Here is a 228,707-nt window from a genome sequence, read left to right on the forward strand (position 1 = left end):
CCGCCGACCCTGCCGGCCCCGCAGGGCGGGGACGCGGACGCCACGCAGTACATCGCGCCCGTACCCGCACACGACATCCCGGCGGCGCCCCCGGGCGCTCCGTACGGCATCCGGCCCGGCGCCCCCGGCGACCGTCAGCCGCCGCCGGAGTTCGACAACCTCTTCCGTACGGACGGACCCGCCGGCGGGCAGGGCGCGGACTCGACGCAGCAGATGCCCGCGTTCGACGCGGGCCGCCGCCCCCAGCCGCACGGCCGGCCGCAGGCCGCCCCGTACGGTCAGCAGCAGCCGGCTCCGTACGGCGGCCAGCAGCAGCGCGGCTCGTACGACCCCCAGGGACGGGCGGCGCAGGAGCCGCAGGGCCGCGGCGCGGGCCGCCGCAAGTCGTCGCGCACCCCGCTGATCGCGGGCGTCGTCGTCGGCTGCGCCGTCCTCGGCCTGGGCGCGGGCGCGCTGATGAGCGGCGGGGACGACAACCCGCAGGACGACAGCAAGCAGCCCGTCGCGTCGGCGAGTTCACCCGCCACAGAACCCGCCACGCAGACCGCCCCCGACCCGGCGAAGCCGCAGGCCGAATCGCTCGACAAGCTGCTCGCGGACAGCAACGACAGCCGCGCGTCCGTGATCAGCGCGGTCAACAGCATCAAGTCCTGCGAGAACCTCGACCAGGCGGCAACCGATCTGCACGCCGCCGCCGAGCAGCGCCGCGGCCTGGTGACCCGGCTGAAGGACCTGTCGATCGACAAGCTGCCGAACAACGGCGAGCTGGCGTCCTCCCTCACCGAGGCCTGGCAGGCATCCGCCACGGCGGACGACCGCTACGCCCAGTGGGCCAATCAGGTCAAGGGCAAGAAGGGCTGCAAGGACGGCCAGGCACGCAGGACCCAGCAGTCCGCCCAGGGCGACCGGGCAAGCGGCGAGGCCACAGCGGCGAAGAACAAGGCCTCGGGACTCTGGAACGGCATCGCGACGAAGTACGGCCTCACAAAGCGGGCGCCGACACAGCTCTAGAAGGCTGCTGAAGATCGGAAGCGCACCTCCCGAGTCAGGGCGGCCAGTAGGGTGCGCCGGGTGACTAGTGCATCCCGTCTCCCGCGTACCTTCCGTCTGATCGTCACGGGGGGAGGTACGGGCGGGCACACCTATCCCGCCCTGACCGCGATCCGGACGTTGCAGTCCCGACTGGCGGCCGAGGGCGGAACGCTCGATGTGCTGTGGATCGGCACGGCGGAAGGCTTGGAGGCGCGGGTTGCCCCGGCCGAGGGCATCCCGTTCACCACGGTCGCCACGGGCAAGATCCGCCGGTCCAGCAATCCTCTCAAGATGGTGAGTCCGGCCAATGTGCGGGACATGGCCCGGGTGCCGCTCGGTGTGGCGCAGGCTCGGAAGATCGTTGCCGATTTCCGGCCGGACGTCGTTCTCGCCACCGGCGGGTACGTCGCTGTCCCCGCGGGGCTGGCCGCCCGTATGTGCCGCCGCCCGCTGGTCCTTCACGAGCAGACCGTGCGTCTGGGCCTGGCCAACCGGAAGTTGGCGAGCTCGGCGACGAGGATCGCGGTGTCGTCGGAGTCGTCGCTGGCGCTCCTGCCGGAGTCGGTGCGGGGTGCGGCAGTCGTCACCGGCAATCCGATCCGCCCCGAGGTACTGGCCGGGCACGCGGACAAGGCGGTCGAGGCGCTGGCGTTGCGCGGCTTCGACCGGCACCTCCCGACCGTGTACGTCACCGGCGGCGCCCAGGGCTCCCAGCAGATCAACGACGTCGTTCGTGACGCGCTGCCGTGGCTGCTGGGCCACGCGAACGTGATCCACCAGTGTGGGCCGGCCAATGTCGAAGCCCTGCGCCGGCACGCGGCTTCGCTGTCAGCGGAGTTGGCGGGCCGGTATTACCTGACCGGGTTCGTCGGCCCGGAGCTCCCCGACGTCCTGGCCCTGGCCGATGTCGTGGTCTCCCGGAGCGGCGCGGGCACGCTCGCCGAGCTCACCGCCCTCGGCAAGCCCGCGGTGTTCATCCCGCTCGCCTCCTCGGCCGGGAACGAGCAGGCGCACAACGCCCGTCATCTGGAAGACGCCGGCGCCGCGGTAGCCCTGCTCGGCGAGGTCACCGCGGCGAGCCTGCGCGCCGCGGTGGGCCCGCTCCTCACGGACCCCGCCCGACGGGATGCCATGGCGAAGCAGTCCCGCGCGCACGGCAGGCCGGACGCGGCGGACAGGCTCGTGGACGTGATCCTGTCCGCCGCGTCCGGCTGACCGGCGCGGGGGAGGCCCGGGGACGCCGGGGGCGCTGCGGTCGGTTACGGCGTGTGTGTGGTGTCGCCCAGGGTTTCGCCCACGTCGACGAATCCCTTCTTGTCCGCCACGAGTCGTCCCGCGCGCACCACTTGGAAGGTCACGTCCGCGTTGACGATGCGCGGGAAGCCCGGTGCTCCCAGCATGTCTTCGTAGCGCCAGCGCAGTGGCGGTGTGAGGCCGCCGGTGTCCACCCGTACACCGCGGTCGAGCGCGTCCATGATCTTCCCCGGCGTGATCACGCTGTCGTTGATCGACTCCACGACCTTCTTGAGGGCGGTGTACGCGATCCAGGTGGTCTGCACCCCGGGGTTGGCCGGGTCGATGTCGTCATCCCCGAAGGCGTGCTTCTCGATCACGTTCCGCATCGGCTTCCAGGCCGGATCGCTCGCCACCGGATACCAGCCGGTGAGGTACGCGCCCTCGAAGGGACCGCTCTTGCCGCCCGTACGGTCGACGAGCGACTGGCCGACGCTGCCGAGTACCGAGGAGACCCTGATCTCCCGGCTGTCGTCCGGAACCCGGCGGAAGGAGTCGAAGAAGGTCTCCGTGCGGTCGCCGAGCACCGCGGTGACGCAGCCGCCGTCCTGCGCGCGCTCGCGCGCCTGCTCGGCCGCACCGGTGTAGTCGGTCGCGTCCTCCGCCGCGCGGAGGTCGGCGGCGGGACCGCGACGGCCTTGCCTCAGGCCGGAGTTGAGCAGCCCGGGAAGATCGTCGCCGGTGATTGTGTCGGGCCGTACCAGCGCGGTCCGCTCGCAGCCGCGTGCCAGCTGCCGGCCGTTGCCCGCCAGCAGCGTCGCCTGGCCGCCGTTGACGGGGTAGGAGAGGAAGCTGCTGAACTCCTCCTCGGTGATCCCGTACCCGCCCAGGTAAGGGATGGACGCGGCCTCCAGCGGCGCCATGAACTCCCGGCTGTGCTGGCTGTACGAGCCGACGACCGCGACGGCCTTCTCCTTGACCGCCCGGCGCGCGCAGGTGGCGGCGCCCGCGGTGTCGTTGTGCTCGTTGCAGGTGAGGACGCGCAGCTCGTGGCCGTCGATACCGCCGGACGCGTTGACCCAGCGGGCGTACGCCTTGGCCATGGCCGGCATGCCCGGCAGATTCGTGGCATTGGTGCCGGACGGTGCCCAGGTCATGACCGTGACCGGTTCCCGGGAACCCCCCGTGGTGCCGGGGAGGACACCGCAGCCGGTGAGGAGCGAGGCTCCGGCCACCGCCGTACACAGGGCGCGTATCGCACCGGCCGGGAAAGGACGTGGGCACGAGGAGCGTCGCCGAACGGTCATAGTCCTGAAGACTTCCGGCTCCCGAGTAACGCGGGAGTGAGCATGGTTCAACGGCGGGTGACGCGGAGGTGAATTACGGGGGCCCGGACCGTCGCCTCCGCGGGGACCGTAAAGTCGAGGACTGTGCAGCAAGGTTCCGAGAACTCTTCCCGTCGCGCCCGTCGCTCCCCCACCATGGGCGGCATGCCGCTCAATGACATGCCGTGGTGGCGCTGGCGCAGCAATGTGCGCTCGGCGCTGCACATGCTTTCCGATCCCGTCTTCCACCAGGAGTACTGGCTGGCCGGCTGCGAGGGGTACGGCGACGTCACCGACGCCGTGTACCGGCTGGTCGAGGACACCTGGCTGGACAACTGGTCCGCCGAGAAGTACGTCGGCACGATCTTCCGTGACTCCGGGGAGGCCGCCCTCGTCGACCTCGCCGTGCTGCGGGTGCTGCGCATCATGCACCAGGTCGGGGCGGACGCCCCCGTCTCGGCCTATCTGGAGCATCATGGCTGGCCGGAGGCGGTACGTGCGGCCCGCGAGGCGCACGTACGGCTGGCGGCGAGCGACGGGGACGACCCGGACGTGGTGCCGACGTCGCTGGATACGCTGCGGATCATGACGCGGTCGGCGTGAGCTCATGACGCGGTCGGCGTGAGCCCGGCCGTTTCCGGGCCGCGCGGGGCAGGTGTGGGATCCTCTGGGGTCATGAGCACCGCTCCGCAGCCGACCTCGCGGCGGCCCGCCGCCGCCCCGTCCGACCAGTACGTCCTGACGCTGTCCTGCCCGGACAAACAGGGCATCGTGCACGCCGTGTCGAGCTATCTCTTCATGACCGGCTGCAATATCGAGGACAGCCAGCAGTTCGGGGACCACGACACGGGTCTCTTCTTCATGCGGGTGCACTTCTCGGCGGACGCTCCGGTGACCGTGGAGAAGCTGCGGGCGAGCTTCGCCGCCATCGGTGACTCCTTCCGGATGGAGTGGGAGATCCACCGCGCGGAGGAGCGCATGCGGATCGTCCTGCTGGTCAGCAAGTTCGGCCACTGCCTGAACGATCTGCTCTTCCGGGCCGGTACCGGCGCGCTGCCGGTGGAGATCGTGGCGGTCGTCTCGAACCACACGGACTTCGCCGAGCTGGCCGCCTCGTACGGCATCCCCTTCCACCACATCCCGGTGACCAGGGACACCAAGGCGGCCGCTGAGGCGGAGCTGCTGGAGCTGGTCCGCGCGGAGCGGGTCGAGCTGGTGGTGCTGGCCCGCTACATGCAGGTCATCTCGGACGATCTGTGCAAGCAGCTGAACGGCCGGATCATCAATATCCACCACTCCTTCCTGCCGAGCTTCAAGGGCGCGAAGCCGTACCACCAGGCGCACGCGCGCGGGGTGAAGCTGATCGGCGCGACGGCGCACTATGTGACGGCCGACCTTGACGAGGGGCCGATCATCGAGCAGGAGGTCGAGCGCGTCGGCCACCAGGTCACGCCGGAGCAGCTGGTGGCGATCGGCCGCGACGTGGAGTGCCAGGCGCTGGCGCGTGCGGTGAAGTGGCACGCGGAGCACCGGATCCTGCTCAACGGGCACCGCACGGTGGTCTTCGGCTGACCCTTCTGGAGCAGATCGCTGGGATCGGAGCGGGTACGGCTCGGGCTCAGGCTCAGAGGCGGCTCATCGCGGCCGCCGCGAACAGGACGTCCCTGATCGCCTCGCGGTCGCCCTCCTGGCCCGCCGCCGCTTCTTCCGGGGAGACATGGCCGGCCACCAGCTGGCAGAACTCGACGCCGTCCAGGGCGACCTGGGCCACGGAACGCTCGGGGGAGCCGACCGCCGCGGGTGAGTCCAGCGCGATGTACCAGTCGCCGCCGCCCGCGCCCTCGACCTCCAGATGCAGGGATCTGCCGGGGGAGCCCGCCGCCACCAGGTCCTGCGGCGGGGAGGCCAGACCGCCCTGCCGGCGGGCGGCGAGGACGGCCGGGAGCAGCCGGGCCGCCAGGTCGATCATCCGGTGCAGATGGGCGCCGCTGGGCGGGTCGTAGGGATAGGCCACCGCCTCCGCGATGTCCGCGCCGTGCACCCAGCACTCGAAGGCGCGGTCGAGCAGCGCGTCGCGCAGGGGCAGCGCGAAGTCCCCGTACGAGACGGAGAGTCCTGCGGTGTTCCGGCCGGCGTAGGACACCGTGCGGATGAGGGTGTGGCTCTGCTCGCGCCACGGCTCGTGGACGGCCCGGGTGGGCGGGGACGCCGCCGCACCCCAGAGGCTCTCGGTACGGTCGGTGAGCGAGAGGGGCGCGGCAGTGGCGGCGGAGCCGAGCGGGTCGTCGAGTCCGAGGGCGGTGGCGACCAGGCCGTCGACGCTCATCAGATGCCCGATGACCCCGGCGACCGTCGTCTTGCGGGAGGCGGTCCGCTCGTCCTCGAACCACTTGAGCCGTACCGGCGCGTGCCACTCCGCGTCGCCTATGTCGCGCAGCAGCGCGTCGAGGCGCGCGGCCTCGGCGTCGTACGGAGCGGCCCAGCCGGGCACGGGGATCCGGGCGGGCCGGCGGGCGAGACAGTTCTCCAGCACGCGCGAGCGCAGCTTCGGATCGAGATCCAGACTCCGGTCGGCGTGCAGCAGCCCGACGGCGTCGCGCAGTCGCAGGGCTTCCCCGGCGCAGGGAGCGCACTCGGTGAGGTGCTCCTCGACGAGCGCGGTCTCCTCGGCCGAACACGCGGCGAGCGCCCAGGCGCCCAGCAGGGACTTGAGAACGGTGTGCGTCAGCGCCCCCGCCGCGCGGGCCGCGCGGTGCCCGGCCGTGGCGTCGGGCCCGGCGGCTGCCGCCACCTCCATCGCCTGCGCCGGGATCCCGGGCGCGCGGCGCGGGCGCGTGGTCATGTCGTCCGGAGCGGACCTCGGCCCCGGTATGTGGGGGAACAACCCGGAATCACCCGGTCCGGAGCCGCTGTGAGGACCGCTGTGAGGACCGCCGTGAGGACCGCCGTGAGGACCGCTGTGAGGACCGTTTCGAGGACGGTCACCAGGGCCCTCGCCAGAGCTGTCGTCCGGGCCGTCTTCGGGGCCGTCGTGGGGATCGTCGTCCACGGGGCCGGTCACCGGGAGCGTCCGTTCTCCGGGGGTGAGGAGCCGTCCAGTGCCCGGGAGTTGGCCGTGGCGAGGAGTTGCAGACCCACTCGGAGCCGGCGTCGCGCCTCGTCCTCCGTGACGCCGAGGTCGGCGGCCGTCTGGCGGTAGTCCCTGCGCTGGAAGTACGCCAGCTCCAGCGCGTCCCACAGCGGCGTCGGCATCGATCTCACGATGTAGTCCGCGCGAGCCGCCGCCGAGGCCTGACGGATCTTCTGCTCCAGCTCCTCCGCCGTGCCCTCCCCGCTCGCTTCGTACGCCTCCGCCTCCGTCTGCCGGAGCCGCTCCACCGCCAGCAGGCGTGTGAGCTTCGCCACCCAGGATCTCATCGAGCCCTGTTTGGGGTCATATGTCCCCGGGTTCTCCCAGACCTGGCCGAAGACATCACGGGTGACGCGATCCGCGGCCGCGTCGTCGTCGAGCACGCGGTGGGCCAGGCTGTGCACCAGTGGCGCGAACCGGTCGTACAGCTCTCCGAGCGCGGCCGCCTCGCCCCGCGCGAGCCGCTGCTGCATGGTGCGGTCCCAGCGGGGCGGTGTGTCCTTCACCATGCGACCCCCAACCCTGTCCTTCTGGCTGCCTGTCCGCTCCTCGCCACCATCATCTCTGAGCCCGCCGTTCCCTCGAATGTAGTGGGCCGCGCCGACAACGCACGCCCCTTTGCGTCAAATGCGCCCCCACCCCCGCCGGGCAGGGTAAGGAATCTGCCAGCCTGCTCACATTGTGTTTCACGGGTGAGCGCCGGGGCAGAGGCGGCGATAAGGAAGGACAACTTCCGGATCCATCAGGGCACCCGGATCCACGAGGCCACGAGGAAAGGTCCAGGCGCGTGACGCTCACAGTGGACGAGTCCGAGCAGGGCCCGTGGACCGTGCTGCACATCACCGGTGAGCTGGACCTGATGACCTCACCCGAGGTCCGGCAGCGGGTCCACGACGCTGTCGCCGCCGGCCGTCACGAACTGGTGCTCGACCTCTCCCGGGTGTTCTTCTGCGACTCCAGCGGGGTCGGCGTACTGATCGCGTCCCGTCGGCTGCTTCATTCCTGCCGGGGCAGACTCCATCTCATCCTGCCCGCCCGCGGCTCGCAGGACGGCTCGCACGTCAACCGGGTCCTCGGTGCTCTCGGCGTGCGCCGGCTCTTCGAGGTCTACCCGGATGTGCCCACGGCCGTCGACGAAGAGGCGCAGCCGCTCTCCGCGTAATCGAACTCCCGGCAACGGAGCACACGGCGGCCTCCTGTCGTCGTACGCTCCGGGCATGGACAGCGCAGAGTACGAGGGCAAGATCGCCTCCCGGTTCGCAGCCTTCGACCAGGACGGCAGCGGCTATATCGACCGTGAGGACTTCAGCGGAGCCGCGGCGGCACTTCTCGCCGAGTTCGGTACGACCGCCCGTTCCGACAAGGGGCAGGCGCTCTACAGCGGGGCCGAGGCATTCTGGCAGGGCATGGCCGGGATCGCGGATGTGGACGGCGACCAGCGGGTCAGCAGGCAGGAATTCGTCACGGGCGCGGTGAAGCGGCTGCGTGACAACCCCCAGCGGTTCGCGGAGATCGCCCGTCCGTTCCTGCACGCGGCGATTGCCGTCGCCGATGGGGACGGTGGCGGTGTGACGCCCGCGGCGGCCGAACGCGCGCTGCGTGTGCTGGGTGTCGGTCCGGAGGCGGCGGCGCGGGCGGCCGCGGCGCTGGACGCGGACGGCGACGGCAGGATCCACGAGGAAGAGATCCTGACCAACTTCGCCGCGTACTACGTCACGCCGGAGCCGTAGGCCCTGCCAGGTCGGAGAGGTCTGTCGCGCCCGGGGCCGGTGAGGCGACCCGGCCCCGCTCGCGAAGCTCTGGCCTCAGCGCTCTGCTGCGTCACCGTGCGTGGTGAAGGAGCGGTATCGAGGCCGATACCGGGTTGTGTCCTTACGGCGGGCCGTCACAGGGCGGAGTCGTGAGTGAGCTCCGGTACGCTCCGTCGGGTGCGAGAGGTTCTGGGGCGCGAGGGTCGCGGTGTTGCCGGTACGGCGGCGCCGGGGCCCCGAATGTGCGCCGCTCGCGCGGTACAGAGGCGCTCAAAGCGCCCATGTTCGACTCCCCGCGACGTGCGTCGCACAGTATGCACCACGCGTACTCCTTCGCGCTGGAATATGCCCGAAGCGCTTGTTGCGGTGACTGTACGTCAACCATGCTGTCTCGCAAGGAAGTCACGTTCAGTGACCCTGTTGAGGACCTTGTCGAGGCGCGAGGCGATGTGTCCGCCGGTTCGGATGGTGTGAGCGGTGCAGGTGCTTCAGGTTCAGTTGGAGGTCGGGCCCGATCCCGCGGAGGTGGGACGTGCCCGTCGATGGGCCCGTTCCCGGCTTGCGGGTTCGGGTATAGAAGATGACGAGCCGGTGGCGGAGACGCTGATCCTGCTCATCTCCGAGCTGGTGACCAATGCCGTGGTGCACACGGGGTGTCCGGCCGTGCTGCGGATGCTCTTCGGCTCGGGGGCGGCCGAGGCCGGCACCGTACGGGTCGAGGTCGCCGACACAAGCGCAGCTCCACCGCGGCCGCGCCATGCGGACGGCGAGGACACCAACGGCCGCGGCCTGGAACTGGTCGACGGACTCGCCGACCGGTGGGGGTGGCAACCGGAGGGCGCGGGCAAACGCATCTGGTGCGAGGTCGACAGACGTGCGCCGGGGGTCGCAGCGGGCGCGTACGAACCGGCCACCTATGAGCCGTCGTGCGTCGTCCCGCGTCCGGCGTGATGCCGCGCGTCCCGCGTCGCTGTTGACGGGGCACCCCGGCCTGATCACCCTGGGATGAGCGATTCGTAGCGAGGGGACGCCAGGGGTTCCGTGGGTCGGACCGTGGCGCATGCGGGTCGTGGCTCGGCGTCAGCTCCTCCGGGGCAGTGGGGAGCAGGGCCTGTGCGCCGTGGTCAGCCGGGTGGTGGACGTCGCGCCGTGCTCGGGGGCGCGCGCGGCTTCGCCGCCATCCGGCTTTCGGCCCGCCGGGCCCGCCGGCCCGCTAGCTCCCCGATCCGGCCATGCCCCCGGCTGCGGAAACGGCCCCGACCCCGGATACGGCCCCGCCCCCGGCACGGAACGTACGCCGGTAGACCGTCGGCGGGACGCCCAGCGCCGACTGGAGACGCTGGCGCATCGACTGCGCCGTACCGAACCCGGCGTCCCGCGCTACCTGGTCGACCGACAGATCCGTCGACTCCAGCAGCTGCCTGGCCCGTTCGATCCGCTGCTGCGTCAGCCACTGCCCGGGGCTGATCCCTGCCTCCTCGCGGAAGCGCCGCGTGAACGTCCGTACGGACATGGACTCACGCTCCGCCAGGTCGCGCAGTTGGATCGGCTCGTGGAGCCGCGCGAGCGCCCAGCTCCTGGCGGCGGCGGTGGTCGCGAGCTGTGGTTCGGGGAACGGGCGCTGGATGTACTGCGCCTGGCCGCCGTCCCGGTGCGGCGGGACGACCGTACGCCGCGCGACATCGTTGGCGACCGCCGTGCCGTGGTCGCGCCGCACGATGTGCAGACACAGATCGATTCCGGCGGCCACCCCGGCCGAGGTCAGCACGTCCCCGTCGTCGATGAACAGCACGTCGGCGTCGACCTTGACGCGCGGGAACAGCCGCTGGAAGTGGGCGGCGGAGGCCCAGTGGGTGGTGGCGGCGCGGCCGTCCAGGAAACCGGCGGCGGCGACGACGAAGCTGCCGGTGCAGATCGAGACGACACGGGTGCCGGGACGCAGGTGGGCGAAGGCGGCGGCGAGTTCCTCGGTGAGCACGCCCTCGTCGTAGACCGGCCCGAGTTCGTACGAGGCGGGTACGACGAGGGTGTCGGCGGTGGCGAGCGCCTCGGGGCCGTTCTCGACGAGGATCGAGAAGTCCGCGTCGGTACGCACCGGTCCCGGCGGCCGCACCGAGCAGGTCACGATCTCGTACAGCGGCACGCCCGCGGCGCCCCGGGCGAGACCGAAGATCCGCTGCGGGATGCCCAGTTCGAAGGGGAGCAGCCCTTCGAGGGCGAGTACGACGACGCGGTGCGGACGGCGGTCCGGCATGGTGTGCTCCCCTGTCCCCTGTCCCGAGGTCCGTTCTCCGGACGCCCCCTGGTGGTCCAGACCACCAGTGCCCCTCCCGGAAATGTTTGCCCTGTCGCGACGCCCAGCACGCACGCTCGCCGCGTTGGCCAAAGACCCGAGTAGCTCCGCTACAAGGGCCTCCGGCCGCCTTGCGATCGCACGCACCGGACGCCGCTCCTCGACGGGCAAACATTCCCGGTCGCGGCACTTGATATCTGTTGCCTCTGTGACACACAAGCGCGTGGCGGCTCAGGCCATTCCCGGACCGACTTCCCGCCCTCCGTCCGGCGCGGCGGGTCCGACCCTCTGGAACCGTAACTTCCGGCTCTTCTTCCTCGCCCGTACGGTCGCGCGCTTCGGCGACGGGATGGTGCCGGTCGCCCTCGCCGCGGGGCTGCTCGACGCCGGGTACGGCGCCTCGTCCGTCAGCTTCGCGCTCGGCGCGTGGATGGTGTGCTTCGCCGGGTTCGTGATCGTCGGGGGCGTACTGGCCGACCGCTTCACCCCGCGCCGGATGATGGTCCTGGCGGACGGCGTGCGGCTGGTCGGCACCGCCGTGCTGGCCGCCGCCTTCGCCACCGGACCCCCGACGCTGTGGCTGGTGTACGCGCTCAGCGCGCTCAGCGGCCTGGGCGCCGCGATCTTCCAGCCGGGGGTGGCCAGCATGCTGCCGCTGATGGCGCCCGATGTGCAGCGGGGCAACGCGGTGCTGCGGGTCGCCGAGTCGCTGACGGCGATGGCGGGGCCTGCCATCGCGGGCGCGCTCGCCGGATTCGGCGGTCCCGGCCTGATCTTCGGGGTCAACGCGGCGACCTTCGCGGTCAGCGGGCTCTGTCTCTTCCTGATCCGGATGCCCTCCGTCGCCCCGGTGACCGGGGAGTCGATGCTCCACGAACTGATCGGCGGCTGGCGGGAGTTCCGGGCGCGGCCCTGGCTGTGGGGGGTCATCGCGGTCTGGTCGGTGTACGGCATCACGGTGCTCGGCCCGATCACGCCGCTGGAGGCGGTCGTCGTCACCGAGCGGCACAGCTCGGCGATGTTCGGGCTGATGATGACCGTCAATGGCGCGGGCAACGCGGTGGGCGGGCTGCTGGCGATGCGGCTGCGGCCCGGCAGACCGCTCTTCGCGGGGACGTTCGCGCTGTTCGGGGTGATAGCGAACGTGCTGGTCCTGGCGTACGACGTACCCGTGCCGCTGCTCGCCGCGGGCTTCTTCACCGGGGGTGTGTCGCTGGCGTTCTGGCTGGTCATGTGGTCGACGACAGTCCAGACGCAGATCCCGAACGAGGCGCTCAACCGGCTGCACGCGTACGACGTGGCGGGGTCGCTGATCATGCTCGCGGTGGGCCGGGCGCTGGCGGGTCCTGTCGCGGAGGCGGTGGGGCTGCGGGAGGTGCTCGTCGCGGGGGCGGTGATCAATGTGGCGGTGTGCGGCGTGCTGTTCGCGGTGCCGGCGATACGGGGGCTGAAGCGCGTGCGGTGACGTGGCGCGACCCCGGGGGCATGGCCCGATCGTAGCGAACGCTGTCCCTCGGGCCACTCGTAAGGACCGCTCCGCCCGTCGATGCTGTCTGACGTGACACAGACAACGGAACTTCCCGCGGACGGCACCCCGGCTCCCGGGCCGGCTTCTGCTCCCGGCCGCCGGCGGCGTATCCACCGGGCGTGGTACGTCGCCGTCGTCACCTTCGTGACGATCATCGGCGCGGCGGCCTTCGCCTCGCTCCCCGGTCTGCTGATCGAGCCGCTGCACGAGGAGTTCGACTGGTCACGCGGCACGATCGGCTTCGCGGTCTCGGTCAATCTCGCGCTGTACGGGCTGACCGCGCCGTTCGCCGCGGCGCTGATGGACCGTTTCGGCATCCGCCGGGTCGTCGCCGTCGCGCTCACCGTCATCGCGGCCGGGTCCGTGCTGACGGTAACGATGACCGAGCCCTGGCAGATGGTGCTGTACTGGGGCGTTCTGGTCGGACTCGGCAGCGGTTCGATGGCGCTGGCCTTCGCCGCGACGGTGACCAACCGCTGGTTCGTGGCCCGGCGCGGTCTGGTCACCGGCATTCTCACCGCGGCGGGCGCCTCCGGTCAGCTGGTGTTCCTGCCCCTGCTGTCCTGGCTGGTGGAGAACCACGGCTGGCGCCCGGCCGCCATCACGGTCTCGCTGTCCGCGCTCGCGGTGGTCCCGTTCGTCTGGCTGCTGCTGCGGGACCACCCGGCGGACGTGGGCCTGCCGGCGTACGGCGCCGAGGAGTTCCTGCCCAAGCCCGCGCCGGTGACCGGGGCGGCGCGGCGGGCGGTCTCGGTGCTCGTGTCGGCGGCCCGTACCGGCCCCTTCTGGCTGCTGGCCGGCACCTTCGCGATCTGTGGGGCCTCGACGAACGGCCTGGTCAAGACCCACTTCGTACCGGCCGCGCATGACAACGGCATGCCGATCACGGCGGCCGCGTCACTCCTCGCGGTGATCGGTGTCTTCGACGTGGTCGGCACGATCGCCTCCGGCTGGTTCACCGACCGCTTCGAGGCGCGACGCCTGCTGGCGGTCTACTACGCGCTGCGCGGCGTCTCGTTGCTGTTCCTGCCGATGCTGCTGGCGCCGTCCGTGCACCCGCCGATGCTCTTCTTCATCATCTTCTACGGCCTGGACTGGGTCGCCACGGTCCCGCCGACGATCGCCCTGTGCCGCGAGCACTACGGCGAGGACAGCGCGATCGTCTTCGGCTGGGTCCTCGCCTCCCACCAGGTCGGCGCGGCGGTCGTCGCCTTCGCGGGCGGCCTGGCGCGGGACGTCTTCGGCTCGTACGACGTGGTCTGGTACGCCTCGGGCGCACTGTGCGCGGCGGCGGCGCTGATGGCTCTGGTGATCAGGCGCACGCCGACGCCGAAGCCGGCGACAGCCGCCTGAAGACCGGGCCGCCCGGCGGACAGGACCTAACGACACGACCTAGCGGGCCAGCGCCTTCGCGATCCGGCGGGCGTCGATCGCCATTTCGCGGAACATGCCGCTGATCGGGTTGGTGAAGCCCGTGAAGTACAGGCCGGGCGCCTCTTTCGGGGAGCGGCGGCCGTGGGCCAGCGGGCGGCCACGGTCGTCCAGTACGCCGAGGTCGCCCACCAGGCCCTCCAGGGCCCGGTGGTAGCCGGTCGCCGCGATGACCACGTCGGGGGCGATCCGCGAGCCGTCCGTCAGGACGACCTTGTCCTCCTCGAAGGACTCGACCGCCGCCACCGGCTCGATCAGGCCCTTGCGTACCGCCTTGGTCAGGCCCACGTCCTGCACCGGGATCGCGCCCTCGCGCACCCGGGTGTAGAGGCCCGTGTCCGGGCGCGGCAGGCCCTTGGCCGACAGGTCGGGCATGGAGATCCGGCACAGCAGGGCGGCCGCCCGGTCCACGAGCCGGGTCGGCAGCCTGCGGACCAGGATGGCGGTCGACTGCGCGGGCCAGCCCGCCGTGGAGCGCCGCACGATGTGCGGGACGGTCCGGACGGCGAGGCGTACCCGCGCGGCGCCGCCCTCGACGAGATCGACGGCGATCTCCGCGCCCGTGTTGCCCACCCCTACGACCAGTACGTCCTTGCCGGCGTACGGCTGGGCGTTGCGGTACTCGCCCGCGTGCAGCAGTTCACCGCCGTACGACTCCCGGCCGGGCCAGGACGGCACCCGCGGCGTGTGGTTGTAGCCGGTGGCCACCACGACCGCGCGCCCGGTCAGTTCCCGGCCGCCCGTCGCGCGCAGCAGCCAGCCGGCGCCGTCGGGGGAGCGCTCGACCCCGGTGACCTCCACGCCGGTCACGATCTCCAGCTCGTGGTGGTCCGCGTACGTCTCCAGATAGCGGACCACATGGTCACGGGCCACCCAGCGCCCGAAGGACCGCGGAATCGTGAGACCGGGCAGGGCGGACTTGCGACGGGTGGTGTGGAGGCGCAGCCGGTCGTAGTGGCGGCGCCAGGAGGCCCCGACCGCGTCGGACTTCTCCAGCACGACGGCCCGTACGCCCTGCTCGCGCAGCGCGGCGGCGACGGCGAGCCCACCGGGGCCACCGCCGATGACGTACACGGGGCGCTCGTGGGTGAGGTCGAAGTTGTCGGGCATGAAAGCTGAGCGTAGTCGGCTCATGCTTGGTTGGGTCTCGGGCGAGCCCGGAATCGGTTGCGAATCGATCACAGGTGGGGCCGGCCGGTCGGCCCCTGGCGGAATCAGGGCCAGAGCAACTCCCTTGCCCAGGCATCCCCTTCGCGCCGATAGCGCAGCCGGCCATGGCGCCTGCGCGCGTCGCCCTGGAAGAACTCCACCTCGTCCGGTACGAGAACGTACGCCGTCCATGACTCCGCCTCGGCGTCGGGCTCGCGCTGGGCCCGCTCCCACGCGGCCTGGCTCGCCCGGGCCAACTCGGCCTCCGAGCCCAGTACTTCGCTCTGCCGGCCGACCAGCGCGGAGGCCAGCGCGCCGGTCGAGCGGACATGCAGATCCGCGCTGCTCTCCGCCGCGGTCGCGGTCAGGACCCGGCCCCGGAGCCGGACCGCACGGCCCTGCGCCGCCCAGTAGAAGCCGAGCGCGGCCTCGGGGCGGGCGGCGAGCTGCCGGCCCTTGCGGCTGGTCGCGTGCGAGGCGAAGTGCCAGCCGCGGCTGTCCGCGTCGTGCAGGATCAGGATCCGCAGGTCGGGCCGGCCCCGCTCGTCGGCGGTCGCGAGCGTCATCGTGTGCGGCTCGGGCTGCCCGGCCGCCACGGCCTCGGTGAACCACCGGTGGAACAGCGGGAGCGGATCGTCGGGCGCCGCCGCCGGATCGAAGGCGGGCAGTTCGGCGTCCCAGACGCGCTGGGCGTGCAAGAGCGTACGGAAGGCGTCCTGCCGGCTCTCCTGCTGGTCGTCGTTCATGCCGTCATTCAACCCCGTTCGTATCACTACACTCGGAGTGGTTTCGAGAGGGAAGGTACGAAGGCTCCATGCGACAGAACCTGGCCCGGCGTGCGGCGCTCGTGGACGCGGCCATCGAGGTGCTCGCCCGTGAGGGTGCCCGGGGCCTGACCTTCCGGGCCGTGGACGCCGAGGCGCGGGTGCCCAACGGCACCGCGTCCAACTACTTCGCCAACCGCGACGATCTGCTCACCCAGGCGGGTGGCCGGATCTATGAGCGCATGCGTCCCGACGACGCGACGCTGGCGGCCATGGCGGCAGGACCGGCCACGCGTGAGCGGGTCCTGGTGATGGTCCGTGAGGTGGTGGAGCGCGTCTCCGCGTTCCGTACGGGCTATCTCGCCCTGCTCGAACTGCGGCTGGAGGCCACCCGCCGTCCGGCCCTGCGCGCGGTGCTCACCGAGCGCGTCCGCGACGATGTCGAGGCCAATGTCCGCAACCATCTCGACGCCGGTCTGCCCGGCGATGCCGATGCGGTCAAGATGATCTATCTGGCTGCCAACTGGCTGGTGGTGGAGCAGCTGACGCTGCCGGGCGTCTTCCCGGCCGAGGAGGCCGGTGCGCTGATCGGTGCGCTGGTGGAGCGGCTGCTGCCGCCCTCGTGAGACGGGAGCGCCGACAGGGATCAACGGGGTGATCCGCCGCCGGCGTGACAGGACGGGGGAGAGGGGCACGCCCGTATCGTGCCCGCCGGCCGGTGCGCCGGCTCGCTTCGCGCGGCTACTTCGTGGGCTTCTTGCCGGTGATGCCGAGATGGACCAACAGGGCCAGATTCGGCTTCAGTTCGGCCTGCTTCACGCCCCAGCTCTGGAAGTTCTTCTGGTGCGAGGCCACCGAGGCGAGCATCACGACCAGCGAGCCCGCCAGGGCCGCCGGGCTGACGTCCTTGTCGACCTTGCCCCTGGACTGGAGCTCCTTCACCGACTCCGTGAGGGAGTTGGTGACAGAGTTGAGGATCTTCATGCGGATCTTGTTGAACCGCTTGTCGCCCTCCGCCGCGCCCAGGTCGACCACACGGAGGATCGCGTCGTGCTTGCGCCAGAAGTCGAGGAATCCCTCGACCAGTTCTTCCGACGTCTGCCAGCCGGCCTTGCCGACCCAGGAACGGCCGGAGACCAGTCCGGTCAACCCGGAGCCCTCCTTGGCCATTTCCTCGGCGATTTCGAGGACAGCGCCCTCGACGTCCGGGAAGTATTGGTAGAAAGTCGCGGGTGAAGTGCCTGCCTTCCGGGCCACGTCGATGACCTTGACGTCCCGGTACGGCGAGGAGCTGAGCATCTCGCTGAGGCAGTCGAGCAGCTTCTGCCGCGTCGCCTGCCCGCGCCGACCAGCCACGCGGCCGTCGACGGTGCGCACTTGTCCTGTCATGTCGTCAGCTTACCGAGGGGTGATCGGAGCGCGATTTGGCCGAGTGCAAATGGGGAACCGGCCCGCGCGCACCGGGGCCGGGCGAGGGCGCCGGCGGCTGAGCGGCACTCGTTCGGGTGTGAATAGTGTTATCAACAGCCTGTGGACAACTTCGGTGGATAACTCGGGGTGGCGAGGGGTTCACGCTGCGATAATTGAGCAATTGTTCTATTTCTTCCCCTGCGCCCGGGGTCATGGCCCCTTAGCTTGGCTGTGACGGGCACCACACACGGAAGGGATCCGGGCCAATGGCCGCATTCGCGGAAGGCACGCCGTGCTGGGTGGATGTGTCACTCCCCGATCTGGAAGCGGGCAAGCGCTTCTACGGAGAGCTGTTCGGCTGGACCTTCGGCCAGGACAGCGGTGCGGCGCGCGCGCACTACACGGAGGCGTTCAGCGACGGAAAGCGGGTCGCAGGACTGGTCGCCAAGCGGGACGGCAGGATGCCCACCGTCTGGGGCGTCTACTTCGCCACCCCCGATGCCGCCGCGCTCAGCGCGAAGATCGTGGCCGCCGGGGGCCGGCTGGTGCGCGAGCCGATGGCCGTCGGACGGTTCGGCGTCATGGCGCTGGCCGCGGACCCGGCCGGCGCGGTCTTCGGGCTCTGGCAGGCAGGTGACGACGCGGGCTTCGAGAAGCAGGGCCTGCCGGGATCTTTCTGCTGGACCGAGGTCTATACGAGGGACAAGGAGAGCGTCGACCCCTTCTACGAGGAGGTCTTCGGCTTCCGGAGCACGGATCTCCCCGATGACACCGTCGACTTCCGCATGTGGTCCCCGGCCGGTACGGAACCGGGCTCGGGCACCGCGATCGGCGGCCGCAGCGTGATCACGGACGCCTTCCCGGTGGAGCTGCCCGGCCACTTCCTCAGCTATTTCGCCGTCGCCGACGCGGACGAGACCGCGGCGACGGTCGTCCGGCTCGGCGGCCGGGTCACCGCACCGCCGTTCGACATCGCCTACGGACGGATGGCGGTGCTCCTGGACAACCAGGGCGCGTCCTTCGCCGTACTGGCGGAGGCGGAGCCCGAGTCGAAGCCGGGGCAGGAGGAGGACGAGAGGTAGAAGTGTGGGGAGTGTGGGGTACAAGGTGTCCGGATCGGGATGAGACACCCCGATCCGCCCCCGGGTTCGCAACCGATGCCTCCGGCAGGAAGAATCAGGCGGCACGGGGCCGTACCTTTGTGGCCCGTACGGGGAGGTGGCAGGCAAGTGGAGCAGCTGACGCAGCACGATCCGAGGCGTATCGGCCCCTTCGAGGTGCTGGGGCGGCTCGGAGCCGGCGGCATGGGGCTGGTCTATCTCGCGCGGTCGGCGTCGGGCCGCCGGGTGGCGATCAAGACCGTGCGTACCGAGCTTGCCGAGGACCAGCTGTTCCGGGTCCGCTTCACGCGTGAGGTGGAGGCCGCCCGCGCCGTCAGCGGTTTCTACACCGCGGCCGTGGTGGACGCCGATCCCCGCGCGGCGGTGCCCTGGCTGGCCACGGCGTATGTGCCCGCCCCCTCGCTCGAGGAAATAGTGAACGAGTGCGGTCCGATGCCGGCCCAGGCGGTGCGCTGGCTGGCGGCGGGCATCGCCGAGGCGCTCCAGTCCATCCACGGCGCCAGTCTCGTTCACCGCGACATGAAGCCGTCGAACGTCCTGGTGGTGGAGGACGGGCCGCGCGTCATCGACTTCGGTATCGCCTCAGGTGTCTCCAACACCCGGCTGACCATGACCAATGTCGCGGTGGGCACGCCCGCGTACATGTCGCCCGAGCAGGCGCGGGACTCGCGCAGTGTCACGGGCGCCAGCGACATCTTCTCGCTCGGTTCGACGCTCGTCTTCGCCGCCACCGGGCACGCTCCCTTCCATGGCGCCAATCCCGTCGAGACCGTCTTCATGCTGCTGCGCGAGGGCCCGGACGTGGAGGGGCTGCCGGACGAGCTGAGACCACTCATCGAGTCCTGCATGCAGATGGACGCCACGCTGCGGCCCTCGCCCGCCGACCTGCAGGCCCAGCTGGCCCCGCATCTCTTCGCGTCCGGCAGCGACGACAGCGGTACGGCCTCGGCCTGGCTGCCGGACCTCGCCACCGCGATGATCGAGCGCCGGCGGGCCGGCGGCCGGGTCATCCCGGCCGCCGTGCGCCCCGCCGCGCCCGCCGTCGTACCGCCGCAGCCCGCCCATCAGCCGCCCAGGGCCACCCCCGACTGGGACGCCGCGTGGCGCCCCGAAGGCGGAGCCCAGGCCGGCCGGCACGCCGGTCCGCACGGCGACAGGGCCGAGGCGCCGCTCGCACCCCCGGGCGGCCCGGTCCTCATCCCCGGCTCGCCGGTGCCGATCGGTCCCGGCCCGCGGGTCGCGGACACCCGGGCCATGATCTCCGTCGACGCAGGTCCCGCCACCGGCTGGATCCGCCCGCCGGCCGGGCTGAACGGCACGGAGGCGCTGACCAGCGCCGTACCGTCCCCGGCCACCCCGCCCATGCCCTCGCCCGCGCAAGCCCCCGACGGGGCGGACGCCCAGGCCCGCTGGCGGCCCTGGCGGTTCCGGATGTCCAACGACGTCTGGGGCACGCCCGTGGTCGACGGCGATCTGCTGTACGTCACCTCCTTCGAGGTGCACGCGCTGGACGTGGGCAGCGGGCGCCGTCAGTTCAAGACCAGGGACGTGGCGTGGGCGATGGCCGTCGCCGACGGCCGTATCCACGCCTCCGACGGGCCCACGCTGTACGCGCTCGACGCCAAGGACGGCGGCGAGCGCTGGCGCCTGCAGACCGACGCCTGGGTGTACTCCCTCAAGGTCGACCGCGGCACGGTCGTCACGGGCACGCGCGGCGGCGGAGTCCAGGCGTGGGAGGCGTCGACCGGCGAGAAGCTGTGGGAGACCGCCGGGGCGCAGACGGACTTCGAGACGCCGGAGGCAGGACCCGAGATCTTCGACGGCACGGTGTACGTGTGGAAGGACGCGCGGCTGGTGGCACTGGACGCGCGCTCGGGCGTCGAACGCTGGTCGTATCCCATCGGTGACGGCGCCTCATGCGGCGGTGTGCCCGTACGGGTGAGGCCCGCGTCCGACGGCCGGCTGTATGTCTCGGCGGGCCCGCGCGTGCTGTCCGTGGACATCGCGAGCGGCCATGTGCGCTGGCACTTCGAGGCGCCCGCGGTCTTCCTCTCGCCGCCCGCCTTCGCGCCGGGACCGGCCGTGACGGGCGGCGGTGTCTACCTCGCCGACTATCTCGGCACGGTGTACGCCCTCGACGCCGCCACCGGCAAGGACCGCTGGCGTATCGCGACGGAGTCCCGCCAGTCGATCGAACCGGTGCTGGTCGCCGACGGCAATGTCCATGTCGGCAGCGGCAGCGCGCTGTACACGCTGGACGCGGTGACGGGCACGCCCAAGTGGCGCTTCGCGGCGGGCGGCGAGGTCATCGGCGCCCCGGTCGTCGCCGACGGCCGGCTCCACTTCGGCTCGGCCGACCATGTGCTGTACACGCTGGACGCGAGCGGCGGCCAGCTGCGCTGGAAGCTGGCGACGGGCGGCGAGATCACGGGCTCGCCGGTGGCCCGGCGGGGCGTGGTGTACGCGTGCAGCAAGGACCGCTGTGTCTACGCGCTGGACGCGGTCAAGGGGACGGCGACGGGGCGCGGCTCGCGGTAGCGCCCCTGTTGGCGAGGTCAGCGGCGCGGGGCGCCGTTGCTGCCGGTGCCTCTGCCGGGGCCGCTGCCCGCGCCCGTACCGCTGCCGTCGGTGTCGGTGCTGTCGGAGGATGCGGCGTCGTCGTCCCAGGGCTGGTTGGTGCCCCAGGACTGGGTGTCGTCCTCTTGGTGGGACCAGTCCTGTTGAGAGCCGTACTGAGGGAATCCGTACGGCGGGGTGGCGTCCGCCGGGGCTACGTACGGGTGCGCGCCGTGCGGCTCGGAGCCGTACTGATACGAGCCCTGCGGCTGTGACCCGTACTGCTGCGACCCCTGCGGCTGTGACCCGTACTGCTGCGAGCCGTACTGCTGTGACCCGTACTGCTGTGAGCCGTACGGGGCAGGCGCGTACGGATCGGACCCGTAGTGCGGACCCCAGTCCTCGTCCGCCGGCGGGCCGCCCATGACCGGGCCCGGCGGCGGTGCCTCGTACCGCGGGAGCCGTTCGCGGCGCCGGCGGCCGCTCATCACCAGTGCGGCCAGGAGGAGTACGAACCCGCCGCCGAAGGCGTACGCGACACCGAGGCCCAGCCCGCCGCCTCGGCCGACACTGAGGCCGCCCGCCGCCTGGCCCTGGCGCACCGTCCACAGGACGGTGAAGCCCAGGACGGTCAGCCCGGCCAGCGACACCAGCGGCCGCGAGCGCAGCAGCACCCCGGTCAGCGTGACCAGGGCGGCGAACAAGAAGGGCAGCAGGAGCGAGACGAAGACCCCCGAACTGGTGGCGGAGAGCCCGTTGAACAGATCGGCGATGCGGTAGTCGCGCCCCTGACGGCCGTCGAACCACGCGTGGAAGGGGCTCAGGACGGCGGCCGCCGCTCCCGCCAGGGCGAGGATCGAACCGATGATGTTGCGGACCATCCCCGACGTCCTCCTTGGCTGTACGGAACCCCCCTCGCGCTGCCGACGCTACGCCGCGTGCCCGGAGCGCGCCATGCGACGGCCTGGGCCCGGGTGACTGCTGTTAGGGTGTCGCGCGCGATTGACAGGTTCATGGGCATCATGGCCCGTGAAGCCACGGGGACAACGGGGGAGTGACTCGGCTTTGATACGTCGACGTCTGAAGTTCGCGGCCGTACTGGCCGTGGTGGTACTGGCCCTGACGGGATTTTCGAAGGGCGGCAAGGGCGGCAGCCATGGCGGGTCGAGCGGCGGCAGCGATGGCGGCGGCGGTGGCTGCTCCAGCTCGGAGAAGGACAACGGCTCGTACTCGGGCTCGCGCTACAACGACTCCGATGACGACGACTACAGCTCGTCGGACGGCTCGTCGGACGGCTCGTACGGCGAGCCGACGCCCACGGCGACCCCCGGTGCCGGGGCGCAGGTCATCAGCTGCGTGCGCACGGGGAAGGGCAGGCAGAAGGCCGTCACCTACGCGACCGTCCGGGTGGAGGCGGAGCCGGGGGCGACGGGCACCTATGAGGTCGACGTGACGTTCATGGACGCGGCGGGCGGGGTCGCCGACTACGGCGACGTGGACGTCACCCTGACGGGCGGAGAAGCCCAGACGGTCAGGGTGCCGATGAACAACCCGGAGGACGTGTCGCGCGTCCGCGACTGCGAGGCGACGGCGTCGCTCGCGAGCTGAGCGCCCCCGGGTGGGGCCGGGGGAGAGTCCCGGCCCCACCCGGGGAGTCGGCCGCGGCCCGCCGCGGTGACCCGGTCGCACGTGCCGCGAGGAGTTGGCCGCGGACATGCCACGGCCGCGACGGCTCCCCCTCCGCGCCGCCGCGGCCGTTCCCCGTGCGGAGAGAGGTCAGTCCTTGGGCGGGGCCGGCGTGTGGTTGTCGCCCAGCGTCGTGGCGGTTCCCTTCGCCGGCGTCGTGGGCGTGTGGTTGTCCTGAGTGGTCAGGGTGCCGTCCGCCGGCGGCGCGGGCGTGTGGTTGTCGCCCATCGTGGTGATCTCTTCGTTGTTCTCAGCGGTCATGGCGTCTCCCCTGGGCTTGACGGTATGGCGTTCGGGCCCCTGCCCGGAGACTCCCCCGGGCGTCGCCGGGCAGGGACCGGGAGACTCACTTGGACAGTGATGACTCCCCGCGATCCGTTTGCCCCCCGACGCGACGGATCGATACACCCGAGCATGGCGGGTGGTCATAAACAATCGATGAACGCCCCGGCGCGGGCTCTCATGCCGCGGACAGCGGGGGGCTGAGGAGCACCCTCACCTGATCCGCCTCCGGCGCTCCGCACTCCTCGTACAGGGCCAGCGCCTCGTGCCAGCAGACGCGCGCGCGGTCCGTCTGGCCGAGGCCCTCCAAGGCCCTTCCCAGCACGGTCAGCACGCTCGCACGGATGCGGTCGCCGCCGATGCAGCCGAACGCGAGGGCCTGCTCGGCGTGCTGGGCCGCACGGGCCGGCCCCCTGGCCGAGAGATGGGCCTCGGCCATACGGAAGAGGGTCGTCCCCTCCCAGAGCCGCTGTCGGTTCTTGCCGAAGCTGGTCAGCGCCTCGTTGAGCTCGTCCAGGGCCTCCCGGTGCTTCCCGGCCTGGGTGAGAGCGACTCCCAGCGCGTACCGGGCGTTCGCGAGCCGCAGCGTGAGCCCCATGCGGTCGTATATGTCGATGCCCTGCTGAGCGAGAGAGATGGCTTTGGCGGTGTGGCCCTGCGAGAGATGCAGACGGGAGAGGTTGCACAGGGCGCTCGCCTCACCCGGGCTGTTCCCGTGCGCGCGGGAGCCCTCGATCGCCCGGAGCAGGTACGACTCCGCCTCCGCGTGCCGCCCTTGGTTGAACGCGATGATCCCGCGGTCGTTGTCGGCCCACGGGATCGGCGCGGGGTCCTGGGCCGACCGGGCCAGCAGCGTGGCGAGCCGGGCCTCCTCGTCCGCCTCGCTGTAACGGCCCGCCACCAGATAGACGTTGGTGAGCGCGGTCCTGGCGCGTCCTTCGGCGCGATGGTCGCCGATCGTGTGCGCCGCCTCTCGCGCGGACAGCGCGGCGGATTCGTACTGCTTGGAGTTGGCACCGGACTCCGCGAGGTCCTTCGCGGCCCACAGCAGGTCGACGGCGCGGCGGAGCTGGCTCCCGCCCGACGCCTGCCGCGCACAGGCCAGCAGGCAATTCGCCTCGGTGTAGAACCAGTCCAGAGCGGTCTGCCGGTCGGTGAAGGACAGGCCCGCGTACGCCGTCGGCTCCAGATTGTCCACCAGGCGGTCGCCCGGGCGCTCGATCGCGTACACCCCCGCCGCCGTCGCCAGATAGAAGTCCAGCAGCCGTGACAGCGCCGACTCCCGCTCGGTCGGGGTCTGTTCGTCGCGCTCGGCGCAGGCACGGGCGTAGAGCCGCACCAGGTCGTGGTAGCGGTAGCGGCCCGGCGCCGCGGACTCCAGCAGGGACGTGTCAACCAGCGACTCCAGCAGGTCTTCCGTCTCATGGGGCGGCCGGTCCAGGACGGCGGCGGCCGCCGCCAGGGACATGTCAGGACCGTCCGCCAGGCCGAGCAGGCGGAACGCGCGGGCCTGGGCCGGCTCCAGCGCGCCGTAGCCCAGTTCGAACGTCGCCTTGACCGCGAGGTCACCCGCCTGGAGTTCGTCCAGCCGGCGCCGCTCGTCCGCGAGCTTCGCCGCCAGCACCGAGACCGTCCAGGTGCGGCGGGCCGCGAGGCGGGACGCCGCGATACGGATGGCCAGGGGGAGGAAACCACACGCGGCGACGACATCGAGCGCCGCCGTGCGCTCCGAGGTGACCCGCTCCTCGCCGACTATACGAGTGAAGAGCTGGAGCGCCTCGTCCGGCGACATCACATCGAGGTCGACCAGATGCGCGCCCGCCAGATCGACCATCCGGACCCGGCTGGTGACCAGCGCCGCGCACCCCGCCGTACCGGGCAGCAGCGGGCGGATCTGCGCGGCGTCGCGCGCGTTGTCCAGCAGGACGAGCACGCGCCGGCCGTCGAGCGACGAGCGGTAGAGCGCGGACCGTTCGTCGAGCGAGTCGGGGATCGCGGTGTCGGGCGTACCCAGCGCCCGCAGGAATGCGCCGAGCACCGTCTCCGGCTCCGCCGCCCGTGCGCCCGCGCCCTGGAGGTCGACGTACAACTGGCCGTCGGGGAAGTGCGGTCGCGCCTCGTGCGCGAGATGCACCGCCAGCGTCGTCTTGCCGACGCCGCCGATCCCCGCGAGCGCGGAGACCGCCATCACGGAGCCCTCGGCGGCGGCGAGCCGGCCGCCCAGCTCCCGTACGAAGGAGGCACGGCCGGTGAAGTCGGGCACGGTCGCGGGGAGTTGCGCGGGCCGCGTGACGGCGTGGACCGGGGCCGGCAGCTCCACCGGCCGCGCCAGCTCCTCGTCCGCCCGCAGGATGCGCTGCTGGAGCCGCGCCAGCTCGGGGCGTGGGTCGACGCCCAGTTCGTCGGCGAGGAGCCGGCGCGTGTCCACGTACACGGCGAGCGCCTCGGCCTGCCGCCCGCTGCGGTACAGCGCCAGCATCAGCAGCTCCCGCAGCCGCTCGCGCAGCGGATGCGCGGCGGTCAGAGCGGTCAACTCCGAGACGGCTTCCGCGTGGCAGCCCAGCTCCAGGTCCAGATCGAGCCGCGTCTCGGTGAGCTGGATACGCCACTCCTCCAGGCGGGTGCGCTGCGTATCGGCGTAAGGGCCGGGTACGGAGGCGAGCGCCTCGCCGTCCCACAGGCCGAGCGACTTGCTGATCAGGGCGCGGGCCTGGGAACGGTCCCCGGCGGCGCGCGCCTTGTCGGCGTCCGTGACCAACTCCTGGGCCACGGTGAGGTCGAGGGCGTTCGGCTCGGTCCGCAGGGCGTAGCCGCCGGACTCGCTGACCAGCACGCCCGGGGTGAGCACCTTGCGCAGGCGGGAGGCGTACGTCCGCAGGGCGGCGAGGGCCTGAGAAGGAGGATCGTCACCCCACAGGGCGTCGATGAGTTCGCCGGCGGTCGCCGTACGGCCTTCGCGCAGCAGCAGGGCGGCCAGCACGGCGCGTTGCTGTGGAGACCCTGACGACAGAGGGTCACCGCCGCGCCAGGCGCGAACGGGTCCGAGCACGCTGAAGCGCAGTGCGCCGCTGTTGCCGGAAACGGCCACAGCCCGCTGCTCCGGTACCCGCGGCCCGCTGTCAAGGTCCATAGCTCCCCCTGCCCCGCTCATGCCGGTATCGCCCCCGACAGTCTGCCTTGTCGGAGGTGGGTGCGTCAGCACTGAGTGATGGTCTGCACAAGCCCTCGACAGGATCGGGGGCCGAAAGCGTTACGGAACGCCGCCGGCCCGGCCGGTGCGGGGCGGCCCCGTTCACCGGCCGGGCCCCGTCCTACTCCCCGAGGAACACCGGGTTGGTGAACGCCGCCAGCGCGCCCGGCAGTCCCGGCACCGTCGCGGCGTGCCGCACCTCCGCGCGGACGTAGGTCGCGTACGAGGCCGTCGTACGCCACTCCACCGCGCCCGCGCCCGACTCGGGGAGCGCGGCCGTGTGCAGCGTGCCCTGGTCGGTGACGAAGTGGGCCGTGCAGCCCGGGGCGCCGGTGACCTCCAGCCGTACGGTCACCTGGTCGTCCGCGTTGACGCGCAGCCGGTCGCCGATGCCCGCGTGCCTGCCCCGGCCGCCGGACGCGCCGAACGTCAGCGAGACCTTCGCGGACTCGGCGACATAGCTGTGGCCCGCGCGGATGCCGGCGAGGATCGCCTCGCGGGTGAGGTCCTCGGCCAGCACGACGGTCTGCGGGGTACCGATGGGATCGGGGTCGCGGTGGGCGTCGCTGTTGCCCATCGCCGGGGTCCACGCCCGGCCGGAACGGCCCGCCGAGACCAGGGCGTTGTCCCAGTCGGCGAGGGAGATCTCGTCCTCCGGGGTGTACGGGCCGTTCCACACCTCCACCGCGTCGGCGTCGCCGAAGCCGAACTTCCAGTTGCAGCCGATGCAGGTGGCGTGCGGATGGGCGGGAACCACCAGGCCGTCGGCGCGGCGGATCTCGCGGGCGTAGTGGCCGAAGCGGTTGTCGCGGGCGCGGTAGCGCCAGTCGACGAACGTACCGGCGTCGGTGCCGACGGCCAGGACATGGCCGTTACGGGTGGTGACCTCCTCGCCGGTGAGGATCAGCAGGTCGTCGCCCCACAGGCCCGCCCAGGCGCGGTGCCCGGAGCTGGTGTTGTGCTCGCTGGTGTTGATGAAGTCGAGGCCGGCGGCGCGGGCGAGGGCGGCGATCTCGGCGGGCGTGCGCTTGCCGTCGGAGTGGACGGAGTGGATGTGGCAGTCGCCGCGGTACCAGGCCCGGCCGCGCCCCTTGGCCCGCTCGGGCGGGTAGACCGGCGCGGGGGTCTCGCCCGGGTCGCCGAAGCGCAGCGTGATGGTGACCTCGTACGCCAGGCCCTGCGGGGCGACGGTGTACGGGGCGATGGCGATGCTCCAGGTGCCCGCGCGTACCGGCCCCGGGAGATAGCCGGGGGTGGCCGCGTCGGCGCGCAGGAAGAACTCGGTACGGGCGCCGCCGGACCAGCCGCGGAAGCCGCGGCCGCCGAGCGCCGTACCGCGCTCGTCGAAGATGCCGATGTCGAGGGCGTTGCCCTGGGTGCCGGCCGGGACGGCGGGCCGCTCGTACGTATAGGCGACATGGATCTCGCTGACGCCGCGCGGTACTTCGACGGGCAGGTAGACGAAGTCGGGGGAGCCGGGCGGCAGCGTGCCGCGGACGGTTCTGGCCTGTTCGCCGCTGCCGGCCGACGGGCTGCCGGCGGCCGGCGCGGCGTTCGCGAAGCTCACGGTGCTCAACGTAAGCGCGGCGGCGGCTCCCGTCACCAGGAGTCCTCGTCTGCCCAGCGCGGTGGCGGCATGGTCTTGGTTGTGCACTGCGTGGTCCTTGCACATGCAGGCGGCTCCCAGGGTGCCGAGGGGACACAGGTGGTCACATGAGTCGTGCACTCGAACTCTGGTATTGAGCCGTTAACCAGCACGCAAGGGAAGGGGGTGGGCAGGTAGCGGGCAGACGGCCGGGACATTGCCGCGCGTACGGAATACGTTGGGCCCGCCACGCCACGACCGCCACTCCACGAGCGCCCCGATACGACCGCCACGCCACGACCGCCACTCCACGACGGAGGTTCCCACGCATGCGGATCGCGACCACGATCTTCCTCACCGACGAGACGATCACGCCCGTACGGCTCGCGCGGGAGCTGGAGCAGCGGGGATTCGCCGGTCTGTACCTCCCCGAGCACACCCACATCCCGGTCGAGCGGACGACGCCCTACCCGGCCGGCGGTGAGCTGCCGCGCGAGTACAGCCGTACGCTCGACCCCTTCGTGGCCCTCGGCCAGGCCGCCGCCGTGACGGAACGGCTGGCGCTCGGCACCGGCATCACGCTCGTCGCGCAGCACGACCCGATCGATCTCGCCAAGCGGATCGCGACCCTGGACCATCTCTCGGGCGGCCGCTTCACGCTCGGTGTCGGCTACGGCTGGAACAGGGAAGAGGCCGCGGACCACGGGGTGGAGTGGGCCTCGCGGCGCGCTGTGACCCGGGACCGGATGGCGCTGATGCGGGCGCTCTGGGCGGCGGAGCCCACCCCGTACGAGGGGGAGTTCGGGTCGGTCAGGGCCAGTGAGGCGTACCCGAAGCCGGTACGGGGCAGGCCCCGCACCCTGATCGGCGGCGCGGCAGGGCCGAAGCTCTTCGCGCAGATCGCCGAGTACGCGGACGGCTGGCTGCCGATCGGCGGCCGGGGGCTCACGGAGACGGTGCCGGTGCTGCGTACCGCATGGAAGGACGCGGGCCGGGATCCTGACGCCCTCCAGATCGTGCCGTACGCGGTCCGGCCGAGCCCCGGCAAGCTGGCCCACTACGCGGAGCTGGGCATCGAAGAGGTCGTGTTGCAGCTGCCGCCGGCCGGTGAGGCGGAGGTACTGCGGGCGCTGGACGGGTTCGCGCCCTTTCTCTGAGCCGGCCGGCCGCCGATGACCTGCCGCCGCGACCTGTGCCGGGAAGCCGCCCGTCTCCGATCGGGACGTGGGGCCGAACGTATCCTCAAAGAATGACGACGCGCGTGCCTGAGGAACCCGGGACAGGACGACCGGCGACCCGACCGACCGGACAACCGACCGAGGGACCGACCGCCAACGCCATGCGGCGTGCGCTGAAGCGGGCCAGGGACGGTGTCGCGCTGGATGTCGCCGAGGCCGCGGTGCTGCTCCAGGCGCGCGGGGACGACCTCACCGACCTCGCCGCGTCCGCCGCCCGCGTGCGGGACGCGGGGCTCGCGGCCGCCGGGCGGCCCGGAGTCATCACGTACTCCCGCAAGGTCTTCATCCCGCTGACACGGCTGTGCCGCGACAAGTGCCACTACTGCACCTTCGTCACCGTGCCCGGCAAGCTGCGCCGGGCCGGCCACGGCATGTTCCTGTCGCCCGACGAGGTGCTGGACATCGCGCGCCAGGGCGCGGAACTGGGCTGCAAGGAAGCCCTGTTCACGCTCGGTGACCGGCCCGAGGACCGGTGGCCCGAGGCCCGGGAGTGGCTGGAGGCCGAGGGGTACGACGACACCCTCGCGTATGTCCGGGCCATGGCGATCCGGGTCCTTGAGGAGACCGGGCTGCTGCCCCACCTCAACCCCGGCGTGCTGTCCTGGACCGATCTCCAGCGGCTCAAGCCGGTCGCGCCGAGCATGGGCATGATGCTGGAGACCACCGCCACCCGGCTGTGGTCCGAGCCCGGCGGACCGCACTACGGCTCCCCGGACAAGGAGCCCGCCGTACGGCTGCGGGTGCTGGAGGACGCGGGCCGCTCCAACGTCCCCTTCACCTCGGGCGTGCTGATCGGCATCGGCGAGTCCTACGAGGAGCGCGCCGACTCCCTCTTCGAACTGCGCAGGACGGCCCGCGCCTATCACGGCCTCCAGGAAGTCATCGTCCAGAACTTCCGCGCCAAGCCGGACACCGCCATGCGCGGTATGCCGGACGCCGAGCTGGAGGAGCTGGCGGCGGCCATCGCCGTGGCCCGGCACATCCTCGGCCCGTCGGCCCGTATCCAGGCCCCGCCCAACCTCGTCGACGCCGAGTACGCCCTGCTCATCGGCGCCGGCATCGACGACTGGGGCGGTGTCTCGCCGCTGACCCCCGACCATGTGAACCCTGAGCGGCCCTGGCCGCACATCGACGAACTCGCCGCGCGGACCGCAGAGTCCGGCTTCGAGCTGCGCGAACGGCTCACCATCTACCCGGAGTTCATCCAGCGCGGCGAGCCGTGGCTCGACCCGCGCCTGATGCCGCACGTACGGGCGCTGGCGGACCCGGACACGGGACTCGCGCGCGACGTACGGCCGTCGGGACTGCCGTGGCAGGAGCCGGACGAGGGCTTCACCGCCACCGGACGGACGGATCTGCACCGCACGATCGACACCGAGGGCCGCACCGCCGACCGCCGCGACGACTTCGACGAGGTGTACGGCGACTGGGAGGCGCTGCGCGAGGCCGCGGCGCCCGGCATGGTGCCCGAGCGCATCGACACCGACGTACGGACGGCGCTGAAGCAGGCCGCCGACGACCCGACGAAGCTGACCGACGACGAGGCGCTGGCCCTGCTCCACGCGGACGGACCCGCGCTGGACGCGCTGACCCGGATCGCCGACGAGCTGCGACGCGATGTGGTCGGCGACGACGTCACGTACATCGTCACGCGCAATATCAACTTCACCAACGTCTGTTACACCGGCTGCCGGTTCTGCGCCTTCGCGCAGCGCCGTACGGACGCCGACGCGTACACCCTGTCGCTGGACCAGGTCGCGGACCGGGCCCAGCAGGCGTGGGAGGTGGGCGCCGTCGAGGTCTGCATGCAGGGCGGCATCCACCCGGACCTGCCGGGCACCGCGTACTTCGACATCGCGCGCGCCGTGAAGGAACGCGTCCCCGGCATGCATGTGCACGCCTTCTCCCCGATGGAGGTCGTCAACGGCGCCTCCCGCACGGGTCTGTCGATCCGCGAGTGGCTGACGGCGGCCAAGGAGGCCGGGCTCGACTCGATCCCCGGCACGGCGGCGGAGATCCTCGACGACGAGGTGCGCTGGGTCCTCACCAAGGGCAAGCTGCCGACGGCGACCTGGATCGAGGTCGTGAAGACCGCCCACGAGCTGGGCATCAGGTCCAGCTCCACGATGATGTACGGCCATGTCGACCAGCCGCGCCACTGGCTCGGCCACTTCCGGACGCTCGCCCGCATCCAGCAGGAGACGGGCGGCTTCACCGAGTTCGTGACGCTCCCCTTCATCCACACCAACGCCCCGGTCTATCTGGCCGGCATCGCCCGCCCGGGCCCGACGGACCGCGACAACCGCGCGGTGATGGCGATGGCCAGGCTCCTTCTGCACCCCCACATCACCAACATCCAGACGAGCTGGGTCAAGCTCGGCATGGAGGGCGCGGCCGAGATGCTCCGCTCCGGCGCGAACGACCTCGGCGGCACGCTGATGGAGGAGACCATCTCCCGTATGGCGGGCTCCAGTTACGGTTCGTACCGCTCGGTGAAGGATCTGATCGCCATCGCGGACGCGGCGGGCCGGCCGGCGAAGCCGCGTACGACGCTGTACGGCGAGGTCCCGGAGGAGCGCGTACGGGCGGCGGCGGCGTCCGACGGTCAGCTGCCCGAGCTGCTGCCGCTGCTGCCGGACTGAGTGGGCCGGACGGAGTTGAGTGAGCGGGGAGGGGCAGCACGTGGCACCAGCGCACCAGCCGTCGATGGCCGAGCTGATCCGGCGGCGCCGGAGAAGCGGGTTCATCGGCCGGCGTGACGAACTCGGCGCCTTCCGCGCCAACTTCGACCTCCCGCCGGACGACGAACGGCACCGCTTTCTGTTCCATGTCCACGGCAACGCGGGAGTGGGCAAGACGTTCCTCGTCCGCGAACTGGACCAGGCGGCGCGGGAACGCGGCGCCCTGACGGCGTACCTCGACGAGTCGGTGAGCAGTGTCCCGGAGGCGCTGGCGTCGATCGCCGGACAGTTCGCCCGGCAGGGCCGTCCGCTCAAGCAGCTGGACCGGCTGCTCGCGACCTACCGGCAGCGCCGCCACGAAGCGGAGTCGGCGTCGGCCTCGCTCGCCGACCCCGCGGCGCAGGAGCCCCCGCGGCCGTCGGCCGGGAGCACGGCCGCGGCCACGGCGGGCGTGATCGGCCTGGGCCTGGTCCCGGTCGTCGGGGCCTTCGCCGGAGCGCTCGACACCACCCAACTCGCCTCGGGAGCCGACCGGTTACGGGCCACGCTGAGCGCGCGGTTCCGCAATCAGGAGGATGTGCAACTGGTCCTGGCACCCGACCGGGTGCTCACCCCCGTCCTGGTCACCGAGCTGGCCGAGGCCGCACGCGACGCGCCCTGGATCGTCCTCTTTTTCGACACGTACGAACGCACCGCGCCCTTCCTCGATCCCTGGCTGCGCGACCTGATGACGACCGAGCGGTACGGGGCGCTGCCCGCCCAGGTCGTCGTGACCCTCGCGGGGCAGCGCCCGTTCGACGCGGCACGCTGGGGCGGTTTTGCGGACTTCATGGCCGACCTGCCGCTGGAACCGTTCACCGAACCGGAGGCGCGCAGGCTGCTCGCGGCGAAGGACGTCACGGACGAATCCGTAGTCGAGGAGGTCCTGCGGCTCTCCGGCGGGCTGCCCGTCCTGGTCTCCACCCTCGCCGAGAACCAGCCGACGGACCCCGCGGACGTCGGCGATCCCAGCGCCACCGCCGTCGAACGCTTCCTCAAGTGGGAGCAGGACCCGGTACGGCGGGCCGCGGCCCTCGCCTGCGCCCTGCCACGCCGGCTGGACGAGGACGTGTTCCGCGCCGTCGTACCCGAGGACGCGGCGGGGCTGTACGACTGGCTGCGCGCCCTGCCCTTCGCCACCCGCAAGGGCGCGGGGGTCCGCTACCACGATGTGGTGCGCGCCCCGATGCTGCGGTTGCAGCGGACCCGCTCCCCGCACGGCTGGAGCGAGCGGCAGGCCGCGCTCGCCGGGTGCTTCGCCCGCTGGCGCGCGCGGGCCGAGACGGGCCTGCGCGCCGACGACGTGTGGGAGAGCGCCGGTTGGCGCGCGCTGCGGTTCGAGGAGACGTACCACGCGCTGTGCGCCGGGCCGCGCGCCGCGCTCGCCGGGGCGCTGCGGGACGTCGTCGAGGGGTGCCGCGAGGGGGTGGCGGCGGCACGCCGCTGCGCCCAGGTGCTGGCCGAGGCGGGCGAGGACACGGACGAGAAGGAGCTGAAGGACTGGGGGCGGCGGCTGGGCGCGGCGCTCGGCGACGACGACGGTGGGGTGCGGGCCGCGCTGGGGGTGCTCCTCGACCGGCCGGGCCTGGACCCGGCGGGCCGCGCGGCGGCGCACGCGGCGCGCGGCCGCGACCTGCGCAACGCGGGCGATCTCGAGTCGGCGCTCGCCGATTACGACCGCGCGCTGGCACTCGACCCGGGGCACTGCCTGGCCCACTACGGGCGCGGGGTGACCCACCGGCGGCGTGGCGATCACCCGGCGGCGCTGGCCGACCTGCGGCGGGCCGACGAGCTGGCTCCGGACACCCCGTGGATCCTCGGCTCGTACGGCTACGCGCTGTGGCTCGCCGGCCGGTACGAGGAGTCCGCCGCCGTGCTGGACCGCGCGATCACGCTCGCCCCGACGTCGGCGGAGTTCCTGGCGTACCGCGCCGTCACGCTGCACGCACTGGGACGGCGGACGGAGGCACTCGCCGATTTCGACCGGGCCCTGGAGCTGAACGGGGAGTATCTGTGGGCACTGGTCCGCAGATCCCGGCTGCTGCGCACCATGGACGAACACGCCCGGTGCTTCGCCGACCTGGACCGGGCGGCGGAGATCGAGCCCGGCAGCGGCTGGATCGCTTCCGAGCGGGGCGAGGCGTACCGACTGGCGGGGCGGTACGAGGACGCGGACCGGGAACTCAGCCGCGCCCTGGAGCTCGGCCCGGGCCATACCTCGGCCCTCGCCGGCCGGGGAGCCGTCCGGTACAGGCTGGGCCGGCTGACGGACGCGCTCACCGACCTCGACGGCGCCCTCGCCCGGGATTCCGACTACGTCTGGGCGCTGGCGCAGCGCTCCTACGTGCACCGGAACCTCGACAACCTGCCCGGCGCGCTGGCCGACCTCGACCGTGCCGTCGAGATCCAGCCGGACAGCGCGCTGCTGATCGCACGGGGCGAGACCCGGACTCTCGCCGGGCGTTACGAGGAAGCTCTCGGCGATCTCGACCGGGCGCTGGACGACGTGCCCGACGGTGCCGTGGCGCTCGTCCTGCGCGGCATCATCCACCGCGAACTGCACCACTACCGGGAGTCGGTCGCGGATCTGGACCGCGCCCTGGAGCTCGATCCGCAGTACGCCTGGGGGTACGACCAGCGGGCCAGAACGGCACTGGCCATGGGACAGCTGGACCAGGTGTTCGGCTACCTCGACCAGTGCGCCGTCCTGGAAGCGGGCGCGGACCCCGCTCATCGCACGGCCACGGAGGCGCACCTGCTCCTGGGCCGGCCCGAGGAGGCCCTCCGGTCGGTGGAGCGGCTGACGTCCGGTACGAATGACGAGCTCGTGCTGCGGTGCGAAGCGCTGCGCCGTACCGGACAGTGGGGCGCGGCGCGCGCGACGGCCGACCGGCTGAGCGCCTCCGATCCGCTGAATGGCGCCTTCTCGCGGGCGATGACGGTGACCGTGATGGAGGGTGTGCGCGCCGGCCGCCCGGTGTGGCGGGAGCTGGATCGCCGGATGGCAGCCACGGAGATGTCGGACGACGAACGCGTCCACGTGGCCGTGCCGAGCGCGGCCGTCCTGGCCGACTGGCGTCGGCTGGACGCCGGGCTCGGCGTGCTGCTCGCCGCTCAGCTTCCCTGGGACGACCTCGCGGATATGGTCTGCTCCCTCGACGAACTGCTGGGTGCCCCGGGCGTCGACACGGCCCGCCTCCGCCCCCGCCTGGCCCGCGTCGTCGCCGCCCGCGACGCCATAGCCGCGCGCTGGGCCTAGGTCCTGTCCGGTCGGACAGGACCTAGCACGCCTGGCGGTGTTTCGCACGAGTCAAAACCGACCTGCCGGGCGTCCGGTCACATACCGCCGCCGTGATCCGCGTGCGCGTCAACCCGCTGTCCCCGTTCGATTACAGTGCTGCGCAGTCGCCGGCAGGCACAGGGTGAAGGAGGGGCGCGTGAGCACACCGTCCGGGGCCATCTGGGGCCGTGCCGAGCAGCAGGACTTCCGTAGCCGGGTGCGGGGCTGTCTGCTTGGCGGGGCCATCGGCGACGCGCTCGGCGCCGGGGTCGCCACGCTCACCCTTGAGGAGATCCGGGCCGCGCACGGGGCGGGAGCCGTGGCCGACTTCGTGCCCGCGTACGGCAGGCGCGGCGCCGTCACCGCCGCCACCCAGCTCACCCTGTTCACCGTCGACGGACTGATCCGCGCGCAGGTACGCAGGGACACCGGCGCCTGGCATCCGCCCACCGATGTGCACCGCGCCCATCTGCGCTGGGCCGCGACGCAGCGCGACTGGGGGCCCGACGTCCGCCGCAAGGACAACGGCTGGCTCGCCCAGGAGGAGTGGCTGTACGTACGCCGCGACCCGACCCTGTCCTGTCTCACCGGCTTCGGCGACGAGCACATGGGCACGCTCGACCGGCCCAAGAACCCCACGGCGCGGGACGCGGGCGCGCTCGTACGGTCCGCTCCGTTCGGGCTGCTCGTCGGCTGGGAGCCGCAGTTGGTCTGCCAGCTCGCCGTGGAGTGTGCCGCCCAGACGCACGGGCATCCGACCGCGTATCTCTCGGCGGGAGCCTTCGCCGTGATCGTGCACGGTCTGGCGCGGGGCGAGACGCTGGACGCGGGCGTGCAGCGCGCCCTCGCCCTGCTCGCCGAGCGCCCCGGGCACCAGCCCGTCACGGACGCCCTGCAACAGGCGCTCGGCGCCGTACGGCAGGGGATTCCCGGCCCGGGGCGGATCGCCGCGCTCGGTGACGGCCGCGCCGCCGAGGACGCGCTCGCCGTCGCCGTCTACTGCGCGCTCGTCGCCGAGGACATCCGCCACGGGCTGCGCCTCGCCGTGAACCACGACGGTCCCTCGGGGGCCACCGGCGCACTCTGCGGGGCGCTGCTCGGCGCGCTCCACGGCGAGACGGCCCTGCCGCCCGCCTGGCTGGCCGAGCTGGAGGGCCGGCCCACCCTGCTCGAACTCGCCGACGACTTCGCCATGGAGATGACCCAGGGTCCTGCCCTGCACAGCCCCGCGGCCACCGCGCCGGGCTGGCTGATCCGCTATCCGCGCGGCTGACGCGGACACAGCCGCTGACGTGGACGTACGTGGGGCCCGGCTCGGGGATATGACCGAGCCGGGCCCCACGTAAGTGCGTTCGTGCGGTAACGGCGTCAGCCGTCCGCGCGTCAACCGTCCAGCCGTCAGCCGTCCGAGCCCTCCCGGCGCCGCACCTTCGCGTCGCCCGGCTTCGCCGGCGCCGGCACCGTCAGCGAGGCCGCCGTCAGACCGGAACCGTCGCCGTCGCCCTCCCCGTTGATACGCGCCAGCAGTACATCGCGCTCCGGGGTGTCCTCCGGCTTCAGGAAGCCGATCACGATGTACAGCACCAGCGAGACGGCGAGCGGGATCGAGACCTGGTACTGCAACGGCACGCCGCCGTCGACCCGCGAGTCGATCGGGTAGTTGAGCAGCCAGAAGGCCAGCAGGCCCATCGCCCAGCTGACGATCGCGGCCGTAGGACCGGACCTGCGGAACGTCTTGAGCAGGCCGAGCATGAACGGGATCGCGATCGGGCCCATCAGACCGGCCACCCACTTGATGACGACGGTGATGATGTCCTTGAACGTCGGCGAGTTGACCTGGGTGGCGACCGCCATCGACAGCGCCAGGAACGAGATCGTGGAGAGCCGGGCCGCCAGCAGCCCCGCCCGCGCCGACCAGCCGCGCGCCGCCTTGGAGAGCGTGGGCGCGATGTCCCGGGTGAAGACCGCGGCGATGGCGTTGGCGTCGGAGGAGCACATCGCCATGGTGTGCGAGAAGAAGCCGACGATGACCAGGCCCAGCAGACCGTGCGGCAGCAGCTGCTCGGTCATCAGGCCGTACGCGTCGGAGGCGTCCGGCTTCTGCGCGTCCACGAGCAGCGGCGCGCACCACATCGGGAAGAACAGCACCAGCGGCCAGACCAGCCAGAGAATGGCGGACAGCCGGGCCGAGCGGGTGGCCTCGCGGGCGCTGGCCGTCGCCATGTAGCGCTGCGCCTGGTTCCACATGCCGCCGTTGTACTCGAAGGTCTTGATGAACAGGAACGCCAGCAGGAACGTCACGGTGTACGGCCCCGCCGTCGGCTCGGTGTGGCCGTCGGGGAGCTTGTCCCAGACCGTCCACAGCGCGCTGAAGCCACCGAGCTTGCCCATGACGGCGACGAGCATCGCGATACCGGCGAAGAGCTGGATGATGAACTGCCCCAGCTCGGTGAGGGCATCGGCCCACAGACCGCCGACCGTGCAGTACACGCCGGTGATGACACCGGTGATGAGGATGCCCTGGTTGAGGGAGATCCCGGTGAAGACGGAGAGCAGGGTCGCGATGGCGGCCCACTTGGCGCCCACGTCCACGATCTTCAGCAGCAGACCCGACCAGGCGAGGGCCTGCTGTGTCTTCAGGTCGTACCGGTTCTTGAGGTATTCGAGCGGGGACGCGACATGCAGCCGGGAGCGCAGCCGGTTGAGCCGGGGCGCGAAGAGCTTCGCGCCGATCCCGATGCCGATGGCGATCGGCAGCGACCAGGTCACGAACGAGGTGACGCCGTAGACATAGGCGATGCCCGCGTATCCGGTGAACATCACCGCGCTGTAGCCGGACATGTGGTGCGAGATGCCCGACAGCCACCACGGCATCTTGCCGCCGGCGGTGAAGAAGTCGCTGACATTGTCCACGCGCTTGTGCGACCAGATGCCGATCGCGACCATCACTCCGAAGTACGCGATGAGCACGATCCAGTCGAGGCTGTTCATGTGCCCCCTCCAGGGGTCCGCCTTGTGAACGTCGAAGCTCTTCGTCAGTACGTCCGGTCAGCGGCGCCCCCGTGCGGGAGTGGGGACTTGGGGGATTGAACCGCCTGGCGAGGCGGTGGGTCAAGAGGTTCTTCGGTCATGAATGTGAACGCAGGTCAGCAAGGCGAACGATTTTACTCGTTCTTGACCTCATGGGGCGTTGTCGTGAACGTGACGGCCGCCACACGATGGGCGGGCACTTCGTCAGGCTCCGGCCATAGCTGCGGCCATACAGAGAAGACCGCACGGGATGCGGGTCCCGTGCGGCCGAGAAGGGGAGTGAGGGACGGTCGGACCGACTGTCGGACCGAGGTCACCGCGACGGGCCTGACGGGCCGTCGGGCCGTCGGGGACGCGTCCGCGTCCGGGCATGGCCGAGCCCTCTCGGCCAGGACGGCGGACCGGTCGAGAGGGCTCTGTCCTTGTTGCGGGTAAAGCTGCCGGCCTCAGCCGAGGTCGAAGGCGCCCTTGTTCATTTCCTGCACGAAGGAATTCCACGACGTGGGGACGAAGGCGATCGACGGCCCCTCGGGGGCTTTCGAATCCCGCACGGCAATGGACTGGACTACGGGGGACTTGACCTCTACGCATGCGCCGTTGCCGCCGGAGTACGAGGACTTGGTCCACGTGTCCGTAGCGCCCTGAAGAATTGCCATGTTCGCTCCGGTTCAGCGAGTGATGGGAAAGCATGTCAGCTTTTTGCTGACTTGATCGACGCTACTAGCCTCGCTCGGCGCGTGGGGCAGTCCTTCACCCATCTGGATGACGTTCTCCTGAGGAGCCTTCCGCGCCGGGGTAGTTGAGGTGTAGCGTGCCCTCGCCCCCCGGCGGGAAATTGGATGTAATCGGCAATTCGGGCCAATGCGGCAGCCGTTGGGCGCGGCTCGGCGCCTTAGCGGGCGTAGTCCTTGGCGATTTCGGCGATGAACTGCCGGGTCTGCTCCACATTCAGGGCCTGGGCGCGCAGATGTTCGTACATCACGCTGTACCGCTGCACGTCGTTGGCCTTCTCCAGATAAAGATCGCTCGTCACGCCCTCGATATAGACCACACTGGAGTCCGAGGCGTCCGGGAATTCAAGAACCGCGTAGTGCCCGGTGATCCCGGGGTGCGCGCCCATCTCGAAAGGCAGCACCTGCACGGTCACATGCGGGCGCTGCGACTGCTCGACGAGATGCTCCAACTGCTCCAGCATCAGCCGGCGGTCGCCGACGACCCGGCGCAGCGCGGCCTCGTCCACCACGGCCCAGAGCCGCAGCGGGTTCTCGGCCGAGGTGACCCGGTCCTGGCGGCGGAGCCGTACCCCGACGCGCTTCTCGACCTCGGGCGGGGTGGCTTCCGGCAGCGCGCCGTTGATCAGCGCGTCCGCGTACGCGCGGGTCTGGAGCAGGCCGGGGACGACCTGGGGCTCGTACACCCGCAGCGAGGCCGCGTCCGTCTCCAGGCCGATGTAGACGCTGTACGGAATATCGCCGAAGGCGTGCCACCAGCCCTGCTGGCGGGAGTCCTTGGCCATTTGCATCAGCGAGTCCACGACCCGGTGGTCCTCGACCTCGTACACCCCGCACAGGTCGCGGACATCGCGCTGGTTGATGGAGCGCCGGCCGTTCTCCAGGCGGCTGATCTTCGACTGGGAGACCAGCAGGCGTTCCGCCACATCTTCGGCCGTCATGCCTTTGAGCTCGCGAAGCCGGCGCAACTCCTGTCCCAATCGGCGTCGCCTGACGGTGGGGTTGACGTTGGACGCCACGGAAACTGCACCTCCGGCTGCGTAGCTGTGCGTATCTACTGCTCAGCAGACTGCCACCAATGGTCCCAACTGCGCTGGGAAATGGCGACAGAGACAACAGAGACAAATGCGCCGGTCCGCGCTCCGGCCGTGCTCCGGTGTGCGCGCCGGGCGGCGGACCCGGTCGGCCGGCCTGTCGCCCAGGGCCGTCCGCGGGCGGTCCGCGGGCCGTTCGCGGGCCGATACACGGCGCGCGGGGCAGCCGATGAAGCCAGGCTGCCCCGCGCGTCTTGTGCGGCTCCCGAACCGGTCTGGGGACGACGGTGCGGCGGATTGCTGTGTGGTGCCGTCCTGCGTGTGCCGTGAAGCGTGATGCGGTGGTGCGTGGTGCGGTCGAGCGGTTCTCCGGTCGGTCAGTGCGCCGCGACACGCGCCATGCTGCCGCGGTGCGGCTGCATCGGCACGCCCCCAGGCTGTCGTGCGCCCGCCGGAGCGCTGGGGGCGCCCTGAGCCGGGTTACGGCGCTGCTGCACGCCCACACCGTTCTGAACGTCCATCACGGCGTGCGCCACGAGACCGCCCATGGGGTCGTGTCTGATCAGGTCCCGGAGCCGGGAGCGCGAGGAGCGCCCCTCGTTGCCGGGGTAAAGGTGCTTGCCGAGTCCGACCGCGTGGGCCAGCGCGGCGAGCGCCGCGGTCCGCGGGTCCGGCGGTACGCCGGTGCGGATCGCACTGTCCAGCCGGGACTTGATCTCCCGGCTGATCGCCGTCTCCGTCGCCTGATAGCGAGTCGTCGGCAGTACTCCGCACATCTGGCCCGCCACGGCATGCACCATGCCGCATCGCTCCAGATGCGAGAGATAGGTCTGGCGCAGCCCGAGTCGGGGTCCGCCAATCCAGTGGACGGCCCGAACCGGGCTGCCGCGTCTGCGCAGCAGTTCCAGTGCGGAGTCCAGAGTTGGATCTCCGGTCGGCCGTGGCATCACCACGGCGATACGATCCCCGTCAGGGGCTATCCGTCCCGCCAGAGCCAGCTCTACTAGCTGTGCTCCGGCCAGGCCGAGGTCGAGCGACTGCGGCTGCGCTGTGGTACCCGTGGTCGGGTCCAGAGCGAGCAACAGAAGCTCCTCCGGAATTGTTCTGCGGCTCCTGCCCATCCATGCCTCCCCGCGTGGATGAATGACAGGGTGACCCCTCTCACATTGGTCTGTCGAGAGTGCCTGGGTGCTTTGTGCGGGAACCGTTATGTATGTCGTTCTCGTCTAGCACGTGGGCCGAGGTCCCAGAGCAGGACACTGATAGATGGTTCGGACAGTGCGGTGCGTTGTATGAGACATGAAGGAGACGCGGTGGCGGGCGAGTCCCCCGGCAAGTCGGAGCAGCAGAAGTCGCCGGGGGAGACGACTCCGGGCGAACGTGACCCGCGGCTCGCGGTATTCCGTGAGCCGTCGGCCGGGGCATCGGGGTCGACGAAGGTCGCACCAGCAAATCCGGCGGTCGATTCCGAGGTCGTCTCCGGGGACGATTCCGGGGACGGGTCGGAGAAGACCGAGGCGTCCGGTGGGTCGGGCGCCGGGCGTATAACTGCGCAGCCGGAGTCCCCCGAGTCCACCGAGAGCGACACGAAGAGCGACGCGGAGAGCGACACCGCCAACGACATGGACGCGCCGAGCGGCACGGACGAGGCCGACTCGGAGGCCGAGGCCAAGGTCGAAGCCAAGGCTGAGGTCAAGGCCGACAAGGCCGACAAGAACGGCAAGGCCGACAAGAACGGCAAGGCCGGCAGGACCCCTTCTTGGGCCGTGGCCGCCGACTCCGACGCGAAGCACGCAGGGGACACAGAGGACGCGGACGCGGACCGTACCGGCGAGAAGCCGTCGTCGGACACCGCTTCGGACACCGCCCCGAACACCTCTTCGGACACCGCCCCGGACACCTCCTCGGACGTGGCCTCGGAAGGGTCCGGGCGCAGCCGTACGGCACCGGCGGCCCCCCCGGCGGACTCCTCGGCGGACGACGAGTCCGGCAAGGTCACGGCGGACGGCAGCGGCCCCGCCGCGCGGAAGGACGCCTCAGAGGGCTCCGAAGGCCCTGAGAGCGGCGATCGTGGCCGTCCCCAGGTGGATCAGCCGACCGCCGTCTTCAAGGCCCTCAAGCGGCCGCCCGTGGATCAGCCCACCACCACGCTCAAGGTGCCCCCGCTGCCCGGCGAGGAGAAGCGCGAGTCGCCGGCCGAGCGGACCAGTACGTTCGTGCCGCTGCGCAGGGACGACGTACGGCCCGGCGGTACGAAGCCGGCGGCGTCCACGTCCGCACCGGCGGCGCCCGCCGCGACCGCCCCGCTGCCCGAGGCCGAGCGCACCCGGCAGCAGCCGATGCCGCCCAGGCCGCCGCTCGATCTGCTCGCCGAGCTGACGAACACGCCGCCCCCGCGGCAGACCCCGGTCCGTACGGTCGTCAGGCGCTTCAAGATCTGGACGCCGCTGGTCCTGATCCTGCTGGTCGTCTTCGCGGTCGCCCAGGCCGTGCGTCCGCTGCCCGCACCCGCGCTGCAGCTGTCCGCCGAGCCGACGTACACCTTCGAGGGCGGAAAGCTCGCCATGCCGTGGCCCAGCGAGGGCCAGGGCGCCGTGGAGGTCGAGGGCGTCGGCACCATCGGCATGTACGGCGAGCAGAAGCCCGCCCCGATCGCGAGCGTCGCGAAGGCGATGACCGCGTACGTGATCCTCAAGGAACACCCGATCACCGGCAAGCAGGTGGGGCCGGCGATCCAGGTCGACAAGCGGGCGGGCGAGGAGTCCAACCGCCCCGACGAGTCGACCGCGCCCATCAAGGAGGGCCAGGAGTACACCCTGAAGCAGATGCTCCAGCTGCTGATGATCCCCTCGGGGAACAACGCGGCCCGTCTGCTCGCCCGCTGGGACGCCACGTCCGAGAAGGCCTTCGTCGAGAAGATGAACGCCGCCGCCGAGGACCTCGGCATGACGAACACGACGTACACGGACCCGAGCGGTCTCGAGTCCTCGACCGTGTCCACCGCCGCCGACCAGCTCAAACTGGGCAAGGCCGTCATGCAGAACGACATCTTCCGCGACATCGTGAACACGCCCCAGATTCAGATCCCGGGCGTCGAGCCGACGATCTACAACAACAACCTGATCCTGCTGGAGCCGGGGGTGAGCGGGATCAAGACCGGCTCCTCGACCCCGGCGGGCGGCAATCTGCTCTGGACCGCCGACACCATCGTCGACGGGAAGTCGCGCCGGATCATCGGCATGGTGATGGGCGCTCAGCAGGCCGACCAGCTGTCGGAGAAGCTGAAGCTCGCGATCGACAACAGCCTCAAGCTGATCCAGGCCGCCCAGGAGGGCGTCACCTCCGCCACGGTGGTCAAGAAGGGCGAGGTCGTCGGTTACGTCGACGACGGACTCGGCGGCCGTACCCCGGTCGTCGCGACCAAGGAGCTCAAGGCGGTCGGCTGGGCCGGCTTCAAGGTGAAGCTCAACATCGGCGAGGTCGAGGGCGGTGGCGAGGGCGGCGAGCAGATTTCGCACTCCGCGGAGGCGGGCACGGTGGTCGGTGAGCTGACCGTCGGCAGCGGCACCGGCGAGGTCTCCGCCCCGGTCGCGCTCCAGCGTGACCTGGCCGAGCCCGGCTTCGGCGCGAAGCTGACCCGCGTCAGCTGACCGGCGTCCGGCCCGTCAGCTGACCGGCGTCCGGCCCGTCGGCTGACCCGCGTCAGCAGGACCGCAGGTCCGAGGAGGGCGCCGACTCCGGCGCCCTCCTCGGCCGTGGCCACGTGCTAGCGTCCCGAAACGGCATCCGACAGGCACAGCCCGGCGGGCTGCCCGAGCAACCGCCGGACGCGGGGACGGCGTCCTTGAACATGTCGGAGGGGTCGGAACACCGGGCAGACGGACGGTGAGACGGGAAGACGTGGGGAGCCGGATTGACCACCGCTGAGCCGACGCGCGCCGACGACGGCGCCACCACCCCTTCGGGGCAGCCCCCCGGCCGGGGGCGAATATCGGGGCTCGTACCACCACGCCGCGCGGAGCCCGCACCTGACACCGGGGCTGAGACCGAGGGCGAGACGGCGAACGGGGACGAGACCGGGGGCGGGACCGGGCCGGAGCCCGGCAGCGGCCCATGGGCCCGCATACGGAGCCACCCCGTCCTGTTCACCGCCGTGGTCGCCGCGGCCGTGCACCTGCTGTGGTTCTTCTTCTTCGCCAACAGCGGCGGCGACATCGCGGCCCAGGACGCCTGGGCGGAGTTCGTCGGCCGGCACCCCGACTCCGCGTACAACCTGGCCTGGTACGGCGGGATGCACCCGGTCTCGTACAGCGTGGTCTCGCCGTATCTGATGTCCGTCCTCGGCGTCCGTACGACGATGATGATCGTCGGCACCGTGTCCGCCGCCCTGACCGCGCTGATCCTGGTCCGCGTCCGGGCCGTCCGTAACCCGCTGGCCTGCTCCTTCGCCGGGGTCTTCGCGTACCTCTGCAACGCCCTGTCGGGGCGCGTGACGTTCGGCCTCGGCGTGATGTTCGCGCTGGGCGCGGTGGCGGCGGTGTTCTGCTGGCCGTACCGCTGGCGTACGAAACGCTGGGCCAAGGCCGTCGCGGCCGCCCCGCTCGCCGGTCTCGCGACCGCCGCGAGCCCGGTGGCCGGGCTCTTCCTCGGTGTCGTCGCGGCGGCGCTCTTCCTCAACAAGCGGCGGCCGGGGGCCTATGCGCTCGGCCTCGCCCCGGCCCTGGTCGTGGCGCTCTCGGCCTGGCTGTTCCCCTTCTCGGGGACGCAGCCGATGTCGGTGGGCACGGCCGCGCTGCCGTTCCTCTTCGCGGTGCTGGTGTTCGTACTCGTACCCGCGGACTGGCGTACGGTCCGCGTCGCCGCGGCGGTCTACGGCGTCGGGGTGCTGCTGACCTACGTGATCGACTCGCAGATCGGGTCGAATGTGTCCCGGTTCGCGATGATCACCGCGGGTGTGGTGCTGCTCGCGGCGCTGCCGTACGCGGCCCCGCGCTCACGCCGCTGGTACGCCCTGGTCCTGGCCTTCGCCGGGCTCAACTTCTGGATAGCCTTCAAGGGCGTCGACGACATCGTGCGGACGGCGCCCACCGCGTCCTGGACCCGCGAGCTGGCGCCGCTCGTCCACCAGTTGCAGCGGGCCGGTGCGGAGAAGGGCCGGGTCGAGGTGGTTCCGGCCAGCAGCCACCGCGAGGCGTCCGCGCTCGCGCCGTACGTCAACCTCGCCCGTGGCTGGAACCGGCAGGCGGACATGGAGCTCAATCCGCTCTTCTACGACGACACCCTGAACTCCGACAACTACCGCGGCTGGCTGGACCGCTGGGCCGTGCACTATGTCGTGCTCCCCAAGGGCAGGCCCGACTCGGGCGCCGGTCTTGAGGCGGCGCTCGTCCAGCGGGGCCAGCCCTATCTGGAGCTCGTCTGGGGCGACGAGAACTGGCAGCTCTTCGCCGTAGACGACCCGATGCCGCTGGCCGACCCGCCGGCGACGGTGGACCGGGCGGGCGCCGGCGAGCTGACGATCCACGTGAAGTCGGCGGGGCGGGTGCTGATCCGGATCCCGTACTCCCCCTGGCTCGGGCTGGTCGACGAGGAGGGCAGCAGCGTCGTGCCGCCGCAGGAGACAGAGGCGTCCCAGGCGGACGAGGACGGCCCCAAGGTCTTCACCAACCCCAACGGCTGTCTGATGAAGGCCGGGGAGAACGCGGACGGCGACGAGTGGACGGAACTGCTGGCGCCCCGCCCCGGCGTATACCGGCTGGCCGCGCCGTACCAACTGCCACGCGGAACGGCCTGCCCGGAAGAACTACGCTGACGGCGGCCCGCGTGGGGGCCCGCCGGTACGGATCCGGCCCCCGGCCCTTCCGGCCCGCCGGGCCTTCCGGCCCCCGACGGACTCGCGCCGGCGTTCCGCCGTCCCGCCGCCCGCCCCGGGTCCGTCAGCTCACCGGGAACGCGATGTCGCAGACCTCGTCCGACGCCGACGCCGCGTCCCAGTCGGCGAAGTAGATCTCGCGGCACGGGCCGCTGATCGTCAGGCCCTGCTGGGCGACCCACTCCTCCACCGCCTCGAAGGCCGAGAGGATCTGCGGGTGCGCCACCTGCGCCTTGGTGATGCGTGCGTACGCCAGGCGCTGCGCCGGCTCGATGCGCAGCGTTGTCGTACGGCCGCTCGCCGCCGCGTGTGTCTCCGCGGCCCGTACGTCCCCGACCGGTACGCAGGCCTCCGCGGGCCCGTCGCTGTCCGGGCTCACCTCCGCGTAATACGCGACGAACGGGATTCCCGCGACACCCCCGCACTCCCCGGCGGCCTTCACCAGGCGGTCGAAGGCGGCCGGGATCCAGCGGGGCAGTTCGTGGGCGAGCAGATGCCTGCGCTCCGCCAGGACGGCCTGCTCCGGTACGTCCACGGTCCTGATCTCGTACATATGGGTTCTCCTGCCCGACAGTCGGTCACGGAGATGGCCGGCCACCGCGCTCTGCGTCGCGTGGCGCTCCTCGATGCCCGCCCAGTACGCGGCCACTTCGTCCGCGGCCTGCTGACCGGGCAGTGCGACCACCTCGGCGATCCGGGCGAGCGGCATGTCGAGCTGCCGCAACAGCGCGACCAGCCTGGCCCGTTCCACCTGGTCCTCGCGGTACCAGCGATAGCCGGTGACCGCGTCGACCTGGGCGGGGGCGAGCAGGCCGAGCCGGTCGTACAGCCGCAGCGCCTTGGGCGAGAGCCGCGACCGCGCCGCGAACGCACCGATCGTGAGTAGTTCCACGAGGTCCCATCCTCCGTCACCGGGCCGCTTCCGGCCCGGTGACCCGACGGTGCGCTCTGCCCCTGGGACAAGGTCAACCGCGACCGCGCCGAGCGGGTGGAGGCGCGGGTGCGCCGCTGTCGGCTTCCCGCAGGTCAGCCGGCGAGGACATCGCCGAAGTACGACAGACCGGAGGGCCCGCCGACCGTGGCGGCGCCGAACGACGTCGAACCGGTGGGGGTGATACCGCTCGCGCCCGCCTTGAAGAGCCAGACCGAACCCGCGCCGCTGTTCTCGGCGAAGGCACCGGCCACCAGTTCCGCGCGGCCGTCCTTGTTGCTGTCCGTGAGCTTCACGGAGCCGCCGAACTGATCGCGGGCCTCCGCGGTGCCGGGCACCCCCGCCGTGTCCTGCGAGTAGCTCACCGAGCCGGTGCCGGTCAGCCCCTTGGCGGAGCCGCGCAGCACGGTGACCGTACCGGCCGCCGTCTTACTCCCGAGGGCCTCGCCCGACACACCGACGGCGACATCGGCATAGCCGTCGCCGTTGGTGTCACCCGCGGACAGGCTCCATCCGAATTGGTCACCCTTCTCGGCGGAGCCGGGGACCGAGGCGGTGTCCTGGGTGATACGGACCGGAGTGCGGGTGGACAGGCCCGCGGCGCTGCCGTACGTCACCGTCACCGCGCCGCCGGGGCCGCCGTTCGGCTCGGTGGCGGACTTCTCCATGAAGTTGCCGGTGATGATGTCGCCGTAACCGTCCTTGTCGACGTCGCCGATGGTCGCCGCATACCCGCCGGCGACCTTGCCCGACGCCTTGAGACCGGTCGTGCCGCCCTTGTAGAGGACGCTGCGGGTGGCGTACGCGTTGCCGCTCTCCTGCTGCCCCATGACCAGGAGGTCGGTCGCACCGTCCCCGTTGACGTTCCCCGCGACGATCTTGTCCGCGTTGATGCCGGTCTCGTCCCACGTGTCGATGCCGACGAGACCCGCCGCCTTGCCGGCCCGGGAGACCGGCCCCTTGAAGATGTTCAGCTCGGGGAAGGCGAGGTTGACGGCGGCCAGGTCGGTGCGGCCGTCCCCGTCGAAGTCACCGGCGGCGACGTCCCAGCCGAACTCGTTCCGGTACTCGGGCAGCGGCGCCGCGAGGTCCACGGCCGCCTTGAGCCCGCTCGCGCCGCCCCAGACGACGGTGATGGTGCCGAAGGAGTCCGTACTCCCAATACGTTCGGCGTGCACGCCGACCACCAGGTCGGTGTAGCCGTCCCCGTCGAGGTCGCCGGTGGTGAGACGGTCCCCGAAGTAGTCACTCGCCTCCGGAACCCCCGGAATGCCGGCGGTGGCCTGACTGATGAGAGTCCGCTTGGACGTGTCGAGCCCGCTCTTGGTCCCGTACACGACGGCGACATACCCGGCCCCCGTCTTGCCGTCGACCTTCCCGGTGGGCGCTGCTATCGCGACATCGCGATAGCCGTCCCCGTTGAAGTCACCCGACAACCCCGAAGGCGCGGCAGCGACACTGCCCGCCCCGGCAAGAAGCAGCCCCCCGACGAGAGCGGCCGCGGCACTGGTGGCGAAGGTGGTGCGAAGGAGCTGCTGCATGCGTGTCTTCTTCTCCTGCGGCATGCGGGATGCCCATCAGGCACCCGATTCAATGGATCGAACCGACACCAAGGTGCAGCCCGATGCCAAAAGGACCCCCGACCCCCCCAAACAGTTGTACGCCCCACCCCCTTGCCCCTCACACCAACCCTCGCGCCTGGACGGGCGCTCGACCTTGGGCTGGTGCACGTCTCACCCGGATCCCCTCGACGCCGTGTCCGAGAAGGTGCACAAGCGCCGCGCCAAGCAGTTGGCCAAGGCAGTGGCTTCGCTGGAGGACGCCGTCGCGTGATGTGTGCCTGACGCGTGCCAGGTGGCCAGGGGTGTGAAAGCCCGCTTTACTGCCTCGTCGTGGTGAGGCGGTTTCCATGGCCCGTCGGGGGCGTGAATTGCGCCGGTCAGAACGGGAGATCGGCCGCGTCACTCGGCGACAAGACCCAACCAGCAGCCGACGAGGTGTCGTTCGGTGCGTCGCACACCTCGAAGGCTTCCCGTCGGACTTCCAGGCCCGAGGTGTCCTCGCCCCATGCGGCAAGGGCTTCGATGGCCCGCTCCTGGTACTGCCACAGCGTGCTCACGGCCAGTGTCTCCCGCAACAGCGGCACCAGCGCCTTCCGGTGACGGTGCAGGCGCGGATCGTCCAGCATCGGAATACAGGCGGCGATGGCTGCACCACGTACATCCGGGTCGCGGTCGTCGAAGCAGGCAGAGACCGCGGAGAAGAGCACTGGGCGGATCTCACAGATCCCGACGAACGGTGGGTACTCCTCGGGCGGGAAGCCAAAGCGGCGCATTGCGGCTCCGGTTTCGTCATCGGCGGCGTCGGCCACCGACTCCAACCATCCATCCCGCTCGTGACACCACATGCCGGAACGACCGCTCACGCATTGCGCATACATGACAGGGCGGCGCCGGGGCTTGCTGCCGGGCCTCTCTGGGTCGTGCCCGTCACTCATGCAGAGGTTGCCCAGGGTATTCAGCAGAATCGGTCGATCTGAACCGCCCCGGGGAGTCATGGAACCCCGGCGCCGGCCGCAGCGACACGCGGCGGCCCCGACCGGCGCCGCCGGAACAAACCGGGGCGAACCAATCGCCTCACCCAGCAGCAATCACCTCTGAACAATCGAGGCTAACGATTGGCTGGGTTACGGCCAACTTTCGTGGAATGCGGCTTGTTCACGTCGTTACTCGCCGGTCCCTATTGATGGCACCGTTTCTCTCCCACATCCTGGAAGGCTTTCCGTCGAGCCAAGACCTGGGGGATAGGTGTCTCTTCACTCTGCACTTCGTGCGAACAATCCAGAGGCGGTCCACCGCGCGCGCCAACTTATCGAATACATGCGCGAAATTGTTCGCGGGTCGTACAAGCCGGTGCGGGACTGTCAGAAGTATCCGGAGGTCCTCTGGCTCTCTGGCCTGCCGGACGACAAACTGCGGCGGCACCCGGACGGCGATCGACTGCTGCTCAAGGTGCCGCACCGGCCGCCGAGGCCAGCTCCCGTCCTGTCCGAGGTGCTGGCAGGGTGGGTCGATCCCGAGGCGGCCGCCATCGCGACGCCCGAAGTGCCGCCGCTGGCCGAGTCCGGTCCGGGGCAGGGCTGGGAGGAGGACGAGAACGGAGATCTGTTCGAGGTCTCCGAGATCCGCCGGGAGGAAGCACACGACGTGCTGCGCGCCTACTCGCGATGGCTCGACGTGTGGCGCAAGTGGTCGGAAAAAGAGCGCCTTGACCGGCCGTACCGGGAACTTCATCAGCAGCTGTACCGAATGGTGACCAGGATTCAGCAGGACGGTGAGGAATACGAGGCTGTACTGGGTGCCGGATTCCTGAATATCGGAGCCGTACGTCCGTCGGCGCGTATAGCCCGGCACATTCTGACGGCGCCACTGGTACTCACCATGGATTCCACGGATATGGCCATCACCGTCGCTCTCGCGCCCGGCGACCCCGCGCGGCTGGAGGACAGCGAGTTTCTCGGCGCGGACGAGGGATACAGCACACGGCTGCTGAGCCTGCTTCGGGACCGTGTTGATGCGGAAGGATTCCATCCGCTGTCCCGTGATTCCCAGGACGTGCTCGGTGGCTGGTCGGAGAGGGCGTTCGGTACCGATCGCGCGGTGGCTTTCCACCCGGGCTGGGGCCGCCCGCCCGCCGACCCGGCGCTGCCCGTGCCCACGCTCGGGTTCGCGCCGGCGATCATTCTCCGTCAGCGGGGCCAAGGCGCCCTCGTGAACTTCTACGACGGCATCGCGAACCGCCTTGCCCAACCTGGTGCCATCGCTCCTCTGGGACTGGCTCAGTTGTTGTACCAGCTGGGAGCCGAGGACCGCAGAGTTTGGGGTACGGCGGGTGGCTGCGACGTGCCCCCTGCTCTCGGCCCCGACCCGCTGTTCCCGCTGCTGTCGAACGAAGCCCAGCGGGAGGTGCTGAGGCGCCTTCAGACCGACACCGGCGTCGTCGTTCAAGGACCGCCTGGCACGGGTAAGACGCACACCATCGCCAATCTCGTGTGCGCTTTGCTGGCGGACGGCAAGCGGGTGCTCGTGACGAGCGAGAAGAGCCAGGCGCTGAAGGTCCTGCGGCAGCAATTGCCCGCCGAGTTGCGCAGCCTATGCGTCTTCCAGGGCGGTCGGCGCGAGGATGGCAGCGGCGATCTGGAACAGTCCGTGCGCGCGCTTTCCCAGCTCAGTGCCACCCAGTCGACGGAGCGTCTCGACGTAAGAATCAAGGGCCATGAAGCGCTTCGCTCGGCGCTGTCGGGTACCCGCGCGCGTCTCCGTGACGAACTCCGCACCGTTCGTGAGGCGGAGTGGTACGAACACCTCGATGTGGCTCCCGGTTACGAGGGGCGGCTCGCGGAGATCGTGGAGACCGTCGCTGCCGGTGCGCCGAAGTACGACTGGATGCCCGCCCTCCCCGCATCGGCGCCGCGAGAACCTTCGCTGAGCGAAGACGAGGCCCAGCGCCTGCTGGGCCTGGTGTCCCGGCATGGAGCCGGAGTGCTGGAAGAGCATGCCGCCCACTGCCCGGACCCTGCGGACTTCGTCGCACCCGTGTTGTTCGAAGAGGAGGTCAATGCCCTGGACACTGCGGTGCGCTCCTGCGCCGATGCGTCGTCCGACACGCTTTCTCTCGAACTCGCGGATCAGGGCCGCGATTTGATCGCGACCTTGGTAGAACTTCTGGACGCGGCGGAACACGCACTTCAGAGCGAGGGGCTGCCAGGTGAGCCGGCCGCGTGGTTGCCGGACGAATGGACCACTCGTGCCCTGCGGGATGGAATGGCCGGTCAGCGGCAGCAGTTGTGGGACGGAGTGCGCCGGTCAGCCGCCCGCGCCGAGGAAGTGCAGAGCGTGCTTCGGCGCATCCCCTTCACCACGCTCGACGTACCTGACGTGACGCTTGCCGAGGAATCACGTCTCATTGCCGCGGGGAGGGACTTCGAACAGTTCCTGCGTGGCGGCGGCAAGCTGCGCAAGCTGGCTCCGAAGGCGGTACAGAAGGAAGCCCAGGCCCTTCTTCAGGGTTGCCGAGTGGACGGGCGACTGCCCAGTACACCGGACGAGATCTCCGCATTGGTGGCTCACCTGGCAGCACGCCAGTGCGTCCGGCAGCTGAACGAGCGCTGGCAGAGTGTCGGCGTGCCCGCGGCCGAGGGCTCCACGGAGGTTGCTCTGTCGGAGCTGTTGGACCGGGTGCCAACACTCCGCGCGGTGGACGGGTTCACTCAGTCCGTCCGTACGCTGCACGACGTTCTACTCAAGGCCCGGATCAAGGCCACGGTGCGGACGGCACAGCAGTGGGACGACGTCCGTACATCGGCGAACGGTGCGGAACGGCTGTTGCGTGCCCGTGAGGCGGAGGAGAGGCTCCGGTCCATCGCCGAGCAGTTGCCGCGGCCCGATGCCCACAAAGCGGCTGAACTGGCGGATATCCACCGAGCCGTCACCGCCCGTGATCCGCAGGCGTACATGTCCGCGATCGAGTCGCTGACCGAGGCGTTCCATCGTGATACCGATCGCCGGGAGGCCCGCAAACTCCTGGACCGACTGTCCGAGGACCACCCCGAACTGTCCCGGCGCTTCGCAGAATCCCCGACCGAGGCGGCTTGGGAGTCCCGCCTCGTAAACTTGGACGGCGCCTGGGCTTGGCGGCGTGCACGTACCTTCCAGGACACGATGATGATACCTGGCAGGGAAGCCAGGCTGGAAGGGGAGCTGGAAGCGGTCGAGGCGCAGTTGCGGAACACGGTGACCCAACTGGCGGCCGATAGAGCGCTGTACCACTGCCTAGACCGGATGACGGCCGGCCAGAAACAGGCCCTGAGTGCCTACGCGTCGGCCACCGCAAACGCCGGCAAGGGAATGACGGCACTCGGCAAGCGGCACCTCAAGGCTGCCCGTTCCGCGATGCGTGATGCGCGTGACGCGGTCCCTGCTTGGGTCATGCCGATAAGGCAAGTGGCCGAAATGATTGATCCCGAGCCGGACGCCTTCGACGTCGTCATCGTGGATGAGGCGAGCCAGGTCGGTCTGGACGGCCTGATGCTGCTGTGGCTCGCTCCGAGAATCATCGTCGTGGGTGACGACAAGCAGTGCGTTCCGTTCTACACGGGCGGCAAGCACGAGCGGTTCAACGAACTCCTCGACTCACTCCTGCCCCATCTCACCGACTGGCAGCGGGACGGGCTCAGCCCTAAGTCCAACCTCTACGACCTGCTGTCCGCGCGCTTCAGCGAGACGATCCGGCTCACCGAGCACTTCCGGTGCATGCCAGAGATCATCAAGTGGTCCTCCGCTCAGTTCTACCCCGACAACGAACTCGTGCCCCTGCGGCAGTACGGAGCGGACCGGCTGCGGCCCCTCGAAGTCGTCCATGTCCATGAAGGCCACTGCGAAGGACGGCGAGAGACGCTGGTCAACAGGCCCGAGGCTGAACGCATCGTCGCCAAGTTGCAGGAACTGGCGCAGGACGAGGCGTACGAGAAGCGGAGTTTCGGAGTCATCGTGCTCCGTTCCGGACATCAGACAAGGCTGTTGGAGAATCTCATCGACACAAGGATCGACTCCGCGATCCAGGAGCGGCACAACATACGTGTCGGCACGGCCGAACAGTTCCAGGGAGACGAACGAGACGTCATCCTGCTCTCGCTGGTTGTCGATGCCGACAACACCCGGGCCCTTACCGGCCAGGGCGACGGAAGGCGGTTCAATGTGGCCGCCAGCCGGGCTCGTGACCAGATGTGGCTGTTCACCTCCGTCACGCCGGACCAGCTGCGCAGCAGGGACCTGCGCCACTCGCTGCTCACCTATATGCAGGCGCCGCCGGAACTCCAGGGCACCTCTCCCGGCCTTTCGAGCGTTTCACCCGACGAGCGATGCGAGCCGTTCGACTCTCTGTTTGAGCAGCGGGTCTTTCGCAAGATCAAGGAATGCGGCTACCACGTCGTTCCCCAGTGGAAAGCCAGCGACAAACGCATCGACCTCGTCGTCGTCGGAGAGACGGGCCGCCTCGCCGTTGAGTGCGACGGCAGCCCGTATCACTCCACCCCTGACCAGATCCGTGACGACTACGAGCGAGAGCGGGAACTGCGCCGGGCGGGCTGGCAGTTTTGGCGCGTACGTAGTAGCGAGTTCGCCCTGTCTCCGGAGGATTCGCTGGCGCCGCTGTGGAAGCGCCTTGACGCTCTGGGTATCCGGCCCGGAGTCACCGAGCAGACCCAGGGCGAATCGGCGAGTACTTGGGCCCCGGTCGAGATGGACGATGCCGACCTCACCACCGACGAACTCGACGCCATGCTCGATGAGGATGCGTCCGTCTCTCTCGAAGGAGTCTGATGTGAACGAGATTTTCGACGACAGCACGCTGACGGAGATCGCCCACCTGATCTGTGGGGACGAGACGCCGCTGCTCTACCGGAAGGGGCACAAGATTGCTGCGTTCTTCCAGCGGGCGGGCTGGGACGACGTTCCGGAGTACGACGGCACACCGAGGCACAAGTGGGCCCGGGAACTCCTCACGGAGCGGCAGGCGGACGGCACGGACGACGCTGAGCGCGCAATTCTGCGTCTGGCGAACCGCCTTGAGTACTACAACCAGCAGCGGGAGTACCACGCCGTGCTGAAGAGACTCAGCGAGGTACTTGTACTCGACGGACGCCGGATCGGCGAGGACGGGGGCCAGCCGGTCCTTGTCCGCTGCGAAGCCGGTTTCGAGGACGAGGTACGGCGGCTGCCGCGTGTCGAGCTGAAGGTCTCCGTCATGGAGGTGGTGAGCGACCCGGAACTCGCCGCAACCGTGCAACTCCGGCTGGACGAGGCACGCACTTGCTATGAGCACGGCGCCTACACGTCAGCGGTCATCATGCTGGGCAGCCTCTTGGAGGGGGTGCTCGCGCATGCCGCTCAGGTCCGCGTCGCAGGCCTACCCATGCCGAAACCGTTGCGGAACATGGGGCTGAACGACTTCTTGAACTTCGCGTACGACAACAAATGGATCGAGTACGACGTCAAGCTGACCTCGGACCTCATCCGGCAGTACAGGAATCTCGTCCATCCCCTGGCGGAGAAACAGAAAGGACACAGCCCGAACCGCGACACACTCGACATGTGCTGGCCCGTGGTGAACGCCACGCTGAACGATCTTGCGGCGACAGCGACAGCGCCCCCTGTTTTATTGCCTTCTGTGCCTGCGCCCGCAGAGCCAGGCCGTGGCCGCAACACCAATGCCTCCACGCAACGCCCAACGCCAGCCTCTGTCGCTCGTCGTCGCCCGGGCGGCGGACCGGTGGCGGGCACTTGAACTGGGGGTGCACCTAATTCAGCGTGGGCGGAGAGCCGCGCATCCCACCGGTCAGCGGCTGGCGCGGATCGACACAGTGAGGACGGGCGAGGCCGGTGACGGCTGGCTCTGCCCGATGTCCTCGTACGTCCCAAGACTTGTAGGGCGCGCGGACCTTTCCGTCGCCGGCGGCCCGGTTGGCCATGAGGGTGACGTACGGCTCGTCGCGTGTGGCGAGGAGGGCGTCGTGGATACGGCGGGCAGTGCTCGTCTTCTGCCGGGCCAGCCGGACGCCGAGGTCCTCAGAGCCACTGCCGGACCCTTGGTGTACTTCTCCGGCGCCGGGCTGGTGCGCTGCCAGTAGCGTTCACCGTGCTCGATGGTGGTGCCGTAGGCGTAGCCGACCGGCCGCTCGTCCGCGTAAGCGAGCACGGCCACGAAGCCTGGCTCGGTGCCGTGGCGATCCAGACGTTCACCGAACGCGGTGACCGCGTAGTTCGGCAGGTGGACAGGTGGAGCAGTGGGGCGCGTACGGCGGCGTATACGTCGACGAGATCGCCGCGAACCGTGTCGAGGGTGGTGAACGTGCGGAGTTGGATGGCGGGCGCAGTGGTCATGCAGGGGTCCTCCAGAGGGCTGCGTGCTCATTCCAAGTCTGCACGGTGGAGCTGTCCGGAGCGGTGGCACGTAGCGGCTCCGAACTCTTGCAGCGCACGCCGCTGCCTACATGATCAACGAGGACGTGTCCTGCTCCGACTACCTGAACCGCTTCAATCACAGTGCCGCCAGCTTGGATGACCCGTTTCCACGCCAGGCGGACACAGAAGGTTACGGACAGCAGGTTGCTACGGCTCTCCTCCTGTCTTTGAACGGCGCCCAAGCGTGCGAGCCCGTTGGTTTGGCTCCCGGCCCTACGTTTGGCCGCTGTTCTGGACCCCGCTGGCCACCCCCATTCGTTCTGGGGGAGCGACGCTGTCAGCCGCTACCTCAGCGTGCACCGTTCAACGCCCGCCGCAGTCGATGAGACCACCGAGGCCGGTCCCTCGTCGACCCGCGCGGCACTGCGTCTCCTTCATCGAAGGCCGCCATCGCAGATATGGAGCCCTACCGGCGCATCGCCGGTCCGGCGACGCGCCGGCGCGTCCGCTCTCCGCTGCGGGCCGCGCTGAACGCCGCGATCACGCAGCAGTTGATCACTTTCAACCCGGCCGCCCACGTCGAGTTGGGGGCGGGCAGGCGCCCCAAGACACTCGTGTGGACCGAGGAGCGCATCGATATTCGGGAGATCAACTTCCCGTCCGCTCACGCAAACGGCCCCGGACGAGGAGTCCGAGGCCGAATAACATGCCTCCCTGGGGGATAAACCCCAGGTCAGAGCGGCAACGCGTTGTGCCCTCGGCAGGATTCGAACCTGCGACACCCGCTTTAGGAGAGCGGTGCTCTATCCCCTGAGCTACGAAGGCGGGGAGTTGTCGGAAGCTGCGTCTAAAACCCGGCCCAAGTGGGGGATGGGTTGCAGGTCAGCCAGACGACAGGGTTGTGGTGGTTTGGCCCGTGAGGGCTAGGCACCGCAAACAGTGTAGCGGGTGGGGTGCCATCCGTACGGGGCAGCTGCGAGGGGCTCGTCCTGCGAGATGACCTGCGCTGCCGGAGGCGCTTCGGGGCGGGCCTCGGCTCAGTCGCGCACCAGCTATGAGCGGTCGCCCCGTTCGTCGAGGTGGGGCGGATTTCATTGGCATGCCCTCCACAGGCTGAACAACTCATCGGTCCGAGTGCTCCGCAACGCGTCAGGACCACACGTACAGTGACGAACGCGAGGCCTCTTCTTGATGCGGTTGCTTGGTCGCTGCTGATCTTGGAATGCCTTGCTCCGCGAGACGGCTCACTCAGGCTCATCTACGCGAGCCAAAAAATTCGGACGGCGATGTCGAGAATCCGTGACTGGCTCCGTCCCCGCAGTGAACGCGGCCAAAATGGGTCGCACCAGCACCGAGGACACACACGATGGCCAAGTACTTGCTGCTCAAGCACTACCGCGGCGCCCCGGCTTCCGTAAACGACGTGCCCATGGACCAGTGGACGCCGGAGGAGATCTCGGCCCACATGCAGTACATGCACGACTTCGCGGCCCGGCTCGAGGGGACCGGCGAGTTCGTCGACGGTCAGGCGCTCGCCCCCGAGGGGACGTTCGTCCGGTACGACGGCGAGGGCCGCCCGCCGGTCACCGACGGCCCATTCGCCGAGACCAAGGACCTCATCGCCGGCTGGATGGTGATCGACGTCGACAGCTACGAGCGCGCCGTCGAGCTGGCCGGGGACCTGTCGGCCGCCCCCGGGGCAGGCGGGAAGCCGATCCACGAGTGGCTCGAGCTGCGCCCGTTCCTGACCGCGCCGCCCACCATCACGGAGTGACCTCTCAGGTGAACGAGGTCCTGCTCCGGAGCCTCACGCCGAGCGTGCTCGGGATCCTCGTCCGCCGCGGAGCCGACTTCGCGGCGGCCGAGGACGCCGTGCAGGACGCGCTGGTCGAGGCGGCCCGCGTCTGGCCGGCCGAGCCGCCGCAGGACCCGAAGGGCTGGCTGGTCACCGTGGCCTGGCGCCGGTTCCTCGACGCGACCCGGGCGGACGCCGCCCGCCGTCGGCGTGAGGACCTCGTCGACGAGGAGCCGGCGCCCGGGCCCTCGCCCGCGGTGGACGACACGCTCCAGCTCTACTTCCTGTGCGCCCACCCGTCGCTGACGCCGTCGTCCGCGGTCGCGCTCACGCTGCGCGCCGTCGGCGGGCTGACCACCCGCCAGATCGCCCAGGCCTACCTGGTGCCCGAGGCGACCATGGCGCAGCGCATCAGCCGGGCCAAGCGCACCGTCTCCGGCGTGCGGTTCGACCAGCCCGGCGCCGTTGCCACCGTGCTGCGCGTTCTCTACTTGGTCTTCAACGAGGGCTACTCCGGCGACGTCGACCTCGCCGCCGAGGCCATCCGGCTCACCCGGCAGCTCGCGGCCGCGATCGACCACCCCGAGGTGGCGGGGCTGCTCGCCCTCATGCTGCTCCACCACGCCCGGCGTGCCACCCGGACCGCGCCCGACGGCAGCCTGGTGCCGCTCGCCGAGCAGGACCGCGGCCGGTGGGACACGGAGTCGATCGCCGAGGGCGTCGAGATCCTGCAGGCGGCCCTCGCCCGCGACCGGCTGGGCGAGTTCCAGGCCCAGGCCGCCATCGCGGCACTCCACGCCGACGCGCCCACCGCCGAGGTGACCGACTGGGTGCAGATCGTCGAGTGGTACGACGAGCTCGCGCGCCTGACCGACAGCCCGGTCGTCCGGCTCAACCGCGCGGTGGCCGTCGGCGAGGCCGACGGACCGCGCGCCGGCCTGGCGGCGCTCGTGCCGCTGGACGACTCACTGCCCCGCCACACCGCGGTGGCGGCGTACCTTCACGAGCGCGACGGCGACCTGGTTACGGCTGCACGGCTGTACGCCGAGGCGGCCCAAAAGGCACCCAACCTCGCCGAGCGCGACCACCTGACGCGCCAGGCCGCCCGGCTCAACACCCGCCGGTGTCGCTGACGGGTCGCGCTCGGCGCGCTGGAAGCGTGGTGTCTCCGTAGACCCGTCCGCTGAAGCGCCCGGTGAAGGTGACCCATCCGCGACGGTTCGGCTGCCCGAAAAGCGGCTCACCCAGGCGACCGTCTTGCCATGTACAGCGCCCGCGCCGGCCGTGCCGTGGCGTCGGAGCACCTGCCCTCGGTGCCGCGCGTTGCTCTGGGGGCGATGAGTTTTTGGGGTGGGGGCGGTCGTTCTTTGGTGGGGCGTGGGCCCCGGGTGGGTGAGGAAGGGAGTGGGCATGTTGCTCAAGCACAAGACGGCCGTGATCTATGGCGGCAGTGGGGCCATCGGCAGTGCCGTGGCGCGGACGTTCGCGCGGGAAGGGGCGCGGGTGTTTCTGGCGGCGCGTACGCCGGGGCCGCTGGAGAAGGTGGCGTCGGAGATCGGGGACGAGGGTGGGGGCGTCGAGACGGCCATCGTGGACGCGCTCGATGAGCGGGCGGTGGACGCGCATGCCGATGAGGTGGTCGCGCGGGCCGGCCGGATCGATGTCTCGCTCAATCTGATCTCGCACAACGACGTGCAGGGCACCCCGCTCGCCGAGATGGAGGTCGCGGACTTCGAGAAGCCCGTCGTGACGGCCCTGCGGACGAATTTTCTGACCGCGCGGGCCGCCGCGCGCCATATGATCCCGCGCCGGTCGGGCGTGATCCTGTTTTTCGGTGGTTACGGGGATCCCATGCGCGGCTTCCATCTGGGCGGGCTCCAAGTCGCCTTCCAGGCGCTCGAAGCGCTGCGCAGGCAGCTGGCCAGTGAGCTGGGGCCGTACGGGATTCGGGCGCTGACCCTGCAGACCGCCGGGGTGGTGGAGACGATTCCCGAGGACTTCGAGGGGCGAGCGGCCATCGTCGAGGACACAGTGGGGCGGACGATGCTCAACCGGGCGGCGTCGCTGGAGGACGTGGCGAATGTGGCCGCCTTCGCCGCCTCCGACCGTGCCCGGTCCATGACCGCGACCGCGCTCAACATCACCTGCGGGACGGAGGTCGACTGAGGCCATTGTTGACCGGGTGTGGGGCGCGGGCATAGCGTCATGGCGTACTGAGCAAGCGCTTAGAGAGGTGCCCGTGCCGCACACCGACACCGACCGAAGCGGCGACCGAAGCGGCGGCCGAAGCGCCGACCGGAGCGGCGGCCGTACGGCCGCGCTGACCGCGCCCGGGGCGCCGTTCGCCGTCGTACGGGACGAGAACGGCTCGCTCCTGTACGCGGACGGGCCCCGTACGCTGCGCGAGTTCGTGGAGACGACCTGGGCGTACGGCGACCAGCCGTTCCTGGTCGCCGAGAGCGGGACGTACACGTACGGGGAGTTCTTCGCCGCCGCCTCCGCGCTGGCCAACCGCCTGGTCGACGTCTACGGGCTGCGGCCCGGCGACCGCGCCGTCGTCGCGATGCGCAATCACCCCGAGTGGCAGATCGCCTTCTGGGCGGCCCAGTTGGCCGGGCTGGTCGCCGTACCCCTCAACGCCTGGTGGACCGAGGACGAGTTCACGTACGCGCTGGACGACTGCACGCCGGGCGTCCTGCTCGTGGATGGCGAACGGCTGCCGCTCGTCGACCGCTGGGCCGAGCGTGAGCGGGTGCGGATCGTCGTCTTCCACCACGACGGCGAGGTGGGCCGGCGGACCGAGCGGTACGAGGACCTGCCCGCCCCCGACCCCTTCGCCGCCCCGCCCGATGTCGAGGTACGCGCCGAGGACGACGCCACCCTCATCTATACGTCCGGCACGACCGGGCGGCCCAAGGGCGCCGTCGCCACGCATCTCGCGCAGGCCGGGGCCGTGATGAACCCGCGGTACTTCGCCGCGGCCTCCGCCCTCGGGCGGGGGCAGATTCCCGGCCAGGGGCCGGCGCCCGTCTCGCTGATGACGTTCCCCTTCTTCCATGTCGCGGCGTTCACCAGCTTCTATTCGACGATGGCCGTCGGCGGCACGCTCGTCCTGATGCGGAAGTGGGACGCCGGGCGGGCGCTGGAACTGATCCGGGAGCACCGGGTGACGCATTACGCGGGCGTCCCGACCACCGCGCTCCAGCTCCTCGACGCCGCCACGGCCGCAGATGACGGTGAGCGTGAGGGTGCGGGTGGACATGAGGGTGACGGGCTGGACACCCTCGTCATGATCAACACTGGCGGTGCCGCCGCGCCGCCCGCCCTGGTCGGCCGGCTCACCGCCCGTTACGGCGAACGCATCGAGCCGCGCAACGGCTACGGCCTGACGGAGACGAGCGGCGGGGTGCTGGCCAACTTCGGCGCCGACTACCGCGCCTTCCCGGGCAGTGTGGGGCGCCCGGCGCCCGCCGTCGACGTACGGATCGCCGGACCCGAAGGCCGGGAACTGCCCGAAGGCGAGGTCGGGGAGCTGTGGCTGCGCGGCCAGTCGCTCGTACGCGGCTACTGGCGGGACGAAGCCGCGAACGCCGAAGCCTTCTCGCCCGACGGCTGGTTCAGGACCGGCGACCTCGCGACCGTGCGCGACGGCCTCGTCAGCATCGTCGACCGGATCAAGGACATGGTTGTCCGCGGCGGCGAGAACATCTACTGCGTCGAGGTCGAGGCCGTACTCCACGACCACCCGGACGTCGTGGACGCCGCCGTGCTCGGTGTCCCGCATCCCGTGCTCGGCGAGGAGGTCGCGGCGGTCGTGCGGCTCAGGCCCGGGGCCGGTACGGACCCCGAGGAGCTGCGGGCGCACGTCGGCAGGAGCCTGGCCGCCTTCAAGGTGCCGGCCCATGTGCTCGTACGGGAGGACCCGCTGCCCCGCAACCCGACCGGCAAGCTCCTCAAGCGCGAGCTGCGGGATGCGGTACGGGAGTACGTCCTCCGCGCTCGCGGCGAAGGGTAAGAAGGGTACAAGGGTTACGAAGGGTGACCAGAGCGGCGGGTGCCCCCTCAGGACCGGGTCACCCGTACCTTGAAGTGCCCGTCCGGCTCCTTCGACAGCACCGAGATCCGGACCCCGTTGTCGCTGTCGTAGAACCACTCTCCCGCCCGGTACGTCGCGTCCGACAGCTCGGCGTGCACATTCGGCCGCCGCGTGCAGCCGCCGCTGTCCCTCGCGCTGTCCGAGACCGTGATCGGGCCGCGCCCGGTGTCGACCGCGGAGTCCACGCGGTAGATCAGTACGCCCGGCTCGCAGACCGCGTCGTCGTTGCCCGCCCGCGTCCGTACCTCCACCGCGTATCCCGATTCCTTGGACACCGGTATGAAGATCATCTTCGAGCCACCGGAGCTGGCCAGCGGGCCCAGCAGATGTTCGCTGAACCCGGGCTTGGACGCACAGCTGATCTGATTGTCGTCGAGCCAGCCGAGCTTCCACTTGTGCCAGCCCAGCAGATCATTGTTGGCGCCCCAGTCCTCGGACATGATGTCCCAGTGCCCGACCGCGCTGCCGCCGTCCATCGTGTAGAGGTCGGGGAGGCCGAAGATATGACCGTTCTCGTGCGGCAGCACGCGGTATCCGGTCTCGGAGTACGACCCCGAGCCGTCGTCCTGGCGGCTGTAGACGAAGGACGTGTTGGAGAGCGGGACGCCGTCCGCGTGCGGGGCGTCCGGGTTGCCGGAGAAGGTCACGGACAGGACGGTGTTCAGCGCGGAGGGTCCGGCGTTGGGCGTGACCAGGATGTTGACCAGGTCGTACGCGCTGAAGTCCACGGCCGGGTCGGCGGCGGTCACGATGTCCTGGACGAGCCGCCGATAGCCCGGCTCGTAGGGTGACCCGCGCTCTATCCCGTACTCCGCGAAGCTCAGCGGCATCCGCAGCCAGTCCGTCAGCGGGGCCTCGGGGCGGTAGTCGAGCCGCCCGTACGAGCTGGTCCTGAACCAGTCCGACGTCTTCGGGAAGAACTCGCCGAGCCGGTCGAGCGCCGACCCGGGCCCCTGCGCGTCCGGGAAGTCGATCATGAGATTGAGCGCGCGGACCGTGCCGGTGGAGCGGGAGTAGCCGGGCGCGGTGGGCAGGCCCTCCGACATCTGTACGGGCGTGGTGGAGGCGACCCGGCACGGGGCGAGGTCGGTGGTCCTGCTGGTGGCGGAGGGCCCCGGCGAGGCGCGGGTGGGGCTGCTGAGATTGCCGCTCGCCGTGGTCAGGGCGGCGAGCGTGAGCGCCGTGAGGCCGGCCATCGCGCAGAGCCGGACGGGCCCGCTCGTGTGTCGCGGCTTTCTGGAGTGTCTCGGGGTTCCGGCACTGCCACCGGGTCCGCGTATGCGACGCGTCTGCTGCATGCGGTCGCCTCCGGGTTCGCGGCAGCCGGCCGTCCTGACTGCTCTCTGTTCGATCACCCTCCGTCCGTGGGCGTGTCGGCGCTCGCTGGGTGCGCCGATCGGGGGTTCTTCCAGGTCCAGGGTTTTGTGACCCAGGTCACTTGGCTCCGCGAAATAACCGGGGATGGCTTCCCCGTTTGCACCTGTGTCCCCGGTAAGCGGGGATGCGGTCCCCGGTTGTACAGACGTTTTATAGATCCGTGTACCGGAATCGCTTCCAAGGCCTCTTATGTACGAGGAAAGGGCATGACGTGACCACCGCCGCCGAACCCGAAGCGCGCCGAGTACCCCGGCCGCGAGCGGACGCTCTGCGCAACCGGGAGCGGATCGTGGCGGCGGCGCGTGAGATGTTCGTCGAGTACGGCCCCGAGGCCCCGCTCGACGAGATCGCCCGCCGGGCCGGCATCGGCAATGCCACGCTCTACCGGCATTTCCCCGACCGGCATGCCCTCGTCCACGAAGTCGTGATCTCCGTCATGAACCGCACCGCCGAACAGGCGGAGAGGGTTACTGTCGAGGAGCCCGACCCGTTCACCGCGCTGCGCCGCTTCGTGCACGCGGCGGCCGACGAGCGGATCGGAGCGCTCTGCCCGATGCTCTCCGGTGCGTTCGACCACGACCGTCCCGATCTGGACGCCCAGCGGTCGCGCCTCGAAGGCGCCATCGAAAGGCTGATGGAGCGGGCACGCCAGGCGGGACAACTGCGTACGGATGTCGCCGTCGGCGATCTGATGGTCGCGCTGTCCCAGCTCACCCGCCCGCTGCCGGGCACCGGCTGTATGAACATGGACCGGTTCACCCACCGGCATCTGCAGCTGTTCCTCGACGGACTGCAGGCTCCGGCCCGGTCCGAACTGACCGGCTCGGCCGCGACCCTGGAGGATCTGCGCCGCGACGCTCCGTGACGCGCCCCTGAACCTTGAACTTCGCCCGACGGCCTCGGCCCGACGGCTCCGCCCCCGCGGCCCAGGCCCAGCTCAGGCCAGGGCCCGGCGTGGCGCAGGCCCGGCCAGGTGCCTCCAGGCGCCTCGTACCTCCTTCTGCCCGTCGCTCCGTCACGCCGTGGCCCCAGTGACCCCAGTGACTTCATGACCCCAGTGACTCCATGACCTCGTAAGTCACGCAGCGTCGCCTGTACTTACGTACGTTTTCGCCTTTCTGCACCCTTAGGTGGCTACCTCCATGCCAAAAACAGCCGACACGCGGCTCCCTGACCCGAACGCTCCGCTCCCTGATCCGAGCACCCCGCTGGCCGATCCCACCCGCTGGAAAGCGCTGGCGTTCGTTGCCCTCGCCCAGCTGATGGTCGTGCTCGACGCGACGATCGTGAATATCGCACTGCCGTCCGCCCAGCAGGACCTGGGGATATCGGACGGCAACAAGCAGTGGGTCATCACCGCCTACGCCCTCGCCTTCGGCGGTCTGCTGCTCTTCGGCGGACGTATCGCCGACCTGTGGGGCCGCAAGCGCACCTTTGTCGTCGGTCTGCTCGGCTTCGCCGCCGCGTCCGCCATCGGTGGCGCCGCCACCAGCGAGGCGATGCTGCTCGGCTCCCGGGCGCTCCAGGGCGCCTTCGGCGCGCTGCTCGCGCCGGCCGCGCTGTCGCTGCTCGCGGTGATGTTCACCGACGCCAAGGAGCGCGCGAAGGCCTTCGGTATCTACGGGGCCATCGCCGGTGGCGGTGGCGCTGTGGGACTGATCCTCGGTGGCGTCCTCACCGAGTACCTGGACTGGCGCTGGACGTTCTTCGTCAACGTCCCCTTCGCGATCGTGGCCGCCCTGGGCGCGTACTTCGTGATCCGTGAGCCGTCGGGCAGCCGCAACCGCTCCCCGCTGGACATCCCCGGCGTCGTGCTCTCCACGCTGGGCCTGGTCTCGCTGGTGTACGCCTTCACCCGCGCCGAGTCCAACGGCTGGTCCGACTCGTCGACCATCTCGCTCTTCGTCGGCGCCGCCGTGCTGCTGCTGGCCTTCGCCGTCGTCGAGTCGAAGGTCAAGTCCCCGCTGCTGCCGCTGCGCGTGGTGGCCGACCGCAACCGCGGTGGGGTCTATCTCTCCCTCGGCCTCGCCATCATCGCGATGTTCGGCCTGTTCCTCTTCCTGACCTATTACCTCCAGGTCGTGAAGGGATACAGCCCGGTCATGACCGGTTTCGCCTTCCTGCCGATGATCGCGGGCATGATCACGGGCTCGACGCAGATTGGCGCTCGCCTGATGACCCGGGTGCCGCCGCGCCTGCTGATGGGCCCCGGCTTCCTGGTCGCCGCCACCGGCATGCTGCTGCTGACCCAGCTGGAGATGGGTTCCTCGTACGCGGGTCTGATCCTGCCGGCGCAGCTGCTGCTGGGCCTCGGTATGGGTACGGCGTTCATGCCGGCCATGTCGCTCGCGACGCACGGCATCGAGCCGCGGGACGCGGGCGTCGCCTCGGCGATGGTGAACACCTCGCAGCAGGTGGGCGGCGCGATCGGTACGGCGCTGCTGAACACCATCGCGGCCTCCGCCACCACCGCGTATGTCGCCGCCCACGCGGCGACCTCCAGCAACCGCAGGCTGCTGGAGCTGCAGGCGATGGTGGAGGGCTACTCCAGCGCCATCTGGTGGGCGGTCGGCATCCTGGCGGTCGCCGCCACGATCGCGCTGACCTTCATCACCACCGGGCGTCCCGGCGCCTCGCCGGTCGCCTCGGGCGCCACGGGTGCCGAGGACGAGGTCAAGATGCCGGTCGCGATGCACTGACTGCCCGATGTACTGACGGCCGCCTCTGGAAGGCGACGTACGGCCCTGACAGTAAAACGGGGCAAGAGAGAAGCCGGATCTGCCCTGGTGCCGCCGCGGTTCAGCGGCGCCAGGGCAGATCCGCTCCCGTGCCCTCCGGCTGAAGCCCCTCGGCCATCACCCGCATGATCTCGCCGAGCTGGGTCACCTGCTCCGGGCTGAGCCGGTCGAAGATCGCCTGGCGTACGGCGGCCACATGGTCGGGTGCCGCCTGCTTCAGCACCTCGTTGCCCTGGTCCGTCAGGAACGCGTTCTGGCCGCGCTTGTCGGAGGGACAGTCCTCGCGCTGCACCCAGCCGTGCTGCTCCAGCCGGGAAACGGCATGGGAGAGCCGCGACCTGGTGATCTTGGCGTCCATGGCCAGCTGGGTCATCCGCATGCGGCGCCGCGGGGCCCGCGCGAGATGCACCAGCAGCGCGTAGTAGATGTGCGGCATCCCGGAGTCGCGCTGGAGCTGGCGGTCGAGATGGTCCTCCAGCAGCGTCGTCGCCTGGACATACGCCTGCCAGACGCGCTGCTCCTCGTCGCTGAGCCAGCGAGGCTCCCCGCCCGTACCGGCGCCGCTGCCGGTGGATGCCATGGTCATGTCTTCCACTGTACCCATTCTTGAAAGTTAAACTAGATGCGACTACTGTCGTATGGGCTGAATGCTTGAGGATTCAAATAGCTTCAGCCGGGAAGAGACCACACGCAGACCGGGGAGTCGCCATGAACGCCGTCGCGGAGCGCATGCCCGCCCTCTATCTCTCCCATGGCGCCCCGCCCCTCGCCGACGATCCCGTCTGGCCCCGTGAGCTGGCCGCCTGGTCCGCGACGCTGCCCCGGCCCACGGCGGTCCTGATGGTCTCCGCCCACTGGGAAGAGGCCCCGCTCGCGCTCGGCGCGACCGGGACCGTGCCGCTGGTGTACGACTTCTGGGGTTTTCCCGAGCGCTATTGCGGGGTACGGTACGCGGCCCCCGGAGCGCCGGAACTCGCGGAGTCCGTAAGGAAGTTGCTGCGGGGCCCCGGCGTGCCCGTACAGGACGTGCCGGACCGCGGGCTCGATCACGGGGCGTATGTGCCGCTGGTGGAGATGTTCCCGGAGGCCGACATTCCGGTACTCCAGGTGTCCATGCCCACGCTCGACCCGCGGAAGCTGCTGGAGATCGGCCGCAGGCTGGCGCCGCTGCGGGACGAGGGGGTGCTGATCGTCGGCAGTGGCTTCTTCACCCACAACCTGGCCGCGCTGCGACAGGCGGGCGGCGGGGTGCCCGGCTGGTCGGCGGAGTTCGACGACTGGGGGACACGGGCGCTGCTGGCGCAGGACGTCGACGCGCTGCTGGACTTCGAGCACAAGGCCCCGGCCGGCCGGCTGGCCCACCCGCGCACCGAGCACTTCGCGCCGCTGTTCGTGACGCTGGGGGCGTCGGAAGGCGAGCTGGATACGGGCCGGAGCGTGATCGACGGCTTCTGGATGGGGCTGGCGAAGCGTTCGGTGCAGTTCGGCTGAGCGTCCCGGGGCTGCTCGAGCCGGCGTCGTACGAGCCGGGGCCGTACAGCGTCGCCCTACAGCGCCGGCTCGTTCAGGTCGATGGACCGGACCGCCGCCGCCAGCGCCGTACCGTCCCCGACATCCAGCGCGGTGTCGGTGAACTTGATCGTATGGTCGTCGCCGTGCGCCGCGGCCCGCTCGAAGACCTCCTCCGAGGTCAGCCGGGTCGGTGCGTACGGCGCCGGGGTGGCCGGTGAGTACGCGGCGGTGACCGCGGCGCTCGCCGCCCAGGCCGCCTCCAGGCTCGGCGCCCACAGCTCGCGGGGGAGCGCGGGCAGGGTACGCAGCACGGCGTTCGGCGCGGTCGCGGCATGCACCAGCATGATCGGCGCGCCGTGGCCATGGCTCGCGTACCGGTGCACCGCTGCCGCCACCAGCTCGGCCAGCCGGTCCCGTACGTCATCAGGAGCGAGCGGCAGGCCCCGCGCCGGAGGCCAGTCCGGGAAGGCGGTGAGCCCGGCGAACCGTTCCACGATCCCGCCCGTCTGGTCCGGCACCCGCGGTACGGCGTCCAGCGCGGCGGCGGCGTCCGGCACCGGGGCCAGCAGTCCGAGCACCGGCAGCGGCTGATGCCGGGCGGCCCAGTAGCCGAGCGCGTGCGCCAGCTCCATGACGCGCGGCGCGGTCTCGTCCGTGGTCAGCAGTGTCCGTACGGCATGCCCCACCCGGATCGCCGGATGCGTCGCCCCGGCCGCGATGCCGGGCAGCAGCCGCGGCCACCACTCCGCGAGCACGTCGCGCCAGGGGCGCTCGGCGGTCTCGCGCGCGAAGTACACCGTCCAGTCGGCGATCCGCCGCGGATCCCCGAGGGCCGCCTGCCAGTTCGCCGCCGTCACCGGGGTGTCGGTGGGCGGCATGTCCTCCAGCTTCGCGCTGTAATAGTCCAGCCAGCGATGGACGACCGGCGCCTGACCGTGCCGTACCAGCGCCTCCACGGCCATCGGGCCGTGGTTGCTCAGCCAGCCGTCCCGCTCAGGCCCGGAGACGTGCAGCCGCTCCAGCGATTCGTCGAGAATGCCCGTGGTGTCCATACTCTTCACGCTAGGCCGGTTGCGCGCGGCGCGTATCGGGCCGTGGACCCAGCCAGGGACGGCCTGGACCTAGGGCGGGCCCGCGAAGATCCGCCGGACAGGGACTAGGCCTCGGGGCCGAGTGGCTTCTCGTACCAGGCGACGTCCCAGTACCGGCCGAACTTCCGGCCGACCTCCTCGTACGTCCCGACGTGCCGGAAGCCGAAACGCAGGTGCAGCCGGGCCGAGGCCTCGTTCGGCTGGGCGATCCCCGCGTAGGCGCGGTGCAGGTCCTCGCCCTCCAGGGCCTCGAAGAGCGCCTTGTAGAGCAGCGTGCCGATACCGCGCCCCGCCGCGTCCGGCGCGCAGTAGACGCTGACCTCGACCGACGTCGAGTACGCGGGCTTGGGCCGGAAAGGACTGCTGGTTACGTACCCCAGAATGCGGGCAGACGGGACATCCTGAGCAACCAAAAGCCGGTGCGGTCCGTCTTCAGGGTGGGAACGCAGCCAGGGCAGCCGCTCCTCGGGGGTGAAGGCAACGGTGTCGAACGTAATGGCGGTCTCGTGGACGTAGTGGTTGTAGATGTCCGTGAGCGCGCCGAGGTCGGCCGCCGCTCCGGCCCTGACCTGCACTTCCGTCGCCCCCTGCACCATCTGTCCTCCCCGGTGGCGGCACAGGGTACTGCATGATCACAGAAAATCCTGTACGGCTTGGGAATTCTGTCCGGATTCCAGTCGTTGTTTCCTTCGGATGCAGGGCACCCGGAAGGGTGTCGCGACCTACTCAGTTCAGTAAGGGAGCTCGCATGGCAACCCGTGCCGTCGCCCGTCGTACCGCCACCGGCGGGACGAAAGCGGCAAGCAGTGTTCGCGCTGTAGGCGGGGAGATCGCCGACCGCGACCTGGTCGGCATGTACCTCGACGAGATCGCGCGTACGCCGCTGCTCGACGCAGCAAAGGAAGTCGACCTGTCCCAGACCATCGAGGCCGGAGTCTACGCCCGGCAGATCCTCGACGGAGAGGTCGAGAGCGAGGCGGATGGCGCTTCGCAGGAGGAGCTCGAGGCGCTCGTCGCCGAGGGTGAGCGCGCGAAGGACGTCTTCATACGCTCGAACCTCCGCCTGGTGGTAGCGGTGGCGCGCCGCTACCCGCGCAGTGGTCTGCCCCTGCTCGACCTGATCCAGGAGGGCAACGCGGGCCTGGTGCGCGCGGTGGAGAAGTTCGACTACGCCAAGGGCTTCAAGTTCTCGACGTACGCGACCTGGTGGATCCGCCAGGCCATCACCCGCTCCATAGCGGACCAGTCCCGCACGATCCGGCTGCCGGTTCATCTGGTGGAGGAGCTGGGCAGGATCCGCCGTGTGCAGCGCGAGTTCAACCGGGAGAACGGCCGGGATCCCGAGCCCGCCGAGGTCGCCGCCGAGCTGGGTTCGAACCCGTCCCGGGTCAACGATGTGCTGGACTGGGCCCGTGACCCGGTCAGCCTGAACATGTCGGTGGACGACGACGGGGACACGCAGTTCGGTGATCTCCTGGAGGACACCTCCGCCGTCTCGCCGGAGCAGTCCGTGCTCACGCTGCTGCGCAGCGAGGAGCTCGAAGACCTGATCGGCAAGCTCGACGACCGTACGGCCTCCATCATCAAGATGCGGTACGGCATCGAGGACGGCCGGGAGCGGACGCTGACCGAGGTCGGCAAGCAGCACGGCCTGACCCGGGAGCGGATCCGGCAGATAGAGAAGCACGCGCTCCTGGAGCTGAAGAAAATGGCTCGGGACACAGGTTTCGACGCGGCGGCGTGACGTCGCCGTCCTGTAGCCGTAGTGTCCCCCTTACTCGTACTGTTTCTCTGTACGAGCCGGCCGATTCGTCGGCCCCCTCAGACGAGCCCCGGCACCAACCCCCCCCAGGTGCCGGGGCTCACCTCTGTCCTGTGGTCCTTCCGGGGCTCGTGGTCCTTCCGGTGTCAGCGCCCGGGATGGCAGCGCTCGTTTCGGGTCCTGTGGCTGCCGCCCGGGTGAGCCTGGCCCCCAGTTCGCTCAGATGGTCGGTCAGCTGGGCCGGCCCATGGACGGTGAACTCGCAGTCCACCAAGGCCAGTCGGACCGCCAGCCACTCCAGGGAGTCGCTCGCCGTGGTGCGCAGCCGGCAGGAGTCCTGGCCGGTCGGCTCCGGTGTGCCGAGGACGGCGGGCAGCCGCCCCGCCACGAACTCGGCGGGTGCCGCGAAGCTCACATCCACCTCGATCCGCGGCTGCATCCGGGACATGGACCGGCTCAGGAACTCCGCCGCGTCCCCGCTCGGCAGCTCGCGCGGGCTGAAGCGCGCGCCGGTCGCGAACGGGTCGCTGACCCGGTCGACGCGGAACGTACGCCAGTCGTCGCGCCCGAGGTCGTACGCCACCAGGTACCAGCGCCGGCCGGTGGAGACCAGCCGGTACGGCTCGACCTGCCGTCTGGTCTCCGTACTGTCCCTGGAGCGATAGGCGAAGCGCAGCCGCTCGGTGCCGGTGACGGCGGCGGCCATCACGGTCAGCGTGCGCGGGTCGATGGTCGCGCCGTCGCCCCGGGTGAGCGGGATCGTCGCGGTCTGGAGGGTGGAGACGCGGTGCCGCAGCCGGGACGGCAGCACCTGTTCCAGCTTGGCGAGAGCGCGTACGGAAGCCTCGTCGACGCCCTCGATGGCGTGGCCGGCCCCGGCCCGCAGTCCGACCGCGATGGCGACGGCCTCCTCGTCGTCGAGGAGCAGCGGTGGCATGGCCGTACCGGCGACCAGCCGGTAGCCGCCGATCGCGCCCCTGGTGGCCTCGACGGGGTAGCCGAGGTCGCGCAGCCGGTCGATGTCGCGGCGGATGGTGCGCGGGCTGACATCGAGACGCTCGGCCAGCTCGCTGCCCGGCCACTCGCGCGGGGTCTGGAGGAGGGAGAGCAGACTGAGGAGCCGTGCCGGGGTGTCGGTCATGGGATCCATGGTGCGCGCCATCTAGGACATCATCTGACCTAGATGGCCGCTAGCTTGCTCCGCATGAGCTCCTCCTCCTCGCCCGCCGTACTGGATACGGCCTCCCATTCCGCAGAGTCCGGCGCCGGTGCCTCTTCTGGCGACGGTGCTGCTTCCGGGTCCGGTTCCGAGTCCGGTTCCGGGTCCGCCGACCGCCGTCGCTGGCTGGCGCTGGCCGTGGTCATGACCGCGGCCTTCATGGACCTGGTCGACGTCACCATCGTCAATATCGCCATCCCGAGCATCGAACGGGATCTGGGGGCCACGTTCGGAGCGATCCAGTGGATCACCGCCGGATACGCGCTGGCCTTCGCCGCCGGGCTGATCACGGGTGGCCGGCTCGGTGACATCTACGGCCGTAAGCGGCTCTTTCTGATAGGTATCACCGGCTTCACGATCGCCTCCGCGCTCTGCGGCTTCGCGGCGAGCCCGGAGATGCTGGTCGGCTCCCGGCTGTTCCAGGGCGCGATGGCCGCGATGATGGTGCCTCAGGTGCTGGCGATCATTCATGTCACCTTCCCCGCGCACGAACGCGGCAAGGTCTTCGGGATGTTCGGCGCGATCATCGGCCTCGGCGCCGTCTCGGGCCCGCTGCTCGGCGCGCTGCTCACGCAGTGGAACCTCTTCGGTCTCGAATGGCGCCCGATCTTCCTGATCAATCTGCCGGTCGGGATCGCGGGTGTGCTGCTCGGCCGGAAGTTCATCACCGAGTCCAAGGCTCCCCAGGCGCTCCGGCTCGACCTGGTCGGGGTGGTGCTGGTGACGGGCTCGCTGCTGATGCTGATCTATCCGCTGACGCGCGGGCGTGAGCTGGGCTGGCCGCTGTGGGGCCATGTGTGCATGATCAGCAGCCTGGCCGTCTTCGCGGGCTTCGTCGCGTACGAGAAGCGGAAGGCGCGCAAGGACGGGTCGCCGCTGGTGGAGCTGTCGCTGTTCAAGGTGCGGAGCTTCGCCGCGGGCATCGCCGTACAGCTCACCTTCGGTGTCGCGCTGGGCATCTTCTTCCTGGTCTGGACGCTCTACATGCAGGTCGGTCTCGGCTGGAGCCCGCTGCGGGCGGGCCTGACGGGAGTGCCGTTCTCGATCGCGGTGTCGGTCGCGGCCGGGCTGTCCGTACAGAAGCTGGTGCCGCGCTTCGGCCGGAAGGTGCTCCAGGCGGGCGCGCTGACGATGGTGGTGGGCCTGCTGCTCTACATCTGGGAGGCCGGGCGGTACGGGATGGGGATCCACTCCTGGCAGATGGCGCTGCCGCTGGTGGTCATGGGCCTCGGGATGGGCCTGATCGTGGCGCCGCTGACGGACGCGGTGCTGTCGGGGGTGCCGCGCGAGCACTCGGGCTCGGCGTCCGGCCTGATCAACACCACGCAGCAGATGGGCAACGCGCTGGGGCTCGGGCTGGTGTCGGTGGTGTTCTTCGGGGTGGTCGACGACCGGATGGCCGCCGCAGGACAGCCGGGCGCGGCGGGTGCGCTGGGCTCGGCCTTCGCCGACGGGTTCCAGAACGCGCTGTGGTGGGTCGTGGCGGTGCTCGTGGCGATCTTCGCGGTGATGTTCGCGCTGCCGGCCCGGCCGAGCGCGCACGTGGAGGAGGCGGGCGTCGCGGAGTAACGGCTCGGCGCGTCAGCCGCGCGTCGGCCGTACGCCCGATGCGCGTCGGACCAGCCCCGGCGGCCACTGGCTGCCGGGGCTTCGACGTGCCTGCGGTCGTGGTGCGTTCGGGACGCGGGGTGAGGGGGCGCGGGTGCGGGTGCGATGCCCGATCGTGTCCGTACCGCGCCCGGATCTGTTTACTTTCTGGAAATCCGGGCGTAGCGTGTCCGCGAAACCACAGGTTCGGGCACGGAACGGACGTAAACCCACATGTACGCACCGGAGCGTCAGCAGGAGATCCTGCGCCTGGCCCGTGAGGGCGGCCGCGTCGATGTGCTGTCGCTCGCCGAGGAGTTCCAGGTCACCGCCGAGACCGTACGGCGGGATCTCAAGGCCCTCGACCGCGCCGGGCTCGTACGGCGGGTGCACGGCGGGGCCATACCGGCCGGGCGGCTCGACTTCGAGCCCGACCTCGCGGAGCGCGAGTCCACCGCCGCCGACGAGAAGGACCGCATCGCGCACGCGGCGCTCGCCGAGCTGCCGCAGGACGGGAGTGTGATCCTCGACGCGGGGTCGACCGTGGCCCGGCTCGCGGCGGCTCTTCCGCTGGACTGTGGGCTCACCGTCGTCACCCACGCGCTGCCCGTCGCGGCCCGCCTCGCCGACCACCCCGGCATCGACCTCCATCTCGTCGGCGGCAGGGTCAGGCACCGCACGCGGGCGGCCGTCGACGCCTGGGCGCTGCGGGCGTACGGGGAGATCCGCGCCGATGTCGTCTTCCTCGGCACCAACGGGTTCTCGCCCGACGGCGGTCTCACCACCCCGGACCTCGCCGAGGCCGCCGTCAAGCGCGCGCTCATCGGGGCCGCCCGGCGGGTGGTGCTGCTAGCCGACTCGGCCAAGCACGGCCAGGAGCACTTCGCCCGCTTCGGCGCGCTGGCCGATGTCGATCTGCTCATCACCGACAGCGGGCTCAGCCCTTCGGACGCCGCGGCGGTCGAGGCCGCGGGCGCCGAAGTGCTGAGTGTTTAGGAGCACGCGCCGCATGATCCTCACCGTCACCCCGAACCCGAGCCTGGACCGTACGTACGAAGTCCCGGCCCTCGACCGCGGCGAAGTGCTGCGGGCCACCGCCGAGCGCATGGACCCCGGCGGCAAGGGCGTCAACGTCTCGCGGGCCCTCGCCGCGGCCGGGCGGCGCACGGTCGCCGTACTGCCGCTCGGCGGTGCGCCGGGCGCGCTCGTCGCCGAGCTGCTCGCGAGGCAGGGCATCGAGGTCGCTCCGGTGCCGGTCGCCGGTGCCACCCGCTCCAACATCGCGCTGGCCGAGCCCGACGGCACCTTGACGAAGATCAACGCGCCGGGGCCCGAGCTGACCGCCGCCGAGTCGGAGTCGCTGCTCTCCACGGTCCGTACGCAGATCCACGCGCAGGTCCGTACGCAGGTCCGTACGCACGCGGACTCCGTGGCCTGGATCGCCTGCTGCGGCAGCCTGCCGCGCGGGCTCGCCCCCGAGTGGTACGCCGAGCTGGTCGCCCGCGCCCATCACGCCGGGGCCAGGATCGCGCTGGACACCTCAGGTCCTTCGCTGCTGGCCGCGCTCCGGGAGCGGCCCGATGTGGTCAAGCCGAACGCCGAGGAACTCGCCCGGGCCGTCGGCCGCCCCCTCGTCACGGTGGGCGACGCGGTCAAGGCCGCGGAAGAACTGCGGACGTACGGCGCCGGGTCCGTCCTCGCCAGCCTCGGCGCGGACGGTCAGCTGCTGGTCTCGGACGCGGGGACGTACTTCGGCTTCGCCGCGGTCGCCGCCGTCCGAAGTAATGTCGGTGCGGGTGATGCCTCCCTGGCCGGCTTCCTGGCGGCGGGCGGCGAAGGCCCGGACGCCCTGGCGTCCGCCGTCGCGCACGGCGCGGCGGCGGTGCAGCTGCCGGGCAGCGTGATGCCGTCGCCCGCGGACCTGGACCCGTCGGCGGTCACGGTGACCGCGGATATCCCGCTGGACCGTCCCCTCACGGAGCCCGCCTCATGAGTTCTGCCCGTTCGCTTTCTTTCTGCCTCCCTCTGAATCCGACCCGCCTGAATCCGACCCTTCTGAACCTGACCTGCGCGATATGCGAGCAAAGGAGTCCGCGATGAGCGGCATGATCACCGCGGACCTGGTCGACCTCGACCTGGCCGCCGAGACAAAGGAAGCCGCGGCCCGCTCGCTGGCCGAGCGGATGGTGGCCCTGGGCCGGGTCACCGACCTGGACGGCTTCCTGGCCGACGTGGCGGCGCGCGAGGCGCAGATGCCGACCGGCCTCGACGGCGGCATCGGCATCCCGCACTGCCGCAGTGCTCATGTCAGCGAACCGACCCTGGCCTTCGGCCGCTCGGCGCGGGGCATCGACTTCGGAGCCCCGGACGGCCCGGCGGACCTGATCTTCCTGATCGCGGCCCCGGCCGGCGCCGACGACGCCCATCTGACGATCCTGTCGGCCCTCGCCCGCCGCCTGATGGACGCGGACTTCACCGCTGCCCTGCGGACGGCGACGGACGCGACGGCGACGGCCTCCCTGATCAGCGGCGAGGAGCCGCAGACGGGCGCGGAGGCCGATGCCGCCGCCACGGCGCCGCCCACGGCCCCCGAGGCGGGCGCAGGCGCGGAGGCGGGCGCGGAGGCGGGTACGGACGCGGGCGTGGACGCGGGTGTGGGCGACGGGACGGACGCCACCGCGTCAGGCGACCCGGCTGGTGACCCGACCGGCGACTCGTCCGGTGGCGGTCATGTCTTCCGGATCGTCGCCGTGACCTCCTGCCCCACCGGGATCGCGCACACCTACATGGCCGCCGAGTCCCTGGAACAGGCCGGACAGGTCGCGGGCGTCGAGGTGGTCGTGGAGCCCCAGGGATCGGCCGGGTTCAACCGGCTCGACCCCGCCGTCATCGCCGCCGCCGACGGCGTGATCTTCGCGCATGACGTGCCCGTACGGGAGAAGGAGCGGTTCGCCGGGAAGCCCACCGTCGACGTCGGCGTCAAGGCCGGCATCAACCGGGCCGCCGAACTGATCGCCGAGGTGCGCGGCAAGGCCGAACGCGGCGAGATCACCGGAGCCGTGTCCGGCACCGGCCATGCCTCACCCGTGGACAACGCCGGCGAGCCCGGCGAGGGCTACGGCAGCAAGCTGCGCACGTGGCTGATGTCCGGCGTGAGCTACATGGTCCCGTTCGTGGCCGCCGGCGGACTCCTGATAGCCCTCGGCTTCGCCCTCGGCGGCTACACCATCAACAAGGCGCCGTCCGTCGCCGAGCACTTCATCTGGACGGAGCACACCAGCTGGGCCGCTCTGCTGTTCCAGATCGGCGGTCTGGCGTTCAGCTTCCTGGTGCCCGTCCTCGCGGGCTATATCGCGTACGGGATGGCCGACCGCCCAGGTCTGGTGCCCGGCTTCGTCGGCGGCTCCATCGCCCTCACCATCAACGCGGGCTTCCTCGGCGGTCTGGCCGCCGGCCTGATCGCGGGTGGCACCGTGATGGCCATCCAGCGGCTGAAGGTGCCGACCCCGCTGCGCGGCATCATGCCGGTCGTCGTGATCCCACTGGTCTCCTCCGCGATCGTCGGCTTCCTGATGTTCCTGGTGGTCGGCAAACCCATCGCCTCGCTCCAGAAGGCGCTGACCGACTGGCTGTCCGGACTCTCCGGGGCCAACGCGATCATCCTTGGCGTCGTGCTCGGCCTGATGATGTGCTTCGACCTGGGCGGGCCGCTGAACAAGGTGGCGTACGCCTTCGCGGTCGGCGGTCTCGCCAACCCCAACGAGGGCAGCCTCAAGGTCATGGCCGCCGTGATGGCCGCGGGCATGGTCCCGCCGCTCGCGATGGCGCTCGCCACGACCGTACGCGGCAAGCTGTTCACCCGCACCGAGCGGGAGAACGGCAAGGCCGCCTGGGTGCTGGGCGCGTCCTTCATCACCGAGGGCGCGATCCCCTTCGCCGCGGCCGACCCGCTGCGGGTGATCCCGTCGGCGATGGTGGGCGGCGCCGTGACCGGTGCGCTGTCGATGGCCTTCGAGTGCACCCTGCGGGCCCCGCACGGCGGCATCTTCGTGATCCCGCTGATCGGCAACCCGGTGCTCTACCTGGTCGCCATCGCGGCGGGTACGGCGGTCAGCACCGGACTTGTCATCCTGCTCAAGGGAGCCCGGAAGACGGGCCGTCCGGAGCAGGGCGCGGCGGCGGGAGCGGCCGGGGACGGGGGAGCGGCGGCGGAAGCCAAGGTGCCGGTGGCCGCCTGAGCCCGGCCCTCACGGCCGTACGCCGCGCACCCCGCCGGCGTACGGCCTCACCTTGGCCGCACCTCACCGCACCGCACGACGCCTCACCCCACGGCGCCTCACCGCACCGCACCGTGCCTCACCGCACGGCGCGGCCCGGCGCTTCACCGGGCCTCAGCTCATTGCACCTGTGCGCGCAGCATCATCGCTTCGCGCGCGGTGCGTTCCTCCGTGTACACCTCGCACATGTGGCGGCCGTCCGGCGTGGCCGTGTGCTCCACCTCCCACAGGCTCGTCTCACTGCCGTCGATCAGCAGGAACGCGTGCTCGTAGAGCATGAAGCCCGCGTCCTTGCCGTCGACCTGGCACTGACGGCCGAAGACCTGCGTGATGTGGTGCGCGAATGCCGTCCGCAGCAGTCGCGCCGTGTCCTCGCCCGGCCGGTCGGCGTTCTCCGCGCGGCGCAGCACCCGGCGGGCGTGGTCGGGGGAGTTGTCCGCGGAGTACATCCGGTGGCGCGGGGCCGGGGTCGAGGGCAAGGCACGCAGGCCGCGGATCAGGGCGAGATGCGCGTCGATCTCGGCGGTGCGCTCGCATTCCAGCTCCGCGAGCAGACCGGCCGCGACATCGTCCAGCGGCGGCCCGGACGAATGAGGCCGCGCCTCGGGTCCGTCCGGCCCTTCCTGTCCCTCCGGCCCGGTGGCGGAGGTTCGCTGCGCCTCCGGACCGCCGGGGCGGTCGAGCCGGGCCGCCGCGAGCTGGACGTCGGACTCGTCCATGTACAGCTCGTGGAGCCGGGTGCCGTCCCGGCCGGTGTTGTGCACCAGCTCCCAGAGGATGAGCGCGCTGCCGTCCGCCAGGAGATAGGCGTGCCGGTAGGTCTCGCGGTGCCGCCCCGCACTGTGGTGCGCGGAACACAGCGAGCTGGCGTGCGCCAGCGCATTGTCGAGCCGCTCGACCAACGCGTCAGGCAGGTCGAAGGAGTTGAGTGCCCGACCCAGGAGTCGCTCGAGGTGCGTCTCGGTTGTCTCGTACGGATCGTTCAAGGTGGGTCTCCAGGCCGTCGCCGCATGTCACTTGGTGATTGCATAACGTAGCCCCTAGGGGTGACATCGTGTCCCAAGTTTGAGAAAACGATAAGGGCGTACGTAAAGTTCCCGCGCGCCCCCTCAACTCGCGCCGCCCGTAAGAGAGTCGAGCCCCTCGGCCGCGCCGTACAGCTCACGGTACGAAGGAAACGCGCCCCCTGGCCCTTCGACGCTCTCCGCCGAGAGTACGGCCCGCACGATCGCCCTGGTCACGACGTCCGCGCCCGCCGCGAGCACCTCGTTGAGCGCGAGCGGATCCTCCTCGGGGAGAGCCCGCCGGCCCGTCGACAGGGCGAAGACGGTGTCCCCGTCATTGAGCAGATGTACGGGACGGACGGCGCGCGCGATGCCGTCGTGCGCCGTACCCGCGAGCTTCTGCGCCTGGGCGCGGGTCAGTTCGGCGTCGGTGGCGACCACGGCGAGCGTGGTATTGAGCGGTGCGGGACCGTTCCGCTCGCGCAGCTCGGCCAGGCGCCGCCGCGCCGCCTCATGGACCTCGGGCGCCGGATAGTCCACCCGGCCGCTGAAATACCGCCCGTACAGCACGCCCGTCAGCGGATCGACCGCGGAGCCCGCCGCGTTGGCCACGACCAGGGCGGCGACGGTGACCCCGGAGTCCAGGACCGTACTCGCCGTACCGATCCCGCCCTTGAGCGGGCCGACGAGCGCGCCCGTCCCGGCGCCCACCGCGCCCTCCGGGACCGGGGCCCCGCTCTCCGTACGGGCCGCCGCCTCCACCGCCGCGCGGCCCGTCGCCGCGTCCGGGCGGACCGTCCAGTCGCCACCGCGCCCGAGGTCGAAGACTCCGGCGGCCGGGACGACCGGCACCACCTGGGCGGGATCGGGACCGACTCGGACACCGCGTCCGCGCTCCTCCAGCCACGCCACCACGCCGGACGCGGAGTCGAGTCCGTACGCGCTGCCGCCCGTCAGCACGAGCGCCTCGACGCGCTGGACGATATTGCGCGGGTCGAGGGCGTCGGTCTCCCGGGTGGCAGGACCCCCGCCCCGTACGTCCACGGCGGCCACCACGCCGCCCTCCGGGGCGAGGACGACGGTGGTGCCGGTGAGGGCACGCTCCCCGGCCACGCTCGCGTGCCCGACCCGCAGGCCGGCCACATCGGTCAGTGCGTCATTGGGTGCCATGGAGCCCATCCGTACCACGCCTATCGGCGGCAGCGGCGAGCGTGCGCACCGGAAGCGGCGAGCGCGCGCACCTCGCCCCGTACACGCCCCCGTACGCTGGGGGTATGAGCACCGCCCCCACCCCCGAGCCGCGAGGCGCGGAGCAGTCACGGCCGCCCCGTCCGAATCCGGCGTTGATCTTTGACGATCCGCTGGACCAGCAGTCCTCGGACGATACGGACCGTGGCTGGGGAGACCGGTCCACCGGGAGCGGCGACAGCGCCGCCGACCTGGCCCGCTTCCTCGACGAGAAGCCTCCCCACCACATCTGAGCCCCGGCGGGTGAGCGGGCCGCTACGGGTGGCTCTGCGGGTTCTGTCCTGGAGCGGCGGCCTGTCCCGGGACGCGCTGCGCGATGAGGGCGTCCCTGATCTCCTTCAGCACCTCCAGCTCGCTGACGTCCATGACCTCCTGGACCTCTTCCTTGGCGGCCTGCTGCCTGGCCCGCCTGGCGAGGTACTTGGACATGGGCAGCACCATCAGGAAGTACACGACGGCTGCCGTGATCAGGAACGTGAGGACCGCGCTCAGCACCGTTCCCCACATGATCGGAATGCCCTTGACGACCTCGCCCCCCTTCATGGTGCACGGCGCCTGTAGACATGAGCTGTACTGGTCCAGGTCCTGCGTGCCGAACGCGCCGACGACCGGGTTGATGATGCCCTTGACGAGAGAGTTCACGACGTTGGTGAACGCGGCGCCGATGACCACCGCGACCGCGAGGTCGATCACGTTGCCGCGCATCAGGAAGGCCTTGAAGCCCGCCAGCACGCTCTCCTTCTCCTTGCTCACGAGTGAGCCTTTCTTCACATGTGCGGTAGGGATGACAAGCTGCCCCGCAACCTACGGCAGCGCCTGCCCGCGCTGTCCAATCCGCACACGCGACGAGGCGACGCCACAGCTCGCCTGCGCGACCCCTCACTCTCAGCACCACTCGGCTCATCACCGCTCGACCCGGTACCACTCGGCTCAGCACCCCTCGGCTCAGCACAACGTCACCGCCAGGCGTGATGTGGCGCTCGCGCCGGCCAGCGCCGCCGCGACCGCACGCGGCACGGACAGCACCACCAGTGCTCCGCCGTCCGAAGCGGTCTCGTCCACCGTGGGAATCTCGGCCACCCGGACGCCCGTCGCCACCACCCGCGCCTCGGGCCCTCCCTCCGCCGCTCCTGCCGAGCCCAGCGGGGACACCGCGGCCGAGATCACATCGACAAGGTCTCCCGGGCGCAGCAGCCGGACGGTCGCCGCGTCGGCGATCCGTACCGGCGCGGACACCATCCTCATCCTCGCGGGCGGCTGAGCGGACTGCCGCTCGGGCGGCGGCCCCGCGCCGATGGCACCGGCCGCAGCCTCCGCGCGGGCATCGGCGTCGGCCGCCGCACCGACCCCGCCGCCCGCTCCGCCGGCGGCCAGCGCGGCGGCCGTCATGGCCAGCCCGGCCGCCATCGCGCGCCGCCGCCTGAGCACCGCCCGGCGCAACCGTTGCCCGGAGCCGCGCACCCGCAGCGGATCGAACGGCGGCACGCCGCGCGGCTCCGGCGCCGACGAGCCGGACGGGCCGGACGACGAGCCCGACGAGACCGACGAACCGGACGGGCCGGACGAGATCAACGGGCCGGAGGAGAGCGACGAGACCGACGAGTGGGCGGGATCCGAGGGGGAGCGGGTGAAGGGAGGAGAAAAGGGAGGAGAAAACGACGGATCGTCCGCGAAGGGACGGGACATGGCAACCACCGCCTGCCGTGAGGAGTTTCTGCGATCGGTCCTCACGATCCACGGTCCGCCACGATCCCGCCGCGGCCTGTGGATCAGCTGCCGGTTGTGGACAAGTCCCTCACCCGCGCGAGTGGTTCCCGCAGGTGCCGGGGCAATTCCGCCGCCCTCGCGCATGGTTCACGCGTGATCAGGGGAGCGTGGGTTCAGGGGAGCTTGAGCCCCGTGTCGATCCCGTCCAGGGCGTGCGTGCACAGACAGTCCCGCGTCTCGCTCGCCTGCAGTCCGCCCACCGCGTCGAAGAGCACCGTGCGCAGCCGGTCGACATTGGCGGCGAAGACTTCGAGGACCTCCTCGTGGGAGACCCCCTCGCCGGTCTCCGCCCCCGCGTCCAGGTCCGTCACGAGCGTCATGGAGGTGTAGCAGAGGCCCAGTTCACGAGCGAGTACGGCTTCGGGGTGCCCGGTCATCCCGACCACCGACCAGCCCATCGACGCGTGCCATCGCGATTCCGCCCGCGTGGAGAAGCGCGGTCCCTCGATGACCACGAGCGTCCCGCCGTCCACCGGCTCCCAGTCACGACCACGCGCCGCCGCGAGCGTCGCCTTGCGCCCCTCGGGGCAGTAGGGGTCGGCGAGCGAGACATGCACGACCTTGGAGGCGCTTCCGTCCGGCAGCGGCACCCCGTCGTAGTAGGTCTGCGTGCGTGCCTTCGTACGGTCCACCAGCTGATCGGGTACGAGCAGCGTGCCCGGCCCGTACTCCGGCCGCAGCCCGCCCACCGCGCACGGCCCCAGCACCTGCTTCACACCGACGGACCGCAGCGCCCACAGATTGGCGCGGTAGTTGATGCGGTGCGGTGCGAGGTCGTGGGAGCGCCCGTGCCGGGGCAGGAACGCGACCCGGCGGCCGGCGATCTCGCCGAGGAAGAGGGAGTCACTGGGCGGTCCGTACGGGGTCTCCACCGGGACCTCGGTCACGTCCTCCAGGAAGGAGTAGAAGCCCGAGCCACCGATCACGCCGATTTCTGCGTTCGCCATGGCGATCACATTAGCCGCACGGACATACGCCAAGGACCCCGCCCGTACGAAACGGCGAGGTCCTGGTGGAGCGGGATCCGACGGCCGTCAGGCGGCCGAGGAACCGCTGGAGCTGCTCGACGAGCCGGAGCTGGAAGACCCCGAGCTGGACGAGCTGGAGCCCGATCCCGACCCGGAGCCGCCCGAAGAACCGGAGGACGACGAGGAGGCCGAGGCCGCGGCAGCGGTCTTGGACTCCGACGACTTGCTGCCCGAAGCGGCCGAGCCTGCGGCGCCCGCCGAAGCCGGCGCGCTGCTCGACGACGAGCCACGGCTGTCGTTGCGGTAGAACCCGGAGCCCTTGAAGACGATGCCGACCGCGGAGAACACCTTCTTCAGGCGTCCCTCGCAATTGGGGCACACGGTAAGGGCGTCATCGGTGAACTTCTGCACCGCCTCGAGGCCCTCGCCACACTCGGTGCACTGGTACTGATAGGTCGGCACTTGCTCCTCCTGGCACTCTCACTCAATGAGTGCTAACGACGCTCCATAGTGACGTATTCCGCGCGATCAGTCCACTGTCACCGGCGCGCGGTGACTCATCACACGCATCGCGACGAGCCCTGGGACCGTCGGAGCCAGCCGTGATCGCAGCATGACCAGGGTGGCCAGCGCCAGCGCCGTGCCCAGCAGTGGCACCACGAATCCCGCGCTCGCCCCGTGCGCGTCCGCGAGCTGTCCGGCGAGCGTGACCGCCGCGGCCTGCCCCAGCGCGACCGCGCCGGTCAGCCAGGTGAAGGCCTCGGTGCGGGCCGAGGCGGGCACCAGCGATTCCACCAGCGTGTAGCCCGTGATCAGCGCGGGCGCGATGCAGAGTCCGACCAGCAGCCCGAGTCCGGCGAGCAGTGGTACGGAGTCCACCGCCCACAGCGTGGAGGCGGCCAGCGTCAGCCCCGCGTACCCGACCATCAGCCTGCGGCGCGGCCCGACCTTCCAGGCGACGGCGCCGCACACGATCCCCGCGAGCATGTTGCCCGCCGCGAAGATCCCGTACAGCACGCCGTTCGCGCCGGGGTCGCCGATCTCCGCGGCGAAGGCCGTGAGCGAGACCTGCATCCCGCCGAAGACCGAACCGATCCCGAGGAACGCCACGACCAGTACCCGTACCCCCGGCACGGACAGCGCGGACGTGCGCGCCCCTGCCGAGGCTCCTGCCCCGCGCCCGTTGGGCTGCGGCTGCGTATGCCGCTGAGCGGCGAAGAGCAGCCCGCCGGCCAGCGTCAGCACGGCTTCCGCGATCAGCCCGGCCGCCGGGTGCACCCCGGTGCACAGCGCGGTCGCGAGCACAGGACCGATGACGAAGGTGAATTCGTCCGTCACGGATTCAAAGGCGGCCGCCGTCGGCAGCAGCGCCGAAGCCCCTCCGGACCGGTGGGCCCGAGAACCGGGGGAGGTGGGCGAGGTGCCGCCCAGTACGGCGGCCCAGCGGGCCCGCACCATGGGTCCGACCTGCGGGACGGAGGCCCCCGTCGGGACGGCCGCGACGAACAGCGCCCACAGGGGGGCGCCGGCCAGCGCGAGGCCGATCAGCGCGGCCACGGACACCGTGTGCAGCAGCACGCCAGGTACCAGTACCGCGCGCTGTCCGAACCGGTCCGCGAGCTTGCCGCCCTGCGGTGCGAAGAGCGCCATGGACACGCCGGTGACGGCGGCGACGGCCCCGGCGCTGCCGTACGAGCCGGTGGTGTGCTGGACGAGCAGGACGATGCCGATCGTCAGCATCGCGAAGGGCTGCCGGGCGGCGAAGCCGGGCAGCAGGAACGTCCAGACGCCGGGGGTGCGCAGCAGCCGCCCGTAACCCGGGCGGGGCACCGCGGCCCCCTCGGCGCCCGGGATTGTCCCGGTGCGGGAGAACCCGTCAGCGCCTGAGGCCGCCTTGGTGCCCTCGACGAAATCGACCGTGTTGCGGGACACGGCCCTTGCCTTTCTGCCACCTGGTAGCGAGCCCCCGGATGTGCGGGCGCGGCCGAGAGCTGTCCTCTTGCGCGGAACTGCGGTAGATACCAGGGCCCACTACGGGAAACGCCACGGCCGCCATACGGTCGCGCCAGCACTGCGTCAGGCAGAGTTGGTCGATCAAATGTGCCTTCATCGTACAGGTACGAATCTCATGCCACCTGGGAAAGGTTTGGGCGTCATCCCGGTAGACCTGCGATTACGCGATGTGCTCGCCCGGGTCCCCCGCCGAGACCCGCGCCCGGATCCTCCTGGCTCACCCGGGTCTTCCGCCGAGGCCCGCGCCCGTACCGGCACCGGCACCCGCGCCCGTCCCCAGCCACCCGGCCAGCTTTCCGCCCTGTCCGACCGCCCGCAGCCGCCGCTCCGCCGCGTCCCGTACCGGATCCGTGGCCACCACGAGCAGCTCGTCGCCCCGGCGCAGCACGGTCGCCGGCAGCGGTACGAAGCTCTTTCCGTCCCGTACGACCAGAGTCACCGCGGACCCCGACGGCAGCCGCAGCTCGCCGACCTCCACGCCGTGCATCTTCGACCCCCGGGGGATCGCCACGGAGAGCAGATGGCCGCGCAGCCGCTCCAGCGGCGCCGATTCAATGCCCAGATCGGCCGCGTCCGAGGAGCCGCCGAGCCGCAGCGCCTTCGCCAGCCAGGGCAGCGTCGGCCCCTGCACCAGCGTGTACACCACGACCAGCACGAAGACGATGTTGAAGATCCGGCGGTTGCCCTCGATGCCCGACACCATCGGGATGGTCGCCAGGATGATGGGCACCGCGCCGCGCAGCCCGGCCCAGGACATGAGCGTCTGCTCCTGCCACGGGATACGGAACGGCAGCAGGCTGATCAGGACCGCCAGCGGCCGTGCCACCGCCGTCAGCACGAGGCCGACGATCACCGCGGGCCAGAAGTCGTCGCCCAGCTCGTGCGGCGTCACCAGCAGTCCGAGCAGGACGAACATGCCGATCTGCGCGATCCAGCCGAGGCCCTCCGCGAAGCCGCGGTTGGCCGGCGCGTGTGGCAGCTTGGAATTCCCGAGGATCACCGAGGCGAGATAGACGGCGAGGAAGCCGCTGCCGTGCGCCGTGGCGCCGACCGCGTACGCCGAGACCGCGATGGCCATGACGGCGATCGGGTAGAGGCCGGACGCGGGCAGGGCCACATGCCGCAGGCCGAAGGCGCCCACCCAGCCCACCGCGAGTCCGACGCACGCGCCGATCGCCAGTTCCAGCGCGATCTCGCCGACCAGGACGTACCAGTGCTCCACCGGGCCCGCGGCGGAGAGCGCGACCACAATGATCACCACGGGGGCGTCATTGAAACCCGACTCCGCCTCCAGCGCCCCGGTCACCCGGGACGGCAGCGGCACCTTGCGCAGCACGGAAAAGACCGCGGCCGCGTCCGTCGAGGAGACGACGGCGGCGATGATCAGCGCCTGCCGCCACTCCAGACCGACCAGATAGTGCGCGGCGGCCGCGGTGACCCCCACGCTCACCGCGAGCCCGACGGTCGACAGGGCGACCGCGGCGGGCAGCGCCTGTTTGACCTCTTTCCACTTGGTGCCGAGGCCGCCCTCGGCCAGGATCACCACGAGCGCGGCATAGCCGAATACCTGCGTCAGTCCGGCGTTGTCGAACTTGACGTTGAAGATGCCGTCCTGCCCTATGGCGATCCCGATCCCGAGGTACAGCAGCAGGCTGGGGAGCCCGCTCCGGGACGAGATCCGTACTGCGGCGACCGCGATCAGCAGCACGAGCGAGCTGATGAGCAGGAGTTCATTGAGCTGGTGGACAGTCAGCGGCCGATCCTTCCCCTCGCGCGCGCCGGATCGTTCCTCCGGCGGCCGGTACTTTCGTTACCTTACCTAATCTTTAACGTTTTCTTGACGCCGTCGAGTGCCAGTACGAGCGCTGTGTGATCGTCCGATGAGTCGCACAACATGACACCGCGTCGGGGGCGGGGAACGGCTGCGCCTATGGTTGCTCCAGCATTCCCAGGACCACCCTGCCCCTCGAAGGACAGCGATGCCCGCCAACACAGCCCCCCCTTCCACCAAAAAGAAGGGGCGACGCGCCCGTCTGATCGTGATCGTCCTGGTGCTGGCGCTTGTCGCGGGTATCGGCTACGGCACGTACTGGGGCGTCAGCACGGTCCGTGCCTCCTTGCCCCAGACCACCGGGACGATCGAGCTCAAGGGCCTTTCAGGCCGCGTGGACGTCAGACGCGACAGCTACGGCGTCCCCCAGATCTATGCCAACAGTGACCAGGACCTGTTCCGCGCCCAGGGCTATGTCCAGGCGCAGGACCGTTTCTGGGAGATGGACGTCCGGCGCCATATGACCTCCGGCCGGCTCTCCGAGATGTTCGGTCCCGGCCAGGTCAAGACCGACGCCTTCCTGCGCACCCTCGACTGGCGCGGGGTGGCTCAGCGCGAGTACGACACGATGCTGTCGGCGGAGACCAAGAAGAACCTCCAGTCGTACGCGGACGGCGTCAACGCCTATCTCCAGGGCAAGGACGGCAAGGACCTCTCGGTCGAGTACGCCGCGCTGAACTTCACGAACGACTACAAGCCCGCGAAGTGGACCCCCGTCGACTCGGTGGCCTGGCTCAAGGCCATGGCCTGGGACCTGCGCGGCAACATGCAGGACGAGATCGACCGCTCGCTGCTGACCAGCCGGCTGAGCAAGAACCAGATCGAGGACCTGTACCCGTCGTATCCGTACGACAGGAACAAGCCGATCGTCGCCGAGGGCGGCATCGACCCCATCACCGGGAAGTACGACCCCGACGCCGAGCCCGGCGGCCAGGCGGTGGACGGCACGGGCGCCGGGACCGGTCTGGGTACGGGCACCGGGACCGGCACCGGAAACACGGGCGCCGGGACCGGCGGAACCGGCACCGGTAACGCCATAGGCACGAACAGCCCGGCCGGCGCCGCCGAGAGCCTGGACTCCCGGCTCGACGCCCTCTCCGACACCCTCGACGACATCCCCGCGCTGCTCGGCCCGAGCGGCAACGGCATCGGCTCCAATTCCTGGGTCGTCTCCGGCAAGTACACGACCACGAACAAGCCGCTGCTCGCCAATGACCCTCACCTCGCGCCCCAGCTGCCCTCGCTCTGGTACCAGATGGGTCTGCACTGCCGCAGCGTCTCGGCGACCTGCCGGTACGACGTCGCCGGCTACACCTTCTCCGGGATGCCGGGCGTGATCATCGGCCACAACCAGGACATCGCCTGGGGCTTCACCAACCTCGGCGCCGATGTGACCGATCTCTATCTGGAGAAGGTCGACGGCGACTCCTACCAGTACGGCGACGGCCAGAAGCGGTTCAAGACCCGCGAGGAGACCATCAAGATCGCGGGGGCGCCCGCCAGGAAGATCACCGTCCGCTCCACCGACCGCGGTCCTGTGGTCTCCGACCGCGACGGCGAGCTGGAGAAGGTCGGCGACAAGGCCCCGGTCGGCGATGTCGCGCCCGACCGCGGCGACGGCTACGCCGTCTCGCTCCAGTGGACCGCGCTGCAGCCAGGCAAGTCCATGGACGCGGTCTTCGAGCTCAACAAGGCCAAGGACTTCACCGGCTTCCGCAAGGCCGCCGAGCACTTCGAGGTCCCCTCGCAGAACCTCATCTACGCCGACACCAAGGGCCACATCGGCTACCAGGCGCCGGGGAAGATCCCGGTCCGCTCCGACGGGTTCGACGGCAGGATGCCGGCTCCCGGCTGGGATCCGAAGTACAAGTGGAAGGGGTACATCCCCTTCGATGAGCTGCCGTACGAGTACGACCCGAAGCGCGGCTACATCGTCACCGCCAACCAGGCCGTCATAGACGCCGACACCTACCCGTACCCGCTGACCGAGGACTGGGGCTACGGCGCCCGCAGCCAGCGGATCAACGACCTGATCGAGTCGAAGATCAAGGACGGCGGGAAGATCTCGACCGACGACATGCAGACCATGCAGATGGACAACAGCAGCCAGATCGCCACGGTCCTGATGCCCTATCTGCTCAAGATCGATGTCTCGGACCCCGCCATCCGCGAGGCGCAGAAGCTCCTCGAAGGCTGGGACGGCACGCAGGAACCCGACTCGGCGGCCGCCGCCTACTTCAACGCGGTCTGGCGCAATGTCCTCAAGCTCGCCTTCGGCAACAAGCTGCCCAAGGAGGTGCGGGTCAAGGGTGAGTGCCTCAACGTCCGCACCGCCGACAGCACCGGGCCGGTGGACGATCTCGACAAGGTGGTGCGCGAGTGCGGTCAGCGCGACCCGGATTCGGCCCAGCCGGACGGCGGTGACCGCTGGTACGAGGTCGTACGGAAGATCATCAAGGACGAGGACAACGCGTGGTGGAGCACCCCGGGCAAGGGCGGTGACGACGACATCAAGACCCGTGACGGGCTGCTCAAGCGCGCCATGGTGGACGCCCGCTGGGAGCTGACCGCCAAGCTCGGCAAGGACATCTCCAGCTGGAACTGGGGCCGGCTGCACCAGCTGACGCTGAAGAACCAGACCCTCGGTACCGAAGGACCCGGCTTCCTGCAGTTCATGCTCAACCGCGGCCCGTGGAATCTGGGCGGCGGCGAGGCCACGGTCGATGCGACGGGCTGGAACGCCGCGGGCGGCTACGAGGTCATCTGGGTTCCGTCGATGCGCATGGTCGTCAATGTGGGTGACTGGGACAAGTCCCGGTGGATCAACCTGACGGGCGCCTCGGGGCACGCGTACAGCGCGCACTACACCGATCAGACGGACAAGTGGGCCAAGGGCGAGCTGCTCGACTGGTCCTACAGCGTCAACGTGGTGGAACGCGGCACGACCGACACCCTGACGCTGACACCGTAAACACGCTGACGGCGCCGCGCCGCGTCCGTCCCGGCTCCGGACGCCGTCAGCCCTGGTGCTGACGGCGTCCGGCCGGGGCGTCGAAGCGCCTGACGCCCTCCGGTGTCACCACTGCCTGTACGGGGTGGTCGTGCGGTTCCTCCGGAACCCGCGCGACCACCTCGTTCTCGTACAGCAGGACGGCCAGCGCGGGCGCCGCCCCGGCGCGGGCCAGCCGGCCGAGGACCCGGTCGTACGAGCCGCCGCCCCGGCCCAGCCGCATCCCGCGCCCGTCCACCGCGAGGCCGGGCAGCAGCACGACCTCCGCGGCCAGGACGGCGTCCGCGCCGAGCCGCGTACCGTCGGGCTCCAGCAGGCCCCGTCCCGCGCGCACCAGACGCTCCGTCCCCGCGTAGACCGCCCAGTCGAGATCGTTGTCCGCCATCAGCACCGGCAGCAGTACCCGTACGCCCCGCGCGCGCAGGGTGTCGAGCAACGCGCGCGTGCCGGGCTCGCTTCCTACGGAGACGTAGGCGGCGACGGTACGGGCCCGGGCCAGTTCCGGAAGATCCAATGCGCGTCGCGCCAGAACCGCGGCGGCCTTCCGCGCGTCTTCACTGGACAGCAGGCCTCTCGCGGCGAGGAGTTCACTTCGTACGGCTGCTTTTCCGCGCATGTCCTCACTCACCGGACATCACAAACCTCTCGTATGTGTTTGTATGAGTCGAAAGTTAACCGGAGCATCATCTTCCGCCCATACGAGACCGATATTGTGCTCCGTATGACTCAGTCGCCCCCCAGGATCACCAAGGCTGTCATCCCCGCCGCAGGCCTCGGCACCCGGTTCCTGCCCGCCACCAAGGCCACGCCCAAAGAGATGCTGCCGGTCGTGGACAAGCCCGCGATCCAGTACGTGGTCGAAGAGGCGGTGACCGCCGGGCTCTCCGACGTCCTCATGGTCACCGGCCGCAACAAGCGCCCTCTTGAGGACCACTTCGACCGGAACTACGAGCTCGAAGAGGCGCTCACCCGCAAGGGAGACACCGAACGCCTCGCGAAGGTCCAGGAGTCCAGCGACCTCGCCACCATGCACTACGTGCGCCAGGGAGACCCCAGAGGGCTCGGCCACGCCGTCCTCTGCGCCGCACCGCACGTCGGCGACCAGCCGTTCGCGGTCCTGCTGGGCGACGACCTGATCGACCCGCGTGATCCGCTGCTGGCCCGCATGGTCGAGATCCGGGAGCGTGAGGGCGGCAGCGTCGTCGCGCTGATGGAGGTCGACCCCGCGCAGATCCATCTCTACGGCTGCGCCGCGGTCGAGCCCACCGGCGACGCCGACGTGGTCAAGGTGCACGACCTGGTCGAGAAGCCCGACACCGCCGACGCGCCCAGCAACTACGCGATCATCGGCCGCTATGTCCTGGACCCGGCCGTCTTCGAGATACTGCGCAAGACCGAGCCGGGCCGCGGAGGTGAGATCCAGCTCACCGACGCCCTTCAGCAGTTGTCGGCGGACGAGGAGGTCGGCGGACCCGTCCACGGCGTCGTTTTCAAGGGCCGCCGCTATGACACAGGCGACCGCGGCGACTATCTGCGTGCCATTGTCAGACTCGCATGCGAACGTGAAGACCTGGGCCCGGACTTCCGGGCCTGGCTCCGCAGTTACGTCAGCGAGGAGATGTAGCGCCTTGAGCGGTACGGCAGAATCGGCACCGGCCACCGGCCAGGAGCAGCTCTGGTCGGTGGATGAGCATCTCGCGGACATCCTGGCCGCGGTCCGGCCGCTCGACCCCATCGAGCTGCAACTGCCGGACGCCCAGGGCTGCGTCCTCGTCGAGGACGTCACGGTGCCGGTGGCGCTGCCGCCGTTCGACAACAGTTCCATGGACGGTTACGCGGTCCGTACGGCCGATGTCGCGGGCGCCACCGAGGAGTTCCCCGCCTCGCTGACCGTCGTCGGTGATGTCGCCGCGGGCGGCGGCTCGCTGCCCCGCGTCGGCCCCGGCGAGGCCGCCAGGATCATGACCGGCGCCCCGCTGCCGCCCGGAGCCGAGGCCGTCGTCCCGGTCGAGTGGACCGACGGCGGTACGGGCGGCGGCGCGGCCACCACCATGCGCCCGGTCGGCGAAGGTCCCGACGGCGCGAGCGGCGAGGTGCTGGTGTACCGCTCGGTCGAGGCCCGCGGCCATGTCCGCGCGCGCGGCAGCGATGTGCAGGCCGGTGACCTCGCGCTGGAGGCGGGTACGGTCCTGGGGCCGCCGCAGATCGGCCTGCTGGCCGCCATCGGCCGCGGCACGGTACGGGTGCACCCGCGCCCCCGCGTGGTCGTCCTGTCCACCGGCAGCGAACTGGTCCAGCCCGGCGAGCAGCTGGGCGAGGGCCAGATCTACGACTCCAACAGCTTCGCGCTCACCGCAGCGGCCCGGGACGCGGGCGCCATCGCCTACCGGGTCGGCGCCGTCACCGATGACGCGGACACGCTGCGCGCCACCATCGAGGACCAGCTGATCCGCGCCGACATGGTCGTCACCACGGGCGGCGTCAGCGTCGGGGCGTACGACGTCGTCAAGGAGGCGCTCTCCTCCGTCGGCGACGAGGACGAGGCGGGCAGCGGTATCGACTTCCGCAAGCTCGCGATGCAGCCCGGCAAGCCGCAGGGCTTCGGCTCGATCGGCCGGGAACACACCCCGCTGCTCGCCCTCCCGGGCAATCCGGTCTCGTCGTACGTCTCTTTCGAGCTGTTCGTCCGGCCCGCGATCCGCACCCTGATGGGCCTGGAGGATGTCCACCGCCCGACCGTCCGCGCCACGCTGGTGGCGGACAAACCGCTGTCGTCCCCGGCCGGCCGCCGCCAGTTCCTGCGCGGTACGTATGACGCGGAGGCGGGCTCCATCACCCCGGTCGGCGGCTCCGGCTCCCATCTCGTGGCCGCCCTCGCCCACGCCGACGCACTGATCGTCATCCCCGAGGAGTCCACCTCGGTCGACCCCGGCACGGAACTCGACGTGGTCCTGATCGGCTGATCGCCGTGCGGTGGCGGTACCGTGTCTGCCCACACAGGCCCTGTCGGGCCCGGATTGGGAGCGCCACAGCGAATGACTGTGTTTTCCCGGGGGGAGACCCCCGGACCACCACCCCCTCAGCAAGGCGGCCTGACGCATATCGACGAGGCGGGTGCGGCCCGTATGGTCGACGTCTCGGCGAAGGACGTCACCGCGCGCACCGCCCGCGCCAGTGGCCGGGTGCTGGTCTCACCGCGCGTCGTCGAACTGCTCAGGGGCGGGGGAGTGCCCAAGGGGGACGCCCTCGCCACCGCCCGTATCGCGGGCATCATGGGCGCCAAGCGGACCCCCGACCTGATTCCGCTCTGCCATCCGCTCGCCGTCTCGGGCGTCACTCTCGACCTCTCGGTCGCGGACGACGCCGTCGAGATCCTGGCGACGGTGAAGACCACGGACCGTACGGGCGTCGAGATGGAGGCGCTGACCGCCGTCTCGGTGGCCGCGCTCACCGTCATCGACATGGTGAAGGCGGTCGACAAGGCCGCGGTCATCACGGACGTACGGGTCGAGGAGAAGACCGGCGGCGCGTCGGGAGACTGGTCACGGCCCGAGACGGCTACGGCGACCGGATTGCCGGAGACACCCGCGCCGGACGGGGGTGCCGCATGAGCGCGCCCACGAGCGACGGGGCCGCGAGCGGTCGGTCAGGGGGTGATCGGCCCGGGGGTGGTCTGCCCGGGGGTGGTCTGCCCGAGGGTGGTCGGCCCGCCAGCGCTCGACCCGGGGGCGGCTCGGAGCCGTACCGCGCCCTGGTCGTCACCGCGTCCAACCGCGCCGCCGCCGGTGTCTACGCCGACACGGGCGGCCCGATCCTGGTCGACGGCCTCACCGCGCTCGGCTTCGCGGTCGAAGGACCGAAGGTCGTCCCCGACGGAGACCCGGTCGAGCAGGCACTGCGCGAGGGCGTCGCCGACGCGTACGACGTCATCCTCACCACCGGCGGCACGGGCATCTCGCCCACGGACCGCACCCCGGACGCCACCCGGCGCGTTCTCGACTACGAGATCCCGGGCATTCCGGAGGCGATCCGCGCCGAAGGCCTCGTAAAGGTCCCCACCGCCGCGCTCTCCCGGGGCCTGGCGGGTGTGTCGGGACGGACCCTGATCGTGAATCTGCCGGGCTCGACCGGCGGGGTGCGCGACGGTCTCGCCGTGCTCGACCGGCTGCTCGTCCATGCCGTGGACCAGATCCACGGCGGCGATCACGCCCGTACCTCCGGATGAACCCGGCCTGGCCCGTGATGCTGGTGGACGGCGATGTCACCCTCCGCCCCATAAGGCTGCGCGACCAGCGCGCGTGGCGTGAGGTGAACCGGCGCAACCGCGACTGGCTGCGCCCCTGGGAGGCGACGATTCCGCCGGCGGCCCCGGGCGGCCCGGTCGCCCAGCGCCCCACCTACCGGCAGATGGTCCGCCATCTGCGCGCCGAGGCCAACGCCGGCCGGATGCTGCCCTTCGTCATCGAGTACCGGGGGCGGCTCGTCGGCCAGCTGACGGTCGCGGGGATCACCTGGGGCTCGATGTGCTCGGGGCATGTCGGCTACTGGGTGGACCGTGAGGTCGCCGGCCGCGGCGTCATGCCGACCGCCGTCGCCCTCGCCGTCGATCACTGCTTCCGGATGGTCGGCCTGCACCGCGTCGAGATCTGTATTCGCCCGGAGAACGGGCCCAGCCGCCGGGTCGTCGAGAAACTCGGATTCCGCGAGGAGGGGCTGCGCCCCCGCTATCTCCACATCGACGGAGCGTGGCGGGACCATCTCGTCTTCGTGCTCACGGCCGAAGAGGTGCCGGACGGACTGCTCCGCCGCTGGCGCCGGGCGAGACCCGGAACAAGAAAATGAAATATGTGTTCGATATTGATCGGCATATAGCCATGAACTGATCTGAACAATCACAAAAAAAGTCCGGGATATCAGCCCGATCGTGCGACACACCGACTCAATTGGCGGATGCCCTCGCGCGAACCCCTCTACGGTGTGAACCGTGAGCAGCAGCGGCCTCATCTACGCAGTCATCGTCGGGGCCTGGGCCGCCTACTTGGTGCCGATGTGGCTCCGCAGGCAGGACGAGCTCAACGAGGCACGTCCGACGGAACGCTTCAGCACCGCCATCCGGCTGCTGTCCGGAAGGGCGGCCATGGAGCGCCGTTACGCCAAGGAGCTTCAGGGGCGCGTCACCGAGGAGGCGGGGTCCGACGTCGCACCGGACGCCGGCACGGAGTCGATGAGCTCCGTCGACGTCCGGTCCTTCGCCGCGCCCCCGGCCCGTACGGAAGCCCGGATGGACATCCGCGCGGACGTTCCGGCACCGGCCAGGCCCGCGTCCGGGCCGTCCCGTCGCGTGCCCCGTCCGGCCCCGGCCCCGGCCCGCCCCGAGCCCGAGCGGCGCGCGCGCCCGTCGGGCGCCGCGGCGCGCGCGGCGTCGAACGCCGCGGCGGAACGCGCCCGGCGCGCGCAGCGCTCGCAGGTCCTCGCGCGCCGACGGCGTACCACCGTGGTCCTCTTCCTCGCCTTCACGCTCGGCGCGGTCGTCGCGGCGGTCGGCGGCCTCGGCCTCCTCTGGGCGCCGGCGGCTCCGGCTGTCCTCCTCAGCGTGTACATCGTGCATCTGCGCGCCCAGGAGCGACGACGCTTCGCGTTCACCATGGACCGGCGCAGGGCCGAGGCCGCCGCCCAGCGCCTCCGCGAGAACCGCCCGCGCCGCCACCAGCCCGCTTCGGCCCCCGCCGGCGAGCCGGACGAGGAGCCCGAACCCTGCCCCGAGCCGGAGCCGGCCCCCACGGTCTCCCCCCAGGAGGCGGGCCGGCGCGCCCTGGTCGAGCAGACCGACCACGCGGAGTGGGTGGACCAGCAGCGCCAGCGCGGCCCCGCACGCGGCGACAGCTGGGAACCGGTCCCGGTCCCGCTGCCGACGTACGTCACCGCCCCGGTCGCCCCCCGCGCCACCAGCGGCGTCGAGGTCGGCGACCCGGAGACCTGGAGCGCGGCCCGCTCCTCCACGGCCGAGCCCACCGCCGAAGCCCCCCCACCCCAGCGCACCCCCCCACCCCGCCGCACCCGCGACCACGGCAGAACCCCCCTCTTCGACCAGTACGACGAAGGCGACCGCCCCCGCGCCGCCAACGAGTGACCAGCCCTAACGGATTTCCGAGCACGGCGGCGGGAGTGCTAAGGTTTCACTCGTTGCAAGGGCCTGTGGCGCAGACTGGTAGCGCACCTCGTTCGCATCGAGGGGGTCAGGGGTTCAAATCCCCTCAGGTCCACAACAGGGCCGTTCACGAGTTAGCTCGTAAGCGGTTCACGAAATCCCGTCCGATCACTTTGATCGGGCGGGATTTCGTCGTTTCTGGGCTTGTCGGGAGGTCTGGGTGCGCAGGATGGCGCCCGGTGCTTGCCTTCGGCAGCACGACGGCCGGGGTGCTGAGCGGGGGCGGTGGGCCGGTGGCGTCGAAGTCGGTGTCGGTGAGTTCGACGGGGCCGGCCCGTTCGGTGAGCCAGTTCACGGAGCCCCCCTTGCAGGTCAGGGCCGGGAGGTGAAGGCCGTGGGACCTACGGCATAAAGAAGAGCGGCATCGCACGAGCGCAAGGAGTGCCTCACCACGAGAAGCGATCCGGGCGGCAACCCGACAGAGCCGGCTCAACGGTTCCGTCGACCAACTCCCGTGCGACCAGGCGGCCCACGGCCGGGGCGAGCGTGACCGCCGAGTGCATCACTGCCAAGTAGAGGCCGGGGACCTCGGCGACCGGGCCGACGATCGGCTCACCGTCGGCCGGCATTGGGCGCACTCCGAGTCGAGTGCTGAGCAGCTCGACGCTCCCGGCGCCATGGAAAGTGGACCGGACGGCGGCAAGGGTCCGTTCGGGCGAGTCCGCGGCGGCGATCAGCCGGTCCGGGGCGACCTGCCGAAGATCGAAGTCCTCGGTGTTGACCACGGTACGGACCAGACCGGCCGGGGCGCTGAGCCGGAACAGCGGCGACGGCGACGGTTCGACCGGGACGCGCACGCCGAGCGGTGCGCCCAGCGCGGCCGTGGCAACTCCGGCCGCCAGCACCACCGTCGCACCGGAGAGGGGGCCTGCTGTCGTCTCAACCCCGGCAATCCGGCCCGCTGTATCCCGGCGGACCGCGGTAACCGGCGTGTCCAGATGTACCCGGGCTCCATGGGTGCGAGCGCCCGCGACCAGCCGCTCGGTCACGCCGACCGAGTCAACAGCGCCGTCCCCCGGCGCCCAGACAGCCCACTCCGGAGGCTGCCGAAGGTTGGGTTCGAGCGTCGCCACGGTGGCCGCGTCCACGATCGTCTGCCCGGGCCCGGCGTCCGGCGCACTGTCCTCCCTGTTCCAGATCAGCGAGCCGGACCAGGTCACCGGGAGTCCCGGCAACTCGGCCCCGAGCCGGTGGTACTCCGCCGTTGCGGTGGCCCGCAGCCCGGCGGCCGGACCTTCACGCACGCCAGAAGCTCCGACCCAGGCGAACGAGTCCGCCGTCACGCCGGCGCCAGGCCGCCCGGCGTCGACCAACGTCACCGCGGCGCCCGCCCGGGCGGCGTGATAGGCCACCGATGCGCCGACAATGCCGGCGCCGACGACGACCAAGTCCCTACTCACCGATGAGCTCAACACGTTCACGACCCTAGCGTCCGCCCACGCCGCCTGATAGGCCGACGCCCGCCGACCGACGACTGCCCGTAAACGAGAGGCGGGATTTCGTCGTTTCCGGGGCTCGTTGGGAGGACTGGGTGCGCTGCCCGGGCCGGACGGACCGAGGCGAAGGCTGTGGCGAGTAGTTCGAGCAGGGGAGCTGCGCGGGGGTGGGGGTCACGGCGCGGTGCGATCGCGTAGATGCCGCGGGTCGGGGGGTCCACCAGGCCGACCGTGGTGACATCGGCCCGCAGCGCGCACGTCAGCACTCCGGGGATCAACGCGATCGCGTGACCGGTAGCGACCAGGGCAAGCTTGCCGGGTAGATCGGCCGCGGTGAGGTCGATGCGGGCGCTGACTCCGGCGCGGGCGGCGTGCTGGTGCAGGAGCGCCGCAGAGCCGTCGTTGTCCTCGGCCCAGGTCTGGTCGGTCAGCGCCTGAATGCGCACCGGCCCGCGCCCGGCCTGCGGATGGCCGGCGGGCAGGACGACGACCATCTCGTCCAGTCCGAGGAACCGGCGTTCGACCCGTGGGTCGACGGCCAGCCCCGGCGGAGCGTCGGTGACGAAAGCGATGTCGAGATCGCCGGCGCTCACACGGCTGTGGAGTTGTGCGCTGAGACCGGGGAGCAGGCTCCACCTGATGGATCCGGCCTGTTTCAGCAGGCTCTGGACGGCCTCAGGGACGATCCCCGCGGCGAGAGACGGCGTCGCTCCGATGGCCAGGTGCCGATCACACACCCCGTCGTGAACGTCTCGTACCGCGCGAACGGCGCGGTCGGCCTCGTTGAGCGTGGCCAGGGCATGGTGCCGGAATACCTCACCGGCCGGCGTCGGGCGCACACCACGCGCATGGCGCTCCACCAGAGAGACGCCGAGTTGCCGCTCCAGACCGGCGATCTGCCGGGAGACGGCCGACTGTGTGTGATTCAACTCGGCTGCCGCCGCCGACAGCGATCCGACCCGGCACACGGTCACGAAGGCCCGCCACACAGTCAAATCCATGGCGACAGTATGCCCGGACGGTATGCGAGTTCCGCAGAGACGGCTTGCGAGATCTGCGCTTGTCGCACCTGTCGAGGTGCACCACCATGGCGCGTATGACCACACCGCACACGATCGCCGTCCTCGGTCTGGGGCGCATGGGCGGCGCCATCGCGACACGACTGGCTGCCCAGGACTGGGACGTCGTCGGCTGGACCCGCTCAGGGCGCACATCAGGCACCGTCAAGATGACCGACGACCCGAACGAGGCCGTGGCGCGGGCCGACCTCGTACTCCTGGCACTGTTCGACGGCCCGGCCTGCCAGCAGGTCCTCGACGAGATTCGTGACTCACTGCGAACGGGCACGATCGTGCTCAACACCAGCACCATCGCCCCTGCGGAAGCGTCCAATCTGGCCCGGCAACTCGGCCCGTCCTACGTTCACGCGCCCGTGCTCGGCTCGGTGCCGGCCGCCGCAGCCGGTGCCTTGCGGATCCTCGCCGCCGCCGACCCGGACGCACTCGACCGAGTCCGACCGGTGCTGGAAACGCTGGGCACCGTCCGGCACGTGGACGACGCCTCCACCGCCGCCGCGCTGAAGCTGATCGCCAACAACAGCCTCGCAGGCGCCGTCCTCGCGCTGCGTGACTCACTGCGGCAGGCCCACGCCCTCGGCCTGCCCCGTGCCCAGACGCTGGACATCCTTGAACTCGGCCAGCTCGGCGGGCTCGTGGCCCGCAAGCGACCTTTCCTCCTCGGTGAGCCAACCGCTGCCACGGCCGAATTCACGATCGGTGCGCTGGACAAGGACATGGCTTTGCTGGCCGCCGCGTCGGACACCCCCTTGCGCAGCGCAACGGGTTTGGCCGACGCTCCTGCTGCCCTTGAGGCCGATATCGCCGTCGCTGCCACGGTCCCCGCCGTGGAGGACGCCGTGCTCGAACCGCTCCGCGCTTACATCCGCGGACACGCCACCGGCGACCCCGCCCACTTCCGCGACGCGTTCCTTCCTACCGCCCACATCGAAGGGATCCGGGACGGCGCATTCGTCTCCTGGCGCCTGGACGAGTACCGCACCCTCTTTAAGGGCCGGCCGGCACCGGACGAAGCGACCCGCACCCGCTGTATCGACGCCATAGATGTCCACGGCACCGTCGCGACCGCCACCATGACGCTCTCGCACGGCGCGGACATGTTCACGGACGTCTTCTTGCTGGTCCGCACCGACGACGGCTGGCGCATCGCCAACAAGGCCTATCACCGCCACTCCTGAGAGAGCGGGAAGCGATCCTTGCCCTCGGGGAACGATCTTCGGAGCCTCTTGTCGCCGCACGTCGCGTGCACTCGTGAACGCCCCACAGCAGCTCAAAGCCCCTACCGGGGAAACCCGGTAGGGGCTTTTTGGTGCTGTGGGGCGCGGTACTCCCGCCGTCGCCCAGGGAACACCCGGATCGAGTTCGATCCGGTCCGCGACATGGCGAGCGCCTTGAGTTGACGTACCTCCCGGTCGGTCGCCTGCGTGTCCATGGGCGCGTGAGCGCGGCAGTGGCGGCCGCTCCGTCATTGCTTGGGGATTGTGCGATCTACGTGAAGTTCTCCCCAGGAGGCTTTCCTGCTCGGTAATCGCACACGAGACCGGTCTACTGTGGAGTGGGGTGAAGTCATGGACACTCCAAGGATCGACACGGGGGCGCAGCCACATGGCATGGGACGAGTGGGAGCAGGCCAAGTTCAGTTCGGCGCAGACCCGGCTGAATCAGCTGCCGACGGAGCGTGGCGGATCGGGCGGAGGCAAGGACGACCTCACGGTCAACGACGACGGGCTGGGAAAACTGGGCGATCTGGCCCGCTCCCTGCGCGAGCAGCTGTCTACTGACGGTGACCACGCGCGCGCGGCCACGTTCGAGGCGTCGAACCAGCTGTTCAACGACGGTCTGGACATGGGCTCCGGACTCCTTGAGGTGCACGACGCCTGGAGCACCAAACTGGCCACCCTCAAGGAGGCCTGCGCGCACATTTCCAACCACCTCGACTACTCCCGCTCCACACACGCGAAGCAGGAGCAGAAGATCGTGACGGGGATGCAGTCGCTCGACGGCAAGACGATGACCGTGTCGCGCATCTACGACCAGTTCAAGTAAGCCAACGGGGAGCCCGCCATGGTCACGTGTCAGGAACTGCAGGATCTGAACCTCAGCACACTGAACACCGCGGTTTCGCAGTGGAAGCAGATGCTCGACAAACTGGTCTTCCTCGCCGACGGGGGCGACGGCGGGATCAACGCGGCCGATCTGGAGCGCAAGGCCAACGCGGCGGACTGGAAGGGTGACAACGCCACCGTAACCAAGGAGTTCACCACTACCACGGCACGCCAGTTCGACGACATGGTCACCGAGGCGCGCAGCATCCACAAGATCCTTGAGGAAGCTCACGCCGACCTGAAGATGCACAAGGAAGACCTCAGGACCACGATCGACACGTGGGCCAAGAAGAACGTCTACATCGACGAAAAAGGCGGCGCGATGTATGCCGGTCCGCCTCGCGAGGTCGAGGGCGGTCCCAAGGAGCAGACCAGCCAGGAAGAGGTCGACCGGGCGGCACGCGAGGTTGGCAAAATCCTGGAGGCGGCGAACGAGACCGACCGCATCGCCGCGCGTGCGCTGCGCAAGCACGCCCAGAGCAAGTACGACTTCGACGAGACCGGCTTCAAGGGTCTCAAAGACGCTGACCGGCAGCAGGGCATCGAGGACGCCGACGTGATGGTGAGGCTCGCGTCCAAGGGCGACGGGATGACCGACGAGGAGCTGAAGCGCTTCAACGAGACCTCCAGGTATCACCGCGACAATCCCGCCTTCGCCGAGCGGTTCGCGACCAAGCTGGGTCCGGAGGGCACGCTTGAGTTCTGGCGCAGTCTCGCCGACCCGGGCAAGGGGCGTACACCGGACCCGGACGGCGATCGGGCGAAGATCCTCGCCAAGGTGCAGGACAACCTGGGCATCACCCTGGCGAATGCCACCCATTCCGACGCGCCTGAGATGCGGGCCTGGAAGGACCGGATGATCGAGCTGGGCGACGATCCGATCAAGGCCAAGACAGGCATCCCCAGCGCGCCGTATGGCTTCCAGGTCCTGGGCCCGTTGATGACCGAAGGCAAGTGGGACTCGGCCTTCCTCAACAAATACGGCGAGAAGATGATCGAGTTCGAGCGCAAGTCCGACGACCCGGTGCTGGGCGGCCCGAAGGAGCTCTGGGAGAACCGCTTCAACCCAGCCCAGCTCTCCTATCCGCCCGGCGGCACCAAGCCGGACAGCGACCCGGTCGCCAACCTGATGGAGGCGCTCGGCCACAACCCGGAAGCTTCCGTGCAGTTTTTCAACGGCTCGTCCGGCAAGGGCGACGATGCGATGGGCAACTGGGACTACCTGGTCGACAAGGATGGCGAGGGCGCGCGCGTGTGGCCGACCGACGACGACGGGAAGACGACGGGGTTCAAGAACCTCGGCCACGCTCTGGAGTCGGGGACGCTCGGGTACGCGTACGACGACAAGGACCCGTCCATCCCGCCGATGGAGACCAAGGAGCAGATCGAGGCGCGGGAGCAGCGCACCGCGCTCATGGACCGGGTCGTGGACCACTACAAGACGTCTGACATGATCGACAAGCAGGACGGCATCCGCGACAGCCTGGCGAACATGGCGGCCGGCCACATCGACAGCCTCAACTACTCCGCGGCGGAGTTCGGCGGCAGCGGACCGAAATCAGGACGCGACGATCTCTTCGATGCCCAGGGGAACCATCTCCGCGACTTCGACGGGGGGGCCACCACGAGCTTCCTGCGCGCGCTGGCCACGGACAAGGACGCCTACGAGACCGTTTCCACGGCCCAGCAGATCTATGGGTCCAGCGCCATGGCCGGGCAGGGCGACGACGTGGGCGACGCGCAGCGCATCGGCATGCACAGCGTCAAGATGCACGGAATGCTGGACGAGGTTCGCTCCGAAGCCATCGGCAAGGAATTCGCCGACGTGAAGGAGGAGCGGAACAGGGAGCTCGAGAAGCAGGCCGAGTGGCGCAAGTACGCTGTGGGGGCCGTGGTCGGAGCCGCTGCGGGCGTCGGCGCGGCCGTGATCGTACCCACCGGCGCCGTCGCGGCCATCGCCGTGCCACTGGCCTTCGAGACCGTCGGGGGCGCCGCGGAGACCCAGTTCGCGACTCAGACGATCGACTGGCTCAAAGAGAACGAGTTCGACAACATCGACGAGTCGGTCGCGGGCATCGACCAGGCCGGGCAGGAGGGAAAACGCAACGCGATGACTCCCCTGCTGAACTGGGCGTCGGCACATGGCATGTCCGATGACGAGATCTGGGACTTGTCGGTCGCGGCCGAGAAGGAGTACGGAGCCGGCGCGGACCGTACGGACACCGACAACTCCCGAGGACACTGATGCTGAGGCGAACCCTCCCGATCCCCGTCATGGCACTCGTGCTGCTGACCGGCGCCTGCACCTCGGGCAACGATGGCGGGGATGCCACGGCCGACGCGGCCGCCGAACAGGCCGCGTGCGGAGAACTTCTCGGTGACGCGGGTGTGAAGTGGGTGGAGAGCCGAGCAGGCGGGGCCGGATCGGTTCGCATGATGAGCCACCACGGCCTTGAGAAGGCGCGCTCGATGCTCAGCGGCCAGATCAAGAACTGGGAGCCGGGCAGGAAGGGGATTCCGTTCTACGCGGAGTCCGATGTCTGCAGGGTGACGGCGGCTGCCGACGGCCCCGGAAGCGAACTCGCCCTCGATTACCGTCCCTCCATCCTCCCCTTCGACGCTCCCATCACCGGTTCCACGGACAGTGAGCTGACCGAAACGCCGGTGAACTCCGACGTGCGGCTGCTGCGTCGAGTTGCCGACGGTAGCGAAGTCCAGTACGTCGTTTTCGTCACCTGCAAGCTGCCGGGTACGCCGGCGCAACAGGAGAACGCCGTGCCGATCGAGGGGCGGATGACGGACACGCTCACCGGCGATACCGGCACCCGCACCCGCTTCACCCACCTGCTGCACTCCGCCCAGGTGATGACCGGCAAGCTCGACTGCCAGAACAAGCCCGTCATCCCGGCCGAACCACCGGCGTCGGTGACGTAGCCCCAGCCCCGACAGGCGTGTCGCTCAGGCTTCGCGACACGCCTGTCCGCTGCCCTGCCGTGCCCGCAGTGTGGCGGCGGACGAGGCCGCAGCGGCGGTGGCGGCTATCGACAATTACGTCATGATCCAGTCCAACCTCATGGATCCCGTGCCGGCCACCGCCGCCGTTCTTCTCGCCGCCCTGGCCGACCCCACACTCACCACGCCGACTGCCCGGAGACCGAAGACAAACGTCTCGCCTCGTTTCACCAGGTATTCCGCGATCAGCTGCCGACGTATCTGCGCTGAACACGCGACGACTGCGGGGCGGTTAACGCGATTCCGCGTGATCACCTGCGCGAACGGCGGTCATTTCGGTTCGTGCTGGGCGAGAACTCGGGTGAGCAGGCGGGTCAGGGTCTGTCGGTCCTCGGCTCACAGCGGTTTGAGCAGGTCGTCCTGTACCTGATCGAGCACCCCGTCCATGCGCCGCAGTTGCCGGGCACCGCCCCTGGTGAGGGTCACCTTGTTGCGCCGTCCGTGGTCCGGGTCCGGGGCCCGGTCGACGAAGCCCTGCTCGACCAGCTCGTTGATGGCCGCCACGACGTCGCTGCGGTCGATACGGCCCCGGCGGCCGAGCTCCGCCTGGCTGGCGGGCCCGAACTCGTGCAGTGCCGCCAGGATGCGGTAGTGATACCTGCGGGCCCCGGCAGCGGTGAAGCCGTCGGACACCAGCCGGCGGGCGTGCACGGCCAGCTGGGTGGAGCAACCATCAAAGGAGCCGCCCGTGTCCGCTGTCGCCCGGACCGCCGACCGCGTCGAGATTGCCGACCTGTTCGCCCGCTTGGCCAACCTGCTGGACGAGTGCCGCCACGAAGACGCCGGCACCGTCTATCACGACGACGTCGTGGTGCGCTCGCCTCGGGGCGAGTTACACGGTCTCGATGAGGTGACCGCCCACCTGAAGCGAAGCCAGGTTGAGGGTGAGCACACCCAACACGTGCACGGGGACGTGCTGGTGCAGGTTGACGGTGACCGCGCGAAGGCCACCGCGAACCAGCTCACGTACTTCTGCCGCAACGGCGAAGCGCCCCATCGGTCAAGCGGTCTGCGCGTGGCCTGCACCGCGGTGCGGACATCGCCCGGCTGGCGATTCAGCGAGAGCCAGATCACGCTCGCCTGGATGCAGGAGAAGCGACGTGGTGAGTCAGGACCGGACCTCAGCCCTGACGGCCAGAGTCATCTGCGCCTCGAGACGCGCCCGCTATCGACGGGGTGACCAGGGCCGATTCACAGTCGCGGCGGCGAGCGTGGTGGGCGCGTAGTCGACGATGGTGACGTGGTGCCCGCGAGCTATGAGGCGTACGACATCGGCGCCGTCCCCGCCGGCGCGGCAGGGACAGAGGGGAGATCCGAGGGCGATGCCGTTACGGCTGGGGGGTGGTGTATGCGCAGGGCATGGAGCGGACTCGGTTGTCGAAGTTGGAGGGGACCAGGACCGGGGGGCCTGGGGTGAGGTTGGGGGATCGGGTGAGGAGTTCGCGGAAGAGGGCCTTCATTTCCTGCTTGGCCAGGTAGGTGCCCAGGCAGTAGTGCGGGCCTCCGCCGCCGTAGCCGACGTGGGGGTTGGGGGTGCGGGTGATGTCGAAGGTGTCCGGGGCGGGGAAGACGGTCTCGTCGCGGTTGGCGGAGGCGTAGAAGAGCACGACCTTGTCGCCGCGGCGGAAGTCGTGGCCGTTCATACGGTGATCCTGGGTGAGGGTGCGGCGGAACTGGATGATCGGCGTCGAGTGGCGCACGATCTCCTCCATCGCGCCTTCCGAGTAGCGGTCGAAATCGTCGAGCAGCAGGGCGCGTTGGTCGGGGTGGCGGGTCAGTAGGTCCAGGCCGTGGGCGATGGCGTTACGGGTGGTCTCCACGCCGGCGACCATCAGCAGGGAGAAGAAGGCGCCCAGTTGGCGTCCGGTCAGTGCCTGGCCGTCGATGTCGGCGCTGACCAGTGCCGAGATGAGATCGTCCGTGGGGTTCTTGCGGCGCTCGCGGCCGAGGTCAGCGACCATGCCCTGCATCGAGGCCAGGGCGCGCAGGCCCTTTCCCGGCATCCGGAGCCGGCTGCGGGCGACGCCGATGTCGCCCGAGGCGCGGTTCACCTGGGCGAGGATCGAGGGGCGCTCCCGCTCCGGGATGCCCATCAGATTGCAGATGACCTCGAAGGGCATGCGTGAGGCCACCGCGGTGACGAAGTCGTCCGGCCGCCGGGTGAGGACGTCGTCCACGATGCGGGCCGCCACCGCCTGGATGTCCGCCTCCGTGCGGCTCAGGATCCGTGGGGTGAAGGCGCGGGAGACGATACGGCGCAGCTGCGTGTGGTGCGGGGCGTCCACGTTGACCAGGGAGTCCCCGAACAGGGCGCGCACCCAGCGGGCAGGCTCGGGTGTCGTGGCGCCCGGCGCGCTCGCGAACACCTGGGGGTTACGGCTCGCCTCCACCACATCGGCGTGTCTGACGAGCGCGTGGAATCCCCGCTCCGGTCGCCAACGGCTTTTGGGACGTTCGACGAAGTACTGGGGTTCGTCGAGTTGGCGGAGGACGGCGAATGCCTGTACGCGTGCGGAATGGGGAAGTTGCCAGAACGACGGGTCTCCGAGATCCGGCCTTTCCCGCTGTTCGCCCTGTGGCGCTGTCCGTTGAGCGAATGTCGCCATTTCGATTCCTCCCAGGGATGCGAGTGGTCAAGGAGTTTCCCATGGAACACGGATGGACAAGGCGCGACCGGCCAGCGCGCCCTGTGCGAAGTCTCGCACTGGGGAGCGAAATCGGGTGAGCGGCGGCCGGAAGTAGCCAACGGGATAACCCAATCGGGTGACGCGAGCTCACGGAAATTGCCTGGCGGCCAGTACTGTGCCGAAGCATGACCTCTACCAAATCCGCGTCGGGCAGCGTTCAGTACGCGTCCCTCCTGGGCACCCTCTCGGTGATCGCCTGGACGAGTGAGCCGTCCACCGGAGAACGCACAGCGCCTTTTCTGCTGGCCTATTCGCTCGGTGACGGGCACAACGGTCCGGAGGCCGGTGAAAAGGCGATGCGTACGGTTCTCGGCGGGATCGGGCTGAATCCGGGCGGCGATCTGGTCGATGCCTCGCAGGCGCCCGGCATGCCGATCACGCTGCTGGTGGAGGCGGGGCGGGCCGTACTGACCATGCCGTATCTGAACGCGCAGTGCGCCGTCCCTCCGGAGTGGGAGCAGGACGCGCGGGAGAACGGGCAGGTCTATTTCCTGGTCGCCACCCGTCCGTGGGCGGAGGGAACGCCCGGAAAGCCGGTCAGCGAAGAGCAGTTGCGTGCCTTCGTCGGCGACGAGGACATGCTCTCCGCCGCCGCACACTGCCTGCTGCCGGTACGCAGCCTCCGCGGCTGAGGGGGAGGGCGTCATGGCAACGGTATTGGCCGAGAAGGTATCCACCGGCGAAAGCGCGGACGGCAAGAGCGGTACATGGGGCGGCAGTCGGGCATTCGCGCTGTTGCTGGTGATGACGGGCGCGGCCGGGGTGCTGGCCGCGTGGGTCATCACCCTCGACAAGTTCACGCTGCTGGAGGATCCGAATTTCATCCCGGGATGCAGCCTGAATCCGGTGGTCTCCTGCGGGAACATCATGAAGAGCGAGCAGGCGTCGGTTTTCGGCTTTCCGAATCCGATGCTGGGACTTGTGGCGTACGGGGGTGTGGTCTGCGTCGGAATGGGGCTGCTGGCCGGGGCGCGTCACCGGCGCTGGTTCTGGCTCGGTCTGAACGCCGGCACGCTCTTCGGCGTCGGGTTCTGCACCTGGCTCCAGTATCAGTCGCTGTACAACATCAACTCGCTGTGCCTGTGGTGCTGCTTGGCCTGGGTCGCCACCATCGTGATGTTCTGCTACGTCACGGCCCACAACATCGAGCACCGGATCCTGCCCGCCCCCGCCGGCTTCCGGGCCGCGCTGGGTGAGTTCCACTGGGCTCCGCCGGTGCTGTGGATCGGCGTCATCGGGATGCTCGTCCTGACCCGCTGGTGGGACTTCTGGACCAGCTGACCGCGGCCCCGGCCCCGACGGCTCCGATCCCGGCCGCCGCCCCTCCTCACGACCTGTCGCCAGGAGGGGCGGTCATGACGACGCGGTCACGACCGGGCGGCGCCCTTCAAGGAAGAACGGGAAGAACGGGACTACTTGCCGAGCGGAAGCCCGCCGAGCAGCTTCTTGCCCTGCTGCGCCTTGCTCACCCCGTCCGTGGTGGTCTTCACGGAGTTGAGGAGCGAGCCCTCCCGCTCGGTGTCCAGCGTGTTGGTGTTCAGCGGCTTGGCGTCGCGCAGACCCTGGCCGGCCACGCTGTCGAGGCCGCCGTTCAGGCTGGTGGGGGTCAGGGCGTCGGCGGCGAAGGCCGGGGTGGCGGCACCCAGCGCCATCATGGAACCGGCGACGACAGCGGCAACCTTCATGGGCTTCATTTTTGAATCCTTCTTTCAGCGTCTCTGTTGCGAGGCAACTCTCGCTTCGCACAGGCTTCTTGGAGGTTTCCTTTGCGTGGCCTCGACATCTGTAACGATTCCCGGGCGCGGCGGAAACTCCGTGCGGAGGGAATTCTGAGCGGGCCACCCGAATGAGGGCGGTGTCCGGGCAGCAGAAGAGCCGCCCTGCCCCCGAGGGTAAGAGCGGCTCTGCTCTGCGACGGCGTCCGCGTCGCCGTCAGCTAAGGCCGTCAGCGAACGCCGACACCGAACTCCGTCAGGCGTTGACGCAGGCGCCGCCGAAGGCCGGGTTGAGCAGAGCAACGGCGTTGACGGTGTTGCCGCAGACGTTCATCGGCGTGTGGACGGGGAGCTGGACGACATTGCCGGACATGACGCCCGGGGAGCCGACAGCCGCGCCGTGCGCGCCGCTGTCGGCGAAAGCGGCACCGGAGGCGCCGACGACAGCGGCGGCCGCCGCGGTGGAGAGAACAACAGCCTTCGCGATACGCGACATGGAGAAGGGCTCCTCGGTCGTAAGGGGCGACATAAGTGACGGACGCGATTGCCCGACTCATGCATCAACGCCCGGGGCGCCGGTCGGTTGCGCACCCGAATGAGTGAAGCGCCCCGGCGCGCGGCCGGGCCCGCGGCGGGGGGACGGGAAGTGACCCTGTACAGGAATCGTTTTGTACGTTCAGCGCGTTTCAGCGCGTCTGACGTGATTTTCAGTCCGCGCTCTGTAAAGGTGCGTTCTTGTTTCGATCTTCGAGACGGAGAACACATATGCGGAATTCAGCGGTTCTTACCGTGGGGCGGGGCCTGCTGTGCGCCCTGGCCTCTCTCGTGCTGTCGGCGGCGGCTTTTCCCTCGTCGGCCGCCCCGCACGTCGATGTCAAGCCGGGGGTCAAGGAAAAGTCCCGTATCCCCTTCGCGCAGCGCTATCACGCGGTGCAGCATGGCGGGATCGTACGGGCGGCCAATTCGGCCATCACCTGCCGCACCCCCAAGGGGGATTCCGCCTGCGCGTCCGCCCGCGCCGGCGCCGGTGCGTCCAACAATGAATTCAACATGTTCTACACGGACGTCGACAAGGACCCGAACACCTACAACTCGACGAGGGCTGAGCTCCGCGTGCCGGCCGGCGCCCGGGTGAGCTACGCGCGGCTCTACTGGGGCGGGAACCTCCGGGTCGGGGAGCAGAAGCCGCCGCGGGACAACGGCCGCGTCCTCCTCGCCGAGCCTCGCGGGAAGTACCGGGAAGTCCTGGCGGACACGGTGATCGGGCACCGTACGGCGTCCGGCGCGGATGCCTTCCAGGCGTCGGCGAATGTGACACGCCTCGTCCGGTCGAGCGGCTCGGGGATGTACACGGTGGCGCAGATCAATGTCGCGATGGGGCGGTCCGCGGCGGGCGCCTGGGGCGGCTGGACGCTTGTCGTCGCGTACGAGAAAAAGGGCGCTCCGCTGCGTCATCTCTCGGTCTGGGACGGATTCGACATGCTCGACAAGAACCGGCAGAGCGTCGGAATCGATTTCGGTCCCATGCGCATGCCCGCGCGAGCCGCCGGGCGTCTGGGGGTCGTCGCGTACGACGGGGACCGGGGAATCGCCGGAGAGTCGCTCACCGCGAAAACCAACCGCGGCAATGGGATGGCGCTCAGCAATAAGGGCAATCCGGCCGGTGATGTGATGAATTCCAGCATCACGGATTCCGGAATTACTCCTATTAAACGACAGCCTGCTTATTCGAACACGCTGGGCTATGACTCAGATGTGTTCGATCTGCGGGGTTTGCTTGCCTCCGGCGGCGATCGGCTGAGCGTTCGATTCAGCACCAAGCGTGACCCCGTCTGGGTCGGTGCGTTTTTCGTAGAGGCAGAAGTACGGAACTGATGATCCGCTGAGATCCACCGTGATCCACCGCGATCCGCTGAGATCCGTGTGCCTCGGGCCCCGCTCGAGAGATCGCTCTCGAGAGATCGCTTTCCTGTTGTCCACGAGTGGAAAGAGTTGCGCGTGCAGCCACAACGGCCCCGGCCCGGCGCCGGCTTCACGGCGCTCCACCTCGTCCAGCCGGTCGATGGCGGAGTGGCCCGGGTGGTGCTGGATCTGGTCGGGGCACAGGTGGGCGCCGGAGTACGGGTCGCCGTCGCCTGCCCCGAGGAGGGACCGCTCGCCGGGGCTGCGGCCGGGCGCGGCGCCGAGGTCCACGCGTGGCGGGCGACGCGCGGCCCAGGACCCGGTCTGCTCCATGAGATCCGGCAGGCCGCCCGGCTGGTCGAGCTGATCGGCCCGGATCTGGTCCACGCCCACAGCGCGAAGGCCGGGCTCGCCGGCCGGCTGGCCGTCCGGGGCCGGGTGCCGACCGTCTTCCAGCCGCACGCCTGGTCGTTCGAGGCGGTCGGCGGAGTGACCGGCCGGCTGGCCAGGCACTGGGAGCGGCGGGCGATCCGCTGGACCGACCGCGTCGTCTGCGTCAGCGACGCGGAGCGGCGCACCGGGGAGCGGGCCGGGATCGACGCCTCCTGGTCCGTCGTCCACAACGGAGTGGACGTCAGCCGGTTCGCGCCGGCGTACCCCATGTCCGCCGACGCTGCCGCCGCGCGCGCCTCTCTTCCGCTGCTGGCGGCGCTGCCGGCGGCCACCCCCGTCGTGGTCTGCGTCGGCCGGCTGTGCAGGCAGAAGGGCCAGGACATCCTGCTGCGCGCCTGGCCATCGGTCGTCCGGCAGCTGCCCCAGGCGCGGCTGGTGCTCGTCGGCGACGGTCCCGACGCCGCCGCACTGCGCGCCCAGGCCCCGCCCTCGGTGTTCTTCGCCGGAGCCGTACCGGACACCGCGCCCTGGTACCGGGCGGCCGATCTCGTCGTCCTGCCGTCCCGCTGGGAGGGCATGGCGGTGGCCCCGCTGGAGGCCATGGCCAGTGGGAAGGCCGTCGTCCTCAGCGATGTGGACGGCGCGCGGGAGAGCCTGCCGCCCGGCCGCGCTTCCCGCTGTCTCACCCCTCCCGAGGACCCGTCCGCGCTGGCGGCCGCCGTGAGCGCGCTGCTCCGCGACGGGCCGCTGCGCGAGGCCATCGGCCGCCAGGGCCGTCACCACGTACTCAGTACCCACGACGTGCGCAGGACCGCGCGGGCCATCGCGGACGTGTACCGCGAAGTCGCCGTCGTGCCGCGCCCCGAACGCAGGGAGCCGATTCCCCAGTGAGCACGGAAAGCACCAGCGTGCCCCCGCCGTCCGGGCGCGCGCGGACAGCGGAACAGCGCGTGCGGCGCGTCTCGATCGCCCCACCCCGGCGCACCTCCGACCGCGTCGCCCCGCAGCCGCGCCGTACGCCGGGTGCCCCGCCGCGCTTCGGCCTGCCGCTGATCGCGGCGGACTGGCTCGCGGCCCTGCTGTCCGCCGCCGTCCTGAACTACGGGCGGCTCGGCGCGGTCCTGGCCGTCCAGCTCATCGTCTGCGTGACCGTACTGAACGCGTGCGCGGGGCTCTACCGCCCCGGCGTCACCCTGTCCTTCCTGGACCGGGCCCCCGCGCTGGCCGCGCGGATCGCGGTGGCGTGGTGCGCGGCCGCGGCCGTCCTCGCCGCGCTCTTCCCCGAACACGGACTGGGCTTCGCGGACCTGCTCGGCGGCGGCGCCGTACAGCTCGCCGTCGCGTGCTGCTGCCGCTCGCTCGTCCACGCCCGCAGGCGCGCGGTGACGCGCGAGCAGCCGCGGTCCGCCCTTGTCGTCGGTACGGGCACGGCGGCGCGGCGGATGACCGCGCTGCTCGCCCAGCATCCCGAGTACGGCCTGCGGCCCGTCGGAATCGCGGCCCCCGCCGCCCAGGGCGAGGACACGCGCGGCGGCGGCAGGGAAGCGCGCAGCGGCAGAGACAGCAGAGACACAAGGGACGGCAGAGACGGCAGAGACGCCAGGGACAGCAGAGACACCCGAGACGGCGGCGGCAGCAGGGACGGCAGCGGCCCGAACGTCACCAGCGGCACGAGCGGTACGAACGCCCCCGCCCTGCCGGTACTGACCTCGACCGAGGAGATCCACCGTGCCGTCATCCAGAACGGCGTCCAGGAAGCCGTGTTCGTCGACTCCGGCGACGGCGCGGACCGGTCGGCGTCGCTCGTCGCGCTGTTCCACGAGTACGGCTGCGCCACCTGGTTCGTCGGCGCCGGCCCCTGGGACACCCCCGCCGCGCCCGGCGCCATGCCGCAGCACCTCTGGGGATTCCCCTGCCGCCGCCTGGAGCCGCCGCCCCCACGCCGCCACGACTCGGTCGCCAAACGCCTGCTGGACGTGGCCGTCGCGGGCCCGGTGCTGCTCGCCATCTCCCCGGTCCTGCTGACCTGCGCCCTCGCCGTGCGGCTCTGTGACGGCCCCGATGTGCTGTTCCACCAGGAACGCGTCGGCCAGAACGGCCGCCCCTTCACCCTGCTCAAGTTCCGCACCCTGCGCCCGGTCGACGAGCACGAGGCCGCCACCCGCTGGAACATCGCCAACGACCTCCGGATGAGCGCCGTGGGCAACTTCCTGCGCCGTACGTCGATGGACGAGCTGCCGCAGCTGTGGAACGTACTGCGCGGCGACATGAGCCTGGTCGGCCCCCGGCCGGAACGGCCCTTCTTCGTCGCCAACTTCAGCAAGACCCTCCCCGGCTACGCCGCCCGGCACCGGATGCCCGTCGGCATCACCGGTCTCGCGCAGGTCCACGGGCTGCGCGGGGACACCTCCATCGAGGATCGGTCCCGTTTCGACAATCACTACATCGACCATTGGTCGTTGTGGCAGGACGTGTGCATTCTTCTGCGGACCGCCGCCTCCCTCGTCCGTCCGGCCGGCAGCTGATGGCCGCCGGCACCACGGGCCTCCCGTACCTGACGTCCCGTCATCCATATCCGTCCGACGGATGGCCCACCGGCCGCTGGCGGGCCGTGCTGCGCCGCTCCGCGCCCCTGCTGCCCGCCGTGGCGGTGATCGCGCTGCTCGCCGTACCGTCGGTCTCGGCCGCCGACGCCTCCGGCGGTTCCGGGAACGCCGCGGACGTGGCCTCGGCGCTGCTCGTCCTGTACTGCCTCGTACGCGTCCTGCGGGAGCGGGCCCGCCCGCTGACCCGAACCGCCGCGCTGGTCCTCGGCCTTCCGGTGCTGGGCGTGACCGTCGCGGCGATCACCTCCCACGACCCGGCGTCCAGCCTGCCCGGGGTGGCGCGCTATCTGCAGATCTTCGTACTGGTGCCGGCCGCGCTGCTGCTGCTCGTCCGCGACCGCGCCGACTTCCGGCTCGTCGCCGGGTCCGTGGTGGCCCTCGCGCTGGCGCAGGGCTCGGTCGGAGTCGTGCAGTATCTGACCGGCACCGGCGCCTCGTACATGGGCGAGGACATCCGCGCGGTCGGTACGTTCGGCCCCACCGATGTGATGGGCATGGCCACCGTCGTCTCGTACGGACTGGTCATCGCCGTCGGCTTCGCGCTCGCCGACGAGTGGAACGCGCCCCGCGGACAGCGCGCCGTCGCCCTCGTCTGCGCGGGGCTGCTGTGCGTCCCGCTCGCGCTGTCCTTCAGCCGCGGCGCCTGGATCGCCACGGTGGTGGCGCTTGTGCTTCAGCTGGCGCTCTCCGGACCGCGCAGGGCCGCCGGGATCATGCTCGCCGCCGGCGCGCTCGGCGTCGTGCTCGTGGGCGGTCTCGGGGTCGGCTCGCACATGATCACCGAGCGCCTCGACAGCATCACCCGGGTCGCCGACGCGCCCGACCAGTCCGTCACCGACCGGTACACAATGTGGGCCGCGGCCACCGACATGTGGCGCGAACAGCCGGTCACCGGCGTGGGGCTGAAGGGTTTCCCCGCCCACCGTGACAGCCACGCCTCGCTGGCGCTCTCCTCCGGCAGCGACACCGAGGGGGCCGGAAGGATCTTCCAGCGCCAGCCCCTGCTGTCGCCCCACAACATGTATCTGCTCGTCCTCAGTGAGCAGGGACTGCTGGGGCTCGTCGCGCTGGCGAGCAGCTGGGCCGCGCTCCTCGTGTGCGCGCTGCGCCGGCTGCCCGGCGCGCGCCGCTCCCGCAGAGGCAGCGACTGCGCCCTCGCCGCCGCGGGGCTGCTGATCTGGCAGCTGGTGGACTTCACGTACGCGGACATCGGCGGGCCCTCGACCGTGCTGACGGCCGTAGTGCTCGGCCTGGCGGCCTGGTGGGCGCTGGACCGACGGGCGAACGGCGGGGCTGCCCCGGCGTGACCGACACGAGGAAGTCCCTTTCCGCGGTGCCCGCGCCGTCCCCCGCGGTGCCCCCGCCCGCTCGCCCCGTACCGCCGCCGACCCCCGCTGTACCCGCACCGGCCCCCGCTGTCCCACCCCCGCCCGCACCGAAGCAGAAAGAGGCGGCCGAGGGCGGTACGGACGGCGGCCCCGGCTCGCTCTCCTCCGCCTCCTCCGCCTCCTCCGCCCCCAGCTCCTCCGGCCGGTTCCTGGCGCGCGCCGCGTTCCTCACCGCCCTGCTGACCGCCGTCGGCGCCCTGCTCGGCCTCCTCCGCGACCAGACCATCGCGCATCTCTACGGCGCGGGCCCCGACACCGACGCCTTCCTGGTCGCCTGGACTCTGCCCGAGATGGCCGCCACGCTCCTCATCGAGGACGCCATGGCGCTGATCCTCGTACCGGCGTTCAGCCTGGCGCTGGCCCGCCGGGCCACCCAGCCCTCGCCGGACCCCGTACGGCTCCTGATGCGGACGACGCTGCCGAGGCTGTTCCTCGGTCTCAGCGCGGGCGCGGCCCTGCTGATCGCCGCCGCCCCCTGGGTGGTGGCCGCGCTGGCCCCCGGCCTGGCGGACCCGCGGCTGGCGGTCGACTGCACCCGGCTGACCGCCACCAGCGCCTTCACCTTCGGCATGGCCGGGTACTTCAGCGCCGCGCTGCGGGCGCACGGCAGCTTCGTGGCGCCCGCGATGATCTACGCCGCGTACAACGCCGGCATCATCGCGACGATGCTCGCCCTCCGGGACCGCTGGGGGGTACGGGCCGCCGCCATCGGCGTCGCCCTCGGCGGGGTGCTGATGATGCTCGTCCAGGTCCCCACCCTGTGGCGCAGGCTGAAGGAGCGCCGGCCGGTGACCGGCCAGGAGCCGCAGACGGCCGGCGGCGGGCCGCCCGTCGCCCTCGGACTGATCGCCCCCGTCATCGTGTTCGCCCTCACCCGGCAGTCGCAGGTCCTCATCGAACGGTTCCTGGCCGCGCCGCTGCCGGCCGGCGCCATCTCGCATCTGAACTACGCGCAGAAGGTCGCGCAGATCCCGATGACGCTCTCCCTGATGCTGTGCACCGTCACCTTCCCGGTCGTCGCCCGCGCCATGGCGGCGGGGGAGACCGACCGGGCGCGGCGGCGGGTCGAGCACGATCTCGCGCTGGCCGCCGTCATCGTGCTGTCGGGGGCCGCCACGGTCGTCGCCTGCGCGCCGCAGATCATCGAAGTGCTCTTCCAGCGCGGTGCGTTCGACCGGGGGGACACGGCGGCGACCGCCTCCGTGATCCGGGTCTACGCGCTCGGCCTGCTCGGCCACACCCTGGTCGGGGCGCTCGTACGCTGCTACTTCTCCGCCGCGCGCCCACTGTGGTTCCCGGCGCTCGCCATGATCGTCGGGCTCGCGCTGACCACCGGCGCGGGCGCCCTGCTGGTGAACGTCTGGGGCGTGCTCGGCATCGCCGCCGCCAACGCGCTCGGCATCACGGTCACCGCCGCCCTGATGCTGGGCGCCGTCGGCCGCCACAGCGTGCCCGTGAGGCTCCGTCATGTCTGCGGCGGCCTGGTCAAACTCAGCGCCGGCGCCGCCGCGGCCACCGGCTCCGGCTGGCTCTGCGGAGCCCTCATCCCCTCACCCGTCGTCGGCGCCGCGGTGGCCTGCGTCGTGGTCGCCGCGGTGTTCCTCGTCATCGCCCGCGCCCTGCGGGTTCCCGAGATCGACATCCTCTTCCGCCCCCTCACACGAAAGCTCGCGCATGCCCGCTGACACGGTGTCCGCAAGCCCCCCCTCCGCATCGCGGGGGCCGCGGCGCAAGTCCCCCGGCCCCCTGTGGGCCGTCATGTACCACTCGGTCGCCGACTGCTCCGACGACCCCTACCAGGTGACCGTCTCACCGGGCCGGCTCGACCGGCAGCTGCGCTGGCTGCGCCGCCGCGGGCTGACCGGCGTCGGCATGGAGCGGCTGCTGCGCGCCCGCGCCGAAGGACGCGGCGCCGGCCTCGTCGGCCTCACCTTCGACGACGGGTACGCCGACTTCCTCGACGAGGCCGTGCCGCTGCTGCGCCGGTACGAGTTCAGCGCCACCGTCTTCGTCCTGCCGGGCCTCCTCGGCGGTACGAACGAATGGGACCGGCTCGGCCCGCGCAAACCGCTCCTCACCGAGGACGGCATCCGGCGGGCCGCCGCGGCCGGCATGGAGATCGGCTCCCACGGCCTGCGCCACACCGATCTCATCGGGGCCGCCGCCGGACTGCTCGCCGGCGAGACCGGACGCAGCCGGGAACTCCTGCGCGCCCTCACGGGCGCCGAGGTGACCGGCTTCTGCTATCCGTACGGCACGGTCGACGCACGCGCCATGGAGGCCGTACGCGCCGCGGGATACACGTACGCCTGCGCCATCAGCCCCGGGCCGCTCACCGGCATGCTCGCCCTGCCCCGCGTCCATGTCGGGGAGCAGGACACCAGCCTGCGGCTGCACATCAAACGGCGGCTGCACCGCTGGCGCCGCGAGCCCGTCCCGGCCGGCGCGTATCCCGGGGTGCCGGAGCCACGCGCGGAGAGGACCACCCCGTGAAGGTGCTGCACATCATCACCGGGCTCGGCATCGGCGGGGCCGAACAGCAACTGCGGCTGCTGCTGCGGGAGCTGCCGACCGACAGCGCCGTCATCACCCTGACCAACCCCGGGGCGGTCGCCGAGGGCATCGTCGCCGACGGAGTGCCCGTCACGGACCTCGACATGGCGGGGAACCGGGACTTCGGCGCGCTGCCCCGGCTGGCCACGCTGGTGCGGCAGGGACAGTACGACCTGGTGCACACGCACCTCTACCGGGCCTGCCTGTACGGGCGGTTCGCGGCCCGGCTGGCCGGCGTACGGACCATCGTCGCGACCGAGCACTCCCTCGGAGCCGTACAGATCGAGGGCCGGCCGCTGAGCACCGGCGTCCGCGCCCTGTATCTCGCCGGGGAGCGCCTGGGCACCGCGACGGTCGCCGTCTCCGCCACCGTCGCGCGGCGGCTGGAGCGCTGGGGGGTGCGCCGTGACCGTATCCATGTCGTACCCAACGGCATCGAGGTCGGGCGCTTCGCGTTCGACGAGACCGCCCGCCGCGCCGCACGGGGCCGGCTCGGACTGCCGCGGAACGCCTTTGTGGTGGGCGCCGTCGGACGGCTCGCCGCCGGCAAGCGCTTCGACACGCTCGTCCGGGCCGTCGCCGATCTGCCCGGCGCGCACCTTCTCCTCATCGGTGACGGCCCCGAGCAGGGCCGGCTGCGGCGGCTCGCCGAGAAGCGGGGAGCGGCCGGGCGGATCCTCTTCCACGGCGCGTGCCAGGACCCGCCGCCGCTCCCGCGCGCATCCGGCGTGACATCCGGATCATCTGATGAACCATCAGGCGGGCGGCCGGGTGGGTCCTCCGGCGGGACCGATCTGCCCGCGCTGCTCGCGGCCATGGACGTCTTCGTGTCCACCTCCCCCGACGAGGCCTTCGGGCTCGCCGTCGTCGAAGCTCTCGCGGCCGGGCTCCCGGTGCTCCATGTCACCTGCCCCGCCCTGCAGGACCTCCCCGCCGAGGCCGCGCCCGGAGCGCGGCGGATCAGCGGCTCCGTGCCCGAACTGACCGCCGAGCTGCGGCATTTCCAGGACATGTCCCTCCGGGCGTTCCAGGAGACCGGGCCGCGCCGGCTGCCCGTGCCCGCCGCCGCGCGCCACTACGACATCTCCCACAGTGCCGAACAGCTGATGGCCGTCTACGAGAAAGCCGTTCACGGCCCGGCCCCCACCCGAGAAGCGAGTTGAACATGAGCCAGCATGCGAATCCTTCGTGGCGTCAGGCCGCGCCGGTCACACCGCCGCCGTCCCGGCTGAGGAAGGTGGCCTTCGGGTCGATCCTTCCGGTGGCCGTCCTGTTCGGTGCGCTGGCCGGCGGTGCGTACGGGACGGTCCGCGTCCCCCAGTACACAGCCACCAGCTATGTCGTCGTCGTACCGGCGGAGGGGGCCGACCCGGCCGCCGCGCTGGGATTCGCGACGGCGTACGGCCGGGTCGCCTCCCAGGTCGCGCTGGTCGCCGACGCGCAGGTCCAGGCCGGGGTCTCGGCGAGGATCCTGAAGAAGAACGTGCAGACGGCCACCTCGCCGGACGCCCCGATGATCTCCGTGAAGGCGACCGCCTCGCGCGCGTCGACCGCGGCGAACATGGCGGACGCCGTCGCCGAGGCGTTGGTCGCCAATGGCACGAACATGCAGAGCACGACGAACGTACGCGTGCTCCAGTTCTCGCGGGCGGTCAGGCCGACCAGCCCGTCCTCGCCCTCGATGCCGCTCGCGGCCCTCGTCGGCGGCTGCGCGGGCGGGCTGCTCGGCGGGCTCGGCATGCTGGTCCGTCCGAGGCGGCGGCCCCAGCAGGTTCACGTATCCGTGCCCGGCCCGGCGACGGCCTCCCAACCACACTCGGAAACGGTGTGAGGGCCGCCGGATCGGGACCACGGAGATCCGCGGTCCCCTTCGCTCCCCTCTCGACCTCCCCCGCCGCCCCCCTCGCCGCGTCGGTGTCCGGCTCCGTGTTCACCACGGAGCTGTGCCGGGACGCCGGCCGCTTCGGTGAACTCGCCCCCGCGTGGGACGCGCTGTACCGCCGCTCCCGTACGGCCACGCCCTTCCAGAGCCACAGCTGGCTGCACTCCTGGTGGCTTTCGTACGGCAGGCCAGGCAGGCTGCGGGTCGTGCTCGTACGCCGGGGCGAGGACCTGGTCGCGGCGGCCGCGCTGATGCTGGTGCACCGCCCCTTCCCCGTCTTCGTGCAGCTCGGCGGCAGCATCTCCGACTTCTCCGACGTCCTGCTCGACGACGGCTGCGCCGAGGCCGCGGCCGCCGCGCTGGCGAAGGCCCTCGCGCGAGCGGCCCGTACCGCCGTGATCGACCTGCGGGAAGTACGGCCCGGAGCCGCGGCGGAACGCGTCCACGCCTGCTGGGCCGGGCCGCGCCGGCGGCTGGCGGACTCGCCCTGCCTCGAACTGCCCGCCGTTCCCATGAACGAACTGCTGGGGCGGCTCCCCTCCGCGCGCGCCCAGCGCGCCCGCGCGAAGCTGCGCAAGCTGGACTCGATCGGCATCGACGAGCGGGTGGTGCCGGAGGACGAGATCCCGGCCGCGGTCGAACGGCTGCTGGAGTTGCACCGGCTCCAGTGGCAGGGCCGTGGGGTCACCCCCGAGCATCTCAGCGCGCGTTTCTCGGAGCATCTGACCCGGTCGGTGCGGTCCATGGTCGTGTGCGGCGACGCGATGGTGACCGAATTCCGGCTGGCCGGGAAGGTGGTGGCCGCGGATCTCACGCTGATGTCCAGCCAGCTGGCGGGCGGTTATCTGTACGGCGCCGACCCGATGCTGCGCGCCAGGAAGGTGGATGTGGCCACGATGCTGCTGCGGAGCGGTGCGCAGCAGATCAGCACGAGCGGCCGCGCCACGCTGAGCATGCTGCGCGGCAATGAGCCGTACAAGCACCACTGGCGCCCGGAGACCGTCTGCAATCAGCGGTTTCTGCTGGCCAGGCCCTATCTGGCGCCGTCGTTGCAGCTGCTCGTCGCGCGCGCGGCGGGCCGCGGCCGGGCGGCGGCGCTCGTCAAGCGGCTCCGGCGCAAGGCAGACGGGGGCGGCGACAAGGGCTGACCTTGCCGCCGCCCCCGCGCGGGGTCTGAGGCGTCGGCGTTCCCGTCAGTTCACGGGGACGCGGAGGGCGTGGGGGCCGCGGGCGCCGTCGACGCGGACCCCGGGAGCCGTCCGTACAGCGTGGAGTGGAACACCTTCGACGACTCCGGATTATCGGTGCACTGCCATACGCCGTGCGGACAGTAATCGCTGATGGTGTTGTAGAGCGGTTTGTGCGTGTCGATCCATTGCAGCATCCGGCGCATATATTCGGCATTATCGCCGTTGCGGAAGAGGCCCCACTCGGGATAAGAGATAGCCTTTCCGTGTGCGGCTGCGAAGTCCACGTGTTCTTGGAGCCCGTAGGGCTGATTCACCTGTTCGTCAAAATTCTCTCCCGGCGGCTGGTCATAGGAATCCATGCCGATGATGTCCACGACGTCGTCGCCGGGATAGCACTCGGTCCAGGGGATGGCGTCCCTTCCGCGGCTCGGAGCGAAGTCGAAACGGAACTTCTGCCCGGGCACGGCACGCATGGTGGTGACAATGCGGTTCCAGTACTGCTTCCACGCCGTGGGGTCGGGCCCGCAGCGATGCGTGTACGTGGTTCCGTTCATCTCCCAGCCGAGCACGACCACCGTGTCGGGCACACCGAGGCGTACGAGCCGTTCCGCCAGGGTCTTGAAGTGGCTGTCGTATTCCCCTCGCGCGCCCTCGCGCAGTTCCCAGCGTACGAGAAAGTCCGGGAGGTGCGCCTCATTGTCTTCGAGCATGGGGACGTTGAGGACGAACATCCGGTCGTCCCGCGCCTTTCGCCACTCGGCCCAGTCCTTCAGGAAGTCCGGGGTGCCCTCGATGTTGGGCCAGATATCCCCGGGGAGATAGGTGTGCCCCACCCGCAACTCCGTACCGCCGAGCCATTTCTCCATTTCGGCGATGCGCCGCACGCCGTCCGGGCCATAACCGAGATAGGCGCCCATCGCGGGTTCCGGCGCCTGCGGGGTTTTGGCCGTGCGGTTCGGGTCTGAGGTGTGTTGTGGATCTGGCGCGTGATTCGGATCGGACAGCGCCGCACCTGAAGCAAGGAGGCCGGCCGCGACCACGCTCAGGCAGGTGGTCGTCAGCCGTCGACGTCGATGAGACATGTCCGCTCCTCATGAGTTGGACCCTTTTCCGTGGCCGCGATCAATGATCGTCGTGATCACGCTGATCCAAAAGTATTTCTAATACGCCGACCGGGAGCCCGGCCTGACGTCCCAGTAGTCCGTCCGTGCATTTCATCCCCCGCATGGGTTACCGAAAGGAAGGGCACCCTCGTGCCGAGCTTCGACACCCGCGTTCCCGCCGTACTCGTGCGGCTCGACCGGAACCCGTTCCACCACGGCACGCTGGGCGCCGTCAGATCCCTCGGCCGGGCGGGGATCGAGGTGCACGCGGTGATCGAGGCCACGCGCAGCCCCGTCGGGCGCTCCCGCTATCTGCGCGGGGCGCATCTACGGCCGGGCCCGGGCACGGATCTGTCGGATGTTCAGCGGCTGCTGCTCGGTATCTCGGACCGGCTCGCCACCCCGGCCGTGCTCATCGCCATGGACGATCTGAGCGCGATCACCGTGGGGCGGCTCCAGCAGCGGCTGGCCGGCCGCTATCTGCTGCCTGAACAGCCGTCAGGGCTGCCGGAGCGGGTCGCGGACAAGGCCGAACTGGTCGCGATCTGCGGGGCGCTCGGCATCCCCCATCCGAGGACGGTGATCCCCGGCGGCGCGGCGGAGGCCGCGGCGGCCGCCCGGTCGCTCGGGCTGCCCGTGGTGGCGAAGTGGAGCCGGCCGTGGCTCCTGCCCGAGGGGGCCGGGCTGCGCAGCACCCTCGTCGTCCGCTCCCCGCAGGAGGCCCGTGAGCTGTACGGGCGCAGCGCGGAGGCGGGCAGCCGGCTGCTGCTCCAGGAGTTCCTGCCGCCAGGCCGTGACCTCGACTGGTTCTTCCACGGCTACAGCGGCAGCGGCGGTGAGTGCCTGGTCGGGGCGGCCGGGCGCAAGGAGCGGTCCTGGCCGGTGGGGGCCGGGCTGACCGCGGTGGGAAGATGGCTGCCGAACCCGGCCGTCGAGCGGACGGCGCGTCAGCTGGTCTCGGCGCTCGGCTACCGCGGCATCCTCGATCTGGACTTCCGGCTGGACAGCGCCACCGGCGCCTACCATCTGCTCGACTTCAACCCCCGGCCCGGCGCGCAGTTCCGGCTCTTCACCGACCGGTCGGGCACCGATGTCGTCCGCGCGCTGCATCTGGATCTCACCGGGCGTACCGTCCCCGCGCCGGACGCCGCGCACGGCCGGACCTTCGTGGTCGAGAACTACGCGCTGCTGTCCTTCCTGTCCACGCTGTCGTCCTCCCGGTGCCGGGGCGGCGGGGCGGGCCTGGGCATCGGGGCGGTCCGGGCCGACGGGGTGCGGGCCCGGTCCGGGGAGGCCGCGTGGTTCGCCCTGGACGATCCGCTGCCCGCGTACGCCATGGCCGTCGCCTGGATCCCACATGCGGCACACCGGGGGTGGCGCCGGCTCAGACACGCGCTGCCCGCGCCGCGTACGAGCGAGCCCGGACGGTCGCGCGCCTCTCCGGTACGGCGACGGTGGGGCGGCCTGGACCGCGCCGCCATGGTGCCCCCGTATCGAGCCGATTCCGTCGACCCGTCGATTCCGTCGACCCCGTAGATCCCGACACAGAGAGCGGACAGGACACACGATGTACGACCTGGTAGTGGTGGGCGCCGGCCCCTATGGACTCTCCATCGCCGCGCACGCCGCCGCGGCCGGCCTCGATCTGCGGGTGTTCGGCAGACCGATGGCCGCGTGGCGGGACAACATGCCGTCCGGGATGTATCTGAAGTCGGAACCCTGGGCGTCGAATCTCTCCGATCCGCAGGGCGCCTACGGCCTGGCCGCTTACGCCGCCACCCAGGGGGTGGAGGCCCGGCACGGCGTCCCGCTGCCGGTCCGCTTCTTCGCCTCGTACGGACTGTGGTTCGCGGGCCGGGCGGCCCCGCCCGTCGACGAACGTACGATCACGGCGGTACGGCCCTGCCCCGGCGGGTTCCGGCTCTCCACCGACGACGGCGAGAGCGTCCTCGCCCGTACGGTGGCGCTCGCGGTCGGGGTGATGCCCTTCACCGACATCCCCGCGCCCCTGCGCGCACTGCCTCCCGAGCACGTGTCGCACAGCAGCCACCACGGCGATCTGGCCCGCTTCGAGGGCCGGGACGTGACCGTCGTCGGGGCGGGTCAGGCGGCTCTGGAGACGGCGGCGCTGCTCGCTGAACAGGGCACCGCCGTGCGGGTGGTGGCCCGGTCGGGCCTGCTCAACTGGAACACTGTTCCGCCGCCCAGGGAACGTTCCGTCGCGCGGGCGGCGCGCGCCCCGCACACCGGTCTGGGCTGCGGGTGGCGGAACTGGGTCTACGCGGAGGCGCCGGGCCTCTTCCGCCGGCTGCCCGCACCGACCAGGACCCGTGTCTTCACCTCGGCGCTGGGTCCGGCGGGCGCGTGGTGGCTGCGGGACCGCGTCGAGTCGGTGGTGGACATCAGGCTGGGGGCGCGCGTGGCGAGGGCGGCCACGGCGGGCGGGCGCGTACGGCTGGAGCTGGCCACGAGCTCGGGCCGGGCGGCGACCGTGGAGACGGACCATGTCATCGCCGCCACCGGATTCACCCCGGGTATCGAGCGGCTCGGCCTGCTCGACGGCGAGTTGCGCGGCGGCCTGCGGACGCTGGGCCCCGGCAGCGCACCCGAGGCGAACGCGGAGTTCGAGTCCTCGCACCCGGGGCTGTTTCTCGCCGGGCTGCTGAGTGCTCCGTCGTTCGGCCCGTCGATGCGGTTCGTGTACGGGGCGTCCTTCACGGCCGAGCGGCTCGTACGGGGCGTACGGCGACGGCTCGGGGCGCGCGACGGGGCGCGCGGCATGGTGCGGCAGCGGGAGGCGGCGCCGGGGTGGATGCCGGAGCGGACACCGGCGGGCCGCGGCGCGGAAGAACTGACGGCGCGCCGGTCGTGATGGCAGATCAGTCCTGACGAGTGCGTCGTCCTCCGCCGGTCGGGAGAAGCCACGGTGATTCTCCCGACCGGCGGACGGCGCTACGTGTCCTCGGAAAAAGCCTAGGCGCGCGCGCCCGCGCTGTTGCGCCGGTACAGGATTCCGCCGCCGATCAGCAGTCCGAGGCTCATCGCGCCCGCGGCGAGGAGGTGGGAGTCGCTGCCGGTGTGCGCCAGCTCGGGACCTTCGAAGTGGGGCTCCTCTTCGGGCGTCGAGATGGGAGCCTCCGGCCGCTGGTGGGTCGGGGGTGCCTCGTGGTGGTGCCGCTCGGGCGGCGCGGCCTGGGGCGGCTCGGGGGCCTCCGGCGCACCGTTGACGCAGGTGTTGCCGAAGGTCGGGTTGAGGAGACCGACCAGATCCACGGAGTTGCCGCAGGCGTTCACCGGCGCGTGCACGGGCGCCTGGAGGAGGTTGCCCGACAGCACGCCCGGCGACCCCTTCGCGATCCCACTGGCCTGGGCGCCGTCGCCGCTCGTGCCGCCCGGTGACGACAGGTGGGACGCGTGCGCCTGGTGGCTCCCGTACTGCCCCTGGGACTGCGCGTGCGAGGAGGGGCCCGACTGCGAGGAGGGGCGGCCGGAGTGCGACGAGGACTCTCCGTACCCCGAAGACGCCTGGGAAGACGACTGCGCCGGCGTGCTCGACGTGTTCACGCAGGTGTTGCCGAAGGAGGGGTTGAGCAGCCCGATGGGGTTCACGGTGTTCCCGCAGACGTTCACCGGGATGTCCACCGGCGCCTGGACGCTGTTGCCCGACAGCACCCCCGGTGACTCGGCGGCGACTCCGTCCGCTTCCGCCGCGAGGGCGTAACCGCCGCTCAGGGACAGCACACTGGTCGCCGCGGCGGCCGTGAGCAGTCCTTTACTGATGAGGTCTCGCATCTGGTTTCTCCTCCTGCTGCCTTGTGCGGCGAGCAGTTGTCGCTAGGTGATATCGGTGCCGACTGACGCCGGTCCCGAAGCGCAGGTCGCACGCACTCCGGGACCGGCCGAGAACACCCCGCGGGGTGTCCGTACAACGTCAGTCGTTGGAGCAGACGTGGCCGAAGGCGGGGTTCAGCAGCGAGGGGGTGGCGTTGGTGCTGGTACCGCACAGGTTGTGCTGGTGGTGCAGGGGGGTCTGGTAGACATTGCCCGACAGGAACCCGGGGGATCCGATGGCGACGCCCTTGGCCTCGGCGTCAGCGACAGCCGGGGCTGCGGCGCCCACGGCGATCATCAGCCCTGCGACGATCGTTGCGGCTTTCTTGCACTTCATCTTGAGCCCTTTCCGCAGCGGCAATTACGTCCGCACGACTGTCGTGGTACGCGAGCGTCAATTTCTCAGCTCTCACGGCCGCTGCTGGATCTCCAACGAGTAGTCGGTAACAAGGAAACTGCCGCGTTTATGCGACTCCCGTTTCTTCACTCGACTGCCGCGTCGGAAATTTCTACCGACAGGGACGGCGCCATTGCCCCTGTCGGTCTCAGAAAATGCGTGTGTAGCGACCTGGACAACCGGCTGCCGACGGTTTGGTTCCGCTACTTCACCCGTTCGGCCGCGTGTGGGGACCGCCGTTGCCGGGGCGGCTGCTCCGCTGATCTCCGGTAATAGGCCGTTGGGGTGAAGGGAAAGAACCAAACCCCCGATGTGAAGTTGCTCAGGGCGCCCCGGGGACTTGGGGCATCCTTCAGAAGGGGACTTACCGTGATCAAGAAGCTCATGGCCGGCGCCGCTGTCGCCGCCTCCGTCGTCGGCATGTCCGCCGCGGCCGCTCCGCAGGCCCTGGCCATCGGCAACGACGGCGGCACCACGTCGGCGAGCGGCAACTTCGCCAGCCAGGCGTACGGCAACTCGGCGACGTACGGCAACATGAGCCCGCAGATGGCGCTCATCCAGGGGTCGCTGAACAAGCCCTGTATCGCCATGCCGTCCAAGGCGAACACCGCCGCCCTCACCGGCCTCACGCCGATCGCCGTTCAGGACCTCAATGTCCTGTCCTCCCCGCAGAACCAGCAGTGCACGGAGAATTCCACCCAGGCGAAGGGCGACGAGCCGCTGTCGCACATCCTGGACACTGCCCCGGTGCTCTCGGGCAACGGCACCGGAAACAACTGAGAAATCGACTGACCGGCCGGACCGCCGCTGAATCCCGTGGCGGTCCGGAATTTTTCTATGTATTTCTGCGAGCGATCGGTAATAGGCCGTTCGGGGGAATCACCGCAACCATGCCAACCGTATTCAAGTTGAACAGGATGAACTCCACCGGTGGAGTTCGCTTTTCCGGAAGGGTATTTACATGAAGAAGCTGTGGGCTACCGCTGCTGTCGCGGTATCGATCATCGGAGCCACGGCCGCGGCCGCGTCGCCGGCGCTGGCGATCGGTGACGACCAGGGCACGACGTCTTTCAGTGGCAACGGTGCCAAGCAGGCCTTCGGCAACTCGTCGACCCACGGGGACCTGAGCCCGCAGCTGGGCCTGGTCCAGGGCTCGCTGAACAAGCCCTGCATCGGCATGCCGACCAAGACGAGCACCGCCTCCCTCGTCGGTGCCACGCCGATCGCCCTGCAGGACGTCAACGTCCTGGCTTCCCCGCAGAACCAGCAGTGCACGGAGAACTCCACCCAGGCGAAGGGCGACGAGGCCCTGTCGCACATCCTGGACGACATCCCGGTCCTGTCGGGGAACGGTGTCGGCAACCGCTGATGCCCCCAGAGGCCCGGTCCGGCGTCCTGCGCCCGGCCGGGCCTCTGCCATGTCCGGGGTCGCGATGTCCGGACTCGCCATGTCCGGGGTCGGTGAACCGGCGCGGGGCTGAACGTATGACGAACAGTCAGTGAGCTCTCGGCCAGCCGGGCCCCGGGCCCCTCCACGGCTCGTACATTGACTCCCCCTAAAGGTCGTGACGTGGGCGGGGGGAAGACCGTGGGGTGGTTGAAAGAGCTGCTGACTCCGGAGAATTTGCTGGCGCTTCTCGGAGTCGTGGTCACGATCGGCGGGCTCTCGTACGAGCGGTTCATGCCGGGCCGCAAACGCATCGGATACCGCGTGCAGATGGACACGCTCATCGACGACAGCACGCAGGACGAACGAATACACCAGCGGCTGAGCATGCTGGAGAACACCCCGGACCTGGCCGGTGCCTCACTCGTCCTGCTCCGGATCGAGAACGACGGCTTCCGCGGCATCGACGCCGAGGACTACATCACCGCGCCCACCACCGAACACCGTGGTCTCACGGCCACCTTCCCCAACCGCACGGTCAGAGATGTGGCGGTCACCGAACCCAGCCATCCCGACCTGCTCAGGCACCTGCCCCAGCACGGAACCGAGACAAGTCCCGGACTGGTCGCCCACGGCAGCGAGATCTCCTTGCCGAGAGTCCCGCTCAACCGGGGCGATCACTTCAAGCTGCTCGTACTGCTGACGGGCGCCGGCACCGACAAGGAACCGCGCGTCGGCGGCCGTATCAGGGAAGGCCGGATCCGGAACAACGAGAAATTCCGCCGCCCCAGCAACCGCATGCTCGGGCTCATCGGCGGCCTGCTCCTCCTCCTGGTTCTCCAGTCCACCGGCTTGCAGCTGCTGCGGGAAGACCCGCTCCCGCAGGGGTGCGGCAAGGGCGCTCTCACCGTCGTCGGCTCCACCGCCTTCGCGCCGGTGATGAAGGATCTGGACGGGGCGTACGAAAGTGACTGCCCAGGAGCGCGGATCAAGGTCCAGGCCCAGGGCAGCGGCCGTGGCACGAGCACGCTCAGGGATGAAGGCGACGCGGCGAAGGGCACCTTCCCCCCGTACCTCGCCCTCTCCGACGGCCGGGACGGCAGTGGCGGACCGGAGCTCAAGGAGCACCTGGTCGCGCTGTCCGTCTTCACCATGGTGGTGAACGAGGACGTCCGGCTGCCGAGCATCTCCCGCGCGGATCTGAAGAAGCTGTACGCGGGCGGCATCAGCAACTGGAATCAGATCGACGGCGGACCCGACCTGGCCGTCAGACTCGTGAGCCGCGAGGGGAAATCAGGGACACGCGGCGTGTTCGAGGCCCGTGTGCTGGGCGGCACCCCCGAATTCGGCCGCACCTCGGCCAACTGCCGGACCCTGAAGTACGGAAACCAGGACGTCGTCCGCTGCGAGCTGGACAGCACCGAGGACGTCCTGAAGACGGTGGCCGCGACACCGGGAGCGATCGGCTACGTCGAACTGCGCGCCGCCGAACTGCGCAGCGAGCGGGGCGAGGTTCACCTGTTGTCCCTGGACGGCCGGAAGCCCTCCGTCGACGCGGTCAGAGCAGGGACGTACGCCTTCTGGGAGCCCGAGTACGCGTACACCTACGGCACACCGCCTGCGAACTCCCTCACCTCCAAGTTCCTCGACTACCTGGCCGCGGACACCGGCCGGAACCTCGTCGAGAAGCACGGCCATCTGCCCTGCTCCGTCCCGGAGAACCAACAGGCCTGCCAACGCGCCCACGCCGACACCGACCCCGGCGACCACGCCAACGGCTGACGCCGGGGAAGGAGCATGTGGACCGTTTATGCCACGCCGATCCAAACGTCCGCGCCCAGCGTGCCCTTGATGTCGGAGGCCACCGAGGTTGAGTCGACCTCAAATCCCAGCGCGTACACCACGGTCTTGTCCGGGGCGCGAACCTGGAGCCGTACGGGGCTGTCGCCCTTGTGCGCACTCAGAATGCGCTTGAGTTCCTGCACGGTGGGTTCGTTGACGCGGTGTGAGCGCAGTTCGAGGCGTACGGGCGGCTTCCCGCCGCTCTCCGCGGAGGAGACGTCCAGGACCTCGATCTCCTGGCCGAAGATACTCACCGCGCCGTCACGGTCGTTGAGGCGGCCGGCCACGGAGACGACGCTGTCGGGGATCAGTGCGTGCTGGACCAGGGTGTAGGAGGCCGGGAAGAAGAGAACTTCCATCTCGCCGTCACGGTCGGCGAGGTTGACGATCGCCCACGGGTTGCCCTGTTTGGTCATGCGGCGGTCGACGTTGGTAATGAGGCCCGCGAGCTTCGCCACGCCTTCGGTCCTGCCCGAGCCGAGAAGTTCGCTGATGGTGGTGTCGCGGTTGCGGGACAGGATGTGTTCGGTGCCGTCCAGGGGGTGGGCCGAGACGTACATGCCCAGCATTTCCCGTTCGGTGGCCAACAGCTGCTTACGGGGCCACTCGCTCGGGTCGATCTTGAAGTCGAGGCCGAACACCGGTGTGTCGTCTCCGCCGCCCAGGTCGCCGAACAGGTCGTCCTGTCCGATCGCGGCCTGCTTCTTGACCGGGATGACCGAATCAATCGCGTCTTCGTGTACGGCGGACAGCCCCTTGCGGGAATGGTCCAGCGAGTCGAAGGAGCCGGCCTTGATCAGGGATTCCACGGCCCGCTTGTTGAGCGCGCCGATGTCGGCCTTGTCGAGGAAGTCGGGGAAGGAGGAGAACTTGCCCTTGGACTTGCGGGTCTCGACCAGCGACTCGATGACATGGTCGCCGACGTTGCGGACGGAACGCAGGCCGAAGCGGACGCTGTCGCCGACGGCGGTGAAGTTCGCCACGGACTCGTTGATGTCGGGGGGAAGGACCTGGATGCCGAGCTTGCGGGCGTCGGCCAGGTAGATGCCGGCCTTGTCCTTGTCGTCTCCGACGGAGGTGAGGAGGGCGGCCATGTACTCGGCCGGGTAGTTGGCCTTGAGATAGGCGGTCCAGTAGGACACCAGCCCGTAGCCGGCGGTGTGAGACTTGTTGAAGGCGTAGCCCGAGAAGGGGAGCATGACGTCCCACAGCGCCTTGATGGACTCCTCGGAGTACTTGTTCTCCCTCATGCCGCCGTGGAACTTCTCCCACTCCGCGGCCAGCACCTCGGGCTTCTTCTTACCCATGGCGCGGCGCAGCAGGTCGGCCCCGCCGAGGGTGTACCCGGCGAGCTGCCGGGCGATGGCCATGATCTGCTCCTGGTACACGAGCAGATGGAAGGTGTTGCCGAGGATCGGCTCCAGGGCGTCCTTCAGCTCGGGGTGGATCGGCGTGATCTCCTGGCGGCCGGTCTTCCGGTGCGCGTAGTTGGTGTGCGCGTTGGCGGCCATGGGGCCGGGCCGGTACAGGGCGAGAGCCGCCGCGATGTCTTCGAACCGGGTGGGCTCCATCAGCTTCAGCAGGGTGCGCATGCCGCCGCCGTCGAGCTGGAAGACGCCGAAGGTGTCGCCTCTGGCCAGGAGCTGGAAGGTGGTGGCGTCGTCCAGGGGGATCGGCTGGTCGCCGTTCTGCGGGACGGTGTCGGTGGTGATGTTGATGCCGCGGTTCTCGCGGATGTTCTGGATCGCGTGGTCGATGACGCCCAGGTTCCGGAGCCCCAGGAAGTCCATCTTGACCAGCCCCATGTCCTCACAGCTGGGGTAGTCGAAACCAGTGATCTTCACGCCGTCCTTGGCGCGCATGTGCAGCGGGATGCGGTCGGTCAGCCTCGTCTTGGACAGGATGACCGCGGCCGCGTGCACACCGGTATTACGGATCAGGCCCTCGACGCCCTTGGCGCCGTCGACGACCTTCTTGACCTCGGGCTCGTTCTCGTAGAGGGCCCGGATCTCGCCGGCCTCGCCGTAGCGGGGGTGGGCGGAGTCGAAAATACCGCTGATGGGGATGGACTTACCCATCACGTCCGGCGGCAGGGCCTTCGTGATCCGCTCGCCGTGACTGAAGGGGTAGCCCATCAGACGCGACGTGTCCTTGATCGCGTTCTTGGCCTTGAGCTTGCCGAAGGTGTTCACCATGGCGGTGTACTCATCGCCGTACTTTTCCACCACATAGCGCACCATGCGGTCGCGGTGGCGGTCGTCGAAGTCGAGGTCTACATCCGGCGGGTTGATGCGTTCGGGGTTCAGGAACCGCTCGAACAGCAGACCGTGCTCCAGCGGGCACAGCTCGGTGATGCGCGTCGCGTACGCCACGATCGACCCGGTCGCCGAACCACGACCGGGGCCGACGGGGATCTTGTTGTCGCGGGCGTACTGGCAGATGTCGGCGACGACGAGGAAGTACGAGCTGAAGCCCATCGGACCGATGACCTTCATCTCGGTCTCGAACCGCTCCATGACGTGATCGGGGACCGGGGCGCCGTAGCGCATCTCCAGGCCCTTGACGCACTCCCGGCGCAGATACGCCTCCTGGGTCTCCCCTTCCGGGACGCCCGGGTACTGCGGCATCTCGTCCTCGGGTGCGAAGACCTCCTCGTAGGACTCGATGCGCTCGGCGATCAGCAGGGTGTTGTCGCAGGCCTCGGGGATCTCCGAGAACAGCTCCCGCATCTGTGCCGCGGTCTTGAGGTAGTAGCCGGAGCCGTTGAAACGGAAGCGGGCCGGGTCGTCCTTGTTCTTGCCGACACCGATGCACAGCAGGTTGTCGTGCGCGTCCGCGTGCTCTTCCAGGACGTAGTGCGCGTCGTTCGTCGCGAGCAGCGGGATGTTCAGGTCCGCCGCCAGCCGCAGGAGGTCCGCCCGGACGTTGCGCTCCAGGTCCAGGCCGTGGTCCATCAGTTCGAGGAAGTAGTTCTCCTTGCCCAGGATGTCCTGGTAGGAGGCGGCGACCTCGCGTGCCTCGTCGTACTGGTTCAGCCGCAGCCGGGTCTGGATCGCGCCGGAGGGGCAGCCGGTCGTCCCGATGATGCCCTCGGCGTGCTCGGAGATCAGCTCCATGTCCATACGGGGCTTGCCCGCCGGGAACTGGCCCGTGTAGCTGGCCTCCGTCGACAGGAAGAACAGGTTGCGCAGCCCCTGGACGTTCCGGGCCCACATCGTCATGTGGGTGAAGCGGCCGCCGCCGGAGACGTCCTTCGATCCCTCGCCGTCGTCCGACATGGCCTTCACGCCACCGGGGCCCCAGAACTCCTGCCGACGGTTCCGGCGCCCGGAAGGGGCGACATACGCCTCGATGCCGATGATGGGCTTCACGCCCTGGAAGCCCTTGGCCACCTGCTGGAACTCGTAGGCACCGAACATATTGCCGTGATCGCTCATGGCGATGGCGGGCATGCCCTGACGCTCCACTTCGGCGAACATCGGCTTGAGCCGCTGCGCTCCGTCGAGCATCGAGTATTCGGTGTGATTGTGCAGGTGAACAAAGCTGTCAGCCACCGGGCAGGCACCTCCGAGGCAGGTCTGGGAAAGCTCCACCCTATCCCTCGGCGCCGCCCGGCCCAGCGCCTACCCGAGGGCCTCACAGCAGGTCTTCCGGAAGATCGAAAGGCGCCAAAACGCTGACCTCGGGGTATCGCGGTATGTCGCCGTGCGCTCTCTCCCGGTGTCGGTCGCGTGTTCGTCAGACCAGCAGCCGGACCGGCTTCTCGATGGTCTCCCGCAGTGCGGCGAACCAGCGTGCGGCCAGGGCGCCGTCCACGGGCCGGTGGTCGGCGGAGAGGGTCAGCGTCATCATGTCCGCCGCCTCCAGACCGCCGTCCTCGGCGACGACCGGCGTCCGGGTCGTCGTACCGACCGCCAGGATGGCGGCCTGCGGCGGATTGATGATCGCGCTGAACTCCTCGACCCCGTACATACCGAGGTTGCTGATGGTGATCGAACCTCCCTCCAGGTCGCTCTGGCGCAACGTGCCGCCGCGGGCCCGCTCGCTGAAAGCGCGTACCTGGGCGGAGATGGCTGACAGGGAGAGCGACTCGACCCCCCGCAGCACCGGGGTGACCAGCCCGCTCTCGGTGGCGATGGCGACCGAGACGTCGACGGTGTGGAAACGGCGCACGGCGTCGGCCGTCCAGATGACGTTCATCTCGGGTACCTGGACGTGGGCCTTGGCGATGGCCTTGATGAGCAGGTCGTTGACCGAGATCCTCACCTCGCCGTCCGCGTTGATCCGCTGCCGCAGGGCGAGAAGTTCGCCGGCGCGGATCTGTCCCTTGACGTAGAAGTGCGGAGCGTTCCGCTTGCTCTCCGCCAGTCTGGCGGCGATGGCCCGCCGGATCCGCGCGTGCGGAATCTCGTCGTACGCCGCGCCGACGAGGACGGGGGCCGCGGAACGGGGCGCGGCAGGAGACGGAGAAGCCGGGGCCGGGGCCGGAACCGGATCGGCAGCGGCAGCGGTGACGGCGGGTGGCGGTGTCCGGGCGGCGATGGCGGCGTTGACGTCGTCCCGGACGACTCGGCCCCCCGGCCCTGTTCCGGTGAGGGTGTCGAGAGCGATTCCCGCTTCGCGGGCCAGCCGCCGCGCCAACGGACTGGAGAAGATCCGCCCGCCGGCCGACGGGCGGGCGGTCTCCGGTGAGGTGGCGGCTTCGGAAGACGGTTCGGCGTCGGGAACCTCCCGCCGGACGGCCGGCCTGGCCGCCGCCGGTTCCCCGACGCCCAGTTCCGCGAGAAGCCTGTCGAGGTCGACCACGTCCTCGCCCGGCGCGGCGATGACCGCGATCGGGCTGCCCACCTCGACCTCGGTGCCGGTGGGTACGAGCGCCTTGAGCAGCGTTCCGTCCGCGTCGGCGGGCACGTCCACCTCGGCCTTGTCGGTCTCGACGGTCATGAGTGCGTCACCCTCGCGGAACGACGCCCCCTCGGGCACGGGCCAGCCGGACAGGACCGCTGCCGTCGAACCGGCCGCGACCTCCGGCATGCGGAGCAGCTCAGCCATGGTTTCCTCCGTGGTGCGTAGATGTCGGCGGTTCAGCGACCGGTGATCTTCTTGAGCTCCGCGGCGACCTCGTCGGTCCGGGCGATGGCGGCCCGCTCCAGCACCTTGCTGATGCTCGGGGACGCCTCGCCTCCGGCGACTCGCCGGACGGGCTGGTCCAGCCAGTCGAAGAAGCGGCGCTGGATCTCGTCCGCCAGCCACCCGCCGTAGGACGTGCCGACCGCTCCCTGCTCTGCGATCAGGACGTTGTTGGTCTTGCGAATGCTCGCGCCGATGGTGTCCCAGTCGATGCTGGCCCGGTCCAGCCAGCGCAGATCGATCACTTCGGCGTCGATGTCGCCGCTCTCCACGGCCTCCAGTACGTGGTTCGTCATGGCCAGGTAGGTCAGTACGGTGAGGTCCGCGCCCTCGCGCCGTACCGCCGCCTTACCCACGGGCAGGCAGAAGTCCAGGTCGTCCGCCGGGACCTGGCCGGTGGCCGGGTAGAGGTCCACGTGTTCCAGGACGACGACGGGATCGTCGCAGCGCAGCGCGCTGTTCATCAGACCGATGTAGTCGAAGGGCGTGGAGGGCGCGGCGATGCGCCAGCCCGGGGCGGTGGCGAAGATCCCGGCCGGGTCCATGGAGTGCTGGGAGCCGTATCCGGTGCCCATGGCGATCTTGCTGCGCAGTACGAGGGGTACGGCAGCGGTGCCCCCGAACATGTGGCGGGCCTTGCCGATCTGGTTGAACAACTGGTCGGCGGCCACCCACATGAAGTCCGCGTACATGAATTCCACCACCGGCCGGTAGCGCCCTTCCAGCGCGATACCGCCCGCCAGGCCGGCGAACGCGTTCTCGCTGATGGGCGTGGGCAGCACGCGTCCGGGGAAGGCGTCGGCGAGGCCCCGGGTGGCGCCGTTCGTACCGCCCTTGAGCCGGTGGACGTCCTCACCGAGCACGATGATCCGCTCGTCCTCGGCCATGCGACGTGCCATGACGTCGGCCACCACGTCGATGAACTTGCGTTCCGCCAACTGCCCCTGGAATGACGCGGGTTCGGCGGTCCGCGCCTCGTCGAACTCGCGGAGGTCGCCGCGAATACCCACGTCCCGGAAATCGGGGTCCGGCCACAGGTCCGGCCTGATCCGCCGCCGGCCCGGCTTGCCGCCGGGCACCGGTTCGAGAAGTCCGCTCGCGACGGACTCCATCTCGGCCTTCGCACTCGCCGTGCACCGCGCCACCTGCTGCTCGGTGAGGATGCCCCGGCGGACCAGATGGGACGTGAGGAGCGCCAGCGGGTCGCGGTCCCGCCACTCCTTCTCCTCTTCCTTGCTGCGGTAGCCGAAGGCACTGCCGGGGAACGGGCCGTTCTGGTGGAAGTAGCGGTAGACGTCCGCCTCCACGACGGTGGGGCCCCGGCCCGCCCTCATATGGGCGACCGCTTCGCCGGTCGCCAGGTACACGGCGAGCGGGTCCATCCCGTCGACGCGCCAGCTGGGGATGTTGAAGCCCAGCCCGCGTGCGGACAGCCGTGGTTCTGCGGTGACCTCGTTGACGTGGGTGGAGACGGCGTACTGGTTGTTCTCGATGAAGAAGCACACCGGGAGCTGCCACGCCCCGGCGAGGTTGAGGGTCTCCAGAACGGATCCGATGTTGACCGCGCCGTCACCGAAGTACGAGACGGAGACGGCGTCCGTGCCGGCGTGCCGGGCCGACCAGGCGAATCCCGCGGCCTGCGGGACGCCGCCGCCCACGATGGCGTTGGTGCCCATGGCCCCGGCCTCGCGCCACTGGAGGTGCATGGATCCACCGCGCCCGCGACAGAACCCGTCGGCGAGACCGCAGATCTCCGACAGGCCCCGGGAGAGCACCGTGCGTACCGCGTCGGGCAGCGGGGCCCGCGGGTCGATCCCGTCGGGAGCCACGTAGCCGAACGCCTTGGCGAGGAACTGGTGGTGCCCCCGGTGCGAGCCGTTGACGTAGTCGCCGCCGGTGAGCGTGAGCACCGAGCCGACAGCGCCGCCCTCCTGGCCGATGCTGGAGTGCGCGGGACCGTGCACCAGCCCCTGGGACGCGAGGGAGAGGACGTACTCCTCGAAGGTCCTGATGAGGAGCGTCTGGGCGAACATCGAGGTCAGCAGCGCCGGATCGGCGGCGTCCCAGTCCTTCCTCGTCGTGACGACCTCGACCCAGGGGGCGGCTGGGCTGAGTTTCTTGTGTGTGGGCACGGACGCCTCCAGGACATGAGCACATGGCTCGGCTGGGCTTGAACGCCCAAGCTTTTGCGATGTCTCACAGTCGCGCCGTATGGATCCATAATCAAGCTTAAGTTATCAATATGTTACTTAGGCATTGCAGGCTAGGGCATTGACTAGGCACGTTAAGAGCGTGATGGTCAGCGTTGAAGAATCATGGATCCAATGGAGGATGGTCATGTCGATGACGCCGAGCGACCCCAGCGACCTCCCGGAGTTCGAGCGGGACTCCTGGTGGGAAGCGGTCCGGGCCGAACTCAACGCGGACACCGAGTGGACGGAGGCCGCCAAATACTTCCCCGCACGCATCGAGCTCCGCGGCGACCGCACCTCATGGACGGTGGACACACGTGACGGGCATGCCGTAGCGGTGCGGCGGGGCACCCATCCGCAGGGAGCCGACATCACCGTCGTCGCCCCGGACGCGGAATGGCGCCGGGTGATCGACGGGCGGACCGACTGGTTCGAGGGCACGTCGCCGGGCCTCGGCCGCATCACGGTGGAGGGCGACGGCATCGCCGCCCTGCGCAACGTCAAGGCGATGTGGCGGCTGCTCGGCGCACTGTCCACGGCCGGCAAGCCCACGGCCGCACCCGGCCCCTTCTCTCCCGACCCCGAGACCGGCCGCCACACCGCACTCACCGGCCGCTACATCGAGGTCAACGGACTGCGGACGTATTACGAGGAGGCCGGCGAGGGGATCCCGATCGTCTGCGTCCACGCGGCGGGCCAGGACACCCTGATGTACCGCCATGTCCTGGAGGGACTGTCCGACGAGTTCCGCGTCATCTCCCTCGACGCCCCCGGCCACGGCAAGACCCTCGAACCGGCCGGCGGCGCCTTCCGCGACATCAGCGACCACGCGGACTTCAACGAGGCGTTCATCGACGCCCTCGGCCTGGAGAATCCGGCCATCGTGGGCTGCTCGATGGGCGGCAACATGGTCCTCGAACTGGCCTCCCGGCGGCCCGGCTTCTATCGCGCGGTCATCTCGGCGGAGGGCTCCGACCACACGCCGACCGTCAGCGACACGCTGCTGGAGATGCTGCTGCTGAACGGCCCGCAGATCCTGGAGGGCTGGTCCCGCTCCATGACCGGCCACCGCACCCCGCCCGACCGGGCGCGCGAGGTCGTATGGCAGTTGCGCCGGGTCTGTCCTGAGGTGATCGCCGCCGACCTCACCGGCTACGCGGGCTTCGACCGCCGCGATCAGGTCGGCCGTATCAAGAGCCCGGTGCTCCTGCTGCGCGGCGACGCCGACTGGCTGGTCCCGCAGGACATGGTCGAGCAGGTCACCGGCCGTATCCCCGGCAGCCGCATCGCGGTCCTGGAGGGCACCGGCCACTACCCGATGATCGAGAACCCCGTCGAGTTCAACCGCACCGTGCGCGACTTCGTCAAGGAGACGCCTCCGATGAAGGAGACCCTGTGATGAGCGGCCTCTCGGCCGGCCTCCCGGATCCCGGCACGCTGCCGGCGCCGCTGGCGGGACTGCCGGTGGCCCAGATCGGCATCCTCGTACCGGACCTGGCGGCGGGCATCGCCACCTGGTCGGCGCTGCTGGGAGCCGACGACTGGCTCGTCTACACCTACGGCCCCGAGACCGTTCCCCGGCTGACCTACCGCGGCGAGCCGGGCACGTTCCGGATGCGGGTCGCTCTCACCGGAGACGCCCCGCAGGTGGAACTCATCGAGTCGCTGGAAGGGCCGAGCATCTACACGGAGTGGATCGGGGAGCACGGCTACGGCCTGCACCACCTGGGATTCCGGATTCCGTCCGCGGAAACCGCGATCCGTGAGGTGACGGCGAGCGGTGTCGGTCTGCTCCAGTCGGGCAGCGGATACGGGCAGGACGGCGACGGGGGGTTCGCGTACTTCGACACCCAGGACAGCGTGGGTCTGATCGTCGAGGCCATTGAAGTACCCAAGCGCCGCAGACCCTCCGAATCACTGCCTCGGGGGCGGCGGTGACCCCGGCGGGGCGGCGCGGCCTGCCGGGACTGGCGGGCGTCGAGCACGTCGGTTTCACGGTGCCCGATCTTGAGGCGGCCACCTCGTTCTTCACCGAGGTCATCGGCTGCGAACCGGTCTACACGCTGGGGCCCTTCCGGTCCGACGGCACATGGATGGCCGACCATCTCAACGTCCACCCACGGGCGGTGGTGCACGGCCTGGCCTTCTTCCGCTGCGCCAACGGCCCCAACTTCGAGGTGTTCCAGTACGAGTCCCCGGACCAGCACCCCGTCCCGCCGCGCAACAGCGACATAGGCGGCCACCACCTGGCCTTCTACGTCCAGGACCTGGACGCGGCCGTCGCCCACCTGCGGGCGCACGGGGTCACGGTCCTGGGGAAGCCCACCGACAGCACCGGGCCGAGCGGGGGGCAGCGCTGGGTGTACTTCCTCACGCCCTGGGGCATGCAGCTCGAACTCGTCTCCTTCCCGCACGGCAAGGCGTACGAGAAGGAGCTCGATCAGCCCGATCGGAGCGAGGGCCGCAGGGTGAGACTGTGGCAACCTGAAGCGCCAGATGAGCCGCCACGTTAGGAAGACCATGCCAGGCCTCGACGGTTCGTCCTCGGTCGCCAGTCAGCGGGTCGCCGACACGCTGCGCAAGCAGATTCTCGTAGGGGAACTGCGCCCCGGCGCGAGGATCATGCAGGAGGAAGTCGCGGCGTCCTTCGGCTCCAGCCGGCTGCCGGTCCGCGAGGCCCTGCGGATCCTGGAGTCCGAGGGTCTGGTCGTCCTCAAGGCGAACAGCGGGGCGTGGGTCTCCAAGATGGACCTCGCCGAATGCCAGGCGACATACAAACTGAGGGAGCGGGTGGAGCCGCTGGCCCTCAGCGAGTCGATCCCGAATCTCACGTCGGACGACTTCACCCGGCTGGACGAAATCCAGCGTGAGATCGAGACGAACAAGGACGTCGACCATTTCCTCAGTCTCGACAGAGAGCTTCACCTGATCACGTACTCGGGCTGTTTCAATGAACAGCTCCGCACGATGGTGCGGCGTTTCTGGAATACGACCCAGCATTACCGGCGTGCGTATGCCCATCTCATTGATCCGACCGGGCATGAGCTGATCAATTTCGAGCATCGGCTGATCATAGAGGCGATCAAACGGGGCGATCCCGTCGACGCCGAACGGTTCCTGGCGGGACACATCCGCCGTACGCGGCTCGCGCTCTCGCGCCATCCCGAACTGTTCGCCGAGTAGGAATATCCGCCGAGTAGGAATAGCCGAGGCGGGCCGCAGTGCGGACGGCCCGCCCTTTTGGCATGCCGTGACGAGCCGTGCGGTGGCCCAAGGCGCCCACCACGCCAATAGCCAGGGTGGATCCATAAAGTTGATCACGTTGCGAAATCGTGACTGACACAATTCCCCCTTGTCGATTGACGTGGGAAGATTCAAGGTGGAATCTCGGGCATGCCAAAGGATTCTTCACCGATGGATCCATTGGGCGGATGCCTCGCTCAGCAGAGGATCCCCGTCACCCGCGTTGTCGCTCATGGCCCACCCGGCCCACCACGGCGACGAGAACGCACCCCACCCGGACTTTCGCTTTTCCGAAGGAGCGCGCCGTGAAACGCCGCACAACTGTCGCCATGACCCTCGCGATTTCCAGCACCCTGACCGCTGTCCTCGCCGGCTGTAGTGCCGATTCGACCGGCACCGGTGAGGGAGCAGCCAAGACCATCGGACTGATCCGGTTCTCCGGGTCGGACGTCTATGCCAACAGCGCTCTTGACGCCATTGCCGCCGCCGGCAAGACCAAGGGCTGGAAGGTGACGGAGGTGGACGCCAACGGCAGCGTCGACGCCGCCAACACCGCGCTGACCAACCTAGCCACCAAGGGCGTCGACGCCATTGCCATCTCCGTGTTCCCCACCGACGCGCTCGCGTCGGGCGTCGCCTCGGCGCGGTCCGCGGGCATTCCCGTCGCCAACTGGGGAGGTGGCCTCGGCGAGGGCGTGCCCATCGCCGCGGACGTGTCCATCGGCGCGCCGATGGCACAGCGGGTGGTGGACGACCTCGGGGGCAAGGGCGCGCTGCTGGCGCTCGGCTACCGTCCAGGACTGCCCTGCCAGCGCCGTGAGAAGGCACTGGACGAGGCCGTGGCGAAGACGGACATCACGGTGGACGCCCAGCAGATCACCATCCCCGGCCAGGTCGAGTCGGCGGACAAGGCGACGCAGGCGTGGGCCCAGGCCCACCCCAAGGGCGGCAAGCTCGCCGTGTGGTCCTGTTTCGACGACCCGGCCACGGGCGCCGCCGCGGCCCTTCAGCAACTCGGCCGCACCGACGTCAACGCCTACGGCCTCAACGGCACCGCCGAGGCGCTGTCCCTGGTCAAGGCCGGGAAGCTGACCGCGACCCAGTGGATCGACGGACCGTCCCAGGGCCGCGAGATAGCCCAGCTGCTGGAGAAGTACTGGGCCGCTCCCGACGACTTCGAGCCGGTCGAGATCGACGGCGACTACAAGATCATCGACAAATCCAACGTGGACGACTTCCTGGCCGAACACCCCGAGCTGAGGAAGTAGTCATGACAACGCCACCGACGCCACCGACGCCGGCTTCGGCACCGAGGCCACCCGGCGGTGGGGAGCCGGCACCACCCGGCGCCGGGGAGCCGGCACCGCCCGGCCGGACGGACCCGCTGGTCCGGGTGCGGGGACTCACGAAGGCGTACGGTGCCATCCGCGCGCTCCGCGGCGTCGACGTCTCCTTCCGGCGCGGCGAGATCCACGGGCTCGTCGGAGCCAACGGCGCCGGCAAGTCCACGCTGATCCGCTGCCTGGCCGGTCTGGAGCAGCCCGACGCGGGCGACGTCCTGATCGACGGCGAGGTCACCCACCTCCACGGTCCGGCCGACGCGGCCGGCCTGGGACTGGCCTTCATCCACCAGGAGTTGAACCTGGTGAAGTCCTTCACCGGGTCGCAGAACATCATGCTCGGCAGCCACCAGGGCTCGCTGCTGAGACCCCGGCGATTCGGGGGTGTCCCCGGCGCGGTGCTCCGGGCCGCCCGCCGGGTCGGGATCGACTTCCCGCTCGACATCCCCGTCTCCGGACTGACTGTTCATCAGCAATGGCTCGTCACCATCGCGCGAGCCCTGGTCGAGGACCGCGCCCTCATCGCCATGGACGAGCCGACCGCCTCCCTGGACGCCGAGGAGGCGGCCAAGCTCCTGGGGGTCGCCCGCGAACTGGCCGCCTCCGGCGTGGCCGTGGTCTTCATCAGCCACCGGCTCGACGAGGTGACGGAGGTGTGCGACCGGGTCACCGCCTTCAAGGACGGATCGGTGTCCCTGTCACTGCCCCGGGCGGAGATCACCCGCGAAGCCCTCGTCCGTGCCATCGTCGGCCACGCGGTCACCCCCGGCGCCGGCGTCACGGCCTTCGAGCCGACGGAGCGCACCAAAGTCGCCCTGAGCCTGCGGGGCATCAGCCGTGGACGGACCGTCCGCGACGTGTCCCTCACGCTTCATGAGGGTGAGGCCGTCGGTATCGCCGGCCTCGTCGGCTCCGGCCGTACGGAGCTGGCCCGGCTGATCTTCGGCGCGGATCGCCCCGACAGCGGCACCATGGTGCTGGACGGCACGCCGTACCGGCCGCGCGCCATCACGCACGCCATGGAGCGGGGTGTCGCGTACGTCCCCGAGGAACGGCGGTCCGAGGCGCTCTTCCTCACGCATTCGGTGGAGGAGAACCTCCACATCACGGTGTGGGACCGCTGGCGCCTCAGCAGGTGGCTGCCGTTCATCCGCCCCCGCGCCTCCCGGGCCGCGGCGAACGCCACCTGCCGCGCCCTCGGGATCAAGACGGCCGATGCCCGCCGGCCGGTCGTCGGCCTCAGTGGGGGCAACCAGCAGAAGGTCGTCATGGGCCGCTGGCTGGCCACCGACCCGAAGATCCTGATCCTGGACGAACCCACGCGCGGCGTGGACGTGGGCGCGCGCGCCGACATCTACGCACGGATCCGCGCGGCGAACGAGTCCGGTTCCGCCGTCCTCGTCATCTCCTCGGAGTTCGAAGAACTCCTTGAGTGCAACCGCGTGCTCGTCATGGCTGAGGGCCACATCGTCGGTGAGCTGACGTCGGACGAGATCACCGTCCCCAACATGCTGCACCTCTGCTACGCGTGATCCGCCTCGCGCGACCGAGGAAACCGAGAAGACCGAGAACACCGAAAAGACCGAGAACACCCAGAAACTGGAGAATCCCGCCATGGAAGGCACCATCGAACAAGCCGTGAAGTCGCCGGCCGCTGAGGGGGCCGCACCGGGCAGCGCACAGCGCGTTCTGGTTCTGACGGGCAGGTACGGAACCCCCGGCGTCCTCGTCCTGCTCCTGATCGGCTTCACCGTGGCCGGTCCGGCGTTCCTGACCGGTCAGAACCTCCTGAACATCCTCAACCAGAGCGCCACCCTGGCCATCGTCGCCGGCGGCCTCACCCTGCCGTTGGTGGCGGGCAAGTTCGACCTCAGCTTCGCGTCCGTCGTGAGCCTCTCCGGCATCCTGGCGGTCGGCTTCCTGGAGCGCAGCGGTCTGCCCTGGTTCGCCGCCATCCTGCTCGCCGTGGCGGCCGCCGGCATCATCGGGCTGGTCAACGGGTTGCTCGTCGCGCATCTGCGCATCGACCCGATCGTCGCCACCCTGGGCACCAGCACCATGCTGCTGGGCCTCAACTACGCGTACTCCAACGGCACACCCATCACACTCGACCCCGGGCCCTTCACGGAGATCGCGCGCGGCTCGGTACTGGGCGTCCCCGCGCCCGTCATCCTCGCCGCGACCGTGCTCGGCGGTCTGTGGGTCGCCCTCAACTTCACGCTGCTGGGGCACCACACGCGGGCGGTGGGCACCAATCAGGTGGCCGCTCGCATGGCCGGGGTACGGGTGGCCCGCATCACCGTGATCGCGTTCGTGATCTGCGGCCTGTGCGCGGGTCTGGCGGGCATCCTGCTGTCGGCGCGCATCGGCAGTGGACAGGTCACGGCCGGTGACGGCTACCTGCTGAACGCTTTCGCGGCGGTGTTCCTGGGCGCGTCCGTGCTCAGGGACGGTGACTTCCACATCGTGGGCACGCTCGTGGGCGTGCTCATCGTCACCGTCACCTTCAACGGCCTGTCCCTCCTGGGCGCCGAGTCCTACGTCCAGTTCCTCTTCCAGGGCGGAATCCTGGTCGCCGCCACCGCCTTGAGCAGCACCAGCCGGCGCATGCTGCTCGACTCGGCCCGGCGCTGACGCGGCGCCCCGGCTCGTCCCCACGGGTGGACCTTGAGGTGTACCCGTTCCCGTCCCACCATGGTGAGAGGCATCCCATGAGCAGCACCGAAACCGAGAAGAGGATCAAGGTCAACGGAACGGAACTCTTCGTCCGTGACACCGGCGAGGAGAACCTTCCTGTCGTCCTGGCCCTCCACTCGCTGTTCCTCGACGGCCGCATGTTCGAGGGCTTCAAGGACGCCGCCGCCGGAAAGTACCGGGTGATCCGCCCCGACTTCCGTGGTCAGGGCAGGAGCGCGGCGGCCGAAGGCGACTTCATTCATCTGGACACCGTCACCGCCGACGTCATCGCGCTGGCCGAAGCCCTGCACCTTGAGCGGGTGCACCTGCTCGCGCAGTCCATGGGCGGTGACGTGGGCTTCCGGGTGGCGGCGGCCCGGCCCGGGCTGATCACGTCGATGGTCGCCCTCGGATCGTCAGCCTGTTCCGAGCCCGCCGGTCAACTGGCGGTCTTCCGCGAGTGGGTCGACAAAGTCGGCCGCCAAGGCTTCGTCGGTGACGTGCTCCAGGAGACCGTGGAGATCATGTTCGGCGTCACCACACGCAACGACCCTGCCAAGCGGGACATCGTCACGCTGTGGGAGTCGCGGATCGCCGAGGTACCCAAGACCCTGCGCCCCGCCATGGCGGGTGTCATCGAGCGCGGCACCGCCGTGCACCTGCTGCCGCAGATCAGCGCACCCGTCTTCGTCGTGTCCGGCGAGGAGGACAAACCGCGTCCCGTCCCGTGGCAGGACGAAATGGTCGAACACCTGCCGAACGCCACCCTGTGGCGCCTGGAGAAGATCGGTCACAGCCCCATCCTGGAAGTCCCGGACGTGGTCCTTCCGCGCGTTCTCGACTTCTTCGATCAGGTGGAGACGGCCGGCTAGTCGAGACAGAACTCGTTGCCCTCGACGTCCTGCATCCCAAGGCACGACTCGTTGAATCCATCGGCAATCAGGAGTAGCCCGCGTACCGCGCCGAGCGGGATCAGTCGTGCGCACTCGGCCTCAAGCGCGGCCAGGCGCTCTTCACCCACGAGCCCGGTGCCGACCCGCACATCAAGATGCACCCGATTCTTGACGACCTTGCCTTCGGGAACGCGCTGGAAGAACAGGCGCGGGCCCACACCCGAGGGATCAATGCAGGCGAACGCCGAACCCTGACGCTCGGGCGGCAGCGAGCGATCGAAATCGTCCCACGTAGCAAACCCCTTTGGCGGCGGCGGTACGACGTACCCCAACACCTCGCACCAGAAGCGAGCGACGCGCTCCGGATCTGCGCAATCGAAGGTGACCTGGAACTGCTTGACCGATGGCATCGGCCCACCATAGTGGCGCGTGCTGTTCACCGGCACCCACATTTTTCCCAGCCGCGGGTCAGTCCAGCGGGGCGGGCCATTCGTTGGCGGGCAGCAGGTCGCGGAGGCTTGCCGATCTGTCGCGGCCGAGGACCACTTCGGTGTCGAGGTTCGCCGGGTCGATCTGGCGGATGAACTCCCGGCACCGGCCGCACGGTGGCAGGACGTGCAGGACGCCCTCGTCGCTGCGCCATACGGCGACCACCTTCGCGATCCGGTACTCACCGGCGGTGACCATCGCGGCGATGGCCGCGTGCTCCGCGCAGAACCCGGTGCCCGAACCGGTGTCGATACAGACGCCCGAGTACAGGTTGCCCGCATCGCTGACCAGGGTGGACCCCACGTCGCCGAACAGCCGGTTGCCCACTCGGTGGCGGTTCAGCACGGATTGAGCGGCAGCGATCAGGTCATCGTTCGATGGAGTGGTCACTTGGCAGAAAGTACCGTCGCGGCTACCCCAGGGCCAGACAGCGCCGGCGCACCATCAAGCTGAGGGACGCGCCCGGTTTCAGGGTGCTGAAACCGTCGTGAATGTGCGCTGAATGCGCCCTGCCGCAGCCTCTGCGGCATGACGACAACGACTCCGCACTCTCTCGCCATCGTGGCCAAGGGGCTGCGCAAGGCCTACGGGGACAAGACGGTCCTCGACGGCATCGACCTGGCGGTGCCGGCCGGTACCGTCTTCGCCCTGCTCGGGCCGAACGGTGCCGGTAAGACCACCGCCGTGAAGATCCTCTCCACTCTCGTCACCGCCGACGCCGGCGATCTGCGCGTCGGCGGCCACGACCTGGCCACCGACCCGCAGGCCGTGCGGGCCGCGATCGGTGTCACCGGGCAGTTCTCCGCCGTCGACGGTCTGATCACCGGCGAGGAGAACATGCTCCTCATGGCGGACCTGCATCACCTCTCCAAGAGCGAGGGCCGCCGCGCCGCCGCCGAACTGCTTGAGCGCTTCGACCTGACGGAGGCCGCGAAGAAGCCCGCCTCCACCTACTCCGGCGGCATGAAACGCCGGCTCGACCTCGCCATGACGCTGGTCGGCAACCCGCGGATCATCTTCCTCGACGAGCCGACCACCGGCCTCGACCCGCGCTCCCGCCACAACATGTGGGGCATCATCCGCGAGCTGGTCTCCGGCGGCGTCACTGTCTTCCTCACCACCCAGTATCTGGAGGAGGCCGACGAGCTCGCCGACCGCATCGCCGTGCTCAACGACGGCAAGATCGCCGCCCAGGGGAGCGCCGACGAGCTGAAGCGGCTCATCCCCGGCGGGCACGTCCGGCTCCGCTTCACCGACCCGGCCGCCTACCAGTCCGCCGCGGTCGCCCTGCGCGAGGTCACCAGGGACGACGAGGCGCTGTCGCTTCAGATCCCCAGCGGTGGCAGCCAGCGCGAGCTGCGCTCCATCCTCGACTGGCTGGACTCCGCGGACATCGAGGCGGACGAGCTGACCGTGCACACCCCCGACCTCGACGACGTGTTCTTCGCCCTGACCGGCCCCACCACCGGCCCCGCCACCGTGCCCAACCAGTCCAAGGAGAACGTCCGATGAGCTCCCTCTCCCTCGCCGTCCGCGACTCGAACACGATGCTGCGCCGTAACCTGCTGCACGCGTGGCGCTACCCGTCCGCAACCCTGAACCTGCTGCTCACGCCCATCATGCTGCTGCTGCTCTTCGTCTACATCTTCGGCGATGTGATGAGCGCGGGCATCGGTGGCGGCGCCGACCGCTCCGCGTACATCGCCTATATCGTCCCGGGCATCCTGATGATGACCGTCGGCTCCACCGTGGTCGGGGCCGCGGTGTACATCTCCATGGACATGACCGAGGGCCTCATCGCCCGCTTCCGTACGATGGCGGTCTACCGCGGCTCTGTGATCGTCGGGCACGTCGTCGGCAGCGTGGTGCAGTGCATCGCCAGCGTGGTCCTCGTCGGCGCCGTCGGCGTGGCCATCGGCTTCCGGTCCACGGACGCCACGGTCCTGGAGTGGCTGGCGGCGTTCGGGCTGCTCGCGCTGTTCTCCCTGGCGCTCACCTGGATCGCGGTCGGCATGGGCATGGCCAGCCCGAACCCCGAGGCGGCCGGCAACAGTGCGATGCCGCTGATCCTCCTGCCTCTCATCTCCAGCGCCTTCATTCCGGCCGACACGATGCCGGGCTGGTTCCAGCCGATCGCCGAGTACCAGCCGTTCACCCCGGCCATCGAGACCCTGCGCGGCCTGCTGCTCGGCACCGAGATCGGCAACAACGGGTGGATCGCGATCGTCTGGTGCGTCGGCCTGACCGCGCTCGGCTACCGCTGGTCGACGGCGCAGTTCAACCGCGACCCGAAGTAACCGCCATGAAAGCGCGGGCTGCCTCCCGCAACTCGTCCCGCCCCAGGGCGGCGTACTCCGACACCGCGTCGGCGTACGCCGCCCCGTCGGCGTTCTCGGCCGCCCGCCGGGCCCGCGCCGCCGACATCGTCGGCTGGTAATCGCGCAGCACCCGCAGCCGTTCGGCCAGCGCGATCATCCGTACGGCGGCGGCGTCGCCGGCGGCGAGCCCCGCCATGCCGAGGGCGTGCAGCACCGTCCCGAACACAGGGAGCTCCATGGGCGAGTGGGACGGACCGGAGAGCAGGATCCGCAGCCCCTGCCGCAGCCGGTCGAGCGGCTCCGCGACCAGCTCCAGACGGCCGGCATGCGCGTGCGCCGTCACCGCCGCCGACTGGATCTGCAGCACCCACCGGTCGAGGAAGGGATCGCCGCTGTACAACGAGCCGGCCTCGGCCACCCCCTCCACGGCGCCGCGCCACAAGCCGAGCCCGACCTCCGTCAGTCCGCGGGCGAGAGCGATCTCGGCGCGGCCGCCGAGGTCGGCGCTGTCGGAGTCGTCCTTCTGCGGGTTGTTGACGTCCTCCGCCCGCCGCAGCCAGTACTCGGCCTCGTCGGGGTCGCCGCGCTGTAGGCAGGCGAGGACGAGGCCCCAATGGACGCCGATGGTGTCGTGCTCGTCGCCGAGCCGCCGCAGCGCCTTGAGCGCCGCCTTGAGGTGCCCGTACGCGTCCTCGCCCCGCTCCATCTGCAAGCACAGCTGGCTCAGCCGGGAGTGGCCCATGACCTGGAGGAACGGGTTGTCGACCGGCGCCAGTGCGGAGATGGTCCGGCGCGCCGAGGCGAGCGCGCGGTCGATGTCGTGCTCGTACTCCCAGATGAAGGTGGCGACGCACTCGGCGATGCCGGCGAGCAGCGGCTGCTCGCTGTCGCACAGCCCCCGCAGCACGTCGTAGTCGGGAGGCAGCATCTCGGGGACCGCGCTCAGCACTGCCGCGATGGCGCGCAGCAGCGTGTCCGGCGGGGCCGGGGGCAGCCGGCGGAGGGTGACGAGCTGGCGTACGCCGTGCGGGCCGTAGCCCATGAACAGGTTCGCCGTGCACAACACCGCGGCGGCGCGGGCGACTTCGACGTATTCGGGCTCGGGGTAGTAGTGCGACAGCGGCGGGCCGGTGTCGGTGGCGAGGGTGGCGAGGCGGAGGTAGTTGGACTCGGTGGACCACAGGGCGGCGAGGACGGCGGTGAGGGCCGCGATGGTGGGGCCGTCGGTACGGGCCAGCGCGTGCCGCAGGGCCGGCACGAGGTTGTCCTGCTCGACCTTGATCCGCTCCCTGGCGGCCGGCGGTTCCGAGCCGAAGAGCCAGTCGTGGTACGCGACCCCGAAGTCCCGCGCCCAGGCGAGGAACCGGCCGACGGCCTCCTCGTCCTCGCCCGCCTCCGCGCGCCGGGCCGCGCTGAACTCCCGTACGGTCTCCAGCATCCGGAACCGCACGCCGGCCGGGGTGTCGGCGACGGTGAGCAGCGACTGACCGGCCAACTGCTCAAGCAGAAGCAGCGCGTCCTCGCCGAGCACCTGCTCGCCCGCCTCGCCGGAGAAGCCGCCGGGGAAGACGGACAGCATGCGCAGCGCTGCTCGGGCGTTCTCCGAGAGCAGGTTCCAGCTCCAGTCCACGACCGCGTGCAGCGTGCGGTGGCGCTCCGGCGCGTCCCGCGCCCCGCCGCGCAGCAGCGCGAACCGGTCGCCCAGGCGGCGGGCGATCTCCGGCACCGAAAGGACCCGCACCCGCGCCGCGGCCAGCTCCACGGCGAGCGGCAGCCCGTCGAGGTGGCGGCACAGCTCGGCCACCGCGTCCGGCGGCAGCTCCACGCCGGGCCGGGCGGCCCGGGCCCGCTGCGTGAACAGCTCGACCGAGGTGTCGGGACCGAGCTCCGGCAGTGCGTACACCGCCTCCGAGGTGAGGCTCAGCGGGGACCGGCTGGTGGCGAGCACCCGCAGGTCCTTGGAGGACGAGACCAGGGCCTGTACGAGATCGGCGGCGCCCCGTATGACCTGCTCGCAGTTGTCCAGCGCCAGCAGAGCGGGCCCGGAGCCGAGCACACCGAGGATGCCGGACACCGGGTCGGCCGAGGCGTGGCCGCTCACGGCTCCGGGCCGCCCCTCGCCCGCGCCGAGCGCGGAGGCCACCTCCGCGGCCACGTCCTCGTCCGCCGTGACGCCGGCGAGCGGTACGAAATACACCACGCGCTGCTCGGCCCGGCGGCTGACGGCGTGCGCGAGCCGGGTCTTGCCGAGGCCGCCGGGGCCGACGACGGTGACGGCACGGGAGGCGCGCAGCAGCCGCCCCACCGCCGCGATGTCCTCGTCCCGGCCGAGGAGCGGGTTCGGCTCGTGCGGCACGCCGTGCCTGACCACCGGCGCCTCGCCGCGCAGCAGCTCCCGCTGTACGGCCCTGAGCCCGGCGCCCGGATCCGTGCCGAGCGTCTCGCGCAGCTCACGGCGGTACGCCTCGTACCGCGTCAGCGCGGCGGACGGGCCCGCCGTCGCCGCCTCGCCGCGCAGCAGCTCGGCGAGCACCTCCTCGTCGCGCGGACGCTCCGAGGCGGCCACGGCCAGCGGCCCGGCCGCCTCCGCGTGCCGCCCGAGGCGGGCGAGCGCGAGCGCCCGCGCGCGTACGAGCGTGCCGCGGACGGGGGCGCGCTCGGTGCGCAACGCGGCCACGGGGTCGTCGGTGTCGCCGCCCCCGTCAGGAGCGCCCTCCCACAGCGCGAGCCCGGCCTCGGCCGCGGCCAGTGATCCCGCGTGGTCCCCGGCCCTGGCCCGGTCCGCGCCGGCGGCGGCGTACAGCAGCAGGGCGGAGCTGTCGACCTGGTCCTCGGCGAGGGTGAGCCGGTATCCGGTCGGCGTGCTGACGAGGACGTCGGCGCCCAGCTGCGCCCGTGCCCTGGACACGAGGACCTGCACCGCCTTGCCCGGCCGCTCCGGCAACTCGTCCGGCCACAGCCCCGCCACCAGCCGCTCGGTGCTGCGGCCCGTGCGCAAGTCGCCCGCGAGCAGCGCGAGAAGACCGCGGAGCCGGGGCGCGGTGACCTCCTGTCCGCGATAGGTGACACGCGGCAGCAGGGTCAGGTCGGTGGTCACCCGTGCAGGTTAGCCAAGGCCCGGCCGCCGGGACTCCCGCCGCGGGCCGAACTCCCGCCGCCGCGACCGTTGCCGCACCCGCGCCAACCGATCCCGCCGCCGTGCCCGCAGCCCGTGCCGTGCCCGTACGGCGTCGGCCGGACTCCTACGCGAAGAGCATCGGCGTCACATCGTGTGCCTGTACGGTCCGTGACCGGCCTGCCGCAGATAATGCGCTGATATCTGCGGTAGGGCTGGGTTCCACCTGCTGAGACTTGGCCCCGGCGAGCACGTGAAGCGGTCCCGTTATCTGTGGCATCGCGCCGACCGGCCGTTGCCGCACGATCCGGCACGGTTGTTCCTCGACCTAGTCGCAGTAGTGATCCAGAACGTACGGCAGGTGGCGCGCCCACTTGCCGTACGCCATCTCGTCGGGCGCGATCACGGTGAAGTCCCACGTGATGCCCTCGTCGGTCTGGATGTACAGGGTGCACTGCAAGGAGTCGTCGTCGAAGGCGTGGCCGATACTTGCGATCTCGCTCCACTCGAAGTCCATGCTCACGTCGGTCCGGCGGACACGACGGATCTCGACACCGTAATCCCCGATGAACAGGGAACGTTCGGTGTCCCGGGCTTGGAAGTACCACGCTTCCTCGCCGGTGAACTCCTCGGCCAGGTCGGGGGCTGCCTCGGCCGTCGGCATGACGAGAGTGGCGGGTGGCCCCACGACAGTGGGCGGGTGGGAGACGTCCGCCGCATCGGTGAATGCGTCGAGCAGTTGGTCCGTGGTGGGTCGGCGTGCTGGGTTCTTCTCCAGGCAGGCCCCGACGATCCCGCGCATGCTCACCGGGACCGTTGAGAGGTCGGACTCCGCGTGCACCGAGCGGTACATCAGCATCATCGGTGTCCCCTCGCCGAAGGCGCTGCCGCCCGCCGCCGCCACGAGGACGGCACCGAGGGCGAACACATCGGCGGCACCGGTCACTTCCCGGCCCTCCGCCTGCTCGGGGGCGAGATAGCCGGGGGTGCCGAAGGCGTGGCCCGTCATCGTCAGCCGGGTGGACTCGACGGCCCGGGCGATGCCGAAGTCCACGACCCTTGGACCGTCCGGCGCCATGATGATGTTGCCCGGTTTCAGATCCCGGTGCACGAGCCCGCATTCGTGCACTGCCTGAAGCGCCTCCGCCAGTGCCGCACCCAGATGTCGCAATTCCCCCTCGTTCATGGGACCTTCGGCGCTGATCAAGTGAGCCAGCGTGGGGCCGGGCACATACGCCGTGGCCAGCCAGGGCGGCTCTCCGTCGGGATCGGCGTCCACCACCTGTGCCGTATGGAAGCCGCCGACTTTGCGCGCGGCGTCCACCTCGGCCCGGAACCTGGCCCGGAAAGTCGCGTCCGCGGCCAACTCGGGTCGGGCCACCTTCACCGCCAGCAGACGCCCACCGCGAGACCGGGCCAGATACACCGTGCCCATTCCGCCCGCACCAAGTTCACGCACCACGGCGTACGACCCGATCCGTTCCAACTGGTCCTCCCCTGCTCGTCCTTCGCCCCTTCCGGTGTCTAGCACGTTCCGTTCGGGCTACGCGCTGGTGCCCCGGCCGGGGGCGATCAAAGTGGCGCAGGGCCGCGAACTCCGACGTCGGATCCTGTAGTAGATCTTGCCGGTGGCCAGGTCGAGGGCGGCGAGCATGTGCATCACGCCGCCGTACCGGTTTGGGTCAAGCGGGTCCAACCCCCGCTCGTTGAAGGCGTGGATGACATCGCGGACGTAGTCCTCGCCGACCCGCATCAGCGAGGTGATGTCCTTGACCGTCCGGCCCTGGACGGACATCAGCAGCACGATCGCCCGCCGCAACCTGACCGGGTCCTTCGCGGTCCGGCTGATCCGCGGCGAGCGGCGACCCTCCTCCATGCTGACCGGACGGACGAGCACACCCGGCCGACGTCCCACGATCACCTCCAAGATCAGGTCCTGGAGACAGTCTGCTGACCATCAGACGGGGCGTCGATTACCCACCCAACGATGCGAGACGAGCCATTAGTGGGAGGGGTGCGGGGCGTTCGTCGCGAAGGCGAGGAAGCCGGTCCAGGCGGCGGGGGTGAGCATCAGGGTGGGGGCGGTGGGGGTCTTGCTGTCCCGGACGGGGACGGTGTCGTGGGTCGCCGCGTAGCTGGGCGACCACTCGACGCAGTTGCCGCCTTCGCCGCCGCTGTAGGTGCTCTTGACCCACTCAGTGTTGATCATTTGGCGTGATCCTCCGTGATCCTGCTGATGAAGGCCAACGAGTCGTCCGGCGACAGTGCCGCGGCGCGTAGCCGTTCGTACGTGGCCTGAGCGCTTGCCACAGCCGTTGCCGAGTCGGTCACGTGCCCGAGCCCCCTGGCCTCTGAGTACATGACGGGTGCTGCGTCGGCCTGCGTAAGCAGGATAAACGGAAGGCTCGATGCGGGGGCACCCGCTTTGAAGGGGAGAACCTGGACGGTGATGTGGGGCGTTCCCGCTTCGGCGACCAGGTGGTTGAGCTGGCCGATCATGACGTCCTTGCCGCCCACCACCGTGTGGAGCACGCTCTCATGAAAGATGACCCACAGCAGTGGGGGCGCCGAGCGTTCCATCACCTCGTGACGTTGTAGACGTGCCGCTACCCGTGCCTGGATCTGTTCGTCGGTTTCGCGGGGATGCGTCGCCCGGAAGGTGGCTTCCGCGTAGGCAGACGTCTGCAACATGCCCATGACGAAGGCGTTCGAGTAGTCGGCCACGCCCGTCGCTTCGCGCTCCAGCTTGACGTACGGGATGAACCAGCCGGGATGACCGCGCTCGCTCACCCGGCGCCGCAGCCGCGTGAAGCTGCCCGGGGTCTTGAAGACCCGGTCGCAGGCTTCCGCGAACTGCTCGGACGCGAGGAGCGAGCCGCCCTCGATCCTGGTCACGTACGGACGCTTGTAGTGGCAGGCGTCAGCCAGCTGCTGCTGGGTCATTTTGGCGAATTCGCGTGCGTACTTGACCTCCTGGCCGAAGTAGGCCGCTCCGTCCTGCGGCTCCGCCGACTCATGGGTGGTGGGCTCGCTCATGTGTTCAACTCCCTGATGTTCCAGGTGGTTTGGAACTCCGATTTACCTGTTCAGAGTAGGGGGAAGAGGCCACGCTCGGTGTAGAAACGAGGAATTGCAGATTGGATGCCTCGGCATTTCTCCGCACCGACACGGAAGTTGAAGGAACACATGGCGCTGAAGAGAAGTGAGGCACGACAGTTCCTGTCCCGGCTGACGGAGGCGTACGGCACGGACGGTGTTCTCGTCGTTCCGAAGTCCGCGCCCGGAGACGAGGGCGGAGACCTTGTCCCCGGCTCCGGGCTCCGCTGGCCTCCGTGCCGGTGTGGACAGCCGGTTTGCCCCGACTACCGGCCCCCGGGTTCGGCTGCCGAACCGTCGGCGGACGAGCCCGGTGCCGGCGAACTCGGCACGCGCGTGGCCGAGCGGAACAAGCGGAGCAGCAGGGGCGGGGTGTGAGGGAGGTACGGACCCGGAGAATTCCCATTCCCCTGAGATCGCGGCCCGCGCCCGGCGAACTCAGAATAGGCATGGCCGTCTATGACCGCGGTTACGAAATGCCCGCGGAAATCTATGGCTTTGTTGGTCCCCTGGTCCTCCTCATACGACCTACCGGGCTCAATTGGAAGGCGCACTCGACCGCCGTCCGGCCGGCCACCGCGCACGAGCGCGTGCAGTTGCGCGCGCTCGCCGCGCTGCACCGGCAGCGGCTGCGGGGTATGTGAACGCGCGCCGGAGCGGGGTCGGTAGGGTGGCCGGAATGCGCACCGTGACATCCGTGAATGTGAATGGCCTCCGCGCCGCCGCCAAGAAGGGGTTCGTGGAGTGGCTGGCGGAGACCTCCGCCGATGTGGTCTGTCTCCAGGAGGTACGGGCCGAGCCGCAGCAGCTTCCCGAGGACGTACGGCAGCCGGTCGGCTGGCACACCCTGCACGCCCCGGCGGCCGCCAAGGGGCGGGCGGGTGTCTCGCTGTACTCGCGGCGGGAGCCGGACCGTACGCGGATCGGGTTCGGCAGTGCGGAGTTCGACGCGAGCGGGCGGTACGCCGAGATGGACCTGCCCGGCCTCACGGTGGCCAGCCTCTACCTGCCCTCGGGCGAGGTGGGCACCGAGCGGCAGGACGAGAAACTGCGGTTCATGGACGAGTTCCTCACGTACCTGGAGGGGCTGAAGAAGCGCGCCGCCGCCGACGGCCGTGAGGTGCTGGTCTGCGGCGACTGGAACATCGCGCACCAGGAGGCCGACCTCAAGAACTGGCGCGCCAACCGGAAGTCGTCCGGTTTCCTCCCCGAGGAGCGCGCCTGGCTGACCCGGGTCTTCGAGGAGACGGGGTACACCGACGTCGTACGGGCCCTGCATCCCGACCAGGAGGGCCCGTACACGTGGTGGTCGTACCGCGGCCGTGCTTTCGACAACGACAGCGGTTGGCGCATCGACTACCACGTGGCGACAGAGGGCCTGGCGGCCCGCGCGGTAAAGGCGTGGGTCGAGCGCGCGGCGACACACGACGAACGCTGGAGCGACCACGCCCCGGTAACGGTGACGTACGACTCGTAAGAAGCCCCGGCTCCCCGGCCCCTGGCGGGCGTTGTCGTGGATCCGCGTCGGTCAGCGGGCATGCGGCGGCCTCGTCAGACGGTCTTGACGACGGTGCCGGCTGCTTCGAGTGCGGTCACCTCGTCGGTAGGCGCCGTGCCGTCGGTGACGAGGGTGTGCAGGAGTGCGGAGGGGCCGACGTAGGCGTAGGCGGTGTGGCCGAGTTTGCTGCCGTCCGCGGCGACGATGATGCGGCGGCTGGAGGCGATGCCGGCCTTCTTCACCGCCGCGTCGTCGAGGTCGTAGGCGGTCAGGCCCTCGGCTGCGCTCAGGCCGCAGCAGCTGATGATCGCGGTGTCGAAGCGCAGTGCCGACAGGGAGGCGAGGGTGAGGGGGCCGGTGAGGGCTCCTTCTGCGGCGCGGGGGCGTCCGCCGGGCACCATCAGCGTGGTCGGGCCCGGGGAGTCGCCGAGTGTGTGGATGGCTTGCAGGGACAGGGGCATCACGGTGATCGGCCGTTGACGCAGGAGACGGGCGACCTCCAGGCAGGTGGTGCCGCCGTCCAGGAGGACGGTCTCGCCGTCGGCGATGAGTGAGGACACCTCGGCCGCGATCCGGCGTTTGGCGTCGACGGCCTCGTGGGCGCGCAGCGCGAAGGGCGGCTCCTCGCCCCTGAGCAGCAGGGTGCGTGCTCCGCCGCGGACGCGTTCGAGGGCGCCTTGTGCGGCCAGTGTGTCGAGGTCGCGCCGGATGGTCATCTCCGAGGCACCGGTCAGCTCGGCGAGTTCCTGGACCGTGGCACTGCCCGACTCCCTGACGGCCCGGGCGATCAGCCTGTGCCGGTCTGCGTTGCTCATACCGCGATTGAACACCACCCCGAAATGAACAACCAAACTGTTCATGAATGGGGTTTCCAAACACAAAATCTGTTCGTTATGGTGGATCGCATGGAACGCTCGCTTCGATCCGCCCGTGTGGCGAACTTCGTCTACTTCGCCCTCTGCGGCAGCCTGATCGGCGCCTGGGTGGTGCACATCCCCGCCATCGAAGAACGGGTGGGCATCAGCCACGCCACACTGGGGAGCCTGCTGGTGCTGCTGGGGCTCGGGTCCTTCGCCGGCATGCAGGTGGCCGGGCGCCTGACCGACCGCCTCGGGGCGCGCGTGGTGCTCCCCGTCGGCGGAGTTCTGTCCAGCGCGACCCTGGTGCTGCCCGGCCTGTCCCCGGATCTCTGGACGCTGGCGGGTGCCCTGCTGGTCTTCGGCTTCTGCAACGGCTGCCTCGACGTGAGCATGAACGCCCACGCCGTGCACGTGGAGAAGGCGTACAACCGGCCGATCATGTCGGCCTTCCACGCCATGTTCTCCGTCGGCGGTGTCATCGCCGCACTCGTCGGAGCGGGCATCGCGAGCGCCGGCATGAGCCCGTCCGTGGGCATGGCCACCGTCGGAGCCGCCGGCATCGTGACCGCACTGGTGTCGGCACGGGCTCTGCTTCCGACCGCGCCGCCGTCCCCCGCCACCACCGCTGCGCACGGCGAGCAGGCACGCGCCGGGAAGCGGCGCAAGCCCCCCGGGCGGATCTGGATCCTCGCCGTCCTGGCCGCGATGGTCATGCTGGCCGAGGGAGCCGCCAACGACTGGAGCGCGCTGCACCTGAAGGACGTCCTCGGCGCGCCCGCGAGCACCGCCGCCTTCGCGTACGGCACCTTCGCGGCGGCGATGACCACGGGACGGCTGCTCGCCGACCGCATATCCGGCCGGTTCGGGCCCATGGCGGTCCTGCGCTACGGCGCGGTCGCGGCCGCCGTCGGGATCACGATCGTGTCCGTCACACCGTGGATCTGGGCCGCGTTCGCGGGCTGGGCGCTGTTCGGCCTGGGACTGTCCGGCTGCGTACCTCAGCTGTACAGCGCGAGCGGGCGCGTCGACCCCGCCGCCGCCGGGGCCAACGTCTCCCGCGTCGCCGGGCTCGGCTACCTCGGCATGCTCGCCGGCCCCGCCGTCATCGGCTGGCTGACCCATCTCGTACCGCTGAACCACGCCTTCCTGCTGCTCACCCTGCTGTGCGCGATCACCGCTGCGGCTGCCGGAGTCCTGCGCACCGGATCCGGCCGCGCGCGCGAGGTGGCACGGAGCAGTCACCGACCGCCTGTGCGGCACGGCCCCTGACACCGTGCCGCACAGGCTCCCGCCCACCCCGGCCACCCCGGCCGGACGCCGGACTCGCCCGCGCCCTGACCCCCCGCCACTGAACCCCCGCCACTGAACCCAAACCCTTGGACCCGGAGGAAGACCCACCATGTCCACCGACCGACGGTCCACCGACCGACGCATCGTGCTGTTCGACCTCTACGGGGTCATCGCCCGCCACCAACGCCCCGGCGCCCTGGCGGAGATGGCCGCCCGGCGCAACACACCCGCAGACGCCTTCGCCGAGGCTTACTGGGCCTGCCGCCGGCCCTACGACGCCGGGCAGTGGTCCGCGTCCGAGTACTGGACGGCCGTACTGCGGTGGCTCTCCCGCACCGCCGACGCCGACACGATCGAGAAGATGCGGCTCACTGACATCGACAGCTGGTCACGCGTCGACGGCCGTATGGTCGCCTACGTGCGGTCCCTGCGTGACATCGCCGAGGTCGCCCTGCTGTCCAACATTCCCTCTGACCACGCGGACGCCTTCCGCGCCGCGCAGCCCTGGCTGGGCGACCTGGACCACGTCGCGTTCTCCGGAAAGATCAACGCGGCGAAGCCGGACCCGGCGGCGTTCTGCCACTGCGTCGTCGCCATGCGGGCCGCCCCCGCCGACTTCCTCTTCGTCGACGACCGCGAGGAGAACGTACGCGCGGCGCGAGCCATCGGCATGAACGGCCACGTCTTCACCGGACTCGACGAGCTGGCGGCAACCGTCGACACCTGGCTGCCGGCCGGCAGTCGTACTTCTTGATCTTGCGGGGTGGCGTTTGGCGTGGAGATCAGGGAGGCTCGCGTGCATGGTCTCGGTATTGCAGAACGTGGCGATTGACTGTGCGGATGCCTATGAGCTGGCTCGGTTCTGGAGCGGTGTGACCGGCCGTCCGCTGCATCCGGAGGACGGACCGGGTGACCCGGAGACTCAGGTGCTGCTGGCGGAGGGCCCGGTGCTGCACTTCAACCAGGTGCCCGAGGCCAAGACGATCAAGAACCGGATCCATCTGTGTCTGCGCCCTGAGACCTCGCGCGATCAGGAGGTGGACCGGCTGCTGGGCCTCGGTGCGACCTTTGTCGCCGATCACCGGAATCCCGATGGTTCGGGCTGGGCGATCCTTGCTGATCCCGAAGGCAACGAATTCTGCGTTCTGCGCAGTGAGTCCGACCGCGTTGTGGATCCAGGGGCGCCGTCATAAGGTCACCGGCATGTCTTTGCGTCTTCGTATGCGTCAAGCACTGCCGGAAGCGATGCGCGCCCGTGACAAGGCCGCGGTGAGTGCCCTGCGCACCACACTTGCCGCGCTGGACAACGCCGAGGCGGTGCCCGTGGGCGAAGCTGAGCTCCGCGGCGTGGCTCTTGAGCAGTCGCCGGTTGGTGTCGGCGTCACCGAAGCGTCGCGGCGTGAGCTGAGCGAGCGCGGTGTGGTGGATGTCGTGCGCGCCGAGGCCGCCGAGCGACTGGAGGTCGCGGCGCGGTTGACCGCGCCCGCGCACGCTGACCGAGCCGCGCGGCTTCGCGCGGAGGCCGCGGTGCTGCTCCGCTTCCTCGACGCTCCCGGCACCGCATAGGAGGTCGGCTCGGGCTGACAAGCGCGATGGCTACCTTCTCGGCTCGTACCGCATCGCCACCGCCCCCGAGCCGAACTCCACCCGGCTCACGGGCTTCAAGTCGACATGCTTCGACAGCCCCGCGAACAACGCCGGCCCGTGGCCCGCGAGCCTGGGCTGCACCACGAACTCGTACTCATCGATCAATCCCAGTTCCGTCAACGCCAGCGGGAGCTTCACTCCTCCTACGAACAGTCCCTTGCCCGGCTCCCGCTTGAGCTGCTGAACGGCCTTGGCCAGATCCCCGCGCACGAGTTCCGCGTTCCAGTCGACCCGCTCCAGGGTGCTCGACACGACGTATTTCTTTGCCGCGTTGATCGTCTGGGCGAAGGGTTCCATCCAGTCAGGTCTCGCTCCCGACGGCGCCGGCGGCCGCCACGCTTCCTCCATCATTTCGTAGGTCACCCGGCCAAAGAGAAGCGCATCGGCCTGGTCGAGGTTCCCGACGTGGTGACGATGCAAGTCTTCGTCCGCGGGGATCGCACGGTGATCGCAGCACCCGTCCAATGTGACGTTGATGGAGTACCGAAGGGGTCGCATTTCGGGAGAGTACCGCCGATGGGAAGGTGGAGATCTTCAAGCTGTCCACAGACCCGAGCTTCGAGTCGAAGCTGCGTGACGTGGTCGGCCTTGGCGCAGTCCCGTACGCGGAGCCCCAGGGCGAACGGGACGGCGGTGTACTTCCCGGTGACGAACCCGGCTTCGGTCACGGTGGTGGTGGACGTATCGGCGCGGGCCATCCCCTCCGGCGGGACGTACTCCCCGTGGCCGGGGAGGGACAGCCGCTGTGCGCGCAGCTTCATGAACTCCACGGGGCGGGTGAAGTGCCCTGACGCTTCCCCGTCGCCCACGACCAGGCGGGCCACGGCGTCGGCGTGGGAGTAGTGCGTGCCCCACGGGGCGACGATGAGGCCGCCGGGACGGGTCTGGCTGATCCACGTACCCGGGATCTCCCGGACTCCGACGGTGGCCAGGACGCGGTCGTAGGGTGCGGCGGCCGCATAGCCGTCGCGTCCGTCGCCCACCACGACCTGCGGGTGCAGCCCGGCCGTGGTCAGCCGCTCGCGGGCCCGCTCCGACACCGAGCGGTCCACCTCGATCGTGGTCACGCGTCCGGGTCCGCACCGGTGGAACAGCGCCCCGGCCGTCTCGCCGGTGCCGGTGCCGACGTCGAGCACCCGCATTCCGTCGTCCAGGGCCAAGGTCCGCAGCATCGCGTACACGACGGAGGGCATGGACGAGGAGCTGGTGGACACCCTCCCCGGCTCGGTGCCGCTGTGCTTGCCGTCGTCCCACTGCGTGACGATGGGGAGGTTGCTGTCGGCTGCGGCATACCAGGCGCCGGGGTCGGCGGCCCGGTCCACGGTGACGCTCGTACCGCGTTCCATGTCGAACGGCCACACGAGGCCGGGCAGGAAGGCGGCCCGGTCCACGGCCGCGAAGGTCGGAGCCCAGTCCGACGACATCGCACACGTCTCGATAAGCACCCGCCCCAGCCCCTCTCGGCCGGGGCGGGGCGCCGGGGAATGATCGCGCGTCATATCGGAACCGTAAGGCCCGCGCGGCGTTCCTTCGCGGGCGCTCGGGGTGGTGTGTGGTCAGGATGGGGCGTATGGACGCTGACGTGCAGAAGTACATCGACGGGATCGGATCCGAGCACCGGCCGCTGTTCGACCGGGTGGAGCGGCTGATTCTGGAGGCTTGTCCCGAGGCGGGCCCGGTGCTGTCGTACGGGATGCCGACCTATCGAGTCGGCGGGCGCAAGCTGCATGTCGGGGTCTGGCGGCACGGGGTCTCGATCTACGGGTGGGGCGCGGACCGGGACGCCGGTTTTTCCTCCCGCCACCCGGAGCTTCTCAGCGGGAAGGCAACCAATCCGGCTGCGCCCCCAGGACGCGGCGGACATCGGCGACGACGAACTGCGCGATTTCCTCCGCGCCGCGTTGGCAGCCTGAGAGCTTGTCGCGGGTGACCTTCGATCGGGTGAGATGGCGCCCGGCTGGCCCTATTGTGACGCCACCCCGCGACACCTTGGCGCCGTACGCCCGCCCGCCCCTTGCTCGCTCCTGACCTGCAATAACGGGACGATCCGTCACCCCGGACCCCCACCCCGCGCCACGCATAGCGCCTTCGTACTTGCCAATGGCGCCATAGTGGTGCCACTATTGCGTCATGGACCTCACGCCGTATGTCGAAACACTCCGCAGGGAACTGGCGGTGGCCGCCGAAGCCGGGGGTGACGAAGCCCGCGCGCTCGCCGAGCGGCTGACCGCGCCGCTGGAGTCGGCCGCCCGCCTGACCCTGCTCAATGTGCTGTCCGCCGCCATGGACGAGATCACCCGTGAACTCGCCCCCGGCTCGGTCGACGTACGACTGCGGGGCCTCGACCCCGACTTCGTGGTGGTGCTGCCGCAGTACGAGGACCGGACCGAACCGCTCGACGCACCGGCGCCCGCACCGGCCCCGGTTCCCGCCGACACGGACGAGGGCGGCACCGCCCGCGTCAATCTGCGCCTGCCCGCCCACCTCAAGACCCGCGCCGAGGAGGCCGCGAGCCGCGAGGGCCTGTCGGTCAACGCATGGCTCGTACGCGTCGTGTCGGCCGCGGTCGACACGGGCGGCGCCGCCACCCCCCGTACCCCCGAGAAGACCAAGTCCATCGGCCAGAGCTTCACGGGCTGGGTGCACTGACCAGCCCCTCGGAACGACTTCACCCACACCACGTCCCACCAGCGGAGACGCCACCAACACCCAAGAGGACGGGACAGCCATGCCTTCTTTCGACACTCCCCAGCCGATCTCGGTCAACGCCCACGTGCACGCCGGTTCCATCCAGTTCACCGCGGGCGACCGCCTCGACACGGTCGTCGAGGTGCGGCCCCGCGACCCGAAGCGGGACCAGGACGTACGGTCGGCCGACCAGACCGAGGTCACCTACGCGAGCGGCGTCCTGAATGTCAGGACGCCCAAGCAGCGCAATCCCCTCGGGCGCACCGGCACCGTCGACGTGACGGTCGAACTGCCCACGGGCTCGCGCGTCGACATGACCGGCGCCTGGGCCCAGGTGCTCGGCGAGGGCCGGCTCGGCGAGGTCCGCGTGAAGACCTCGTCCGGCGACGTCCGCCTCGACACGACCGGGCCGCTCCAGCTGACCGCCTCCCACGGCTCGATCACCGTCGAGCGGGTCGAGGGCATGGCCGAGATCACCACCAGCTCCGGCAGCCTGCGCGTCGGGACCGTCGACGGTCCCGCCGTCCTGAAGAACTCGCACGGCACCACGACCGTCGGCGCCGCGACCGGCGACCTGCGGGTGAGTGGCGCCAACGGCGACATCGACATCGAGCGCGCCGAGAGCTCGGTCGTCGCCACCACCGCCCACGGCACCCTGCGCGTCGCCGAAGTCGCCCGTGGCACCGTCCAGTTGGAGACCGCCTACGGCGCCATCGACATCGGCATCCGCGAGGGCACCGCCGCCTGGCTCGACGTCAGCTCCGGCCACGGGCAGGTGCGCAACGCGCTCGACGCCTCCGAGCCGCCGGAGAAGACCGAGGACACGGTCGAGGTCCGCGCCCGGACCCGCTGGGGCAACATCGACGTCCGCCGCGCCCGCGCCTGAGAGTCAGCCTTTCACTCCATTCCGGCTTTCAGTCCATTACGGCTTTCACTTCATTCCGGCCTTCGATCGGGAGAGCCCCATGGCTTCATCTGTCATGCCCATGCCCATGCCTATGTCCGTTGCCGTCTCCACCGTCGGCCTGCGCAAGTCCTACGGGGACAAGCTGGTCCTCGACGGGATCGACCTGCGCATCCCGACAGGCACTGTCTTCGCTCTGCTCGGCCCGAACGGCGCCGGCAAGACCACCGCCGTGAAGATCCTCTCCACCCTCGTCACCGCGGATCCCGGCTCCGGCGACATCCGCGTGGGTGGCCACGACCTGGCCACCGACCCCCAGGCGGTACGCGCCGCGATCGGTGTCACCGGGCAGTTCTCCGCTGTCGACGGTCTGATCACCGGCGAGGAGAACATGCTTCTCATGGCGGACCTGCATCACCTCTCGCGTGGCGAGGGCCGCCGTACCGCCGCCGAGCTGCTGGAGCGCTTCGACCTGACGGAGGCTGCGAGGAAGCCCGCCTCCACGTACTCGGGCGGCATGAAACGTCGTCTCGACCTCGCCATGACGCTGGTCGGCAACCCGCGGATCATCTTCCTCGACGAGCCGACCACCGGCCTGGACCCGCGCAGCCGCCACAACATGTGGGGCATCATCCGCGAGCTGGTCTCCGACGGCGTGACCGTCTTCCTCACCACTCAGTACTTGGAGGAGGCCGACGAGCTCGCCGACCGTATCGCGGTCCTCAACGACGGCAAGATCGCCGCCGAAGGCACCGCGGAGGAACTCAAGCGGCTTATCCCGGGCGGGCATGTACGGCTGCGGTTCGCCGACCCGGCCGCGTACCGGTCCGCCGCCGTCGCCCTGCGGGAGGTCACCAGGGATGACGAGGCGCTGTCGTTGCAGATTCCCAGCGGTGGCAGCCAGCGCGAGCTGCGCTCCATCCTCGACTGGCTGGACGCCGCCGACATCGAGGCGGACGAGCTGACCGTGCACACACCCGACCTCGACGACGTGTTCTTCGCCCTGACCGGCGACTCCAACATCCCCAACCAGCCCAAGGAGACTGTCCGATGAGCGCGCTCTCCCTCGCCGTCCGCGACTCGAACACGATGCTGCGCCGCAACCTGCTGCACGCCCGGCGCTACCCGTCCCTGACCCTGAATCTGCTGCTCACCCCGATCATGCTGCTGTTGCTCTTCGTCTACATCTTCGGCGATGTGATGAGCGCGGGCATCGGTGGCGGCGGCGCGGACCGCTCCGCGTACATCGCCTATATCGTCCCGGGCATCCTGCTGATGACCATCGGCGGCACCGTCGTCGGGACGGCGGTGTCCGTCTCCATGGACATGACCGAGGGCATCATCGCCCGCTTCCGTACGCTGGCGATCCACCGCGGCTCGGTGCTCGTCGGGCATGTCGTCGGCAGCGTGTTGCAGTGCGTGATGAGCGTGGTCCTTGTCGGGGCCGTCGGCGTGGCCATCGGCTTCAGATCCACGGACGCAACCGCCCTGGAGTGGCTGGCGGCGTTCGGGCTGCTCGTGCTCTTTGCCATGGCGCTCACCTGGATCGCGGTCGGCATGGGCCTGATCAGCCCGAACGCCGAGGCCGCCAGCAACAACGCGACGCCGATGATCCTGCTGCCGCTCCTCTCCAGCGCCTTCATCCCGGTCGAGACGATGCCGGGCTGGTTCCAGCCGATCGCCGAGTACCAGCCGTTCACGCCGGCCATCGAGACCCTGCGTGGGCTGTTGCTCGGCAGCGAGATCGGCCACAACGGGTGGCTCGCGGTCGTCTGGTGCCTGGGCCTGACCGCGCTCGGCTACCGCTGGTCGACGGCGCAGTTCAACCGCGACCCGAAGTAACCGCCATGACCGCGCGGGCCGCCTCCCGCAGCGTGTCCCGCCCCAGGGCGGCGTACGCCGACACCGCGTCGGCATACGCCGCCCCGCCGGCTTTCACCCATCTCGGGCGCGCGCTCGTGCCGGCCGGCCGGCTCGCGTTCCTCGGCCCGCAGCCCGCGGGTCCGGACAGCGCCTTCGCCCGGGCGACCGCCGCACTCTCGCCGTTCCTGCGCGAGGCGTCCCCCGCCGCCAGGGGTATGGGGTCGCTCATGGAACCCGCGCGCATCCGCCAGGTGCTCGCCGCCGCCGGGTTCACCGACATCGACGTAGCCCCGGTGGAGGCGCCCATGACGTTGGGCGCCGACGCGGGCGACGCCGTCGGCTTCCTCTTCTCCATGGGCCCGACGCGCCACAACCTGCGCGAGGTCGAGCCGGCGACCGTCGCCCGTATCCGTGCCGAAGTGCAGGACGCGCTCGTGGAGTTCGAGACCGCGGACGGTGTCCGCATTCCCGGGGCCGTCTGGATCGTCACCGCGAGAAGCGGGCGCTGATCGGCTGATCAGTCCTGGTCGGGGCGGAGGTGGCGGTCCAGGGCCATGGAGAGCTCCGCTTCGACCACGCTCTTCGCCAGCGGGCGGAGTTTCGCCTCGACCAGCGGGTCGGCGTGGGTGTGCAGGACCGTGGCGAAGAGTTCGGCCAGGGCGTCCGCGTGGGCGCGGACCCGGCGGCCGGTTTCGAGGACCGCGGCGAGGGGGACACCCTCGCGGACCAGGGCCGCCGACACGTCCAGCAGGCGGCGGCTGATGTGGACGAGTTCTTCGCCGTCGACCGCGAGATAGCCGAGGTCGAGGGCGGCCGCGAGGTTCTCCGGGGTGACCTCGCCCTCGAAGTAGTCGGCCAGTTCCTCGGGGGAGAGCCGGACCGGGGTCTCCTCGGTCGGCTCGCCCAGGCCGAGGACCTCGCCGACGTCCCGCCCGCTCTCGAAGGCGGTGGCGAGGTCGGCGATGCCGTTGAGCGTGTGACCGCGCTCCAGCAGGGCCGCGATCGTACGGAGCCTGGCCAGGTGGTGGTCGCCGTACCAGGCGATCCGGCCCTCGCGGCGCGGTGGCGGGATCAGGCCGCGCTCGCGGTAGAAACGCACGGTGCGCACGGTGATGCCCGCCTCCCGGGCCAGCTCCTCCATGCGGTACTCGCGGTGTTCGCGACCTTCTGCCATATCGGCCAGCCTATGTCGTGTACCGGCGGTAACTTGATGCGTCCGACCCCTACCCATGAGTACGGCGCTGCCCTACGCTCCCCACTGTGCCAGTGAACGCTGGCGCGGTTCGTGGATGTCCGGTGGCAGGAGGCGGTATGGGCCAGCACGTACGCGTGGCGGTGATCGGATCCGGATTCGGTGGCCTCGGGGCGGCGGTGCGGCTGCGTCGCGAGGGGATCACCGACTTCGTCGTCCTGGAGCGGGCGGACTCGGTCGGCGGGACCTGGCGGGACAACAGCTATCCGGGGTGCGCGTGTGATGTGCCCTCGCATCTCTACTCGTTCTCGTTCGCGCCCAACCCCGACTGGCCGCGCACCTTTTCCGGGCAGCCGCACATCAGGGCGTATCTGGAGCACGTCGCGGACACCTTCGGGCTGCGGCCGCATGTGCGGCTCAACCACGAGGTGCGGCTGATGCGCTGGGACAGCGACGCGCTGCGCTGGGAGATCGAGACCTCGCAGGGCGCGCTGAGCGCCGATGTGGTGGTCTCCGCGGCCGGGCCGCTGTCGGACCCCAGGATCCCGGAGATACCCGGCCTCGCGGAGTTCCCCGGAAAGGTGTTCCACTCGGCGCGCTGGGACCACGACTACGACCTGCGCGGCAAGCGCGTCGCCATGATCGGCACGGGTGCGTCCGCGATCCAGATCGTGCCGGCGATCCAGCCGGAGGTGGCGCGGCTGACGGTCTTCCAGCGGACGCCGCCGTGGGTGATGCCGCGCGCGGACCGGGCGATCTCGGGGGCCGAGCGGCGGCTGCACCGGACGCTGCCGTTCACCGGGGCCGCGCGGCGCAGACTGCTCTGGGGCATCAGGGAGTTGCAGGTCCAGGCGTTCACCAAGCGGCCGAACCAGCTCGGGCTGGTGGAGTCGCTCGCCAAGGCCAATATGAAGAAGGCGATCAAGGACCCGGCGCTGCGGGCCAAGCTGACGCCGTCGTACCGCATCGGCTGCAAGCGGATCCTGCTCTCCAGCGCGTACTACCCGGCGCTCGCGCGGCCCAATGTGGACCTGGTCGCCTCGGGTCTGGCGGAGGTGCGCGGCTCGACGCTGGTCGCGGCGGACGGTACGGAGACCGAGGCCGACGCGGTCGTCTTCGGGACGGGCTTCCATGTGACGGACATGCCGATCGCCGAGCGGGTGGTGGGCGCCGACGGGATCACGCTCGCCGAGGCGTGGAAGGACGGGATGGAGTCGCTGCGCGGCGCGACCGCGGCCGGCTTCCCCAACTGGATGACGATCATCGGTCCCAACACCGGTCTCGGGAACTCCTCGATGATCCTGATGATCGAGTCCCAGCTGAACTACATGGCCGGCTATCTGCGGCAGTTGGACGCCCTGGGGGGCCACGCGGCGCTGGGCGCCCGCCCGTCGGCCGTGCGCGCCTGGAACCACCGGGTGCAGGAGCGCATGAAGCGGACCGTGTGGAACACCGGCGGCTGCACCAGCTGGTATCTGGACCACAACGGCCGCAACACCACCATCTGGCCGGGGACGACGACCGAGTTCCGGCGGGCCACGCGGGAGGTGGACCTCGCGGAGTACGAGGTGATCCGCGCCGCGGGGCCCGAGCGGACGACCGAGACCGCCGGGCCGGAGCAGACGACAGCGGCCGCCGGGCCCGAGCAGACCACGGAGCCCGAGCAGACCACGGAGAAGGAGGCCGTCCGATGAACCGGGCGCCCCAGGGCCGTGAGCTGACCGCCGTCTCCGCCGACGGTTCGCGTATCCATATCGAGGTGTACGGCTCCGAGGGTCGGCCCGCAGTCGTCCTCGCGCACGGCTGGACCTGCTCGATCCGCTTCTGGGCGGCTCAGATCGAGGACCTCGCGGCCGACCACCGCGTGATCGTCTACGACCAGCGGGGGCACGGCCGTTCGCCGTTGCCGACACGTGACGGCTACACCACCGACGCCCTCGCCGACGACCTGGAGGCGGTGCTCGCCGCGACGCTGGAGCCGGGGGAGCGGGCCGTACTCGCCGGGCACTCCATGGGCGGCATGACGATCATGGCCGCCGCGCGGCGGCCCGCCTTCCGGGAGCACACGGCCGCCGCGCTGCTGTGCAGCACGGGCAGTTCGCGGCTGGTCGCCGAGTCGCTGGTGCTGCCGATGCGGGCCGGGCGCGTACGGACCTGGCTGACCAGGCTGGTGCTCGGGTCGCGCGCCCCGCTCGGGCCGGTCACCGGGCTGTCGAAGCGGATCCTGCGCTACGGGACGATGGGCCCCGGCGCCGCGCCGGAGCGGGTCGCGGAGTGCGCCCGGATCGTGCACGCCTGTCCCCGGGTCTCCCGGGTGGCCTGGTCGCATGTCCTCGGCGAGCTCGATCTCGACCCGGGCGTAAGGGAGTTGAGGGTGCCCACCGCCGTGGTCGTGGGGACCGCCGACCGGCTGACGCCGCCGGTCCAGGCGGCGGCGCTGGCCGCCGCGCTGCCCGACTGCACCGGGCTCACCGAACTCCCCGGGATCGGGCACATGACACCGGTGGAGGCTCCGGAGACCGTCACCGCGACGATCCGCGGGCTGGTCGCCACGTACGTGAGCACGAAGGAGGACGCGGCATGAGCGGGAAGGGAACGCGCGGCCTGGACGGACAGGTCGCGGTCGTCACGGGCGCGGCGCGCGGCGTCGGCGAACTGCTGGCCCGCAAGCTCTCCGCGCGCGGTGCCAAGGTGGCGCTCGTCGGCCTGGAGGCGGAGGAGCTGAAGCGGGTCGCGGCCCGGCTGCACTCCGAGTGCGACCACTGGTACGCGGATGTCACCGACCACGCGGCGATGGCGCGGGTGGCGGCGGAGGTCAAGGAGCGCTTCGGCCGGGTGGACATCGTCGTCGCCAACGCGGGTGTGGCGTCCGGCGGGCCGTTCGCGGACTCCGACCCCGACGCGTGGCGCCGGGTCATCGAGGTCAATCTGATCGGTGGCGCGGTGACGGCGCGGGCGTTCCTGCCCGCCCTGACGGCGAGCCGCGGCTACTTCCTGCAGATCGCGTCGCTGGCCGCGATCACCCCGGCGCCGATGATGACCGCGTACTGCGCGTCCAAGTCCGGCGTCGAGGCCTTCGCGCACAGCCTGCGCTCCGAGGTCGGCCACCAGGGCGTGCGGGTGGGCGTCGGCTATCTGTCCTGGACGGACACCGACATGGTGCGCGGCGCCGACCAGGACGAGGTGATGCGGGAGCTGCGGCAGCGGCTGCCGTGGCCGTCGAACCGTACGTATCCGCTCGGCCCCGCCGTGGACCGCATCGTCGCCGGGATCGAGCGGCGCTCCGCGCATGTGTACGCCCAGTGGTGGCTGCGCGGGATGCAGTCCGTACGGGGATATCTGCCGGGGATCGTCGCCGCCGTCGGGCAGCGTGAGATGCGGCGCTTCGAACCCCGTCTGGCGGGGGTGCGGAAAGGGCTTGTGGGCGCGGGCGGGGCCGCTGACGAGCAGGAGCGCACGCAGCGTAACTGATCGAAATGCGCGGAATGTCGGGGCGTGTAAGTCTGGTCGAGGCCCCACCCATTGGGGCCCATCCCCACACCCCCTTCCTTTCAGGAGCGAGTTTCCATGGGAATTTCCGACCAGTTCAAGGACAAGGCACAGCAGCTCGGAGACCGAGCGAAGTCGCAGGTGAGCGACAAGGACAGGCAGGACGAGCAGGCCAAGCAGGCCCAGCGTTCCGGTCAGTCGCAGCGCCCCCAGTCGGGGCAGTCGCCGCAGTCGGACCGGACCCAGCAGCCCGGACAGCACGGGCAGGGCCAGTCCGGCCAGTCCGGCCGCGGCTCACAGTCGGGCTCGCAGTCCAAGGACCGCGCGCAGGACGGCCGCGACCAGGCGCAGCGGAAGACGCAGAACGCCCACGACGAGATGGACGACCACTTCGACGTTTGAGTCGGGATCTGATCCCGGCGTTCTGAGCTTCTGACGCGTGCGAGAGGCGCACCCGGTCCGCCGGGTGCGCCTCCCGTATGCGCTCAGTCGGTTATGGGCTCAGTCGGTCCGTATGGGCTCAGTCGGTCGTGCGGGGCGGCAGAGCGGGGCGGCGCAGGTCCGGGACCGCTCCGTACCCCGGCGGGGTCGACGCCGCGTGCGCGGCCAGCAGATCCAGCGCCACCCACACCGCGTCGTCGAGCTGGGCGTGCCGGCCCTCCGCCCAGTCGAGCGGAGTGCGCAGGGCCTCGATGTCCGGTGCCACGCCGTGGTTCTCGACGGACCAGCCGTACGCGTCGAACCAGGCCGCGTTCATCGGCACCGTGATCACCGTCCCGTCGCCGAGCCGGTGCCGTCCGGTGATGCCGACCACGCCGCCCCAGGTGCGCTGGCCGACCACCGGCCCCAGCTTGAGCAGCCGGAAGGCGGCGGTGATCATGTCGCCGTCGGAGGAGGTGGCCTCGTCGGCGAGCGCGACCACCGGGCCGCGCGGCGCGTTGGAGGCGTACGAGACGGGCTGGGCGTTGCGCGTGAGGTCCCAGCCGATGATCCGGCGGCTGAGCTTCTCCACGACCAGCTCGCTGATATGACCGCCCGCGTTGCCCCGTACATCCACGATCAGCGCCGGGCGGGAGACCTCCAGGCGCACATCCCGGTTGAACTGGGCCCAGCCGGAGCCGCCCAGGTCGGGGATGTGCAGATAGCCGCACCTGCCGCCGCTGATCTTCCGTACGACCTCACGGCGTTTGGCCACCCAGTCCTGGTAGCGCAGCGGCCGTTCGTCGATGAGCGGGACGATCGCGACGCGGCGGAAGGGGCCCTCGCGGCCGGCGGGCCGGAAGGTCAGCTCGACCGTGGTGCCGCCGGCGGCGGCCAGCAGCGGATAGGGGCCGGCCACCGGATCGACCGGCCGCCCGTCGACATGGGTGAGGACCGCGCCCGCGCGGATCCCCGTACCGGCCAGCGGGGAACGGGCCTTGGAGTCGGAGGAGTCGCCGGGCAGGATCCGCTTGATCATCCACTCGCCGTCCCGGCAGACCAGATTGGCGCCGAGCAGGCCCATCGCGCGCTGGTAGTGCGGCGGGCCCTCGTTGCGGCGGGCCGGGGTGACATACGCGTGGGAGGTGCCCAGCTCGCCGAGGACCTCGCGCAGCAGATCCGCGAACTCGTCGGGGGAGGCGACGCGTTCGACCAGCGGACGGTACTGGTCGAGGACGCCGTCCCAGTCGATGCCGCACAGGTCCGGCTCCCAGAAGAAGGAGCGGATGATGCGGCCCGCCTCCTCGTACGCCTGACGCCACTCGGCCTCGGGGTCGACGTCGTGCAGGATCCGGCGCAGATCCAGATAGACGGTCGAGTCGCTGTCCCCGGACTCGGTGGCGGGCACCGCGCGCAGCTCGCCGTCGTCCACGACCACGAGCCTGGTGCCGTCACCGCTCGGCGCGAACCAGTCCAGATGGCCGACCAGTTCACTCTTGCGGGCCTTCGTGATGTCGAAGTGTTCGAGGGTCGGCCGTCCCGACATGTCCGCGGGATTGGCGAAGGTCTCGCCGAGCGCGCCCGAGATCGGCCAGCGCAGCCAGACCAGACCGCCGCCGCTGACCGGGTGCAGCGCCGAGTACTTGGACGCGGTGACGGGGAACGGGGTGACCCGGTCCGCCAGGCCCTCGACCTCGACCATGACCGTCCCGTCGCCCGAGTCGCTGACGGCGGGGTCGAGTCCGCCGGCGGCGGGCCTGCCGTCCGGGGAGAGCGCGAAGGGGGACGGGGTCGCGGAGGACAGCGGTACGAGATAGGGGCGGCAGCCCAGGGGGAAGGAGAGGTCGCCGGTGTGCACGTCGTACACGGGGTCGAAGCCGCGCCAGGACAGGAACGCGAGGTAGCGGCCGTCGCTGGTGAACACCGGATTCTCGTCCTCGAAGCGGCCGTTGGTGACGTCGACGATCGTACGGGCGAAACTTCCGGCGATCTTGGCCAGCTTGATCTGGCGGAGCGAGCGGCCGATGCCAGGGTGGGACCAGGTGAGCCAGTCGCCGTCGGGGGAGAAGGCGAGGTCGGTCACGGGGCCGTTGATGGACCGGATGAGTTCGGTGGGTTCGGGGGGTTCGGTGGGCTGGTCGGGTTCGGCGGCGGCGGTCTTGGCGGCCTCCGTGGTCTCGCTCGCGGTCTCGTCCGTGGTCCCGTCTGCGGTCTCGTCCGTGGGCTCTTCCGCGGACTCTTCCGTGGGTTCCTCCGGGACGTCTATGAGCAGCAGCCTGCCGTCGTGCGAGGCGATGGCTATTCGCTCGCCGTCCGGGTCCGCGACCATTTCCAGTACCCGGCCCAGCTGTCCGGAGGCCAGCCGCCGTGGCGCGCGGTCGCCGCTCGCCCGGGGCAGATACGCGATCTCGATCGCGTCCTCGCCGTCCGCGTCGGTGACGTACGCGACCTGGCCGCCGCTGCCGAGCATCTCGGGGGACCGGACCCGGACGCCCGGGGTGTCCGCGATCGTGCGGGCCGGGCCGTCGCGGTGGGTGAGCCAGTACAGGCTGCCGCGTACGGAGACGGCGCTCGCCCGGCCCGTCGTGTCCACCGAGATCCCGGCGAGATGGCCGGCGGCCGGGACCTGGTAGCCGCGCCGTCCGGTGCGGGGGCCGCCGAGCCGTACGTCCAGCTTGCGCGGCACCGAGTCGGGGGTCAGCGCGTCGACCAGCCAGAGATCGCCCGCGCACTGGTAGACGACCCGGCGCCCGTCGGAGGAGGCGTGGCGGGCGTAGAAGGCGTCGTGGTCGGTGTGGCGGCGCAGATCGGTGCCGTCGGGCAGGCAGGAGTAGAGATTGCCGACGCCCTCGTGGTCGGAGAGGAACGCGATGCGTCCGTCGACGAACATCGGGCAGTCCAGATGGCCGCCGAGGTCCGCGAGCAGCCGCTCGCCGTGCAGCCACAGCCGGCCCATCGCCCCGCCCCGGTACCGCTTCCAGGCGGCGGGCTCGTGCGGTGGCTTGCCGGTGAGCAGGAGCGTGCGGTGCTCGCCGTCGATGTCCGCGACGGCGAGGTCGGTCACCGGGCCCCAGGGCAGCTTGGCGCCGGGGGAGCCGTCGGTGGGGACGGTGTAGGCCCAGGAGAAGTAGGAGAAGGGCTGGCTGTGCGAGGAGACGGCGAGGATCTGCGCGGTGCCGTCGGGGTCGGGGGGTGTCCAGCCGCAGACGCGGGTGTCGGTGGAGCCCCAGTAGCTGAGCCGGCGGGCGGGGCCGCCGTCCACGGGGGCGAGGTGGATCTCGGGGTCGAGGCTGCGCCAGGTCGTATAGGCGATGTGACGGCCGTCGGGCGAGAAGCGGGGGTGGCCGACGCGGGTGCGGTCGACGGTCACCCGCCAGGCTCGTCCGGGCCGGTGCCCGGCCGGAACGAGGGGTGCGACCCAGAGGTCGTCCTCGGCGGCGAAGCACAGCAAGTCGTCGTGAAGGTGCGGGAAGCGGAGATACGCAACGTCGTCACTCACCCCACAATGCTGCCCGTTTTGAACGGACAGCGCCTCTGGGGGAGCGGTTCTTTGGTGCGGTTCGCCGTCCGGCGGGGGTGGGGGTGCGGGGCCGTTCGTCGTGGTGCGGGGGCCGGGGGCTCCGGAGGTGCGTGTCCGGACTGCATGATTTACGGCGCCGTGCGGGCCGGATGAACGGTGCGGCCTGTGGTGCGCCACAAATCACGCTCTACGTCCGGACACCCACCTCCTGCGCCCCCACCCCCCTCCCGCCGGTGGCCCCGACCCGACGAGCTGGGGCCTGGGGCTGTGGAGTCTGTGGCGGGCGGTGAAGGGGGGCGTGTAGGGGGTGTGTCCAGGACGTAGAGCGTGATTTGTGGCGCACGACAACCGGTCACCCGACATCCGGTCCGCACGCGCCGTAAATCATGCAGTCCAGGACACACCCCCTGCACGACCACCGGCGACAACCCGCGCCGGACACACCCACCCGCACCCGGCGCGGACCGGGCCCGCGCGAAAGTGGCGCAGGACACAAGCGAAACGGGTTCGTTTCGGTGGGGGCCGGGTTATCTTCGTACTGTACGAAACCGTTTCGTTCGGGAGGTTGGGCATGGCACGCAGCAGGCTTACGCCGGAGCGCGAAGCCGAGCTGTACGCCGCCGTGCTCGATCTGCTGCGCGAGGTCGGTTACGACGCCCTGACCATGGATGCCATCGCCGCCCGTACCCACTCCAGCAAGGCCACCCTCTACCGCCAGTGGGGGAGCAAGCCCGAGCTGGTCGCTCGTGCGCTGCGTAACAACAAGCCGGTCGCTCTCGAGCGGATCGACACCGGTTCGCTGCGTGGCGACTTCCACGAGATGGTGGCGCGCAGCGACGACTGTCAGATGGAGAAGGACTCCGCGCTGATGCGGGGCCTGTTCCATGCCGTTCACGACAACCCCGATCTCCACCAGGCGTTGCGCGAGCTGCTCGTCGAGCCGGAGCTCACCGGACTCGGAGAACTGCTGCGGCGTGCCGTGGACCGGGGCGAGATCCCCGCGGACAACCCCGCGCTGGGGTATGTCCCGCACATGCTGATCGGCGCGTTCATCGCCCGCCAGCTGATCGAGGACCGGCCGGTCGACCGGAGCTTCCTCGTTTCGTACCTCGACGCCGTGGTGCTCCCCGCCCTCGGCGTCTGACCGTCCCCAGCAGCACCCCGCACTACCTGACGCGTTCCGCTCTCGCCGTCGGGCCGGCTCCCCATGCCCTGTTCCTCCATAGACCGGGAGTACGCCCTCGTGGCCACGTTTCTCTACAAGCTCGGACGGTTCGCCTTCCGGCGCCGCCGCTATGTCGCCCTGGTGTGGGTGGCGCTGCTGGCGCTCGCCGGGGTGGGAGCGGCCTCCGCGTCCACTGCTACCTCAAGCTCCTTCTCCATTCCGGGGACGGAGGCCCAGAAGGCCTTCGACCTGCTCGAACAGCGCTTCCCCGGGGCGCGTGCCGATGGAGCGACCGCCCGGGTCGTCTTCAAGGCGCCCGCGGGCGAGAAGATGACCGACGCCGGCCACAAGGCCGAGGTCCGCGGGATCGTGGACGAGCTGTCGGCCGGGTCGGACCAGGTCGCCTCGGTGACCGATCCGTACACCGCGAAGGCGGTCTCGAAGAACGGCTCGACGGCGTATATCCAGGTCTCGTACAAGGTCAGCTCGATGGAGCTGACCGAGGCGACGCGTGAGGCGCTCCAGGAGACCGGCGCCGACGCGCGGGGCCAGGGGCTGGCGGTGGAGATCGGCGGAGACGCGCTCCAGGCCGCCCCGGAGACGGGATCCACCGAGATCATCGGGGTGGCCGTCGCGGCGGTCGTGCTCGTCATCACCTTCGGGTCGCTGATCGCGGCGGGGCTGCCCCTGCTGACCGCGCTCATCGGGGTCGGCGTCGGTGTCTCCACGATCACCGCGCTCGCCAGCGTCCTGGACCTGGGATCCACCACGTCCATCCTGGCGATGATGATCGGCCTCGCGGTCGGGATCGACTACGCGCTGTTCATCGTCTCCCGCTACCGGGCCGAGCTGGCCGAGGGACGGGAGCGCGAGGAGGCGGCGGGACGGGCCGTCGGAACGGCCGGGTCCGCGGTGGTCTTCGCCGGTCTGACCGTCGTGATCGCGCTGGTCGGCCTGGCGGTCGTCAATATCCCGATGCTCAGCAAGATGGGCTTCGCCGCCGCCGGTACGGTCGTGATCGCCGTCCTCATCGCGCTCACCCTCATCCCGGCGATGCTGGGCTTCGCGGGCAAGCGGGTGCATGGCCGCAAGGCCCGTGAGGCGATGGAGTCCGGCGCGGAGGCGGCGGAGAAGCCCAACATGGGCACCCGCTGGGCGCGCTTCGTGCTGCGCCGCCCGGTCGCCGTGCTGATCGCGGGTGTCGTCGGCCTCGGGGCCATCGCGATCCCGGCCGCCTCGCTGGAGCTGGGCCTGCCCGACGACGGCTCGCAGCCGACCAGCACCAGCCAGCGCAAGGCGTACGACCTGCTCTCCGACGGTTTCGGGCCCGGCTTCAACGGGCCGCTGGTGGTGGTGGTCGACGGCAAGGCCAACGACAACGCCAAGGCGGCGGCCACGCGGGTCTCCGACACCGTACGGAAGATGGACGGCGTCGCGGTCGTGACTCCGTCCACCCTCAACAAGGCGGGCGACACCGCGACGATCACGGTGATCCCCAAGGACCGTCCCTCTTCGGTCAAGACCGAGGAGCTGGTCCACTCCATCCGGGACACGGGCGGGGAGATCACGGCGGACAGCGGGGCCGAGGTGCTGGTCACCGGTGCCACGGCGATGAACATCGACTTCTCGCAGAAGATGAACGACGCGCTGCTGCCCTATCTCGCGCTCGTCGTCGGCCTGGCGTTTCTCCTGCTGATGGTGGTCTTCCGGTCCGTGCTGGTGCCGCTCAAGGCGGCTCTCGGCTTCCTGCTCTCGGTGGTCGCGGCCCTGGGCGCGGTCGTCGCGGTCTTCCAGTGGGGCTGGCTCGGGGGCCTGCTCGGCGTCGAGCAGACCGGTCCTGTGATGTCGATGATGCCGATCTTCATGGTGGGTGTGGTCTTCGGTCTCGCCATGGACTACGAGGTCTTCCTGGTCACCCGGATGAGGGAGGCGTACGTCCATGGTGAGCGGCCCGGCGAGGCGATCGTCACCGGCTTCCGGCACGGCGCGCGGGTGGTCTCGGCCGCGGCGGTGATCATGATCGCCGTCTTCGCGGGCTTCATCGGCTCCGGCGAGTCGATGATCAAGATGATCGGCTTCGGGCTCGCCATCGCGGTGTTCTTCGACGCGTTCGTGGTCCGGATGGCGATCGTGCCCGCGGTGCTCGCCCTGCTGGGCAACCGGGCCTGGTGGCTGCCGCGCTGGCTGGACCGGGCGCTGCCCAACGTGGATGTGGAGGGCGAGGCGCTGCGCAAGCTGCTCGCGGACAGCGCCGGGGGTCCGGACGGCGGTCCCGGCGCGGAGCGTGAGCTCGTACGCGTCTGACGCCGCTGCTTCGCGCCCGGTCCTGCGCCCCGAAGGGGGTGTGGGGCCGGGCCGTTGTATGTGTTCAGGTCTTGTGGAGCAGCTTGCTCAGCTCGGTCTCGACCTCTATGTCGTGCCGCTCCTCGCCGATCGGCACCATCGCGTACGTGCTCTTCAGGAACCGGCGCAGCGGCGCGGTGTCGAACTGCACCATCGCCACCCCTTCACGCGAGTGGAACTCCAGCACGGTCTGGGCGCGGCCGCAGGGCCAGACCTGGACGTCGCCGTAGCCCGACGGCAGTCGCAGGCCCGATTCGAGGAGGTCGCGGGCGAACGCCCAGACCACCTCACCCTGGTCGAGGGATACCTCGGGCGGGAACACGATGCGCATGGCGAGCGGATCGGCGCCGTCGTAGCGGAGGGTGACGGTGACGGCCTTGTGGTGGGGTGCGTCCGTGATGAGACGGGCCTTGGCGGGCTGCTCGACGACGGGTGACATCGGCTGGCTCCTCTGCGGCTGCTGCGGCGCGGAGTCCGTTTGAGGTGCGTCACAAACCATCTCTTATCGGACATTCATCACCCAATACTACAAAGGTTCTACAAAGGGTGCCGCTTGAGTCGCGTGTTCACTGATGTCTCATCTGGTGAACACCGTCCCGGCAGCCCGCATACAACCTGCTCTTGCAACTTGTTCGCAAGAGGGACCTATCATCAGACGGTTCTCGTCGCCCCGTCCCCCGTCCCCCGCAGGAAGCGGAGCCCCGCCATGCATGTCCCCGACGGATTCATCAACCTGCCGGTCTCGGCCGCCGCCGGCGTCGTCGCCGCGGGTGGTGTCGCGGTCAGCCTGCGCGGCGCGCGCCGCGAGCTGGACGAGCGCACCGCCCCGCTCGCCGGACTGGTCGCCGCCTTCATCTTCGCCGTACAGATGCTGAACTTCCCCGTCGCGGCCGGGACCAGCGGCCATCTGCTGGGCGGAGCCCTGGCGGCGATACTCGTCGGCCCCTTCACCGGCGTGCTCTGTGTCTCGGTCGTCCTGCTGATGCAGGGCATCCTCTTCGCGGACGGCGGGCTGACCGCGCTCGGGGTGAACATCACCGTCATGGCGCTGGTGACGACCGTCGTCGCGTACGCGCTCTTCCGCGGGCTGGTCAAGGTCCTGCCCCGGACACGCCGCTCGGTGACCGTCTCCGCGTTCATCGCCGCGCTGGTCTCCGTACCGGCCGCGGCCGCCGCCTTCACCGCCCTGTACGCCGTCGGCGGGACCACGGACATCCCGATCGGCAAGGTGCTGACCGCGATGGTCGGTGTCCATGTGCTGATCGGTATCGGCGAGGCCGTGATCACCGCGCTGACGGTCGGCGCCGTCATCGCCGTACGCCCCGACCTGGTGTACGGCGCCCGGGGGCTGACCGCGCCGCTGAAGCTGCGCGTCGGCGGCGAGCTGGTCGACGCCAGGCCCGCGCCCTCCGCCGCTCCGGTGGCCGGTTCGCCCGTGGCCGCCCGCTCCACCCGGCGGGTCTGGGCGACCGGCCTGGTCACGGCCCTCGTGCTGGCCGGCTTCGTCTCCTTCTACGCCTCCGCCAACCCCGACGGCCTGGAGAAGGTCGCCGCGGACCAGGGCATCGACAAGAAGACCGAGGAGCACCACACCGCCGACTCGCCGCTCGCCGACTACGGCGTCAAGGACGTCTCGAACGCCCGGCTCGCCGGCGGTGTCGCGGGTGTGATCGGAGTGGGCGCCACGGTCGCCGTGGGCAGCGGCGTGTTCTGGGCGGTGCGCCGCCGCCGTACGTCCGGGAATTCCCTGCCGGCCGGTCCCGCCGGTCCCGCCGGATCCGCCGGCTCTGTCGGCGGGAAGGCCTGACATGGGCGCGGGCCACGCTCACAAGCTCTACCGGCACGGGCACTCGCCGGTCCATGAGCTGCCCCCGCACTGCAAGCTCGCCGCCGTCTTCTGCTTCGTCGTCGTGGTGGTCTCCACCCCGCGCGAGGCGATCTGGGCCTTCGGCCTGTACGCGGTGCTGCTGGCGGCGGCCGCGGTGGTGGCCCGCGTGCCGGCCGGCTTCCTGCTGCGACGGCTGCTGATCGAGATCCCGTTCGTGGCCTTCGCCGTCCTGATGCCGTTCGTGGTCCCCGGCGAACAAGTCCAGTTCCTGGGGCTGTCGCTGAGCGTTCCCGGCCTCTGGGGCGCCTGGAACGTCCTTGCGAAGGGCACGCTCGGCGTCGCCGCGTCCGTGATCCTCGCCTCCACGACCGAGCTGCGCTCCCTGCTGCTCGGACTCCAGCGGCTCAGGCTGCCGCCCCTGCTGGTCCAGATCGCGTCCTTCATGATCCGGTACGGCGATGTCATCACCGACGAGATGCGCCGGATGTCGATCGCCCGGCGCTCGCGCGGCTTCGAGGCGCGGGGCGTACGGCACTGGGGCGTGCTGGCCAAGTCCGCCGGCGCGCTCTTCATCCGCTCCTACGAGCGGGGTGAGCGCGTGCATCTGGCGATGGTGAGCCGGGGGTACGCGGGCACCATGCCGGTCATCGACGAGGTGACCGCGTCCCGGGCGCAGTGGTCGTACGCCGCCGCCCTCCCGTTGTCGGCGCTCGCCGTCTGTCTGCTTGGCTGGACCCTATGAACGCTCTTCCCGTACCGGCGTCGCTCCAGGTCAGTGGCCTCGCGTACGCGTATCCCGACGGCCACCAGGCGCTGTTCGGCGTCGATCTGACCGTCGGGCGCGGTGAGCGGGTGGCCCTGCTCGGCCCCAACGGCGCCGGCAAGACCACGCTCGTCCTGCACCTCAACGGCATCCTCACCGCGGGGGCCGGCTCCGTGGAGGTCGCCGGGCTGCCCGTGGCGAAGCGGAATCTCGCCGAGATCCGGCGCCGGGTCGGCATCGTCTTCCAGGACCCGGACGACCAGCTGTTCATGCCGACGGTGCGGGAGGACGTGGCCTTCGGCCCGGCCGCCTCCGGACTGCGCGGCGCCGCGCTGGAGGCCCGGGTCGTCGCCGCGCTGACCCAGGTCGGGATGGCGGAGTACGCGAACCGGCCGCCGCACCACCTCTCCTTCGGGCAGCGCCGCCGGGTCGCCGTGGCGACCGTCCTGGCGATGGAACCGGAGATCCTCGTCCTCGACGAACCCTCGTCCAACCTGGACCCGGCCTCCCGCCGTGAACTGGCCGACATCCTGCGGTCGCTGGACATCACGGTGCTGATGGTCACGCACGATCTGCCGTACGCTCTCGAACTCTGCCCGCGCGCGGTGATCCTCAGCGACGGCGTCATCGTGGCCGACGGGCCCACCTCGCAACTCCTCGGCGACGAGGAGCTGATGGGCGCGCACCGGCTGGAGCTGCCGTTCGGTTTCGACCCGCGTTCCGTGTCGCCGGGGCACGTTGCACCATAGAGGGGTCGCGCCGCCGGGGCGTGGCGGGCGATGAGCGGTACGGCGCGGGCGGTGCGACGCGGGCGGTACCGGCGGGCGGGAGTGCGGGCGTGGACGTCCAGGGGACGGTGGCGGCGGGCTTCGAGCCGGTCAGGGACGCATTCGTACGGAACTTCGAGCATCTCGGTGAACGCGGCGCGGCGGTCGCCGTGTACCGGGACGGGTACAAGGTCGTCGACCTCTGGGCGGGCACGCGGAACGCGGACGAGACGACGGTCCTGGAGCCATGGGCCCTGGACACGGCGCAGGTCGTCCGCTCGGCGACGAAGGGCGTGACCGCGGCCGTACCGCTGCTGCTGCACCAGCGCGGACAGATCGATCTCGACGCGCCCGTCGGCACGTACTGGCCGGAGTTCAAGGCCGCGGGCAAGGAGCGGGCGCTCGTACGGCATCTGCTCTCGCACCGCGCCGGGGTGCCCGTCCTCGACCGGCCACTGACCCCGGCGGAGGCCGTCGACGGCACGTCGGGCGCCCTGGCCCTCGCCGCTCAGCGGCCCGTCTGGGAGCCGGGCACCGACCACGGCTATCACGCGCACACCTACAGCTGGCTTATCGCCGAGCTGGTCAAGCGGGTGACGGGGCGGAGCATCGGCCGGTGGATCGCCGAGGAGATCGCCCGGCCGCTCGGCCTGGACTTCTGGGTCGGACTGCCGGCCGAGGAAGCGCACCGGGTGGGGCGGATCGGGCCGGTCGAGGAGCCGGCGGGCGGCGGGGGCGCGCTCAGGCTGCGGCCCAAGCGGTCCGTCTCGGAGGCGTACCAGGACCCGCGGTCGCTCACCCGGCGCGCGTTCGCGGTGATCGAGCCGCGTCCCGACGAGAACGACCCGGCGTACCGCGCCGCCGAACTCCCGGCCTCCGGGGGCATCTCGACCGCCCGGGCGCTGGCCCGCTGCTACGCCGCGATGATCGGTCCGGTGGACGGCCACCGGCTGTTCGCCCCGGCGACCCTCACCCTGGCGCGTACGGAGGAGTCGGCGGGCCCCGACCGGGTGCTGGTCGTCGCCACCCGCTTCGGCCTCGGCTTCATGCTGCACGGCCCGGCCGCGCCGCTGCTGGGTCCGGGCTCCTTCGGCCACCCGGGGCGCGGCGGCTCGCTGGGGTTCGCCGACCCGGAGTCGGGGGTCGCGTTCGGGTATGTGACGAACGGGATGCGGAAGGGAGTGACGGCGGACCCGCGGGCACAGGCCCTGGTGCGGGCGGTGCGCTCGTCGTTGTGAGGCCGCCGGGCTCTGGTGTTGGCGGTGCGCGCGTGGTTGTGAGGCTGCCGGGTTCTGGTGTTGGCGGTGCGCGCGTGGTTGTGAGGCTGCCGGGTTCTGGCGTTGGCGGTGCGCTCGGCGACATGATCGCTGGATGCAGCGATTCGACGGATACGGCGTACTGATCACCGGAGCGGGCCAGGGCATCGGCGCGGCGACCGCCCGTCGGCTGGCGGCCGAAGGAGCGCGCGTCCTGGTCACCGACCTGGACGAGAAGCGGGCCGCGACGGCGGCCGGGACCATCCCTGGCGCGGTGGCGTTCGGCTGCGACGTGGCCGACCGGTCGTCGGTCGAGGCGGCGGTGGCGTATGCCGTGGAGTGCTTCGGCTCCCTCGACGTCCTGGTCAACAACGCCTACGCGTGCGCGCCCGACGCCCCGCTCTTCGAGGACGAGCCGGACGAGGTCTGGGCGCGTGATCTCGACATCACCCTGACGGGCGCCTTCCGCTGCGCCCGCGCTGCGCTTCCGCACCTGGTGGCGTCGGGCCGGGGCTCGATCGTCACGATCGGCTCGGTCAACGGCGAGCAGGACTTCGGCAACCACGCCTACAGCGCGGCCAAGGCGGGCCTGACGAGCCTCACCCGCACCCTCGCGGGCCACGCGGCGCCGCGTGGTGTCCGCGTCAACCTCGTCGCGCCGGGGACGATCCACACGGACGCCTGGACGGGCCGCGAGGCCGAATTGGGCCGCGCGGCCGCCCACTACCCGATGGGCAGGGTCGGCACCCCGGACGACATCGCCGCCGCGGTCGCCTTCCTGGCGTCCCCCGACGCCTCCTGGATCACGGGCACGACCCTGCCGGTCGACGGCGGCCTCCTGACGAGCAACGTGGGCCTGCGCCGGGCGATCGGCGGCCAGGACTGAGGGGTGCGGGAGGAGTGTCCTGTCCGCTCGCTCAACTCGTGTGGAGCATCAGGCTGATGCCCACCACCATCAGGCCCGCCGCCGCGATTCTCGGGGTGCCGAAGCGTTCCTTGAAGAAGACCGCGCCGATCGCCGCGCCGACGATGATCGACGATTCGCGCAGGGCGGCGACCGGGGCGAGCGGGGCGCGGGTCTGGGCCCAGAGGACCAGGCCGTACGCGATCAGGGAGAGCACCGCGCCGAGCAGGCCACGGGCCGCGTGCGGGCGCAGCTGGGCCAGGAGCAGGCCGCGGCGGGCGTACAGGGCGTAGGCCGGGATCAGGACGCCCTCCAGGATCATCAGCCAGGCGATATAGCTGATCGGTGAGCCGGAGTTGCGTACGCCGACGCCGTCCACGACGGTGTACGCCGCGATCGACAGGCCCGTCGCCAGCGCGGCCAGCAGGGCGGGCCACTGCGGCGCGGTCTTCGAGCCCCGGATGCCCCACAGGGCGACGCCGACCAGACCCGCCGAGGCGATGGCGACGCCCGCCCCCTGCCAGGCGTCCAGGGACTCGCCCACGAAGACGGCGGCCAGCACGGTGACCACCAGCGGGGCCGTGCCGCGGGCGATCGGGTACATCTGGCCGAAGTCCCCGAGGCTGAACGACCGCATCAGCAGCGCCTGGTAGCCGACGTGCAGCAGCGCGGAGACGATCAGATACGGCCAGGCCGCCGCGTGCGGCAGTGGCGCGAAGCAGGCGACGACCGCGCCGATCACCGTCGCGCCCCCGGCGATCAGGGTGAAGGCGACCAACTGGTCCTTGATCGTATGGGCGATGGCGTTCCAGCTGGCATGGGTGAGGGCGGCCACCAGGACCGCGGCGGCGACGAGGGGAGTCACCCCTTGCGCTCACGGACGTCCACCACGGTGCCGCCGGCGTGCGTGACCAGGGACGTGGGGTCCATGGGGAACACCGTGTGCGGAGTGCCGGCCGCCGCCCACACCACCGCGTGGCCGAGCAGCCCCTGATCGGCCAGCACCCGGGTCTTCGTACGGTGGCCGAAGGGCGGCACGCCGCCGATGGCGTAGCCCGTGGTCTCCCGGACCAGCTCGGCGTTCGCCCGCTTGACGGCGGCCGCGCCCAACTCCTGCCGTACGCGCTCCACATCGACCCGTGAGGCGCCGTCCATCAGCACCAGGACCGGCACCCCGTCGGCCTCGAAGACCAGCGACTTGACGATCTCGCCGAGGCCGCAGCCGACGGCGGCGGCGGCCTCGGCGGCGGTGCGGGTGGCGTCCGGGAAACGGCGGACCCGTTCGGTGAGACCGTCGAGGCCCAGCTCACGCAGGGCCTCGACGAAACGGGGATGGGCGGCGGTTTCGGGAGTGCTCATGGACCGCACGCTAGCGGTCGCGGTACGGGCCGTGCGACCGGCTTCCGGACTCCGCCCGGAGCGGCCGGTGGCACGGAGGCGTACGGGACCGGCCGCGGAGCCGGTGGCACACGGGCGTACGGGACCTGTCCCCGGGGCCAGTGGCAGAGAGGCACGCGGGACCTGCCGCGGGCCGCACCGTCACCCTGGGCCTCATCCCGCGCCCAGTACCGCCGCCACCACCGGGCCCGCCGCGTCGCCGCCGTGACCGCCGGCCTCGACGACCGCCGCCGCGGCCAGGTCGTCCTGGAATCCGGTGAACCAGCTGTTGGACGTGGTCTGGCCGTCGACCTCGGCGGAGCCGGTCTTCGCGCCCTTGTCGCCGCCGAGCCCCGCCATCGCGTTCGCGCCCGTGCCGCTCGTCGCCGTGAGCCGCATCATGTCGCGCAGCTGCTGGGCCACGGAGTACCGCAGCGAGCGCGTGGCGGTGGCCAGTTGCCGGTCGTCCAGCGAACGCGCCACGAGAATGGGCTGCTTGAACGTGCCGTTCTTGGCGGTGGCGGTGATGGACGCCATGTTGAGGACGTTCATCTGCACCGTGCCCTGCCCGATGTACTGGGCGGCCGCCTCGCCGCCGGTCGCGGACGGAACGCTGCCGTCGTAGGACGGGACGCCGGTCTGCCAGTTGTCGAGGCCGATACCGAAGACCTGCTCGGCCTCGTTCTTGAGCGCGGAGTCGTCCTTGGTGTCGTCGATCAGCTTGATGAAGGCGGTGTTGCAGGAGCGGGCGAAGCTCTGCGCGAAGGTGCCGTTCGGGATCGAGAAGCCGTCCAGGTTCTGGAACGTACGGCCCTGGTACATCGCGGTCGCCGGGCACTCGGCCGGCCGCTGGGCGGAGACCAGGTTCTTCTCCAGCAGCATCGCGGCGGTCACGATCTTCATCGTGGAGCCGGGCGCCTGCTTGCCGAGCATCGCCGCGTTGAAGCCGTCCGTGCGGTTGTTGGCGACGGCCAGGATCTCGCCCGTACTCGGCTTGACGGCGGCGACCGACGCCTCGCTGTACTTCTTCACCGCCTGCTCGGCGGCCGCCTGCACGTTCGCGTCCAGCGTGGTCCTGAGCGTGCCCGTCCTGCCCTTGGCGAGCGTGAGCAGCGTCTCTCCAGGCGTGCTGTCACCGTCGCTCCTCAACGCCAGTTCGACGCCCGGCGTGCCGCCCGCGTCGGCGCCGTACCGTTTCCTCAGCTGGTCGAGAACGGGCGCGAGCGAGGGGTACTTCTCCTTCGTCAGCACCTTGCCGTTGCGGTCGACCGCCTCGATCGGCGGGGTGGCGGCCTCGGTCGTGGCCAGGTGAGTGTTCTTCGTGAGCTTCGGATGGATCACCGAAGGCGCCCAGTCGACCAGCGGCCGCCCGGTGGTCAGCCCGCGCACCACCGTCAGCTCCGAGCTGTACGACCAGGGCTTGGTCTTGCCGTCGAGCGCCACCGTGGCCTTGACCGTGAACGGCACCTTCGCGCCGACCGCTTTCCCCGGTGTGATCACCGCGTCGGTGACATGGGCCTCGTCGCGGTAGCCGCTGATGACGGGCGACGCGGCGGTGGCGTTGTTGGTCAGCTGGGCGACGTCGGACGCCTCGCTCCCGCTCGCCCAGGCGGTCAGGAACGCCTTCGCCGCCTTGTCGATCTCCTCGGCGCTCAGCGGTCCTGTCTCGATCTCGCGCGTCGCGGACGTGCTGGTGGTGTCCGAGATGCCACCGGTGATCCCGCTGTAGACGTTGTACGCGCCGTATCCCACCCCGCCGGCGACGACGAGGAACACTCCGCCGACCACGCCGACCTTCACTCCACTGCGCATCTGTGCAGTCCCCCTCCCCAGGAGCTCCTTTGAACATGTTCAAAGGAAGTATCGGATGCACTCTACGGGACAGGCGCGTCAGGAGGGGGAGCGTTATCGGACTGCGACGGGCCGCTGTTTCGCGCCGCGCCGGGCCAACTGGTGGCCGTCATCGGCCGGCTTTTCGGTGCAGAGCCGAATCGTCAGAACAACCCGCCACCCGCTCGGATGGCCTGGCCGGTGATCCAGCGGGCGGCGTCGGAGACAAGGAAACCGACGACGTCGGCGATGTCGTCGGGCCGGCCGAGGCGGCCGAGCGGGATCTGTGTCGCCAGCTGCTCGCGGGCCTGAGGCGGCAGCTGGGCGGCGAGCGCATCGGTGTCGGTGGCGCCGGGGAGCACGCTGTTGACGGTGATGCGGCGTGGGCCCAGTTCGTGGGCGAGGGTGCGGACGAGCACGTCGCCCGCGGCCTTGGAAGCACCGTAGACGCCGGATCCGGGGCGCTGGGTGACAGCCGCTCCGCTGGAGACGACGACGATCCGCCCGCCGTCGCGCACCCGTATCGCGGCCTCGCGCAGCGCGGTGAAGGTGGCGCGGGTGTTGGTCCGGAACATCACATCGAAGTCTTCGTCGGTGGTCTCGGCGATGGATGCGAAACGGGCGACGCCGACGTTGCACACCACGATGTCGAGGCCGCCGTACTCCTTCACCGCGGTGTCGAACAGCCTCCGCAGCTCGGCCGGCTCGGCGGCGTCGCCACGCACGGCTGTCGCCCGGCCACCGGCCGCCTCGACGGCGGCGACCGCCTTTGCCGCGGAGTCCGCGTCCGAGCGGTAGTTGACGACGACGGCCGCGCCGTCCGCGCCCAGGCGTTCGGCGACGGCGCGGCCGATTCCACGTGAGGCACCGGTGACGACGGCGACACGGTCACTCATGCAATGCTTCCCTTGGTCGACTAGATCGTTGGTCGATACCCTCGACTAATTGGTCGAGGGTGTCAACCAACGACTAGGATCGCGCCATGGAGCCGACCTCCGAAGACCGCCACCTCGCGCGGACTCTCTCCGCACTCCACCGGCAGGTGGCGCTGCGATACGGAACCGTCGCCCGCCGAGCGGGGCTGACACTGCAACAGGCGGAGCTGCTCTGCCAGCTCGAGCGGTCCGCACCCTCCTTCGGCCAGCTGGCCCGGTTGCTCGGCTGCGACAAGACCAACGTCACCGGACTCGTCGACCGCCTGGAGCGGCGCGGCCTCGTGCGCCGAGAGACCGACCCGGCCGACCGCCGGGTGAGCCGCGTTGTCCTCACCGACGAGGGGCGCAAGGTGGGCGAGGAGATGAGCGACGCGTTCGCCTGCGCTGTGGCAGAGCGCTGCGCCACCGTGCCGCGCACCGATCTCGCCCGCCTCGCCACGATCGGCGCCGCCGCGGCCGACGCCCTCGGCGACGCGAGCTGACTCCGCCACCGCCCGGAAGCTCTTGAGCGGTTGATGGTTCGCTCCGCCGGCCGGCATCGGTGCCGCCGTCGGACCGACGCGTGTCCCCCACGTACGTGGCCCGGAGTGGGGCCGTGTGTGGGCCGTCCGGGGGCGGCCCAGCACGACCAGCAAGGGCCAACAAGGACCACCGCGGATGCGGCGCGCGAGTACGCCGCATTCGCCGTCGTCGCAGCTAGGCCCTGTCCGACCGGACAGGACCTAGACCCAGGTGTCGAACCACATCCGGTTGCGCCAGGAGTCCACGGGGATCGAGGTGCCCGTGTAGAGCGGCCAGAAGTAGATGAAGTTCCAGATGATCAGCAGGACCAGCACGCCCGCGCCGACCGCGCCGATCGTCCGGCGTCTCTCGTCCGAGCCCGCCGGGCCGACCAGCGCGCCCACCAGCATCGCCACCGCGAGACACAGGAACGGCACGAAGACGACCGCGTAGAAGAGGAAGATCGTCCGCTCCTGGTACAGGAACCACGGCGCCCAGCCCGCCGCGACGGCGCAGGCGATGGCGCCCGCGCGCCAGTCGCGCCGGAAGAACCAGCGCCACAGGACGTAGCAGAGCGCGAAGCCCGCCGCCCACCACAGCAGCGGGGTGCCGATCGCCAGCACCTCGCGGGCGCACTTGCCGGCCGTCGACGCCGGGCAGCCGTCGGAGCCGGCCGCCGGATCCTCGTAGAAGTACGAGACGGGGCGGCCCAGGACGATCCAGCTCCAGGGGTTCGACTGGTAGGTGTGGCCCGAGGTCAGGTTCACATGGAAGCTGTAGACCTCGTTCTCGTAGTGCCACAGGCTGCGCAGCCAGTCCGGCAGCCAGGTCCAGTGGCCGCCCTTGCCCTGGGTCTCGGCCCAGTTCCTGAAGTAGCCCTTGTCACTGACGATCCAGCCGGTCCACGAGGCGACGTACGTGACGATCGCCACCGGCACCGTCGAGAAGAAGGCCGGCACGAGGTCCCGCCGGAGCACCGCCCAGTACGGCCGCACCGCGCCCGCCGTCCGGCGCGCGCCGACGTCCCACAGCACGGCCATGATCCCGAAGGCGGCCAGGATGTAGAGCCCGTTCCACTTCGTCGCGAAAGCCAGGCCCAGCATCAGCCCGGCCGTCAGCCGCCACGGCCGCCAGCCGAGCCGCAGGTACTCCGCGACCTCGACGTCGGGGCGGAGCACCCCCTCCTCGTCCACCGGGAGCGCGGCCGCCAGCCGCCGCCGTGACCAGTCGCGGTCGATCAGCAGACAGCCGAAGGCGGCCAGCACGAAGAACATCAGCACGAGGTCGAGGAGCGCGGTACGGCTCATCACGAAGTGCAGGCCGTCGACGGCCAGCAGCGCGCCCGCCAGGCATCCGAGGAACGTCGAACGGAACAGCCGCCGCCCGATCCGGCACAGCATCAGCACCGACAGGGTGCCGAGCACCGCCACCATGAAGCGCCAGCCGAAGGGCGTGAACCCGAACAGCTGCTCACCGAGGCCGATGACCCACTTGCCCACCGGCGGATGGACGACGTACCCGGGGTCGGTCGGCACCGGGACCAGGGACGGATCCTTCAGGATCTGCTTGTCGATGTCCTTGGGCCAGCTGCCCTCGTAGCCCTGGTTGATGAGCGCCCAGGCGTCCTTCGCGTAATACGTCTCGTCGAATATCACCGCCTTGGGGCTGCCCAGGTGCCAGAACCGCAGCACCCCCGCGACCAGGGCCACGAGCAGCGGCCCGCCCCAGGCCGACCAGCGGACCAGCCGGTCCGCGAGGAGGGGCGGCACCGCGAGCACGGCCCACAGCCGCTCCGAGGGGCGGGTGTACGGCGGCACCAGCCGCTCGCGCAGCCCGATCACCGGCCGGGGCGCATGGCCGAATCGGCGGAGCCGCTGAGGCCATGAGGGCGGCTTGTCGCCGGCGTCGTGCCCCTGTAGGGCTTCTGGCGCAGTACTGGTCACCGCGCCATCGTAGGGAACGCCGCTGTGCGAGGGGTGCGTCGCGCCCTGCGAGGATGGCGGATGTGAACGGAACGCTGGTACTCGCAGGGACGCCCATCGGTGATGTGACGGACGCGCCGCCCCGGCTCGCCGCCGAACTGGAGACCGCCGACGTGGTCGCCGCGGAGGACACCCGGCGGCTGCGCCGGCTGACGCAGGCGCTGGGCGTGCAGACCCGTGGCCGGGTCGTGTCGTACTTCGAGGGCAACGAATCCGCCAGGACGCCCGAGCTGGTCGAGGCGCTGGTGGGCGGGGCGCGGGTGCTGCTGGTCACGGATGCCGGCATGCCGTCCGTCTCCGACCCGGGGTACCGGCTGGTGGCGGCGGCCGTGGAGCGGGACATCAAGGTCACGGCCGTGCCGGGACCGTCCGCCGTGCTGACCGCGCTGGCGCTCTCCGGGCTGCCCGTGGACCGCTTCTGCTTCGAGGGCTTCCTGCCGCGCAAGGCGGGCGAGCGGCTGAGCCGGCTGCGGGACGCCGCGGCCGAGCGGCGCACCCTCGTGTACTTCGAGGCGCCCCACCGGCTCGACGACACCCTCGCCGCGATGGCCGAGGTCTTCGGCGCCGACCGCCGGGCCGCCGTCTGCCGCGAGCTGACCAAGACGTACGAGGAAGTGAAGCGCGGCGGCCTCGGTGACCTGGCGGCCTGGGCGGCCGAGGGCGTACGGGGCGAGATCACCGTCGTCGTCGAGGGCGCACCGGAGTCGGGGCCCGGGGAACTGGATCCCGCCGAGCTGGTGCAGCGGGTGCGCGTGAGGGAGGAGGCGGGGGAGGGGCGCAAGGAGGCCATCGCCGCCGTCGCCGCCGAGGCGGGGGTGCCCAAGCGCGAGGTGTTCGACGCGGTCGTCGCGGCAAAAAATGCCGCGCGAACGTCCCCCGCGGACGGTAAAGGACTATCGTGAAAAGCAAAGCGCAGACCGCGTGCCGGGCCTTTGGGGCATGAGAAGGCCAAGAGCATTCCATTAATCGACAGGCGCTGATGCGCTCCCGCCATTAAAGGCGTCCACTGGGTCAGTGGAGAGGAGCTGGCATGAGTGAGATCACGGGCACCGCCGTAGCCCACGAGGCATATGCCTTTTGTTGCATGCGTTGTGGGCACGGCTGGGAGCAGGCCTACGACATAGAGCATCACGTCGACGGCTCGGGGCAGAATTTCGTCGTTTACAAGTCCAACGGGGTGCGGGTACCTTCGCCGCTGTCCAGCCCGTCCTGCCAGAACTGCGGCGGGCACATCGTCCGCATCATGCGGTCCGGGCAGGTCTCGTCCGTACGGGCTCTGATGATGGAGCAGTACCACCCCGCCAAGAGCCCGGCCAAGGGCAAGCGGGCCGGGAAGACGAAGACGAAGCCGGAGCCCGCGGAGGGGTCCGCGCAGCCCGCCGAGGAGATATCCGCCGGATCGGCCGACGGCATACCCGCCGGCGCCTCCGCCGCCGGGGCGGGCCGGCACCACTGGCATCTCTCCGATCTGCTGCACCCCTTCCACCACCGCACGTGAGCCGCCGCTTCCACCGCACGTGAGTCCATGGGCGCGATCCTCGTAGGATCGCGCCCATGAGTTCGAAGCACGCCGCGCCGCCACTGCCCGAGCCCCTGCGGGTGCCGGTCGCCGATTCGCACACCCACCTGGACATGCAGGACGGAACGGTCGGGGAGGGCCTGGAGAAGGCCGCCTCGGTCGGCGTGACGACGGTGGTCCAGGTGGGGTGCGACCTCAAGGGCTCGCGCTGGGCCGCCGAGACGGCCGCGGCGTACGAGAACGTGCACGCGGCGGTCGCCCTGCACCCGAACGAGGCGCCCCGCATCGTGCACGGCGACCCCGACGGCTGGTCACGGCAGGGCGCCCGCGAGGGCGGCGGCGACCCGGCGCTGGACGACGCGCTGGCGGAGATCGACCGGCTGGCCGCCCTGGTCCAGGTGCGGGCCGTCGGCGAGACGGGGCTCGACCACTTCCGGACCGGGCCCGAGGGCATGGCCGCCCAGGAGCGCTCCTTCCGCGCCCATATCGAGATCGCCAAACGCCACGGCAAGGCGCTCGTCATCCATGACCGCGAGGCGCACGCCGACGTGCTGCGGATCCTCGCCGACGAGGGTGCCCCGGAACAAACGGTCTTCCATTGCTATTCCGGTGATGCGGAAATGGCCGAAATTTGCGCTGCGGCGGGTTACTACATGTCTTTCGCAGGCAATGTGACATTCAAAAACGCTCAGCCGTTGCGTGATGCGCTCAAAGTAGCGCCAATAGAGCTTGTTCTTGTGGAGACGGATGCGCCTTTTCTCACTCCGGCGCCCTACCGGGGGCGGCCGAATGCGCCCTATCTCATTCCGGTCACGCTGCGTGCGATGGCCGAAGTGCGCGGGATCGGTGAGGACGCCATGGCGGAGGCGATTTCACGCAATACGGCGCACGCCTTCGGTTACTGACCCATAACGGCGCCCGGGGGCGCTCCGGCGCGGCCGTAGGCTTACCCGGTGAGCACCACTGAGCCCGACGCCCTCCTGGGCCCCGCAGACATCCGCGAGCTGGCCGCAGCGCTGGGCGTACGCCCGACGAAACAGCGCGGGCAGAACTTCGTCATCGACGCCAACACCGTCCGCCGGATCGTCCGCACCGCCGACGTGCGCCCGGACGACGTCGTCGTGGAGGTCGGTCCCGGGCTCGGCTCGCTGACGCTGGCGCTGCTGGAGGCGGCGGACCGGGTGACGGCCGTGGAGATCGACGACGTCTTGGCCGGGGCGCTGCCCGTGACGATCGAGGCGCGGATGCCGGCGCGCGCCGGGCGCTTCTCGCTGGTGCACTCCGACGCGCTGCGGGTACGGGAGCTGCCGGGCCCCGCGCCCACCGCGCTGGTCGCCAACCTGCCGTACAACGTGGCCGTGCCGGTCCTGCTGCACATGCTGGAGCACTTCCCGACCATCGAGCGGACCCTGGTGATGGTCCAGGCCGAGGTCGCCGACCGGCTGGCCGCGGCGCCGGGGAACAAGGTGTACGGCGTGCCGTCCGTGAAGGCCAACTGGTACGCGGACGTCAAGCGGGCGGGATCGATCGGCCGCACCGTCTTCTGGCCCGCGCCCAATGTGGACTCCGGCCTCGTCTCCCTGGTGCGCAGGGCCGAGCCGGTGAAGACGACGGCCTCCAGGGCCGAGGTCTTCGCGGTCGTCGACGCGGCCTTCGCGCAGCGCCGCAAAACCCTGCGGGCGGCCCTCGCCGGATGGGCGGGATCCGCCCCGGCGGCCGAGGCGGCGCTCGTCGCGGCGGGGATCTCGCCGCAGGCGCGCGGCGAAGCGCTGACGGTGGAGGAGTTCGCGCGGATCGCGGAGTCGAAGAACGCGGAGTCCAAGGGCGCGGAGTCGCAGGCGAAGGGGGACGGCGCGTGAGCGTCACCGTACGAGTACCGGCCAAGGTCAATGTGCAGCTGGCGGTGGGCGCGGCCCGCCCCGACGGCTTCCACGACCTGGCGAACGTCTTTCTGGCCGTGGGCCTCTACGACGAGATCACGGTCACGCCCGCCGACGAGCTGCGCGTCACGTGCTCGGGCCCCGACGCGCACCAGGTGCCCCTGGACGAGACGAACCTCGCGGCGCGGGCCGCGCTCGCGCTGGCGCGGCGCCGCGGCATCGACCCGCACGTCCACATCCACATCGCCAAGGACATCCCGGTCGCGGGCGGTATGGCGGGCGGCAGCGCGGACGGCGCGGGCGCCCTGCTGGCCTGCGACGCGCTCTGGTCGCTGAACTCCTCGCGGGACGAGCTCCTCGCCCTCTGCGCCGAGCTGGGCAGCGATGTGCCGTTCAGCCTGATCGGCGGCGCGGCGCTGGGCACAGGACGCGGCGAACAGCTCACCGTCCTGGAAACCGGCGGCGCCTTCCACTGGGTGTTCGCGGTCGCCGACGGCGGCCTGTCCACGCCCGCCGTCTACCGCGAGTTCGACCGGCTCGGCGCGGGCACGGACGTCCCGGCCCCGGCCGCCGACCCCGCGCTGCTCGACGCCCTGCGCACCGGCGACGCCGTCGCCCTGGCAGGCACCCTGGCCAACGACCTCCAGCCCGCGGCCCTCTCCCTGCGCCCCTCCCTGACGGCCACCCTCGCCGCCGGCACCGCCGCGGGCGCCCTGGCCGCCCTGGTCTCCGGCTCCGGCCCGACCACCGCCTTCCTCACCAAGAGCCCGGAAGCGGCCGCCGAGGTGGCCGAAGCCCTACGGACCTCCGCCACCTGCCGCACCGCCCGCGTAGCCCCGTCCCCAGCCCCGGGCGCCACGATCGTGGCCGGCCCCGCCTGACGTACGCCGGACGGTGCGAGGGCGGCAGGCCGTCGCACTGTTCCCGGCGACTACGCTGGGACGTCGATCGATCCCCCCGTACAGGAGTGAAATGGCCGTCAATCTGGTCAATGTCGAGGCAGTCACCAAGGTGTACGGCACCCGTGCGCTGCTCGACGGTGTCTCTCTCGGCGTCTCCGAGGGGGACCGGATCGGGGTTGTGGGGCGTAACGGCGACGGCAAGACGACCCTCATCCGGATGCTGAGCAAGCTGGAGGAGCCCGATACCGGGCGGGTCACCCAGAGCGGGGGGCTGCGGCTCGGGGTGCTGACGCAGCACGATTCGCTCGATCCCGAGGCCACCGTCAGGCACGAGGTCATCGGTGATCTCGCCGATCACGAGTGGGCCGGCAACGCCAAGATCCGGGATGTGCTGACCGGGCTGTTCGGCGGACTGGACCTGCCGGGGTTCCCGCAGGGGCTCGACACCGTCATCGCGCCGCTCTCCGGTGGCGAGCGGCGCAGGATCGCGCTCGCCAAGCTGCTCATCGGCGAGCCGGATCTGATCGTGCTCGACGAGCCCACCAACCATCTCGACGTCGAGGGCATCGCCTGGCTGGCGGAGCATCTGCGGGCCCGGCGGTCCGCGCTCGTCTGCGTCACCCACGACCGGTGGTTCCTCGACCAGGTCTGTACGCGGATGTGGGACGTCCAGCGCGGTGCGGTGCACGAGTACGAGGGCGGCTACTCCGACTACGTCTTCGCCCGCGCCGAGCGCGAGCGCATCGCCGCGACGGAGGAGGTCAAGCGGCAGAACCTGGTCCGCAAGGAGCTGGCCTGGCTGCGCCGCGGCGCCCCCGCACGTACCTCCAAGCCGCGCTTCCGGGTCGAGGCGGCCAATGAGCTGATCGCGGACGTACCGCCGCCCCGCGACACCTCCGAGCTGATGAAGTTCGCCAACGCCCGGCTCGGCAGGACCGTCTTCGACCTGGAGGACGTGACCGTCCAGGCGGGTCCGAAGGTGCTGCTCACCCATCTCACCTGGCAGCTCGGCCCCGGCGACCGGATCGGCCTGGTCGGGGTGAACGGCGCGGGCAAGACCTCGCTGCTGCGCGCGCTCGCCGACGCCGCCCGTACGCAGGGCGACGTCCAGCCCACCGCCGGGAAGGTGATCGTCGGCAGGACCGTGAAGCTGGCGTACCTCTCCCAGGAGGTCACCGAACTCAAGCCCACCCTGCGGGTACTCGAAGCGGTCCAGCAGGTGCGGGACCGCGTCGACCTCGGCAAGGGCCGGGAGATGACGGCGGGTCAGCTGTGCGAGCAGTTCGGCTTCACCAAGGAGAAGCAGTGGACGCCGGTCGGTGATCTGTCCGGTGGCGAGCGGCGCAGGCTCCAGCTGCTGCGGCTGCTGATGGACGAGCCGAACGTCCTCTTCCTCGACGAGCCCACCAACGACCTCGACATCGAGACGCTCAACCAGCTGGAGGACCTGCTCGACGGCTGGCCGGGCTCGATGGTCGTCATCTCCCACGACCGGTTCTTCATCGAGCGGACCACCGACAAGGTGATGGCCCTGCTCGGCGACATGACGCTGCGGATGCTGCCGCGCGGCATCGACGAGTATCTGGAGCGGCGCCGCAGGATGGTCGAGACCGCCGTCCCGGTGCCCGCGCAGGCCACGGGAGTTGAGCGCCCGGCGGGTTCCGCGTCGGCCAAGGACGGCCGCGCGGCGAAGAAGGAACTGCAGAAGATCGAGCGTCAGCTCGACAAGATGTCCGGCCGTGAGACCACGCTGCATCAGCGGATCGCCGATAACGCCACAGACTTCGAGAAAGTGGCCGAACTTGACGCGGAGCTCCGTGAGCTGACCGGTGAGCGTGAAGAGTTGGAGATGCGCTGGCTGGAGCTCGCGGAGGACGCGTAGAGACGGCGTGCAGGGCGCGTAACGAGCGCATCACGGGCCGGTTCTCCCTTGGGAACAGGGGCGGACCGGCCCGTCCCGTACACCAGTCCGAGTGATACAAAGAAGCCCCGCTCGACTGATGTGACGATGCGGAATCCACACTCGAATCACTCCATTCCGGGGGGTCAGCCGCCGGGATCGCGGGGGAGGCCGATCGGGTGGTGGTCCGCACGCGAAGGGGGAAAGCGCTGATGACCCAGCCACCCGGCCAGCAACCGCCGCAGGGAGGCTTCGGCGCTCCGCAGGACCCGCAGCAGGGGGTTCCGCAACCGCCCCCGCAGCCCCCGCAGATGCCGCCGCCGCAGATGCCGCCGCCCCCGCAGCCGGGCTACGGCTATCCGCAGGCGCCGGGCCAGGTACCGGGCGGGGCACCGGGTCCGTACAACCAGCAGCCGGGGCCGTACGGTCAGCAGCCGGGACCGTACGCTCAGCCCGGCCCCTACGGCCAACAGCCGGGCCCCTACGGCCAGCAGCCCAATCCGTACGGTGGCGGCTATCCGCCCCAGCAGTTCCCCGGCGGACCCACCCCGCCCCCCGGCGGTGGCGGCGGCAAGAACTTCTTCTCGGGCAAGCCCGGCGTCATCGTCGCGGCGGCCGCCGCAGCGCTGCTGGTCATCGGCGGTGGTACGTGGTTCGTCCTCAGCGGTGATGACGGCGGCACCAAGCCGGTCGCCGACAAGAGCCAGGACGCCAAGCCGAGCGGTTCGCCCAGCGTCGACGAGGGCGACGGCACCGGCGGTGGCCGCGAGGCGAACGACGACCTCAACGCCGGGCGCAAGGACGGCGAGTCCAAGGTGCTGTGGCTGCAGACGAACGACGTGGACCTGCCGCGCAACGGCTCGGACGTGTTCGGGCCGTGGTTCCACGGCGACACCGTCGTCAAGGCCATGTACAAGCAGGTCGTGGGCTATTCGGCCACCGACGGCAAGAAGAAGTGGACGCTTACGCTGCCCGCGGAGCTGTGCTCGGCGCCCTTCGCGCCCTCGGCCGACGGCAAGATAGTCATCGGATTCAAGAACGGCACCGCCGACACGGCCGACTGCGACCAGATCCAGTTGGTCGACCTCACGACCGGCAAGGGCGGCTGGAAGAAGGAGATCCCCAAGGCGGGGCTCTTCGACCTGCTCTCCGACATCACCCTGGCGATCAGCGGGGACACCGTCACGGCCGCCCGCACCGGGGGCGCCAACGCCTTCCGGATGAGCGACGGCAAGGAACTCTTCAGCGAGCTGCCCGGCGACTGTCAGCCGTACGCCTTCGCCGGCGGCGCCAAGCTGATCGCCGCCGAGAGCTGTCCGATCGGTGACGCCAGCGTGGCGCCGAACCAGGTGCAGGAGCTCGACCCGGTCACCGGCAAGGCCAAGTGGACGTACAAGGTGAAGAAGGACTGGGAGGTCGACAAGGTCTACTCGGTCGACCCGCTGGTCATCTCCCTGAAGAACGCCGAGAAGAAGAGCTGGAGCATCCTCGCGCTCAACGCGAACGGCACCCTGCGCTCGCAGATGGAGGGCGGCGACGACAAGTTCCAGCCCGAGTGCGGCGGCAGCTTCATCGTCCTCGGCCAGAACCTGGAGGGCTGTGTCGGGGTCGCCGCCGACGCCACCACCTTCTACATGTCGACCGCGCCCGACCAGAGCGGCACCGCAGGCACCAACGAGGTCGTCGCGTTCAACCTGGCCACCGGAAAGCAGAAGTGGCGTTCCAAGGCACCGGCCGGACGCGTCATGACGCCGCTGCGCATGGAGGGCGGAAACGTCCTGGTCTACATGGAGGCCACGTACGACAAGGGCGGCGTGGTCGCGACCGTGGCCCCGAGCGGCGGCGCCCCCAAGACGCTGCAGCGGCACCCGGCGTCGACGGCCCAGATCGAGAACGACTTCTACTCCTCGACGCTGGCCTATGTGGACGGCCGTTTCTATGTGACCAGCGGCCGGGTCAGCGCCGGGAACGACGCCGAGGAACTGCAGGCGAAGACCATGATGGCCTTCGGCGAGTGACCACGGCCTGACGTCCTTCCGTCCCCGGCTCCCCTTCTCCGAGCTTTCCCGCGCTTCTCCCGCGCTTCTCCCGCGCTTCTCCCGCGCTTCTCCCGCGCTTTCCGAGTTCCCTTTCGAGGTACGAACGCCATGACGCAGCCGCCCCAGCCGCCCAACGAGCCCCCGCAGGGAGGGTTCGGCGCCCCGCAGGACCCGCCGCCCGGCGGCTTCGGCGCCCCGCAGGACCCTCCCCCCGGTGGCTTCGGCGCCCCGCAGAACCCGCCGCCCGGTGGGTACGGTGCTCCGCAGCCGCCCGCGCAGAACCCGCAGTACGGCTATCCGCAGCCGCCGCCGCAGGGATACGGATACCCCGGGCAGCCGGGGCAGCCGGGCCCGCCCGGCCAGTACCCCGGTTACGGCTACCCGACGCAGCCCATGCAGCCGCAGTACCAGCCACCCCCGCAGGGCGGTGGCGGCAAGAAGCTGACCACCCAGACGCAGATCATCATCGCCGCGGCCGTCGCCGTGGTGCTGATCATCGGCGGCGGTATCTGGTTCGCCGGCTCCGGTGACGACGGCACGAAGAAGGACGCCAAGGGGTCCACGTCCGGCTCCACCGAGGGCGGCACGGGCGGCGAGAAGGGGATCGGTGGCGGCGGCAAGGAGAAGGCGCCCGCCAACACCCGGTCCGCGGTGGCCTTCCAGCTGCCGACACCCAAGGTCGCCGACGTCACCGCCGTCGACGGCTCCTGGATCACCGACACCGCGTATGTGAAGACCGGCATCAACCAGATCGTCGGATACGACCTGGACAAGGGCAGCCAGCTGTGGACGATCCCGCTGCCCGGCCAGGTCTGCGCGGCGTCGAGGCATGTCACCGAGGACAACAAGACCGCGGTCGCCTTCGAGTCCGCCAAGCGGACCTCCGCGAAGGACTACCAGGCGTGCACGGAGATCGGCGCGCTCGACCTGGAGTCCGGCAAGCTGCTGTGGAGCAAGTCCGTCACGGGCTCCAACGCGGGTGACTCGAAGGTCCGTTTCAGCGAGATCACGCTCAGCGGCGCGACCGTCGCGGCCGGCGGTACGGACGGCGGCGCGGCCTTCGACATCGCCACCGGCGCGGTCCGCTGGAAGCCCGAGATCGACGCCCAGGGCTGCTACGACATGGGCTACGGCGGCGGCGAAGGACTCGTGGCGGTCCGCAAGTGCGGTACGTACGACGACCCGCAGGTCAGCATCCAGAACCTGAACCCGCGCGACGGCACCCCGCTCTCCACGTACAAGATGCCGTCCGGTGTCGAGTACGCGAGCGTCGTCTCCACCAAGCCGCTGGTCGTCGCGGCCGACGTCGGTGACACCGCGGGCGACGGCAGCGGTATCTCGGACTTCTTCTCGATCGACGAGAAGACCGGCAAGCTGCTCGTCAAGATCGCGGCCGACGCGGACAAGTACGCGGCGGACTGCCGCTCCACCGAGGTCGAGTCCTGCCAGCAGCTCGCGGTGGGCAACGGCCGGATCTATCTGCCGACCGAGGAACACCAGGGCACCGGCGAGTACGGCAACACCAACGAGATCGTTTCCTTCGACCTCACCACCGGCAAGACCACCTCGGACCGCGCCGACGCGGGTGACCGCTACACGATGTTCCCGGTGCGCATGGATGGCGGCAACATCATCGCCTACAAGTGGCCTCCGTACGACAAGGGCGGCCAGATCGTCTCCATCGACGGTGGCACCTTCAAGGAGACGGTGCTGATGGAGAACCCGGGCGACGAAGCCGTCCGTGGCGCGGAGACCAGCTTCACCCCGGACTACTCGGAGATCCGCTACGCGGACGGCCGGATGTTCGTCTCCGAGGTGATGGTGAGCAAGCCCTCGTCCGCGGACGACCGGTCGTACCTCGCTGTCGCGTTCCGCACCAAGTAGCGCGCCGGCAGGGCGTACCGGCAGCCGGCCCACACCCGGCGGCGCGGGGCCCCGGCCCGTGGACGACACCACGGCCGGGGCCCCGCGCCACACCGGCGCCGTACTGCCCCCGTACCTGCACTCCCCGTCGACTAGTCCCGAATAGCGGCGAATTCGGCAATCCGGGGGGCTTCTCGCCGGTAAGCGGCGCACGACGTCGAACAAGCGTGTAGCTTGCCGGGTCAGGAGGCCGGGGGCCAGGGTTGAGCGGGGACGGGGGAGTGCTCGATGGGCGTGCGGCTCATGGTGGTCGACGATCACCGACTGCTCGCCGAGGCGCTCGCCTCGGCTCTGAAACTGCGCGGGCACCGGGTGCTCGCGGCGGCCGCGCCCACGGCGGGCGTGGCCGAGCTGGTGGTGAGCAGGGCGCCCGAGGTGTGTCTGCTGGGCACGTCGACACCGGCCGAGCCGGGGGTCTTCGACCCGATCGTACGGATCAAGCGGGACCGCCCGCAGGTGGCCGTGGTGGTGCTCGGGCCCGTGCCCAGCCCGCGCGGGATCGCCGCGGCCTTCGCGGCCGGCGCCTCCGGCTACGTACGCCACGACGAGCGCATCGAAGGCGTCGAACGGGCCATGGTCAAGGCGCGGGCGGGGGAGAGCGCGGTGTCGCCGCAACTGCTCCAGAGCGCTTTCGCCGAGCTGCTCAACCCGGCGGCCCAGCCGGACGACGAGGGGCAGCGGCTGCTGGGGATGCTCACGCCGCGCGAGATCGAGGTGCTGGTACGGGTCGCCGAGGGCGAGGACACCCGGCTGATCGCCGCCGGGATGGGCATCGCGCCCAGCACCGCCAGGACGCATGTGCAGCGGGTGCTGATGAAGCTGGGGGTGGGTTCCCGGCTGGAGGCGGCGGCGCTGGCCGCGCGTACGGGGCTGCTGGACCGGGCGGGCCCGGCCCGGCCGCCGGGCGGTACGGCGACGGGGCCGGACCCTCGCGATCAGCGCGAGTGAGGTCCGGCCCCGGACCGTGCCTGCGACCTGGCCGTTACTCGGCCGGTTGGTCCTGGGATGAGGCCGAAGCGGCCGGCGGGGTGGGCGGCGCCGTCGGGCGCAGCTTCAGCCAGACCAGGAAGAAGAGGCCGAGGGCCAGCATGCCCAGGCCCGTCCAGAGATTGATGTTGATGTCCTGCGCCTTCTTCAGATCGGCGTCGGACGCGGTGATCCCGGCGATCGTGACGATGATCCCGTAGAGGACGAAGAGCCCGCCGATGATGCGGCGGATGTCGAAGAGCCGTGCCGCCGTCGCGGACTTGGCCTCCAGTTCCTCGACGTCGTTCTGGTAGTCGCTCATGGTGATGCGTTCCTCTCAGCCTCGGTCGGAAGCCGGTCAGACGGAGAAGGTCAGAAGGAGAAGGGGATGTAGCAGAGGGCGGCGAGGACGATCGCGCCCCAGCCCAGCAGGGCCGGCTTGCGGTACCACGCGTCGTCGCCCTCGGCGGGGACTTCGTCCATCCCGGGCGAGCGGCTGCCGTACACCAGGCCGGCCAGCTTCTCGACCGGCTTGGGCTTCGTCACGTACGAGACCACGACCATCACCACGGCGCCGACGACGAACGCGACGATGGAGGAGACGAAGTTCGCGCCCTGGTCGCTGGGGATGTCGACGATCCCGCCCTTGTACAGCCAGAAGTAGTTCACCATCGCGGCGACCGTGCCGGAGAGCAGGCCCCAGAACCCGGCGGCCGGGGTCGTCCGCTTCCAGAACATGCCGATGATGAAGACCACGAACAGCGGGACGTTGAAGAACGAGAACAGCGTCTGCAGGTAGTTCATGATGTTGCTGAAGCTGGACGCGATGAACGCGGTGCCCATGCCGATCAGCACACCGACCGCCGTGACGACGCGTCCGGTCTTGAGGTAGTAGGCGTCCGGACGGTCCTTCTTGAGGTACGCGCCCCAGATGTCGTTCGTGAACACGGTGTTGAACGAGGAGACGTTGGCCGCCATACCGGCCATGAACGCGGCGAGCAGACCGGTCACGGCGATGCCCAGCACACCGTTCGGCAGCAGGTCGCGCATGAGGACCGGGATCGCGTCGTTGTACTGGAGACCGCTGCCCGCCTTGCCCAGGGTCGGTTCCATGACGAGCGCGATCAGGCCGGGAATGATCACGACCATGGGTATGAGGATCTTGGGGAAGGCCGCGATCAGCGGGGTGCGCCTGGCCGCGGAGAGGTTCTTCGCGGACAGCGCGCGCTGCACCTCGGCGAAGTTGGTGGTCCAGTAGCCGAAGCTCATCACGAACCCGAGGCCGAGGACGATGGTCAGCCAGTTCGCGCCGAGCGGGTTCGGCGAGCCGATGCCGGTGCCCTCCCAGGCGGTGAGGAACGCGCCGCCGTGCGAGCCGGTGAGGGAGTCGGTCAGACCGTCCCAGCCGCCGACGCGCTTGAGAGCCTGTCGGATGACCTCTGATCGGGCGGCCACGCCCTGGCACGCGCGCTTCCCGCGTTGCCGAAATATCCTAGTAGCTCCGCTACGAGGACATCCCGGCGCCTTGGAATCACACGCACCAGACCGCGTCCGCTCTCCGATCGAAGGTCACCCGACAGGCTCTGAGGCCGACGATGGTCAGCGGTATCAGCGCGGCGAGGATCACGAAGAACTGCAGCACCTCGTTGTAGATCGCCGAGGAGAGGCCGCCGATGGTGATGTACGCGAGGACGAAGAAGCCCGCGACGACGATCGCGACCCACTCCGGCCAGCCGAGCAGCGCCTCCAGCACGATCGCCATCGCGTAGAGGTTGACGCCCGCGATCAGTACGGACGACACCGCGAAGATGATCGAGGAGAGCAGGTGGGACGAGGGCCCGAAGCGGTGCAGCAGGAACTCGGGGACGGACCGCACTTTCGAGCCGTAGTAGAACGGCATCATCACCAGGCCGAGGAAGACCATGGCGGGGATGGCGCCGATCCAGTACCAGTGCACGGTGTAGACGCCGTACTGCGCGCCGTTCGCCGCCATGCCGAGGATCTCGGTGGCGCCGAGGTTGGCGGCGACGAAGGCGAGCCCCGTCACCCAGGCCGGCAGTGAGCGCCCGGAGAGAAAGAAGTCGAGGCTGGTCTTCACGCTGGCCCGGGCGGCGAACCCGATGCCGAGGACCACGACGAAGTAGATCGCCAGGATGGTGTAGTCGAGCCCGTTCGTGGGGAGCCGGAGCCCTTCGGCCAGGTATCGCATGGGGGTACTCGCTTCGTCGCAAGAGAAGTCGCGGTCGGATGCTGGGCGGTCGTTGGCGTCTGCTCGTGTGCCCACCGTGCGCCCGTTGACGCAGCTGTTGGCTTGTGATTAATTATGTTCGGTTCTGTTTGAGTGTGGGCCGGGAGGCAATCGATGAAGAAGACGGTGACGAGGCTCGCCGACGGCCGCGAACTGATCTACTACGACTCCCGGGACGACGCCGTGCGCGACGCCGTCGACCACCGGCCCCTCGGCCCCGTCGCCACCACCTCGGAGATCCGCCGCGACCCGCTGCTCGGCGACGCGGTCGCCATCGCCTCGCACCGCCAGGGCCGTACGTACCACCCGCCCGCCGACGAGTGCCCGCTCTGCCCCTCCGGCGACGGCCGGCTCAGCGAGATTCCGGCCGACGGGTACGAGGTCGCCGTCTTCGAGAACCGCTTCCCCTCCCTCGCCGGGGACGCCGGCCGCTGCGAGGTCGTCTGCTTCACCTCCGACCACGACGCCTCGTTCGCCGACCTCACCGAGGAGCGGGCCGCTCTGGTGCTGGCGGCCTGGACCGACCGCACCGCGGAACTGGCCGGGCTGCCGCAGGTCGAGCAGGTCTTCCCGTTCGAGAACCGCGGCGCCGAGATCGGTGTGACCCTCGGCCATCCGCACGGGCAGATCTACGCCTATCCCTTCGTCACCCCGCGCACCGCGCTGATGCTCCGCTCGGTCGAGGAGCACCGGGCCAGCACCGGCGGCAACCTCTTCGACGAGATCGTCGGGCGCGAGAGGGCCGAGGGCACCCGGGTGGTGCTGGAGGGCGAGCACTGGGTGGCGTTCGTGCCGTACGCGGCGCACTGGCCGTACGAGACGCACCTCTACCCCAAGCGCCGGGTGCCCGATCTGCGGGACCTCGACGACGCGGCGCGCACAGAGTTCCCACAGATGTATCTGGAACTCTTGAAGCGCTTCGACCGGCTGTTCGGCGAAGGCGAACCGCCGACGCCGTACGTCGCGGCCTGGCACCAGGCGCCCTTCCGGGCCGCCGGGCGGCTCGATTTCGCCCTTCACCTCGAGCTTTTCACCGTGCGCCGCACTTCCGGCAAGCTGAAGTTTCTCGCGGGTTCCGAATCCGGCATGAGTGTGTTCATCAACGATGTGCCGCCGGAGGCCGCGGCAGAGCGACTGCGAGAGGTAGCGAGCGAGTGAGCGACAAGTACCTGGTAACGGGTGGCGCGGGATATGTCGGCAGCGTGGTGGCCGCGCATCTGCTGGAGGCAGGGCACGAGGTGACCGTGCTCGACGACCTCTCCACCGGCTTCCGGGAGAGCGTCCCCGCGGGCGCCGAATTCATCGAGGGCCGGATCCAGGACGCGGCCAAGTGGCTGGACCCCTCGTACGACGCGGTGCTGCACTTCGCCGCGTTCTCGCAGGTCGGCGAGTCCGTCGCCAAGCCCGAGAAGTACTGGGAGAACAACGTCGGCGGCTCCATGGCGCTGCTGGCCGCGATGCGCTCCGCCGGAGTGCGCAAGCTGGTCTTCTCCTCCACCGCCGCCACCTACGGCGAGCCCGAGTCCACGCCCATCACGGAGAGCGACCCGACCGCGCCGACCAGTCCGTACGGCGCGACGAAGCTCGCCGTCGACCACATGATCAGCGGCGAGTGCGCGGCGCACGGCCTCGCGGCGGTCTCCCTGCGCTACTTCAACGTCGCGGGCGCGTACCGCACGCTGTCGGACACCGTCGTCGGCGAGCGGCACGACCCCGAGTCGCATCTCATCCCGCTGGTCCTGCAGGTCGCCCTCGGCCGGCGCGAGTCGATCTCCGTCTACGGCGAGGACTACCCGACGCCGGACGGCACCTGCGTCCGTGACTACATCCATGTCGCGGACCTCGCCGAGGCCCATCTGCGCGCACTGGACGCGGCCGCGGAGGGCGAACACCTGATCTGCAACCTCGGCAACGGCAACGGATTCTCGGTCCGCGAGGTCATCGAGACCGTACGCGAGGTCACCGGGCACCCCGTGCCCGAGGTGATGGCCGGGCGCCGCGACGGCGACCCCGCCGTCCTGGTCGCCTCCGCCGACGCGGCGCACCGCCGCCTCGGCTGGACCCCGAGCCGCGCCGATCTGTCGGGCATCGTGGCGGACGCGTGGGCGTTCGCACGCCGGAAGGAGACCCAAGGGTGAGTGAGAGTGTGGCCGCGGACCGTGTCGCGCGGGAGTTCCGCCAGCTGTACGGGGCCGGACCCGAAGGAGTCTGGGCGGCCCCCGGCCGGGTGAACCTGATCGGCGAGTACACCGACTTCAACGACGGCTTCGTGATGCCGCTGGCGCTGCCGCACACCACGGTCGCCGCGGTGTCCCGCCGGAGCGACACGGTCCTGCGGCTGCACTCCGCGGACGTCCCCCAGGGCGTGGTCCAGCTCGACGCCGCCGGACTCGCCCCGCGCTCCGACAGCGGCTGGGCGGGGTATCCGGCGGGCGTCGTCTGGGCGCTGCGCGAGGCGGGCCACCCGGTCGGCGGCGCCGACATCCATCTGGCGTCGACCGTCCCGACCGGCGCGGGCCTGTCGTCCTCCGCGGCGCTGGAGGTCGTCACCGCCCTCGCCCTGAACGAGCTGTACGGCCTCGGCCTGTCCGGCGCCGAACTGGCGGTGCTCGCCCAGCGCGCCGAGAACGACTTCGTCGGTGTGCCCTGCGGGGTCATGGACCAGATGGCCTCCGCGTGCTGCACCGACGGGCACGCGCTCTACCTGGACACCCGCGACCTCTCACAGCGCCAGGTGCCGTTCGACCTGGCGGCCCAGGGGCTCCAGCTGCTGGTCGTCGACACCCGGGTCAAGCACGCGCTCGGCGACGGCGCGTACGCCGAGCGGCGCGCCGGGTGCGAGGCGGGCGCGCGGGCGCTCGGGGTCGCCGCGCTGCGTGACGTCCCGTACGAGGAGCTGGGCGCGGCGCTCGGCCGGCTGGCGGGGGAGGGCGAGAACGTCCGCCGCTACGTCCGCCATGTGGTGAGCGACGACCACCGGGTCGAACAGGTCATCGCGCTCCTCGACGCGGGTGACGTCCGCGCCGTCGGCCCGGTGCTGGTCGAGGGCCACGCCTCGCTCCGCGACGACCTGCGGGTCTCCTGCCCGGAACTCGACCTGGTCGTCACCGCGGCCATGGCGGCCGGCGCGCTGGGAGCCCGGATGACGGGCGGCGGCTTCGGCGGCTCGGCGATCGTCCTGGTGGAGGAGGCCGACGCGGACGCGACAGCGAAGGCGGTCACGGAGGCGTTCGCGACGGCGGGGCACATGTCCCCCCGGATCTTCCCGGCGATCCCGTCGAGGGGGGCGCACCGCCTGAGCTGACCTGCCCGCTCGCTCGCGTCCAGGTCTGCGGGCTCAGGCCAGGGACTTGATCAGGATGTACTCGGTCACGCCCGGCGGATAGTCCGCGACCTGGCCCGCGATCTCGTACCCCTGCTTCTGGTAGAAGCCCGGCGCCTGGAAGTCCCAGGTCTCCAGCCGCGAGCGGGCACAGCCGCGCTCCTTCAGCGCCAGGCGCTCCGCCTCCGCCAGCAGGCGGCTGCCCAGGCGGGCGCCCCGGTGCCGGTCGTCGACCCAGAGCAGATCGACGTGGAGCCAGCGCGCCCAGGTGCGGCCGGTGAGCCCGCCGGCCAGCTCGCCCCCGGACTCCTCGAACAGCCAGACATGGAGCGGGACTTCCTCGCCCATCGGACTGTCCCGCAGCGCGCGCATCACTGGCGAGCGGTCAGAATTGGCCGCGCCCAGCCGTTCGCCGAGCACAGCACGCCGTTCCTTGTCGACTTCTGTCTCCATACGAAACATGGGCCCCAGCCTAAGACCGTCCGGTGATTGGGGGGCGGCGTCGCGTGCCGATGGCTGTCGCCCGGTGGCGTTGTCGTCGGTCGCCTACGCTCCGCGTGGGCTCCCTCCTCCGCCTTGCCGGACTCCGCCCTCGACCCGCTCCTTCACCCACCCCCCAATCACCGGACGGTCCAAGCATCGAGGCCCATCAGTTCTGCGAATGTGCTTCCGCCCCGGGCCCGCGCCCGTACGCTGATGCACAGCACCGGTGGGGGCCGGTGCTGATCAGGGGTGGAGACACGTCGGGTACGACGCTCGGAGCGGGGTAGCGGTCATCGCACGGCGGGGGCCGTGCCGCTGACGTACCGCCACGCACCGGGCGCCGTTTCCGCGCGGTCCGCTCCCCACCTTCAGGGGGTGTCCATTGGTACGTATCCGGGTTCTGGTCGTGGACGACCACCGTATCTTCGCCGAATCGCTCGCCGCCGCGCTCGCGGCCGAGCCCGACGTGGACGTCTCGGCGGCCGGCAGCGGCCCCGCCGCGCTGCGCTGTCTGGACCGGGCGGCGGCCGAGGGCCGCACTTTCGACGTGATGCTCGTCGACGCCGATCTGGGCACGGTCGCGGGAGCCGTCCAGGTGCCCGTCGCCCGCGCCGTGCCCGACAACGGGGACGTGGCGCTGGTCGACGGCATCTCGCTGGTCGCCGGGGTCCGCTCGGGGCAGCCGTCCGTCCGTATCGTCGTACTCGCCGAGAGGGACGACCCGCGCCGCGCCGCGCTGGCGCTCCAGGCGGGCGCCTCCGGCTGGGTCGCGAAGGACTGCTCGCTGCAACGGCTGCTCGCGGTGATACGGGGCGTCCTGCGCGACGAGACACATCTGCCGCCCGCCCTGCTCACGGGCGTCCTGCGGGAGCTGACGGCCGCGCGCAAGCACCGCACGGAGAGCGAACGGCTGGTCGAGTCGCTGACCCCGCGCGAGTGCGAGGTGCTGCGCTGCATGGTGGCGGGGCTGGGGCGCAAGGCGGTCGCCGAGCGCCTCTTCCTCTCCCCGCACACCGTCCGCACCCATATGCAGAACGTGCTGGGGAAGCTGGGCGTGCACTCCACGCTGGCCGCCGTCGCCCTGGCCCGCCGGGCCGGCGTAGGACCCGCCGACCTGGCGGCCGATCCGCTAGCCGGGGACGTTGTCGAACGGGGCGGTCAACTGGCGTAGCAGCCCGGCCAGTTCGCCTCGCTGCGCCCGGGACAGCTCCGCGAGGATCGCGCGCTCCTGGGCGAGCAGCCCGGCGAGCGCCTGGTCCGCGCGGTCCTGTCCCTCGGGCGTGAGCCTGACCAGCACCCCGCGCCGGTCGCTGGGGTCCGGCAGCCGCTCGACCAGGCCCTTCTTCGCCAGCCGGTCGATGCGGTTCGTCATCGTGCCCGAGGTGACCAGGGTCTGGGTCAGCAGCTGGCCGGGGGAGAGCTGGTACGGCGCTCCGGCACGGCGCAGCGACGTCAGTACGTCGAACTCCCAGGGCTCCAGGCTGTGCTCGGAGAAGGCGATCCGACGCGCGCGGTCGAGATGTCGGGCCAGCCTGCTGACGCGGCTGAGCACCTCGAGCGGTTCCACGTCGAGGTCGGGGCGTTCTCGGCGCCATGCTGCGACCAGTCGGTCGACCTCGTCCTCCATGACGATCAGTGTAGAGGGTGCCTCGACATGAAGTCTCTTGACGTCAAGATACATGGGGGTGCAGGCTTGCCCCACCGGGCGAGCGGGGCGTTCCGCCCGGTCGTTCCGTCGCCGCGAAGGCGCTCGACCATGCGAAGGGGCTCGACCATGCGTTCCGCACCGACCTGGGATCCGGCGCAGTACCTCAGGCACTCCGGGCACCGCACCCGCCCGTTCCTGGACCTGCTCGCCCGGATCCCCGAACCGCCGGCCGGCGGCGGACCCGCCAGGATCGCCGACCTCGGCTGCGGACCCGGCAATGTCACCGCGCTCCTCGCCGACCGCTGGCCGGCCGCCCGCATCACCGGCCTCGACAACTCGCCGGAGATGCTCGACCGGGCCCAGCGGGAGTACGCAGGCCCCACCGCGGGCGGCGGGACCATGGACTTCCGCACCGCCGACGCCGCGCACTGGACGCCCGAGGAGCCGTACGACCTGATCGTCTCCAACGCGGCCCTGCAATGGGTGCCGAACCACCCCGACTCCTTCGCCCGCTGGATCGCCGCCCTCGCCCCCGGCGGCACCTTCGCCTTCCAGGTCCCCGGCAACTTCTCCTCGCCCAGCCACACCCTGCTCGCCGAGCTCTGCGACAGCCCGCGCTGGCGCGAGCGGCTCGACCACCCGGGCGGGCGTGTCATGAGGGTCCTGGAGCCCGCGGACTACCTCACGCGCCTCACGGACCTCGGCTGCGCGACGGACGTCTGGGAGACCACCTACCTCCAGCTCCTCACCGGCGAGGACCCGGTACTCGACTGGGTCAAGGGCACCGCCCTGCGCCCCGTCCTGACGGCGCTCGCCGGCGACGACGAGGCCACGGAGGAGTTCACCGGCCAGTACCGCGCACTGCTCCGCGATGCCTACCCACCGGGACCGCACGGCACGGTGTTCCCCTTCCGCCGCATCTTCGCCACAGCCCACACCCCCGCCTGACCCGACGGCCCGACGTCACTCTTTCTGATGATCGACACGCACTGCCTCGCACGGGGGGCGAGGCGGGTCGTAGCGTCCTGGTGTCGCTTGTGCCGTAGTGGTGCCTGCGCCCACACTGATGGAGGAGGTGCTTCACGATGACCGCTCTCGCACACGAGGTGATGCCGGTGACGAACGAGTTGCCGGTCTCCGACCTGGACGAGTTCCTGTGGCAGACGTGGAAGGCCATGGAACTCCCCGAGGGCTACCGGGCCGAGATCATCGAGGGAGCCATCGAAGTGTCGCCGACCGGTCGCCGTCGTCATGGCGTGCTCATCAACCGTCTCCGGCGCGCGCTGGAGAGCCATCTGGAAGGCAGCGACTTCGCGCCGTACCAGGATGTCAACGTCATCCACCGCCGGAAGTCCTGGATCCCCGACCTCTTCGTCGCGCCGCTGGACCTGGACGAAATTCCCGACGAAGAGGATCTCGGCGTCGACTCCGACGGAGTCCCCCTGGTCATCGAAGTCGTCTCGCCCGGCCATCGGAACACCGAGCGCGACCGGGTCCGCAAGCGTCGCGAGTACGCCCGCGCCGGCATTCCGCTGTACGTGCTCATCGACGACCACGACGGCGAGGGAACCGTCGTCGTGCTGACCGCTCCCGACACCAAGAAGGCGACCTACGCCGACGAGCACCGCGTCCCCTACGGCAGCGACGCGATCATCCCGGACGGCCCCGCCAAGGGCTTCGTCATCGGCGAGGCGATCACCCGGGCGTGAGGGCCAGTGCCGGGAGGGGCGCTAGTTCTTGCGGTGGCCGATGAGGCGGGGTTTGGGTTCCAGGCCCTCCAGGCCGTGCCAGGCGAGATTCACCAGATGCGCGGCCACCTCCGACTTCTTCGGGCGGCGGGCGTCCACCCACCACTGGCCGGTCAGCGCCACCATGCCCACCAGGGCCTGCGCGTACAGCGGAGCCAGCTTCGGATCGAAGCCGCGGGCCTTGAACTCCATGCCGAGAATGTCCTCGACCTGCGTGGCGATATCGCTGATCAGCGAGGCGAACGTGCCCGTGGACTGCGCGACCGGCGAGTCACGCACCAGGATGCGGAAGCCGTCCGTATACGTCTCGATGTAGTCGAGGAGCGCGAACGCGGCCTGCTCCAGCAGCTCACGGGGGTGGCCGGCGGTCAGCGCGCTGGTCACCATGTCCATCAGCTGGCGCATCTCGCGGTCGACCACCACCGCGTACAGCCCCTCCTTGCCGCCGAAATGCTCATAGACGACGGGCTTGGAGACCCCGGCCTTCGCCGCGATCTCCTCGACCGATGTCGCCTCGAAACCCTTCTCGGCGAAGACCTTGCGGCCGATGTCCAGCAGCTGTTCGCGCCGTTCCGCACCGGTCATACGGACCCGGCGCGCCCGCCGGCCCGCCGGGGCCCGGCCCTTGTCGGTGCTGCCCGCGCTGCTGGTACTGCCGTCGGTCGCCACAATGCCCATCATGCCGCGTTGGAGGGTGCGCCCTTGCGCCGGGAGTCCAGCCGGGAAGCGCTCGGCCAGCGGACGTCGGACGCCCAGCCGAACTGCTCGAACCAGCGGATGAGCCGGGCGCTGGAATCGACCTGGCCCCGCAGCACGCCGTGCCGCGCGCTGGTCGGGTCCGCGTGGTGCAGGTTGTGCCACGACTCGCCGCAGGACAGCACGGCCAGCCACCACACATTGCCCGAGCGGTCACGCGACTTGAACGGACGCTTGCCGACCGCGTGACAGATCGAATTGATCGACCAGGTCACATGGTGCAGCAGCGCCACCCGAACCAGTGACCCCCAGAAGAACGCCGTGAAAGCGCCCCACCAGGACATCGTCACCAGCCCGCCCACCAGCGGCGGGATCGCCAGCGACACGACCGTCCACAGCGCGAACTGCCGGGAGACCGCCCGGATGGCCGGATCCCTGATCAGATCAGGGGCGTACTTCTGCTGCGGCGTCTGCTCCTCGTCGAACAGCCAGCCGATGTGCGCCCACCACAACCCCTTCATCAGGGCGGGGAGCGACTCGCCGAACCGCCACGGGGAGTGCGGGTCACCCTCCGCGTCCGAGAACTTGTGGTGCTTGCGGTGGTCCGCCACCCAGCGGACCAGCGGACCTTCCACGGCGAGCGAACCGGCCACGGCGAGCGCGATCCGCAGCGGACGCTTCGCCTTGAACGAGCCATGGGTGAAATAGCGGTGGAAGCCGATCGTGATGCCATGGCAGCCGATGTAGTACATCGCCACCATCAGGCCCAGATCGAGCCAGCTCACGCCGCCCCAGCGCCAGGCCAGCGGCACCGCCGCGAGCAGGGCGACGAAGGGCACGGCGATGAAGAGCAGCAGAGCGATCTGCTCGATGGACCGCTTGCTGTCCCCGCCGAGCGTGGCGGAGGGAAGCGGGGAGCCATCAGCGGAGGGGGGAGGTGTGGAGGGGTCTTCGATCACGTCGTCGGGGGTTGCGGTCATGGGGGCCCCTGGGGATGAGGGATACGGCAGATGCCCGGATACGGGTGCGTAACCTACGGCATCGTAAGTATGGCAGCGCCGAACGCCGCGACAAGAGGTCCTGTGGATAACGCCAGGGGAAGGCCACCTATCCTGGTGTCGTCGGACAGCGCGGTCCGCCAGGCCGTCCGACGCCGCCCCTCCAATACCGGACGGCCTGAAGTCTCCAGAAAACCTCCAGACGTGCTCAAACACTGCAAGGAGCCGCACCTGTGAGCAGTGCCGACCAGACCCCTTCCGCCAGCGCGGAGCTGCGCTCCGACATCCGCCGTCTCGGTGACCTGCTGGGCGAGACCCTCGTACGGCAAGAAGGCCCGGAGCTCCTCGAACTCGTCGAGCGCGTCCGCGCGCTGACCCGCGAGGACGGCGAAGCCGCCGCCGAGCTGCTCGGGGACACCGACCTGGAAACCGCGGCCAAGCTGGTACGCGCCTTCTCCACCTACTTCCACCTGGCCAACGTCACCGAACAGGTCCACCGAGGCCGTGAAATGCGCGACCGGCGCGCCGCCGAGGGCGGGCTGCTGGCCCGCACCGCCGACCGGCTCAAGGACGCCGACCCGGACCATCTGCGCGAGACCGTGAAGAACCTCAACGTACGGCCCGTCTTCACCGCGCACCCCACGGAAGCCGCCCGCCGCTCCGTACTGAACAAGCTCCGCCGCATCGCCGAGCTGCTCGAAGTACCCGTCATCTCCGCCGACCGGCGCCGCCACGACCTGCGGCTCGCCGAGTCCATCGACCTCATCTGGCAGACCGACGAACTGCGCGTCGTACGGCCCGAGCCGGCCGACGAAGCCCGCAACGCCATCTACTACCTCGACGAACTCCACGCCGGCGCCGTCGGCGACGTCCTGGAGGACCTCGTCGGCGAACTGGAACGCGTCGGCGTCGAACTGCCCCCCGGCACCCGCCCGCTGACCTTCGGCACCTGGATCGGCGGCGACCGCGACGGCAACCCCAACGTGACCCCCGAGGTCACCCGCGAGGTGCTGATCCTCCAGCACGAGCACGGCATCACCGACGCCCTCGAACTCGTCGACCAGCTGCGCGGCCAGCTCTCCAACTCCATCCGCTACACCGGCGCCACCGAAGAGCTGCTCACCTCGCTCCAGGACGACCTGGAACGGCTCCCCGAGATCAGCCCCCGCTACAAGCGGCTCAACGCCGAAGAGCCGTACCGCCTCAAGGCGACCTGCATCCGCCAGAAGCTCGTCAACACCCGCGAGCGCCTCGCCCAGGGCACCCCGCACACCGACGGCCGCGACTACCTCGGCACCGCCGAACTGCTCGACGACCTCACCCTGATCCAGACCTCGCTGCGCGAGCACCGCGGCGGGCTCTTCGCCGACGGCCGCATGGACCGCACGATCCGCACCCTCGCCGCCTTCGGACTCCAGCTCGCCACCATGGACGTACGCGAACACGCGGACGCCCACCACCACGCGCTCGGACAGCTCTTCGACCGGCTCGGCGAAGAGTCCTGGCGCTACAGCGACATGCCGCGCGACTACCGGCAGAAGCTCCTCGCCAAGGAACTGCGCTCCCGCCGCCCGCTCGCCCCCACCCCGGCACCGCTCGACGCCGCGGGCGAGAAGACTCTCGGTGTCTTCCACACCGTCCGGCAGGCCTTCGAACGGTTCGGCCCCGAGGTCATCGAGTCGTACATCATCTCCATGTGCCAGGGCGCCGACGACGTCTTCGCCGCGGCCGTCCTGGCCCGCGAAGCCGGCCTCCTCGACCTGCACGGCGGCTGGGCGAAGATCGGCATCGTGCCGCTGCTGGAGACCACCGACGAGCTGCGCGCCGCCGACGTCATCCTCGACGAGATGCTCGTCGACCCCTCCTACCGCCGGCTCGTCTCCCTGCGCGGCGACGTCCAGGAGGTCATGCTCGGCTACTCCGACTCCTCCAAGTTCGGCGGCATCACCACCTCCCAGTGGGAGATCCACCGGGCCCAGCGCCGGCTGCGTGACGTCGCCCACCGCCACGGCGTACGGCTGCGGCTCTTCCACGGCCGCGGCGGCACCGTCGGCCGCGGCGGCGGCCCCTCGCACGACGCGATCCTCGCGCAGCCGTGGGGCACCCTCGAAGGCGAGATCAAGGTGACCGAGCAGGGCGAGGTCATCTCCGACAAGTATCTGATCCCGTCCCTGGCCAGGGAGAACCTGGAGCTGACGGTCGCCGCCACCCTCCAGGCCTCGGCGCTGCACACCGCACCCCGCCAGTCCGACGAAGCCCTGGCCCGCTGGGACGCGGCGATGGACACCGTCTCGGACGCCGCGCACGCCGCGTACCGCGGGCTGGTCGAGGACCCGGACCTGCCCGCGTACTTCTTCGCCTCCACGCCCGTCGGCCAGCTCGCCGACCTGCACCTCGGCTCCCGGCCCTCACGGCGGCCCGACTCGGGCGCGGGCCTGGACGGGCTGCGGGCCATCCCCTGGGTCTTCGGCTGGACGCAGTCGCGGCAGATCGTGCCCGGCTGGTTCGGAGTCGGCTCCGGCCTGAAGGCGCTGCGCGAGGCCGGACTCGACACGGTGCTCGACGAGATGTACGAGCAGTGGCACTTCTTCCAGAACTTCCTCTCGAACGTCGAGATGACGCTCGCCAAGACCGACCTCAGGATCGCCCGCCACTACGTCGACACCCTGGTGTCCGACGACCTGAAGCACGTCTTCACGGACATCGAGGCCGAACACGCCCTCACCGTGCAGGAAGTCCTCCGGATCACCGGCGGAGAGAAGCTCCTCGACTCCAACCCGGTCCTCCAGCAGACCTTCTCCATCCGCGACGCCTACCTGGACCCGATCTCCTACCTCCAGGTCTCGCTGCTGGCCCGCCAGCGCGAGGCGGCGGCGCGGGACGAGGCACCGGACCCGCTGCTCGCGCGGGCGCTGCTGCTGACGGTCAACGGAGTCGCGGCGGGACTGCGCAACACCGGCTGACGCCGTTCGTGCGACGACCGCTGTCCGACCGACGACCGCCGTTCGTCCGACGACCGCCGTTCGTCCGACGACCGCCGTTCGTCCGACGACCGCTGTCCGACCGACGACTGCCCCCGCTCCGGGATTCCGGGGCGGGGGCAGTCTCGTACGGGGGCTCCCCGGTCAGAGAGCGAAGAACGCGGCCAGCAGCAGCGCCGCGCCCGCCAGCGCCGTACCCCAGGCCACCCGGGTCAGACGCAGCCCGCCGCCGATGACCAGCGACGCCAGCAGCAGCGCACCGCCGAGCGGCACCCAGGCGTACAGCAGACCCGTCGTGCCGGTACGGACCAGCTCATCGCTGTCCGGCCGCACCACCACCGCGAACCGCTCGCCCTTCTTGACGGCCGCCGACTGCTCGATCGTCATCCCGCCACGCGGTCCTGCGGGCCCCTCGGGGTCGTACGCCCCGGTACACACCCCGTCCTCGCAGCCCGAGACCGCGAGGGTGCCGTGCTCACGGCCCTGGGCGAGCATCACATGCTGCGCGTCGCCCCAGGACGACCAGACGCCCGCCACGAGCAGCAGAAGGGCCACACAGCCCATCGCGGCACGGCGGCCGAACGACAGCATGAGGTGCGACGAGGTTCTGGGAGCCGACGAGGCCCTGGAGGTCTGGGGGCGTCCCCCGGAACGGCTGAACATGGGGCCGGATCCTTGGCCATGCGACCGCGCCCGGTCAACCCACGACCGCGGAATGCGGGCTCTTGTCAGGAGTTGTACGTGCTCTGCGCCCGCTCCAGGCCCTCGATCACCAGAGCCTCCACCGCATCGGCCGCACGGTCGACGAAGTACCCCAGCTCCTTGCGCTCCGCCGGCGAGAAATCCTTCAGCACGAAATCCGCCACCTGCATCCGGCCCGGCGGACGGCCGATCCCGAACCGCACCCGGTGGTAGTCAGGACCCATCGCCTTCGTCATCGACTTCAGACCGTTGTGCCCGTTGTCCCCGCCGCCCAGCTTCAGCCGCAGCACGCCGTAGTCGATGTCCAGCTCGTCGTGGATCGCGACGATGTTCGCCGTCGGCACCTTGTAGAAATCACGCAGCCCCACCACAGGACCACCGGACAGGTTCATGTACGAGCCGGGCTTCGCCAGCACCACCCGGCGATTGCTCGGACCAGGCGCACCGATCCGGCCCTCGATCACCTGGGCCTGCGCCTTCTGCGCCCGCTTGAACGAGCCGCCGATGCGCTCCGCCAGCAGGTCGGCCACCATGAACCCGACATTGTGCCGGTTGGCCGCGTAGCCAGGACCGGGGTTCCCCAGGCCCACGATCAGCCAGGGGGCGTTGGCATCCGTCGTCATCGCGCGCTGCGTCTCCTCGCGTACCGGCGTTCGTCAGGTCGGGTTCTTCACAGGCGAACGGGGTGGCGGGCCGCGGCCCGCCACCCCGCAGGGAACAGCCCGAGGATCAGGCCTCGGCGCCCTCAGTCGCGCCCTCGGCGCCCTCAGCCGCCGGCTCCTCGGCCTGCGCCGACAGGATCTGGATGACCACCGCGTCCTCGTCCGTGACCAGCGTGGTGCCGGACGGCAGCGGGACATCCTTCGCGAGGATCGACGCACCGGCGTCCAGACCCGCGACGGAGACCGTCACCGAGTCCGGGATGTGCGTGGCCTCGGCCTCGACGGTCAGCGTGTTGAGCACGTTCTCCAGCAGGTTGGCGCCCGGCGCCAGCTCGCCCTCGGTGTGCACCGCGACCTCGACGGTGACCTTCTCGCCGCGCTTCACCGCGAGCAGGTCGACGTGCTCGATGAAGCCCTTGATCGGGTTACGCACGACGGCCTTCGGGATGACCAGCTCGCTGCGGCCCTCGATGTCGAGGCCGATCAGCGCGTTCGCGGTCTTGAGCGCCATCATCAGGTCATGGCCCGGCAGGGTCACGTGGACGGTGTCGGCGCCGTGGCCGTAGATGACCGCGGGGACCTTGTTGGCGCGACGGGTACGGCGGGCGGCGCCCTTGCCGAACTCGGTACGGATCTCGGCGCTGATCTTCACTTCAGCCATGGCTGCACTCCTCGTAGATGACAGGAAATCGGCCGTCACCCGGCCACGAGGCCTGCTACGAAGAGCGCGTCGATAACGGACCGCCGCACATGAGTGCGGCCTCCCTCGCCGAGCAACTCCGTGAGTCTACCCGGCGGGGAGGCCGCCTCAGAAATCGATCACCCGCACCCGGGAACCGGGGCGGACACCAGGCCGTACGACTACGCCTGCTCCTCGAAGAGGCTGGTCACGGAACCGTCCTCGAAGACCTCACGCACCGCGCGCGCGATCGTCGGCGCGATCGACAGCACCGTGATCTTGTCCAGCTCCAGATTGCCCGGATCCGGCAGCGAATTCGTGAAGACGAACTCACTGACCTTCGAATTCTTCAGCCGGTCCGCCGCCGGACCGGACAGCACCCCGTGCGTCGCCGTCACGATGACATCCTCCGCGCCGTGCGCGAACAGCGCGTCCGCCGCGGCGCAGATCGTGCCACCGGTGTCGATCATGTCGTCGACCAGCACACACACCCGGCCCGACACATTGCCCACGACCTCATGGACCGTCACCTGATTCGCGACATCCTTGTCACGCCGCTTGTGCACGATCGCCAGCGGCGCACCCAGCCGGTCGCACCAGCGGTCCGCGACCCGCACCCGGCCCGCGTCCGGGGAGACGACCGTCAGCTTCGACCGGTCCACCTTCCCCGCCACATAGTCCGCGAGCACCGGCAGCGCGAAAAGATGATCCACCGGACCGTCGAAGAAGCCCTGGATCTGATCCGTGTGCAGATCCACCGTCAGAATCCGGTCAGCGCCCGCCGTCTTCATCAGATCCGCCACCAGGCGGGCCGAAATCGGCTCACGCCCACGGTGCTTCTTGTCCTGCCGGGCATAACCGTAGAACGGAACGATCACCGTGATGCTCCGGGCCGAAGCCCGCTTCAGAGCATCGATCATGATCAGCTGCTCCATGATCCATTTATTGATCGGAGCGGTATGGCTCTGGATCAGGAAACAGTCCGCACCGCGCGCCGACTCCTGATAACGGACATAGATCTCACCATTGGCGAAATCGAAAGCCTTGGTCGGCACGATGCCGACACCCAGCTGTTGCGCGACCTCCTCGGCCAGCTCGGGGTGGGCGCGGCCGGAAAAGAGCATCAGCTTCTTCTCGCCGGTCGTCTTGATCCCGGTCACAGCACTGTCTCCTCAGACGTGTTGACGGCCGCTGCACCCGCGCGTCCCTGCGAGCCAGCCGAATCGTGCAGATATCACGGTACGCCCAGATCGGAGCACCTGTTTCCGGTCAGCTTTCGTTCCCGGCGCTCCCCGGCGCCGACTGAGCTGCCTGAGCCGCCAGCGCCGAAGCGCTGCCCGGACGCTTCCGGGCCACCCAACCCTCGATATTCCGCTGCTGGCCCCGGGCCACCGCCAGCGAACCCGCCGGAACATCCTTCGTGATCACCGACCCGGCCGCCGTATAGGCACCGTCCCCGACCGTGACGGGCGCCACAAACATGTTGTCCGAGCCCGTCTTGCAGTGGGAGCCGACCGTCGTGTGATGCTTCGCCTCGCCGTCGTAATTCACAAAGACACTCGCGGCGCCGATATTCGTGTACTCGCCGATCGTCGCGTCCCCGACATACGACAAATGCGGCACCTTCGTGCCCTCGCCGACCGTCGCGTTCTTCATCTCCACATACGTGCCGGCCTTCGCCTTCGCACCCAGCCGGGTACCCGGCCGCAGATACGCGTACGGACCCACCGACGCGGCCTCACCCACCACCGCGCCGTCGGCGACCGTATTGTCCACCCGGGCACCCGCGCCGACCGTCGTGTCCTTCAGCCGCGAATTCGGCCCCACCTCGGCGCCCTCACCGAGATGCGTGGCCCCCAGCAGCTGCGTACTCGGATGCACCACCGCGTCCTGCTCGAACGTCACCGTGACATCTACGAACACGGACAGCGGATCAACGACCGTCACACCCGCCAGCATCGCCCGCTCCAACAGCCGCTCATTCAGCAGCCGCCGCGCCTGCGCCAGCTGCACCCGGTTGTTGATCCCCAGGATCTCCCGGTGATCAACGGCCACGGACGCCCCTACCCGGTGCCCGGCCTCCCGCAGAATGCCCAGCACGTCGGGCAGATACTCCTCGCCCTGACTGTTGTCCGTACGCACCTTGCCCAGCGCGTCCGCGAGCAGCTGCCCGTCGAACGCGAACACACCCGAGTTGATCTCCCGGATCGCGCGCTGCGCGTCGGTGGCGTCCTTGTGCTCCACGATCGCCGTGACCGCGCCGCTCGCGCCGTCCCGGACGATCCGCCCGTACCCGGTCGAGTCGGGGACCTCGGCGGTCAGCACGGTCACCGCGTTGCCGTCGGCGGCATGCGTCGCGGCGAGCGCGTTCAGGGTCTCGCCGGAGAGCAGGGGGGTGTCCCCGCAGACGACGACCACGATTCCGTCGGGCGTGTTCCCCAGCTCCTGGAGCGCCGTCCGGACGGCGTGGCCGGTGCCCTTCTGCTCGGCCTGGAAGGCGGTGCGTACGCCGGGGAAGGAGTCGGCGAGATGGCCTTCGACCTGCTCACGGGCGTGTCCGACGACGACGACGAGATACTCGGGACCGAGCTCGCGGGCCGCGGACACGACATGTCCGACGAGCGAGCGCCCGCAGACCTCATGCAGGACCTTGGGGGTCTTCGACTTCATGCGGGTACCTTCACCCGCTGCGAGGACGACGACGGCTGCCGGGCGGTTGGCGCTCACGGGAATGCCCTTCGGCTTCGGGTGGTGGACAACCGCAGGATACCGGGGGGTATCGGGGCGGAAACGAATGCGGGTCCTGACCGGTGAGGTCAGGACCCGAACTGCGTGGCTCCCGGGGAAGGAATCGAACCCTCATTCAATGGACCAAAACCATTTGTCCTGCCTTTAGACGACCCGGGATGGTTTGCCGTCTATGTCCGATTTTGGGCGTCGGACTTGAGCGCAGCCCCTACTATGCCGTACCACCAGCCCTCGACGCGACGGTACAACTCGGCGCTCTGCAGGATGCGAACGGTGAGGCATCCGTGGTAGCCGTCGCCGACGTTTTTGCGGTTGGTCTTCGGGTTGTGCTTCTTCAGGGTTGTCTTGCTCAGGTCCGCCACGTCGACGCCCGCCACGTCCGCCCAGAAGCGCTCGGCCGCCGACACGTTGGCGGTCTCGTGGATGTGTACGGCGTACCGAAGCCGGTCTCGACCGACGCCCAGCAGCTTGAGCCAGGCAAGGAAGACCTTGAGCATGTGCGGGTCGCTGTTGATGAAGGTCATCCTTTCCTGTGGTCGGTGTGGCTTGGCTTTGGACCCCTCGGACCAGTAGAGACCGACGCCGAGCAGAAACAGCTCGCGGTCGGACATCGCGCCGATCTCCTGTGTGGCGGTGTGCCGGGTGCGCTGCCGCTCGACTTCACGGCGCTGCATCGTCGCTTCCCAGCCGCGCTTGGCGATCAGTGAAGCCTGCTCGCGGGTGCGCTTCGGCGGTTTCGGCAGGTCCCGTACCCACAGGGAGATCGAACTCTTCGAGCAGCCCAGCTCCAGCTGTATCTGGTCGTACGTGAGTCCCTTCAGGCGCAGCTCGCGTGCCTTTTCGCGCAGGTCGTCCTTCGCGTTGGGGCGCTTTGTCCAGTCCGGGGGCGGCTCGCCCTCCAGGAGGCGGTTGAGGATGTCGTTGTTGTCGACGTGGAGGCGGTCGCGGATCTGGCGGCGGCTGAGACCTTCGCGGCGCAGGGCGACCGCCTCTTCGCGGAGGCGTTCGAAGTCCGCGTATGTGCTGGTGATTGCTGTCATAGGGGAGATCGTCGTCCGGAATGCGGACGCCCGGATCGAATACGCGGGCGGTTCGCCAGTTCGAGGGATCGACGCTTGTTCTGGGCGTGCGTCGTTGCGTTCTGTGCTGTCGCGGTCGCCGGAAATTGGGTCGCGGGCGCCCGTAGGCTGGGAGACATGACCACAACGGGGGCACACCAGGACGCTGCGGGCACGACCGCCCGCGGTGTGTGGTGGTGGGGGCGGCGGCGCAGTGCCGTACTGGATGTGGGGCTGGCACTCGTGTCGGCTCTGGAGTGCGGTCTTGAGGGGGTCCGGTTCTCGGATTCCGCCGGGCTGCTCGTGCCGGTGGGGGTGGTGTTCGGGCTGCTGGCCGGTTCGGTGCTGCTGGTGCGGCGGCGGTGGCCGTTCGCCGTGGTCCTCGTCTCGATCGCCATCACGCCCGCGGAGATGGGCTATCTGATGGGGCTGGTCGGGCTGTACACGCTCGCCGCCTCGGAGACGCCGCGCAGGATCATCGTCTCGCTGGCGGGGATGTCGCTGGTGGGGACGTTGATCGTGACGTTCGTACGGACCCGGCAGAACGTGACCGACACGGGGTTCGACTCGGGGCGGTGGTACGTACCCACGGTCGCGGTGCTGATGTCGGTGGGGCTGACCGCGCCGCCGGTGCTGTTCGGCCTGTATGTGGGGGCCAGACGGCGGCTGATGGAGAGCCTGCGGGAACGGGCGGACAGTCTGGAGCAGGAGCTGTCGCTGCTCGCCGACCGCGCGGAGCAGCGTGCGGAGTGGGCGCGCACGGAGGAGCGGACGCGGATCGCCCGGGAGATGCATGACGTGGTGGCGCACCGGGTGAGTCTGATGGTGGTGCACGCGGCGGCGTTGCAGGCGGTGGCGTTGAAGGATCCGTCGAAGGCGGTGAAGAACGCGGCGCTGGTGGGGGACATGGGCCGGCAGGCGCTGACCGAGTTGCGGGAGATGCTCGGGGTGCTGCGGGCCGGCGAGCAGGTGGCCGCGCGTAAGGCGGCGGATGCGGCGGTGCCCGTGGCCGTGCCGCTGGCGTCGGTGGGTCTTGCGGCCGCGGCGGCCGCAGCCGCGGCGGCGGAGGCCGGTCCCGGTCTGGAGGACATCGAGGTGCTGGTGGGCCAGTCCCGGGAGACGGGGATGGTGGTGGAGCTGTCGGTGCAGGGGGAGTGGCGTTCGTACGCGCCGGTGGTGGAGCAGACGGCGTACCGCGTGGTGCAGGAGGCGCTGACGAACGTCCTCAAGCATGCGGCCGGGGCGAAGGTGATGGTGCGGTTGGCGCACCGTGACGCGGAGGTCGCGATGCAGGTGGAGAACGGGCCTTCGGACGGTGGCGCGCAGGACGCGGGGCTGCCGAGCGGGGGGAACGGACTGGTGGGGATGCGGGAGCGGGTGACGGCTCTGGGGGGCGTGTTCGTCTCGGGTGAGACGGACGCGGGGGGTTTCCGGGTGTCGGCGGTGCTGCCGGCGCCGCGTGCCGCTGCGTGACCGCCGCTGCGTGACCGCCGCTGTTTGACCGTGGCTGACCTACCGGGGCTGCGTGACCGGGCCGCGGGAGGCTTGCGTACGACCGCTTCGGGTCGCCCGGCCCCGCTTCGGGCCGCCCGGCCCCGGTCCGTCAGTCCGAGATCAGCCGGGCCGGTTCCATGCCGGTGATCAGGGTGGCGAGCGCCTGGTCGATGTCCGGTCCCAGGTACCAGTCGCCGGTGTGGTCGATGCTGAAGACGCGGCCGGTGATGTCGATCGCGAGGACGGCCTGTCCTTCGCCTTCCTCGCCGAGCGGGCTGATCTCCGTGTCGAGGGACCGGCCGAGGTCGGCGAGCGTGCGGGCGAGGTGGATGCCCGCCATCGGGTCGATGCGTACGGACGAGGGGGCCACCTGCCGGCCAGGCCCCGGCGCGGTGACGCGCAGTCCGCCGAATTCCGCCCAGGCCTCGACGGCGGTGGGGAAGACGTTGAGCCGGTGGCCGGCCGGGGTGGTGTGGGCGCTCAGGGCGTCGGCCCACTCCTCGGCCTGTCTGATGTCCCAGCGTCCCGGCTGCCAGCCGGCCTCGCGCAGCGCGGCGTCGACGGGCACGGGGAAGCGGGTGGTGTTGAGGTCGGGCATGCTCAGCCGTTCTCGGTGGGGTCGACGGGCCGTACGCCGAAGTGGGCGAGCAGGGCCGTACAGGAACGGCACGGCGGGGCGTAGCTGCCGTGCAGCGGGTCGCCGTCCTCGCGGATGCGGCGCGCGGTCAGCTTGGAGTGTTTGAGGGAGCGGCGCGCCTCGCTGTGGGTGAGGGGTTTGCGCCGGGCTCGTTTGGAGCGGGCTTCCTCGGCGGCGGTGAGGTGGCGGGAGAGCAGTATGGCTTCGGGGCAGCGGCCGGTGAACCGTTCTCGCTGGCTGCTGGTGAGGGCGTCGAGGAAGTCCTGTACGAGGGGGTGGAGGGTGGGGGGCCGGTCGCCCTTGCCCGCGGTGCTGGTGAGCGTCTCGCCGCGGACGGAGAGTGCCGCTGCGACGGCGGGCAGGATGCCGTCGCGCCGCCGGTGGAGCGCGGGTGCGCGGTGGGGCTCCGTACTGCTCCAGCTGAGGCGTGGGTCGCCGGATGCGTCGGTTGCTGCTGTGTGCAAAGTGCTGTCCCCTCCCCTGTGCCGCGGCCGGTGGCCGCTGGTGTCACGCCCCCGAGTTGCGGGGACAGCCTGCCAAATGTGAAGGGCTGTGGGAAAGCTGGGGCGGGGATTGTGGCGTGGCGTCGGCGCTGGGTCACTCCCGCGTGACCGTTGGTCACCGCGCGGGAGGGGGTAGATCGGTGCCGGGCCGGTGGGTGGATCAGTGCCGGGCCGGTGTCGGCTCCGGGTGGGACCGAAGCGGGACCGGCAGGGGCGAGGAGCGTCGGATCTCCCCCTTGCCTCACCGCATAGGCTGTCGTGAACCAGGGCTGTGGTGAACCAGCCGGAAGCAGCAGGGGGCAACCGCCATGACGACAGGTCGGCTCGGGCAGCACGCCGCGCCAAACGCGGCCTATGCCGGGCAGGTCGTGCATTTCCCGGATCCGGTCCGGGCCTCCCGTCACCCCAGGGGTGTGCGGGTGGATGACAACGGCTATCCGGACTTCTCGCCGTACGCGCGCGCCGCCGCGGAGATAGCCGAGCCCCCCGAGGGGTTCGGTGTGGACGAGCTGCGGCTCACGGACTATGTGTCGGCGAATGCCGCGCTGCACGCCGCGGGCCACGAGTTGTGGGGCACGATTCCCTCGGTGGCCACCCCGCACGGTCTGACCTGGCACCATGTGCCGGCCTCGCGCCGGCTGGTGCTGGTGCCGGTCGAGGTGAAGGCGCTGCTGCGGCATCACGGCGGTCTGGCGACGGCGCTCGTGGACCACGGCAAGCGGGGCACGCGTCCGTTGCAGGCGACCCGCCCGGTGCACTTCGGGCTGCCGAAGGGCGCGGTGGCGGTCAGCGAGCAGCAACTGCTGGGCGTGGAGGAGGATCTCGGCTACCGGCTGCCGGGTGCCTACCGTACGTTCCTGAAGGCGGCGGGCGGCTGCGCGCCGGTGGGCGCGGCGCTCGATCCGGAGCTGGGTCTGCTGGTGGACCAGCCGTTCTTCACGGTGCGGGACGAGGCCGCGGTCAATGACCTGGTGTACGTCAACAAGTGTCTGCGGGACCATCTGACCAAGGACTATCTGGGCGTCGGTTTCGTCCAGGGCGGCATTCTCGCGGTCAAGGTCAAGGGCGAGCGGACCGGTTCGGTCTGGTTCTGCGCGTACGACGACGCCAGGGACCAGGACGGCTGGAGTGTGCAGGAGCGCGTGGAGCGCCTGCTGTTGCCCTGTGGCGACGACTTCGACGCCTTTCTGCAGCGGCTGGCGGGCAGTCCGGCGGAGCTGGAGACCGTGGCGAACCTGATGGTGGACGGCGGCTTCGCGCGCGCCGTCCCGGTGGAGGGATGAGCGCGATGGTGACCTTCGCGCAGGCGCAGGAGCGCGCGGAAGAGTGGGTCAACGGCGATCTGCCCGGCTATCAGCATCGCGAGGTGCGGGTACGGGAGTTCGAGCTGGGTTTCGTCGTGTGGGCGGAGGACCGTGAGGACGGTCCGACGTCGGACGGCGGCAGACAGCGGCTGGTGATCGCCCGGGACAGCGGTGAGGCCACGCTGTGGCCGGGGCTGCCGGTGGGTGAGGTGATCCGGCGGTACGAGGAGGAGTACGGGACACCGGCCGAGGCGGTGCCCGCGCCGGAGCCGCCGCAGCGGATCGATCTGAATCAGACGTCGTTCCTGTTGAGCCCGCCTGAGTGGCTCCAGGAGGCGGCGGACAAGCTGGGGATTCCGGACCGGCGGACGCCGGAGGGAGCCTCGCCGGCTTCTTCGGCGTCGGCTTCGTCGGCTTCGTCCGGGCCTCAGGGCGGCGCGAGTTCGCCGTCCCTGGGGGGTGGTTACGGCGCTGGCGCGGCCGGGGTCTCCGGGGCCAACGCCTCGCAGAGCAGCTCCGGCTGGGCGGGCCCGGGCGGCAGTAGTGGTGGCGCCGTGTACGAGCCCACCGCCAACGAGGGTGTGCCGGCCTCGTCGCCGGGTGTGCCCGCCGGCGCCACCCCGTGGGCCGGGACCGACACCAATGGCGGGTCCGCGTCGCCGCAGGACGGTTCCGTACCGCTGCCGGTGACGGTCTTCGCGCCGCCGCTCTCCGGGTCGGACGACGATGACACCCCGCCGCCGGTGGTGGGCGCCGAGGCGCCGACCGCGCTGATGTCGGGCGGCAGTCAACTGCCGCGTACGACGTTCGCTCCCGGGCCGGGCGGGCAGCCGTCCGGCCCCGGCGGAGGGCCCGCCGGTCCCGGCTCGGGTCCTGGCTCCGGTCCTGCTCCCGGTTCCGGCGCCGGTGATATCGCCGACGCCGCGACCAGCAAGGCAACCGTCCCGCGGCGTGGTGCGCGCGGCAGCGGTCCGACGACTCCGCCGCCGCCCAGCGCTCCCGGTATCCCGGGCGCGCGGCCGCCGGGCGCCACCCCGCCCGCGTCGGGTCCGGGTGCGCCCGGTGCCCCGGCAGGCGGATATCTGCCGACGCAACTGGCCCCGAACCTTGGCCCCGAGGGGCCGCAGCCGCCCGGTGCTCCGCAGCCTCCCGGTCCGCCCGGTCCTCCCGGTGTGCCGGGTACGCCTCCGGGCGGGGTGCACCACGCGGCGACGATGTTCGCGAACCCGAGCCTGGGCGGTCAGTCCCCGCCGCCGGGTCCGCCTCAGCCGCCCGGCCTTCCTGGTGCGCCGGGTGCCCACGGTGCTCCGCAGCCTCCTGGTCCGCCTGGTCCTCCCGGTGTGTCGGGTACGCCTCCGGGCGGGGTGCACCACGCGGCGACCATGCTCGCGGGGCCCGGCCCGGTCGGCCCGCCGCCGGCCGCACCGCGACCTCCCGGCCCGCCGGGTCCTCCCGGTATGCCGCCGGGCGCCCCCGGCCCCGGCCCCGTACCGCAGTCGCCGCAGGCACCGCAGCCCCCGGCGTACGGCTATCCGCAGCAGCCGCCCGGTCTGCCGACCGTCGGCCCCGGCTACCAGGCCGTGCTGCGCTACCGCGCGCCCGACGGCTCCGAGGCGCAGCTCATCCGCCGCTCCGCGCCCGGCACCCCGCATCCCGAGTGGCAGATCCTGCATGAGCTGCGCGGCATGAACGTGCCGCCGCAGCAGGTGCTCGAACTGCACACGGAGCTGGAGTCGTGCGAGCTCCCGGGTGGTTACTGCGCGCGGATGATCCGGGAGACCTGGCCGCAGGTGCGGATCACCAGCGTCGCCCCGTACGGGCAGGATCACGCCAGTCGTCAGCAGGGCGTGCAGCATCTGCTCACCCACCAGGGTGAGTTGCATCAGGTCGCGGACGGCCCCGCGCGGCCCGCGCCGGTGCGCGCGCCGCTGCCGCAGATGCCGCCCGCGCCGCCGCTTCCGCCGGAGGGGATCGCGCAGGAGCTGATGGGGGCGTTCGGCCCGCAGGGCATCTGCCGGTTCGACCAGCGGGGCGTGTCCCGCCAGGGGGTGCCGGAGATCGTGGCGCGCACCCTGGTGTGGGCGGGTCTGCCGGCCGATTTCGGCCCGTTCTTCTGGGCGCAGCCCGCCCAGCCGGTGGTGCCCACGCTGGCCGAACTGGCCGCGCAGCGGCAGGTGCAGGCCGCCCCGGACGCGGGCTCGTATCTGGTGATGGGCAGCGACTTCGGCCGGGCGATCTGTGTCCAGTACGGCACGGCGCACATCATGGCGGTGCCGGTCGAGGCGGGCCCCGGCGGGCAGTCGGTGCCGCCGCAGTTCGTCAACACGGGACTGCCGGAATTCACACGGTCGTTGGCATTGCTCGGCCGGATGTGGCGGCTGCGTTTCGGGCTCACTCCGGAGCAGGCGGGCCGCTGGACCGTCGACTTCCAGGCGCAGCTCGCCGCGCTCGACCCGGCGGCGCTGTCGTCGCCGGAGAGCTGGTGGTCGGTGCTGCTGGAGCAGATGTGGGACGGCCTGCTGTGATGTGAGCGCGGCCCGGTGAACGTACCGGGTACGGATGGACCGAGGCGCCCCCGCGAGACGCGGTGGGCGCCTCGGCCGTTTCCGGGCGCGCTGACGGCTGTGCTGACGGCTGTGGTGCTGGCCGCGCTCTCGGACGTGCTCTCGGAAGGGGCCTCCCTCCGGCGGGAAATTCCGGCTTTTCCCCCCTCATGCCGCATCCTAGGCCGGGTTGAGCAGGCAGAGTGTCGCGTTATGGGCACTTCGTTTGGATCCAGCAGGATTGCGCCGGATGGCGTTGTTGTCGGAGAGGGGTTTCAAGGATGAGTGCTGCACCGTTGTCGGCTCATGGCTTTGTGTCCGTGCGGGGCCGCGGCTACCACCCCGAGCAGGTCGACCAGCGCGTCGTGGCGCTGTTCCGGGACCGCGACGACGCCTGGGAGCGCGCGGCACGGCTCACCGTTCTCGCCAAACGGATGGAGGGCGACGCGGACCGGCTCAGCCGCCGGGCGGCGGCGCTCGCACCGCAGACGTACGAGACGCTCGGCCGGCGCGCCCAGCAGATCCTGGTGCTCGCGGCAGAGGCGGACGAGGCGGTACGGGCCGGGGCGCGCGAGGAGGCCCGGGCGCTGCTCGAAGCGGCCGAGGCCCGGCGGGTGCTGGCGGCGGCCCGCGAACAGGCGGACACGGTACGGGCGGACGCGGAGGCATTCGCGGAACAGGTCCTGCGGGCCGCGCAGAACGTGGCCGACGCGGAGCGGGCCGACGCGCGGCGCGAGGTGAAGGCGCGGCGCGGGGAGACGCTCGCGGCGTTCGAGGCGATGCGCCGGCGCGCTCAGGGCGTGATCGACGATCTGGAGCGGAAGCAGTCCGAGCGGCTGGCGGTGATGGAGCGTGAGTTCGCCGAGCGCGAGGCCGCGGTGGAGGTCCAGCGCGCCGAACTCGCCGCGTACGCGCAGGCGGGTCTCGCGGAGGCGCAGCGTGCCTTCGCCGAGGCGGGCGAGCAGGCACGGCACGGCCAGGAGGACGCCCAGGCCCGGGCCGCGGAACTGATCGCCCAGGCCCGGGCACGCGCGGAACGCGTGGCACGGGACACGGAGCGGGTGCTCCGGGAGCACAAGGAGAGCCGCGAGGAAACACAGGCGCACATGGCCCACGTCCGCAACAGCCTGGCAGCCCTCACCGGCCGCGCCCCGGTAGAGGGCTGACCACACCCCTCCACCACGAGCGGCCGGTTACTTCACGGAGGCGGGCGGTTCGGCCGGGACGACGGGCTTGTTCTCGCAGCCGAGGTTCTTCGTCATGACCCCGGCGGAGTGCAGCAGACGGGTGAGGTGGACGCGGGCGCTGGTTTCGCCGGTGAGAGTGTCGGCCAGCTGCCCTTCGACCGGTATCTCGTTCTCCTGCTCCGCGGGTGCCCCGGCGATCCGGCACTTGACGTACACGCGATAGCGAACCGTTCCGTCGCGGTCCTTCCCGTGGACCAGCTTCACATCGGGGCCGACCGGAGTCACGGCCGGCTCGGCCTGGATGTCGGACTCCGCGTCGAAAGGAGAGTCGAAAGGGAAGAGGGAGGCGCCGAATTGGAGGGCGAGCTGTTTCCGGGGATCCGCGACGTCCGTCCTCGCCTTGCACACCTCGGCCGTCACGAACGAGGGCACACCGTCGCTGTCCGGATCCCAGCCCAGCACCTGGTCGTAGAACAGCGTCCGCGCCTCCTCCAGGCCGTCGTTGCTCCTCATGTGTGCCTTCCCGGGCCCTCCTGTGCGGCTTTCGAGCCACTTCAGGCCGGCGTCGCCCAGGAGTTCCTCGCAGGCGGAGCCCTGGGCAGCGGCGGAATCCTCGGGCGCGGAGTCCCCGCCCTCGTCACTACAGGCGCTTGCGCCGAGCAGCAGGGCCACCAGCAGGGGGAGGGCGAGAGCCCTTCTCATGATTACCATCCTCGGACGTCATCGTGCGGTCAGGCGCCGTCCTTGTCCGGGAGGACCGGGAAGCGGCGGGGGGCTACGAAGAGGAGTGTCAGTAGGGCGATGGCGGCCGCTCCGGCCGCGCCCAGGTAGACGTGGTCCACTGCCGCGTCCACCGCGCGGCGCAGGTAGTCCGCGGCCTCGGTGGTGAGGGCGGCCGGGTTTTCCAGGGCGTGGGAGACCGAGTCGAGGTCGTCGGGGAGCCCTGGGGTGGGCGGGTGGGCGAGCCGGGAGGCGAGGATTCCGTTGGCGACGGCGCCGAACAGGGCGGCGCCGACGCTCTGTCCGACCTGGCGGCAGAAGAGTATGGACGCGGTGGCGGTGCCCCGCTCCGACCAGCCGACCGTCGCCTGGACCCCGATGATCAGGGGGAGTTGGAAGAGTCCGAGCGCGCCGCCGAGGAGCAGCATGATCAGTGCCGGCTGCCAGGCCTGCCCGGGGAACGGCAGGAGGGGGAAGGCGAGCAGGATCAGCATGGCGAGGAAGATGCCGATGAGGGCGGTCTGCCGGAAGCCGATGCGGTTGTAGACGCGGTTGGACAGGGCCGCGCTGACCGGCCAGCTCAGCGTCATGGCGGAGAGGACGAAGCCGGCGGCTATCGGTCCGAGGCCCAGCACGGACTGGGCGTACGTCGGGAGGAAGACGGTCGGGGCGACCATCAGCAGGCCGAGCGCGCCGAGCGAGAGATTGACGGCGGCGATGGTACGGCGGCGCCAGACCCAGCCCGGAATGATCGGCTCCGCGGCCCGGCGCTCGATGACGACGGTGGCGGCGGCGAGGACCGCGCTGCCGCCGAGGAAGGCGAACGAGGGCGCGGAGAGCCAGGGCCAGGCGACGCCGCCCTGGACGAGGGCGGTGAGCAGGAGCGCGCCGGTGGCGAAGACGGCGAGCGCGCCCGCCCAGTCGATACGGCGCCGGGGTGCCGGTGCGGTACGGGCGCCGTCGGGAGTCGGCGGCGTACGGCGCGGCTCGTGCAGGTATTTGACCACCAGCCAGAGCGCGACCGCGCCCACCGGAAGGTTGATCAGGAAGATCCAGCGCCAGTCCGCGTAGCCCGCGAGCAGTCCGCCGAGGGCAGGACCCGCCACGGACGACGTGGCCCAGACGCTCGACAGTTTGGCCTGGATCTTGGGGCGTTCCTTGAGGGGGTAGAGGTCGGCGGCGATGACCTGCACCGTGCCCTGGAGCGCGCCGCCGCCGAGGCCCTGGACGACGCGGAAGGCGATCAGGGAGGCCATGTTCCAGGCGGTGGCGCAGAGCAGTGAGCCGACGAGGAAGAGGATGATGCCGGCGATGAGGACGGGCTTGCGGCCGAGGGTGTCGGAGAGCTTTCCGTACACCGGCAGGGTGACGGTCACGGCGAGCAGGTAGCCGGAGAACAGCCAGGAGAAGACGGCGAATCCGCCGAGGTCGCCGACGATCTGCGGGACGGCCGTGGAGACGACGGTGCCGTCCAGGGCGGCGAGCGCCATGCCGAGCATCAGCGCGGCGACGACCGGGCCGCGGCCGCGCTCACGCTCGCGCGGTGCGGGCGGCGATGCGGGGCCCGGTGGAGAGGTCGGCGCAGGGCCCGATGCGGAGCCAGGCGCGGAAGCCGGTGCGGGGCCCGGTGCGGGGCCCGGTGCGGACGCCGGTGCGGAGCCAGGCGCGGAAGCCGGCGCGGGGCCCGATGCGGAAGCCGGCGCGGGGGCCTCGGGTATCGCCTCCGTCCGTCCGGAGTCCTCGGTACTTCCGCCGCCACTTCCGCCGCCGCTCACAAGATCCCTTCCCTGTGCACGTATCTCCTGGGGGACACCCTCTCACCCGCACCTCGTACGGCGGGAGGGCGCGGGTTCCCCCGACGAGTTCCCCCAGGAACTCCCCCATCAGCTCCACCCATCAGCTCCACCTGAAGGGGGAGACCCCTAGGGGGTTGTCCTTACTTCTGGCCAGGGACCGTTCGTCCCGCTGGAGGACGAGGAGACGGGCGCCCGTTCTTTACCTTGTTCTTACGGCTGCGGACGGCCCTCGACGGGGGCTCACCGCAGCAGGGGGGTGGGGAAAACCCCAGGCGAAGACTGCGCTGCGCACCAGCGCGCCGGGGCCCCTGAAGACAGCAGACTCATCACACACCCGACGACGGCACCGGTGAATCGATCCTCACCGGTCTACCGGCCTCATCGAAGTATCAAGCGATATAGGAGACTTACCGTGACAACGGCTGTGACCATTCCCAGGCACGGGGGTACTGGAGGGCGTACGGCCGTCGCGGCGCGAGCGCGGCAGGTCGTCAAGGCGTACGGCTCGGGGGAGACCCGGGTCGTCGCGCTCGACCATGTCGATGTGGACATCGACCGCGGGCAGTTCACCGCGATCATGGGCCCGTCCGGCTCCGGCAAGTCGACGCTGATGCACTGCCTCGCCGGTCTGGACACC

196 protein-coding genes, 3 tRNA genes and 5 pseudogenes (2 of these 204 only partly in view) are annotated in these 228,707 nt (G+C 70.5%); 121 read left to right on the forward strand and 83 right to left on the reverse strand.

What is annotated here, in order from left to right; translation table 11 throughout:
* Positions 1-1,011 carry the 3' portion of a hypothetical protein gene (locus ACZ6MZ_RS14395; protein ID WP_389785141.1) on the forward strand. Its footprint begins 678 nt before the window's first position, so the window shows 1,011 of its 1,689 coding nt (coding positions 679-1,689); its start codon lies beyond the left edge, outside the window; it ends in the stop codon at positions 1,009-1,011.
* A gap of 60 nt (positions 1,012-1,071) precedes the next feature.
* The gene (locus tag ACZ6MZ_RS14400; RefSeq protein ID WP_469351996.1) at positions 1,072-2,247 is read left to right on the forward strand and encodes a UDP-N-acetylglucosamine--N-acetylmuramyl-(pentapeptide) pyrophosphoryl-undecaprenol N-acetylglucosamine transferase; all 1,176 of its coding nucleotides are present in this window, start codon (positions 1,072-1,074) and stop codon (positions 2,245-2,247) included.
* Positions 2,248-2,291: 44 nt separating this feature from the next.
* Here the strand turns inward: ACZ6MZ_RS14400 and ACZ6MZ_RS14405 are convergent, their stop codons facing one another.
* A complete protein-coding gene (locus ACZ6MZ_RS14405; protein ID WP_469351997.1) occupies positions 2,292-3,572 on the reverse strand; it encodes an ABC transporter substrate-binding protein in 1,281 nt (426 codons plus the stop codon).
* A gap of 174 nt (positions 3,573-3,746) precedes the next feature.
* Between ACZ6MZ_RS14405 and ACZ6MZ_RS14410 the strand changes: the two genes are divergently transcribed.
* Positions 3,747-4,193 carry an SCO4402 family protein gene (locus ACZ6MZ_RS14410; RefSeq protein WP_469352351.1) on the forward strand — a complete coding sequence of 149 codons (447 nt, stop codon included), beginning with the start codon at positions 3,747-3,749 and terminating at the stop codon, positions 4,191-4,193.
* Positions 4,194-4,265: 72 nt separating this feature from the next.
* Positions 4,266-5,162: a formyltetrahydrofolate deformylase gene (gene purU / locus ACZ6MZ_RS14415; protein WP_469351998.1), complete on the forward strand. Its 897-nt coding sequence runs from the start codon at positions 4,266-4,268 to the stop codon at positions 5,160-5,162.
* Between the two features lie 52 nt (positions 5,163-5,214).
* Here the strand turns inward: purU and ACZ6MZ_RS14420 are convergent, their stop codons facing one another.
* Entirely contained in the window at positions 5,215-6,432 is a 1,218-nt protein-coding gene (locus tag ACZ6MZ_RS14420) for a maleylpyruvate isomerase N-terminal domain-containing protein (RefSeq protein ID WP_469352000.1), read from the reverse strand.
* A gap of 215 nt (positions 6,433-6,647) precedes the next feature.
* Positions 6,648-7,229 carry an RNA polymerase sigma factor gene (locus tag ACZ6MZ_RS14425; RefSeq protein WP_469352001.1) on the reverse strand — a complete coding sequence of 194 codons (582 nt, stop codon included), beginning with the start codon at positions 7,227-7,229 and terminating at the stop codon, positions 6,648-6,650.
* A gap of 278 nt (positions 7,230-7,507) precedes the next feature.
* Between ACZ6MZ_RS14425 and ACZ6MZ_RS14430 the strand changes: the two genes are divergently transcribed.
* The 3 genes from ACZ6MZ_RS14430 (at position 7,508) to ACZ6MZ_RS14440 (ending at position 9,422) form a co-directional block, all read left to right on the forward strand.
* Entirely contained in the window at positions 7,508-7,882 is a 375-nt protein-coding gene (locus ACZ6MZ_RS14430; RefSeq protein WP_389785154.1) for an STAS domain-containing protein, read from the forward strand.
* A 55-nt stretch (positions 7,883-7,937) separates the two neighbouring features.
* A complete protein-coding gene (locus tag ACZ6MZ_RS14435) occupies positions 7,938-8,450 on the forward strand; it encodes an EF-hand domain-containing protein (RefSeq protein WP_384178890.1) in 513 nt (170 codons plus the stop codon).
* 498 nt (positions 8,451-8,948) lie between these two features.
* A complete protein-coding gene (locus ACZ6MZ_RS14440; RefSeq protein ID WP_384178892.1) occupies positions 8,949-9,422 on the forward strand; it encodes an ATP-binding protein in 474 nt (157 codons plus the stop codon).
* Positions 9,423-9,684: 262 nt separating this feature from the next.
* Here the strand turns inward: ACZ6MZ_RS14440 and ACZ6MZ_RS14445 are convergent, their stop codons facing one another.
* On the reverse strand, positions 9,685-10,725 hold the full coding sequence (locus ACZ6MZ_RS14445) for a GlxA family transcriptional regulator (protein ID WP_389785160.1): 1,041 nt from the start codon (positions 10,723-10,725) through the stop codon (positions 9,685-9,687).
* A gap of 262 nt (positions 10,726-10,987) precedes the next feature.
* Between ACZ6MZ_RS14445 and ACZ6MZ_RS14450 the strand changes: the two genes are divergently transcribed.
* Positions 10,988-12,229 (forward strand): MFS transporter, encoded by a 1,242-nt coding sequence (locus ACZ6MZ_RS14450; RefSeq protein WP_469352004.1) that lies wholly within the window; start codon positions 10,988-10,990, stop codon positions 12,227-12,229.
* Positions 12,230-12,310: 81 nt separating this feature from the next.
* The gene (locus ACZ6MZ_RS14455; protein ID WP_469352006.1) at positions 12,311-13,645 is read left to right on the forward strand and encodes an MFS transporter; all 1,335 of its coding nucleotides are present in this window, start codon (positions 12,311-12,313) and stop codon (positions 13,643-13,645) included.
* A 39-nt stretch (positions 13,646-13,684) separates the two neighbouring features.
* Here ACZ6MZ_RS14455 and ACZ6MZ_RS14460 read toward each other — a convergent pair whose 3' ends face one another.
* Positions 13,685-14,905 carry a flavin-containing monooxygenase gene (locus ACZ6MZ_RS14460; protein ID WP_389785167.1) on the reverse strand — a complete coding sequence of 407 codons (1,221 nt, stop codon included), beginning with the start codon at positions 14,903-14,905 and terminating at the stop codon, positions 13,685-13,687.
* A gap of 32 nt (positions 14,906-14,937) precedes the next feature.
* On the reverse strand, positions 14,938-15,618 hold the full coding sequence (locus ACZ6MZ_RS14465; RefSeq protein WP_469352008.1) for a pyridoxine/pyridoxamine 5'-phosphate oxidase: 681 nt from the start codon (positions 15,616-15,618) through the stop codon (positions 14,938-14,940).
* Positions 15,619-15,686: 68 nt separating this feature from the next.
* Here ACZ6MZ_RS14465 and ACZ6MZ_RS14470 point away from each other — a divergent pair, with 68 nt between their 5' ends.
* The gene (locus ACZ6MZ_RS14470; RefSeq protein WP_384178904.1) at positions 15,687-16,262 is read left to right on the forward strand and encodes a TetR/AcrR family transcriptional regulator; all 576 of its coding nucleotides are present in this window, start codon (positions 15,687-15,689) and stop codon (positions 16,260-16,262) included.
* A gap of 115 nt (positions 16,263-16,377) precedes the next feature.
* On the opposite strand, the gene ACZ6MZ_RS14475 is transcribed toward ACZ6MZ_RS14470, so the two are convergent.
* Complete coding sequence (locus ACZ6MZ_RS14475) at positions 16,378-17,025, reverse strand: TetR/AcrR family transcriptional regulator (protein ID WP_384178906.1); 648 nt, start codon at positions 17,023-17,025, stop codon at positions 16,378-16,380.
* Between the two features lie 287 nt (positions 17,026-17,312).
* On the opposite strand from ACZ6MZ_RS14475, the gene kbpA reads away from it, so the two are divergent.
* Positions 17,313-18,128 (forward strand): AfsK-binding protein KbpA, encoded by an 816-nt coding sequence (kbpA, locus tag ACZ6MZ_RS14480; protein WP_386878659.1) that lies wholly within the window; start codon positions 17,313-17,315, stop codon positions 18,126-18,128.
* Between the two features lie 147 nt (positions 18,129-18,275).
* Complete coding sequence (afsK, locus tag ACZ6MZ_RS14485; protein WP_469352010.1) at positions 18,276-20,705, forward strand: protein serine/threonine kinase AfsK; 2,430 nt, start codon at positions 18,276-18,278, stop codon at positions 20,703-20,705.
* Between the two features lie 17 nt (positions 20,706-20,722).
* Here the strand turns inward: afsK and ACZ6MZ_RS14490 are convergent, their stop codons facing one another.
* A complete protein-coding gene (locus ACZ6MZ_RS14490) occupies positions 20,723-21,604 on the reverse strand; it encodes a hypothetical protein (protein ID WP_469352012.1) in 882 nt (293 codons plus the stop codon).
* A 184-nt stretch (positions 21,605-21,788) separates the two neighbouring features.
* Between ACZ6MZ_RS14490 and ACZ6MZ_RS14495 the strand changes: the two genes are divergently transcribed.
* On the forward strand, positions 21,789-22,331 hold the full coding sequence (locus ACZ6MZ_RS14495; protein ID WP_389785178.1) for a hypothetical protein: 543 nt from the start codon (positions 21,789-21,791) through the stop codon (positions 22,329-22,331).
* 168 nt (positions 22,332-22,499) lie between these two features.
* On the opposite strand, the gene ACZ6MZ_RS14500 is transcribed toward ACZ6MZ_RS14495, so the two are convergent.
* The 3 genes from ACZ6MZ_RS14500 to ACZ6MZ_RS14510 all read right to left on the reverse strand — a co-directional run bounded on the left by ACZ6MZ_RS14500 (position 22,500) and on the right by ACZ6MZ_RS14510 (position 27,553).
* Positions 22,500-22,670, reverse strand: coding sequence for a sigma-like protein (locus ACZ6MZ_RS14500; protein ID WP_384178916.1), 171 nt, complete (start codon positions 22,668-22,670; stop codon positions 22,500-22,502).
* A gap of 199 nt (positions 22,671-22,869) precedes the next feature.
* Entirely contained in the window at positions 22,870-25,821 is a 2,952-nt protein-coding gene (gene afsR / locus ACZ6MZ_RS14505; RefSeq protein WP_469352013.1) for an SARP-family global regulator AfsR, read from the reverse strand.
* Between the two features lie 181 nt (positions 25,822-26,002).
* The gene (locus ACZ6MZ_RS14510) at positions 26,003-27,553 is read right to left on the reverse strand and encodes a CehA/McbA family metallohydrolase (RefSeq protein WP_469352015.1); all 1,551 of its coding nucleotides are present in this window, start codon (positions 27,551-27,553) and stop codon (positions 26,003-26,005) included.
* A 242-nt stretch (positions 27,554-27,795) separates the two neighbouring features.
* Between ACZ6MZ_RS14510 and ACZ6MZ_RS14515 the strand changes: the two genes are divergently transcribed.
* The 4 genes from ACZ6MZ_RS14515 to ACZ6MZ_RS14530 all read left to right on the forward strand — a co-directional run bounded on the left by ACZ6MZ_RS14515 (position 27,796) and on the right by ACZ6MZ_RS14530 (position 35,977).
* Positions 27,796-28,623 (forward strand): LLM class F420-dependent oxidoreductase, encoded by an 828-nt coding sequence (locus ACZ6MZ_RS14515; RefSeq protein WP_469352017.1) that lies wholly within the window; start codon positions 27,796-27,798, stop codon positions 28,621-28,623.
* Positions 28,624-28,727: 104 nt separating this feature from the next.
* Positions 28,728-31,346 (forward strand): bifunctional FO biosynthesis protein CofGH, encoded by a 2,619-nt coding sequence (locus ACZ6MZ_RS14520; protein WP_469352353.1) that lies wholly within the window; start codon positions 28,728-28,730, stop codon positions 31,344-31,346.
* A 40-nt stretch (positions 31,347-31,386) separates the two neighbouring features.
* Positions 31,387-34,683, forward strand: coding sequence for a tetratricopeptide repeat protein (locus ACZ6MZ_RS14525; protein WP_469352018.1), 3,297 nt, complete (start codon positions 31,387-31,389; stop codon positions 34,681-34,683).
* 178 nt (positions 34,684-34,861) lie between these two features.
* Positions 34,862-35,977 carry an ADP-ribosylglycohydrolase family protein gene (locus tag ACZ6MZ_RS14530; protein ID WP_384178928.1) on the forward strand — a complete coding sequence of 372 codons (1,116 nt, stop codon included), beginning with the start codon at positions 34,862-34,864 and terminating at the stop codon, positions 35,975-35,977.
* A gap of 125 nt (positions 35,978-36,102) precedes the next feature.
* On the opposite strand, the gene ACZ6MZ_RS14535 is transcribed toward ACZ6MZ_RS14530, so the two are convergent.
* From ACZ6MZ_RS14535 to ACZ6MZ_RS14550, 4 genes are all read right to left on the reverse strand, one after another.
* The gene (locus ACZ6MZ_RS14535) at positions 36,103-37,695 is read right to left on the reverse strand and encodes a sodium:solute symporter family protein (protein ID WP_469352020.1); all 1,593 of its coding nucleotides are present in this window, start codon (positions 37,693-37,695) and stop codon (positions 36,103-36,105) included.
* A gap of 485 nt (positions 37,696-38,180) precedes the next feature.
* Positions 38,181-38,390 (reverse strand): DUF397 domain-containing protein, encoded by a 210-nt coding sequence (locus tag ACZ6MZ_RS14540; protein WP_469352022.1) that lies wholly within the window; start codon positions 38,388-38,390, stop codon positions 38,181-38,183.
* A 236-nt stretch (positions 38,391-38,626) separates the two neighbouring features.
* On the reverse strand, positions 38,627-39,484 hold the full coding sequence (locus ACZ6MZ_RS14545; protein ID WP_469352024.1) for a helix-turn-helix domain-containing protein: 858 nt from the start codon (positions 39,482-39,484) through the stop codon (positions 38,627-38,629).
* A 392-nt stretch (positions 39,485-39,876) separates the two neighbouring features.
* On the reverse strand, positions 39,877-40,620 hold the full coding sequence (locus ACZ6MZ_RS14550; protein WP_384178935.1) for a GOLPH3/VPS74 family protein: 744 nt from the start codon (positions 40,618-40,620) through the stop codon (positions 39,877-39,879).
* A gap of 171 nt (positions 40,621-40,791) precedes the next feature.
* Here ACZ6MZ_RS14550 and ACZ6MZ_RS14555 point away from each other — a divergent pair, with 171 nt between their 5' ends.
* Positions 40,792-43,149 (forward strand): D-alanyl-D-alanine carboxypeptidase family protein, encoded by a 2,358-nt coding sequence (locus ACZ6MZ_RS14555; protein WP_469352025.1) that lies wholly within the window; start codon positions 40,792-40,794, stop codon positions 43,147-43,149.
* Between the two features lie 473 nt (positions 43,150-43,622).
* Positions 43,623-45,311 (forward strand): MFS transporter, encoded by a 1,689-nt coding sequence (locus ACZ6MZ_RS14560; protein ID WP_469352355.1) that lies wholly within the window; start codon positions 43,623-43,625, stop codon positions 45,309-45,311.
* 124 nt (positions 45,312-45,435) lie between these two features.
* Here the strand turns inward: ACZ6MZ_RS14560 and ACZ6MZ_RS14565 are convergent, their stop codons facing one another.
* Both ACZ6MZ_RS14565 and ACZ6MZ_RS14570 read right to left on the reverse strand, forming a co-directional pair.
* Positions 45,436-46,263: a MerR family transcriptional regulator gene (locus ACZ6MZ_RS14565; RefSeq protein ID WP_469352027.1), complete on the reverse strand. Its 828-nt coding sequence runs from the start codon at positions 46,261-46,263 to the stop codon at positions 45,436-45,438.
* 134 nt (positions 46,264-46,397) lie between these two features.
* On the reverse strand, positions 46,398-47,843 hold the full coding sequence (locus tag ACZ6MZ_RS14570; protein WP_469352029.1) for an FG-GAP-like repeat-containing protein: 1,446 nt from the start codon (positions 47,841-47,843) through the stop codon (positions 46,398-46,400).
* Here ACZ6MZ_RS14570 and ACZ6MZ_RS14575 point away from each other — a divergent pair.
* Entirely contained in the window at positions 47,842-48,135 is a 294-nt protein-coding gene (locus tag ACZ6MZ_RS14575; RefSeq protein WP_469352030.1) for a hypothetical protein, read from the forward strand. The genes ACZ6MZ_RS14570 and ACZ6MZ_RS14575 overlap by 2 nt on opposite strands.
* 106 nt (positions 48,136-48,241) lie before the next feature.
* On the opposite strand, the gene ACZ6MZ_RS14580 is transcribed toward ACZ6MZ_RS14575, so the two are convergent.
* The gene (locus tag ACZ6MZ_RS14580; RefSeq protein ID WP_469352032.1) at positions 48,242-48,673 is read right to left on the reverse strand and encodes a hypothetical protein; all 432 of its coding nucleotides are present in this window, start codon (positions 48,671-48,673) and stop codon (positions 48,242-48,244) included.
* A 508-nt stretch (positions 48,674-49,181) separates the two neighbouring features.
* Between ACZ6MZ_RS14580 and ACZ6MZ_RS14585 the strand changes: the two genes are divergently transcribed.
* Positions 49,182-53,681: an AAA domain-containing protein gene (locus ACZ6MZ_RS14585; RefSeq protein WP_469352033.1), complete on the forward strand. Its 4,500-nt coding sequence runs from the start codon at positions 49,182-49,184 to the stop codon at positions 53,679-53,681.
* A gap of 1 nt (position 53,682) precedes the next feature.
* On the forward strand, positions 53,683-54,645 hold the full coding sequence (locus ACZ6MZ_RS14590) for a hypothetical protein (protein WP_469352034.1): 963 nt from the start codon (positions 53,683-53,685) through the stop codon (positions 54,643-54,645).
* Between the two features lie 51 nt (positions 54,646-54,696).
* Here ACZ6MZ_RS14590 and ACZ6MZ_RS14595 read toward each other — a convergent pair.
* A pseudogene (locus ACZ6MZ_RS14595) lies at positions 54,697-55,241 on the reverse strand (GNAT family N-acetyltransferase).
* A gap of 461 nt (positions 55,242-55,702) precedes the next feature.
* Here ACZ6MZ_RS14595 and ACZ6MZ_RS14600 point away from each other — a divergent pair.
* Positions 55,703-55,897 (forward strand): annotated as a pseudogene (locus ACZ6MZ_RS14600) (site-specific integrase); the annotation flags it as partial.
* Positions 55,898-56,014: 117 nt separating this feature from the next.
* Here ACZ6MZ_RS14600 and ACZ6MZ_RS14605 read toward each other — a convergent pair.
* Positions 56,015-56,087, reverse strand: a tRNA-Arg gene (locus ACZ6MZ_RS14605).
* A gap of 541 nt (positions 56,088-56,628) precedes the next feature.
* On the opposite strand from ACZ6MZ_RS14605, the gene ACZ6MZ_RS14610 reads away from it, so the two are divergent.
* The 4 genes from ACZ6MZ_RS14610 (at position 56,629) to ACZ6MZ_RS14625 (ending at position 61,072) form a co-directional block, all read left to right on the forward strand.
* Positions 56,629-57,036 carry a YciI family protein gene (locus tag ACZ6MZ_RS14610; RefSeq protein WP_469352036.1) on the forward strand — a complete coding sequence of 136 codons (408 nt, stop codon included), beginning with the start codon at positions 56,629-56,631 and terminating at the stop codon, positions 57,034-57,036.
* An 8-nt stretch (positions 57,037-57,044) separates the two neighbouring features.
* Positions 57,045-58,190: an RNA polymerase sigma factor gene (locus tag ACZ6MZ_RS14615; protein WP_469352356.1), complete on the forward strand. Its 1,146-nt coding sequence runs from the start codon at positions 57,045-57,047 to the stop codon at positions 58,188-58,190.
* 277 nt (positions 58,191-58,467) lie between these two features.
* A complete protein-coding gene (locus ACZ6MZ_RS14620; RefSeq protein WP_389790605.1) occupies positions 58,468-59,223 on the forward strand; it encodes an SDR family NAD(P)-dependent oxidoreductase in 756 nt (251 codons plus the stop codon).
* A gap of 73 nt (positions 59,224-59,296) precedes the next feature.
* The gene (locus ACZ6MZ_RS14625; protein ID WP_469352038.1) at positions 59,297-61,072 is read left to right on the forward strand and encodes a class I adenylate-forming enzyme family protein; all 1,776 of its coding nucleotides are present in this window, start codon (positions 59,297-59,299) and stop codon (positions 61,070-61,072) included.
* 47 nt (positions 61,073-61,119) lie between these two features.
* Here ACZ6MZ_RS14625 and ACZ6MZ_RS14630 read toward each other — a convergent pair whose 3' ends face one another.
* A complete protein-coding gene (locus ACZ6MZ_RS14630) occupies positions 61,120-62,451 on the reverse strand; it encodes a M6 family metalloprotease domain-containing protein (RefSeq protein WP_469352040.1) in 1,332 nt (443 codons plus the stop codon).
* 290 nt (positions 62,452-62,741) lie between these two features.
* Here ACZ6MZ_RS14630 and ACZ6MZ_RS14635 point away from each other — a divergent pair, with 290 nt between their 5' ends.
* Complete coding sequence (locus tag ACZ6MZ_RS14635) at positions 62,742-63,395, forward strand: TetR/AcrR family transcriptional regulator (RefSeq protein WP_389790602.1); 654 nt, start codon at positions 62,742-62,744, stop codon at positions 63,393-63,395.
* A gap of 277 nt (positions 63,396-63,672) precedes the next feature.
* Positions 63,673-65,229, forward strand: a complete 1,557-nt coding sequence (locus ACZ6MZ_RS14640; RefSeq protein ID WP_389790601.1) for an MFS transporter — start codon at positions 63,673-63,675, stop codon at positions 65,227-65,229.
* A gap of 100 nt (positions 65,230-65,329) precedes the next feature.
* Here ACZ6MZ_RS14640 and ACZ6MZ_RS14645 read toward each other — a convergent pair whose 3' ends face one another.
* Positions 65,330-65,854 (reverse strand): MarR family winged helix-turn-helix transcriptional regulator, encoded by a 525-nt coding sequence (locus tag ACZ6MZ_RS14645; RefSeq protein WP_384178959.1) that lies wholly within the window; start codon positions 65,852-65,854, stop codon positions 65,330-65,332.
* 122 nt (positions 65,855-65,976) lie between these two features.
* On the opposite strand from ACZ6MZ_RS14645, the gene ACZ6MZ_RS14650 reads away from it, so the two are divergent.
* On the forward strand, positions 65,977-66,759 hold the full coding sequence (locus tag ACZ6MZ_RS14650) for a dioxygenase family protein (protein ID WP_469352043.1): 783 nt from the start codon (positions 65,977-65,979) through the stop codon (positions 66,757-66,759).
* Positions 66,760-66,815: 56 nt separating this feature from the next.
* On the opposite strand, the gene ACZ6MZ_RS14655 is transcribed toward ACZ6MZ_RS14650, so the two are convergent.
* Positions 66,816-67,832, reverse strand: coding sequence for a questin oxidase family protein (locus ACZ6MZ_RS14655; RefSeq protein ID WP_389790599.1), 1,017 nt, complete (start codon positions 67,830-67,832; stop codon positions 66,816-66,818).
* A gap of 104 nt (positions 67,833-67,936) precedes the next feature.
* The gene (locus tag ACZ6MZ_RS14660; protein WP_386878673.1) at positions 67,937-68,467 is read right to left on the reverse strand and encodes a GNAT family N-acetyltransferase; all 531 of its coding nucleotides are present in this window, start codon (positions 68,465-68,467) and stop codon (positions 67,937-67,939) included.
* Positions 68,468-68,619: 152 nt separating this feature from the next.
* Between ACZ6MZ_RS14660 and ACZ6MZ_RS14665 the strand changes: the two genes are divergently transcribed.
* A complete protein-coding gene (locus ACZ6MZ_RS14665) occupies positions 68,620-69,615 on the forward strand; it encodes a sigma-70 family RNA polymerase sigma factor (protein ID WP_389790598.1) in 996 nt (331 codons plus the stop codon).
* A gap of 118 nt (positions 69,616-69,733) precedes the next feature.
* Here the strand turns inward: ACZ6MZ_RS14665 and ACZ6MZ_RS14670 are convergent, their stop codons facing one another.
* Positions 69,734-70,774, reverse strand: coding sequence for a helix-turn-helix transcriptional regulator (locus ACZ6MZ_RS14670; protein ID WP_389790597.1), 1,041 nt, complete (start codon positions 70,772-70,774; stop codon positions 69,734-69,736).
* Positions 70,775-70,996: 222 nt separating this feature from the next.
* Between ACZ6MZ_RS14670 and ACZ6MZ_RS14675 the strand changes: the two genes are divergently transcribed.
* The 4 genes from ACZ6MZ_RS14675 to ACZ6MZ_RS14690 all read left to right on the forward strand — a co-directional run bounded on the left by ACZ6MZ_RS14675 (position 70,997) and on the right by ACZ6MZ_RS14690 (position 76,677).
* Positions 70,997-72,421, forward strand: coding sequence for an MFS transporter (locus ACZ6MZ_RS14675; RefSeq protein WP_469352357.1), 1,425 nt, complete (start codon positions 70,997-70,999; stop codon positions 72,419-72,421).
* A gap of 252 nt (positions 72,422-72,673) precedes the next feature.
* A complete protein-coding gene (locus ACZ6MZ_RS14680) occupies positions 72,674-73,435 on the forward strand; it encodes a DeoR/GlpR family DNA-binding transcription regulator (RefSeq protein WP_469352045.1) in 762 nt (253 codons plus the stop codon).
* Between the two features lie 13 nt (positions 73,436-73,448).
* Positions 73,449-74,432, forward strand: a complete 984-nt coding sequence (gene pfkB / locus ACZ6MZ_RS14685; protein WP_469352047.1) for a 1-phosphofructokinase — start codon at positions 73,449-73,451, stop codon at positions 74,430-74,432.
* A 103-nt stretch (positions 74,433-74,535) separates the two neighbouring features.
* Complete coding sequence (locus tag ACZ6MZ_RS14690) at positions 74,536-76,677, forward strand: PTS fructose transporter subunit IIABC (RefSeq protein WP_469352049.1); 2,142 nt, start codon at positions 74,536-74,538, stop codon at positions 76,675-76,677.
* A 158-nt stretch (positions 76,678-76,835) separates the two neighbouring features.
* Here the strand turns inward: ACZ6MZ_RS14690 and ACZ6MZ_RS14695 are convergent, their stop codons facing one another.
* Entirely contained in the window at positions 76,836-77,702 is an 867-nt protein-coding gene (locus ACZ6MZ_RS14695) for a DUF6227 family protein (protein ID WP_469352051.1), read from the reverse strand.
* A gap of 123 nt (positions 77,703-77,825) precedes the next feature.
* Entirely contained in the window at positions 77,826-78,890 is a 1,065-nt protein-coding gene (locus tag ACZ6MZ_RS14700) for a P1 family peptidase (RefSeq protein ID WP_469352053.1), read from the reverse strand.
* Between the two features lie 104 nt (positions 78,891-78,994).
* Here ACZ6MZ_RS14700 and ACZ6MZ_RS14705 point away from each other — a divergent pair, with 104 nt between their 5' ends.
* Entirely contained in the window at positions 78,995-79,201 is a 207-nt protein-coding gene (locus tag ACZ6MZ_RS14705) for a hypothetical protein (RefSeq protein WP_383914511.1), read from the forward strand.
* 22 nt (positions 79,202-79,223) lie between these two features.
* Here the strand turns inward: ACZ6MZ_RS14705 and mscL are convergent, their stop codons facing one another.
* Complete coding sequence (gene mscL / locus ACZ6MZ_RS14710; protein WP_384178984.1) at positions 79,224-79,721, reverse strand: large conductance mechanosensitive channel protein MscL; 498 nt, start codon at positions 79,719-79,721, stop codon at positions 79,224-79,226.
* Between the two features lie 192 nt (positions 79,722-79,913).
* Complete coding sequence (locus ACZ6MZ_RS14715; protein WP_469352056.1) at positions 79,914-80,375, reverse strand: hypothetical protein; 462 nt, start codon at positions 80,373-80,375, stop codon at positions 79,914-79,916.
* On the opposite strand from ACZ6MZ_RS14715, the gene ACZ6MZ_RS14720 reads away from it, so the two are divergent.
* On the forward strand, positions 80,356-80,832 hold the full coding sequence (locus tag ACZ6MZ_RS14720) for a hypothetical protein (RefSeq protein WP_469352057.1): 477 nt from the start codon (positions 80,356-80,358) through the stop codon (positions 80,830-80,832). The genes ACZ6MZ_RS14715 and ACZ6MZ_RS14720 overlap by 20 nt on opposite strands.
* A 16-nt stretch (positions 80,833-80,848) precedes the next feature.
* Here ACZ6MZ_RS14720 and ACZ6MZ_RS14725 read toward each other — a convergent pair whose 3' ends face one another.
* The 4 genes from ACZ6MZ_RS14725 to ACZ6MZ_RS14740 all read right to left on the reverse strand — a co-directional run bounded on the left by ACZ6MZ_RS14725 (position 80,849) and on the right by ACZ6MZ_RS14740 (position 85,424).
* On the reverse strand, positions 80,849-81,682 hold the full coding sequence (locus ACZ6MZ_RS14725) for an S-methyl-5'-thioadenosine phosphorylase (protein ID WP_383914662.1): 834 nt from the start codon (positions 81,680-81,682) through the stop codon (positions 80,849-80,851).
* 87 nt (positions 81,683-81,769) lie between these two features.
* Complete coding sequence (locus ACZ6MZ_RS14730) at positions 81,770-82,165, reverse strand: FmdB family zinc ribbon protein (RefSeq protein ID WP_384178990.1); 396 nt, start codon at positions 82,163-82,165, stop codon at positions 81,770-81,772.
* 66 nt (positions 82,166-82,231) lie between these two features.
* Positions 82,232-83,557 carry an MFS transporter gene (locus tag ACZ6MZ_RS14735; protein WP_389790612.1) on the reverse strand — a complete coding sequence of 442 codons (1,326 nt, stop codon included), beginning with the start codon at positions 83,555-83,557 and terminating at the stop codon, positions 82,232-82,234.
* A 376-nt stretch (positions 83,558-83,933) separates the two neighbouring features.
* On the reverse strand, positions 83,934-85,424 hold the full coding sequence (locus tag ACZ6MZ_RS14740; RefSeq protein ID WP_469352060.1) for a potassium/proton antiporter: 1,491 nt from the start codon (positions 85,422-85,424) through the stop codon (positions 83,934-83,936).
* Between the two features lie 271 nt (positions 85,425-85,695).
* On the opposite strand from ACZ6MZ_RS14740, the gene ACZ6MZ_RS14745 reads away from it, so the two are divergent.
* Positions 85,696-88,518, forward strand: coding sequence for a penicillin acylase family protein (locus tag ACZ6MZ_RS14745; RefSeq protein ID WP_469352062.1), 2,823 nt, complete (start codon positions 85,696-85,698; stop codon positions 88,516-88,518).
* 46 nt (positions 88,519-88,564) lie between these two features.
* On the opposite strand, the gene ACZ6MZ_RS14750 is transcribed toward ACZ6MZ_RS14745, so the two are convergent.
* Positions 88,565-89,173 (reverse strand): 5-formyltetrahydrofolate cyclo-ligase, encoded by a 609-nt coding sequence (locus tag ACZ6MZ_RS14750; protein WP_469352359.1) that lies wholly within the window; start codon positions 89,171-89,173, stop codon positions 88,565-88,567.
* Between the two features lie 105 nt (positions 89,174-89,278).
* Here ACZ6MZ_RS14750 and galU point away from each other — a divergent pair, with 105 nt between their 5' ends.
* The 7 genes from galU (at position 89,279) to ACZ6MZ_RS14785 (ending at position 94,820) form a co-directional block, all read left to right on the forward strand.
* Complete coding sequence (gene galU, locus ACZ6MZ_RS14755; protein WP_469352064.1) at positions 89,279-90,181, forward strand: UTP--glucose-1-phosphate uridylyltransferase GalU; 903 nt, start codon at positions 89,279-89,281, stop codon at positions 90,179-90,181.
* Between the two features lie 4 nt (positions 90,182-90,185).
* Positions 90,186-91,520, forward strand: a complete 1,335-nt coding sequence (glp, locus tag ACZ6MZ_RS14760; RefSeq protein ID WP_469352066.1) for a molybdotransferase-like divisome protein Glp — start codon at positions 90,186-90,188, stop codon at positions 91,518-91,520.
* A gap of 72 nt (positions 91,521-91,592) precedes the next feature.
* Positions 91,593-92,168, forward strand: coding sequence for a cyclic pyranopterin monophosphate synthase MoaC (gene moaC, locus ACZ6MZ_RS14765; protein ID WP_469352067.1), 576 nt, complete (start codon positions 91,593-91,595; stop codon positions 92,166-92,168).
* Positions 92,165-92,782, forward strand: a complete 618-nt coding sequence (locus tag ACZ6MZ_RS14770) for a MogA/MoaB family molybdenum cofactor biosynthesis protein (protein ID WP_469352069.1) — start codon at positions 92,165-92,167, stop codon at positions 92,780-92,782. The genes moaC and ACZ6MZ_RS14770 overlap by 4 nt, the downstream gene beginning before the upstream one ends.
* A complete protein-coding gene (locus ACZ6MZ_RS14775; protein ID WP_384179004.1) occupies positions 92,779-93,399 on the forward strand; it encodes a GNAT family N-acetyltransferase in 621 nt (206 codons plus the stop codon). The genes ACZ6MZ_RS14770 and ACZ6MZ_RS14775 overlap by 4 nt, the downstream gene beginning before the upstream one ends.
* Positions 93,400-93,541: 142 nt before the next feature.
* A complete protein-coding gene (gene sepX, locus ACZ6MZ_RS14780; RefSeq protein WP_469352070.1) occupies positions 93,542-94,687 on the forward strand; it encodes a divisome protein SepX/GlpR in 1,146 nt (381 codons plus the stop codon).
* Positions 94,688-94,746: 59 nt separating this feature from the next.
* Positions 94,747-94,820, forward strand: a tRNA-Ala gene (locus tag ACZ6MZ_RS14785).
* Between the two features lie 12 nt (positions 94,821-94,832).
* Here ACZ6MZ_RS14785 and ACZ6MZ_RS14790 read toward each other — a convergent pair.
* The 3 genes from ACZ6MZ_RS14790 to ACZ6MZ_RS14800 form a co-directional block, all read right to left on the reverse strand.
* The gene (locus ACZ6MZ_RS14790) at positions 94,833-95,060 is read right to left on the reverse strand and encodes a hypothetical protein (protein WP_469352071.1); all 228 of its coding nucleotides are present in this window, start codon (positions 95,058-95,060) and stop codon (positions 94,833-94,835) included.
* 91 nt (positions 95,061-95,151) lie between these two features.
* The gene (locus ACZ6MZ_RS14795) at positions 95,152-96,165 is read right to left on the reverse strand and encodes an NAD(P)/FAD-dependent oxidoreductase (protein WP_469352072.1); all 1,014 of its coding nucleotides are present in this window, start codon (positions 96,163-96,165) and stop codon (positions 95,152-95,154) included.
* 17 nt (positions 96,166-96,182) lie between these two features.
* Entirely contained in the window at positions 96,183-97,202 is a 1,020-nt protein-coding gene (locus ACZ6MZ_RS14800; protein WP_469352073.1) for a LysR family transcriptional regulator, read from the reverse strand.
* A gap of 86 nt (positions 97,203-97,288) precedes the next feature.
* Between ACZ6MZ_RS14800 and ACZ6MZ_RS14805 the strand changes: the two genes are divergently transcribed.
* The 4 genes from ACZ6MZ_RS14805 (at position 97,289) to ACZ6MZ_RS14820 (ending at position 102,316) form a co-directional block, all read left to right on the forward strand.
* A complete protein-coding gene (locus tag ACZ6MZ_RS14805; protein WP_469352075.1) occupies positions 97,289-98,455 on the forward strand; it encodes a nuclear transport factor 2 family protein in 1,167 nt (388 codons plus the stop codon).
* 427 nt (positions 98,456-98,882) lie between these two features.
* The gene (locus ACZ6MZ_RS14810; protein ID WP_389790571.1) at positions 98,883-99,323 is read left to right on the forward strand and encodes a hypothetical protein; all 441 of its coding nucleotides are present in this window, start codon (positions 98,883-98,885) and stop codon (positions 99,321-99,323) included.
* A gap of 18 nt (positions 99,324-99,341) precedes the next feature.
* The gene (locus ACZ6MZ_RS14815) at positions 99,342-101,627 is read left to right on the forward strand and encodes a DUF6571 family protein (protein ID WP_469352077.1); all 2,286 of its coding nucleotides are present in this window, start codon (positions 99,342-99,344) and stop codon (positions 101,625-101,627) included.
* A gap of 29 nt (positions 101,628-101,656) precedes the next feature.
* Positions 101,657-102,316 carry a hypothetical protein gene (locus ACZ6MZ_RS14820; RefSeq protein ID WP_469352078.1) on the forward strand — a complete coding sequence of 220 codons (660 nt, stop codon included), beginning with the start codon at positions 101,657-101,659 and terminating at the stop codon, positions 102,314-102,316.
* Between the two features lie 414 nt (positions 102,317-102,730).
* Here ACZ6MZ_RS14820 and ACZ6MZ_RS14825 read toward each other — a convergent pair whose 3' ends face one another.
* Positions 102,731-103,045 carry a MarR family winged helix-turn-helix transcriptional regulator gene (locus tag ACZ6MZ_RS14825; RefSeq protein WP_469352079.1) on the reverse strand — a complete coding sequence of 105 codons (315 nt, stop codon included), beginning with the start codon at positions 103,043-103,045 and terminating at the stop codon, positions 102,731-102,733.
* A gap of 37 nt (positions 103,046-103,082) precedes the next feature.
* On the opposite strand from ACZ6MZ_RS14825, the gene ACZ6MZ_RS14830 reads away from it, so the two are divergent.
* A complete protein-coding gene (locus ACZ6MZ_RS14830; RefSeq protein WP_469352080.1) occupies positions 103,083-103,574 on the forward strand; it encodes a nuclear transport factor 2 family protein in 492 nt (163 codons plus the stop codon).
* 148 nt (positions 103,575-103,722) lie between these two features.
* Here the strand turns inward: ACZ6MZ_RS14830 and ACZ6MZ_RS14835 are convergent, their stop codons facing one another.
* Positions 103,723-105,000 (reverse strand): cytochrome P450, encoded by a 1,278-nt coding sequence (locus tag ACZ6MZ_RS14835; protein WP_469352082.1) that lies wholly within the window; start codon positions 104,998-105,000, stop codon positions 103,723-103,725.
* A 206-nt stretch (positions 105,001-105,206) separates the two neighbouring features.
* Between ACZ6MZ_RS14835 and ACZ6MZ_RS14840 the strand changes: the two genes are divergently transcribed.
* Positions 105,207-105,713, forward strand: coding sequence for a DUF5949 family protein (locus ACZ6MZ_RS14840; protein ID WP_469352084.1), 507 nt, complete (start codon positions 105,207-105,209; stop codon positions 105,711-105,713).
* Positions 105,714-105,726: 13 nt separating this feature from the next.
* Positions 105,727-106,362 (forward strand): vitamin K epoxide reductase family protein, encoded by a 636-nt coding sequence (locus ACZ6MZ_RS14845; RefSeq protein ID WP_469352085.1) that lies wholly within the window; start codon positions 105,727-105,729, stop codon positions 106,360-106,362.
* Positions 106,363-106,493: 131 nt separating this feature from the next.
* On the opposite strand, the gene ACZ6MZ_RS14850 is transcribed toward ACZ6MZ_RS14845, so the two are convergent.
* Both ACZ6MZ_RS14850 and ACZ6MZ_RS14855 read right to left on the reverse strand, forming a co-directional pair.
* A complete protein-coding gene (locus ACZ6MZ_RS14850; protein ID WP_389787702.1) occupies positions 106,494-106,775 on the reverse strand; it encodes a hypothetical protein in 282 nt (93 codons plus the stop codon).
* A gap of 277 nt (positions 106,776-107,052) precedes the next feature.
* Positions 107,053-107,292 carry a chaplin gene (locus ACZ6MZ_RS14855; RefSeq protein ID WP_384179034.1) on the reverse strand — a complete coding sequence of 80 codons (240 nt, stop codon included), beginning with the start codon at positions 107,290-107,292 and terminating at the stop codon, positions 107,053-107,055.
* A 269-nt stretch (positions 107,293-107,561) separates the two neighbouring features.
* Between ACZ6MZ_RS14855 and ACZ6MZ_RS14860 the strand changes: the two genes are divergently transcribed.
* From ACZ6MZ_RS14860 to ACZ6MZ_RS14900, 9 genes are all read left to right on the forward strand, one after another.
* Positions 107,562-108,671: a DUF3344 domain-containing protein gene (locus ACZ6MZ_RS14860; RefSeq protein WP_469352087.1), complete on the forward strand. Its 1,110-nt coding sequence runs from the start codon at positions 107,562-107,564 to the stop codon at positions 108,669-108,671.
* Between the two features lie 123 nt (positions 108,672-108,794).
* A complete protein-coding gene (locus ACZ6MZ_RS14865) occupies positions 108,795-109,982 on the forward strand; it encodes a glycosyltransferase (protein ID WP_469352088.1) in 1,188 nt (395 codons plus the stop codon).
* Positions 109,979-111,616, forward strand: coding sequence for a sugar transferase (locus tag ACZ6MZ_RS14870; RefSeq protein WP_469352089.1), 1,638 nt, complete (start codon positions 109,979-109,981; stop codon positions 111,614-111,616). The genes ACZ6MZ_RS14865 and ACZ6MZ_RS14870 overlap by 4 nt, the downstream gene beginning before the upstream one ends.
* Positions 111,616-113,004: an O-antigen ligase family protein gene (locus ACZ6MZ_RS14875; RefSeq protein WP_469352091.1), complete on the forward strand. Its 1,389-nt coding sequence runs from the start codon at positions 111,616-111,618 to the stop codon at positions 113,002-113,004. Before ACZ6MZ_RS14870 ends, ACZ6MZ_RS14875 begins: the two co-directional genes overlap by 1 nt.
* Positions 113,001-114,770 carry a lipid II flippase MurJ gene (locus tag ACZ6MZ_RS14880; protein ID WP_469352093.1) on the forward strand — a complete coding sequence of 590 codons (1,770 nt, stop codon included), beginning with the start codon at positions 113,001-113,003 and terminating at the stop codon, positions 114,768-114,770. Before ACZ6MZ_RS14875 ends, ACZ6MZ_RS14880 begins: the two co-directional genes overlap by 4 nt.
* Before the next feature lie 73 nt (positions 114,771-114,843).
* A complete protein-coding gene (locus tag ACZ6MZ_RS14885; protein ID WP_469352095.1) occupies positions 114,844-115,578 on the forward strand; it encodes a polysaccharide deacetylase family protein in 735 nt (244 codons plus the stop codon).
* Positions 115,575-116,801, forward strand: a complete 1,227-nt coding sequence (locus ACZ6MZ_RS14890; protein WP_469352097.1) for a glycosyltransferase — start codon at positions 115,575-115,577, stop codon at positions 116,799-116,801. The genes ACZ6MZ_RS14885 and ACZ6MZ_RS14890 overlap by 4 nt, the downstream gene beginning before the upstream one ends.
* 2 nt (positions 116,802-116,803) lie before the next feature.
* Positions 116,804-117,469: a YveK family protein gene (locus ACZ6MZ_RS14895; RefSeq protein ID WP_469352099.1), complete on the forward strand. Its 666-nt coding sequence runs from the start codon at positions 116,804-116,806 to the stop codon at positions 117,467-117,469.
* Positions 117,470-117,564: 95 nt separating this feature from the next.
* Complete coding sequence (locus tag ACZ6MZ_RS14900; RefSeq protein ID WP_389787683.1) at positions 117,565-118,668, forward strand: GNAT family N-acetyltransferase; 1,104 nt, start codon at positions 117,565-117,567, stop codon at positions 118,666-118,668.
* Between the two features lie 53 nt (positions 118,669-118,721).
* Here the strand turns inward: ACZ6MZ_RS14900 and ACZ6MZ_RS14905 are convergent.
* A pseudogene (locus tag ACZ6MZ_RS14905) lies at positions 118,722-119,792 on the reverse strand (glycoside hydrolase family 26 protein); the annotation flags it as partial.
* Between the two features lie 171 nt (positions 119,793-119,963).
* On the opposite strand from ACZ6MZ_RS14905, the gene ACZ6MZ_RS14910 reads away from it, so the two are divergent.
* Positions 119,964-121,349 carry a carboxylate--amine ligase gene (locus tag ACZ6MZ_RS14910; RefSeq protein ID WP_469352101.1) on the forward strand — a complete coding sequence of 462 codons (1,386 nt, stop codon included), beginning with the start codon at positions 119,964-119,966 and terminating at the stop codon, positions 121,347-121,349.
* A gap of 31 nt (positions 121,350-121,380) precedes the next feature.
* On the forward strand, positions 121,381-122,685 hold the full coding sequence (locus ACZ6MZ_RS14915) for an NAD(P)-binding domain-containing protein (protein WP_469352103.1): 1,305 nt from the start codon (positions 121,381-121,383) through the stop codon (positions 122,683-122,685).
* Between the two features lie 101 nt (positions 122,686-122,786).
* Here the strand turns inward: ACZ6MZ_RS14915 and ACZ6MZ_RS14920 are convergent, their stop codons facing one another.
* Positions 122,787-123,605, reverse strand: a complete 819-nt coding sequence (locus ACZ6MZ_RS14920; RefSeq protein WP_469352105.1) for a chaplin — start codon at positions 123,603-123,605, stop codon at positions 122,787-122,789.
* A 139-nt stretch (positions 123,606-123,744) separates the two neighbouring features.
* Positions 123,745-123,981, reverse strand: coding sequence for a chaplin (locus ACZ6MZ_RS14925; protein WP_389787677.1), 237 nt, complete (start codon positions 123,979-123,981; stop codon positions 123,745-123,747).
* 429 nt (positions 123,982-124,410) lie between these two features.
* Here ACZ6MZ_RS14925 and ACZ6MZ_RS14930 point away from each other — a divergent pair, with 429 nt between their 5' ends.
* The 3 genes from ACZ6MZ_RS14930 to ACZ6MZ_RS14940 all read left to right on the forward strand — a co-directional run bounded on the left by ACZ6MZ_RS14930 (position 124,411) and on the right by ACZ6MZ_RS14940 (position 127,210).
* On the forward strand, positions 124,411-124,821 hold the full coding sequence (locus ACZ6MZ_RS14930) for a rodlin (protein ID WP_389787675.1): 411 nt from the start codon (positions 124,411-124,413) through the stop codon (positions 124,819-124,821).
* Positions 124,822-125,002: 181 nt separating this feature from the next.
* Complete coding sequence (locus ACZ6MZ_RS14935; protein ID WP_389787673.1) at positions 125,003-125,410, forward strand: rodlin; 408 nt, start codon at positions 125,003-125,005, stop codon at positions 125,408-125,410.
* Positions 125,411-125,629: 219 nt separating this feature from the next.
* The gene (locus ACZ6MZ_RS14940; protein WP_469352107.1) at positions 125,630-127,210 is read left to right on the forward strand and encodes a substrate-binding domain-containing protein; all 1,581 of its coding nucleotides are present in this window, start codon (positions 125,630-125,632) and stop codon (positions 127,208-127,210) included.
* Between the two features lie 26 nt (positions 127,211-127,236).
* Here ACZ6MZ_RS14940 and dnaE read toward each other — a convergent pair whose 3' ends face one another.
* From dnaE to ACZ6MZ_RS14955, 3 genes are all read right to left on the reverse strand, one after another.
* Entirely contained in the window at positions 127,237-130,824 is a 3,588-nt protein-coding gene (gene dnaE / locus ACZ6MZ_RS14945) for a DNA polymerase III subunit alpha (protein ID WP_384187897.1), read from the reverse strand.
* Between the two features lie 184 nt (positions 130,825-131,008).
* Complete coding sequence (locus ACZ6MZ_RS14950; protein WP_469352109.1) at positions 131,009-132,322, reverse strand: 2-oxo acid dehydrogenase subunit E2; 1,314 nt, start codon at positions 132,320-132,322, stop codon at positions 131,009-131,011.
* A 32-nt stretch (positions 132,323-132,354) separates the two neighbouring features.
* Entirely contained in the window at positions 132,355-134,532 is a 2,178-nt protein-coding gene (locus ACZ6MZ_RS14955) for an alpha-ketoacid dehydrogenase subunit alpha/beta (protein ID WP_469352111.1), read from the reverse strand.
* A 205-nt stretch (positions 134,533-134,737) separates the two neighbouring features.
* On the opposite strand from ACZ6MZ_RS14955, the gene ACZ6MZ_RS14960 reads away from it, so the two are divergent.
* The 8 genes from ACZ6MZ_RS14960 (at position 134,738) to ACZ6MZ_RS14995 (ending at position 142,723) form a co-directional block, all read left to right on the forward strand.
* The gene (locus ACZ6MZ_RS14960; RefSeq protein ID WP_469352113.1) at positions 134,738-135,991 is read left to right on the forward strand and encodes an alpha/beta fold hydrolase; all 1,254 of its coding nucleotides are present in this window, start codon (positions 134,738-134,740) and stop codon (positions 135,989-135,991) included.
* On the forward strand, positions 135,991-136,530 hold the full coding sequence (locus ACZ6MZ_RS14965; RefSeq protein WP_469352114.1) for a VOC family protein: 540 nt from the start codon (positions 135,991-135,993) through the stop codon (positions 136,528-136,530). Before ACZ6MZ_RS14960 ends, ACZ6MZ_RS14965 begins: the two co-directional genes overlap by 1 nt.
* Positions 136,527-137,105 carry a VOC family protein gene (locus ACZ6MZ_RS14970; protein ID WP_469352116.1) on the forward strand — a complete coding sequence of 193 codons (579 nt, stop codon included), beginning with the start codon at positions 136,527-136,529 and terminating at the stop codon, positions 137,103-137,105. The genes ACZ6MZ_RS14965 and ACZ6MZ_RS14970 overlap by 4 nt, the downstream gene beginning before the upstream one ends.
* A gap of 7 nt (positions 137,106-137,112) precedes the next feature.
* Positions 137,113-137,775 (forward strand): GntR family transcriptional regulator, encoded by a 663-nt coding sequence (locus ACZ6MZ_RS14975; protein ID WP_469352118.1) that lies wholly within the window; start codon positions 137,113-137,115, stop codon positions 137,773-137,775.
* 365 nt (positions 137,776-138,140) lie between these two features.
* A complete protein-coding gene (locus tag ACZ6MZ_RS14980; RefSeq protein ID WP_469352120.1) occupies positions 138,141-139,103 on the forward strand; it encodes a sugar ABC transporter substrate-binding protein in 963 nt (320 codons plus the stop codon).
* A 125-nt stretch (positions 139,104-139,228) separates the two neighbouring features.
* Positions 139,229-140,707, forward strand: coding sequence for a sugar ABC transporter ATP-binding protein (locus ACZ6MZ_RS14985; protein WP_469352122.1), 1,479 nt, complete (start codon positions 139,229-139,231; stop codon positions 140,705-140,707).
* 82 nt (positions 140,708-140,789) lie between these two features.
* Complete coding sequence (locus tag ACZ6MZ_RS14990; protein ID WP_469352124.1) at positions 140,790-141,809, forward strand: ABC transporter permease; 1,020 nt, start codon at positions 140,790-140,792, stop codon at positions 141,807-141,809.
* Between the two features lie 77 nt (positions 141,810-141,886).
* The gene (locus ACZ6MZ_RS14995) at positions 141,887-142,723 is read left to right on the forward strand and encodes an alpha/beta fold hydrolase (RefSeq protein WP_469352125.1); all 837 of its coding nucleotides are present in this window, start codon (positions 141,887-141,889) and stop codon (positions 142,721-142,723) included.
* On the opposite strand, the gene ACZ6MZ_RS15000 is transcribed toward ACZ6MZ_RS14995, so the two are convergent.
* Both ACZ6MZ_RS15000 and ACZ6MZ_RS15005 read right to left on the reverse strand, forming a co-directional pair.
* Positions 142,720-143,154 carry a VOC family protein gene (locus ACZ6MZ_RS15000; RefSeq protein ID WP_384333836.1) on the reverse strand — a complete coding sequence of 145 codons (435 nt, stop codon included), beginning with the start codon at positions 143,152-143,154 and terminating at the stop codon, positions 142,720-142,722. The two genes, ACZ6MZ_RS14995 and ACZ6MZ_RS15000, sit on opposite strands and share 4 nt — an antisense overlap.
* Before the next feature lie 58 nt (positions 143,155-143,212).
* Positions 143,213-143,623 (reverse strand): cytidine deaminase family protein, encoded by a 411-nt coding sequence (locus tag ACZ6MZ_RS15005; RefSeq protein ID WP_469352127.1) that lies wholly within the window; start codon positions 143,621-143,623, stop codon positions 143,213-143,215.
* 138 nt (positions 143,624-143,761) lie between these two features.
* Between ACZ6MZ_RS15005 and ACZ6MZ_RS15010 the strand changes: the two genes are divergently transcribed.
* The gene (locus tag ACZ6MZ_RS15010) at positions 143,762-144,745 is read left to right on the forward strand and encodes an ATP-binding cassette domain-containing protein (RefSeq protein WP_469352128.1); all 984 of its coding nucleotides are present in this window, start codon (positions 143,762-143,764) and stop codon (positions 144,743-144,745) included.
* The gene (locus ACZ6MZ_RS15015; RefSeq protein WP_469352130.1) at positions 144,742-145,530 is read left to right on the forward strand and encodes an ABC transporter permease; all 789 of its coding nucleotides are present in this window, start codon (positions 144,742-144,744) and stop codon (positions 145,528-145,530) included. Before ACZ6MZ_RS15010 ends, ACZ6MZ_RS15015 begins: the two co-directional genes overlap by 4 nt.
* Here ACZ6MZ_RS15015 and ACZ6MZ_RS15020 read toward each other — a convergent pair.
* The 5 genes from ACZ6MZ_RS15020 to ACZ6MZ_RS15040 all read right to left on the reverse strand — a co-directional run bounded on the left by ACZ6MZ_RS15020 (position 145,511) and on the right by ACZ6MZ_RS15040 (position 151,702).
* Positions 145,511-148,648, reverse strand: a complete 3,138-nt coding sequence (locus ACZ6MZ_RS15020; RefSeq protein ID WP_469352132.1) for an ATP-binding protein — start codon at positions 148,646-148,648, stop codon at positions 145,511-145,513. The genes ACZ6MZ_RS15015 and ACZ6MZ_RS15020 overlap by 20 nt on opposite strands.
* A 346-nt stretch (positions 148,649-148,994) precedes the next feature.
* Complete coding sequence (locus ACZ6MZ_RS15025) at positions 148,995-150,101, reverse strand: serine/threonine-protein kinase (RefSeq protein ID WP_469352361.1); 1,107 nt, start codon at positions 150,099-150,101, stop codon at positions 148,995-148,997.
* Positions 150,102-150,209: 108 nt separating this feature from the next.
* Positions 150,210-150,581, reverse strand: coding sequence for a helix-turn-helix domain-containing protein (locus ACZ6MZ_RS15030; RefSeq protein WP_469352134.1), 372 nt, complete (start codon positions 150,579-150,581; stop codon positions 150,210-150,212).
* An 87-nt stretch (positions 150,582-150,668) separates the two neighbouring features.
* The gene (locus ACZ6MZ_RS15035) at positions 150,669-150,875 is read right to left on the reverse strand and encodes a DUF397 domain-containing protein (RefSeq protein ID WP_384187883.1); all 207 of its coding nucleotides are present in this window, start codon (positions 150,873-150,875) and stop codon (positions 150,669-150,671) included.
* Positions 150,872-151,702 carry a helix-turn-helix domain-containing protein gene (locus tag ACZ6MZ_RS15040; RefSeq protein WP_384187880.1) on the reverse strand — a complete coding sequence of 277 codons (831 nt, stop codon included), beginning with the start codon at positions 151,700-151,702 and terminating at the stop codon, positions 150,872-150,874. Before ACZ6MZ_RS15040 ends, ACZ6MZ_RS15035 begins: the two co-directional genes overlap by 4 nt.
* 509 nt (positions 151,703-152,211) lie before the next feature.
* On the opposite strand from ACZ6MZ_RS15040, the gene ACZ6MZ_RS15045 reads away from it, so the two are divergent.
* A complete protein-coding gene (locus tag ACZ6MZ_RS15045; RefSeq protein ID WP_469352137.1) occupies positions 152,212-152,406 on the forward strand; it encodes a hypothetical protein in 195 nt (64 codons plus the stop codon).
* A 35-nt stretch (positions 152,407-152,441) separates the two neighbouring features.
* Entirely contained in the window at positions 152,442-153,239 is a 798-nt protein-coding gene (locus tag ACZ6MZ_RS15050; RefSeq protein ID WP_469352138.1) for an exodeoxyribonuclease III, read from the forward strand.
* Between the two features lie 74 nt (positions 153,240-153,313).
* Here the strand turns inward: ACZ6MZ_RS15050 and ACZ6MZ_RS15055 are convergent, their stop codons facing one another.
* The gene (locus ACZ6MZ_RS15055) at positions 153,314-154,075 is read right to left on the reverse strand and encodes a DeoR/GlpR family DNA-binding transcription regulator (RefSeq protein WP_389787651.1); all 762 of its coding nucleotides are present in this window, start codon (positions 154,073-154,075) and stop codon (positions 153,314-153,316) included.
* Positions 154,076-154,165: 90 nt separating this feature from the next.
* Between ACZ6MZ_RS15055 and ACZ6MZ_RS15060 the strand changes: the two genes are divergently transcribed.
* The 4 genes from ACZ6MZ_RS15060 to ACZ6MZ_RS15075 all read left to right on the forward strand — a co-directional run bounded on the left by ACZ6MZ_RS15060 (position 154,166) and on the right by ACZ6MZ_RS15075 (position 156,976).
* Positions 154,166-155,389 (forward strand): MFS transporter, encoded by a 1,224-nt coding sequence (locus tag ACZ6MZ_RS15060; RefSeq protein WP_469352140.1) that lies wholly within the window; start codon positions 154,166-154,168, stop codon positions 155,387-155,389.
* A gap of 130 nt (positions 155,390-155,519) precedes the next feature.
* The gene (locus ACZ6MZ_RS15065; protein WP_469352143.1) at positions 155,520-156,164 is read left to right on the forward strand and encodes an HAD family hydrolase; all 645 of its coding nucleotides are present in this window, start codon (positions 155,520-155,522) and stop codon (positions 156,162-156,164) included.
* A 46-nt stretch (positions 156,165-156,210) separates the two neighbouring features.
* On the forward strand, positions 156,211-156,603 hold the full coding sequence (locus ACZ6MZ_RS15070; RefSeq protein WP_384187915.1) for a VOC family protein: 393 nt from the start codon (positions 156,211-156,213) through the stop codon (positions 156,601-156,603).
* 52 nt (positions 156,604-156,655) lie between these two features.
* Entirely contained in the window at positions 156,656-156,976 is a 321-nt protein-coding gene (locus tag ACZ6MZ_RS15075; RefSeq protein ID WP_389787711.1) for a hypothetical protein, read from the forward strand.
* 30 nt (positions 156,977-157,006) lie between these two features.
* Here the strand turns inward: ACZ6MZ_RS15075 and ACZ6MZ_RS15080 are convergent, their stop codons facing one another.
* Positions 157,007-157,522: a dihydrofolate reductase family protein gene (locus ACZ6MZ_RS15080; RefSeq protein ID WP_469352145.1), complete on the reverse strand. Its 516-nt coding sequence runs from the start codon at positions 157,520-157,522 to the stop codon at positions 157,007-157,009.
* Positions 157,417-158,556 carry a methyltransferase domain-containing protein gene (locus tag ACZ6MZ_RS15085; protein WP_469352147.1) on the reverse strand — a complete coding sequence of 380 codons (1,140 nt, stop codon included), beginning with the start codon at positions 158,554-158,556 and terminating at the stop codon, positions 157,417-157,419. Before ACZ6MZ_RS15085 ends, ACZ6MZ_RS15080 begins: the two co-directional genes overlap by 106 nt.
* A 71-nt stretch (positions 158,557-158,627) precedes the next feature.
* Between ACZ6MZ_RS15085 and ACZ6MZ_RS15090 the strand changes: the two genes are divergently transcribed.
* From ACZ6MZ_RS15090 to ACZ6MZ_RS15115, 6 genes are all read left to right on the forward strand, one after another.
* A complete protein-coding gene (locus tag ACZ6MZ_RS15090; protein WP_469352148.1) occupies positions 158,628-158,987 on the forward strand; it encodes a DUF1801 domain-containing protein in 360 nt (119 codons plus the stop codon).
* Between the two features lie 200 nt (positions 158,988-159,187).
* A complete protein-coding gene (locus tag ACZ6MZ_RS15095; RefSeq protein WP_469352150.1) occupies positions 159,188-159,706 on the forward strand; it encodes a hypothetical protein in 519 nt (172 codons plus the stop codon).
* A 79-nt stretch (positions 159,707-159,785) separates the two neighbouring features.
* Positions 159,786-160,631 (forward strand): DUF4097 family beta strand repeat-containing protein, encoded by an 846-nt coding sequence (locus tag ACZ6MZ_RS15100; protein WP_469352151.1) that lies wholly within the window; start codon positions 159,786-159,788, stop codon positions 160,629-160,631.
* A gap of 106 nt (positions 160,632-160,737) precedes the next feature.
* Positions 160,738-161,703 (forward strand): ATP-binding cassette domain-containing protein, encoded by a 966-nt coding sequence (locus ACZ6MZ_RS15105; RefSeq protein ID WP_469352153.1) that lies wholly within the window; start codon positions 160,738-160,740, stop codon positions 161,701-161,703.
* The gene (locus tag ACZ6MZ_RS15110) at positions 161,700-162,491 is read left to right on the forward strand and encodes an ABC transporter permease (RefSeq protein ID WP_469352154.1); all 792 of its coding nucleotides are present in this window, start codon (positions 161,700-161,702) and stop codon (positions 162,489-162,491) included. Before ACZ6MZ_RS15105 ends, ACZ6MZ_RS15110 begins: the two co-directional genes overlap by 4 nt.
* 5 nt (positions 162,492-162,496) lie before the next feature.
* Positions 162,497-163,021, forward strand: coding sequence for a hypothetical protein (locus tag ACZ6MZ_RS15115; RefSeq protein WP_469352156.1), 525 nt, complete (start codon positions 162,497-162,499; stop codon positions 163,019-163,021).
* A gap of 8 nt (positions 163,022-163,029) precedes the next feature.
* Here ACZ6MZ_RS15115 and ACZ6MZ_RS15120 read toward each other — a convergent pair whose 3' ends face one another.
* On the reverse strand, positions 163,030-163,653 hold the full coding sequence (locus ACZ6MZ_RS15120; protein WP_469352362.1) for a MerR family transcriptional regulator: 624 nt from the start codon (positions 163,651-163,653) through the stop codon (positions 163,030-163,032).
* Between the two features lie 170 nt (positions 163,654-163,823).
* Between ACZ6MZ_RS15120 and ACZ6MZ_RS15125 the strand changes: the two genes are divergently transcribed.
* The 4 genes from ACZ6MZ_RS15125 (at position 163,824) to ACZ6MZ_RS15140 (ending at position 167,595) form a co-directional block, all read left to right on the forward strand.
* On the forward strand, positions 163,824-165,398 hold the full coding sequence (locus ACZ6MZ_RS15125) for a flavin-containing monooxygenase (protein WP_469352158.1): 1,575 nt from the start codon (positions 163,824-163,826) through the stop codon (positions 165,396-165,398).
* Positions 165,395-166,288, forward strand: coding sequence for an alpha/beta fold hydrolase (locus ACZ6MZ_RS15130; RefSeq protein ID WP_469352159.1), 894 nt, complete (start codon positions 165,395-165,397; stop codon positions 166,286-166,288). The genes ACZ6MZ_RS15125 and ACZ6MZ_RS15130 overlap by 4 nt, the downstream gene beginning before the upstream one ends.
* On the forward strand, positions 166,285-167,175 hold the full coding sequence (locus ACZ6MZ_RS15135) for an SDR family oxidoreductase (RefSeq protein WP_469352161.1): 891 nt from the start codon (positions 166,285-166,287) through the stop codon (positions 167,173-167,175). The genes ACZ6MZ_RS15130 and ACZ6MZ_RS15135 overlap by 4 nt, the downstream gene beginning before the upstream one ends.
* Before the next feature lie 96 nt (positions 167,176-167,271).
* Complete coding sequence (locus tag ACZ6MZ_RS15140; protein WP_384187807.1) at positions 167,272-167,595, forward strand: hypothetical protein; 324 nt, start codon at positions 167,272-167,274, stop codon at positions 167,593-167,595.
* Positions 167,596-167,713: 118 nt separating this feature from the next.
* Here the strand turns inward: ACZ6MZ_RS15140 and ACZ6MZ_RS15145 are convergent, their stop codons facing one another.
* Positions 167,714-171,112, reverse strand: a complete 3,399-nt coding sequence (locus tag ACZ6MZ_RS15145) for a S41 family peptidase (RefSeq protein ID WP_469352162.1) — start codon at positions 171,110-171,112, stop codon at positions 167,714-167,716.
* 592 nt (positions 171,113-171,704) lie between these two features.
* Here ACZ6MZ_RS15145 and ACZ6MZ_RS15150 point away from each other — a divergent pair.
* Together ACZ6MZ_RS15150 and ACZ6MZ_RS15155 are read left to right on the forward strand one after the other, a co-directional pair.
* The gene (locus tag ACZ6MZ_RS15150) at positions 171,705-172,277 is read left to right on the forward strand and encodes a TetR/AcrR family transcriptional regulator (protein ID WP_389787606.1); all 573 of its coding nucleotides are present in this window, start codon (positions 171,705-171,707) and stop codon (positions 172,275-172,277) included.
* 99 nt (positions 172,278-172,376) lie between these two features.
* Positions 172,377-174,602: an MMPL family transporter gene (locus ACZ6MZ_RS15155; RefSeq protein ID WP_469352165.1), complete on the forward strand. Its 2,226-nt coding sequence runs from the start codon at positions 172,377-172,379 to the stop codon at positions 174,600-174,602.
* Between the two features lie 64 nt (positions 174,603-174,666).
* Here ACZ6MZ_RS15155 and ssgD read toward each other — a convergent pair whose 3' ends face one another.
* Positions 174,667-175,080, reverse strand: coding sequence for a spore wall synthesis regulator SsgD (gene ssgD / locus ACZ6MZ_RS15160; protein WP_389787600.1), 414 nt, complete (start codon positions 175,078-175,080; stop codon positions 174,667-174,669).
* Positions 175,081-175,347: 267 nt separating this feature from the next.
* Between ssgD and ACZ6MZ_RS15165 the strand changes: the two genes are divergently transcribed.
* The 5 genes from ACZ6MZ_RS15165 (at position 175,348) to ACZ6MZ_RS15185 (ending at position 180,141) form a co-directional block, all read left to right on the forward strand.
* Positions 175,348-176,448, forward strand: a complete 1,101-nt coding sequence (locus ACZ6MZ_RS15165; protein WP_469352167.1) for an energy-coupling factor ABC transporter permease — start codon at positions 175,348-175,350, stop codon at positions 176,446-176,448.
* A 1-nt stretch (position 176,449) separates the two neighbouring features.
* Positions 176,450-177,211 carry a cobalt ECF transporter T component CbiQ gene (gene cbiQ / locus ACZ6MZ_RS15170; RefSeq protein WP_389787597.1) on the forward strand — a complete coding sequence of 254 codons (762 nt, stop codon included), beginning with the start codon at positions 176,450-176,452 and terminating at the stop codon, positions 177,209-177,211.
* Positions 177,208-177,981 carry an energy-coupling factor ABC transporter ATP-binding protein gene (locus ACZ6MZ_RS15175; RefSeq protein WP_384187787.1) on the forward strand — a complete coding sequence of 258 codons (774 nt, stop codon included), beginning with the start codon at positions 177,208-177,210 and terminating at the stop codon, positions 177,979-177,981. Before cbiQ ends, ACZ6MZ_RS15175 begins: the two co-directional genes overlap by 4 nt.
* Before the next feature lie 89 nt (positions 177,982-178,070).
* Complete coding sequence (locus ACZ6MZ_RS15180) at positions 178,071-179,237, forward strand: serine hydrolase domain-containing protein (RefSeq protein ID WP_389944383.1); 1,167 nt, start codon at positions 178,071-178,073, stop codon at positions 179,235-179,237.
* Positions 179,238-179,370: 133 nt separating this feature from the next.
* Positions 179,371-180,141 carry an SDR family NAD(P)-dependent oxidoreductase gene (locus tag ACZ6MZ_RS15185; protein WP_469352170.1) on the forward strand — a complete coding sequence of 257 codons (771 nt, stop codon included), beginning with the start codon at positions 179,371-179,373 and terminating at the stop codon, positions 180,139-180,141.
* 31 nt (positions 180,142-180,172) lie between these two features.
* Here the strand turns inward: ACZ6MZ_RS15185 and ACZ6MZ_RS15190 are convergent, their stop codons facing one another.
* The 4 genes from ACZ6MZ_RS15190 to ACZ6MZ_RS15205 all read right to left on the reverse strand — a co-directional run bounded on the left by ACZ6MZ_RS15190 (position 180,173) and on the right by ACZ6MZ_RS15205 (position 184,262).
* Positions 180,173-181,024: an EamA family transporter gene (locus ACZ6MZ_RS15190; protein WP_389674293.1), complete on the reverse strand. Its 852-nt coding sequence runs from the start codon at positions 181,022-181,024 to the stop codon at positions 180,173-180,175.
* On the reverse strand, positions 181,021-181,518 hold the full coding sequence (locus ACZ6MZ_RS15195) for a YbaK/EbsC family protein (RefSeq protein WP_384187777.1): 498 nt from the start codon (positions 181,516-181,518) through the stop codon (positions 181,021-181,023). Before ACZ6MZ_RS15195 ends, ACZ6MZ_RS15190 begins: the two co-directional genes overlap by 4 nt.
* 192 nt (positions 181,519-181,710) lie before the next feature.
* A complete protein-coding gene (locus ACZ6MZ_RS15200; protein WP_469352173.1) occupies positions 181,711-183,348 on the reverse strand; it encodes a penicillin-binding transpeptidase domain-containing protein in 1,638 nt (545 codons plus the stop codon).
* Between the two features lie 182 nt (positions 183,349-183,530).
* Positions 183,531-184,262, reverse strand: a complete 732-nt coding sequence (locus tag ACZ6MZ_RS15205) for a glucose 1-dehydrogenase (RefSeq protein ID WP_389787592.1) — start codon at positions 184,260-184,262, stop codon at positions 183,531-183,533.
* 86 nt (positions 184,263-184,348) lie between these two features.
* Between ACZ6MZ_RS15205 and ACZ6MZ_RS15210 the strand changes: the two genes are divergently transcribed.
* On the forward strand, positions 184,349-184,783 hold the full coding sequence (locus ACZ6MZ_RS15210; RefSeq protein ID WP_469352175.1) for a MarR family winged helix-turn-helix transcriptional regulator: 435 nt from the start codon (positions 184,349-184,351) through the stop codon (positions 184,781-184,783).
* Between the two features lie 240 nt (positions 184,784-185,023).
* On the opposite strand, the gene ACZ6MZ_RS15215 is transcribed toward ACZ6MZ_RS15210, so the two are convergent.
* Positions 185,024-186,745, reverse strand: coding sequence for a dolichyl-phosphate-mannose--protein mannosyltransferase (locus tag ACZ6MZ_RS15215; RefSeq protein ID WP_469352176.1), 1,722 nt, complete (start codon positions 186,743-186,745; stop codon positions 185,024-185,026).
* Positions 186,746-186,798: 53 nt separating this feature from the next.
* Between ACZ6MZ_RS15215 and rsmI the strand changes: the two genes are divergently transcribed.
* From rsmI to ACZ6MZ_RS15260, 9 genes are all read left to right on the forward strand, one after another.
* Positions 186,799-187,686, forward strand: coding sequence for a 16S rRNA (cytidine(1402)-2'-O)-methyltransferase (gene rsmI, locus ACZ6MZ_RS15220; RefSeq protein ID WP_469352178.1), 888 nt, complete (start codon positions 186,799-186,801; stop codon positions 187,684-187,686).
* Positions 187,687-187,814: 128 nt separating this feature from the next.
* Positions 187,815-188,282: a hypothetical protein gene (locus ACZ6MZ_RS15225; protein ID WP_389787586.1), complete on the forward strand. Its 468-nt coding sequence runs from the start codon at positions 187,815-187,817 to the stop codon at positions 188,280-188,282.
* Positions 188,283-188,338: 56 nt separating this feature from the next.
* Positions 188,339-189,208 (forward strand): TatD family hydrolase, encoded by an 870-nt coding sequence (locus tag ACZ6MZ_RS15230; protein WP_469352179.1) that lies wholly within the window; start codon positions 188,339-188,341, stop codon positions 189,206-189,208.
* Between the two features lie 48 nt (positions 189,209-189,256).
* The gene (rsmA, locus tag ACZ6MZ_RS15235) at positions 189,257-190,162 is read left to right on the forward strand and encodes a 16S rRNA (adenine(1518)-N(6)/adenine(1519)-N(6))-dimethyltransferase RsmA (protein WP_384187695.1); all 906 of its coding nucleotides are present in this window, start codon (positions 189,257-189,259) and stop codon (positions 190,160-190,162) included.
* Positions 190,159-191,064 carry a 4-(cytidine 5'-diphospho)-2-C-methyl-D-erythritol kinase gene (locus ACZ6MZ_RS15240; protein WP_469352181.1) on the forward strand — a complete coding sequence of 302 codons (906 nt, stop codon included), beginning with the start codon at positions 190,159-190,161 and terminating at the stop codon, positions 191,062-191,064. Before rsmA ends, ACZ6MZ_RS15240 begins: the two co-directional genes overlap by 4 nt.
* A gap of 91 nt (positions 191,065-191,155) precedes the next feature.
* Positions 191,156-192,967, forward strand: coding sequence for an ABC-F family ATP-binding cassette domain-containing protein (locus tag ACZ6MZ_RS15245; protein ID WP_469352183.1), 1,812 nt, complete (start codon positions 191,156-191,158; stop codon positions 192,965-192,967).
* A 230-nt stretch (positions 192,968-193,197) separates the two neighbouring features.
* Positions 193,198-195,003, forward strand: a complete 1,806-nt coding sequence (locus ACZ6MZ_RS15250; RefSeq protein ID WP_469352185.1) for an outer membrane protein assembly factor BamB family protein — start codon at positions 193,198-193,200, stop codon at positions 195,001-195,003.
* A 129-nt stretch (positions 195,004-195,132) separates the two neighbouring features.
* Complete coding sequence (locus ACZ6MZ_RS15255) at positions 195,133-196,908, forward strand: outer membrane protein assembly factor BamB family protein (RefSeq protein ID WP_469352187.1); 1,776 nt, start codon at positions 195,133-195,135, stop codon at positions 196,906-196,908.
* Between the two features lie 267 nt (positions 196,909-197,175).
* Entirely contained in the window at positions 197,176-197,895 is a 720-nt protein-coding gene (locus tag ACZ6MZ_RS15260; protein WP_384191747.1) for a helix-turn-helix transcriptional regulator, read from the forward strand.
* Between the two features lie 34 nt (positions 197,896-197,929).
* Here the strand turns inward: ACZ6MZ_RS15260 and ACZ6MZ_RS15265 are convergent, their stop codons facing one another.
* From ACZ6MZ_RS15265 to ACZ6MZ_RS15275, 3 genes and pseudogenes are all read right to left on the reverse strand, one after another.
* Positions 197,930-198,235 carry a hypothetical protein gene (locus ACZ6MZ_RS15265; protein WP_469352190.1) on the reverse strand — a complete coding sequence of 102 codons (306 nt, stop codon included), beginning with the start codon at positions 198,233-198,235 and terminating at the stop codon, positions 197,930-197,932.
* Between the two features lie 50 nt (positions 198,236-198,285).
* Positions 198,286-199,335: pseudogene (locus ACZ6MZ_RS15270) on the reverse strand (sodium:solute symporter family transporter); the annotation flags it as partial.
* A gap of 166 nt (positions 199,336-199,501) precedes the next feature.
* Positions 199,502-200,122 (reverse strand): annotated as a pseudogene (locus ACZ6MZ_RS15275) (sodium:solute symporter family transporter); the annotation flags it as partial.
* A gap of 153 nt (positions 200,123-200,275) precedes the next feature.
* Between ACZ6MZ_RS15275 and galT the strand changes: the two are divergent.
* The 3 genes from galT to galK are packed head-to-tail and all read left to right on the forward strand — an operon-like array spanning position 200,276 to position 203,465.
* Complete coding sequence (galT, locus tag ACZ6MZ_RS15280; protein ID WP_469352191.1) at positions 200,276-201,319, forward strand: galactose-1-phosphate uridylyltransferase; 1,044 nt, start codon at positions 200,276-200,278, stop codon at positions 201,317-201,319.
* Complete coding sequence (gene galE / locus ACZ6MZ_RS15285) at positions 201,316-202,299, forward strand: UDP-glucose 4-epimerase GalE (RefSeq protein ID WP_384191739.1); 984 nt, start codon at positions 201,316-201,318, stop codon at positions 202,297-202,299. The genes galT and galE overlap by 4 nt, the downstream gene beginning before the upstream one ends.
* Positions 202,296-203,465: a galactokinase gene (galK, locus tag ACZ6MZ_RS15290; protein ID WP_469352193.1), complete on the forward strand. Its 1,170-nt coding sequence runs from the start codon at positions 202,296-202,298 to the stop codon at positions 203,463-203,465. The genes galE and galK overlap by 4 nt, the downstream gene beginning before the upstream one ends.
* Before the next feature lie 33 nt (positions 203,466-203,498).
* Here galK and ACZ6MZ_RS15295 read toward each other — a convergent pair whose 3' ends face one another.
* Positions 203,499-203,945 carry a GNAT family N-acetyltransferase gene (locus ACZ6MZ_RS15295; protein WP_469352195.1) on the reverse strand — a complete coding sequence of 149 codons (447 nt, stop codon included), beginning with the start codon at positions 203,943-203,945 and terminating at the stop codon, positions 203,499-203,501.
* A gap of 403 nt (positions 203,946-204,348) precedes the next feature.
* Between ACZ6MZ_RS15295 and ACZ6MZ_RS15300 the strand changes: the two genes are divergently transcribed.
* Positions 204,349-205,137: a LuxR C-terminal-related transcriptional regulator gene (locus ACZ6MZ_RS15300; protein ID WP_469352197.1), complete on the forward strand. Its 789-nt coding sequence runs from the start codon at positions 204,349-204,351 to the stop codon at positions 205,135-205,137.
* Here the strand turns inward: ACZ6MZ_RS15300 and ACZ6MZ_RS15305 are convergent.
* Complete coding sequence (locus ACZ6MZ_RS15305) at positions 205,096-205,593, reverse strand: MarR family winged helix-turn-helix transcriptional regulator (protein ID WP_384191729.1); 498 nt, start codon at positions 205,591-205,593, stop codon at positions 205,096-205,098. The two genes, ACZ6MZ_RS15300 and ACZ6MZ_RS15305, sit on opposite strands and share 42 nt — an antisense overlap.
* A gap of 147 nt (positions 205,594-205,740) precedes the next feature.
* Here ACZ6MZ_RS15305 and ACZ6MZ_RS15310 point away from each other — a divergent pair, with 147 nt between their 5' ends.
* Together ACZ6MZ_RS15310 and ACZ6MZ_RS15315 are read left to right on the forward strand one after the other, a co-directional pair.
* Positions 205,741-206,562 (forward strand): trans-aconitate 2-methyltransferase, encoded by an 822-nt coding sequence (locus ACZ6MZ_RS15310; protein ID WP_469352199.1) that lies wholly within the window; start codon positions 205,741-205,743, stop codon positions 206,560-206,562.
* A gap of 137 nt (positions 206,563-206,699) precedes the next feature.
* A complete protein-coding gene (locus ACZ6MZ_RS15315) occupies positions 206,700-207,323 on the forward strand; it encodes a Uma2 family endonuclease (protein ID WP_469352201.1) in 624 nt (207 codons plus the stop codon).
* Positions 207,324-207,344: 21 nt separating this feature from the next.
* On the opposite strand, the gene ACZ6MZ_RS15320 is transcribed toward ACZ6MZ_RS15315, so the two are convergent.
* Entirely contained in the window at positions 207,345-208,043 is a 699-nt protein-coding gene (locus ACZ6MZ_RS15320; RefSeq protein ID WP_384191723.1) for a TetR/AcrR family transcriptional regulator, read from the reverse strand.
* Positions 208,040-209,038 carry an acyl-CoA desaturase gene (locus ACZ6MZ_RS15325; RefSeq protein ID WP_389789324.1) on the reverse strand — a complete coding sequence of 333 codons (999 nt, stop codon included), beginning with the start codon at positions 209,036-209,038 and terminating at the stop codon, positions 208,040-208,042. Before ACZ6MZ_RS15325 ends, ACZ6MZ_RS15320 begins: the two co-directional genes overlap by 4 nt.
* 251 nt (positions 209,039-209,289) lie before the next feature.
* Here ACZ6MZ_RS15325 and ppc point away from each other — a divergent pair, with 251 nt between their 5' ends.
* A complete protein-coding gene (gene ppc, locus ACZ6MZ_RS15330) occupies positions 209,290-212,019 on the forward strand; it encodes a phosphoenolpyruvate carboxylase (RefSeq protein WP_384191716.1) in 2,730 nt (909 codons plus the stop codon).
* Between the two features lie 162 nt (positions 212,020-212,181).
* Here ppc and ACZ6MZ_RS15335 read toward each other — a convergent pair whose 3' ends face one another.
* From ACZ6MZ_RS15335 to ACZ6MZ_RS15365, 7 genes are all read right to left on the reverse strand, one after another.
* A complete protein-coding gene (locus ACZ6MZ_RS15335) occupies positions 212,182-212,700 on the reverse strand; it encodes a hypothetical protein (protein ID WP_384191713.1) in 519 nt (172 codons plus the stop codon).
* A 65-nt stretch (positions 212,701-212,765) separates the two neighbouring features.
* The gene (gene pth / locus ACZ6MZ_RS15340; RefSeq protein WP_384333724.1) at positions 212,766-213,362 is read right to left on the reverse strand and encodes an aminoacyl-tRNA hydrolase; all 597 of its coding nucleotides are present in this window, start codon (positions 213,360-213,362) and stop codon (positions 212,766-212,768) included.
* Between the two features lie 106 nt (positions 213,363-213,468).
* Entirely contained in the window at positions 213,469-214,062 is a 594-nt protein-coding gene (locus ACZ6MZ_RS15345) for a 50S ribosomal protein L25/general stress protein Ctc (protein ID WP_389789314.1), read from the reverse strand.
* A gap of 200 nt (positions 214,063-214,262) precedes the next feature.
* Positions 214,263-215,240 (reverse strand): ribose-phosphate diphosphokinase, encoded by a 978-nt coding sequence (locus tag ACZ6MZ_RS15350; protein WP_384191703.1) that lies wholly within the window; start codon positions 215,238-215,240, stop codon positions 214,263-214,265.
* A 109-nt stretch (positions 215,241-215,349) separates the two neighbouring features.
* On the reverse strand, positions 215,350-216,807 hold the full coding sequence (gene glmU / locus ACZ6MZ_RS15355; protein WP_469352205.1) for a bifunctional UDP-N-acetylglucosamine diphosphorylase/glucosamine-1-phosphate N-acetyltransferase GlmU: 1,458 nt from the start codon (positions 216,805-216,807) through the stop codon (positions 215,350-215,352).
* 106 nt (positions 216,808-216,913) lie between these two features.
* Positions 216,914-216,987, reverse strand: a tRNA-Gln gene (locus ACZ6MZ_RS15360).
* Between the two features lie 11 nt (positions 216,988-216,998).
* Positions 216,999-217,868, reverse strand: coding sequence for a hypothetical protein (locus tag ACZ6MZ_RS15365; RefSeq protein ID WP_469352206.1), 870 nt, complete (start codon positions 217,866-217,868; stop codon positions 216,999-217,001).
* Positions 217,869-218,024: 156 nt separating this feature from the next.
* On the opposite strand from ACZ6MZ_RS15365, the gene ACZ6MZ_RS15370 reads away from it, so the two are divergent.
* Positions 218,025-219,359 carry a sensor histidine kinase gene (locus tag ACZ6MZ_RS15370; RefSeq protein ID WP_384191694.1) on the forward strand — a complete coding sequence of 445 codons (1,335 nt, stop codon included), beginning with the start codon at positions 218,025-218,027 and terminating at the stop codon, positions 219,357-219,359.
* 130 nt (positions 219,360-219,489) lie between these two features.
* On the opposite strand, the gene ACZ6MZ_RS15375 is transcribed toward ACZ6MZ_RS15370, so the two are convergent.
* Both ACZ6MZ_RS15375 and ACZ6MZ_RS15380 read right to left on the reverse strand, forming a co-directional pair.
* Positions 219,490-219,978 carry an SUKH-3 domain-containing protein gene (locus tag ACZ6MZ_RS15375; RefSeq protein WP_384191691.1) on the reverse strand — a complete coding sequence of 163 codons (489 nt, stop codon included), beginning with the start codon at positions 219,976-219,978 and terminating at the stop codon, positions 219,490-219,492.
* Positions 219,979-219,980: 2 nt separating this feature from the next.
* Positions 219,981-220,481 (reverse strand): YwqJ-related putative deaminase, encoded by a 501-nt coding sequence (locus ACZ6MZ_RS15380; RefSeq protein WP_384191688.1) that lies wholly within the window; start codon positions 220,479-220,481, stop codon positions 219,981-219,983.
* A 347-nt stretch (positions 220,482-220,828) separates the two neighbouring features.
* Between ACZ6MZ_RS15380 and ACZ6MZ_RS15385 the strand changes: the two genes are divergently transcribed.
* From ACZ6MZ_RS15385 to ACZ6MZ_RS15395, 3 genes are all read left to right on the forward strand, one after another.
* Positions 220,829-221,803, forward strand: a complete 975-nt coding sequence (locus tag ACZ6MZ_RS15385; RefSeq protein ID WP_469352209.1) for an SMI1/KNR4 family protein — start codon at positions 220,829-220,831, stop codon at positions 221,801-221,803.
* Entirely contained in the window at positions 221,800-224,349 is a 2,550-nt protein-coding gene (locus tag ACZ6MZ_RS15390) for an SUKH-4 family immunity protein (protein ID WP_469352210.1), read from the forward strand. The genes ACZ6MZ_RS15385 and ACZ6MZ_RS15390 overlap by 4 nt, the downstream gene beginning before the upstream one ends.
* A gap of 299 nt (positions 224,350-224,648) precedes the next feature.
* A complete protein-coding gene (locus tag ACZ6MZ_RS15395) occupies positions 224,649-225,533 on the forward strand; it encodes a cellulose-binding protein (protein ID WP_389789301.1) in 885 nt (294 codons plus the stop codon).
* A gap of 27 nt (positions 225,534-225,560) precedes the next feature.
* On the opposite strand, the gene ACZ6MZ_RS15400 is transcribed toward ACZ6MZ_RS15395, so the two are convergent.
* Together ACZ6MZ_RS15400 and ACZ6MZ_RS15405 are read right to left on the reverse strand one after the other, a co-directional pair.
* On the reverse strand, positions 225,561-226,256 hold the full coding sequence (locus ACZ6MZ_RS15400) for a hypothetical protein (protein ID WP_469352213.1): 696 nt from the start codon (positions 226,254-226,256) through the stop codon (positions 225,561-225,563).
* A 29-nt stretch (positions 226,257-226,285) separates the two neighbouring features.
* On the reverse strand, positions 226,286-227,992 hold the full coding sequence (locus ACZ6MZ_RS15405) for an MFS transporter (protein WP_469352364.1): 1,707 nt from the start codon (positions 227,990-227,992) through the stop codon (positions 226,286-226,288).
* A gap of 490 nt (positions 227,993-228,482) precedes the next feature.
* Between ACZ6MZ_RS15405 and ACZ6MZ_RS15410 the strand changes: the two genes are divergently transcribed.
* Positions 228,483-228,707 carry the 5' end (the start) of an ABC transporter ATP-binding protein gene (locus ACZ6MZ_RS15410; RefSeq protein WP_469352214.1) on the forward strand. Its footprint extends 564 nt past the window's final position, so only the first 225 of its 789 coding nucleotides appear in the window; it begins with the start codon at positions 228,483-228,485; its stop codon lies off the right edge, out of view.

It is taken from the genome of Streptomyces sp. NPDC042201 (genome assembly GCF_055582185.1).

Coding starts and splice junctions, on each gene's coding strand:
- ACZ6MZ_RS15250 (WP_469352185.1), top strand. CDS start 193,198: ATGACCCAGCCACCCGGCCAGCAACCGCCGCAGGGAGGCTTCGGCGCT.
- ACZ6MZ_RS14805 (WP_469352075.1), top strand. CDS start 97,289: ATGGCGCGTATGACCACACCGCACACGATCGCCGTCCTCGGTCTGGGG.
- ACZ6MZ_RS14885 (WP_469352095.1), top strand. CDS start 114,844: ATGTACCACTCGGTCGCCGACTGCTCCGACGACCCCTACCAGGTGACC.
- ACZ6MZ_RS14705 (WP_383914511.1), top strand. CDS start 78,995: ATGAGCACCGCCCCCACCCCCGAGCCGCGAGGCGCGGAGCAGTCACGG.
- ACZ6MZ_RS15135 (WP_469352161.1), top strand. CDS start 166,285: ATGAGCGGGAAGGGAACGCGCGGCCTGGACGGACAGGTCGCGGTCGTC.
- ACZ6MZ_RS15070 (WP_384187915.1), top strand. CDS start 156,211: ATGGTCTCGGTATTGCAGAACGTGGCGATTGACTGTGCGGATGCCTAT.
- ACZ6MZ_RS15055 (WP_389787651.1), bottom strand. CDS start 154,075: ATGAGCAACGCAGACCGGCACAGGCTGATCGCCCGGGCCGTCAGGGAG.
- ACZ6MZ_RS14585 (WP_469352033.1), top strand. CDS start 49,182: ATGCGCGAAATTGTTCGCGGGTCGTACAAGCCGGTGCGGGACTGTCAG.
- ACZ6MZ_RS14840 (WP_469352084.1), top strand. CDS start 105,207: ATGACCTCTACCAAATCCGCGTCGGGCAGCGTTCAGTACGCGTCCCTC.
- ACZ6MZ_RS15035 (WP_384187883.1), bottom strand. CDS start 150,875: ATGATCAACACTGAGTGGGTCAAGAGCACCTACAGCGGCGGCGAAGGC.
- ACZ6MZ_RS15060 (WP_469352140.1), top strand. CDS start 154,166: ATGGAACGCTCGCTTCGATCCGCCCGTGTGGCGAACTTCGTCTACTTC.
- ACZ6MZ_RS14750 (WP_469352359.1), bottom strand. CDS start 89,173: ATGCGCGGAAAAGCAGCCGTACGAAGTGAACTCCTCGCCGCGAGAGGC.
- ACZ6MZ_RS14455 (WP_469352006.1), top strand. CDS start 12,311: ATGCTGTCTGACGTGACACAGACAACGGAACTTCCCGCGGACGGCACC.
- ACZ6MZ_RS15210 (WP_469352175.1), top strand. CDS start 184,349: ATGGAGCCGACCTCCGAAGACCGCCACCTCGCGCGGACTCTCTCCGCA.
- ACZ6MZ_RS15310 (WP_469352199.1), top strand. CDS start 205,741: ATGCGTTCCGCACCGACCTGGGATCCGGCGCAGTACCTCAGGCACTCC.
- ACZ6MZ_RS14490 (WP_469352012.1), bottom strand. CDS start 21,604: ATGGTCCGCAACATCATCGGTTCGATCCTCGCCCTGGCGGGAGCGGCG.
- moaC (WP_469352067.1), top strand. CDS start 91,593: ATGACTGTGTTTTCCCGGGGGGAGACCCCCGGACCACCACCCCCTCAG.
- ACZ6MZ_RS15120 (WP_469352362.1), bottom strand. CDS start 163,653: ATGGAGGAGCTGGCCCGGGAGGCGGGCATCACCGTGCGCACCGTGCGT.
- kbpA (WP_386878659.1), top strand. CDS start 17,313: ATGGCCGCATTCGCGGAAGGCACGCCGTGCTGGGTGGATGTGTCACTC.
- ACZ6MZ_RS15390 (WP_469352210.1), top strand. CDS start 221,800: ATGAGCGCGATGGTGACCTTCGCGCAGGCGCAGGAGCGCGCGGAAGAG.
- ACZ6MZ_RS15165 (WP_469352167.1), top strand. CDS start 175,348: ATGCATGTCCCCGACGGATTCATCAACCTGCCGGTCTCGGCCGCCGCC.
- ACZ6MZ_RS14770 (WP_469352069.1), top strand. CDS start 92,165: ATGAGCGCGCCCACGAGCGACGGGGCCGCGAGCGGTCGGTCAGGGGGT.
- ACZ6MZ_RS15195 (WP_384187777.1), bottom strand. CDS start 181,518: ATGAGCACTCCCGAAACCGCCGCCCATCCCCGTTTCGTCGAGGCCCTG.
- ACZ6MZ_RS14845 (WP_469352085.1), top strand. CDS start 105,727: ATGGCAACGGTATTGGCCGAGAAGGTATCCACCGGCGAAAGCGCGGAC.
- ACZ6MZ_RS15010 (WP_469352128.1), top strand. CDS start 143,762: ATGACGACAACGACTCCGCACTCTCTCGCCATCGTGGCCAAGGGGCTG.
- ACZ6MZ_RS14860 (WP_469352087.1), top strand. CDS start 107,562: ATGCGGAATTCAGCGGTTCTTACCGTGGGGCGGGGCCTGCTGTGCGCC.
- ACZ6MZ_RS14410 (WP_469352351.1), top strand. CDS start 3,747: ATGGGCGGCATGCCGCTCAATGACATGCCGTGGTGGCGCTGGCGCAGC.
- ACZ6MZ_RS14425 (WP_469352001.1), bottom strand. CDS start 7,229: ATGGTGAAGGACACACCGCCCCGCTGGGACCGCACCATGCAGCAGCGG.
- ACZ6MZ_RS15115 (WP_469352156.1), top strand. CDS start 162,497: ATGACCGCGCGGGCCGCCTCCCGCAGCGTGTCCCGCCCCAGGGCGGCG.
- ACZ6MZ_RS15075 (WP_389787711.1), top strand. CDS start 156,656: ATGCGCGCCCGTGACAAGGCCGCGGTGAGTGCCCTGCGCACCACACTT.
- ACZ6MZ_RS14650 (WP_469352043.1), top strand. CDS start 65,977: ATGAACGCCGTCGCGGAGCGCATGCCCGCCCTCTATCTCTCCCATGGC.
- ACZ6MZ_RS14995 (WP_469352125.1), top strand. CDS start 141,887: ATGAGCAGCACCGAAACCGAGAAGAGGATCAAGGTCAACGGAACGGAA.
- ACZ6MZ_RS14965 (WP_469352114.1), top strand. CDS start 135,991: ATGAGCGGCCTCTCGGCCGGCCTCCCGGATCCCGGCACGCTGCCGGCG.
- ACZ6MZ_RS14535 (WP_469352020.1), bottom strand. CDS start 37,695: ATGAACAGCCTCGACTGGATCGTGCTCATCGCGTACTTCGGAGTGATG.
- ACZ6MZ_RS15045 (WP_469352137.1), top strand. CDS start 152,212: ATGGCCGTCTATGACCGCGGTTACGAAATGCCCGCGGAAATCTATGGC.
- ACZ6MZ_RS15110 (WP_469352154.1), top strand. CDS start 161,700: ATGAGCGCGCTCTCCCTCGCCGTCCGCGACTCGAACACGATGCTGCGC.
- ACZ6MZ_RS14700 (WP_469352053.1), bottom strand. CDS start 78,890: ATGGCACCCAATGACGCACTGACCGATGTGGCCGGCCTGCGGGTCGGG.
- ssgD (WP_389787600.1), bottom strand. CDS start 175,080: ATGTCACCCGTCGTCGAGCAGCCCGCCAAGGCCCGTCTCATCACGGAC.
- ACZ6MZ_RS15090 (WP_469352148.1), top strand. CDS start 158,628: ATGGACGCTGACGTGCAGAAGTACATCGACGGGATCGGATCCGAGCAC.
- ACZ6MZ_RS14835 (WP_469352082.1), bottom strand. CDS start 105,000: ATGGCGACATTCGCTCAACGGACAGCGCCACAGGGCGAACAGCGGGAA.
- ACZ6MZ_RS15400 (WP_469352213.1), bottom strand. CDS start 226,256: ATGAGAAGGGCTCTCGCCCTCCCCCTGCTGGTGGCCCTGCTGCTCGGC.
- rsmI (WP_469352178.1), top strand. CDS start 186,799: ATGGCGGATGTGAACGGAACGCTGGTACTCGCAGGGACGCCCATCGGT.
- ACZ6MZ_RS15325 (WP_389789324.1), bottom strand. CDS start 209,038: ATGACCGCAACCCCCGACGACGTGATCGAAGACCCCTCCACACCTCCC.
- ACZ6MZ_RS15050 (WP_469352138.1), top strand. CDS start 152,442: ATGCGCACCGTGACATCCGTGAATGTGAATGGCCTCCGCGCCGCCGCC.
- ACZ6MZ_RS15185 (WP_469352170.1), top strand. CDS start 179,371: ATGCAGCGATTCGACGGATACGGCGTACTGATCACCGGAGCGGGCCAG.
- ACZ6MZ_RS14720 (WP_469352057.1), top strand. CDS start 80,356: ATGGCCAGCCCGGCCGCCATCGCGCGCCGCCGCCTGAGCACCGCCCGG.
- ACZ6MZ_RS15140 (WP_384187807.1), top strand. CDS start 167,272: ATGGGAATTTCCGACCAGTTCAAGGACAAGGCACAGCAGCTCGGAGAC.
- ACZ6MZ_RS14630 (WP_469352040.1), bottom strand. CDS start 62,451: ATGCAGCAGACGCGTCGCATACGCGGACCCGGTGGCAGTGCCGGAACC.
- ACZ6MZ_RS14820 (WP_469352078.1), top strand. CDS start 101,657: ATGGCACTCGTGCTGCTGACCGGCGCCTGCACCTCGGGCAACGATGGC.
- ACZ6MZ_RS15365 (WP_469352206.1), bottom strand. CDS start 217,868: ATGACAGCAATCACCAGCACATACGCGGACTTCGAACGCCTCCGCGAA.
- ACZ6MZ_RS14810 (WP_389790571.1), top strand. CDS start 98,883: ATGGCATGGGACGAGTGGGAGCAGGCCAAGTTCAGTTCGGCGCAGACC.
- ACZ6MZ_RS15200 (WP_469352173.1), bottom strand. CDS start 183,348: ATGCGCAGTGGAGTGAAGGTCGGCGTGGTCGGCGGAGTGTTCCTCGTC.
- ACZ6MZ_RS14990 (WP_469352124.1), top strand. CDS start 140,790: ATGGAAGGCACCATCGAACAAGCCGTGAAGTCGCCGGCCGCTGAGGGG.
- ACZ6MZ_RS14800 (WP_469352073.1), bottom strand. CDS start 97,202: ATGGATTTGACTGTGTGGCGGGCCTTCGTGACCGTGTGCCGGGTCGGA.
- ACZ6MZ_RS14550 (WP_384178935.1), bottom strand. CDS start 40,620: ATGGGCAGGAGCCGCAGAACAATTCCGGAGGAGCTTCTGTTGCTCGCT.
- cbiQ (WP_389787597.1), top strand. CDS start 176,450: ATGGGCGCGGGCCACGCTCACAAGCTCTACCGGCACGGGCACTCGCCG.
- ACZ6MZ_RS15095 (WP_469352150.1), top strand. CDS start 159,188: ATGGACCTCACGCCGTATGTCGAAACACTCCGCAGGGAACTGGCGGTG.
- ACZ6MZ_RS14915 (WP_469352103.1), top strand. CDS start 121,381: ATGTACGACCTGGTAGTGGTGGGCGCCGGCCCCTATGGACTCTCCATC.
- ACZ6MZ_RS15345 (WP_389789314.1), bottom strand. CDS start 214,062: ATGGCTGAAGTGAAGATCAGCGCCGAGATCCGTACCGAGTTCGGCAAG.
- ACZ6MZ_RS15105 (WP_469352153.1), top strand. CDS start 160,738: ATGCCTATGTCCGTTGCCGTCTCCACCGTCGGCCTGCGCAAGTCCTAC.
- ACZ6MZ_RS14670 (WP_389790597.1), bottom strand. CDS start 70,774: ATGACCGACACCCCGGCACGGCTCCTCAGTCTGCTCTCCCTCCTCCAG.
- ACZ6MZ_RS15255 (WP_469352187.1), top strand. CDS start 195,133: ATGACGCAGCCGCCCCAGCCGCCCAACGAGCCCCCGCAGGGAGGGTTC.
- ACZ6MZ_RS15085 (WP_469352147.1), bottom strand. CDS start 158,556: ATGACGCGCGATCATTCCCCGGCGCCCCGCCCCGGCCGAGAGGGGCTG.
- ACZ6MZ_RS15125 (WP_469352158.1), top strand. CDS start 163,824: ATGGGCCAGCACGTACGCGTGGCGGTGATCGGATCCGGATTCGGTGGC.
- ACZ6MZ_RS14575 (WP_469352030.1), top strand. CDS start 47,842: ATGCGTGTCTTCTTCTCCTGCGGCATGCGGGATGCCCATCAGGCACCC.
- ACZ6MZ_RS14405 (WP_469351997.1), bottom strand. CDS start 3,572: ATGACCGTTCGGCGACGCTCCTCGTGCCCACGTCCTTTCCCGGCCGGT.
- ACZ6MZ_RS15385 (WP_469352209.1), top strand. CDS start 220,829: ATGACGACAGGTCGGCTCGGGCAGCACGCCGCGCCAAACGCGGCCTAT.
- ACZ6MZ_RS15260 (WP_384191747.1), top strand. CDS start 197,176: ATGGGCGTGCGGCTCATGGTGGTCGACGATCACCGACTGCTCGCCGAG.
- galU (WP_469352064.1), top strand. CDS start 89,279: ATGACTCAGTCGCCCCCCAGGATCACCAAGGCTGTCATCCCCGCCGCA.
- ACZ6MZ_RS15395 (WP_389789301.1), top strand. CDS start 224,649: ATGAGTGCTGCACCGTTGTCGGCTCATGGCTTTGTGTCCGTGCGGGGC.
- ACZ6MZ_RS14925 (WP_389787677.1), bottom strand. CDS start 123,981: ATGAAGTGCAAGAAAGCCGCAACGATCGTCGCAGGGCTGATGATCGCC.
- ACZ6MZ_RS15375 (WP_384191691.1), bottom strand. CDS start 219,978: ATGCCCGACCTCAACACCACCCGCTTCCCCGTGCCCGTCGACGCCGCG.
- galT (WP_469352191.1), top strand. CDS start 200,276: ATGAAGAAGACGGTGACGAGGCTCGCCGACGGCCGCGAACTGATCTAC.
- ACZ6MZ_RS14515 (WP_469352017.1), top strand. CDS start 27,796: ATGCGGATCGCGACCACGATCTTCCTCACCGACGAGACGATCACGCCC.
- pfkB (WP_469352047.1), top strand. CDS start 73,449: ATGATCCTCACCGTCACCCCGAACCCGAGCCTGGACCGTACGTACGAA.
- pth (WP_384333724.1), bottom strand. CDS start 213,362: ATGACGACGGATGCCAACGCCCCCTGGCTGATCGTGGGCCTGGGGAAC.
- ACZ6MZ_RS15205 (WP_389787592.1), bottom strand. CDS start 184,262: ATGAGTGACCGTGTCGCCGTCGTCACCGGTGCCTCACGTGGAATCGGC.
- ACZ6MZ_RS14570 (WP_469352029.1), bottom strand. CDS start 47,843: ATGCAGCAGCTCCTTCGCACCACCTTCGCCACCAGTGCCGCGGCCGCT.
- ACZ6MZ_RS14610 (WP_469352036.1), top strand. CDS start 56,629: ATGGCCAAGTACTTGCTGCTCAAGCACTACCGCGGCGCCCCGGCTTCC.
- ACZ6MZ_RS14975 (WP_469352118.1), top strand. CDS start 137,113: ATGCCAGGCCTCGACGGTTCGTCCTCGGTCGCCAGTCAGCGGGTCGCC.
- ACZ6MZ_RS15265 (WP_469352190.1), bottom strand. CDS start 198,235: ATGAGCGACTACCAGAACGACGTCGAGGAACTGGAGGCCAAGTCCGCG.
- purU (WP_469351998.1), top strand. CDS start 4,266: ATGAGCACCGCTCCGCAGCCGACCTCGCGGCGGCCCGCCGCCGCCCCG.
- ACZ6MZ_RS14510 (WP_469352015.1), bottom strand. CDS start 27,553: ATGTGCAAGGACCACGCAGTGCACAACCAAGACCATGCCGCCACCGCG.
- ACZ6MZ_RS14935 (WP_389787673.1), top strand. CDS start 125,003: ATGAAGAAGCTGTGGGCTACCGCTGCTGTCGCGGTATCGATCATCGGA.
- ACZ6MZ_RS15175 (WP_384187787.1), top strand. CDS start 177,208: ATGAACGCTCTTCCCGTACCGGCGTCGCTCCAGGTCAGTGGCCTCGCG.
- ACZ6MZ_RS14855 (WP_384179034.1), bottom strand. CDS start 107,292: ATGTCGCGTATCGCGAAGGCTGTTGTTCTCTCCACCGCGGCGGCCGCC.
- ACZ6MZ_RS14655 (WP_389790599.1), bottom strand. CDS start 67,832: ATGGACACCACGGGCATTCTCGACGAATCGCTGGAGCGGCTGCACGTC.
- ACZ6MZ_RS14620 (WP_389790605.1), top strand. CDS start 58,468: ATGTTGCTCAAGCACAAGACGGCCGTGATCTATGGCGGCAGTGGGGCC.
- ACZ6MZ_RS14675 (WP_469352357.1), top strand. CDS start 70,997: ATGACCGCGGCCTTCATGGACCTGGTCGACGTCACCATCGTCAATATC.
- ACZ6MZ_RS15335 (WP_384191713.1), bottom strand. CDS start 212,700: ATGTTCAGCCGTTCCGGGGGACGCCCCCAGACCTCCAGGGCCTCGTCG.
- ACZ6MZ_RS15230 (WP_469352179.1), top strand. CDS start 188,339: ATGAGTTCGAAGCACGCCGCGCCGCCACTGCCCGAGCCCCTGCGGGTG.
- ACZ6MZ_RS15315 (WP_469352201.1), top strand. CDS start 206,700: ATGACCGCTCTCGCACACGAGGTGATGCCGGTGACGAACGAGTTGCCG.
- afsR (WP_469352013.1), bottom strand. CDS start 25,821: ATGGACCTTGACAGCGGGCCGCGGGTACCGGAGCAGCGGGCTGTGGCC.
- ACZ6MZ_RS15015 (WP_469352130.1), top strand. CDS start 144,742: ATGAGCTCCCTCTCCCTCGCCGTCCGCGACTCGAACACGATGCTGCGC.
- ACZ6MZ_RS14500 (WP_384178916.1), bottom strand. CDS start 22,670: ATGACCGCTGAGAACAACGAAGAGATCACCACGATGGGCGACAACCAC.
- ACZ6MZ_RS14640 (WP_389790601.1), top strand. CDS start 63,673: ATGCCAAAAACAGCCGACACGCGGCTCCCTGACCCGAACGCTCCGCTC.
- ACZ6MZ_RS14475 (WP_384178906.1), bottom strand. CDS start 17,025: ATGACAGGACAAGTGCGCACCGTCGACGGCCGCGTGGCTGGTCGGCGC.
- ACZ6MZ_RS14645 (WP_384178959.1), bottom strand. CDS start 65,854: ATGACCATGGCATCCACCGGCAGCGGCGCCGGTACGGGCGGGGAGCCT.
- ACZ6MZ_RS14660 (WP_386878673.1), bottom strand. CDS start 68,467: ATGGTGCAGGGGGCGACGGAAGTGCAGGTCAGGGCCGGAGCGGCGGCC.
- ACZ6MZ_RS15295 (WP_469352195.1), bottom strand. CDS start 203,945: ATGTTTCGTATGGAGACAGAAGTCGACAAGGAACGGCGTGCTGTGCTC.
- ACZ6MZ_RS14540 (WP_469352022.1), bottom strand. CDS start 38,390: ATGGCAATTCTTCAGGGCGCTACGGACACGTGGACCAAGTCCTCGTAC.
- ACZ6MZ_RS14470 (WP_384178904.1), top strand. CDS start 15,687: ATGCGACAGAACCTGGCCCGGCGTGCGGCGCTCGTGGACGCGGCCATC.
- ACZ6MZ_RS15000 (WP_384333836.1), bottom strand. CDS start 143,154: ATGCCATCGGTCAAGCAGTTCCAGGTCACCTTCGATTGCGCAGATCCG.
- ACZ6MZ_RS15150 (WP_389787606.1), top strand. CDS start 171,705: ATGGCACGCAGCAGGCTTACGCCGGAGCGCGAAGCCGAGCTGTACGCC.
- ACZ6MZ_RS15245 (WP_469352183.1), top strand. CDS start 191,156: ATGGCCGTCAATCTGGTCAATGTCGAGGCAGTCACCAAGGTGTACGGC.
- ACZ6MZ_RS14895 (WP_469352099.1), top strand. CDS start 116,804: ATGAGCCAGCATGCGAATCCTTCGTGGCGTCAGGCCGCGCCGGTCACA.
- ACZ6MZ_RS14950 (WP_469352109.1), bottom strand. CDS start 132,322: ATGGCTGAGCTGCTCCGCATGCCGGAGGTCGCGGCCGGTTCGACGGCA.
- ACZ6MZ_RS14920 (WP_469352105.1), bottom strand. CDS start 123,605: ATGCGAGACCTCATCAGTAAAGGACTGCTCACGGCCGCCGCGGCGACC.
- ACZ6MZ_RS14715 (WP_469352056.1), bottom strand. CDS start 80,375: ATGGCGGCCGGGCTGGCCATGACGGCCGCCGCGCTGGCCGCCGGCGGA.
- ACZ6MZ_RS14850 (WP_389787702.1), bottom strand. CDS start 106,775: ATGAAGCCCATGAAGGTTGCCGCTGTCGTCGCCGGTTCCATGATGGCG.
- ACZ6MZ_RS14435 (WP_384178890.1), top strand. CDS start 7,938: ATGGACAGCGCAGAGTACGAGGGCAAGATCGCCTCCCGGTTCGCAGCC.
- ACZ6MZ_RS14725 (WP_383914662.1), bottom strand. CDS start 81,682: ATGGCGAACGCAGAAATCGGCGTGATCGGTGGCTCGGGCTTCTACTCC.
- ACZ6MZ_RS14445 (WP_389785160.1), bottom strand. CDS start 10,725: ATGCCGGACCGCCGTCCGCACCGCGTCGTCGTACTCGCCCTCGAAGGG.
- ACZ6MZ_RS14875 (WP_469352091.1), top strand. CDS start 111,616: ATGGCCGCCGGCACCACGGGCCTCCCGTACCTGACGTCCCGTCATCCA.
- ACZ6MZ_RS15130 (WP_469352159.1), top strand. CDS start 165,395: ATGAACCGGGCGCCCCAGGGCCGTGAGCTGACCGCCGTCTCCGCCGAC.
- ACZ6MZ_RS14680 (WP_469352045.1), top strand. CDS start 72,674: ATGTACGCACCGGAGCGTCAGCAGGAGATCCTGCGCCTGGCCCGTGAG.
- ACZ6MZ_RS14420 (WP_469352000.1), bottom strand. CDS start 6,432: ATGACCACGCGCCCGCGCCGCGCGCCCGGGATCCCGGCGCAGGCGATG.
- ACZ6MZ_RS15305 (WP_384191729.1), bottom strand. CDS start 205,593: ATGGAGGACGAGGTCGACCGACTGGTCGCAGCATGGCGCCGAGAACGC.
- ACZ6MZ_RS14960 (WP_469352113.1), top strand. CDS start 134,738: ATGTCGATGACGCCGAGCGACCCCAGCGACCTCCCGGAGTTCGAGCGG.
- ACZ6MZ_RS15225 (WP_389787586.1), top strand. CDS start 187,815: ATGAGTGAGATCACGGGCACCGCCGTAGCCCACGAGGCATATGCCTTT.
- ACZ6MZ_RS15370 (WP_384191694.1), top strand. CDS start 218,025: ATGACCACAACGGGGGCACACCAGGACGCTGCGGGCACGACCGCCCGC.
- ACZ6MZ_RS15040 (WP_384187880.1), bottom strand. CDS start 151,702: ATGAGCGAGCCCACCACCCATGAGTCGGCGGAGCCGCAGGACGGAGCG.
- ACZ6MZ_RS14665 (WP_389790598.1), top strand. CDS start 68,620: ATGGCAACCCGTGCCGTCGCCCGTCGTACCGCCACCGGCGGGACGAAA.
- ACZ6MZ_RS15065 (WP_469352143.1), top strand. CDS start 155,520: ATGTCCACCGACCGACGGTCCACCGACCGACGCATCGTGCTGTTCGAC.
- ACZ6MZ_RS14775 (WP_384179004.1), top strand. CDS start 92,779: ATGAACCCGGCCTGGCCCGTGATGCTGGTGGACGGCGATGTCACCCTC.
- ACZ6MZ_RS14745 (WP_469352062.1), top strand. CDS start 85,696: ATGCCCGCCAACACAGCCCCCCCTTCCACCAAAAAGAAGGGGCGACGC.
- ACZ6MZ_RS15320 (WP_384191723.1), bottom strand. CDS start 208,043: ATGATGGGCATTGTGGCGACCGACGGCAGTACCAGCAGCGCGGGCAGC.
- ACZ6MZ_RS15100 (WP_469352151.1), top strand. CDS start 159,786: ATGCCTTCTTTCGACACTCCCCAGCCGATCTCGGTCAACGCCCACGTG.
- ACZ6MZ_RS14555 (WP_469352025.1), top strand. CDS start 40,792: ATGAGACATGAAGGAGACGCGGTGGCGGGCGAGTCCCCCGGCAAGTCG.
- ACZ6MZ_RS14465 (WP_469352008.1), bottom strand. CDS start 15,618: ATGAACGACGACCAGCAGGAGAGCCGGCAGGACGCCTTCCGTACGCTC.
- ACZ6MZ_RS14815 (WP_469352077.1), top strand. CDS start 99,342: ATGGTCACGTGTCAGGAACTGCAGGATCTGAACCTCAGCACACTGAAC.
- ACZ6MZ_RS14690 (WP_469352049.1), top strand. CDS start 74,536: ATGAGCGGCATGATCACCGCGGACCTGGTCGACCTCGACCTGGCCGCC.
- ACZ6MZ_RS15025 (WP_469352361.1), bottom strand. CDS start 150,101: ATGGGCACGGTGTATCTGGCCCGGTCTCGCGGTGGGCGTCTGCTGGCG.